This window comes from Peribacillus sp. FSL K6-1552 (assembly GCF_038005205.1).
GTDB classification, from domain to species: Bacteria; Bacillota; Bacilli; order Bacillales; family DSM-1321; genus Peribacillus; species Peribacillus butanolivorans.
In genome coordinates this window covers 346,029-576,714 of record NZ_JBBOST010000001.1, presented here as the reverse complement: position 1 = coordinate 576,714, position 230,686 = coordinate 346,029, and the positions used below count along the sequence as shown (strand labels likewise).

Sequence of the window (230,686 nt, the reverse complement as noted above, 5' to 3'; positions counted from 1 at the left end):
ATCTATTGACAGTTCATCAAAAGAAGGAGCCAACGAAGCAGTTGAATACTGTGCGGAATGGCTTAACAAGCATGGACTTACCGTGAATGTAATAGTAAATAACGGGTACAAAATGCTTGTAAGCGAAATTGGCAGTGGAGAAAAAACCGTGATTTGGAATGGCCATGTCGATGTTGTCAGCGGGACGCCGGATCAATTTTTCCCTGAGATTCATGAAGGGAAATTATATGGACGTGGGGCAGCTGATATGAAAGCGGGGATTGCAGGCATGATGTGTGCATTTTCAGAACTAAAAGATAGAGACTTAGGTTTGAAAATCCAGCTCCAAATCGTATCAGATGAAGAAATTGGCGGTTTGAACTGTTCTGGATATTTAGCGAAGCATGGTTATAGAGGGGACTTTGTAATCTGTGCAGAGCCGACGCAGTTAGGGATCGGCCTGCAGGCCAAGGGAGCCCTTCGTCTGGATATTGAAGTATCAGGTAAATCCGCACATGGAAGCCGGCCATGGGAAGGAGTGAATGCTATTGAAAAGGCGTATGATCTCTATCAAAAAATTAAAGAACTTCCCTTTACTCGGGAAAATTCTCCACTTTACACATCCCCCTCACTTAATTTGGCTAAAATAAAAGGTGGAGATGTCTATAATAAGGTACCGGATGCCTGCTTACTCAGTCTTGATATCCGTTATCTCCCTACCCAAACCATGGAAGAGATTATTGCACAGATTGAAAGTGTGACAGGAAATAATATCTATCTAAATATGTACAGCAAGCCTGTAAAAACCGAAGAGAATGACCCATTCATCACTCTTCTTCGTCCAATTATTGAAAAGAACACCAATCAGGAAGCTATCATTTTTGGGCAGCATGGCTCCGCTGATACTGTCTTTTTTGCGGCATATGATATCCCGGCCATTGAGTTTGGCCCAAAAGGTGAGAACTGGCATGGCGACAGGGAATGTGTAAGTCTCGAATCTGTTGCTGTTTATCAACAAATGCTCGTCGATTTTGCTTCTGAATTCGTTTTATCTTAATTTATTACATGTTACAAGCCGACATTCCTTAGCTGTCGGCTTTTTCGTGCGTCTATTATTACAACGAAAAACTTTTTTTACTAGATGAAGAGATGATAGTGAAATCATTGAATATCCCGCAAATAATAGAAAACCTCAAAAACTACGAACTTCATTTCACAAGTGAATAAGAATTGATGACGCTATCCACTAAAAAGAAAGAAGAATTCAACTCTTTATGTGTTGCTTTTTTACAAAAAATACAGGCCTTTAAACCTAAAAAAACACAACCATATTTTATTTTTTTAAACAAATTATGCCATTATATCAAGGGTATTAAACAAAAAATCTATTATATTGACAAAATACATAATATTGGAACATTTAAATGATTAGTTCTTTTTACCCAGTTTATATTACAATTGTTTATCAGCAGAAACGCTTTTGTAACACAATTACTATTCCAGCGAAACATTATTGTCATATATAACTGTTATTCTAAGTCTACGATTTAAAACAAAGGAGACTATTCATTTGAAAAAAATACTACTTCCAATTTTCACTGCTTTCTTCCTGGTATTTAGTTTTTCCGGAGTTTCATCGGCTGCTACTACTACATACAAAGTTAAAAGCGGCGACTCACTATGGAGTATCGCCAATAAACATAATATAACAGTCAATCAACTCAAAAGTTGGAACAACCTAAAAAAAGATAACATCCATCCAAAACAAGTTTTAAAGGTCAAGAAGACTTCGACCTCTGCTAAACCTAAGGCTAAAGCTAAAACGTCATCATCCAAGAAATATAAAACGATTACCGTGAAGGCTACAGCTTACACTGCGAACTGCAAAGGTTGCAGCGGTATTACAGCATCGGGTCTTAACTTAAAGAAAAACCCTAACGCAAAAGCGATCTCAGTCGACCCTAAGGTCATTCCACTAGGAACAAAAGTTCATGTAGAAGGATACGGGGATGCCATTGCGGCAGATAAAGGCGGCGCAATCAAAGGGAATAAAATTGACGTCTTCTACTCTTCTCACTCAAAAGCTATCAATTGGGGCAGAAAAACCGTTAAAGTAAAAATCTATAAATAACAAAAAAACAGCCTGATAGATTTCAGGCTGTTTTTTTGTTTTTTCATGCTCTACTATCTACTAAACTATAGGTTTCTTTATATTTAGCTGAATAATATTGGTAATGCCTAAGGAGACCAAAAAAGGCGCCTACGCATGAGGCACCTTCTTGTAATGTTCTCATTTTCTTCTTGCGAAATCGACGAATCGAAATTTATCAGGGCGATGACGGGATTCGGTGAATTGAAATAAACTAGCATTATCAAGGTAAACGTGACTTTTGACAACGACTATGCTGTGAAAACCTTCAAGGTCGAGTAGTTTCCGATCTTCCTTTGTTGGCTCCTCAATCGTGATTTCTTTTTTGGCAAAGCCAATTGAAAGACCCAAATCGTCTTCCAAATATTCATAAATGGATTTCCGGCAAATGTCCATGGTCAGAAGAGGGACATACTTCTCTGCAAGGAAATCTTTATCAAGGATAATTCGTTCTCCATCAATTTCACGAACACGGATGACTTTCCATACTAGTTCATCTTCTGTTTGCTTTAATGCTTCCTGCAAGGCAGGACTCGGATTAATCTTCTCGAAGGTTTCAACATATGTTTTCGCCCTCTCGCCCATTTTTTGGGTTAACTCCTTGAAGCTGACAAGTCCGGAAACGGGGAAGTCAAGTCGCTTCATTTCCAGAACAATTGATCCTTTACCCTGAACTTTGTGAATGTACCCATCTTCCGACAGCATCTTCAGCGCCTTCCTAATCGTTTCCCTTGACGCAGAATGACTTTCAGCCAATTCATTTTCAGACGGAAGCATATCCCCCGCGATTAGACGTCCATCAAGTATTTGTTTTGAAATATTTTCATATATCTTCATAAATTTATTTTTCATTAATTATCACCCAAAGTATTTTACCATTTCTTTTTCAAATGATAAACGACGGATTCATAAGGTCGAATTTCCATTTTGCGACATAGAGGCAATGACTGAGAATAATTTCCGATGAGTATAGTCTCAGATTCATTATTCAGAAGTTCCGCAGGCAGAATTAATTTTGTATCTTTTGCATAAAAATTATTAACCACAAGAAGCTGTTCGTCTCGGTAGCTACGGACATAGATAAATAACTCAGGATGTTCTGACTGAATTATTTTATAATCACCGCTCGTTATTATTTCATATTCTTTGCGAAGCTGGATTAGTTTCTGGTAATGGTAGAAAATTGAATCCTGATCATTCAATGCTTGTGCTGCATTAACATCCCGATAGTTTTCTGCCACTGGAATCCATGGGGTCCCTTTCGTAAAACCCGCCTCCTTCAATTCATTCCACTGTACAGGCGTTCTCGAGTTGTCTCGTGACTTATGCTGTAATATACAATAAATCTCCTGCTCTGACATCCCCTGCTTCTTCATAATTCGAAAATAATTCAATGTTTCTACATCCCGGTACTGCTCGATTCTGTCAAAATTCGGATTTGTCATCCCAAACTCTTCGCCCTGATAAATGAATGGTGTCCCCTGCATCATATGAATCGTTGTTGCCAACATTTTCGCCGATTCTTGATGATATAACGCATCATCTCCATAGCGTGAGACAATTCGGGGTTGATCATGATTGGACCAAAATAGTGCATTCCAACCCCCACCCTGATGCATCTCCATCTGCCACTTTGAAAGAATCTGCTTAAGAGATAGAAAATCAAATTCGCCAACCGCCCATTTTTCTCCGTTTGGGTAATCCACTTTTAAGTGATGGAAGTTAAACGTCATACTCAGTTCATTCCGCTCAGGAGACGAATAGGAGATACAATCCTCAATCGTCGTCGAAGACATCTCCCCGACCGTCATGCTGTCATAATTGGAAAGTACACTTTGGTTCATCTCATGCAAAAATTCATGTACGCGCGGCCCATCCGTATAAAATTTTCTGCCGTCTCCAGGTGCAAGTGTACCGTCGTCATTGGGGAATTGCTGATTCTTAGAAATGAGATTGATTACATCAAGCCGAAAGCCATCGATCCCTTTTTCAAACCAATAATGCATCAGTTTATAAATTTCCTGCCTAACCTGAGGGTTTTCCCAATTTAAATCAGCCTGAGTTTCATCAAAAAGATGCAAATAATACTCACCTGATTTTTCATCCAGCTTCCAGGCTGATCCGCCAAACTTAGAAAGCCAATTGTTCGGTTCATGACCGTCTATCGGATCCCTCCAAATATAAAAATCGCGGAATCGAGAATCATCACTTTCTAATGCTCGTTTAAACCATTCATGCTCAGTCGAGGTGTGATTTACGACAAGATCCATGATGATTCTAATTCCGTGTTCATTAGCTGCAGCTACCAGGTCTTCAAAATCCCTCATCGATCCATATTCTTCATCAATTGAATAATAATCACTAATATCATAGCCATTATCTTTTTGAGGTGATTTATAAATCGGTGTAAGCCAGATAACATCCACTCCGAGCTCGTTTAAATAGGCAAGCTTTTCAATAATTCCCTTAATATCACCGATGCCATTTCCGGTCGTATCATTAAAGCTCTTCGGATAGATTTGATAAACAGTCGCTTTTCTCCACCATTCCTTCATCATGTCACGTCCTTTCTTTTATTAAACTTAGACGCTATGGTCTTCAATTCTTGTAATCTTTTTACTATTTAGAGTATATTTTTTTGATTTCCCCAGGAAAAAAGTAAGAAAAAAGGGCACGATAATTGCTATGACCATGCCGACGCTAAATGAAATCCATTTATTTGGAAAAATCGAGAAAATTGCCGGTATTCCGCCAACACCGATAGAGGGTGATGTGACAGCATTTAGCATAATATAGACAGCACCAAGTGCCGAACCGATCATTGCTGAATAAAACGGAAAACGATAACGCAGATTTACCCCGAACATAGCTGGTTCAGTTACACCAAGAAATGCTGAGATCGATGACGTCAGCGACAGTCCTCGCAGTTTTTCATCATTTTTCGCCAGAAACATCATGGCAAGTGCCGATGCACCTTGGGCAATATTCGAAAGTGCAAGAATCGGCCACAGGAAGGTACTTCCAATCGAACCGATGAGCTGAAAGTCAACCGCTAGGAAGGTATGATGCATCCCAGTAATAACCAGCGGAGCATATAATGCACCATATAGCAGCCCTCCTATAACAGGCGCCATGTCGAATATTCCAACGAATAAGGAAGTGATCCAGTTTCCAATCGTAAAAGTCACTGGTCCGATGACGATGAAGGCTAGAAAACCAGTGATTAGTAATGATATCGGTGCGACTACCAGCAATTGAAAGGAATCGGCAATCCGTTTATTCAAAAACACTTCGATTTTCGCCAGTACATAGGAAGCTACTAAAATAGGGAGCACCTGACCTTGGTAGCCTACTTTTTCAATCTGAAGGCCAAATAAATTCCACATACCAATATCGCCAGCTGCCTTTGCTTTTGGATAATCCCAAGCATTTAATAAGCTTGGATGAACCAGCATCAATCCTAAAATAATTCCAAGCAATGGATTACCACCAAATCGCTTCACGGCTGACCAACCGACAAGTGCCGGGAGGAATGTGAAGGCCGTGTTGGCTATTAGGTTAATGATATCGGCAAAATCACTCCACTGGGTATAGACTTGGACAAGGGATTTTTTTTCAAAAAAGATACCTGTCCCAGTCAGGATATTATTGATTCCCAATAATAAACCAGCCGTCACGATTGCAGGAAGGATTGGGATAAAGATATCAGCTAACGCCTTAACCGCCCTTTGAAGTGGATTTAAATTACTTTCAGCAACTGATTTCGTTTCTTCCTTCGTAGCAGTCCCAATTCCGGTGGCTTCGACCATTTCCGCATATACCTTGTTTACCGTCCCCTGCCCGATCACGACCTGAAATTGACCATTAGCGGAAAAGGCCCCCTTCACCACATCGATTTTATCGAGTTCCTCCTTATCCACTTTCGTTTCATCTTTCAATGCAAACCGAAGCCTTGTAACACAATGCGTTGCAGACTGGATATTCTCTTTTCCTCCTACTCCTTTGACGATTCCTTCCACTATCTGACTGTATTCCTTTGCCATAACAATCCCTCCCCTTAACATTTATTGTTCGTCTCTTCCCTAAAATTGTATATACATGTTTGTTATTGATAGACTAACTTGTATATACAAGTTAGTCAAGAAAAAAATGGAATCGCTTTCTTTTTTTCATCAGCCTCCGATATTTAAACTACATCGCTTTTGTTTTGGCTGTGTTCGTAAATACATAGTTTAAGAATACAACCTTATTATTCCACATAACATTTACTGAAAATTCAGTCGATGTTATGATTAGGACATCCTAATTAAAAGAGAGGTGCGCACTTTGAATATTGTCATTATTGGGGCTGGTGCACTAGGTTCCTACTTTGGCGGAAGGTTACAACAGGCCGGACAGCATGTTCAATACCTTGTCCGAAAAAAACGTGCCCAACAATTGAAAGAAAATGGCCTAAGAATAACTAGTCCTCATGGAAACTATGATTTTAACGAGCTACATATCATAGAAGATGTAAAGAAAATAGAACAAGTTGATCTAGTGATTCTTGCCGTAAAAGGCCAGCACTTGCAGGGGACCATCCCTGACTTGAAGCTTCTTGTTGAAAAAGGCGCGAAGATCCTTCCGCTTTTGAATGGAATAGAACATATCTCCATTTTGCAAGACGAACTAAGTGAAGCAGCCGTCATAGGGGGAAGCGCCTTCATTATCGCTACCCTAAACGAAAAGGGCCATGTAATTCACTCCAATAAGAATCACGATTTAATCTTTGGCCCGCTTCATCCCTCACAAACAAAGATTTGCGACGAATTTGAACAGGCAGTCAGTTCAGCTATCATGGGGGCAAGCAGAACAGAAAACATTTTAATCAGGATGTGGATTAAATATATGTTCATTACCGCTTTCTCCGGTGTAACAACCGCTTCCAACCTCCCTATTGGCACAATACGGAGATTCCCGGAAACTAATAGGTTACTAGAACATGTCCTTATTGAAATGAAGAAACTTGCAAATGCTTATAACGTCGGAATAACAGAACAGAATGTTGCTCAGGCACTAGAAAACATGGCAGGTTTACCGGACGAATCAACCTCTTCCATGCATCAAGACCTTCGAAAAGGCCAAACCCTTGAAGTAGAACATTTACAAGGTGGTGCACTGCGTCTAGCTGAAAAGGTCAATTTAAAACTTCCCGTTATTGAAACCCTTTATGGACTCATAAAACCGTTTGAAAATTGATTTTCTCAAGTACCGGTGCTACACCGGTACTTTTTTTGCGGCTTTTCAGAGTAGATCCTTAATGAATTCAATATTACTTCAAATTCCTTCTTTCCCTTCAGCTACTAAACTATCATCAAGACCAAAAAGAACAAAAAGAACAATATCACCAAAAGAATATTCTGACTCTTCCTTCTGTTACACTAAAGTTAAGTTAAGAAAGCGCTATCATATAACAAAGGAGAATGCACCTTGAAAATATTAAAAAATCTAACCGTTCAGGTCATCATCGGTATTATTCTAGGTATTACAGTCGGTTTCTTCTTCCCTACTTTCGGTGAACAGCTGAAGATATTAGCTGATTTATTTATTAAAATGATTAAAATGGTCATTGCACCAATCATCTTCTTAACGGTCGTAATCGGAATTGGCGGCATGGGCGATATGAAGAAGGTTGGCCGTATCGGCGGAAAGGCCCTGCTATATTTTGAAATCGTTACCACCTTCGCCCTTGCTATCGGAATTATCGTAGTTAATCTGTTAGGACCTGGTAAAGGTTTCAACATTGATTCAGTCGAAGGCGGAGATGTATCACAATATACAACAGCCGCTTCCGAAACGGAACATGGTGCAGTTGCCTTCATTTCTAACATCATTCCAGATAATGCAGTTGCTGCGATGGCTGGTGGCGACTTGCTCCCTATTTTATTCTTTGCCGTATTATTCGGATTATCAATGGCTGCGATGGGACCAAAAGTACAACCTGTCGTCTCTTTCCTTCAGCATATTGCTGATATTTTCTTCGGCATCGTTGGTATGATTATGAAAGTATCTCCATTGGCAGCGTTTGGGGCAATGGCTTACACAATCGGTAAGTTCGGTCTTAGTTCTCTAAGTTCTCTTGGACAATTAATGGGTAGCGTATACATCACGATGGCTCTATTCATTATTCTTATCCTTGGTACAATCGCAAAAATCTATGGCTTTAATATTTTCAAATTCATTGCCTATTTAAAAGAAGAGATCTTATTGGTATTAGGAACATCTTCATCGGAATCCGCTCTTCCAAGCGTAATGAAAAAACTAGAAAAATACGGTTGCTCAAAATCCGTAGTCGGTTTGGTCGTCCCAACTGGTTATTCTTTTAACCTTGATGGCACATCCATTTACTTATCCATGGCAGCGATTTTCATCGCTCAAGCCTATGGTATCGATTTAAGCATCTGGCAGGAATTAACCCTTCTAGGAATCTTGATGTTAACATCTAAAGGCGCTGCCGGTGTAACAGGATCTGGTTTCATTACACTTGCTGCAACATTAGCCGCATTCCCGATGATTCCAGTTGAAGGTATGGCTCTTCTATTAGGGGTTGACCGCTTCATGTCCGAAGCACGTGCCATCACTAATCTTATCGGTAACAGTGTTGCGACTGTAGTCATCTCTAAATCAGAAGGCGAATTCAATCCAAATCAAGCTCTCTCCGACAATGTCGGTGAAGTAGCCGTCTCCTCGGAAAAATAAAATAAACTATTAAAAAAGAGGTGCGCAACTTGCACCTCTTTTTTTTGATAATCTATTATTTTAAAAACCTTCCCGATTTTTATCCTATTTCCCCATGTCTTCTCCCTTTTCTTCACTTTAATACAATGGCTCTAAAAAATAGCCAATCAAATAAATTTCAGAATCTCCAAAAAGTGTTTATAATTTTATATAACAGGTATTGGTATAAAGGTAAAAGATTTTTAAGTAGTTTGATGGATTTAACCAAAATAGGAGGTTTTATCATGAAGGATTACGGATTATTTATTAACGGTGAGTGGTCAGATTTTGGACTGGATAAAATTGAAGTGAAAAACCCGGCAACGGATGAAGTCGTTGCCACCGTACCTAAAGGTGGTGCAGCTGAAGCGGCCAAGGCTGCCGATGCTGCTTATGAGGCCTTTACAGGTTGGGCAGCTCTCTCAGTCTATGAACGTGCCGATTTAATTTGGAAATGGCATCGATTAATCGAAGATAATAAAGAAGAATTAGCTAGAATCATGACAGAGGAACAAGGTAAACCCTTAAAAGAGGCTCTTGGGGAAATGACCTATGCTAATGGATTTTTATCTTGGTTTGCCGAAGAAGGAAAACGAGTGTACGGTGAAACAATTCCTGCTTCCGTGTCTAATAAGCGACTTTTTGTGACTAAACAGCCAGTCGGAGTGGTAGCCGTCATTACACCATGGAACTTCCCAGCAGCAATGATTACAAGAAAAGTGGCACCTGCCCTTGCTGTCGGCTGTACGGTCGTCATTAAGCCGGCCAACCTGACTCCTATTACAGCTTTAAAAATGGCAGAATTAGCTGAAGAGGCTGGTATTCCAAAAGGCGTCATCAATGTCGTGACAGGGAAATCATCAGAAATCGGTGAAACCTGGCTTAAAGATACACGTGTCCGTAAATTGACATTCACCGGTTCAACAGAAGTCGGTAAAACCTTAATGAGGGGCTCCGCCGATACAGTAAAAAAAGTCTCACTTGAACTTGGCGGACACGCGCCTGCCATCGTCTTTGAAGATGCTGATATTAATAAAGCAGTCGATGGCATTATCAGTTCTAAATTCCGTAATGCTGGACAAACATGTGTCTGTTCAAACCGTATTTATGTTCACGAATCCATTCAAGAAACCTTTATCGAAAAGCTTGTGGCTAAAGTCAACGAACTTAAAGTAGGCAACGGGCTAGAAGAAGGCGTCGACATTGGTCCACTTATTGACCAAGATGCGGTGGATAAGGTTCAAAAACAAATCGATGAAGCAATCAGTAGCGGAGCTAAACTCGAAGCTGGTGGAAAATCAATCGGCGGGCTTTTCCTAGAGCCAACAATTCTTTCCAACATCGATGACAGCATGCTCTGTATGAAAGAAGAAACATTCGGTCCATTAGCTCCAATCGCCTCCTTTAAGACGGATGAAGAAGCTATTAGGCGTGCAAATGACTCCATTTTCGGCTTGGCTGCATACGTGTTTACCGAAAATATCACCAAAGGCATCAAAGCCACTGAAGCGCTAGAATTCGGAATTGTCGGCTTAAATGACGGACTTCCTTCCGTACCACAGGCTCCATTTGGTGGCTTCAAGCAAAGTGGACTCGGCCGCGAAGGTGGACATCAGGGCATTGAAGAATTCTTAGAAGTAAAATATATTTCTTTAGGTTTGTAATATGTTCAGGTGCCCTTGATACCTTTGAGGAACCTTCTTAAAAAGAAAAACGGGACCAACTCTTTTGAGTTGGTCCCATTCTTCATTCTAATATATCTTCTTCAAGCTTTTCCTCTTTCCGGATCCTGATGAACTTTACGATATTCAATACAATCGTTTTAACAACGGAATAAGTCGGAACGGCCAAAATCATACCGATGATACCGGCAAGGTTTCCGGCAACGAGTAAAAGGATAATGATGGTTAGCGGATGTGTGTTCAATTTCTTCCCGATGACTAACGGCGAAATAACATTACCATCCAATTGCTGAATAATCGTTACAACAAGAATGACCAATAACGCTTCGGTCGGTGAATGAATCAACGCCACAATGACCGCAGGAGCCGCTCCGATAAACGGACCTACATATGGAATGATATTGGTTACCGCACCAATCAGTCCAAATAAGAACGCGTAAGGCAAACCAATGATTAAATATCCAATGAACGTTCCAATTCCGACAAACATGCAAACTAGCATCTGTCCTTGAATATAAGTAGCAAGCGTCTCTCCCGTTTCCTTAAGTACCGTTAAAGCTGGTTTTCTGTAACGAACGGGTACGAATTTCATGATGGAACTTGGAAGCTTATCCCCATCTTTCAGCATATAAAATAGGATGAAAGGAACCGTCACGACTACTAACGTAATATTCGTTACTACACTGAAAACCGAAGACAAACTATTCGTTATATTACTCGGTAAATTCGTCAAATATTTTTGAAGCGAATCTCCTACTTCTTGCAAAGGGACATAATCTTGTTCCACAGTCCACAAAAACCATTTTGACTCAGCTGAATCTTCAATGAACTTTCTTACTTGATTGAAATAATCCGGGAGGTTATTGACTAAATCTGTGACCTGTCTAGAAAGTGATGGGCCCACTAGGCCGACCAACAAACTAATCAATCCAAGGAAAAATACGTAAAGCAATAAAATCGCCAATCCCCTTGGCATTCTCCTTTTAACTAAAAAGTCAACAGTTGGATTGAACAAAAAGAAGAGGAAACCTGAAATCAAGATTGGAAAGAACAAAGTTGAGGTAAAAATCACAATTGGCTCAAAAAGAAAAGAAATCTTTGTACCAACATAAAAAAGTAAAGACAATAATAATAACTCTAACGTCCAAAAATGCAGTTTTGTCTTGAACAAATTATCTCCTCCAATATAACCATTCTATATAACTCCCTATTTCTAAGGAAACGACATATATAATGTAAAATTCTATGTATGATAATCCTTCATTGTTAGCAGTTTACCATACTTCTATAACCTGAACGTATAATTATATACAAAAATAATCTAAAAAAACCTTATGATACAATTCCCGCTCTTTTGGATACTTAAGCATGATTTATTATTTATTAAAATCTAAAAACCAGTTAATATATTGCAAATAATACAAAAAGAAAATATACAATGAAAACAGGTCATTTGAATTCGATCAGCAATTTTTACTGTAGGGCCAGAGCAAGCATCCCAACATCGATAATAGAAACCAGGCTTTAGTGGAGAAAGGAATGACTCTTAGAATCACTATCCAATGACATGCTACAGTAAATACACATAAAAAGAGGCTCAGCGCTATGTGCTGAACCCCTAAAAAAACCCCGCTATAATAGCGGAGTGGTCATACATCTTATTTTTGATCTTGAAGAGCAGCTTCAAGCATTGTACCGTTTTTAGCAAGGTTTGTATGCCAAGAGAATGCTTTTTCAAGAATATGTGGAGTTTGATGTCCACCAGTTTGAGCAACTGCTTCAGTAAAGTATGCACGAAGTTGCGGACGGTAATCCGGGTGTGCACAGTTTTCGATGATTAATTCTACGCGTTCTTTTGGTGCTAGACCACGTAAATCAGCAATACCTTGCTCTGTCACTAATACATCCACATCGTGCTCAGTGTGGTCCACGTGAGAAACGAAAGGAACGATACTAGAAATTTTGCCGCCTTTAGCATATGATTTCGTTACAAAAATACCTAGGCGTGAGTTACGAGCAAAGTCTCCTGATCCACCGATACCATTCATCATTCTTGTACCAGAAACATGTGTAGAATTTACGTTTCCATAAATATCGCACTCTAACGCAGTATTGATTGAAATCAAACCAAGACGACGGATGATTTCAGGATGGTTAGATATTTCTTGTGGACGAAGAACGAGTTTATCACGGTATTTATCAAGCTCACCGTAAACTTGTTTTCCTTTTTCTTCAGCTAATGTAATCGAGCAACCTGAAGCAAATTTTACTTTTCCAGCATCAATTAAATCGAATACTGCATCTTGTAAAACTTCAGAATACACTTCTAAATCTTTAAATTCAGAGTCAAGGAAACCAGCGAATACTGCGTTTGCTACTGAACCTACACCAGATTGAAGCGGAGCAAGGTTTTCAGTTAAACGGCCAGCCTTGATTTCTTCACGAAGGAAGTTAATAAGGTGATTGGCAATTGTTGCTGTTTCTTCGTCTGGTGGCACGATTGTAGAAGGTGCATCAAGATCTGTAGAAACCACAATCCCTCTAACTTTTTCAGGGTCAACCGGAATACCAATTGATCCAAGACGATCGCTTGCGCTAGTCATTGGAATTGGTTGGCGCTCACCTTGTTTAGCGGGTGTATAAATATCATGCATGCCTTCTAATCCTTCTGGATGAGACACGTTTAATTCAATAATTACATTTTTAGCTTCTTGAACGAAGATGGCTGAGTTACCTACAGAAGTTGTTGGGATGATTAATCCTTCTTCTGTAATAGCCAATGCTTCGATGATTGCAAAATCGATAGGTCCGACAATGCCTTGACGAACTTGTTCAGCTGTATGAGATAAATGCTGATCCACATAAGTGACTTCATCAGCATTTATTTTATTACGAATGCCTTTATCTGCTTGGAACGGTAAGCGTTTGTTAATGATACCAGCTTCCGCCATATGTTGGTCGACTTCTGGCCCTAATGAAGCACCAGTATAAACGTCAACTTTAAATTTTTCAGTTTTAGCTCTTTCAACTAGAGCCATCGGGATAACTTTAGCATCACCAGCACGAGTGAATCCACTCATACCAAGTTTCATCCCATCTTTAATCCAAGAAGCTGCTTCTTCCGCTGTAACAACTTTCCCCTTAAATTGTTCGTTGCGAATTTTTTTGAAAACGCTTTCGTTCATACAAAAGACCCCCATTTTCGCTTTTCTTACACTTAATTTTATCAAGCCCGTGTAATTGTCACATTCGTTTTCGAATGAAAAGCCTTAAATAGAGCACAAACCAGCATTTTTATCACACAAAGGAGAAACACTAAAATCCTAGAGCTCTTCTGAATTGACTTGCATATGTTTGACTAACTTGGATTTTAGACTGATCCTTCATTATCAGTAAAAATGTAGAGTGAAAATCAGGAAGAATCTCCTGAATATAATTAATATTGACGATGTACGAACGATGAACCCTAATGAACAAATCATTCGGTAAAATAAACTCTAATTCACTTAAGTTCATTTTATGAAATCCATTCACGCGTTCGGACTGAATTTTAGTTTTCCTATTTTGCGCTTCTAAATACATAATTTCGTCATATGGAAGTGGTATCCAGTGGTCATCCGTTTTGATTGTTAAAAATGAAGTCGGTAATATTAACTGCTTTGACGGCAAAATGGCTGTTACTGCCCCTAACGGATTACCCTCGTCCATTATTGGTACGCTCAAACCATAATAAGGTACGCCAAATACATTACTTTCAACTTGTACACCAATTTTTTTTCGGACACTCAACGCTTTATAAGTAGCTGTTTTTTCACTTATTAAATCTCCTGGTTTAATTCCTAAGTCAACTTGCTTGCTTGGTTGGTAATAAATGTATTTTTCCGAGTCAGCCACAGAGATTGAAGCATCCTGCGGAACAAATTCCCTGATGATATTTAAAACGGACTCGACCGTAAATTGATCCATTTCCCCTCACCTCATAAAAGAACATATTTATAAATTCCCCTCACTATAAAAAGGGCATTCTCGAACCTACTTCATTATTTATGGAAGACTTACAATTTTTTTGAAGTTATTTTTCGCAAAATAAAGAAAAATTGAATTAACTAAGCTAAAAACGTCAAAAAAAGCAAATAAATTGGATTTAAATTTTTGTCCATATTCATTATAGTAGGAATACTCATCGATTTCTATGGGAGATAAAAAAAAGTTCTCTTATATAATAAAAATCACTTCCAAGCTATAAACTTTTAAAATCAATTGCCGATGAAATGCAGTAAAAGCATAAAAAAGCCGTTCTCCTTTATATAGAAGAAACGGCTGCAAAATGTTATTTTTTATAACTCTGATTTTGAAACGAGGATTTTATTCGAAGTGATAAAATTTCTTCTAAATTTTTCAATGGTAATTCTAATAAAAAGGGTCGGTCAGCAGGTTGATATACATTCTCTGATATGAGTGTATTAACAATCTTTTGTTTTTTTGCATTAACAATTCGGACCAGTCTCCCCATATTTAGCTCCTTTCTCTAATCTGCTGAATTCGGCACATAATGTTGGATTAATTAATCCTTCTAGTTCTCGTTTTTTAAAGCATCATGTCCTTCTTTTCCTGTTCGGATATTCACGACATTCGCTAATTCATAAATGAAGATTTTGCCGTCACCAGGTTTCCCGGTGCTCAAAAATTTCCTTGTTACATCCACAACATCCTGAACTGGAACTTCACAAACAACAATCTCGATTTTCATCCGATCATGTAACGACATTTCCCGATTTCGACCGCGATACGTTTCCACATAACTTTTCTGAAGTCCCGTTCCTTTTACTTCCGATACAGTTATTCCGCTTACCCCAATTTTTGCAAGCTCTGTTTTAAATTGTTCAAACTTAATAGGACGTGTAATGATTTCAATTTTTGTTAAAACCTCAGACATATGATCAACCTCCATTCAAATTGATTCGTGATAGGCTTTTTCGCCGTGAAGTGTAAGATCAAGCCCCATTGACTCATCTTCTTCACTGACACGCAATGGAACGAAAAGATTTATTACTTTTGCAATGATATAAGTGACCACGGCCACGAATATATACGTTGCAACGATGGCTATAATCTGCTTCCAAAGCAAGTTGAAATCTCCGTAGAATAAACCATTAGCTCCACCTTCGTTTACGGAAGTAGTAGCAAATAATCCTGTCGCGATTCCACCCCAAGTTCCACCGATGCCATGTAAACCGAAAGCATCTAAGGCATCGTCGTATCCTAGTTTATTTTTCAGGAAGAATACACCCCAGAAGCATACTGCTCCACCAACGACACCGATAATGATGGAAGATGCTGGTGTTACGAATCCACACGCTGGTGTAATGGCAACTAACCCAGAAATCGCTCCAGATACTGCACCTAGCAATGTGGCTTTTTTATTCGCCATATACTCAACAATTAACCAACCAAGGATACCTGCAGCTGCTGCAACAGCTGTATTCACGAATACATTCATTGCTACCGCATTAATTGTCAGTGCGCTTCCGACATTGAAGCCGTACCAACCGAACCATATTAATGATCCGCCAAGGAATGTTAATGGAAGATTATGTGGTGCACTGTTACTTGATTCTTTCCTTTTACCTAACATGATCGCTAAAACCAGACCTGCAACCCCGGAAGAAATATGAACAACGTTACCACCAGCAAAATCAAGAGTACCGAGTTCAGCTAACCAGCCGCCTCCCCATACCCAGTGAGCAACAGGAGCGTATACGAATAGAGACCAAAGAATTGTAAAAATTAAGAATGCTGAAAACTTCATCCGCTCTGCAATACCTCCTGCAATGATTGAAACGGTTAATACAGCAAAAGTCATTTGGAATAACATGAATAAACTATGAGGAATTGTTTCGCTGTATGGACCTGGTTCGAAGCCTACATCTTTTAAACCAACCCAATCCAGACCGCCAAGGAGTGCATTTCCTGGTGAAAATGATAATGAATATCCAACTAGTACCCAAAGAATAGAAATGACGGCCAGTGGCATATAACTATGCATTGCCGTATTCAGGACGTTTTTACTTTTTACCATCCCACCATAAAATAAGGCAATCCCTGGTGTCATTAGCCAAACCATCATTGTTGCCAAAAACATAAAAACCGAATCTGCCATTTGCATTTTGTTTCCCCCTTTTTATATATATGTTATGTTATTTAACATCAATATGTTATTTTTTTTATCATATACTTAATTTTCTAATAATTCAACTTTATTTTTATATTTTATAAAAATAGTGTTAGATTTTATAACATTAGTTTGAATAAATAACCGTAAATCTAAAGAATTTTGCCTTAATACCATTCCAAAAGAAATTTTTTTAGTCTAATGTTCTTATAATCCATCCCTACTTATTTCCCACGCTAAAAAACGAACCAAAAAAAGGGCCCTCAAATCGAGGGCCCTTCAAAAATATAATTAGTTAACAGCAACGAGACACTTTACCACCTTTAGCATTATACCGTTCATCCTGCGCTTCACAGAAAAATTCTTTCCTAGTTTTTACTGGATCTTTGGGATGGTGGACCTTCATATGGTCTACATAAGTTTCATAACTAGGTACGCCGACAAGCAAACTTACAAACTGCTTTCTGAAGCTAAGAATCTTTGCTATTCTTTTCAACATTGTCTTCCCTCCCTTATGACCTTGATACATAAGGTGATTCATGTAAATCTATTTTTTGATTTTTCAAGACCTTGATCCATAATCTTATGGCTGAAATCAGGACAGTGATGACAACAATCATGAAGATGGCACAAAGGGCTGCATCCACATAATCGTTGATGATAACTCGTTTCATTTCGGCTAAGTTAGCTGCCGGGGCAAGAACCTCCCCTTTATCATAGGCGGCTTTAAATTTGTCCTTATGCGCCAAAAAGCCAATCGCCGGGTTTTCATGGAATAGCTTTTGCCAGCCTGCCGTCATGGTTACAATCAATAAGAATACAGTCGGTACAAGCGTAACCCATGTGTACGATTTTTTGCCCATTTTGAAAAGGACAGTTGTACCAAGCAGCAATGCAATGGCTGCAAGCATCTGATTTGCAATTCCAAACAACGGCCAAAGTGTATTTATTCCACCAAGAGGATCTATAACTCCTTGATAAAGGAAGTAACCCCAACCAAGAACACAAATAGCCGTCGCAATGATGTTTGGCAGCCATTTACTCGTCTGTGCAAATGGCTTATAAAAGGTTCCTAGAATATCTTGAATCATAAAACGTCCTACCCTTGTTCCAGCATCAATGGTCGTTAAGATGAACAATGCCTCAAACAGGATCGCGAAATGATACCAGAAAGCCATCATTGAAGCGCCACCAACCACCTTTGAGAAGATATGAGCCATTCCAATTGCAAAGGTTGGTGCTCCTCCAGTACGGGATAAGATCGTTTCTTCTCCGACATCATCTGCCAGACCAGTAATCATCTCTGGTGTCAAAATGAATCCCCAATCGGAAATCGTCGCTGCTACCTGAGCTGGCTCCGTTCCAACAACTGCACCTGGGCTATTAATCGCAAAGTAAATCCCTGGTGTCAGTACGCAGGCTGCTATCATCGCCATGATGGCAACAAAGGATTCAGTCAGCATAGCTCCGTATCCTATTGGACGCGAATGAGATTCACGTTCAATCATTTTAGGCGTTGTACCGGAAGAAACAAGAGCATGGAATCCCGACACTGCTCCACAAGCAATCGTGATGAACAAGAACGGGAATAGATTCCCTGAGAAAACAGGTCCTGTTCCATCAATAAACTGAGTGACAGCAGGCATTTCAAGGCTTGGCATGACGATAAAGATACCAAGCGCAAGCCCGATGATCGTTCCGATTTTCAAGAATGTACTTAAATAATCACGTGGTGCCAATAGCATCCATACTGGCAGAACAGAAGCAACAAATCCGTATACGATCAACATGATTGCGATTGTTTCACCACTGAACGTAAACATTGGCGCCAATGTCGCGCTTTCGGATACAAATCGACCGAAATATAAAGCAAGCATCAATAAGATAATACCAATAATTGAACCTTCACCAACCCGACCAGGCCGGATATATCTCATGTAGACGCCCATAAGGACTGCAATCGGGATGGTTGAAGCGATTGTAAACATCCCCCAAGGACTGCCAACCAAGGCTTTTACGACTACAAGGGCGAGTACCGCTAATAATATAATCATGATACCAAGAATACCCACCATTGCAATCAAACCTGTAATAGGTCCAATTTCCTCTTTAATCATCTCACCAAGCGATTTGCCGTTACGGCGCATCGAACCGAAGAGTATAATAAAATCTTGTACCGCTCCGGCTAAAACAACTCCAACTACAAGCCAAAGTGTTCCCGGCAAATATCCCATCTGTGCAGCAAGGATCGGTCCTACAAGCGGACCAGCTCCAGCAATTGCTGCAAAATGGTGACCAAACAACACCCATTTATTTGTAGGGACGTAGTCTTTTCCATCATTATTTGCTTCTGATGGAGTCTGACGATTGTCATCTAGCTCAAACACTTTCTGTGCGATAAATTTACTATAAAAGCGATACGCAACCGAATATACACAGAGAGCTGCAGTGACTATCCACATGGCATTAATACTTTCTCCTCGGTTTAAAGCAACGAAACCAAAACTTACTGCACCAACCGCCGATATAATCCCCCAAAGAATGACTGATTTAAGCGTTTTCATTTTTTCATCTCCTATCTATTAAAATTATTAATTACTATAAAAAGTCTTCATTTCATATGGCAATACGATTCCATACTTCCCCCTTAACCAAACGAATTTAAAGAATTTTGTATATATTCAGAATTATATGTCATTAAAAGGTTTCTTAGCAATAGTCAATTAGTCAATTTGTAATGGATTTATAACCACTTTTATGGAATATACCGTCTTTCTTCCTGATTTGTAGGCACTTCACGAAATGGCCGTCAATACCACAACTATTCCGTTAACTAATCTTTATGTATCCAAGCGAAGCAATGGATTAACCTCATCAAACGCATTGAATTAACCATGAACAAAGGCATTCCTGCTGATTCAGAGGAAGGAAGGCTGATTGCTGAAGACTTACATTTGTCTGAGTTGATTTTCGGGGGAAACAAAGAACTAGAAGAGAAATTCTGGGATGTGCGTTAATCGGAGACTGACTCTTCTTCCGCAGGCTTGTACCCGGTAAAGGCAGAGCTCCTTGCTTTTTTAGACGAAGCAATTGCATCATTAAATGAAATCGAATGCAATTCCTAGGGATAGGCTTTTGACTTTACAGTACCAACGTAAAAATGTGCGCCCAGCGGCACACATTTTTTTCATCCGGTCTGATTTTCCTTTAATGAGCTGCGATAAAGTTCGGAATAAAATCCTCGCTGCTGCAAAAGCTCATTATGAGAACCTTTTTCAATGATTCTTCCTTCATCAAGTACCAGAATTTGATCACTTTGCTGAATCGTATTCAATCGATGAGCAATGACAAAACTCGTTCTTCCCTCCATCAATCGGTGTAACGCTTCCTGGATTTTCAGTTCGGTAATCGTATCTATACTGCTTGTCGCTTCATCTAAGATTAATAGAACGGGATCTGCTAAAATCGCTCTTGCAATCGATAGAAGCTGGCGCTGCCCCTGACTGATTCCACTGCCATCCTGATTCAAAATGGTATCATATTGATCTGGAAGCTTCATGATAAAGGAATGGGCATTTGCAAGCTTGGCTGCATCCACAACGTCTTCATCCCCCGCCTCTAATCGTCCGTAGCGGATATTTTCAAGAATGGTCCCCTGAAATAAAAAAGAATCCTGTAAAACAAATCCCATATGCTTACGGAGGCTGGCTCTCGTGACCTGCCGGATATCCTGGCCGTCGATCAAAATCCGACCACTGTTTGGTTCATAAAAACGGGCAAGCAAATTAATGATTGTCGTTTTACCTGCCCCCGTAGGCCCCACAAGAGCGATGGTTTCTCCTTTTTCAGCATGAAAACTGACATCATGTATTGTTTGATCTTCTTCATTATATGAAAAGGAAACACCTTCAAAGTCCACCTCACCACAGACATTCCGAAGTTCACCGGCCTGTTTCTCATCCATTTCCTCTTCTTTTTCATCAAGAATGGCAAATACACGCTCAGCACCAGCAACAGCCGAAAGCAGCGTATTAAATTGGTTAGCTAGGTCATTTAATGGCCGGGTGAATTGCCTTGAGTACTCGGTGAAAATGACAATGACCCCGATGGAAACCGTACCAACGCCACTCAGTGCCAAAAATCCACCGACAGCAGCAATTACCGTAAAGCTTAAGTTGTTCAGTAAATTCATTAGCTTTGGAATCAGCCCTGAATAAGATTGCGATAAAAACCCAGCTTTCTTTAAGTTTTCACTCCGGGTAATAAAATCGCTGATAACTTTATCTTCCTGTGAAAAAGCCTTCACGATCCGCTGTCCGGAAATTGTCTCCTCGATAAACCCGTTCAGTTCGCCAAGATTTTTCTGCTGTTCTTTAAAAAGCTTTCCTGTCCGGTTTGTGATCCATCTCAACCCGAAGAACATAAGCGGAACGATAAAGAGAGTAAGAAGCGTTAGCAATGGGCTCAAATACAGCATCACTCCGATTGTTCCTACCAATGTCAGTAAACTTGAAAAAACCTGAATCACAGAACTATTCAAAGTAGAACTGACATTTTCAATATCATTCGTTACCCGACTCATCAATTCCCCATGCTGACGGCGGTCAAAAAAGGGGATCGACAACTGATGAAGCTTTTTAAACAATTGATTGCGCATCACATACACCGTATCCTGTGCAATCCCGATCATCCAATAATTCTGCAACCACATCGAAAGTGAATAGAAAATATAGACCGCGAGAAGCCCGAACAACAGGTTTATTAGCCCTCCGCTATCTTTGGTGACAATATAATCGTCTATGGCCATCCCAACAAGAAAGGGTCCGAGTAATCCCAATACCGAGCTTATTAGTACCATAAGCAGGACATAGAATAGCAGACCTTTATTCGTTGCTAAATAGGGGATTATTCGTTTTATCGTATTCCATGAGTTGGATGGTTTTGACTTTGCATTAGCGGGAGATATTTTTCGACTCAAGTGAAATCCCCTCCTCCCCAAACTGTGAGTGAACGATTTTTCGATAAAGAGTACTTGTTTTAATCAACTCTTCATGTTTTCCTTCCGCAAGCATTTCACCATTTTCAAGCAATAAAATTTTATCTGCCTCCATGGCTGTACTAATTTTTTGTGTAATGATAAGTGTCGTACATGTATAGGACTTTAAAGCTTTAAGCAGTTTACTTTCTGTTTTTAAATCCAGGGCACTTGTACTGTCATCCAGCAGAAGAATCTTCGGTCTACGCACCAATGCCCTCGCAATCGATAACCGCTGTTTTTGCCCACCTGACAGATTCACTCCTTTTTGCCCTAACTGCGTTTCATATTGTTTTGGCAGTTTCATCACGGTCTCGTGAACCTGAGCATGCTCGGCTGCTGTCATAAGCTCTTCCATCGTGGCGTTTTCTTTCCCCCAAGCAATGTTATTCTTTATGGATCCTGAAAAAAGCAAGGCTTCTTGCGGTACATAGCCAATCCTTTTTCTAAGGGAATCCAAGGGAATATTTTTCACATCTTGGCTGTCTATAAAAATGGATCCGCTTTCAACTTCGTACAATCTTGGAATTAGCTGAAATAAGGAGGTTTTCCCTGAGCCTGTCGCTCCGATAATAGCAAGCGATTCTCCCGCTTCAACAGTGAAGCTCAAATTTTTCAATACCGGTGTACCACTTCCAGGATAACGGAATGATACATCCTGATACTCGATGCTTCCTGCTTTAACGGCCCCACTCTGACTTTCCATCTTACCTTCATCTAGATCTATGGGGGTTTCAAATATTTCAGTCACGCGTTCAGCTGAAGCCTTTGCTCGTGAAATGACCATGATCAGCCACGAAAAAACTGAAAGTGATGCCGCAATCCTCGTTGCATAGTTAACAATCGCCACCACTTCCCCGACCTGTATATCTCCTGTTGCAATAAATTCGCTTCCAAGCCAAAGAATGACCAGGATGGCCAAATTCATAACCAGCATCAGCACCGGCATCGTTGTTTCAATTAAACGAAGGGAAGTTACAGTCTTTCTTTTCAACTCGTCATTCGCCTCGTCAAATCGCTTGATTTCATGCTCCTTACGAAGAAAAGCTTTAATTAAGCGCATGCCTATCAGATTTTCCCGCATGACGCTATTAACATTATCGAGCTTTTTCTGGACGAGTTTAAATAGTTTAGTCGCCCGTTTCATAACCCACCCTAGAAAAAACACAAGAATGGGAATCGAAATGACTAACACAAGAGACAGTTTCAAATTGACCGTAATCGCCATGATCGCGCCACCAAGTACAATTAATGGAGCTCTTGCCATGATACGCAGACCCATGAAAACCGTATTTTGAAGCTGAGTCACGTCATTCGTCATCCTTGTAATCAAAGATGAGGTCGGAATGTTATTCAAATTAGCAAAAGAAAACGCCTGAATTTTTCCAAAAAGGCTTTTCCTGACATCATGGCCAAAACTCTGACTCACATGAGATGCTGTAAACGAATTAACGATTCCTCCAAGAAATGAAAAAATAGAAAGTCCCACCATAATGCTTCCCCACTTAATCACTACTGATAGATCTTTCTGTAAAATACCATCATCAATTATTTTTGCAATAAATAGCGGTTGTAACAGTTCAACACCGAGCTCAACAATCATTAAAAATAAAGCGAGAGTAATTAAGAGTCGGTATGGCTTTAGAAATGAGAACAGTTTTTTCATCTATGACACCCTTCAATTCTTCATATGTAGATAGCATTTTTATCTTTTCATTATACATTTTTATACAGAATTTAAAAAAGATTTTGAAATAATTAATAGGATTGGTAAATAACTTGAAATTTTTTTTAGAAATACGCTTGACAAATAACAGGAAATAAGAGAAAATTCTAATTGATAATGATTTTCAATTTCATTATCGATCTCTGAAATTTGATAAGTAAATACGATAATCTATTATCGTACCCTTTTGATATTGTACATAGATACAATGTCGCCCCGGCTTCTCTGTGCCTAGTAAAAATTATATGCTTAGTAGCGAATGCAAGTCACTAGAATATTGCCCCCTCTTTATTCAAGTCATTTTATTCACGTTGAAAGCATATTAGGCAGCCGGGGATTATTTTTTTTGAAAACTAATAAACGTACATATATAGATAAAAGGAGCAGGATGAACATGAAACTTGAACAAATCATTAAAGAACGGCGCAGTATTAAGCGATTTAAGGACATTCCTGTTCCCCTTGATACCATTCAATCCTTATTGGAAACTTCGACATGGGCACCTAATCACAAAATGACCCAGCCGTGGCGCTTCATCGTCGTGCAGGGTGATAGCCGTTTAAAACTGGCTGAAGCAACCCGTGCTTTTATGGCAGGCAAGGAAAAGGATCCGGAAAAGAAAAAAGAAGCTGGACAGCGCGGATATACTAAACTAAAAGATGTTCCAATGTTTGTCGCGGTTGTAATGGACGAAAATCCAAATCCGATGACTCGCGAAGAAGATTATGCAGCTACAAGTGCCCTGATTCAGAACTTCAGCCTGCTTGCCTGGGAACAAGGAATCGGAATGATTTGGGAAACATACGGCATGATTCACAGCACAGAGTTCCGTGAAGCTTTAGGCGTAAATCCTGGTGAAAAAATCGTCGGTAGTCTGCACGTTGGCTACCCCGATATGATTCCCACCCCACGTCCACGGAAATCGATTGAACAACTCCTAACAGTTATGAACTAACTAAAAAGGAAAGCCTCCAATCTTCAATTTGGAGGCTTTCCTTTTCTTTATTATAGATGTCTAATAGGTTTTATAAATAAAACTTCATATGAGACTTTTCCTGCTTATAATAATCCAGCCTTTCCTGTAGTGTTCCCGTATGGAATTCGAACTTATGACCATCTAAATCAGTAAAATAAATAGACCTTTTATCTCGCTCATTTCTCTCCCTGCCTGTAAGAATATTCACCTGTAAGCTTTCCAGCTTCTCATAGATTTCATCAAAGTCTTTTTCATCAATTGAAAACGCCACATGTGTATATGAATCTTTTATTTCATTTCTTGATATATCCTTTTCTAAATTAAGAGCGATCCACATACCATTCAAATCGAGGTAGGCCGTGGAATTTCCCTTAACTAGCAACTTCGCTCCAAATACAGCTTCGTAAAATTCAGTAGATTTATCTAAATCAGAAACTGAAAATAAAAAGTGATTCAACCCTTTAATATTGATAAACTTCCTCTCCCTTCCTGTAGAAAATAATCATTTGCCACAAAAAAAACTATTATATAATAACCGGCACTTTAATTTTCAAGTTGAATTCTTCATTATTCCTATAAACCTTCATTCTAAGCCATTTTGTAGTCAGTAAGATGGGACCGTAAATATCTTGGCGAGATTTTTGATTAACAGTAAAAAACCTCCCTTTTCAAGGAGGTTTCTAAAATCTCATTCTCAAAAAAACTCGTGATATAAAGCCTGAATTGCCGTCTCTTCACTATGACCTTTCACACCGAACATCATGCTCACCTCAGAAGAGCCTTGGTTGATCATTTCGATGTTGACCTTAGCTTCAGCCAACGCTTTTGATGCTCTTGCCGTTGTACCCACATTATGACGCATGCCTTCCCCGACAACCATAATTAACGCAAGGTTATGTTCCACAATCACTTCATCAGCATGAAGCTCCTGCTTAATGCGCGAAACGATCTTCTTCTCAGCTTCCTCTGTCATTTGATCCTGCCTTAGTATAAGCGTCACATCATCAATACCGGATGGGATATGTTCATATGAAACCCCGTAATCTTCAAGGATGTGAAGCAGTTTGCGTCCAAATCCGACTTCACGGTTCATCAAGTATTTGCTAATGTAAATACTGCAAAACCCTTTGTCACTCGCAATCCCAATAACCGGGCCATTCGTATTATCGCGTGTGCTCACAATACGCGTCCCCTGAGCCGCTGGGTTATTCGTGTTTTGGATATGAACAGGAATTCCGGCACGAAATGCAGGAATTAAAGCCTCGTCATGGAACACCGAGAAACCAGCATAAGAAAGCTCACGCATTTCGCGATACGTTAACTCTCGGATTCCCTTTGGATTGGAAACCACGTTTGGATTCACAGCGAAAACGGCATCCACATCTGTAAAATTCTCATACAATTCGGCCTTAACCCCATTGGCAAGAATCGAACCCGTAATATCCGAACCACTCCTTGAGAACGTTAAAACATCGCCATCTAACGTGTAACCGAAGAACCCTGGGAATACTACAATTCCCGGCTCATCACGTAGAGCATATAACCGCTCATATGATTCGGGCAGCACTTTAGTGTATCCATCTTCATCCTTTACAATCAAGCCAGCTTTCTTCGGATCCATATACTGCGCCTCTACCCCACGGCTTTGAAAATAAGCCGCAACCAGCTTCGCATTATTATCTTCACCGCTTGCCTTTAAAGCATCCAAATAACGCTTCGGATTATTTTGATCTGCACGTAACAACGTGTGCAAATCTTCACGAATCTCTTTAATGACATCCTCTGAAATATCTAATTCTTCAGCAATACTCGCATACCGAGTGACCACATCTTCTATCAAGAGCTGGCCATTCTCACCGCGCAGTTGCTGTTCGGCAACTTCAATCAATAAATCCGTCACCTTTATATCATCGGAATTGCGTTTCCCTGGAGCCGAAACAACAACAATCTTCCTCTCTGGATCAGAAACCACAATTTCGAATACTTTTTTTAACTGTTCACCTGACGCAAGTGAACTTCCGCCAAACTTCGCAACTTTCATCCCGACATCCCCTATTTTTAAAAATATTCTGTCAAAATCAACTCTCCCTATTATTACGTGTTTTGACAAAACAATCAAGAGTTAATTCCGTTACACAAGGACATTTGTGTTTTCGATAAAGACAAAGTGGATAAAATTATTGAATGAGGATGCAGAAAAACGTATAATAATCACTCTACTTTGTAGCACTTTTCACATTTTATACGGTTCATTTACAAAAAAAAACGTCAAAACAAAATACCTAGATTCTGTTTTGACGGGTTAAATTAAATATCTTAGAATCAGTGAATCACTCGATAGGATTCATCCTGTGTAGCTGTGTTTTTCTGTGCTTTTCCCTAACCTAGTAACTGGCGATAACTGCCTAAGAGCACCATTCTTAATGAGCTTCGATTACAGAATGAAGATCCTCTTCTTCTGCATTCGGTGATAGGTACATTGCGTCTGCCAGACAATAGGCTTGTAACAGTCATTTTCGAAAAATGACCAGAGGGGCTCCAACCGCATAAGAGGCTCCTCTAATGTTTAGCGATTATCTACAGTTTCCGGATACAAGTCGTGATTCATCAAGCGGAAATTCGCCATTTCCTCAAACTTCGTCCCTGGTTTCCCGTAGTTTGTGTATGGATCAATAGAAATTCCGCCCCTAGGTGTGAACTTGCCCCAGACTTCAATATATTTCGGATCCATCAACTCGATTAAATCGTTCATGATGATGTTCATGCAATCTTCGTGGAAATCACCATGGTTGCGGAAGCTGAACAAATAAAGCTTCAAAGACTTGCTTTCGACCATCTTCACACTAGGAATATAGCTGATGTAAATGGTTGCAAAGTCCGGCTGGCCAGTAATTGGACATAGGCTTGTAAACTCCGGACAATTGAACTTGACAAAGTAATCCCGGTTCGGATGCTTGTTATCGAACGACTCCAAAATTTCAGGCGCATAGTCGAATGTATATTTTGTGCCTTGATTCCCAAGTAATGTGATATCTTTTTTTAATTCTTCTTCTTTTCTTCCAGACATAAAAAGTCCTCCTCTTCCACGTTTCACAGGGAGATTCATAAAGTGGGCCTCTATATAACAAAAACCATATCTCCTCAAGATATGGTTGATTCGCGAAAAATATCAAAGCCATAGTTTTTTTAAGAGGGTGATGCTATGAACCTCTCCCGATTTTCGGGAAATATTTTAAAATTGTCATAGTAAATATAGAAAAAAATATCTAATCTGTCAATCATACTTTTTTAATTTAGTTTGATTCCTACATGCATTCAGCTTAAAATGTAGAAGAAGTTTATCCTACATGAAGGAAGAGATTAAAGCAATGTGGATCTTTGCAGCACTCATCACCAGTTTGTGTTTCGGAATCAATAACAGCATTTTTAAATGGAGTAGCGGAAAGGGTTACTCAAAGGTACATATCCAATTTTTCTTTTATTTTGTAGCTTTTATTTTGGCCATATTTTATGGAGTACTTGTGGATGGTTTGAACCTGAACTTGCTTTCTATCATGCTAGGTGCAGCAATTGGTGTACTGAACGCTAATGGAAATATCCAGATGGCAAGCGCCTTTGAAAAAGGTCCGGCAAGTTTGACATCTCCATTAATTGCAGCGAATGCAATATTTCCCATTCTCTGTGCAGCATTAATTTTTCACGAACATATTTCTTCCTTGCAGTGGAGTGGAATAGTCTGCATGCTTCTCGCTACCTTAGTCATTCAGTATACACCTAATGCTAAAGGTAATCATCAATATTTACCTTGGATTATGCACACTTTATTTTCCATTTTATCTTTTGGTGTGCTCGGCATCTTAATGACGACATCAACACGTCTTCATTTAAACTCCCTTGATATTCTAGTATCAATGTATGGGGGCGGAACTCTTTATCTTCTTTCGGCTTTGGCCTTTAAGAATGAAAAAATCAAGCTACAAGAAGTCAAAATTGGTTCCTTAGTAGGTTTTTTAAGCATCATAGCCTATGGATGTTATTTCTTTGCGTTGAATACCGGCATCGCAAGCATCATTTTTCCTGTCGTCAGCCTAAACTGTTTAGTGGTCGTATTTGCTGGATGTTATTTATTCAAAGAAAAACTAAAATCCTATCAAATTGCCGGCGTATTTGCAGCCTTAATCGGAATTATCTTAACCAAAATTTAAATAATAAATTTTCTAAAACAACCTGGCTGTCATGCAAACTAGCCAGGTTGTTTTTATTTAGGAAATAGGGTCTGATCCCTACACAACAAGCCTTAAAAACTGATACAACAATCTTTATGCAAATAAAAAATCTCGGGAAATTTGGTCTGGCCCCAAAAAGTGTTGACATTTCTTTTTAAATATCAGATAATTGTGAATATTAAATCTTCACCTTCGTTGCTTTCGAAATGTTTGAAAAATCTTCATCTTTGGGAATAAAAGAAGTACGTACAACACTCCCATTTAATACTGAATTAAGAAAGGAAAGATGCATAATGGTAAAAGTTACAGTAACAGTTGATTTCCAAGGAAAGTCTTATCAAACTAACGTCCTTACTAAACCAGGTACTAATCAAGAAGAAATTTTACAACAAGCGCTTCATCAAGTGGAAAAACAATGGAAAGCATAAAAAAGCAGGCTTCGTTTTAGAAACCTGCTTTTTTTATTACCTTTTCAGATATAATTTACCAAAATTACTTTTCACATGCACTTATACTAATAAACAAATTAACCCTTTTCAATACTGTTTTATTTATGTACTTCTATTGTTTTATTATCCTAAAGCATTTTTTTGAATTCGAAGAACCCCTCGATTACAATTCACTCCCACTTTTAATTGTTTTTTCCATATGATACTAATATAAAGACGTCAGTTTGTGAACGCTTTTACACTCAATCTGAATAACTAGTAATTTAGTATTTTCAATAAAGAAGGAAAGAAAGGTACCTAAATGAACAGGGCTTTATTAACTATAATTTTTACCATCGAATAAAAAAATGGATTACACAATAAATAATTTAGAAAAAAAGACAGTCTTTTTAAAGACCGTCTTTTTTTATGTTCCTTTTAAACAAAATCCCTTATTACTGGCATAGAACGTTCTTGCAGGCTATCGGAAAGCAAACTATACGCAACTGATTTCTTCTTGTACTGTTTGACTACATCCACGTGGTCGTTGTAAATGTGCACAAGTAACCTAACATCCTTTTTGCCGCTTTTAGTATCAATGACTAATGGGGTCCCATTGTTTTCTGGATGTAAAAACAATTGCTCGTTCCCTGGAAATATATGATTTTTTTTCAAAAATATAGCTTCATTAAAATAATTAATAACTTGAATTTTGTCTTCACCTTCCAAGCGTTTTCCGTCAATGGTTACGATGCAATTCGCGTCACTAAGTTCTGAATGCAGTTTAAATTTGCTGATAATCCAATTCGCTGCATCGGTTGGAAGACAGGTAACTAATAGCTTAACCAAGCTTATGAGAATTGTTAAAATCAAAACAGGCAATGTCATATTTCATCATCTCCGCTAAGTTCTAAATTAATTATTATATCAAAGGGGGGAACAGTTTTTCTTTGAAGATGTGACCGTTCTATTAACGTTTCACTTATGGTGAAACGTTAATAGAACGGGTGCCTGAAGAAGGGCACTAAAGATACGAAGACGTAGATTAATGCGTAATCAGTCTAAAATGTACGCAGTATAGTAGAAATTAAGGAAATTATAGAAGCCACTAAATTATTTTAACGGCTTGTTGAATTCTTTTTTATATAAAAAGATGATTATTATTCTCTTTGATTCACTAATGGCTGGTACTAAAGCTACAGATAAAGAATACGTTTCAAAACCCGGAAGAAGCATTAAAGGCATTACCATTACCTTTTCCCTCTCCTCCAAATGAATCTAAGGGTAAGCCACTCGATAATCCGAGCAAACAGTAAAAGACCCAATAAAGGGGAAGCTATCTCGTCCTAGAAATAATGAGCAATGATCAGGGTAAAAACTCAACATTTATTATTTAAATTATTATGAAAAAAGATGTTTTTTGTTTGAAGATTCCTCGAATTTTCAAGGAATTCTTGTGTATAACGAATCTAGCTCCTATCTTCTTACCCATATTTTCTCCCATTCCCTGTAAATAAAATATTCTGAAATGGTTATACTAAACTTAATTGGTTCATCTTCATCCTTCATAACAATACAAATTTTTATGATGAAGTGAATAGAATGGTATATAAATTCCCACTTACTATAATTAAATACAAAAAAACTGGGCGTCATCAAGACGCCCAGTTTTGCAGGAATGGATTATTGATATCCCCAAATCATTGTTAGCATTGTACCGAAAATTGTAACCAAAGCAACAAACAATCCGTAATAAACGTTTGTGTAAATCGATGCTTTATCCTCAGACTCTCCTGCATGCATGAACATAACCAATTGAAGTGCTGCTTGCATGAAGGCTGTAACAAGTAGGATGATCATTGCCATTTTAAGTGAGAGATCAAACACTATAACTGATAGTGCAACCAAAGTCAGGATTAGTGAAAAGGCAAATCCCATAACTTGGCCCCGTGGGAATAATTGTTTCATATTACATCATTCCTTTCAGGTAGACGAAACTGAAGATGAAAATCCAGACAACGTCTAAGAAATGCCAGTAAAGAGAAAAGATGAAAGCTTTGTTTGCTGTTTCTGGAATCAGACCGCGTTTTTTAACCTGCAGAATGATGAATGTTCCCCAGAATAAACCAAGTGTAACGTGAGCTCCATGCGTACCTAGTAACGTAAACAAACTAGATAAGAAAGCACTTGTTTGAATGGTTGCTCCTTCATGTACATACTCCACGAATTCATAGATTTCGACTCCCAAAAAGCCTAAACCAAGAATAAGAGTAATAACGAAGAAACTAAGCATCGCTTTCTTACTACCAAGTCTCATTGCATTGATTCCAAGACCAATGGTAAAACTACTAGTTAAAAGAAAAATTGTTTGAAGCATTAGGGTTGGTACTTTAAAAAGGTGTTCCCCTGTTGGACCATTTCCAGTACCGTTAACTAATACAAAATAAGTGGCGAACAGTGTAGCGAAAAGAGCTATTTCTGCTCCCAGGAAAATCCAGAACCCAAAAATCTTTAAGCGATTTTCTTCCGTGCTATATTCTAGTGGCAGCGAGTTATCTATTTTCATTACTTAGCACCTCGCAATTTATTTTCAGTTTCTTCAATCTCTTCAACGGAGATATAACGTCCGTGATCTTTTTCGAATGAACGGTGAGCCATACAAGCAAAGATACCAAGTGTTGCAATGATTGCAATGATCCACATGCTGAATACCATTGCAAAGCCCCAAACGAAGAAGATACAGCTCATGATAAACGGCACGCCACTGTTATTTGGCATATGAATCTTTTCTACTTTACCGCCAAATAATTTAAAGCCCTTTTTCTTAGAATCCCAGAATGCTTCTGTAGAATCAACTGTAGGCACAATTGCAAAGTTATATTCTGGTATTGGTGTATGTGTAGCCCACTCTAGAGAACGTGCATCCCATGGATCGTTTGAAATATTTCTTGATGCATAACGAGTACTCCAATAGATGTTGTACACAATAAGCGCGAAACCTATTGCTAAGCCAATTGCTCCAACGAAAGAGAGCATATTCAATGGACCATAGCCCGTTGATTCAGAGTACGTATACATACGACGTGCTTGCCCATCTAAACCAGTGATGAACATCGGGAAGAATGTTACATTAAAGCTGATTGTAATGAACCAGAACGACCATTTCCCAATCTTTTCGCTCAACATGAAGCCAAACATTTTTGGCCACCAGTACGTAAAACCAGCAAGTACGGCAAATACAGTACCAGGGATTAAAACGTAGTGGAAGTGAGCTACTAAGAACATTGTATTATGGTATTGGTAGTCAGCACTTGCCATGGCAAGCATAACCCCGGTTACCCCACCGAGCGTGAAAATCGGAATGAAAGCTAAAGAGTATAACATTGGGACGGTAAAAACGATTTTACCTTTCCAAAGTGTGAACAACCAGTTGAAAATCTTAACACCGGTCGGAACAGCGATTGCCATTGTGGTAATCGAGAAGATACCGTTAACCATTGCACCGTGACCCATTGTGTAAAAATGGTGAGCCCATACAACGAAAGATAGAGTAGAAATAGCTACCATCGAGATAACCATCGAATTATATCCGTACAGGTTACGACGTGCAAAAGTCGAAATGATTTCACTGTAAATACCGAATGCCGGAAGAATAACTATATAAACTTCAGGATGTCCCCAAACCCAGAACAAGTTCGCCCAAAGCATATCGCTACCGCCATTGGCCATCGTAAAGAATTGAGTTCCGAATAGACGATCCATTGTCATCAACGCAAGTGCCACTGTCAATACAGGGAAAGCGAAAACGATAATGAAGTTTGTGATCAAGATAGACCATGTGAACATTGGCATTTTCATTAAGTTCATACCAGGTGCTCTCATTTTCAAGATTGTTACGATAAAGTTGATACCAGTCAGTAATGTACCGATACCAGCTATTTGAATTGCAATCGCGTAATAGTTCGAACCTACTGATTCACTGAAATCGTTACTTGCCAGTGGGAAGTAAGATGTCCAACCTGCATCAGGAGAACCACCAACTACGAAAGAGATGTTAAATAGCATTGCACCCATAAAGAATAACCAGAAGCTTACTGCGTTTAGACGTGGGAATGCTACGTCACGCGCTCCAATTTGTAATGGTGTAACAATGTTCATTAACCCAATGATAAATGGCATAGCCATGAACAGGATCATGACGACCCCGTGTGTTGTAAATATTTCATTATAATGCTGTCCATCCAACAAACCGTTATCAGGCACAGCCGTTTGAGCACGCATCATGATAGCATCGGCGCCACCACGGAAAAGCATAAGTAGTGCTGACAAGATGTACATGATACCAATACGTTTATGGTCAACCGTTGTTAACCACTCACGCCATAAGTAACCCCATTTTTTAAAATAGGTAATTCCGGCAACAACCGCAATCATGGTTAAGCCAATGGCAACCATGGATACATAAATCGCTGGACTTGGATGAGGTACGGCAAATCGATCAAAGTAATCCATACTTTTGTGACTCCTTTCAGGAAAATATTCCTTGTGTAAACCTAGTTGTTTTATCGAGTGAGATTAATTCTTAATGATTCATGTTGCTGTGTTCTGAATGTTCCTCGTGTGAATCTTTGGTGGATTCATCGGATTTCTCAGAATCAGTTTTTTCAGTATCAGATGATCCGTGCATACTATGACCAGCATGTTCCCCTTCAGGAGCTGGAGAAAACTCTAAGTGAGTTCCAGTGTAAGTGGATTGTCCCACATGACCAGGTTCTAATAATTTATTGAATTTTTCCTCAGTAATCGGTTCAGCAGTAGCTTTAATTTCATCTACCCACTTATCATATTCTTTTGTAGGCATTGCCTTAACGTTGAACGTTTGCTGAGCAAAACCTGAACCACTGAAGTTTGAATTTCGACCCATATACTCTCCTGGTACATCAGCTGCTAAGTGCAACGTGTTTACCATGTCCGACATCGCGTATTTTTGTCCTCCAAGTTGCGGAATCCAGAAACTAGCAATTGGTCCGTATGAATAAAGTTTAAATTCAATTGGTCGGTTAGTCGGTATAAACAGATAGTTAACTGTTTCAATATCTTCTTCCGGATAACTAAAATGCCACTTCCAGTTAGAAGATGAAGCGTAAATAACTAATGGTTCTTGCTCATCGTATCCTTTAGGTGTTGCCTCAACTTCATTTGTTGTTTTAACAGTAACAACTGATAGGAAAGCGACGATTAAAATTGGGATCGCAACCCAAATTATTTCAAGAACCTTACTTCCTTCAATATGAGGTGGTTCATAATCATCACGCTGTTTGGATGCACGATATTTCATTATCATGAAGATATACAGTACAATAACGACAAGAACGACAAAGGCCATTGTCCATATCGAAATCATAATAACATCTGCTTGTGTTGCAGCTACTGGCCCTTTAGGGTCCAAGACCATTAATGGGTTATCGCAACCGGTTAGCACAGTGGCAATAGTAAAAAGTATAGTTAATAAAGCCCATTTTATTTTCATAGTACTACCCCTTTCTTACATAATAAAATTCCTATTGGTAATTATTCGGACAAAGTGTTACCATGTTCACAAACCCCGACATACCAATATTAATCCCAAGTGTATAAAAAGACAATACAAAGTGACATCTGTCACATAAAGTTCATGAAAGAGCAGTAAGAAGATGGTAACTGAACTGAAATGTTCGAAAATCTTTATGAAATGAAATATAATAAATGTTTAATATCTTACTTACGGAGAATTCACTTATTAGTGAAGGATTTGCAAGTATTCCCGGTTCATTTTCCATTTAATGTTACTTTAATATAATGAATTTTCACATTATATTCTTCCTCGTACATTACCTCAAGACCGGATTTAAATTACTGAATATTAAAAATTTTATTACCTCTCCTGTTAAGAAGATAGCTATCGATGGAATCGTTAATGGATGTTGATGGTATCCAGGATTAAAAACGAATTTTTCTCACTCGTCCATGGACTCGGTAACGGCATTGTATATGATGTTGTTTTCCCTGCTTCATTACCCTTGTCGTACAACACTTGCCATTATATATATATAAGGAAACAAAGAGTGTGAAATGAACATTTTGATCCTTTATGATGCCTACTTGAATGCCTTTCTAGGACATTTGCTGTGGCACATTTAGCCATTCTAATAGGCTTGGTTAAAATAGGGGAAAAGAAAATGGGGGAAAGTCGTATACATTATATTAGGACTAATCACAGGCGCACTTGCGTTACTTTGCTCTATAACAGGGTTACTCTTGTTAAAGAACAATAATAAAATTTGATTGGTTTTCGGGTACTTTCTCCTCGCAATACTTATTGCCCTGTCAGTATTACTTTTCCTAAACAGCTGTTTAGTCCTGTCCTCCTATTTTTGCGGGAGCAGGCTATTTGTGTTTTGTAAATATGAATGGGGCATGAAAAGGGATATCCTTTCACACCTCAAAATTTATAAAGTGACCAGGGGACAGGCCATTTCCCCACATGTTACTTCAAGCGCATTAGTCCATTCACTTTTCTGGAATTCCTACACCTACACATAAAGGAAAATCACTACTTAAATATCCAATTTTGACAACTGCATCCCTTTTGTTTCTTTTATTATATGCACATAGAAAAACCACGAAAAATGGACTTTTTAAAGTGTCCATTTTTCGTGGTATAGTTCAGAATGTAGAGTTAGAACTTTTCATTCAGGAATGTAGTGAGTTTGGTGTGGATGGCCATGCCATGTTGTATGTACACATATTCTAAATCAACTGGATTTGGAACATTGAATATGCTTTCATTTGTTGGGGCACTTGGTGGTTTACTGTTTGGTTACGCTTTAATCGTGTACAACATACTGCAGCACTCGTAATGCACGAAGAAATATTTCAAGCGATCCTTGAGTACACGTTCTTTAGAGTGCGCTACTCTCAGTTCCCAGTTCCAGAATACAACTTCACTATCGTACCGACAGCTGATTCTTCACTAGCATTCCGGGATGTAGCTTCATCTACCTGAAAAGAATGATGTAATATGAGTATGAAACAGTTTTCCACGTGGACATGTAATGGGGTTCATATTCTCCATGGTTCTTACAGCCGTTGCTCTTGGTGTTGATGTATATGACCTTTCTTTCAGAACAGGAATGATAGTCCTTATAGTAGCTTCATTCCTGCAAGCAGCGAACAACTAGTTATGTTCATGCATGTTTGTGAATCTGATGATAAGAAAGCCATCTACACAAACGTTTATTACCCTCCATTAATTGCTTTAGTTACTGAATTCGGTACTTCTTTTTGTTTTAACTTTTGAATTTATTTTTATGATTTTAGTTGTTTCCGGTACAACTCTTTCACCCTTATGTGTGTTCATCACCATTTCTTCTGTCAGGACAAAAAATATACCAACTAGGAAAATGGCAGCTGCGCTTAATATAATGGCCATTCCAACAGCAGTTAATATATAATCCTTATTGTAATCGCTTACAAATAAACTTAAAGCAAAAATAATAATTCCGATTACACAACCTGTGCCTGATACCCACTTCACTGCATCTAACATCTTCTGATTAGCTTCCATAATTTCATCCCCTTTCTTTCTATTTTATGACATTTCACAAATTTGTCAAACTTTTTATAATTTTCAATATATTCACAATGAAAACCTTGACAAATGAAAGTGATTACAACTCACTTTTAGGTATTCAAGACTATATGTAAAATAAAACAAACAGTATACGCTACCTATTTTTCCGATAATATCCATTTTTTATACTATCATTTATTTTTTATTATTTACCCAAATATTTTATCGACTGATTAGCTATAAAAATGACTCCTGCCAATTGCTCAGGAGTCATTTCTCTTTTTATGAATTTTGTAACGTAATCGTTAAGGTTTTCTCTTCATTACCTCGATACACTTTAACTTTTACTTTGTCGCCAATTTTCTTATCTGTGTATAGATGTTTCCTTAATTCAGCAGAGGTACTAATTTTCGTTCCATCAATCTCTACAATGATATCCTGTTGCTTAAGTCCACCATTTGCAGCAGCCGATCCAGTTTCTATACCCGTTACCATTACACCTGACTTTGCAGCCTCAGGGACATTTTGAAGATAATACTGTGGAAGTTCCTCTGTGTTAGCCAAGCTGACCCCTAAATATGGCCGTGTGATTTTTCCATTCTCAATCAGTTCCGTAACAATCGGTATTACGTCATTACTTGGTATCGCAAAACCTAAGCCTTCCACACCGCTTTCAGAAATTTTCAAACTGTTTATGCCTATTACTTCACCAGCAGTATTGATTAATGCACCTCCACTGTTGCCAGGATTAATTGCCGCATCTGTTTGAAGGACATCAAGTTCCCACTCTCCGTCAGATGTATCGACTGATATGGAACGCCCAGTTGCACTTACAATTCCTTGCGTAACCGAACGTGAGAAATCAAGTCCGAGAGGGTTACCAATGGCCAAAACTTCTTCACCTGGACGCATTCTATCTGAATCTCCAAAATTAATTCCCTCTGGTGCTACCGAGGCATTAATCGTCAAAACCGCTAGGTCTGTTAAAGCATCTGCACCAACAACTGTTGCAGTTGCCTTTTGTCCATCATACAATGAAATTTCTACTTCCTTAGCTCCTTCAATAACATGATTATTCGTGATGATATAGGCCTTACCATTATCTTTTTTATAAATAACTCCTGACCCCGTGCCGCTCTCAACAGTTTCACTCTCCGTGCTTTGCTGCTGGAATGGGGTCTGATTTTGATTCTCTTGTAAATTTACGACACCTACAATCGATTTTGAAGCTGATTCAACCATATCTGCTCTTTCATTTGAATCTGTGCTTGTCGATAACTTTTCTGTATTTATACTCTTATTCTTTTCCACGCTCTCGGTTTGTTCTGCCCCTGCAGTTTGTGATGATTCGGTCACTGTATTTTTCTCTGCATCTATAAAATCTCCGCCAAATACAAATACAGAAGATGTAACTATAGAAGCAACAGTTCCAGAAACAAGACTAGTTAACCAAAGCGACTTGCCCTTTTTCGGTTCAGCTTTCACCCGAACTTGCTCATCCCCATTATAATTCTCCATCCTTTATCCCTCCTATGAAAGTCCTTTACTTGGCTCCATCATAAACAGTAATTATTAAAAAATTCTTAAGAAATAAAGAATACGGCAACCTTTTTACAAAAAAGATAAAATTAATGTAGATTTGACCGAAAAAAGAACAATATTGACTGGTTAATAGCTCTGAGATTTCTTACCGCCCATTACGAAAAAAGATGCCTCAAATAACAAGGCACCTTTTTCATCTATTCTATTTCTTACATAAGCTCATAGACTTCTTTTGTCTTCTTATTCACGCCATACCAACCCCAAGTAGCCTTATGCCCACTTCCCTTACTGTCATTGACCATTTCAAACACTTGGAATATGTAATCTCCCTTTTCATCCTCACGATCATATTGAATTTGAAGATGAGGATAGTTTTCCATGTCAGCGTAATCTTTCACCAGATTTTCCGCCTGAGCTTTCGTCAATGTCTTATCTGAATCCTTGTTACTCTCGTGATTTCCTTTATCAGCTAGCTTCGATGTGGCGGGGGCCTCCACTGGCTCATCCTCTTCTTCTGACTCGATAACTGGGTCTTCAGACTCATCCCTCGATTGCTCTGCGTCAGTGTCTTCAACTGGCTCTGCACTGGCTTCTCCAGCTTCTGAGGACATTTCAATTGCCTTTTGTACCATGAGTTTACCTTTCTCATAATTTGCCTTATATGCAGCAGCTTCTTCAAAAAACACTTGAGCCGCTTCAAAATCTTGTTCCTCGTATTTCTTCATTCCATTTGCCAAAAGGACGCAAAGTTCCATTAACTCTTTCGTCTCCCCTGTTTGGTCTTCTTTATACGCTAATTCAAATGCCTCATGGGCCTCTAAATAATTTTCCTCTTCCACCTCACTTTTTCCTAGCTCCATGTTGGAATCGTAATTCCTGGTGGTACAGCCTGAAACAATTAATGCCATCATTAAAATAAATATGAGTAATCTCTTCAAAAAGTCACTCCTCACTTTTACTGAATACACATACACTTCCATATTATTCTATAAATCTATCTTACCCGATTTCATAAGAAATATCTGACATCTTTATCTCTATCGATTTATTATGGAGAATGTTCACTTTTATGATTATATTTTTACAAATAGTGGTACATCATAGATAAACGCTTGAAAGGGTGATGAAAAAATGATGCAGGAAAAACAGACCTATCATGTGGATTTGGTCAGCGGCGATGTACTAAGAAAAAAACTTGAGGAAAATCCAAGCTTTACTATATACGCTACAGATGAAGAACTAGCAGAATTAAAGCAATGCCTAGAGGAACATCGAACAGATGACTTGGAGTCATACGCCCGTTCTCATGTACCTTATCTTCTCTATCATCATGACCGGGCAAATGATAAATACGATGAAGCTATGAAAAAGCTGTACGCCATCATTTATAAATTAGGCGATGAAACAGCCCGAAACCATATTGAAGAAATCGGCATATTGGCAGATAACAAATTCAAAGGCAACGAGGAAATCCAAAACTTTAAATAGGAGAATGCTTAAACAGAACCTGAAATAACAAGTTTCTATTTTTAAAAAGAACGAGGATGAAAAAAGCATCTTCGAAAGTAAGTGATTTAACACATGGGGTACATCAGACGATCAGAGTGTTTGGAGTTTTACAGGAAGAAAATTATGATGGGATTAGTTTTGGAAATGCATAATCCTAAATAAAAATATACCAGAACTGTTTCATTTAATAGGTAACGATTCTGGTATATTTAACGTTTTGCGGATTACTTTACAATGAAAAATAAGGTGTCATTCACACATAAGTCTAGTGTTTTTGCTTATAATAGGTAACCGCTAGCGCAAGGGCAAGTACGGTTCCTTTAACGATGTCCATCGCGTAGTATGGGACAGACATCATAATCAGTCCGTTTTGAAGGATTCCAATCAGGACTGCACCGATGAAGGTTCCGAAGGCATTCGGTTTCCCTGCTCCTAGAACGGATGAACCAATAAATGCTGCTGCAACAGCATCCATTAAGTAAGGAGACCCGGAATTGATTTCTGATGTCATGACGCGGGAAGCAAGGACAATTCCCCCGATTGCGGCAAAGAGAGCCGAAAGGAGATAGGCCAGTACTTTGTATTTATTTACCGAAATTCCAGAAAGTCTGGCAGCTTCCTTATTTCCCCCAATAATGTACATATAACGACCGTGCTTGGTATAAGTCAAAAAGATATGGGTAGCTATCACAATGACTGCCATGATCAGAATAATCCAAGGGACCTGTCCAATCTTAGCGAAAAATGGGCTGATCAGTCCTTCAGCGAACGTTCCATCAGGCATAACCATATTTTGTGAAACCGTTGCTCCTTTTGTATAGGTAAGGGCAATCCCCTGGATGATGAACATGGTCGCTAATGTCATCAGCATGTCAGGAATTCTCAATTTTACAATCATGAATGAATTTAATGCTCCTACTACAAGCGACGCACCGATTGCAGCTAATATCGCAATCAGGGTATCCTGCGAAAACCAAACAAACATCGAAATGACGATCGCATTAGCCAATGATGCTACAGAACCAACGGATAGGTCAAAACCATCCACAGTTAAGGATATCGTAATTCCAATCGCAATGATGGTCACGATTGAAATAGAACGCAGAATGTTAATTAGATTATTAGCTTGAATGAAAGATGGATTTGAAAAGGCAAATATCCCAACCAAAATAATAATCGTCAAGATTGTGCCGTATTTATAGAAAAAGTCGAATAACTCTACTTTTTTCTTCGCTTTTGTTGTCTGTGTGAGAACAGGAATCGGTGTGCTCATCCTATTTGCCTCCTGTTGAGTAGAATAGTAGTTCTTCTTCATTGGTTTTGCTTGTCTCTAATTCGATGACTGTCTTTCCACCATATAACACATAAGTTCGATTAGTAATACCCATGATTTCAGACAACTCAGATGATGCATATATAATCGCCTTCCCATTTCTGGCAAGTTGGGCAATCAATTCGAATATGTCCTTCTTGGCCCCTACATCGACGCCTTTTGTAGGTTCATCAAATATGTATACATCTGCATCAGCAATCAGCCACTTTCCGATAGCGACCTTTTGTTGATTACCACCTGACAAGTTTTCAACCTTAGCTTCCTCTGAAGGGGTTTTAATACCAAGGCTCGTAATAAGTTCCTTCGCTTTTTTCTTTTCCGCCTTACGATCTACAAAGCTGAATATCTTGCTGAATTTCCCGATACTTGCTGCAGTCAAGTTCGTTGCAACTGATTCCTGAACAAGAATGCCTTCTTTCCTGCGCTCTTCCGGTACAAGTGCCAGACCACTTTTTACTGCATGATGCGGTGTTTTCAATGAAAGCTTTCTACCATTCATCACGACTTCCCCTGTTGTGATAGCAGTATGACCGAATAGGGTTTTACACAGCTCTGTTTTCCCTGCTCCAACCAATCCTGCCAAACCAACAATCTCTCCTGCTTTTAGATGAAGGCTAACATTTTTAACTTTTTCGGCATCTGACAGTCCCTTCACTTCCAGAACAACTTCACCAATCGCAGCATTTACAACAGGGAACTGTTCATCCATTGTTTTCCCAAGCATTCCCTCGACCACTTCGTTTTGGGTAATATCCGCTACTTCTCGACATGCAACACTTTTCCCATTCCTCATAATCGTAATTTCTTCACAAATTTCAAAAATCTCTGGAAGACGATGGGAAATAAAAATGATGCCAACGCCTCTTTGCTTTAATTCATTTACAATTCGAAATAGTTCTGACGTCTCCGTATAACTTAATGGAGCAGTTGGTTCGTCGAGGATCAGGAATTTGCATTCCGTCGAGACTGCTCTTGCAATCAGAACCATCTGTTTTTCAGCCAAGGTAAGATCTCTTACCAGCTTTTTCGAAGAGACACCAATTTTCATATCTGCCAGGATATAAGTGGCTTTTCTATGCAACTCTTTCCAATGGACCATCTGTTTTTTGCCCATGTTTTGCACCGTATCATTCAACATTACATTTTCCCCAACAGTTAAATAAGGAATGAGTGCCGTGTCTACTTCCTGATAAACAATTTGAATACCTTGTTCCTGTGCAGCCTTCGGTGAACGGATATCCTGCTTCTTTCCATCCAGAAAAATTCCACCTGTATAATGGGCATGAGCGCCCGATAAGACCTTCATTAGCGTAGATTTCCCTGCTCCGTTTGCGCCGACCACTGCATGGGCTGTCCCTGATTGTACTGAAAAATCAACTTCACTAAGCGCCTTTACTCCCGGAAATTCAATCGATATCTTTTTCATTTCTAGTTGTGTGCTCATGCCCATTCCCCCTATTAAACAGACACTCTCTTCACTAGAAAGAGAGTGTCTAATGACTCTGTTTTTTACTTTTTATAATGTTCTTTCAATACTTTCATCCATTCTTCTTCAAATTCCGTTGATACTCCCCATCCTTCGACAATACCGGACAAGTTGGCCATGTTGACCGCTTCTTTTGAAGCTTGAATCTGCTCTTGTGAAATAAGTGAAGCTTCTAAGTCATATGTTTGCGGTGTTTCTTCACCCGCTAATTTTTTTGCCAAAATCCTCATATTCACTGCACCAATCAATTTCGGATCGACAGCTGCCGTGTAAGACCAAGAGCTGCCTTTCGCTTGAATCTCCTGAAGATCAGCATTAGATACGTCTATTCCGTATATCTTCACTTCATCGCGGCCAGCTTCTTTAATCGCACGAGCCGCTCCAATTGCGAATGCATCCCATGTTGCGAAAATCGCATCTAGTTTGCCTTTGGGATATTTATTCAACATTGCGGCTACCGCATTTTGTGTCTGAACCGAAGTATCTGCAGATGCTACTCCGAATCTTTCGACTTCTTTAATCCCAGGATTTTCTTTTAATTTTTCCTGATACACCGCATTTCTTCTCACCATTGGCGGGAAACCATCTACCCAAAGGTATGCAATCGCCGCTTCACCTTTTTGTTCTTCTATCAATTTATCAAAAGCCAGAGTTGCCAATGCTTCATCATCCTGTGAAGTTAAGGTCACACCATCAATTTTAGATAAGTCGCTAATAGAGTCGAATGTAACAACGCTCTTTCCTGCATCAACCAACTTTTGAACGTCATTCACTGTTGCTGCATCATCACCATGGGAGATAATATAGCCGTCATAATCTTCTTGTAAAGCCTGGGCGATTGCATCATGGAATTTAGCCGTATCGCCATTTGCTGTATACGTATCCACTTGAAAACCTAATGCTTCTCCTTCTTCCTTCGCTCCAGCTAAATATTGAGCCGTATGATCATCTCCGCCAATTTTACGAATGACTTTGATTTTGGCACCTTCCCCTTTTGCAAATCGTTCTGGAACATTTTTAAAGGATACTTTTTCATCCTTCTTTGATTCTGTTGAACTTTGTCCTGAAGAGCAGCCCGTTAAAAGCAAAGCCGAAGCTATGACCGAAACGAAAACCCTTTTAAAAATTGACTTCCTCATTTTAGTTCCCCCTACTTTTCACTCATTAATCTTATCAATTAGGTTGGTGTAAATCCCAAAATAAAAACCTCTCTAGAATAGAGAGGTTTAATCAGCTGATTTGCAGACTTATCCCTCTCTTATCTGTCAAAACATTTCTGTTTTGCAGGATTTAGCACCAATTCCTAATGGAACGGTTGCTGGGCATCTTAGGGCCAGTCCCTCCGCCACTCTTGATAAGAGAATATAATGTGTTACGTTTTTCGTAATTACCACTTTATAGGGATATAGTCGTAAAGTCAATAGATTTTTGAATATTTAAAATGTTTCTTATTACACTTATTTTCTTTGTAGCTTAGCCAGACGCTTTTTCTCAATCTTTTCAAGTCTTTCTAACTGACGTAGTTTCACTTCAAACAGAGTAATCGGGTCACGGTATACTTCCGGATTTTCTCTCATATGCTCCAGTGCAACCTGATGATCTTTGATTTCAGTCTGTGTTTGTTCTATCGTTTTTTGAAGTAAGGCAAATGAACTGCGATAGAAAAGTGAGATATCTCTATCCAAAGATTTTTCAAACAATCCGAATTGTGTAAGGAAACGGTCACTGATCATCTCTGCAACATCCTGGTAGTCTTCACTTTCTAGGTACTTCTTATACCGGTTGTACATATTAGCTTTATTTTGCGGAATCGCTCCAAACAGCTTCCCTGCCCCTTTAAGCAGCAATTGCGATGGGGTCCGGCGTAGTAAAATATTAACATCTTCAATGCGGATACTGCTTGTCATCCGATCCGCATCACGGCGCCAGTCATCCAAAACTCTAAAGTCTCCGGCAAGTGTAATTCGCTCTTCTTTGTACAATTCATTGAACCCTGAGCTCATCTCATCCATAAACTGTTGAGTTTGTGTAAATTCCAACTGAGATGTAGCAATCCAGTCTTGAAGAGAACGGTAATATTGCGGCATAATCTTGTCTGAAATATATGCCTGAATCTGCTCATTCATTTCGTCGTTCAACTGTATATGAACTTGGCTGAAATCGCTACTTTCCGTTAATGATTTAGAACATTCTCTCAGTAATTCAGGGATTCTTGAAGAAAGCTGTTTTTTCACTTCTTCTTTAATTGAACGGTACGACCTTATGATATTTTCACTTTTTTCTTTTTCCAAATCTGCCAGTTGATTGACGGCTCCATTCAATTTGACTTCCATCTGCTCATTCCAAGAAATGGAGTGCTCGCATTTCCGCTCATTGGCTGCCCGTTTTTCTAGCAGGTAAGATAACGTTTTGCGAATGAATGCAAGAATCTTCTCAGATCTTCTTTCCTTCCAATTATCAGCTTGATAATTCGAATCAAGGAAGGATGAAAGGTCCTGTAACTGCTGTTTGCTGTCATAAAGTTTGGAGAAAGCAAATACTTTTGCGTTCGGGAAATACGCATTCACTTTATCCCATGTTTCATCTTCCATCCGGACTGCCACTTGGTCACTGTAAATCGTATCCATCTTATTTAGTAAGAAATGAATCGGAAGTTTCGGTGCCATCATTTGAATTTCCAATAACAAATCTCGTTCACTACCGGTGAAAGGCGCTCGTGCATCGAGAACAAACATCAATCCATCGCTGCCCTGTAAATACCCTTGGAAATCAGAGTCTACACTTTTTTCCCCATTGAACCCTGGTGTATCAAGTAAACGCAGGCGATTATTTCTTAGGTAGTCACTAATAAGGGTCACGTCGACAATGGTTCCGCGCTGACGGCGTGTTTCATCCAATTCAGTTAACTCACCAACGACTTTGTGATCTGTATCTGTAATTTCATAGATTTCCAGATTATCTCCATCTTTGACACTGACAAGGGACGAATGGTCCTCGGCAGCAATACTCTCTCCAGCAAGCGACTGAATAAAGGATGTTTTGCCATTGCCTGTGCTTCCGACAAGAAGAAGATTGAAATTTTCGGTATCCTTAAGTCCGTCTACCATCCATTTCAGCTTATTGCCAACTGTTAAGTTATTCTCTTCAGCCCACTGAATAATGGAATTGAACAGTTTTTCGCCCGCTTCCAATCCGCCTCCCAATTTAGGCGATTTTACTAACAGACTTTCTGCATCCTGAACAACCAGTGCATTAATTGTATCAGGGAAAATTTCATTCCATGACAGAACGGACGCCGCTGCAAATAACGAAAGCTCTCCATCCGCGATTTTTAACCAATTTTCCAACAATCTCGGCACAACAGGACTCAAATCTTTGATTAAGTGTGTGCCTTCAAGCAAACCGGCATAAGCATCCCGGTAATAGACAGAAAGCTCATCCCATACATCACCTGGATGTAATTCGATGCCATCTATCAAATTATTAATGACTCTAAGCCATTCAAAGTAGGAATCTGTATATTTATAATTTTTCCAAAGTGCAACCGTCATTTTTTCAAAGCGATCCTGATCAAGGTTGTATAACACCCCGAGAACATTTGAGAAATAATCCGGAGCCATCGATTGAGCAACACCTTGCTGGATATACGTTTTCAGCACATCAAACCAAGTCATTGATTCCGTACGGATACTTTCATTCGCGGCTAAAACTACAGCACTGTTCCAATCCTTTTGTTCTTCAAAAAAGGAGCGTGCAATTGCGGTGACATTCGGGTAATCAGGTTGAAAGTCGACTGCTTCCTTAACAACTTTAGATGCCAAATCATTTCTTGATTCTACTATGTAAAGTGAGAACAGCTGTAGAAGGACTTCCGTTTTCAATACCGCTTCATCCGTACTGACGGATTTATATATATCCTCTGCGGTCGAATACATCTCTAGTTCAAAATAAGCATCAGCAATATTCTTTTTCGCCCATGAACCAAGTTCACCTTCTATGTTTTCCCACTTAAAAATGGCTGCTTCATAGTCATGATGCTGGAAGTATACTTCTCCTTGAGCAAACCGAACTGCAGTTAAATCCGCTCTTTCCTTTTTTTGTTCCACGAGAAACATTTCACCTAATGCTTGAATTGGATGCTTGCGTGTATCCTCAATCATTGTTTCATAGTATTTTTTTCCAATCAGTCGTTCATCCATCTTTATTCCCCCGATATATTTCATATTTTCAATTAAAGGATAATCATCGATATGGAGTCTTTATGAAAATCGAATAATAACTTTTCTCAAGACTTTGTCTATGAAAAGAGATTTATAGGTTCCTTTAGTTAAGAAAATTATTTATAAACCTTTAAAATATTATTTTAACAAAACAATATGGTAACAACATTTCATGACTCTTACAATTTTAAAACAGAAACAAATAGAATTGTAATGAATTTAATATAAGACTTGAGAAGTGATTTCTACTTTTGTAAAAATATGTTTTATTTAGTTTTACCAATATCCGAAGAGGTAAGAGGGAACAATTCTTATACCATTAAATTACCAGAAATCCCGCCCGTAAACTACCTATAAGTGGTAAAAACAAAAATAATTTTCACTTGAATACTTCCTACAAGCGAAAGTACAATCTTCTCCCTAATAATAATAAATTTCTATTTGAAAGTTCATATAAAAAAAGCAGTACCTTTATTCATGAAAGGTAACTGCTCTCTGATAAGCACCGAACAGTAATTGTCCTTTGACAAATTGGGATTATACCCCTGTACGCTTACGTTGATTATTTGGCTTTTTAGTTAACTGGCTTTTTAGCTGTTTCGTTTTTTTCACAACGCCGGTTTCCAGTTTATCTTGACTTGAGCCCGCTTGCTTTTGCGCCAATTTTTGTTTGACTGCATCCGCCAGGCTTAACTTTTTATTTTCAGACATAATGTTGTCTCCTTTAGTGTTCTGTCTTCTATTATAATATAGATGCGGTTAGAAAGATAATAGGGAGTTATATCCGATTCTTTTCACAAAAAATATCTCCAAATAAAGGAAGGATCGATTATAGGGGACTAATCTCCTGCTCTTGAATAATGAAAATTGAATGATTTGTACTGTCAAATTATGTTGACTTAATAATTAGAATTTGCTAAATTATCTTTATATTATAAAATCTATGAAGAGAAAGAGTAAGATAAGAACCCTGTTCTACAGAGAGTCGACGTATGGTGGAAGTCGATGTCCAAGGCCTATCCGAAAATCATCTCTGAGATGCAAAGCTGAAAATGAAGTAGGCTTTGACGGGCTTTCCGCCGTTACAATGGATCACGTATGAATTCGTACGTTGACTGAGTGCCGTAGCTTCTTATGAAGCGCGGAATATGGGTGGTAACGCGAGCACAAACTCGTCCCTGATTATTAGGGGCGAGTTTTTTATTTGCAAAATAACACTTTTAATAGCCTTTTTGGGCCAGTCGGCGGGTACTATCATTTTAAAAAAAGGAGAAATCACCATGAAAAAAACAGACACATTATTTATCGGCCTTATGCTTTTCTCGATGTTTTTCGGAGCTGGAAACCTTATTTTCCCTCCATTTTTAGGAGCTTCTTCCGGGACTTCCTTCTGGCCCGCCATTGCAGGTTTTGTCGCCACCGGTGTTGGCCTTCCAATTTTAGTACTCCTCGCCGTTTCACTTGTTAAAGGTGGGGCGCAAACAATCGGAGCGCGTGTGCATCCTATATTCAGCACACTGTTCATGGTCGTCATCTATTTGAGCATCGGACCGTTTCTTGCGATTCCACGGAATGCGAACGTTGCCTACGAAATGGGATTCAAGCCGTACCTTGGCGACTCGATGAATCAATCCCTATTTCTATTCTTATTCACGGCCATATTCTTTACCATTGTTTATGCCATTTCTTTGAATCCTAAAAAAATGGAAACTTTTATGGGACGCTGGATTACACCTACCCTGCTTTTGGCCATGGTCATTCTCTGTGTCGTTGGATTTGTAAAGCTTGATGCTCCATTCCAAGCTCCAACTGATGCGTATGCAACAGGAGCATTTTCAAAAGGTTTTATCGAAGGCTATAACACGATGGATGCTTTAGCTGCCCTTGCTTTCGGGATAGTTATCCTGACTTCGATACAGCAAAGAGGGATTTCAGATCGGAAACAATTGACGAGATATACATTAAAAGCAGGCCTCATCGCCGGTGTATTGCTTTCTTTAGTTTATATCTCCTTAGGTGTAATGGGAGCTCGTATGGCAGCAGATGGTTCATTTGAAAACGGAACAGAAATCCTGACTGTCGCATCCACCCTTTTACTTGGAACAGGCGGTAAGATTCTATTAGGCGTTATTTTCACCTTAGCTTGCTTCACGACCGTCGTCGGTTTGACAACTGCCTGCGGACAGTATTTTTCAAATCTTATTCCCAAGGCCAACTACAAAACCTTAATTCTGATTGTAACACTTGTCGGCTTCATTCTTTCAAACATGGGTCTGAATCAAATTTTAAAAGTATCGGTACCATTCCTTGTGATGGCTTACCCATTAACAATTGTCCTGATAGTTTTAACGTTCTTCAGCCGTCATTTTAAAAACCCGAAAAAAGTATATCGGAGTGCAATGATCTTCACCGGCGTTTTTGCTCTAATAGATGGATTAAACGCATTCGGCTTATCATTAGGACCCGTACAAACGTTTAGTGATGCCCTTCCTCTTTCTTCATACGGAATGGAATGGATCATCCCAGCTCTTGTCGGAATTGCCAGCGGCCTTCTATTCAGTCAGATCGGACAAGCAGCCCAATCTGAGGAATTGGAAAGCGCAACGTTATAATAGGAAAGCAGATGATTTTGTACAAATCATCTGCTTTTTTTGCACGATAGAGTTTTTAACAGTTCCCACTCTACTCACATTTCCTTTATTTTGGTATTTACCTGCCACTTTTTGTTATGATAATGCTAAAGGAGATGATTAGTAATATGTCGAAGCAAATGCGAATTGGTAAAACAGATCTATATGTGAATCCGATTGGTCTTGGCACGAATGCCATTGGCGGACATAACCTTTTTCCTAATCTAAGTGAGGATACAGGAAAAGATGTCTTAATAACTGCTCTTGATGAGGGAATTAACTTTTGGGATACAGCTTTCATTTACGGTCCAGAGCGTTCAGAAGAAATTATCGGTGAAATTCTTAAAAAGACCCACAAACGCGAGGATGTAGTCCTTGCTACAAAAGGGGCCCATAAATTTGTCGATGGGAAAGTCGTATTAGATAACTCTCCGGCTTTTCTGAAAAACGCAGTAGAATCTAGTTTAAAAAGACTCCAAACCGATTATATCGACTTATTTTACATTCATTTCCCTGATCAAGATACACCAAAGGATGAAGCGGTCGGTGCCTTAAAGGAATTGAAAGATGCAGGTAAAATCAAGGCAATCGGCGTCTCAAATTTTTCCTTTGAGCAATTAAAGGAAGCGAATAAAGACGGCTATATCGATGTCCTGCAATCCGAGTACAACCTATTCAGACGGGAAGCAGAGCAAGATTTGCTGCCCTATACAGCTGAAAATCATATTTCCTTTATACCTTATTTCCCGCTTGCTTCCGGTCTGCTCGGTGGAGAATATTCTCAAGATTCGACATTTGAGGATGGCCGTGCAAAAAGTCCACTTTTCCAAGGACAAGCCTTTGTTAGCAACCTGCAAAAAGTAGAAAAAGTCCGAGAGATAGCAAACAGAAGAAATGCCGATGTTGCTGATGTGGTACTAGCTTGGTATTTAACTCGGCACTCGATAGATGTCCTAATTCCTGGAGCGAAAAAACCAGAACAGGTCACACGCAACTTAAAAGCGTTAGAAGTGGAATTAACCATGGATGAAATTGCCGAAATCAGCGCGATTTTCGCTTAAATAAGAGTTTAATAGATTTAAAAGACAAAGGAAAAAAATAATAAAAAAAGGTTCTATGTTTCTAACAAATATGGTTAGAAACATAGAACCTCAATATACTTTTCATTTATGAATTACTACTCCTAATAATTTATGTATGAATTAAATCTCGCTTTGGGCAGGCTTCCCCCTTATTGAAGTTGTCCTTTTTCCAGCATATGCATCACCTCCACTTTACAGATGATCTGTTTGGCTGAACCCCCTATTTAATCAATATTTCCCGCAGCAATCCCCTATCATTAAAATAGAAAATAGCATCATATTTTTCACCATGATATAGAATCGCCTTGTGCACAAGCTGTATACTTGGAGTACCAAACAATTCAATCATTTCTTCAATAGACCTACTTTGGTGATTAGTATCTATACTTATCCCTTTTATGTGTTCATCATCGGTATAGGCAAACTTCACAATTTCATTTAATTCAGTGGCGTTACTTTCCTCTTTACTTTGCCCAATGAACGATAATAATTGTTCAAGGTTATCTACTTGAAACATAACACTAATATTCTCAAATAACTGCTCTTCTTCAATCGTATTAACATCCTTTGACAGAATCTGTTCACTTACCCAAACAGCCTGCTCGTTTTTCATAATTTTCAACCAATTAAAATCTTCCACTGGATCTTTTTGAATTTCTTCGATAATATAATAATCTCCAAAAATTATCATACTTATTTTTTCACTTTTAAACAAATCCGGATTATCTCTAACAAATCCTGCATTAACATTCACATATCGAATGTCCTTTTCTTCTGGGATTGGTGCATCCGTACTAGAACCTACATGTTTATCCGGCTTTTCTGCAATTTTAAGGTCCTGACCATTTTGTTCTTTCTGGATAATGGCCAAAAGTCCCTCCGATTGTGAAAAAAGAAGAGCCGCCGCTATTATTCCTATCGCTAAAAAAGCACTGGCTATGAGTCTATTTCTTTTTCCCTGCGCTTTTCTTTTCATTTGTTTCTTATAAACATCTGTTCTCGTAATCATCCCATCATTGTCATCGATAGCTCTATTAAACTTGCTTCTCTTTTCCATAATCATTTGCTTAAAGTTCTTTTGTGCTTCAGGAGTCAATTCTTTGTAATCTTTTAAAAACTTCTCATAAGCGGGAGCTACTTCTTCGATTGGCCCATACGCCTTTATCTCTCCTGCCTCCATCCATATCGCCTTTTTACAGAATTTTTTCACCTGACCAATTGAATGACTGATAAAAAAGATCGTCTTCCCTCTTTCTTGAAAACTATTAATTTTATTCAAGCACTTTTCGGCAAAAGTCTGATCCCCAACAGAAAGAGCTTCATCAATGACCAAAACATCAGGATCGATATTTACAGAAATGGCAAACCCTAACCTCGATTTCATACCACTTGAGTATTTCTTCACCGGCTGATCAATAAACTTCCCAAGCTCCGCAAATTCAATAATCTCAGGCATCAATTCCTCTATTTCTTTTTTGTTGAACCCTAACATTAAACATTTCAGCTCAATATTATTCCTACCTGTCAATTGATTATTTAACCCCGATGCAATGGCAATCAAAGACGCTTCCCCTTTAATTTCGACACTTCCCTCACTAGGAGGAACAACACCCGTAATTAAATTGGATAAAGTCGACTTCCCGGCTCCATTTACACCAATAATACCAATCACATCGCCCTTTTCTGCCACAAAATTAATGTTCTGTACAGCAAAAAAATCTTCCCCATACCCTTTGGGCAAAATCAAATCCAAAAATTTCTCAGAATTATTTTTATACATTTTATAACGCTTCGTAACATTTCTAAAGACAACAGCTTTGTTCATAAGAACCCCTTAATAATTTAAATTTACTTAATCAACTTCGCACCCACGCAATTAGTGCGCAATAAGTTGGCTGTAGTGATTATACGTAAGAACCATTGGATTAGTAAAAGATGAAACTACTTCGTTCTTCGGTATAATGAGATTGTCGAAAAATCGGTACCAAATAGAAGAAGTGTCCCATATATATAAGTCCAAAAACCCCAATTTAATATTTATTTCATCAAAAGCTTTAACTTCGGCCTATTCATCAAAAAAGAGGTAATATAATTTTATTACCCCTTCCATCTTATCTTCTATTTTATTGATTGGTAATAATTTGGAACTTTTTGGCATTATCAAACAATAAAATACTGCCTCTTCTTTTTCAGCGTTTAAAGAGGACATAGCTGATAACCTTATTTCCTGTTTACACCTTCAATAAACATGACCTTATATATTCAAAGTGCTTAAAGATATATAAATTATTTATCTTTATAGTACCATAGACTCACTAATTGTAAATATTTTTTAAATTCCCCCATATATCCTCCAATATAAGAATATTTTAATGTTATTGGGAAATTAAACAATAATTTATTTAAATAGAGAGCATCAACCTGTAACTCACCATAAGCTACACTGTCTTTAAATGAAAATCGATGGGTACAATTTATTAAGGCAACAGGAAAAATCATACGGGAGTCTTGTTCGACGCTGAAAGAATACTTTTCTCATAGAAATGAGTAATATAGGCGGCCACCTTCCCATTTCGAATGCTAGATGTACATAGACCGCTTACAAAATATGCCATAAAATTAATAAATTAAGCGAATTTCTTGTAGAATCATGCCAACTTTATGAATAATCTTGCTAATTCACCCTAAAATTATGCGAATAGTAATTTTTGCACAAAAAAAAGAATCCAGAGCCTTTTCCTTCTGAATCCTTGATTAAAACCAACATATTCAAGACGAGCTTTTGTATAATCCTAAATTTCATGATCGATTACATCGAGATGTATCAGTGCGGGATTCTCCCTTTTCAAGGGTATCAAACCCCATAACTGATGTTAGAGGATTTCTAAATTCACGAAAATATTGGACGATATTCGTCGCAGTAACACCAATATAGCTTTGTGATTTTCGGTTATGAAGTGTTCTTTTCTTCTATATAATGATTCCCTTTAGATCCCTCCTCAATTATCCTGCTAACATGGCTGATCCATAGGATACTCTATTAAATTGCTTCCTTTTGTAGATTGCTTACATTTTTCTTGATATATTTAGTGAATATTCCTTCAATTCGAAAAGAGGCTACCTTATGAAAAAATCCTATATTCTCTTATTTCTCATCTTGGCCAATCTGTTTTGGGCAGGCAATTATATATTTGGCAAATACGTTGTGACCGAACTTTCCCCAATCCAACTAACATTTACCCGCTGGCTAATTGCCGTTTTCTTATTATTCCCACTAGCCCATTGGATTGAAAAACCAAATTGGAAGAGTGTATGGAAAGCCTGGAAAGTACTTTTAGCAATGGGTTTACTCGGCATCATCAGTTATAATTTTTTCCTTTATTGGGCTCTGACCTATACAACATCCATGAATGCTGCTCTTGTCAATTCAATTAATCCTGCATTAATCGTTCTTTTTTCTGCATTGCTGTTAAAGGAGAAAATTTCAATCCATCATGTACTAGGCCTTATCATTTCATTATTCGGCGTATTATTAGTCTTAACAAAAGGACATCTCCTGGAAATTTTCCATCTCACTTATAATAAAGGCGACCTATTGATGATTCTGGCTATTCTCGTTTGGACCTTCTATTCAATAATCGGGAAAAAGCTGAAAAGCATTCCGATTATTTCAGCCACAGCCGTTTCTGTATTTCTCGGTTTGATTCTCGTTGCTCCATTTGCCATTGGCTCTGGACTGAACTTTGATTTAAGTGGCCCAGCAATCACAGGTCTTTTATATATTGGAATCTTCCCATCCGTAGGTTCCTTTATTTTCTGGAATATTTCGCTTCGGCATATCAATGCCAGCCAGGCTGGAATTTATCTTAATCTGATTGCCGTCTTTACCGCCATTCTAAGCCTGGTTTTAGGACAAACGATTACTATCGTCCAAATCCTTGGGGGGCTACTTGTCTTCACTGGCGTCTACTTGACGAGTAAAAAGAAAAAGGACCTTCAAGCTGTCACGAAGTCCATGTAAAAGTCATTCGGTAATTTGCATCCATGAACGCTTTCTTGCCTTTCCCTCTTGTCTATCCATCATGATTTACGTTATCCTTTAAAGAAGAAAATCTGAATGTAAAGGTGTGCTTTAGTTGAGGATCAATAAATATATTAGTGAGTCCGGGATTACTTCGAGACGAGGCGCGGATAAATGGATTGCCGAAGGCCGCGTAACGATTAACGGATCTGTTGCTGAGCTTGGCAGTCAGGCTGAACCAGGCGATGATGTTCGGGTTGATGGTAACCCCATAAAGGTAGAACAGCAAAATGTCTATATTGCGCTGAATAAGCCAATAGGCATTACGAGTACGACAGAAAAACACATTAAAGGAAATATTGTTGATTTTGTTAATCATCCACTAAGGGTTTTTCATATTGGACGTCTTGACAAAGACTCAAGCGGCCTCATCCTGCTTACAAATGATGGTGATATCGTGAATGAAATTCTGCGTGCAGAGAATAAGCATGAAAAGGAATACATCGTAACTGTGGATAAGCCGCTTACCTCTTCTTTCATACAAGATATGGCATCCGGCGTGGAGATTTTAGGTACGAAGACACTCCCTTGCAAGATCAAACAGTTGAACAAATATACGTTTAACATTACATTAATGCAAGGATTGAACAGACAAATCCGCCGTATGTGCTCAGCGCTAGGCTATGAGGTCCGCGATTTACATCGAATTCGGATCATGAACATCCATTTGGATGGGTTAGCCCTCGGACAATGGCGCGACCTAACGAAGGATGAATTGAGGGAACTGTTTACGGAGTTGGATTATACGCCTAGGCAGAGATGACTCAAAAGGATGCCCCTGATTTCGGGGGGCATTCTTTTTTAATTCAATCTGTCCTAGACTTTTCAACATAGACTTAACTTTACTCGTGAATTTTGCCCTTTTACTCGTGAAATTGACTATTTTACTCGTGAGTTTCGATTATTTACTCGTAAATTCCAAAATAAAAAGCAACCTGCGATAGGCTGCTCGTTATCGGCTAAAAATTACACCCACCATAAATCAGTTGGGCTTTCGTTGATGAGGACAGTTTTCAAATTGGTTACTGCACGTTGAAAACCTTCTTCAACTGACATTAGCGGGTCTTCATGTTCAATGCTAACGACATAGTCATAGCCATATGTGCGAAGTGCACTCATGATGTCGGACCACTCTTGAAGACTGTGGCCGCAGCCCACCGAGCGAAAGTTCCAGGCACGGGTTTGGATGTTTCCATATGGCTGCATATCGGTAAGGCCATACATATTGATGTTATCCTGATCCAAGTATGTGTCTTTTGCATGGAAGTGGTAGATTGCTCCCGCTTTCCCAAGGATTTTGATGGCTCCCACCGGTTCGATCCCCTGCCACCAGAGATGGCTTGGGTCAAGGTTAGCGCCGATTGCGTTCGATGTAGCTTCCCGTAGTTTTAGCAAAGTGTAAGGTGTGTGAACGAGAAAGCCTCCGTGCAGTTCGAGTCCGATTTTAATATTGTGTTCATCAGCAATTGCTGCAGTTTTTTTCCAATAAGGAATCAACTTTTCTTCCCATTGCCATTTCAAAACGTCTGTATACTCATTCGGCCATGGCGCAACAGGCCAGTTTGGATATTTAGCTCCTTCGTGGTCACCCGCCGTACCGGAAAATGTATTGACGATTGGGACATTCAGTAAGGACGCAAGCTTGATTGTTTTTATGAGCGTTTCATCACTTTCTTTGGCAAATGATTCATCTGGAGAGATGGGATTGCCATGGCAGCTGAATGCACTGATAGTTAGGCCTCTTGTTTGAACAGATTCCAAGTATTTTTTGCGCTTTTCTTCACTTTCCAACAGTTCATCTAACGGACAGTGGACATTACCTGGATACCCGCCTGTACCGATTTCAACTGATTTTAAACCGGAGGCTGCCACATAATCAAGCATATCCTCGAATGATTTTTGTGCGAATAGCACTGTAAAAATCCCTAACTTCACTAGCCCCACCCCACCTTTTCATTAATTGATACTCATAACCTTTCCACTTGCTGAGCTTTGATAAATGGCTTCAATTATCTTCGAAACTTTCATGGCTTCCGATGGTTTTACCAATGGTTCGGCAATTCCGAGGCAGCTATCAATAAAATTCTCTGCCTGTTGGAGATCGGGTGTATCCTCTCCAGGCATCCATACCGCCTCACTATTTAATAGCATGCCGTGCTTTGCCTGATTCAAAATTAAGGGGAACACATCCAGTCCGCCCTGCGTTCCGGATAAACTCAAGACTGTTGCTTCTTCACGGATATTCGCGGCCCATGATGTTTCGAATAATAAAGATGCACCGTTGGCAAATTTGATATACGCGGTAGCATGATCATCTACTTCAAATACAGAGGCATCGAAATTGCCCCATAGATTGACCTGATCGACACCCTTACTGACATAATTATATGTCGAACCTACAATTTCAATCGGCTCCGGGTCATCCATCAGCCATAAGGCCAAATCAAGTAAATGGCAGCCGTAATCAATAACGCTTCCTCCACCCTGCAATTCCTTACTCGTAAAAACTCCCCACCCAGGGACTTTCCGACGTCGGATTGCCTGTACACGCGCTACATACGGCTCACCAATTTCACCGGCCTGGATCATTTTCTTCGCAGCCTGAGCTTCCTTCATAAAGCGGTAATGGTAAGCGATAGATAGTACTTTCCCTGATAAGTTTGCAGCCTCGGTTATTGCTTTACATTCCTCGGTTGTAATCGCCATAGGCTTTTCGCACAACACATGTACACCTGCTTGCAGCGCGGCGATAGAAATTTCCGCATGAAACTTGTTTGGCGTGGCAATCGTAACTGCATCCACTTCCGCGAACATTTCTTCATAATTGGTAAAGACCTTTTCGATATGATATTCACGTGCCACATCTCTCGCCTTTAGTTCATCTATATCCTGAATTGCGTATAAAACTACCTTGTCTTGAAATTTTTGAAAAGCTGGGATATGCCTTTGTTGAGCAATTCCACCAGCACCGATTATTCCCATTTTTAATTTGTACATGATGACTATTAACCCCTTTATAAGCGGATGATTTTTCTGGATGCATTCGATTCCATCGCGCCAAGAATGACTTTTAATGATTTTAATCCTTCAACTCCTGAGACGAGAGGCACCTCATTGTTTACCACACATTTTACAAAGTGGCTGATTACTTCAGAATCATGCTGTCCTTCAGAGTCATTTGTCTGGATGCTACCTAATTCAATGGTTTCCGTCTTACCATTATCATGATGAATAATCAGAGAGTATTTAGGATCGTCTTCAAGACGTAATACGGCTTTTTTAGCATAAATGACCGTCGCATTGTCTTCTTTCGCATACGACCAGCTGGCTGTGAGAGTACCAATAATTCCGCTCTCCGTTCGCAGAATACAGGCAGCACTGTCATCAACATCTGTATTTTTCTTGGCAGTCGTTTCTACAAATGCTCCTACTTCAACAAATTCCTCTCCCAGGATATAACGCAATAAATCAGCTTTATGAACGCCTAAATCGCCCATAGCACCGATAACTGCCTGATCTTTTTTAAAAAACCAACTGTCCCGTCCGTCCACGGCCCAATTCTCTGGTCCGGAATGTCCAAATGCCGTTCGGAAGCTGTAGACCCTCCCTATCTCACCACTATCAATAAGCTGTTTCGCTTTTTGATGAGAGGGGACAAAACGCTGATTATGACCAATCATTAATATTTTGCCGCTTTTTGAAGCTGCTTCATTCATTTTTTCTGCGTCATTTAAAGAAGTTGCCATTGGTTTTTCACAAAGAACATGCTTACCTGCTTCCAAGGCAGCAATTGTGATTCGGGCGTGCAAGTAATTAGGGGTACATACACTGACAGCCTCAATCTCCTCATTCTTCAAAAGTTCTATATAATCAGTATATGCTTGTGCGTTATACCTTTGTGCTGCTGTATTCGCCCGGTCTTGCACAATATCACAAACGGCAATTATCTCTGTTTCCTTGATCGCTTCGTATTCTGGAAAATGCCTGTTTTTTGCAATACTGCCGCATCCAATGACGCCTACCTTCACTCTGCCCATTCTACTCTCTCCTTCACTTCATCTCTTTATTGAGATAGTTTCCAACGGTTCGGCTTTTCCATATACCGATTTATTGTTAACTTCCGGCTTGACCCACTCAACGGCATTCTTAATCACCCGTTGTATTTGCGGATTATGGTATGTCGGATATGTTTCATGACCTGGCCGGAAATAAAAAATCTTACCTTTACCACGCTGATACGTACAACCGCTTCTGAATACCTCCCCACCTTCAAACCAGCTGATAAATAATAGTTGGTCCGGCGTAGGGATATCAAAATGTTCCCCGTACATCTCTTCCTTTTCAAGTTCTATATATTCTCCGATTCCCTCAACGATTGGGTGACTTGAATCAACAACCCAAAGCCGCTCCTTTTCATCCGCTACGCGCCATTTCAAATCGCAAGTCGTGCCCATTAATTGTTTGAAGATTTTTGAGAAATGTCCAGAATGGAGGACGATAAGACCCATTCCCTCGAGCACCCGCTTATGAACCCGTGTGACAATTTCATCATGAACTTCTTCATGTGCGACATGTCCCCACCAGAGAAGTACATCGGTTTTCATCAGTATCTCTTCAGTTAAACCATGCTCTTCTTCCTCGAGTGTAGCCGTCTTCACCTCGACCTGTTCGCTTTGTAAAAAGCCAGCAATCGCACCATGGATTCCATCCGGATAAATTTCAGCAACATCAGGTTTTTCTTTTTCATGACGATACTCATTCCATACTAGAACTCTCATGAACAATCTCCTCTACATTAATTTGTCGGCAACTTGCTCTATATGTTTAACTACTACCTTTTAATTTCGAACGCAAACGTTTGCGTTTGAAATAATAAAAACTCAGTCAATTATAAGAACATACTTGGCATTTCGAAAAGTATGAATTTCAAAAAATTGTTAGTGATAATCTTTATTGTAAATTTATGTTAGCAAAAATCAAGCTTTAATTGGAAAAACATTTCTACACTTTTCATTTATTTTCCTTTTTAACAACAAAATGCGACTCTCGCTTTATGATTTTAGTTGGAATCCTGATACTTTTTTCCATCATTTCGGGATTTGCAATTAAATCAAACACACATTTTGCCGCTTCAAAGCCTAATTGATACGTATGAATATCGACTGTTGTAAGTGGCGTACTTAAAAATTCAATAAACTCTGAATGATTAAAACAGACGACGCTAACTTGCTCAGGTACTTTTAAATTCTTTTCCGCCAACACCCCTAGTAAAAGTACTCCCAATAAAAGATCCATTACCATAAAAGCGGTTGGAGCTTCCGGTAGATTTAGTAATTCCTTGATTGCCTTTATTCCATCTGCTCGATTTAAAGGGATCAGCTTGATATATTCCTTTGGCACATTTAATTCGGCCTGTTCCATAGCTTGTTGAAACCCTCTTAAGCGGGCTTGAATCACTTCAAACTCAGGGCTCCCCCCTAAAAAAGCGATTCGCTGATGACCAAGATTGATTACAAACTCCGATAATTCCCTGGCTGCTTGAACATTATCGTTATCAATGAAGGTGATTCCGCTCATGTTCGTACTTGGTTTCCCAATCAAAACAAATGGAAAGCCCTGCTTTAATAAATAGGGCACCACTTTATCATCCTTTTTCGAATACAAAACAATCATACCGTCCACTCGTCTACCCTGAACCATTTTCACGACGTCTTCAAAAATAGCATCCTCGGTTTCACCGGTCGTTAGAGAAAGACTGTATCCCTCTTTATTGCAAAAATCCCCGATTCCACGGATAACCTCTGGAAAAAAAGGATTGTAAAGCGATTCTCTGGCTGAATTTTTCATGACGATTCCAATAGCCTTGGTGGATTTCGTGACCAAATTCCGGGCATTTTCATTCATATGATAGCCCATTTCCTTTAATACCTTACGTACCTTACGCTTTGTCTTTTCACTGATTGCTGGGCTGTTATGGATAACACGCGATACCGTTGATGGAGCGACATTCGCTTTTTTGGCAACGTCCTTTATCGTAACAGACATATTCAACACCACTTCCCGTTCACCGCACATGGCTTAATATTCCCTATATTTAAATACTTATTTAACGGCTCCATCCGCAATTCCTTTGATAATTTGCCTCTGAGCAAAAAAATACGCGATAATGACTGGAATAATGGATAAAGTAAGCCCAGCCAAGGCTAGATGCCATTGTTTCGTATACTGTCCGAAAAAGAAGAATAATTTAAGCGGGATTGTCTCCGAGCCAGCGCCTCCAATAACAAGGGATGGCAACAGGTAGTCGTTCCAAATCCAAATAACATTTAAGATTCCAACTGTAATCGACATAGGTTTTAATAAAGGAAAAATGATATACCAAAATACTTGAAACCTGTTCGCTCCATCTATTTTCGCAGCTTCGTCAAGCGAGGTAGGAATCCCTTTTAAAGTACCGTGATACAAGAATATCGAGAGACTGCTGCCAAAGCCTAAATACATGAAAATCAACCCAGCCTTGTTCAACATCCCAAGCTGTCCGAATTGGGCAACAAGCGGTATCATCACAGATTGAAATGGAATCAACATGGCTGCCACAAACACGAAGAAGAGCAAAGAACTGACTTTACTTTTGTTTCGTGAAAGCGCATAAGCCGCCATTGCTGAAAAGATAATAATTATTACTACGCTGACGCCCGATATCAATAAAGAATTAAATAAAGTCCGAAGGAAATCCAATTGTTCGAAAGCTTGAGTAAAGTTTTCGAATGTCCAAGTTTTAGGTAACCCCAGCGTGTCGGCAAAAATATCACGTTTCATTTTAAAAGCATTGACAATCATTAAATAAAACGGAGCGAGCCACAATAATGCCAAGATGAAACCGATGAATCCAACCAGCCACAGCTTCCATTTTTTTCTCATTACAGCTCAACCTCCCTTTTCTTATTGATATACACTTGTGTTAGAGAAACTGCTGCCACAATTACGAAGAAGATAACGGCCTTTGCCTGCGCATATGCCATATCATTTTCGGTAAAAGCGGATTTAACAATGTTCATCGCAACCATTTCAGTTGAGTTATAAGGCGCTCCGTTAGTCAAAGAAAGGTTTTGATCATAAATTTTAAAGGAGTGGGAAAGCGTTAAGAACAAACTAACGGTAAAAGCCGGTGCTACAAGCGGAAAAGTAATATGGCGAAAACGTTGAAAGCTGTTGGCCCCATCAATTTTAGCCGCCTCGATCAGTTCTTCAGGAACCGCTTGTAAATAAGCAATATAAATGATCATGATATAGCCAGCCATTTGCCAAGACGTTAAAATGATTAATCCCCAAAAACCGGTTTCTGTCGTTGACAACCAGCCATTAAAAGCTTCAATCCCTGTCAAATCACCAATTGCGCCGAATACTTTAATAAAAATAAACTGCCAAATAAAACCGAGAATCAAGCCACCAATCAAATTTGGCATAAAGAAAACTGTCCGAAGTAGGTTGCTTGATTTAATTTTCGACGTCACGATAAGCGCTAAACTCAAGCCGATAATATTAATTACCACAATAGCTGCTACTGAAAATTTAATGGTGAACCAAAATGTATCCAGAAACCCTCTATCCGTAAACAAGTCTATATAATTTTTAAGCCCTATAAAGTCCGGAGTTCCAAGACCGTTCCAATTCGTAAATGAATAATAAAATCCGTAAATGAGTGGCACAATCACCACTAAAATGAGTGCAGCCAGAACAGGTGTCAAAAACAGCCAATATGCGGCATCCCGATTTCTCAATGAAACCGACCTCCTTATGAAAGATATATTAGTAGAAAATGAGTTTTAACTTCGGAATCGAAAATCGAAGAATATCTAGTAACCGAACTTTCCCTATGACGACTTTCTTGTAACAAGGAACAACCAATCGACACAGCTTTCGACGGCGATTGGTTGTTTCCCATTTACGGAATACTTATTTACTGTGAATTTTCTCCCAATTTTCAATATTTTGTTGCACAAGTTCATCCCATGTTAGTTTACCGGTTACGTATTTTTGGACACTTGCACCTAGGTCATCATTCCAACCAACTGGATATCCATTAAAAACCCAGCCAGTCGTCTTTCCATCTTGTGAATATTTATAAATTTCTTTTGAAAGTGGATCGGCAATTTTTTCTACGTCATACCCTTCATAAGCTGGAATGAATTTAAAATCCTCCAAAACAGCTTTTTTTCCTTCATCAGATGTATACATCCAGTCGAGGAATTTCTTCGCTTCTTCCTGAACTTTTTCATCTGATTTTTTGTTCACTGCCCAATAGTTTGGAACCCCAACTGGCATCCCCGCAGCTGTATCCCCATTCGGAATCGGGATAATACCAATACCTTTTTCGGCTAACTCAGGATCCATATCGTACACTGTGTTATACACCCAGTTTCCTTGCTGAATGATTGCAACCTTTTCAAGTGAGAACAACTCTTCCACTTGTTGTGAATAATCTAGACTTGCCGTCGGCTGAACGGAATATTTATTTTGAATATCGACCAGTTGCTTAAACTTGTCTCCATCCGTAAATTTAACGGTTGGTGACTTGCTCGCAGTTAATACATTCCCATCAAATTCAGGTGCTAAAAAGACATTTGATAAGTGGTTTCCTGTTACCCACTTCTCTTTAACCGGATAAGCGAAAACCGCCTCGATTTTCAATTTATCTTTCTGTGAATCCAGTTTTTTAACCGCAGCCTCTAATGCTGAATAACTAGTAATTTCTTCAGGTTTAACTCCGGCTTCTTCAAAAATTCGTTTGTTATAAATCAAGCCGTATCCTTCTTGGTTAAATGGAAGCCCTAGAACGTGCCCGTCCTCTTCCACGCCATCCAATGTACCATCAAGCGCAGCAGCTGCAGCCTTTGTATCCTTTAAATCTAATAATCTATCTTTATATTGTTCAACATCTATTGGTCCGCCAATGTTAAAAACTGCTGGCTCCTCACCTGAAGCAAACTTTGCAGTAATGGCTGATTTATAATCATTTCCACCACCCACTGTTGATACCTTGATTTTTACATTTGGATTTTCTTTTTCATATTGTTTTGCCAAATTCTCAAATTGCTGCTTAAACTCTACTTTGAATTGAAAGATATCCAGCGTCACTTTATCTTTGTCTTTAGAGTCACTGTCTCCACCTGTAGAAGAAGAGCATCCAGCCAAAATCACACTAAAAATTAATAAAACAGAAAAGATTCCCCCGTACCATTTTTTACGTTTCATGCCTACCAACTCTCCCTTTTTCATAAGATCTTATGCAAATTAAAGAAAACGTTTGCATAAAATGATAAAAAAATATACACTTCTAAATCTACTATATTATTATTCTATCCAACCTTTTATACATCACCTCCTTACAGGAATACTGTAAACGTTTTCATTTATGCGCTTTATATTACCACTAAATTCCATACTTTACAATTAATTTGTATTTTTTTGTAAACAACAAGTAGGATATAAGCCTTGTCTACTTAATTATATGATTCACAAACCTAAGATTATTCCTTTATTTGATTATTAAAATTATCGTAACGGACGTTTATTCTAAATAAGTTTTAAATAGGGAAACCCAAAGGCTCCCCTCTATTCACTTCAATACCATCTTCACATTGGATGAACCATACTCATCCTTTAGTTCATAATATTTATCACTTGCTTGTCCAAATTCTTCAAACACACCACTAATAATCAGTTCATTCGTTTCCTTATCAACTATGCTGTACTTGATATTGCTTTTCCCAAACCTTCTGTCATCCACTTTTAAAAGGATCATATTGGACACACCTCCATATTTAATGGCTGCACTCCTCAGGGTGTTTGGATTCTTACTTACATAATATAACAAATTATTCTAAATTTACAGATTTTTCTCTTTTTGAAAAAATAAAAAAAGCCTATTTAGGCTCTTTGCAATTATTTCTTTAGTTCCAAATCAAATGTTTCAAAAATACTCTATAGGATTCCCCATTAAAAGGAACCTTGTTGGCTCCTCAATATGGTTTTAAGACTTCGAAATATCTAAGAATCCTTCCCCAAATACATCACGAACATCATGTATGGCTATAAAAGCACTTCTATCAGTAGACTGTACAATTCTCTTTAATTTGAGTACCTCTTGCTTACTAATAACTATATATAGGATTTCTTTGGATTCTTTTGTATAGTATCCATGACCACTAAAAACAGTCACCCCTCTATCCATCAAAACGGTTACTTGTTTTGCAATCTGGTCCGCTTCTTTTGAAATGATGGTAATCGCTTTTTTCGGGTTCAATCCCTCAATGATGAATTCCATCGTTTTTGTTCCAATATAAAGCATAAGGATAGTGAGCATCAGACCTTCTGCACCAATGATGAAATAAGATGAGAACGCAACGATTAAATCGAAAAACAGAAGTCCATAACTTAAGCTCCATCCCAAATACTTATTCGTAATTCGGGCTAGTATCGTCGTACCGGCAGTAGTGCCTCCAACACGAATGATCATGCCTATTCCTGCACCGGCAAAAACACCGCCAAATATCGCATTGATGACCAATTCATCTGAAGATATCGTCCAACTTTCGGTTAAATGAAGGAAAAGTGAATTAAATGCAACGGCTATGATTGTATATACCGTTGTTAATTTCGACAAATATCTATAACCGACAATGAGCAGGAAAGCGTTAATAATCAAACTTAACAGCCCCGGTGACCATTCAAAAAGATAAAATAAAATGATGGTTATCCCCGTGACTCCTCCCTCACCAAGTTCATTGGGAATGACGAAAAGATTTATTGCCAAAGCGAAAATAAAAGCTCCTATTAATATAATGAAAACATCTAAAGAAATCTTTTTCATATTTATTACCCTTCCTTTATGTAATGGTTAATGTGAATCGGTTAATTTCACTGCTCTATAGTAACATGGAATTCCATTTAATCCTTCAAAGATTTGAAGGTTTAACAAAAAGAATACCTTGGAAGTTAGATTATCTTCAATGAACGAGCTTAATACATACAAAGGCACTAATTTTCACTAAGCTCTTTTATACATTAGCTTAACAAAGCCACTGTCTCCTTCTCATTAACCTATTATTATGTTAGTTTCATGCTCCTCGACTTGGTTCAAATAACCAACAGCATGCTTATGATAAGTGTCTTTTTTCGCCCCTTGATTTCTCCTAGATTAATGGATAATCAATTTATAATCATGTTCCTTTTCAAAGCTTGACAGTTTCATTGAGTCATGATTAGAATGTTTTATATGTTAACCTATATTATTTTTAGTTAACATATAAAAAGGAGAATGGCTATGCACAGTGAAAAACAATTACCTTGTTGGGAAGAAAAAATTAAGAAAGAACTGGCTTATTTAGAAGAGATATCGCAAAAACGTGAACTCGTTTCAACGGAATTCGCCGAGCAGCCATGGCTTATGATCAACGGGTGCAGGATGCTAAATCTAGCTTCTAATAACTATTTAGGATATGCAGGGGATGAGCGGCTGAAAAAGGCTATGGTAGATGCAGTACATACATATGGTGCAGGAGCAACGGCTTCACGTTTAATTATTGGCAATCATCCTCTTTACGAACAAGCAGAACAAGCTCTTGTCAATTGGAAGAAAGCCGAAGCAGGACTCATTATTAACAGTGGATATAACGCGAACCTTGGAATTATCTCCACCCTGCTGTCCCGTAACGATATAATTTATAGCGATAAATTGAATCATGCAAGCATTGTCGATGGAGCTCTTTTAAGCCGTGCAAAGCATCTACGCTATCGTCATAATGATTTAGATCATTTAGAAGCATTATTGAAAAAATCATCGATGGAAGCACGTAAATTAATCGTGACGGATACGGTCTTCAGCATGGACGGTGACTTTGCTTATCTTGAAGACCTTGTTCGGTTAAAAGAACGTTATAACGCTATGTTAATGACTGATGAAGCACACGGAAGCGGCATCTACGGTAAAAATGGTGAAGGTTATGCCGGTCATCTCCATCTTCAAAATAAAATAGATATCCAAATGGGAACATTCAGTAAAGCGCTCGGTTCATTCGGGGCCTATGTCGTCGGGAAAAAATGGCTCATCGACTATTTAAAAAATCGCATGCGCGGATTCATATATTCAACTGCACTCCCCCCGGCCATACTCGGTGCTATGAAAACAGCGATAGAACTTGTACAGCAAGAACCAGAACGCCGCTCACTGCTCCAAACACATTCAGAACACTTTAGAGAAGAACTCACATATTACGGGTTTAATATTTGTGGAAGTCGATCACAAATTGTTCCTATCGTCATCGGGGAAAACGAAAAAGCGATGAAATTTGCCACACGTTTGCAGAAAGAAGGAATTGCAGCTATTGCTGTCAGGCCGCCGACCGTTCCTGAAAATGAGGCGAGAATCCGTTTTACTGTAACAGCTCTCCACGATAAAAAAGATCTTGATTGGGCAGTTGAAAAAGTTTCGATCATTGGAAAAGAAATGGGTGTTATTGAATGAAACAGCCGAATTTAGTCATGCTTCCTGGCTGGGGAATGGAAAAAGATGCGTTTCAACCGTTAATCAAACCGCTGTCAGAAGTATTTCAACTCTCATTCATAGAATGGAGAGATATGAAAACACTAAATGACTTTGAAGAACGAGTCATAGGCACAATCGCTTCTATTGATGGTCCTGTTTTTTTACTTGGCTGGTCATTAGGATCTCTATTATCACTTGAACTTGCAAGTTCGTATCGAGAAAAAATAAAAGGTTTTATACTAATTGGCGCAACAAGTCGGTTTACCACAGGTGAAAACTATTCATTTGGCTGGGATCCACGAATGGTCGAGCGCATGAAGAAACAACTGCAGCGCAATAAAGAGAAGACTTTGACTTCTTTCTATGAAGCAATGTTTTCCGAAGCTGAAAAAGAAGAAGGTTTTTATCATCAATTCATCACGACAATTCAAAGCGAGTTTCATGGGGATGACGTATTTTCGCTTCTTATAGGTTTGGATTATTTACTTCAGAAAGATGTTAGAGTAAAGCTCGACCAGATTGAAACTCCCTTTTTATTGATCCATGGGAGAGAAGACAAAATTTGTCCACTCGAAGCCTCATCTTTCATTAAAGAAAATCTGGGTGGGAAAGCCGAGGTTCATATTATCGAAGGCGCTGGTCATATTCCATTTTTCACAAAACCACAGGAATGTGTGCAGCTTATAAAAACATTTATTCAAAAGGAGTACATTCATGATTGATAAACAATTGTTAAGTAAGCGATTCAGTGAACATGCGAAAACATATGATACATATGCCAATGTTCAAAAAAACATGGCAAAACAATTAGTGGATTTGCTCCCTCAAAAAAACAGCAAACAAAGAATTAACATCCTTGAAATTGGCTGCGGCACTGGTTACTTAACCAGGTTACTCGTTAATACATTTCCTAATGCTTCTATTACCGCTGTTGATTTAGCACCAGGAATGGTTGAAGTGGCGAAAGGAATAACAATGGAAGACTGTGTTACTTTTTTATGTGCTGATATCGAAGAAATGACGCTTAATGAAAATTATGACTTAATTATTTCTAATGCAACGTTTCAATGGCTGAATAATCTTCCTGGGACTATTGAAAAATTGTTTACACGATTAACGCCTGAAGGAAACCTGATATTTTCAACGTTTGGAATTAAAACCTTTCAAGAGCTTCATATGTCCTATGAACATGCGAAAGAAAAGCTTCAACTTTCAATTGATAGTTCACCAGGCCAAATGTTTTACGCTCTAGAAGAATTATCCCAAATTTGTGAAGAAGCAATCCCTTTTTCATCAGCATTTCCATTAGAGATAACAAAAATAGAAAAGCTTGAACTAGAGTACTTTCAGACAGTACGTGAATTTTTCACTTCAATTAAAAAGATTGGTGCAGCTAACAGCAACAAAGAAAACTACTGCCAGCGCCCTTCTTTTTTTCGAGAGTTAATCAACATATACGAAACAGAATACCAAGATGAATCAGGTGTGAAGGCAACCTATCACTGTTTGTTTTTTAAGATAATAAAACATGCCCCCCTACCCTAACACCTTAATCCGAAGATAACGGTCAGGTATACCAGCATAGTATCCTTTTTCTATCTTATAGCCGTTTATAAAATATACTGGGATCACCTTTTCCCGTCTTTCCTTACATAATTGTAGTCCGTTCTATAAAGTATTTATATCGACTACTGTTTCCATCTAGAATTCAGGTGCTTACTGTGCATTCGGATTAGTTTTTCACAAATAAGTAGAGTTCGTCTTGTTATTGAATTTAACTAAACAAGGTTCCAATTCAAGAAAAATTAGGCCGCCGCTCTCCTAATTCCTTTGGAGAAGCGGCGGCCTAATTAAAGTGTTTTATTGTGTCTCATTTTACTAGGTCCGTTCAAACCTTGTTCTCTTTTAAAAGAATATTAATATTGTCTCATTATTTTAGGTTCAGTCCAATCGGAATATTTCAGCCTTTATTTCAATTGAAAATTACTCAAATCATATTAAGATGAAAATGTGTTTACGTATAACTTTTTCACCCAAAAACCTTGCCATCTGTAATATTGACCACTCGATCACATAAATCTAACATTCTTTCATCGTGCGTTACCATGATGGCCGCTTTATTTCTTGACTTCACCTCATGAGCAAGCATTTCAACAACATCCCTGCCTCTTTTGGAATCAAGACTTGCGGTTGGTTCATCCGCTAAAATGATTTCAGGATCATTCATCAACGAACGGGCGATGGCTACACGCTGACGCTCTCCGCCCGACAGTGCTTCTGGCAAGTGATCTGCCCGATGTCCAAGTCCAAGGTGGCTAAGCAATTCGTCCGCTTTTTTCACAGTTTTTTTATCCCGTTTGCCAATCAGTTCAGAAATGAGCAGAAGCTGATCTCGTACGGTTAGATATGGCACAAGATTCGATGATTGGAATACAAACCCGATCTTTTCAAGGCGCACTCGAGTCAATTCCTTTGAAGATAGTGATGTAATATCCTCATTATTCAAAAGTAAACGACCTTTACTCGGGGAAAGTAACGCACCTGCTATAGAAAGAAAAGTACTTTTTCCTGAGCCTGATGGACCCACGATGGCGACGAATTCCCCCGCTCTCACATTCAGGGAAATATTATCAAGGGCTGTCACCTTATTATCGCCTTCCCCATAAATCTTACTGACGTTTTCAAATAATAGCTTATCTCCCATCATGATACCCTCCCTATTGCTTCGATCGCATCTATCTTCGCTACTCGATATAGTGATAGCAGTGAACCCAATACGGATACAACCAACAGTAACACGGAATATTTAATAACCAAATTGGTACTCAATTCAAATGGCATTCCCTCTGGCATAATTAAAGTGACACCATATGTCAGTGCAACACTAATGGCTATACATGCCACGGCAAGTAGCATAACCTGACCAACGATACTTTTTGCAAGGAAACTCGTATTAGCTCCAAGTGCCTTAAGGACACCAAATTGATTCGTTTTTTGTAGGGTAATGACATAAAAGAATACAGCCAAAACGAATGCTGCTATGACAAACAAGAAGGCAATCATCATCGTCAATGTACCCTGTTCCTCTTTGAACCCTGGTATACTCTGAAGTGATTCATCTTTCGAAATGAGCGTTAGGTCTTCAGGCAATGATTCACGTACATTCTCTTCTGCCTTTGAATCCATTTGCACGGCTATCGTGCTGATTGAATCATTGTCTTGATTCTTCAATACAGGATTCATCTCCTGCCATCCCTTAATATTCATGTAAACTACCGGTGAATGGCTGTAAGACTGCTTTTCAGTAAAACCAACAATGGTGAAAACCTTACCTGATAGATCATCTTTAAGTTTATCACCTAATTTATAACCAACTTCTTTTAAAGAACGATCTGCAACTATTTCACCTTGCTTCTTATTGTCATAGTTGGTTCCTTCTATGACCTTCGGTGCTAAAATACCACTAGCATTTGTCGCAAAAATCGTGACATCCGTTTTCTCCGATGAGCCGACTTTATTCAATGTGATCATCATTTGCCCAAGTCCCTCGGCTGCTTTAACATCCGATGAAGCCCGGATTTCATCTAGCTTTTCCATGGATATGATCGATCGGTTCAATTTATTTTTAGAGTCATGCTCCATAACGAAATAGTCGGCCTTCATATTTTGTATGGATGATGCGTTATCTGAAGATAGTCCATTAGCTAATCCTGAAATGATAAAGACAAGCAAAGCGACCAATACCATAATCAGTCCAATCAGCAGATAACGTAACTTTGAATGCTTTAGTTCACGTATTGCTAAAAACATTATTTCATCTCCCATTCCTTTTGTTACCGATTCAGATGTACTTCAACCGGTATGAATTGATTGTAATCAATCAATATGAATGGAAGATGAACGAATGATTACATAAGGGGCAACCGGATATAAAAAGTGGTCCCTTTGCCAAGTTCGCTTTGAACCTCAATCGTTCCGCCATGTAGTTCAACCAGCTTCTTCGTTATCGAAAGTCCTAAGCCACTGCCTGTTTCACTGCGATTTCTCACTTTATCGACTTTATAAAAGCGATCAAGGATATAAGGGAGGTCTTCTTCTGGAATTCCCATACCCGTGTCCGCAATCTTTACTTCTACAAAGTCATCTATTTTCTTGATTTGAATAACAATCGAACTACCGATATCAGAGTATTTAATACTGTTGGTTATCAAGTTAGTCCATACCTGGTTTAAAAGTTTCTCATCAGCAGAAATGATGGTTGATGGTAAATCCATTTCAATCACCATATCTTTTTCACGCCAATTCCATTCCAGCATAAACATCACTTGCCTTATTTGTTGTGCTAAATCAAAACTAGACCGTTGCAGCGCGTCATCCTCTTTATCCAAGGAAGCAAGCATTAGGAGCTGTTTACTCAACAAGGACATACGCCGGCTCTCTTTTTCAATAATAGACAAGTACTTATTTCTTTGTTCCTTTGTTAATTCCTCCGATTGAAGGGTTTGAGAAAAGCCTTGTATAGATGCGAGCGGAGATTGAATTTCATGAGAAACATTTGAAACGAATTCCTGTCTCATATCATCTAGCCGCTGTATGCTTTGAGTCATTTTCGAGAAATGTTGAGCCAAATCCCCAATTTCATCACTGCGGGTAACATTCAATTTACTACTATAATCCCCATCAGCGATTCTCTTTGTGGCTTCTGTTAATTTCGTAATTGGCTTAACAATGAAACGCGTGTTAATAATAACAAATAAAAAACTGAGTAGGAGCGTAAGTACGAGCAAAACAGAAAGGTAAAAGCGGAACTCTCCAAACTGCAGTTCTATATTCGGCCTAACAAACAAGGCATATTTCTCGCCATCCACATTAATTGGGACCCCAATGCTATTGATTAATACATCCTCAAAAAAACCCGTAATAAATAGCCCATTATTATAATTAGCTATCCCTTGATAGGTTTTCCCGTTCAAAACTCCTGAAATCGTGTCTGAATCCAAAGCTGTTTCCCGAAACGGCTCCCCATATAAAGTCCCTTCACCCTGCTCATTAAATAAATACATTTGATAGTGCAATCCTGCTATATGATTTAAATACGCATCAATATCCTGACCTGGATTTTCTTCATATAAAGAGACGATCTCACCAGCAACTTTGCTTATCTTCTCGCCATTGTGTGGTTTCTGAACCTTATGATAATAGACATTGGAAATTATAAAAGCGATGACACTGGCAAGCACCATGATCAAAATGGTTTGAATAACAATCCTGAAATAAAGTGTTTTCACTTCTTATTGACCTCCAGTTTATAACCTAAGCCACGGACAGTCGTTATCACAAAATCATCGGTCCTTTCGGTGAATCGTTCACGTAACCGTTTGATATGAACATCAACCGTCCGATCATCTCCTTCAAAATCAGCACCCCAAACCAGTTCAATAAGCTGCTCACGCGTAAAAACCTGATCAGGAAAACTTCCTAATTGAGCTAATAGCTCAAATTCCTTGAGCGGCAGAAGTAATGTATTTCCCTGTATCCTCACTTCGTAACTTTTACGATCAATAACCGTTTGATTCAAGGAAATTAATTCAGAATTAACCATGCGATACCTGCGCAAAAGAGCTTTAATTCGAAACAACAGCTCTCTTGGTTCAAATGGTTTTACGAGATAATCATCAGTACCAGCATAATATCCTTTTTCTTTGTCAATAAGTTGATCTTTAGCTGTCAATAAAATAACCGGTAGATCATATTGATCCCGTATTTCCTTACAAAGATCCAGTCCGTTTTTATATGGCATCATAATATCTACAACAGCAAGATGGATTCGTTCTTTCTCAAGTATTGATGAAGCTTCATTTCCATCCTTTGCTTCGAACACCATGTACCCTTCTTTTTCTAAGTGAAATTTTAATAATTCTCTAATATGACGATCATCATCAGCAATTAATATATGTATCAAAGAAACCACATCTCCACTTCATTTAATAACCCTAGTTATTCTTACAATAGCAATAATTGAGCTTTTAAAACAACCAATACTGATTCGCGCTCTAGAAAACCAGTGGTTACTTTCCTTATAAATTAGTTTACCAATAATATATAGGACTATCTAAATAAAATTAGCGAACAAAGTTTTTAAAACCTTGTCCGCTTTTTTATTAAAGTTTATCTTCATAAACATAAGAAGTAGTAAATTGATTCCCAAATGGCTGGTTAGAAACGCATTGATATTTTTTATTACTTAAAAGGGTTTTAAATATTCTGAATATAATTTATAATTGATTTATTTTATAACATCTAGGAGGTCACTATGGGTTTAGTAGAGAAAATCAGCTCTTTTTCTGGTAAAACGTTTACCTTATGGGTCATTATTTTCGCAATTATTGCGTATATCATGCCTAATCATTTTATATGGATTGGAGCCTATATTGTTCCATTATTAGGAATTGTCATGTTTGGCATGGGGCTTACACTATCAACAGCGGATTTTAAAGAAGTTTTTCGTCGACCGAAAGAAGTAGCACTAGGGGTAGCAGGACACTTTATCATTATGCCATTATTAGCGTTTGCATTAGCAATAGGGTTCGATTTACCGAAAGAAGTGGCTGTTGGTGTTATTTTGGTAGGATGTTGCCCTAGTGGAACAGCTTCAAATGTTATGGTGTTTCTTGCGAAAGGAAATGTTGCGCTTGCAGTTGCCATTGCTTCTGTTTCCACTATTCTAGCGCCTATCGTAACTCCCCTGCTTATTCTGCTCTTGGCAAGTAAATGGGTGAATATTAGTATTGGATCATTATTTATTTCTATCATTCAAGTGGTGATTATCCCACTGATGCTTGGATTCATTGTTAAAAAATTTTTCGGCAAACAGGCAGAGGCTGGTGCAAAGGCTTTGCCTCTAGTATCTGTCATTTCTATTGTTCTGATCGTGTCTGCCGTAGTAGCAGGCAGCCAAGCTCAGCTGGCTAAAACAGGTTTGCTGATTTTTGCAGTAGTCGTTCTTCATAATGTTCTTGGTTTTTTCCTCGGCTTTTTCTTTGCTCGTTTATGCGGGATGGATTTAGCTAAACAGAAAGCAGTTGCAATGGAGGTTGGTATGCAGAATTCTGGTTTAGGTGTAGCTATAGCAACAGCCCATTTCTCGCCTTTAGCCGCGGTACCTAGTGCTATTTTCAGCGTTTGGCATAATATATCAGGCTCCGTTCTAGCCTTTATTTTCAGTCGGATGAAAGATAAAAAAAATGGAGAGAACGCTAAAAATAATTCGATAAAAATAGGCGCATAATAATGATGTATATGGTCCAAAAAACCGATAATCTGGAGGGCTTTTTTGACTCTTTTAATTAAATTAGTGGATTAAGCCGATTGAGTAAATCGGCTTTTTTTTATTGTGAATTAACTAACTGCATATTGAACATTTCAAGGAAGATAACAAATATTCAACGTGATATATTAATGATTGTAGGGCTGATTCATATTGTGATGCATTTTTAAGGTTCCATTACTTAATAAGTGATATGCTTTTCCCCCTGAATAAATGAACTTACTGCCTTTGTTGGGGGTAATTTTTTGAACTACCTGCTATACTACTAGATAAAAGTAAGACATAAAACTCTTGCTAATGATTTGGATATAGTAATTGAATATCATTTTAAGGATGAGGGAATATAATGTCACCAAAAATAAAATCGTCAAGAAAAATTGCTAGATATTCACTAATTATCATGGGGTTGGGTTATATTGCAACCACTCCATTTCAAGGTTCGTTGCCGTTAGATTTATTACATGGAGGGTTTGAGGCAGGTCTAGTTGGTGGATTAGCAGATTGGTTTGCAGTCACTGCATTATTCCGCCATCCGCTTGGATTACCAATCCCCCATACAGCGCTTTTGCCCAACAATCGTAAAAGAATGACAAATGCACTTGTTTCGATGTTAAAAAACGACTGGCTTTCTAAGGAAAGTATTCAGGACAAAGTAAAACATATTCCTTTTACTGAAAAATTGATCCCTATTTTAGTAAAAGAGATACAAAGTGATACTTTTAGAAAAGTCCTGATTAAACTTATCAAGCAAATGATTGGTTATATAGATATTGAAAAGATTACACCTTTCGTTGCAAAAAAAATTAAAGCATCACTTTCTAACATAGACATGAGTAAGATTCTACATTTAGTAAGTTCACAGTTACTTAACGAAGAGTTTGATAAGAAGGCTTTGGATCATGTTTTGAAAAAAGCTGAAGATTGGTTAGGAAAAAAACAAACCAGTCACCGACTTGGCACTGTTTCCATGGATGTACTCAGCAAGATTGAACTGGAAGGTATGCTTCAGTTTGCCGTTAAATCCATTCAAAGTCTACTTAACGAAGAGAAACTTGGGAATATCATACAAAACCTGTTATTAAGTGTCGTAAATAATTTACAAAACGAGGACGAACCAAATAGAGAGGCTTTAATCTTATATATCAGGAAAGAGATACAAGGCATTAACCATAACCGGGAACTGTTAGAAGGAGTTGAAAAATGGAAAAAACAACTTCTAACAAAATGGGAGCCTGAGGCGACAATAACGGGAAGTCTAAAACAAATTCAACAAGAAGCATTGAATTTCGTCGAAGATGAACATTTCATGGATACTTATCTGACTCCAATGATTCATCACATACTAGACAATATTAAAGAAAATAGCACCCACATTGATCATTGGATACAGAAACAAATTACTGTTCTCATTGAAAATAATCATACGCAAATCGGCAATCTTGTACAAGAAAATTTAGATAAGCTAGACAACGAAACTCTAATTGATATGATGGAAAATGGTGTAGGAAAAGATTTACAATGGATTCGTGTGAATGGAGCGGTTTGTGGTTTTATAATTGGGATTATCCTAACAGGTATACAGGCTCTACTTAAGCTGGTATAATTCCGGCATCGGCGGCCGATCTGGTAACAGCAGCTTGCTGCCGTTACCAGATCGACTCCGTTTTACCGGCCTAACATCACACCGCCGTCTGCATATCCACATTGTTCAGCCCTCTTTTTTTACCTATTTCTTCATCTATATTTTCTAACGTGTCTTTTACTGATCTCGCTATGTCTGTTATTGTAGCTTGAGCATTCTGAACCTGCTTTTGCGCAAATTCTTTACTGTAAGGGATGAGCTTTGTCCCACTTGCTACTTTATCAGCGACCTTCGCCGCACCTGCTCCCCTCCAGTTTCAGGGTAATAGTAGAAAAAAACTTTTTTATAACCTTCTCTAAACTCAGCGTATAAAAAGATTTGTTTCCAATCCACTGGAATTATATTAACTAATGTATTCGCAATTTGTTGATATGTCTGCTCCATTATTTTGGTTTCCATCTCACTTACCTCCTAGATAATTAGTTAATCTATCTGAATATTTTTTACCATCTATTGCATAGTTGATTTTAAACTCACTTGATCTAGCTGATTGCGCCTCATATATGGGTTTTACTTTAATAATTACTTCTTTACCCTCTACTAAAGCCTTCTTCCATGTACTTTCTGCTTCGGACAGCTTGCGGCCCATTACTGGATCGACTTCGGTATTTGGTTGCTTTACTTTTCATGTCACGTTAAACAACCACTTTCATACACTCCCATCCCAATTTTTAAAATCGTATATTTGATTACTTTAACCTTAAAACAATTAAAGCAAAAAAGCCTTGAAAGGCAAAAGCCAATCAAGGTCTCATTTACAAATTCCTTTGTTTCACTTCTTCGAACCATATATCAAAGATATCATCAGGCAATAGATCGTCATCATTAGAATATACTAAATCATATTTGTATTGTCCTTTTAAACTGTTTTGTTTTACATTATAATGTAATTTTATTTCAGTAGGCATTTCTTTATTAAACTCTTCACACTTTTTATGGATAAGTTTCAAATTTTCATTCCCAATTCTTAATGTAGCCTTCTGGCTTTCTCTTGAAACATCATACACTACATTATGTTGACCCTCAAAGTTTTTTATTGCTTCATTTAGTTGATGTTTATGAACAATCTTTCCGTTGATTTTGTAGAAAACATCAAAAACATACATTTTTGGTTCATAAGAACAATATATATATATGTCATCTGCTTTATTATCGACATACTCTAAACAAATGGCCACCATATCTGCTTGGTACTCTGAAAAGTAATCTTCAAATACCTTTTCCATACCTATACCTCCTAATTCTCTATACTAATGAATCTCACACGTCCATCTATTTCATATTCTATATCGAAACCACTCGGTCTAATTTTATCTCCATCATAATTAACTTTAACATTGACGGAAACAAATTTCCCTTGTTTTATAGCCGTAGCCCATTGATTTTCTAACTTCTTGTATTTACTCAAATTTACACTACCCGATTGAGATACAAGATTATCTAAATCAGGAGAACCTCCAAATCTATCAGCAGCTAAGTGTCCAGCATGATCTCCGGCTTCTTTTCCTGGCGTATTAGATTTATGCGGTAATCTACTATCTCTTTCTGTTAATTTTAAGTCATCTGCATTAAACTCTTTAAGTCTCCCCATGTTGTCTGTCTCATATAAATACTCATATTCTCCTGCTTGATACTTAACATTTGGTTTTAACGTTCTATCTTTAAGCATATGACTTCCGTCTCTAATAATATCATCTGGAACCTGACTGGTTTTATTACCCGTACCCTTAGGAATATTCTTCCCTGAAACATCCTCTACTTTGCTATCCTTCGCCATAAATTTCTGATAGGCTTCCTTAATTGTCTGCTTTTCCATCACAACTTGCCGAAGGTTTGGTCCTCCTGCGAGGGAAACTTGTTCCACATTTATCCGTTTAGGAATTTCTTTTTTACCTATTTCTTCACCTATATTTTTTAACGTGGTTTTTCCTGATCTCGCTATGTCTGTTATTGTAGCTTGAACTTTCTGAACCTGGTTTTGGGCAAATTCCTTACTATAAGGGATGAACTTTGTCCCAGTTGTTACTTTGTTCTAAACCTTGCCTGAGGACAGTACATACTGTGAATCTGTATAATCGATATTTTTTTCTATAGGATCATTTTAAGACCTCACGGCCTATTATCTGGAGTACCAGATATAGCTTAAGATGATACCTATTCATTTTTCAACCATGAAAAGACCTTAACTATTTGCGTTAAGGTCTTACAAAAGAACAAGACTTTGCTTATCCTCCTTTATTGTTTCTTAAGGTATTCTTCTAGAATCCCTTTATCATATTCAGATTCAGGTAAAAGATCCAAACGAGTATATTCCCAGATAACCCTTCTTTCATGATCATCAGCATCTGATAAATCTTCATAATCATAATCAGCCTTAAATTTCCCTGTACTTTCTAAGGTAAAAGTTAAATTGGTCCATTGTTCTTGATTATTATTTTTAAATTCATCTGACAATACTTTTAATTGATCTAATAATTGATACCATAATTTATCATATTCTTCTTCATTTAATCTATATATTTCAGGTATATCATGACTATAAATAGGCACTTCACTATTAGTAGTATAATAAAAAAAGAAAGCAGTACCGGTACCGTCACCAATTTCACCGTACATTAATACCTTTGACCATTCCTCTGGTATAGTTTCATTAATAGTTTGAGCTATTTGTTGATAAATACTATTCAGTTTTATTTCATTCATATTTACCTACCTCCTGATCTATTTTCAAAAATCCTTCTCTCCCAACGACTATTATCAATCTTATAATTTATTCTAAAACTAGCGGGCCGCTTAGAATCTCCTTGATAAACCGGAGTAATTTTCACTTCAACTTTTTTTGGAGGATTGCCGTCTAAGGCTTTAGTCCAAGATATTTCAAGTTTTTTCCATTCTCCCATATTCAGGTTTGCATTCATTGGAACAAGGTTGTCTAGATGACCAGATCCTTTAAATATGCTGGCAATTAAGTGACCCCCTTGATCATCTGGCAAGCGATCTTCTCTTCCAGCAATTCGTTGTGCATAGTTGTTACGTTTGCCACTGCCTAAGTCGAGAGAACCTTCTACACTTGTTATCCGACCTTTTTCATCCGTTTTATATACATGACCTCCAGGGGATGAATATTCAATATTCGGTTTTAATAATTTCTTCATTCGCTCTCTTGTATAGTGCTTTCCATACTCCACTTTTGTAATTTCATTGGATCCTTTTGCGGTAACTACGTGGCTCTTTCCAGCCCCACTATCTTCTTTCACTGCAAACTTCTGTACAATATCCTGAATCGTCGTCTTATCAAACGTAACATGTTTGAAATTGACTCCATTCGTTGTGGCTAATTCCTCAACTCTGATTCGAAGTGGCACTTCCACTTTGCCAAATTTTCTGCCGAAGGCTTGAACTTTCTGAACCTGCTTTTGCGCAAATTCTTTACTATAAGGGATAAATTTTGTCCCACTTGCTACTTTATCAGCGACCTTAGCCGCACCTGCAACCCCACCAATTCCAAGTGCCATTATCAGCCCGTTCTGGCGCTGTTCCTCGGTTAGTTGGTTGCCGAACATATCTTTTGCCGGTGACTGCTTCGCCGAGGCCCTTGGCTGCGGTGAGTCCATACAGTCCGTATTCGGTTTTCTGGAGGAGGCTAAAGCCTTTTGTCACCAGCCATGGTTATAATCCTTTTGACCTTAAATACAAAATAAACCAAATTTTAACTTAATTCAGTTAAGATTTGGTTTATCTACATATTATTTATTATTTCCCCAAAATTAAGTATTTGTTTTTACTTGGCGACAAGTAAATTGTCCATGAACTCTTTAAAATTTCCAGATATCGGTTTGATAAATTCTTTCCTTAACTCGTTATCTTCTTCAAAATAGTCCATGTCACAAAAATATACTTTACCTTTTTGTTCTCTATCTAAAGATAAACAGATTAAACTATTAGCCGGATCTAATCCTATAGGGAGAAAATCTTTTGGTACTATCTTGCTTTCATTATACTTAATGAAATTACTTTCTAGATTTTCATCTATTTCACTTGATAAAGGAAAAAATAGTATAATCGAGGAAGTGATTGTATGATCTTTTGTTTGAAATCTTCTATTTACTGCTTTTCCGCCATTATTAGATAATAAAAACCTACTAAAATCTTTCGGTAATACTATATTAAATTTTTTCTCAAAATTTTCAAGTTCACTTACCGAAATTTTTTTAAATGCGTATTCAAACTTGTATTCCATTTTATTTTTTGCTCCCCCTCCTACTTTGTATCTTCTAAAGAATATAATTGCTTCAACAAATCATTAAATGTATCACACACTAATAATGACGTTTCCTCTTCATGATTGAGAAAAACTATTTTGGGAGAAGAATGATTATTTCGATAATCAAAGCATAAGTAGTTTCCAAATGGATCTCTAGCAAAAGGCACAATTCCTTTTAATGTTGGACCAGTAAATCTCTCATAAAACATTTCTATATTTATATCATTATCAGTAAAGCTAATTAAATCATTAAATACTCCCTGTTGCCCTTCACTGAAATTAAAGATATTAGGTTCTGGAAAACCTCCGTTATATTTCATAACACATATTTTGTAATCATCAGGATATTCTATATCAAACGCTTTTTCAATCGAAGCTATTACACTCTCATCGGGCTTTTCTTCCTCTACAAATAGCCACTTTTTCAATCCCATGTTACCATCTCCAGAATCTCTTTTTTTATAATACCCTTTCTTCCCGATTCACCACCGCCCCATATAGCTCTTCCACCAGTATGTCCGGCTGCTTGGTGTTCAAAATAATCCACAATTTGCATTCTACCTGATTCCTGATGATGATGCCAAGTAAGTGTTTTTGGAACTCTACCTTCTTTTAATAATTCATATTCTTTTGCAGTGAACTTTTCAGCTAATTCTGGATTCCTGATTACTTCTTCATATAAGGTTTTAGATAAATACTCAAATTGTACGGCATCTGTTTCTAAATAATATTTTTCTGGTAAGAAAATTTCATATTTTGAATGAAAAATCGGGAATCCACCTTTATCATAATTCACTTGATATTCTTTGCCGTTTTTGGTTGAAATAAAAGTGTACAGTGTAGTTCCGTCTTCATTACGTTCTTTATATTTATAATTTCTTGGTTGGTTAGGTCTTCTCGCATATGCTGGTAGTTTTCTAGCTGCTTCAACCATCGCATCATCGGCCTTCACTTGGTTTACAGAAGAAAGTCTCTTCACTGCAAACTTCTGTACAATATCCTGAATCGTCGTCTTATCAAACGTAACATGTTTGAAATTGACTCCATTCGTTGTGGCTAATTCCTCAACTCTGATTCGAAGTGGCACTTCCACTTTGCCAAATTTTCTGCCGAAGGCTTGAACTTTCTGAACCTGCTTTTGCGCAAATTCTTTACTATAAGGGATAAATTTTGTCCCACTTGCTATTTTATCAGCGACCTTAGCCGCACCTGCCACCCCACCGATTCCAAGTGCCATCATCAGGCCGTTCTGGCGCTGTTCCTCAGTCAATTGGTTTCCGAACATGTCTTTGCCGGTGACCGCTTCCCCGAGTCCGTTGGCTGCGAGGAGTCCGTATATCCCGTATTCCGTTTTCTGGAGGAGGCTAAAGCCTTTTGTTGTTTTATAGGCATCTAGCGCGTGGTTCGCTGCGTTGAGTCCTTTGGCCGTTTTGTATATAGCGCTGCCGCCTTTGATGGCCCGGCCAGCCCAGCCGACGACGGGGATGAATCCAGCGGCGGCCATGGCGCCGGCGGCGATTCGTTCGGCTTCGGACAGCTTGCGGCCCGTTACTGGATCTACTCCGGTTGATGCCCTGATTGAATCATAATATCCCGTGAATTCCCCTGTAAAGGTTTTTGTCGTATCCCAAGCTTTTTCATACCACGGTCGATTTTCGAGTTCTTCCATTTCACGTTCGATTTCCTTGGCTTCGGCTTGTTGCTTTTTGAAGGTCTGATAGTCTTTCATCTGACCGGCTACTTCATCCTTCACTTGATAGACGTCACTATTTTTAAATGCCGTTTGGTTGAAAGTCATCGGCGAAACGTTGCCATCCTGTTTGGTGGCATCAAGCAAGGCACGGAAAAGGCCTACAGCCACGTTTTCCTGCCCGACGGACACATCATACTCCTCGACCAATTGCCGGTCGACGTTCTCTACCTTTGTCATGGTGTCATCCAGTCTCTGTCCGGCCAACGTGATTTTTTCATTAAAGTCTTTTTGGTCGAACATATTGAGAGGAAGGATATCATCAATACTGTTCAGGATCCTTTGGAGATCGCTCGCTTGTTCATCGACAAGCGACTTCGCTTGGTTAATGCCATTCGAGACTTCGCCGTCTAAAAAGGGAACCTCAACCACCGTATTTCCGGAGAGGTCTGCCTCTTCCAGACTGGCTGGAACGCCTTCCAAAAAACTGATCTGGGTAGTGAATAGTTCCATCCAGGCGTCGGCCACCTCGATTTGCGCTTCATAGAAGCTTTTGATGGCAGCGGCACCGGCCCCTTGAAACTCGTGATCCAGGCCGACGATACCCTGAAATTCCTTTTTCAGCGCGACGACTTGCTCCTTTAGCTTTTCATATTGTTCGGCACGCGACTTGGTCGCAGCCTTCAATGTATTCGCTTCGTATATTTTCATCGCGGCTGATACCCATGTGAAGACGAATGGGCGATGGCTTCATCCTGTTCTTTTAATAAGTCAATGTTAGCACGTGTTTCTTCTACATTTTTTTGGACGATTTTGATATATTGCTCAAAGACCTTCTCCAGGTTGGTTTCACGATCAATCCACTTCGAGGTGAATTCCAATTTATTGTTGCCAAGTTCGCCTGCCGGCAGATTTCCAAGCGTGACTGTACCAAGTGCCGTATTCACTTGATCGACTTGCTTCGTTACGGCAGGATGATTCAGTTTGATTGTCGTCATTAAAACAACCACCCTTTTAAATATGATATTTTACTTTCCAATTGATCAATGACGGCTTCTCCTTTTCCTAAAAGAACATCCGCTTCATGCGCTATGGTGCCTGCTGCACTCAGAGCTTTTTTCTCTATATTCAGCATCGTGATTTTTCCCTCGATTTTCTCTTGGTAGTCGTCATAATCATCATAAATGATCGTTGACATACCCTTATATGCATCACTGCGGGCATCTTGGAAGTCTTCAGCACGATTTCCTGTCCAGCTTTTTGCTAAGTCCGGATTTTTAATTTTACGGATTTCCCCCAGACATGTATTCTGTTCTTCTTTGATTTGTCTTTTTGCCTGCTCCAAACGATTGATTTTTTCATTCACATTGGACATTTTACTGGAGAGGGCAGAGTGAATTTCACTCAGTGAATTTGCATACACTTAAAAATCACCTCAAACATACTATTATCATTGGGTAGACTGTCATATTTTTCATATTTTTTATTATAAGGATTATAGTCTTAGAGTTAAATAGGGATAAATAAGCTATTTATGCTAGGTCTTTAGGGAATTCATCCCATACGGGACAATTCCAACTTAGACTTTCCACCCTTGTTTTTCCATTTTTAAACATAAAAAAAGAGTGCAGGCTGCACCCTCTAAAATTCATACTTTTTTTAATGCATTATCTCAATTCCTTTTCGTCAAATAAATGCGGAGCTTTCACCTTTTTCCCTTTTTTATGATTTGGATTAGGTTTTTTAGCTTCCAATTTAGCTTGGTCATAGACAGCGGTGCCGACAATTTCAGCAACATCTTGAAGCTTTTCTTTTGAGATTTTATCAATGGTATCATCAGGAGTATGATACCAAGGTTCTGATGGACTGTGTATGAATAAAGCAGCGGGAATCCCAGCCTCAGCGAAAGATACATGGTCACTTCGCCCGCCTTGTCCATATGGAGCCGGCTCACCATTCAGTCTTGTACTTGATTCCTGAGCCAGCTCGGTTACAAGGTTCATTTCTCCATCATTAGTCAAAATAACCAAATCCCCAGCGTCCCTGCTTCCTACCATATCTAGGTTGAAGTTGGCAATCGTCCGCTTGATATCTTCATCAGAGAGGTTGTCCACATAATGCTGCGAACCTAGCAGTCCATTTTCCTCGGCGCCAAAGGTAACGAAACGAATTTCCGTATCTGTAGGAAGATTCTTCAAAACACGTGCAAGTTCAAGTGTAACGGACGTTCCTGATGCATCGTCATTCGCTCCAGGTGCCCCGGCGACGGAATCATGATGACCTGTGATATAAATGATATCGCTCTTCTTTGCTGTATTGTTCTTGGTTGCTTTTTTTGTGGCCACTACGTTATAAGAGGTTTTTTCTCCAGAATAAGCCCCTTCAATTTTTAATGATGCCGTTAGCTTAACTCCAGCATTCAATTTTTCAAGCAGGGCTTCTCCATCCTTTTTCGTTATCGTGACAGATGGAATATACTTATCATTAGCCCCTCCAAGGGTCCCATTTAATTCCCCATCTGCATTATTGAATAGGATGACACCTGCTGCCCCTTTTTCTGCTGCATTCAATACTTTCTCTGCAAAAGTGAGGCTGCCTCTTTGAATAAGGGCAATCTTCCCTGTAACACTCGCTTTTTCAAGCTCTTCCTTCGTTCCTAAACCGGCGTATACCATTTCACCGGATAGATCACCATTTACTGAATAGGTTAAATGGTTTGATTGGATTTCCCCATCAAATCCGTCAACGGACAGCTCGACCAGATTTGGGTCTGTATAGGATAAAAAACTGAACTCTTCAATATCGGCCTTATAGCCATAAGATTTAAATTGCTTTTTGATGAACTGGACAGCCTTATACTCAGATTCCGTACCGGCTACTCGAGGTGTTTGTGAGAGGTATTCAATATTTTTGTAGATTTTGTCGACATCGATCCTTTTAACGATTTGCTTGTCTGTGGACGGCGCATGATGTACTGGAGAAGTATTCGGTGTTGCTAAAGCAGTAGTAGTGGTCCCGGCTGCCCCTAATGATAATGCTGCGACTAATGATAAGGATAGAAATTGTTTTTTCATAGATTGCCTCCCAGTTTAATAGATTCCCTCTATTATTTTACAATATATAGAAATTTATAACTAGGTAGGTTTATCCCTATTAATCTGTGCCTAAAGTAACGAATTTACAAATTTAAGAAACTAGCGAGAAATTTGACCTGCGCCAAAAGTTGTATTTAATTAAATAATTTGTCACATTATATAAAAATTCCTGCGATTCAAACAGGATTTTCGCCTTTCTTCGGGAAAATAGTACAAAGACAAAATGACTTTAATCAGGGAAGAAGGCGCGAAGATGTCGATAACTAAATTTGTGATGCCGGAAGTTATTTTTGGAAAAGGTTCTATTGAACAAGCTGGCGAGGCTTGCTTGCGGTTGGGTGCCAAAAAGACACTGATAGTTAGTGATTCCGGTGTAGCCAATGCTGGTTGGCTTGATATTGTCATGGAAGCCTGCCAAAATGCGGGGCTTGCTTTTGCCACCTTCATTGAAACGACGACGAATCCGAAAGACAGGGAGATCGAAACCGGTTGTTTATTTTTTAATGATCATGAATGCGACGCCATCATAGGTGTGGGGGGAGGAAGTGCCTTGGATGTGGCAAAAGGGATCGCCCTTTTGGCAACGAATGGTGGAACCATCAGTGACTATGAAGGGGTTGATAAAGTCCATTCTCCTCTACCCCCTATGGTGATGATCATGACCACTGCCGGATCGGGTTCGGAAGTCTCACAGTTTTCTGTGATTGTCGATTCGTTCCGGGAGAAAAAAATGACGATCATTTCAAAATCCCTCGTTCCTGATATTGCGATTGTTGACCCGGCTACCTTAACGACCTTAGAAGCAGATTTGACCGCCGCTACTGGAATGGATGTTTTGACACACGCCATTGAATCCTATGTATCTATCGCTGCAACTCCTTTGACCGATGTACAAGCCAAAAACGCCTTGTCCATTGTTTCCCGTTACCTACGCCCTTCCGTTGCGTCTAAACATAATGAGGAAGCAAAAGAAGCGATGGCGATGGCCAGCCTGCAAGCCGGTCTTGCCTTTTCCAATGCCATATTGGGAGCAGCCCATGCAATTTCACATGCCATTGGCGGAAAGTACCTGCTTCCGCATGGTGAAATCAATGCTATCCTTCTCCCCCATGTCATGGACTTCAACCGAATTGCGGCCCCGAAGCGATTCAGCCAAATAGCAGAGATCATGGGGATTGATACGAGAGCTTTAACTGAGCAGCAAGCCGGCACCGCTGCCGTACACTTTGTAAGGGACTTGTCCCAGGATATCGGGACACCCAGGAGCCTAGGTGACGTGGGCATTACCAAAGACATGATTGATACAATAGGAATGACCGCCCTCGAGGATGCCTGCATGATTACGAACCCTCGGGATATGTCATTAGAACAGATTAGGCAGTTGCTCCTTACAGCACTATAAGAGGTGAAAACATGAACAAATCTGAGTTGATCGATTTAATGACAGGCGTTAAGTCTTCGAAAAAAACATATTACACGGAACTTAAGAAAACCGTGGATCAGTTGAAGAAGAAAAATATGCAGCTTGAAATTATGAACGATATCACTAAAAACATGAATATAGACATGGATATTCACGAAATTCTCCGAAATGTTATCTCAAAACTCAAGCACTTAATTACATTCGATGACAGTCATTTTGTCATTTTATACGAAGAAGAACCAACTCTTCTCCATATTTGTCCTAATGGCCAATGCGAGCTTGAAATTGAATCCAAAAACCTATTACACCCTTTTCAGGACTTCTCATCTGCCTTGAAAGACGAACAATCCATTCAGGTGGAAATCAAAATGCTACCAGACTTCCCGGAAAAAAAAAGACTGCTATCACTTGAGATTGAAACGCTTCTATTGGTGCCCCTGTATGGGAAAAATAAAAAAATAGGGGTTTGGACCTTCGGCAGAAAGAAAAAGAAAACGTGGCATAAGGATGAGTTGGATTTTCTTGAGCAACTTTCCAGCCAGCTTGCACTGACTTTGGAGAATGCCCAGCTCTATAAAGAAGTTCTCCATTCCAAACAAGAATGGGAGGATACCTTCAAGGCCGTCGAAGATATGATCATCGTCTTTGATCGCCAAGGAGAAGTCTACCAATCTAATGATGCAGCCAGAGCTTTTTTTGACTTAAGTCCTTTAATTGAGAAATCTCAGACTCTGATTCAAGATACCTTTGTACAGGATAAGCCAGGGTTTCAAGAAATTTTGCTTCAGCCTGAAGCGATCTTGGAAATGCATGCCTATCCGATTCAAAATAAGGATCAACAGGTCTATGGAGTCATTGCTTATTATAAAAATGTCACCGAGAGAAGACAGATGGAAGCTCAATTGTTACATGCTGGCAAGCTCGGAGCCATCGGCGAAATGGCAGCTGGAGTTGCCCATGAATTGAATAGCCCATTAACGGCCATTCTTGGAAACTCACAGCTTTTATTACGGAACACTTTACCAGACAATGAAGATTATATGCTTCTAACCGATATTAAAAATTGCGGCGACCGGTGCAGGCAAATCGTGAAAAGTTTACTTACCTTTTCCCGTCAAGATGAATATAGATTCCACTATTACTCTATTAACGAGGCCATACATCAGGTAATGAACCTTCTGAAGTTTCAACTAGGGAAGAAACAAATTTCCCTTCATCTTTCCCTTCAGGAAGATCTTCCTTTCATAAAGGGAAGCCAGCCCCAGATAGAACAAATAATCATCAATTTGCTATTGAATGCCAAGGATGCATTGGATGATTGTGATATATCGGAAAAGTCCATTACGATTCATACCTATTCTGAAGAAGAATTCATGGTGGTGAAGGTTGCTGATAACGGGGCTGGGATTGAAGCAGAGCGGCTGCCGCTCATTTTTCATCCTTTTCATACGACTAAGGACCGTGAAAAAGGTACAGGCCTAGGATTATCTGTGAGCCTTGGCATTGCGAAAGACCATGGAGGCAAAATTGACGTAATAAGCGCAACTGGAAAAGGAAGTGTATTTTTCCTGAGGCTTCCCTTGCAGCCAGAAGATGAAAGGAGATGATGAGATGATTCATTTACTTGTGGTAGACGATGAAAAAGAAGTTGGTACCTTTTTATCCCGCCTTTTTTCGATGAAAGGATATCACGTACAGGTCGTGAACAGTGGAAAGGAATTTCACCAAATAGATTTTAATCAGCAGCGCTTTAATGCCGCGATGATAGACCTAAAGCTTCCAGATTGTGATGGCCTTTCTCTCCTGCAGCATCTGAAACAAAAACAACCGCTTTGCAAGGCACTGATTATGACCGGATACAGCACAGTCAAGACCGCTGTCGAGGCAATGAAACTTGGAGCGAGTGATTATATGGAAAAACCCTTTGTGGATATTGAAGTATTGGAAAAGCAACTTGACAACCTATTGAATGAAAACGACGATTTGAATCAACACTTTATCCATAACCTTGCCAAAGAGTCGGGTCTCATTGTAGGAGAAAGTTTATTAATGAAGGAACTGATTGAAATGGCTTTCAAAGTGGCTCAAAAATCCGTCAATGTCTTGATCGAGGGAGAAACAGGGAGTGGCAAAGAAGTACTTTCCCGTTTCATTCACTCAGCAAGCCCGCGATGCCACGAGCCCTTTATTGGTATTAATTGTGGAGCAATCTCGGAATCCCTTCTCGAAAGCGAATTATTTGGGCATGAAAAAGGGGCCTTCACCGGAGCAACCCAACAACGAAAAGGTTTCTTTGAAATTGCAGGGAATGGCACCCTTTTCCTCGACGAAATTGCCGACGCGAGTCCGGCCATACAAGTCAAATTGCTTCGAGTTTTGGAAACACGGGAATTTATGCGTGTCGGAAGTAGCGGAACATTAAGAACAAATGCCCGCTTAGTAGCCGCCTCCAATGAAAATCTGCAGCAGGCAGTTGAAAAAAACAAATTCCGGGAAGACCTATTTTATCGACTGAACGTCGTCACTCTTGATATCCCCGCCTTGCGTAACAGAAAAGAAGATATTCCCCTCCTTGTCCGACATTTGGTTGAAAGAACTGGCCAGGCAGATATCTCCTTTTCCAATGAAGCTATTGAAAAATTACAGCAATACGACTGGCCCGGTAATATACGCGAATTATCTAATGTAATCATGCGAACTCTCACTCTTGCTGACCATAAACAGGAAATCTCGGCAAATGATATCCTTCTATCTACCAACCAGGTTACTCCAATAAAAAAAGACCCGCCGAATGCGAATCAGTCGACTGAAAATCATCTCGAAGAATGGCGTAAACAGCTGGTTGCCGACTTTAATGAGAAAGATGAACTAATGCTCGAGGAAATCCTTAAGGAAATCAAACAACTCGAATCTACAATTGGCAAAGAACTCGTCATGCAGGCACTTCAAAAAACCTATGGAAATCGAAATGAAGCGGCAAAGCGTTTGCAGATCTCCATGAGAAAATTGCGATATATATTAAATGAGAAGAATCAGACATAATCTAATTATAGAATTCTTATAAGCTACCTAGAACAAACGAGGGTGCCCGATTTTAGGACCCCCTCGTTTGTTTATTTCTATTCTAAAGTTAATACGATTCGTCCGTTGATTTCGCCCTTTTCCATCATTTGAAACACGTCGTTGATTTCATCAAGCGTTCTCGTTTCAATATTCGTCCTTACTTTGCCATCAGCCGCAAATTGAACAGCTTCTTGTAGATCTTTTCTTGTACCAACGATTGACCCTTTTACAGTCACCCCATTTAGTACCGTATCAAAAATTGGAATTGGAAGTTCGTCATTCGGCAATCCGACAACGACCAATGTTCCACCCCTTTTAACTGAACTGTAAGCTTGTTCGAAAGCTTTTTTCGTAACCGCTACAGAAATGGCTGCTTGTACTCCACCAACTTTTTCCTTTATGGCTTGTACAGGATCGCTCTTAAGACCATTAACCGTGAAATCTGCTCCTAATTCTGTAGCCAGATCAAGCTTATCATCTTGAATATCAACGGCAATGACATTAAAGCCCATAGCTTTCGCGTATTGAAGAGCAACATGACCCAATCCACCAATTCCATAGATTGCTACCCAATCTCCAGGTTTAGCTTCTGACACTTTAAGCGCTTTATAAGTCGTTACACCAGCACAGAAAATCGGTGAAACTTCCGCAAAGTCAAGCCCTTCAGGAACCTTGACCACATATTTTGCTGGCGCTTTGCAATATTCCGCATAACCGCCATCCACAGAATATCCTGCATTCAATTGATCCAGGCAAAGCGTTTCCCGTCCAGTCAGACAGTATTCACAATCGCCACATGCCGAGTAAAGCCATGGAATCCCAACGCGGTCACCAACCTTTAATGTAGTAACGCCTTCTGCCACCTTCTCAATAATGCCTACACCCTCATGTCCAGGAATAAGTGGCAGCTTCGGTTTTACCGGCCAATCACCATGTACCGCATGTAAATCGGTATGACACACGCCACATGCTTTAATTTTCACTAATATCTCACCATATTCTAATTCTGGGATTGGTACATCTTTAATCTCAAGCTCTTGATTAAATTCATTGACGACCGCCGCCTTCATTGTCTTAACGTCTTGTATTTTTTTTGCATCCGCAGTACTTGCCCCTTGTTTTACATTCATGATTCATATTCCTCCCTTTTTTAAGTGGATATTTCTCACTTCCACTTATTTATGATGCAAGTGCCATGCCAGAAGAATAAAGCCCGGACAACAGTCTTTTCAAAAAAAAATGCCGAAAAGTCGGCCCATTTTGACAAAAATGCGGCTCAATCTGGACGAAACCTGGTTTGTATATTGCTGACCAAATAGCTCACCCTATAAATAGGAGGTGTCCAAGCATGGACCAATTTGAAAAAGCATATGAATCCTACAAACAGCAGGGAACCCCACAAGTAAATCAACATGATACAACTGGAAAAGAAGAAATTATCGCAGTACGAAAAAATGAAGATGACAATATTATTGCCATCAAAACAAACTCTGGGCGGGAGCTTGACTATCCCACCGCTCTTTCGGAAGCTAAGGCAGGCAACCTCGCCAATGTTGATGTCTTCCATAAATATGGCCGTGACATATTGCGGAGTGAGCCCGATGGGGTAAAGGAAAATAACCTGGATGAACTACCAGAGTTCTAACTATTTGAAGAAGCTGCCTCACGTATGGGCAGTTTTTTTCTGTCAGGGGGGTTAAACAAAAAGGAACCAGCATAGTAGCTGGTTCTCCATAATTCCGGTTCGCCTTAAAGATGCGGTACAGCTCTGTTTTAAAATTGCAGAGTTATTTGAAGTATGGTCTACCTAAGAAGTCTCTCACCATCATTTTATTTTTCATACCGATAGGATTCAGAGATTTCGAGCAGTTGGCCACAGGATTCCACCACTTCGATGATTTCTATCCAAGACATGTCCAACCCAAGTTCATTAGCATGAGAAATCTTATCCCGTAATTTCCGGATGGCATTCGCATCTTTCTTTCCTTTACTTTTAGAAGGAATTTGGAAGAAGGACCTCAATTCCTGATCTTTATGAATGATATCGAATTTATCACTGATTTGCAGACACTCTATTAAATTGATATCCTCATTTTTATCGATTCTCCTCCTATATAATTCGGTAGCCTTTTCTAAACGATCTCCGCTGATCATTGGATACCAACTGTCATCCCCGAATTTATCCATGATGATATCGCTCATCCTCATTTCCAAAAGGGTAATATAGCCAAAAATCAGCATTCTGATTGGAGGCTTTTGCAGATCAGCGTGGGTAATCAACTTTTTAATTGAATTATTTTCTAACACGAACACCCTCGTTTTATTCTTAAAAATATGGAGAAGTTGAATCAAAGGGGTTGAATCCGAAACCAATTCTCTTGGTGTAAAACATTTCAAATACTCCGCAATCTTGCCTTCACCAAGTTCTTGCCTTTCGATATATCCGATAATTTCCCCTTGATCCTCTACGGCCAATATATCGAAATTCTTTTTTTCCAATTCTTTTTGTATCTCCAGTGCTAAATCGTTTTTATGGCAAAACTCAAGCTCCTGGGCAATGCTCTTAACCGTGATATTTTCTTCATAAAGAGTTTTAAGACTGAGATAACTGCTATTGTTTTTTTTATAGCTTCCATTGAACATCTTTAACCCTCCACTTACGAACTTTCTTAACGATTTGCCTATGCGCCATGTTGAACAAACCTCCCCTAATTAGACCGTTAATTTACATCTGCGGTCAACTTTTCAGAAGAAAATGGGAGCAAACCTATTAGGAACAAGTTAAAAGCTTATAACTAAAAACCCAGTAATAAAAAGGGAACAGGTAATGTCTCTCGTTATCAACAAATAAAGTCCACCAAAGTGGACTCATTTCCATTCTATGTGGTTCTTTTTGGTACGATAAATCAAAATCCATCAACTGCCTTACCTACTACTGCTTCCTCATTCTGCTCTTCTTCCCATGCCTTACAAACATCAACCCAATCCTTCGCTCCTGAATATTCAAATAATTCAGCGAGTTTAAGTTCTATTGCAGAGTTCGCACTTCCACATGCTGGGAATAAAGACTCAAAGCGCTTCATCGACACATCAAGGAAAACATCTAGGTCATTTGCCAACCCAAACGGGCAGACTCCTCCAATGGCATGACCAGTCTGTTCAAGCACATCCTCAGCTGACAACATTCGTGCCTTGAACCCGAACGTCTGACGAAATTTCTTATTATCCACTTTTGCGTCTCCTGCTGCTACGACCAAAATTGCATGCTCACCTTCCCCCTTAAAGGAAAGAGTCTTAGCAATCCGCGCTGGAATAACACCGATGGTTTCTGCTGCTTCAATCACCGTAGCACTCGATGTTTCGAACTCCATTACATCGCCTTCCCGACTCCATTTTTTAAAATGGCTTTTGACACTCTCGATCGACATAATTTATTCACTCCTTTGAAGTACATATTGAAATAATATCATCCTTCTTTGCAAAAAATCAAAACTCCTTTTGGACTGCCCTCCCTGAAAACTTATATATATTAAAACCATTCTTTACAAATTGACGAAACAAGCCTACATGGGATACTATTAGTCTTCTGGCAAAAGCCTAAACGTGGTTCGTAACCATCCCACGATAAAAAACTAGGGAGAGAGTAAAATGAATGTTCGTACACTCGTGATAAGCGGGTTATTGGCCGCCTTATATGTGGTGGTCTCATTTGTGTTTCAACCAATATCATTTGGAATATACCAATTTCGGGTTCCGGAAATATTGAATCATCTGATTGTATTTAATAAAAAATATATCTACGGCATAGTGGGCGGCGTTTTCATATCGAATCTGCTCTTTTCGCCGATGGTGCCATATGATTTGATATTCGGGGTAGGGCAATCTCTGCTTGCCTTATTGCTTGTCATTTTTGCCTCACGCTTCATAAAGAGCATTAAAGGACGGATGATCGTTACGATTATCTTTTTCACGTTCACAATGTTTTTAATTGCAATCGAACTGAACCTTGCCCTGGATTTACCATTCTTGTTAAGCTGGATGACCACGGCTGTCGGTGAGTTCATCGTCCTTTTAGTTGGTGCGCCAATTATTTATGGAATGAATAAAAGAATTCAGTTTGAAAAGTGGCTATAAAGGAATCTTCGCGTTGTTAACCCACTATAATGGAAAAGAGCTGTCTGCTTCATGCGGAAGCTCTTTTTTTCACCATTGAACCTGAAGATGATAAACTATTAGTATGAATGGTGGTGACCTTTTGAAAAAAATACTGACCTTAATCGGTCTACTGGTAATAGTAATATTTATCGTTTCCAATGCAGAATTGTTCACCATGGTTTGGAAAAGTGATTTGGATTCAGTTATAACCATATTGACAGAAAACCTTTTGCTTACTTTTGTTGTGACATTTGTGTTGATGATTGTCCAAAATTCTTTTACCATTATACCCTTAATTTTACTCCTAACCATCAATGTCGCGATATTTGGATTCATATATGGGTACCTATGGAGTTGGGTTACAAGTGTCGTTGCATCAGGATTCATTTTTTATGCAGCCAGGAACTGGTTTCAGGCACCTCTCTTAAAGAAAATGGGCCCAAAATGGAAAGAATCCGTTGTAGAGCATGGATTTATGTACGTGTTTACCGGAAGGATATTCCCACTCATACCAACAAGTTTAATTAACTTGGCAGCAGGAGTCAGTTCTGTAACCTTCAAGGATTTTTTATTAGCGACCGCACTCGGCAATCTTATATACTTTTTCTTTCTATCCTTAATCCCTTATGGTCTCCTATCTGTGGAAATGAACGAATATACACTAGCTGTACTCGCCTTCCTCTTCTTACTATTTTTCCTTATCTATAAACGCTTTAAGAAGAAAAAGAAAGTAACCTTCTTCAGGAAAAACAGGTGACTGTTAGGGTTCCTGTTTTTTTATTTATGATTCTGCATATATTTTTCTTTGATAGTTTGTTAAAATGTGTATGTATTTTTAACCTTTGAAATGTCGTAAATCAGGGAGAATCTCCATGTCCAAACGCTCCATTTTAGTACTATATATCCTATTTGGGACTCTTACACTAGTCGTGTTCGACTACTTTTTAACTACTAATATTGAAAACAAAGAGGTCTTTATTCAACTCCAAAGAGCAGAAGGAATTGTTTTTCTTTTAACAATAGGCTTGATTTTATTTCTTTATTTGGCTAAAAGAGAAAAATTCAAGCAATTAAAAGAAGAGGAACAGCGTCGTCGCACGCTCATTAATTCAATGGTAGACTTCGTTAACTTCAAGGATGGAGATGGCCGATGGCTTGAATCCAACACCTTTGGTCTGCAATTATTTCAATTGGAACATGTAGACTATAAGGGGAAAAAAGACAGTGAGCTCGCAGAATACTCCGAATTTTATAAAGAGTCGTTAATCTACTGTGAAATTTCAGATGAAGAAACGTGGATAAAAAAGGAGATTACGCGGTGTGAGGAAATCATCCCGCTACCCAACGGCAATCATAAGACCTTTGATACCATCAAAGTTCCTTTGTTCTTTGAAGATGGTTCACGAAAAGGATTAGTGGTCATTGGCAGGGATATTTCTGAAAGAGTTGTCGCAGAAAATCAATTATTTGAGAGTGAACAGCGCTATAAATCATTGTTCGAACACAACCCTTATCCGATGCTGATGCTTGATTTATCCGGAATAATTACCACCGTCAATCCAAGGTTTGAAACAGTTACAGGCTTTCATCAAGAAGAAATCCAAGGTGCCTCTTTTATTGAGTTAAACTTTTCCGCAGAAGATGAAGAACTGATTCGTACATCCTGTCAATACGTCGTGGAAAACCAAAAGGGGATAAAAAAAGGAAAAGATATAGAGTTTCTCACGAAATCTGGGAAGTCTCTTTTACTTTCATGTACATTTGTCCCGATGCTTATTGGAAATGAATTAGTCGGAATTATTACCTATGCTAAAGATGTAACTCAAATCCGAGAAACGGAAGCACGCTTAAGAAGAACCGAAAAGTTGTCAATAGTCGGTGAACTTGCTGCCAGTGTAGCACACGAAGTACGTAACCCATTAACTTCTTTAAAAGGATTCGTCCAGTTACTTAAAAAGAGCGACCACCCCTTTGAACAATACTACACTATTATGCTCAGTGAATTAGACCGAATCAATCTGATTGTAAGCGAATTACTTGTTCTTGCAAAACCTCAGGAACTCCCATTCAGTAAACACCAAATTATTGAACTGATGGATGAAGTCAAAACCTTGCTTAAACCAGAGGCAGACTCATATTCTACAAAAATATCGATAGATGTAAAAAATGAAATCCCGCTTCTTTCATGTGAGGCAAATCAGCTCAAACAAGTGTTTATAAACATGATTAAGAACTCTATGGAGGCCTCCGCCGATCACATTTGGATTGATTTCGAGCAAATAGACAATACCCTTTCCATAACCATCAGGGATAATGGAAGTGGAATCGAAAAAAATCGTTTGAAACATCTAGGAGAACCTTTTTATTCATCTAAAGAAAGAGGAACGGGTCTAGGATTGACCGTTAGCTGCCGAATTATTGAGGCGCACAGAGGAAAGGTTCGTTTTAACAGCGAGCTCAATCATGGAACCGAAGTCAAAATTGTTTTACCAATATAAGTTTCAGGACAAGCCTATTAAATCTTGTCCTTTTTTTGTAGTCTAAAAAAAGACACCTTCAAATTTTTTGAAACAGTCCCTTGGTAATATTAAAAAAGAGAGAGAACGAATTTCTTTATTTTCTCCAAAAATGAAATGGATTCTGTTGATTGATTATCCATCGGCATCATCTGGCTACCTCTGTTATTGGATTTAAGGTTTTCCGATTTACTAGATGTACTCATTTGTGTTGCTCCAACTACTGCCTCTTTTTCAGTTTTGGCATCATCTACAGTTTCTTCCTCATCCATGTCTACATCGATATCTTTATCGAAAACAAGGACGTAGGTACGTCGTGCTCCATCTTTTGAGACTGTAACTGAAATTGCCGTCTTAGCTTTATTATTAATCGTTACGGTTTTACTGCTTTCACCGTCATATTTTATCGTAGCTCCACTTGCGCTAGCTATAGCTTCAATTTGGACTGAGGTAATATCCTTATCGACTTCGATATGATATGTATGCTCATCAGAATCAAAAGATTTGTTCCACGTTCCTTTTGATACTGTCAAAGCGTTCAACACTGGTGCGTTATTGCCTTCATCACCTACGGACCCAGCTGAGATTGCCTTTTTATCAGAATCCGATAAGGTTTTTTGTGTGGAAATGCTCGCAATCTGCTGTGCTTTAGGTGCTTGGCTACTTAGCACTTGACCTTTGGATAAATCCGAAGGAGTTGATGATGGTTTGTCACCGTTATCGGAGGAAGGTTGAGTTTTACTTGTTCCTGTTGAAGATTCCTTTTTAGCTTCATCTCCTTTAGAGGTATCCTTATCTTCGGTTCTCTTTGCCTTAGCTGCAGCCCTTGTAATCGTAAGCGTGTATGTTTTTTTATCTCCATTTTCTGCTGCAACGACAATCTTCACCGTTGTCTTACCAACTGGAAGGTTCACCTTTACTCCTTTACTCGTTGCATCTATTCCATTTACGTTTACCCTTGCAGTACTGTCACTCACTGTTGGAGCCACCGTAATGGTATTGACTTTATTCGCCAAAGAAACCTTATAAGCTGTTACAGACGCATCAAATGGTAAAGAACCTTTTGATAATCCTATCGCAGTTAAAAGGTTGTCATCGCTTTCCGATTTATCAACCTGGACGGTATAGGTAGTCGTTTCATTTATCCCATCACTGACCGTGATCGTGAACGTATTCTTACCAGTTTGAAGAGAAAAATCCTCAGGCTTCCCATTTGTCAGTTGTATACCATTCACTGATACGGTAGCAGTCTCACTGGAACTCTCAGCAAGTAAGCTGATTTTTTCAACATTCTTCCCTACTTTTGCACTATACTCTAGAACATCGGTAGAAAACTGTTGATTCAATGTTATACCATCTATTTCGAGCTTAGATAGAGTATTTACTGTTTGGGCCTCTCCCTGTGTGACCGCTGTATCCTCCGTAGCCTCTGCTGTAGGCATATAAGTGAACGTTCCCATTCCCACAAGAGAACCGACCAAGATCACCTTCACACCTTTTTCTTTAAACCTTTTCTTTAACAACGCCTATCCCCCCTATTATTCCTGCAAATGTGGTAGGGTCAGGTTAACAAAGAAACCTTAATTATTTCTTAATGTGGGAACGACTAAATGGATGACATTTCCTGACGGATCCTTTGTTACAACAGCTTCTTTCTCCTGATTTATAAATGATCCTAATTGCTGTAATCGCTCTACTGTGTTTTTTCGTGCCTCTTCACTTGGTAATATAAGCGTGAACGATTTCAGTCCTACACTTGTTGCCTCCGGTGCAGGAGCCCCGACTCCATTCCATGTATTAAGGCCAATGTGATGATGGTAGTTGCCTGTCGAGACAAATAGGGCTTGCCCTCCATATCGTACAACAATTTCAAAGCCTAGTCCTTTTGTATAAAACTCTTCGGTAGCACCAATTTCTGCTACGTGTAAATGAATGTGGCCCATTACGGTTTCACTTGGCAGACCTATCCAAGGTGATTCATCATTTTCTGCTAATAGTCCTTCTGCATCAAGGGCCTCCGTACCCATTTCAACTTGCCCATTCTGCCACTTCCAGGTTTCTTCCGGCCTATCACAATAAATTTCAATTCCATTTCCGTCAGGATCCCCTAAATAAATGGCCTCACTTACATAGTGATCCGAAGCTCCTTGCAGCGGATATCGACATTGAATCAAGTGCAGTAATATCTTAGCCAAATCAGCTCTGCACGGTACTAAAAGCGCAAAATGATATAAACCAGTCGTCCTCAATTGCTTCGGTGTTACACCATCTGGTTGTTCCAAAATCAGTAGTGGTGTCTTTCCATCTGCTGTTAACACTGCTTTATCAGCAGATTGCTCAAGTACTTCGAATCCAATAATCTCCTTATAAAATTTTAAACTACGCGATAAATCCTCTATAATGATATGTACATAGCCGACATAGGTGTTGGGATAACTTTGAAATTTCATTTTCTGTCCTCTTTTCATTTTATTTACGTTAAGTGGTAAATTTATTATAGGTATTTTATTTCTTTCTAGTATTTCTTAATTTCCTTATATAAGTATTTTTTTTTCACTGTTTTTTCACATTTTTATTTTATACTGAGCTTGCATAATCTTATGAAAGGGTGATGGCGCACCAATATGAAGAATTATTTATGGCTGGTTATCAGCCTATTCAGTTTGCTTTTATATCCAGTAACGGCTTCTGGTCACGCTTCTGTTATAAGTTCTAATCCTAGTCCAAATGAAGCAATGGATACTCTTCCTGAAAAGATCAGCATTCAATTCAGTGAGAATATACAACCAGCTTTCCATTCACTTGAGGTATTCAGCCAAGATGGGGACAAAATACAAATTCAAGACAGTACAATCTCGGAACAAAGTGAAAAAATACTGGAAGCTAAGTGGAAAGGCACTATCGATGAAGGAATTTACAATATAAAATGGAGAGTGGTTTCGAGTGATGGCCACCCCATTGAAGGGACAATCCCCTTTCAATTCGGAGATTCAGCGGGCCTATCAGACCAAGATAATTCCGAAATGAATGCAGGTTTTCCGAATTCCATCAACGTTTTCCTGCAAAGTCTTCAATACATATCTTTTGCAGCCCTTACCGGAATCCTTTTTTTCCAATTATCGTTAATGAAGGATTCTCGCCTTTTTGAAGCCAGCAGAAGAGCCCGTCTATATCTTTGGCTTTCATATGCAGGTTTAGCATTTTCCATCTTCTTCAGTCTGCCTTTAAAGGTGACGATTGACGCTGGCGTAGGTTGGACTGATGCATTTAATGTGAGTTATATAAAAGAAGTATTGAATGCTACAAACTTTGGAGCCATCTGGATCGTTGAAATTCTAATATTGCTCTTTCTATTTTTAGTGATTTATTTCATGCTAGAGAACTCCCTGAATAAATCACTACCCTTCCTTTCTTTCATCATAATAGCCAGCTTGATGGTTTGTAAGGCTTCAATTGGACATACGGCAGCTGTTCCTAATCAGGTTCTGGCCGTTTTGATGGATTTCCTCCATTTATTGTCCATGGCTTTATGGTTGGGCGGCATTATGGCCTTATTGGTGATATTGCCTGGGCTTGCTGATCGGCAGACAGAAGATAAGAAAACATTTTACTGGTCAATCATTCAAAGGTTTTCCAGATGGGCATTTCTGTTTGTGATCATACTGATCGTTAGCGGGATATATAGCAGCTTACAGCATGTACCGACTATCCATTCATTGTTAAAAACAACATACGGACAATTGTTACTTGCGAAAGTTGGTCTCATGTTAGTCATGATCGTTTTAGGAGCATTTCATTTTTTCAGGGGGAAAAAGAAAGAAAAAAAACTTGGTTATAGTGTGGGAATAGAGTTTGGTGTAGGAATCGTCGTTCTCCTTGTAGCCGCTCTATTAACAAATGTCCAAACGGCCATGTCTTCTCCAGGACCAATTGAGAAAACTTTGATGACTGCAGAAAATAATGAGGTTACGTTAATGGTAACTCCTAATGAAGTCGGTGATAACCGAATCCAAGTAAACATATCCAATGATGAAGGCATGCCTTATACCGAAATTGAACAGCTTACAATCATAATGGAGCCTCTAGATACCGGCGGAGGAGAAATAAAGCTTCAACTTCAGGGAGAAAATACAGGTACGTTTACATCCAAGTCGATTCTAACCATGTCAGGAAAGTGGAAGATTCAGGTCCATGGATTAACTGAAAGTCTAGATTCAATTGATGCTGATTTTACAATATTAGTAGGAAATTCATAACAGAAGGGATTTATTCAAATGAAAAACATTTCAAAGCTTCTTATCTCTACATTTGCTGCACTATTCATTTTTTCCGGTTCAGCGAATGCACACGTTACTGTTAAGCCTAGTTCATCTGCACCTGAGGCTTGGGAAACTTATACACTTAAAGTACCCGTTGAAAAAGAAACTGCCACCACCAAGGTGACTTTAAAGATACCAGAAGGCATTACTTTTGAAAGCTACCAGCCTGTACCAGGGTGGAAAGTAACAACTGAAGGTGACAAAGAAGGTCATGTAAAAACGGTAACATGGGAAGCGACCGATGAAGGAATTGCCGCTGGACAATTCCAGCAGTTTTTATTCGTTGCCCAAAACCCTAAAGAAGAAACAAATGTAGCTTGGGATGCCTTTCAATATTATGAAGATGGTGAAATTGTTGAATGGAGTGGAGATGAAAGCTCCAACCTACCGCATTCTGTAACTGAAATTTCGGTAGCTTCCAAAGCTAATACAGGATCTGAGGGCCATAGCCATGCAGAAAAAAGTGATCACACAGCTTCAAATTCAGCCGACAGTTCAAAGGATTCTGCAAAAGCAGAAGATGATGATAACAATGAAACACTGATCATTACTCTTGCAGTGATATCTTTGATTCTCTCTATTGTAGCCCTTTTAGCAGCAATTAGGAAAAGTAAAAAATAATAATTTAGGTGTCCCAAGATTTCTTGGGACACCTTTTATTTTTAATATTCCATGACCACCGTTTTACTTGGTAGCTGAAGATTTTCTGATTCTATGGTAATCTTAATGGATTTTTCAACTCTTTGTTCCGCTATTGTTAAGTTTAGTAGCCCATTTCCTTGTGCTCTTTTGCTTATTCCCAGATCTTCCGTACTTTTCACTAACTGTGCATATAATTCCGCTTCAGTTAGCTTACGGCCAAATTCCTTTTCAGCAATCACTTTCAAGAGAGCTGCTGCACCGCTTACATGAGGCGTAGCCATAGACGTTCCGCTCAGCCTAGCATATTTATTTCCTGGATACGTAGAGAGAATATCAACCCCTGGCGCTACCAAGTCAATTTCATCATTTGTATTTGAAAAATCCGCCAAATTTCTGCTTAAATCCACGGCTCCGACTTCCACTACCTCGGGATATGCCCCTGGGTAATCCAATTCATCCGTTTCATCACGCCCATCCCCACTATTTCCAGCTGCACAAACAACAAGGATATCCTTCTGAAGCGCTCTTTGAATAAGCTTATGTTCCGTCTCATCCGGAGGACCACCGAGGGAAAGTGAAATAACTGAAACCTTTTCTTCATTAGGTCCCTGCCAATTAATCGCATACTCTAAAGCTCCATTAATCCAATTTATATCGCCTTGTCCTTTTCCATTTAATGCTTTCAACGCTAAAATACTTGCTTTCGGAGCCACACCTACTACACCAACATTATTAATGGCAGCCAAAACCGTACCGCTGACATGTGTTCCATGCCCGTTATCATCTTGGTAATCCCCGGTATTGGTAAAATCCTTTCCACCAATAATTCTTTCTTTGAGGTCTGGATGCTCCTTATCAATTCCTGTATCGATGACGGCAACGACTACGCCTTCACCATAATTGCTTTTTTCCCAAATTGCCGGGGCTTTCACAAGCTCTACACCCTCAGGAATTTTTTCTTTAACCGTTTCCATTACTTCAAGAACTTTGTAAGGTATTAATCTTTTTTCTCTTGTCATTTGATTACCCCTTCCTTCGTTCAATAAGTTAAACTGCCATCAGTGGGGGGATCATCTATCCCGTCTGGTTGCCATCTACCGTTGAAAGAGATGAGATCAAAAAACTCTTCTCTCTTAATATATACCAGATTTTTGAAAATAAAAAAGGAATATTCGGAAAATTCCGTCTAAATTACTACTTTTTATTTCTTTTTCTTGTCATTATCTGGTACCCTTATTATAGAACAAACGTTCTTATAATACTATAATAAATTTTTTATTTATGAAATTATTCTATTTTTCCATGTTAGATTTCAAAAAAAAGAAGCGACTCCGAATCGAGTCAGCCTCCCTTAAATGAACTTAAGCTGCACCGCAGCATTTTTTGTATTTTTTCCCGCTGCCACATGGACATGGCTCATTTCTTCCGATGACTGGTTCTGTATGAACATGAGGCATTTTAGCCGCTTTTGCACTCTCCATGATAATTTGTGTGCCTTTTTCCTTCATTTGCTGATAGCGCTTCTTAAACAGTTCCATTACGTCTTTACTGTACTTTAACGTGTCTTCAGCAATATCCATCGCCTTTTGCTTGGAAATATTATAATCCTCTAGGACGAATTGATTATCTCGGAATGAAACCCGAACTCCAAAATGCTGTCCGGCCTGACTGGTGGTCTTGCGCTCCTCCACGAATTCAAGGTACACTTCCTGGCAATCACATGTCTGATGCATGCAATAATAATCATATATCCAATACGTTTTATCTTCATACTTACTCTTTAAAGCAATTCCATCCTCAACGCCAAAAACATCCAAATATTTAATCGCTTTTCCATCTAGAATCTCAAATGGATCAATCGTTCTCATCTATAGACACATCCTAATTCATCAAAATTTATTCACCCTATGTATTGTACAACCTAAATACTCAATCGTCACTTGAAACGAAGCATAAGAAAGCCAGAATCCTATATGGTAAAAACCTATTAAAGAAATCTTATCGAACAAAAAAAGCAGCTGCCGCAGTGTGTTTATACTGATGCAGCTGCTCCTATATTTACTTTCCATTAATTTTTCATTCGATCCAAGTAGTCAATTCATCAATCGGTGTTTTTTTAGCCGGTTTTGGCTCCATATCTGGATAACCCAAGTAAATGAATGCTAGTATTTCTCCTTTTGAGGATAAGTTGAAAAATTCCCGAACCTTCGTATTATAAGTGATTTTGCCAGTTCTCCATACTGCCCCAAGACCTAGAGAATGTGCGGCAAGAAGCATATTCTGAACAGCACTGTTCACTGCCGCATATTCTTCGGATACTAAGACATTATTCTTATCACTAGGTTCAATACCTACTGCAATAATGACCGGAGCTCTAAGAGGATTCTTTTTTTGTCTTTCCATCTTACTTATTAAACTCTCTGGAGTATCATCTGCATTTTCAATTCTTGTTATCTCTTCAAAGACCTGCCCGAGTTTATTTCTTCCTTCTCCTGTTAGTACAAAAAAACGCCAAGGCTCTGTTCGATGATGATTAGGTGCATATGTTCCAGCTTCAATTATTTGTTCAATCAATTCTTTTGGTACAGGATCTTGTTTAACAACCCCAATACTTCTTCTCGTTTTTATAGCTTCAATAGTTTCCATGTAATCTCTCCTTATCCCTTTATCTCTAAAAGTTTCTGCTTTAGTTCATTCTCCATCGCGGCCAGTTCCTGTTCAGCATGTCGACGTTTATGCCTGCCTTCTTCTTGAATTCGCATAGTTTCTTCAAGCGTGGAAATTAAATTAGCTTGGGTGTTCTTTAATGTTTCAATGTCGACAAGCCCTCGCTCATTTTCCTTAGCCGTTTCAATGGTATTTGTTTTCAGCATTTCCGAGTTTTTTAATAGCAAATCATTTGTCGTTTTGGAAACCTGCTTTTGTGCCTCCACAGCATGACGCTGCCTGATCAAGGTCAATGCAATTGCAACCTGATTTTTCCAAAGCGGAATGGCCGTCATGATCGAAGATTGGATTTTCTCGACAAGCGCTTGATTTGTGTTTTGTATCAGCCTAATTTGCGGGGCGCTTTGAATGGTGATTTCACGACTCAATTTCAAATCATACAGCCTTTTATCTAATCTTTCAGCAAATTGGCGCATATCATTGACTTCTTGAAACTTCATTTGATCATTGCTTAATTCCGCAGACTTCTTTAGCTCTGGAATTGTTTTCTCATGGATTTCTTCAAGTTTAATTTCCCCCGCTGCAATGTAGACATTTAACGCTTGAAAATATTCCTTATTCGTTTCATAAAGCTTTTCAAGGATTACGATATCCGATAGCAGGATGTTCTTGCTCCGATCGAGTTTTACACTGATTCGATCAATTTGAGCCCCTGTTTTTTGATACTTAGAAAGTACTTCCTGTACAGATCCCGTCAACTTCCCGAACATACGCGCAAAAAACGAGGGCTTATCCGGTTTAAGCTCATCCGGGCTCAGATCGTTTAACTTCTTCATTAAATCACTGATAATGTCGCCCACTTCACCTACATCCTTTTTTTGCACATGCTCAAGCATCGAATTCGAAAAGGTTAAGAGCTTTGATTGAGCGGGTGTACCATAGGAAATCATCGCCTGGTGATTTGTTGGGTCAATTTGTTCAGCAAGCTGGTAGGCCTTTGCCCGGTTTTCTTCCGGAATGACATCAATCAGTTTGACCGGCTTCGCTTCCTGGGGAGAAAGCTTCTCCAACTGCTGCACCTCGTCAAATGGATTGGCTAAAAGATCATCAATTAAATTGGCGTTAGTCGTATTATTTAACAGGTTTGGATCATTATTATTCATTTTAACCTCCTGCTTTCATCGATTACTTGTGACTCTTTTCTAGTTTTAATGGTTTGCTTCGCAACGTCCAATTCAAAGTTGAGGTTATCTATATCATCGGCAATCACTTTATATAAATCCTTTTCTATTGTTTTAGTAAGATCCTTTAAAGTTTTACGTGTTTCTGTTAAAGATAGTTCGAGCTCCTTATTCTTTCTGGGCTGCTGAGATAAAAAAACATATTTCTCTGCCAACTCCGTGGCTGAATCCAGATGGGAATAATAAAATTGTTCCGCCTGGTAAAAGCGCTTCGGTTCTTTTTTGGTAAGACTATATATTTTCCTGATCATCTTTATCATATCCTTCCTCTGTTTAAAAGAAGAGATATGCCTGACCGAAATTAGTGCCTTTTGCACTCGCCATATTTTCGGTTTTGCTTCACTTAAATTTTTCTTTATATATTGATATTCTTTTCTTGTCAATTCATGTTTTTTGAGGAATCGTGAGGAAAAGTAGACGGAACTTAGCCAGTATGCGAGGCCCCCTCCAACTAAGGAAAAGACAACAGAAAGAACAAACGATTGATTCAATGCAAAATAGCTAATCAGCCAAACCGGCAAAACCATTGGAAATGCAATTAATATTGGAACAACATCGGCAAGAAAGCGATTCATTTTCACTACACTCCTGACTTACACTCTTTTCTATATATACGATTATCACAGTAATTGGTTTCAAGATGGAAGAAAATTTTCTCCTACTTAAACGATATAGGAACAGGATGGTTTCTGCAAATTTAGCGATGAATTTATATTTTCATTGGAAAATGCCCCCTCTTCATTATACTATTTTTAGGCTATCGCCTTGTCACTTTACTAAAACTCACATAAGTTATAGGGTATCTATCCCGTTTGCAAAGGAGAGCTAACTATGAATTTACACGGTTTTTATCCTTTTCCACAACAAAATGGAAATCATCAGTACATTCAGGCTAATTTCAACCCATACTTCCAACAACCCGAACGATATGAATATGTACCACAGCAAGATTGGAATTATCAGCAGACTCAAGACGATCCATATAACCATTTGCCCGAGGAGTTTGATTTTGAAAGACAACCGCCGCAAACTCAACAAATTGAAAGAAGAGTTCGGGAGCTTGAGCGTCAAAATGAGCAACAAACGAGAGAAATCAATCGACTGAACCAAGAGATTACGCGGGTGAATCGAGAAGTGAACCGTGTTAACCAGGAAATAACTAGGCTAAGCCAAAATGATCAGCGTCATACGAACAGATTGAACAGACTTAATCAAAGACTGCGGGCCGTGGAAAGGAACTTGAGCATCCCATTCTCCGCTACAGATGATGGCTTTTAGGAAAAAAAACAGCAGGAGCTCATTATGGGCCTCTGCTGTTTTTTTACGTTTTCACTAGCTCTTTCATCAAAAGAACATGAAATTAATCAAACGATTGATTAAGAGGTTTAAAGCTTAACAGAACGGTCATTTCGGGTTATCTTAACTGATTTGCCAGTTCTCCAAACTATCATCCGTTTCGCTTAATAGCCTGTATACTACTTCTTCTAGGGATATGTTGTAATAGCCTTATTCCCCGAAGCTTTCGGCCGCTTCCTTGAGGGTACCTGTGATCCATGACGCCATATTGCAGAACACCGATTCGGTCACAGTGCTTCAAGATTTCACTCATGTCATATGTAATGTACACCATTGTTCTTCCTTGCTGGGCCGTCTTTTTACAATAATGATTAATTTCTAGTTTGGTTTTGCAGTAGCTCTTCTGCCTCTTTTTGATCAACCTCCAACTTGGTCATAATCCCGTTCAAATGTGGCTATCTGTAAGCTGTTCGATGACCAAATTTGTTTCAACCGAAGGATCATCATTTACTATCGCTACTTTAAATGGCTGTACTCGGCTCTCTTCTTTCAAAAAGTAGTTTCCAATGACTGCTGCGCCCAATAAAAAGAAAATAGGAGTCAGCCACATTCCTTCGGCTGCCTTCCTATTTTATAATAGTACCTTTATATAAAAGGATGTAAAAACCAACGTGTTTCTCATGTAAAACACACCCTACCTAAAACTTATCATCCGAATGTTTGTCTTCAAATTGATAATAACCGTCATAACTAGCTTCATCGTAAATATCGAACTGATACATATCTTCCGGAATGAGCCCATATTTGACACCAAGCTCCATTAAATTCGTTCCTACTTCTTCCTGAATTTTATACATCTCATTTTCAGAAATGTTCACTACGCTTAACCCTTCACCAGAATCAAGCTCCAAATCTGGCAGATCGGCTTTATCCTTTAGCTTCGTCTTAGAATCTAGCTTGACTGTAACCGTTCCTGAATCCAAATCACCCTCTAGACCAAGCTTTACTTCAAATTCCCTATTGGAATAGTCTTTCTTTAGGTTAAGATCGCTCGCTTGTTTAATTGTTCCTTTAAAGGCAGAAGGCATATCAGATAAATCACCACCGGCGAAGTTCAGGTTAAAATTCCTAATGATGTTCTGCTTACCATCGTTTTCTCCGTTAATATCACTCTTCATCGCAAACTTGATTTCCTCACTCTCCCCGTACTCTTCATACATAAAGGAAGCCTTAAGGTTTTCAGCCCGCGTATCTTTATTAACAGCCACATCATTTGTAACTTGGAACATAACCTGGGAATCCTCATCTTTTTCAGGAGATAATACAACGCTAAATTCTTCAAATATCTGATCATTTCCATAAGGAATATATTTACTGTTTACATTCATATTGACCTGATCTGAGTCTCCTCCTACCGCCATTGTTACTTTACGATCGATAACTTGCTCACTCTTGTTAATTAGTAATGTAGAAGAAAACCCATTTGGAAAACTAATATCCTTCATTTCATTCTTTGCATCTTTTAACCCATTAACTAATTGTCGTTTCATTTCTTTTGTATCAAGCACATCTACGTCATCTGCCATCGCAGTAGCCTTCGCCACTTTTTGTGCTCGATTAACTATCATGCTATGAAGCTTATTATCTTCAATTAATTGATCCATAAAATCATTTACAAGGTTTTTAGTTTCCGAGGCAGATAACTTAAGAGTCACTTCCCTTAACTTCATCGTCTCGCCTTCATGTTTATATTCCACGCCTTTTTGTACCTTAAAGTTTTCACCCTCTAATCGGTCCAACAAGAATATCCCATACCGTTTTTGAATATATTTCTGTTCTTTCTCCGTTAATTTCAGGTCCTGCCATTTAAGATCCGATACTTCTAAGGTTTCAGGCCCGTCATATAAGGGATCAATCATACGCATGAACTCACCATATTCAACAAAATTCAAATAAAAGAATTTTTCATATAACACCTGAACCTTCAAACCGAGTTTATCCTTACTTTGGAACATTTCCATATCCAAAGCATTCTCCTTTTCGACATTCAAGGCTAATTTGTAGTGACCTTGTTTGCTTATAGGATCCTGTTCAGTATTGGCTGTAAAAGATATATGGCTCAATAATTCTTGAATCATTTCAAAGTCTGGGTTATTTCCTAATGAATCCATTTCGACACTTCCACTAAGGGTCATATCTGAACTTGAAGGTTGCTTCATCATTTTTTCTTGGAATTCAATTGAATTGCCATACTTATTGGTCCATTTCTCTTTGTAATTCTGATACGTTTTGTATTCAGACAGAAGATACAGCTCTTTCGGGGATTTATGAATAATAGCTGCAACCGCACTGGTAATGATGATACATGCTAATACTGCCGTAATAATTAACGTTTTTTTCTTGAATAGCTTTTTTGAGGGCTTTTCCTCGATTCGTTCTTGCCTCAATTCAGAAGCAGCCATTTCCTCTTCTGTTATTTGGTCTTCACCTACAGAAGCGCCACATGATAGGCAAAGTTTAGAATTCTCACTCACCGTCTTACCACATGATTTACAATTTTTCATTTATTAGGTCTCTCTCCCTTTTCCTACTCACTTAACACATAAACCCCTATAAATTTAGTACTTTTTCATCATAAATAATATATTTCAATAATTACATATTTTAGGTAAATAAAGACGAAAATAACAGGCATTATTACCCATCTTATTAAATTCTTGTTAATTAATATTCATATTCTAAATTTCTAGAAAATAACTCTCAATTTCATTTTCGGAAATCTATGCCTTCTCACCTCATCTGTTCAAATATCATGAATAGCCGCTGATCAATAAATCACCTCCATCCTTTACTTGTTATGACATTAAATACTCCTCGAAACATGTATCTAATAATATCAAGGAGCGAGTTTCCCTGCGCCCTCTGTATAAGTATGTAAATACCCCATGAAATTATCACTTAAGAATTTTTATTAAAGCCTCCCATGATCCTCATTTCTCACTCCGCTCAAAAAGAATGTTTAACCATTTATTTTCGGAAATATTACATATTTAAACTAGAAACAAAAAAAGAACAGGAGCCATTCTTGCACTCCCGTTCTTTCTCGATCATCTTATAAAATGATTTAACTTTTCATTTCTTGCATCTTGTTCTTCCTTAGAAGCCAAATCGTACTTCTTTAAAAGATGAAACAATTCGTTCAGTGTTTCCTGCGAATTTTCGTTTTCTAGAAAGCGACCCAATTTCTTACCTAAGTCCTTTGGTAAAAATCCCATTTGACTCTCTAATTTCAATCTGACATCTTGCTGGGAATGATTTAGATTGCATGTACCCATTTATAAATCACCTCTTACTCTATACTAAGATAAATCTTACCTTTTTACCTCTTCTTCCTGCTTAAAGTAATTCTCTGACTTAATAAACTCTGGAGAGGTATGAGTGGCCATGATACCATGATAGCTGATATCCAGGCCTAGCTCTTCTTCTTCATCCGTAGACCGAATTGGTACCCAAATATTGATGACTTTAAAAACCATCCATGTTAATACAAATCCCCAAATACACAATACCATTAATCCCAACGCTTGAACCCTAAGTAAATGCCATCCTCCACCTGTAAATAGACCACCTTCTGTAGCAAACAGACCTACAGCTATTGTTCCCCACATACCAGAAGCCGCATGGACAGGAAAGGCACCCACTGGATCGTCAATCTTACGGGCTTCTAACCAGTTAGTTGCTGCTATCATAAGCATTCCGGAAACTGCCCCAATTAGGATCGCAGCAATATCACTAACGAAAGCGCAGCCAGCTGTAATACCAACAAGTCCTGCTAGTGAACCATTGATGACGGACGGAGCATCTGATCGTCCATAGCGAAATAACGTATAAAGCATAGTGCCCGCACCACCTGATGCAGCTGAGAGCATCGTGACAATAGCAATATGTCCGATACGACCATCTGTAGCCTGCAGAGTACTTCCTGCATTAAACCCAAACCAGCCGAACCATAAGAGGAACGCTCCAACCGATGCCAACGGGAGATTACTAGGCAGGGAAATAGAACTGGGTCCCTCTGACGGAAATTTCCCCACTCTCGGACCAATCACCATGGCTGCTGCCAGTGCAGAAAAACCACCTAGTGCATGAATGACAGCCGAGCCTGCAAAATCCTGCATCCCTAACTCACTTAGCCAGCCGCCGCCCCATACCCAGTGACCGGCAATCGGATAGATAAACGCCGTCATCATGACCACATAGATAAGGTACGCGCGAAAATTAATCCTTTCCGCAACGGCTCCGGAAACGATGGAGATTACCGCAATAACAAACGCCCCTTGAAATAGCCAAAAAGCATCTATTGAAATGGTCAAATCGATGTGCGCCAAATCACCTTTCAGCATAAAACCACTCGTCCCGATACTCCCTATTAAATCCGTCCCATACATTAACCCAAAACCTACTACGAAATAACAAAGCGTACCAATCGTAATATCAGCAAAAACCTTCATAATGATGTTCACATTATTCTTAGTACGAACAAACCCTGCCTCTAATAAGGCAAAGCCGCCCTCCATTAATAGAATCATGGCTGCTGTCAGAACAACCCAGATTGTATCCAATCCAGCATTTAACGTTTCTAATGTCATATTGGTAGTCCCTCCACTTTCCGCCAAGCCTTTATCTCTTCTATGATGGTAGGTGGCAATATTATTTCGCGTTTTTCCGGGTCTGCTTCCAGTAAGCGAATCGCCTCATTTATAATAGCGACCTTTTGTTTTATACTCTCAATTTTGATATATCTTTCTTTAACATTCACCAAATGCTCTACAGCCTGATGATGGCTCGGAGCCCGTCCCGTAAAAAACCGTTTAAATGGGGATAGCGATTGATACCACGCTTCCTCTGCTCTTCGCTTTTGCTCGTATTTATGTATCCTAGTTTTCATTGATTCAATCTCCGACTCTTGTTTGCTCTTGATTCCTTGCAGAACTTTCATTACTTCTTCCAACGAAATTTGAAAAACCATTCTATTATACAAATCGTCCAAAATCATCATCATGTTATATCACCTCACGTTATCACGTTAGCTTTAATATGATTATATGTATAATTCTGAATTGAGTCAACTTTTAAAAAAATTTCAAAACACTATGGCAGTTTTTAATTTAGAGTGAATAATTGAATCGTACAATGCACTTATTTGTTTAAATATCTGGCTCCCTTACATACAAAAAAGCTAGCTATCTCCCCATATTTATTACTATTCCAGCTATTAATCAATCGTTTGATTAAATATAGATAAGCGCAATTCCCCTCAAATAATCGAACTCAGTCCCTTTACTTTTTTACACACAAAAACTGCTCAGTTCTCCCGGCACACCATCAGTTTAAATATACCAACCATCACTTGACGAAACAGTGGCAGTGAACTTTCATGAAAACAAACTGTTTCCATCAGACGCTAAAGCCACATCCGCCGTATATTGCTAACTGGTTCTTCATTAATACGGGTTACTTGTTCAAATGAAGTATCAGCCGATCGACGTTGGCACCTTTTTATACTGAAGAAGCAAAACTAAACCCCCTCAATAAAATAATTTGAATCGGAAACAAATTATTTTATAAAGCTTATCAAGTTTCATCCTAGAGACCATGCGATTTTTAAGCTAACAAGGGATTGAAATCACTATTTTTCACAATCTAGAGAATATTGGTAGGTATATAAAAATTGATATTTCGTTACTCTAAAAAGGCAGTTAAAAACCAAGGAGGTAACACCCATGACAGTAATCAGTGATGTTAAAACGACTTTAGCGGGACTAAAAAGTGCTCAAGCAAGCTTCGAGACCTTCGCCCTTTCAACAGACAACGAGCAAGCCAAACAACTTTATCAACAGGCTGCTCAACAAACACAATCGATTGTTGACAGCGTTTCTCCTCGTATTGATCAGATTGAGCAAGAAGAACCACAATATAAGCAATAAGTAATCATAAAAAAGGTTGGTTGAGGCAACCAACCTTTTTTTATATCTTTAATTTGAGGAGGCAATTCCTTGAAATACAAAATGAAGACATTAAAAACATTCCTTCTTTTAATAACTGTTATCGGGTTTGTCTCAGGATGTTCCGGAAATTCGAATCAAATAGATAATAATAAAAACTTGAATATTTCGAAGGTACATACTAGCAGTCCAATAGAGCAATCCGTTGCAAATCAAGCTAAAGATAGGCTATTAGCAGAGGAAGAGGTTTCGGATGTAAAAGCCGTAAATAGCGATAAGGAATTGTTAGTGGCAGTCAAAGTAGATAATTTTGATCGTTTCCGTTTAACGAGCATTAAAAAGCAAGCACAATCTGACTTAGAAAACATGTTCCCAGATTATAAAATTCTTATCTCGACTGACCAAAAGATGTTTTTAGAACTTGACCAGTTGGAACAAAAGCTCGAAAAAGATAAGACTAAGATGGACTCACTGAAAAAAGACTTCAAAAAAATCAAAAGCTTAATAAAGGAACAAACGTAGACGGAAGAGGTGATACAAGCATGTCAAATAATAAAAAGAAAAAATTAACCCCTGTCCAACAAGAATATCAGCAACTTCAAACCCAACTGGAAACAAAAAGACCAGTACTACTAAATTGCGTTAAAGCTTTTATAACAGGTGGAATCATTTGCCTTATCGGGCAGTTTATTCAAAATCTTTATATTCATTACTTTGATTTCACAGATCAAACGGCTGGGAACCCCACTGCAGGAACGCTAATTTTCATTGCTATGCTTCTTACTGGATTTGGAGTGTATGACCGAATCGCTCAATTTGGGGGAGCCGGATCTGCAGTACCACTTACAGGATTCGGGAATGCTGTCATATCAGCCGCTATTGAACATCGAACAGAAGGATTTGTTTTAGGAGTTGGTGGTAATATGTTTAAATTGGCAGGCTCCGTCATCTTATTCGGCGTTTTTTCCGCTTTTATTGTTGCTCTGATAAAAACAATTCTTATTCAATGGGGTGGTTTATAATGCTGACGGGTCATCGTACATGGGTTTTCGATCAAAAACCTGTCATACTCTCCACTGGAACTGTCGGGGGACCATTTGAAGCTGAAGGATTACTTGCAGATGATTTTGATTTACTTCATTCCGATTTATGGCTAAATCAAGATTCCTATGAAAAGGCTCACAAAGTCCTCATAGAAGAAGCAAGTACAAAAGCAATCGAAAAGGCTGGCCTTCAAAAAGATCAGATTCAGTTTTTCCTTGGTGGCGACCTCATTAATCAAATAACACCTACAAGTTTTGCCTGTCGAACTTTGGGTACACCCTATCTCGGCTTGTTTGGAGCGTGTTCTACCTCTATGGAAGGACTTGCTCTCGGCGCTTACCTTGTTAACACTAAAGGAGCGGATTATCTGTTAACAGGTGCTTCAAGTCATAACACCGCTGTTGAAAAGCAGTTCCGTTACCCAACTGAATACGGCGGTCAAAAGCCTCCCACTGCCCAATGGACCGTTACGGGTGCAGGAGTTGCCTTATTAAGTAGTTCCGGAAAAGGCCCTCGAGTTACTTCAGCCACAATCGGCCGGGTCATTGACATGGGATTGACCGATCCATTTAATATGGGAGGAGCCATGGCTCCAGCAGCTGTCGATACAATTGAGACCCATCTAAGAGAACGAAACATCGACCCTTCCTATTATGATTTGATTGTAACTGGAGATTTAGGAAAGATTGGGCAAAAAGCTTCATTAGAATTATTTAAAAAACATGGAACCCCTATACGTGAAGAACAGTATAAGGATTGCGGATTAATGATTTATAGAGAGGGGCAACCAGTTTTATCCGGAGCCAGCGGACCAGGATGTTCAGCAACGGTTGTATATGGGCATTTATTAAACCGCATGAAAAAGGGAGATTTCAAACGTATGTTAGTCGTGGCTACCGGCGCATTATTATCTCCTCTATCCTTTCAGCAAAGCGAGACTATTCCATGTATCGCCCATGCCGTTTCGATTGAATATGGTGGTGAATAGCAATGATGATTTATTTTTGGGCTTTTGTTGTAGGAGGCTTTATTTGTGTAATCGGGCAAATAATGTTTGATGTATTCAAGCTAACACCCGCCCATACATTAAGTACATTTGTTGTCGTAGGAGCTCTTTTAGATGGGTTTGGTTTATACGAACCATTTATTGATTTTGCAGGTGCAGGCGCAACGATCCCCATTACAAGTTTCGGGAATTCCCTTGTGCATGGGGCAATGGCCGAGGCAGAAAAGCATGGCTTAATTGGTGTAATTTCAGGAATGTTTGAAGTAACTAGTGCCGGGATATCAGCGGCAATTATTTTCGGAATGATAGGAGCTATTATTTTTAAACCAAAAGGATAAGGAGAATACAGGATGACTATTGCATCTGAAGTGAAACAATGTGTCGCCAGCCTTAAGGGTGTAGAAGCTGGTTTATCTAGCCTTGCACTCCGAACTCAAGATGATGAATCGAAACGTATCCTGCATGAAACGATGATGGTAGTGAATGAAGTGATGAAGGATGTACACAAGCGCGTTGGAGAATTAGAACGAGAGGAACCACAATATAAGGGTTTTTGATTAAACCTATGATTTGCAGGAGGTGCTAAGTAATGCCTGAATGGTTACAAATCGTTTTACGGTCACTATTTTTTTTAATTGTCCTTTTTTCAATCACAAAATGGTTAGGTAAAAAACAGATATCTCAGCTTTCCTTTTTTGAATATGTCACTGGCATAACCATCGGGAACGTTGGGGCAGAGTTAGCCACAAAGGTTGAAGGAAGTATTATAAATGGGGTGCTTTCTATTCTCGTCTTTGCACTCGCACCTTTTATAGCAGGATTAATTTCTTTGAAAAGCAAAACTATTCGTGATCTTGTGGAAGGAAAAGCCTCAGTGTTTATTAAAGATGGAAAAGTCATGGAAGACAATTTAAAAAAGGAAAAGTATACAACTGATGAATTGTTAGGGTTACTCCGAAAGAAAGATGTCTTTGATGTAGCTGATGTTGAGTTTGGTTTGTTAGAAGCAAACGGTGACTTTTCGGTTATGTTAAAGAAGCAAAACCAGCCGCTTACTGCTAAAGATCTTAACCTGGCCGTTGCTTCAGTCAAGGAGGCTCAGACTGTCATTATGGATGGAGAAATCCTTGATGAACCACTTTCCACGATTGGCCTAAACCGAAATTGGTTGAAAACTGAACTGGATAAGTTAGGCGTAACCATCGAGAATGTCTTTCTTGGACAAGCAAACTCTAATGGAGAATTAAACGTGGACCTTTTTGATGATAAAATTAAAGTGCCATCTCCACAAGAAAAGCCTTTGATGCTAGCAACTTTGAAAAAATGCCAAGCAGACTTAGAGTTATTTGCCCTTGGAACTGAATCAAAGGAAGCTAAAGAAATGTATAGCAAAAATAGTGAAAAATTGCAAAAGGCAATTGATCATGTAGCCTTCATCTTAAAAAACTAATTTATTTTATACGTTTGGGTTGATAAGAAAATTTAATCCCTCACTTTCATAAGTGATGTAATCAGTCCAATAATGACAATCGTCAGACATGAAAAAAGAAAAATTCTCATGCCTAAGATGAAGATGGCAGCTGTAATAATGAGTGTATCGATGACAATAATAACTATAGCAATATCTATGGAGGAAGATTTGGAAATGAATTTTGCTAACAAATCTGTTCCTCCGCTGCTTGTCTCATATCGAAGCATAAGCCCTATGCCCAGCCCAATGATAGCTCCGCCAATTAACGAACTACTGAGAATGGAAATAGAAAATGCCTTTTTTAATGGACTCAACCAATCCATAAAAAGAGAAGTCAAAAGTAATCCATGGATGCTGCTATAGAAAAAGTGACGTTCATAGTACCAAGCATATAAAAATAAAGGAATACTAAGAACTAACATGGATAACCCCGTTTGAAAGCCCAAAAAATAATGAATAATAAGAGCAATTCCAATAACACCGCCATCTATTAAATGATATGGAACTAAAAAACCATTAATTCCAATACCTATCAAAAAGCTACCAACGATTACAGCCATCACTTTTTGGAATTTAATAAAATCACCTTACCTCCCATTCGATATTCGATATTCCATAATATATGTCCAAGTTAGAACGTCAAGAATATACATGTGAAATTTTTTTTCCTCAGCACCCTTACTACAATTTTTGACACCACATTGAAAAAGCAGAGCCCTTAATGGTTCCTGCTTCATCATCTCTATCTAACAAAGACACTAATTATATAAATCAATATAAAATAAGCCCAGTCAAATGACTGGGCACTTACACCATTATTTCAATTCTAATAACACTACATTTTCAACATGTGTAGTCATCGGGAACATGTCGACAGGTTGGATATCAACTGCTTTATATCCGCCTTCTTCTAAAATATGAAGGTCCCGCGCCAAGGTTCCTGGGTTACAAGATACATAAACGACCTTTTTAGGTTTCATCTCAATGATTGTGTTTAGAAGAGATTCTTCACAACCTTTACGAGGTGGATCAACAACGATGACGTCTGCCGTGTTACCCTTTTGATACCATTCAGCAATGACGTTTCCTGCATCACCAACGATGAATTCTGCATTTGTGATTTCATTTAATTCAGCGTTGCGGCGTGCATCTTCAATCGCTTCTGATACAACTTCCACACCAATAACCTTTTTCGCTTTTTGTGCTAAGAATAATGAAATGGTACCAATGCCACAATAAGCATCAATCACCGTTTCTTCGCCCGTTAGACCAGCATAATTAAGTGCTTTATCATAAAGAACCTTCGTTTGATCTGGATTAATTTGATAAAAGGATTTTGCGGAAATCGCAAATTTCACGTCACCGATCAAATCATAGATCACTTCGTTACCCCATAGCAAAGTCATGTTGTCGCCCAAGATAACATTTGTTTTCTTCGAATTTACGTTTTGGACGATTGATTTCACCTGTGGAAGACGTTCAACGATTTCCTTCACGATTGTTTCGATGAAAGGGATACTTTTCGTTCTTGTAACGAGTACTATCATTAATTCGCCTGTTTGCTTGCCATAACGAGCCATAATGTGACGCAATACACCTTTATGGGTTTTTTCATTGTAAGCAGGGATACCAAGTTTACTGATGATTTCTTTTACAACTTGAACAGCTTCACTAATCACTTCATTTTGGATAATGCTTTCTTTCGTTTCTACAATTTCATGTGTCCGTGGTTTAAAGAATCCCGCTATTAGCTTGCCGTCCTTTTCACCAACAGGCACTTGGGCTTTGTTACGATAATGAGTTGGGTTTTCCATACCAATTATCGGGTGTACCTTCACATCCTCAAGTTTTCCAATGCGAGTCATCACTTCACGGACTTGTTTTTCTTTGAATTCCAACTGTCCTTCATAGCTCATATGCTGTAGCTGACAGCCACCGTATTTATGAAAGTCTTCAGTTGTAATCTCAACTCGATATGGACTATTTTCTATAATCTCCATCAAACGTCCGAAGCCATAACCTTTATTTGTCTTCATTACTTTAACTTTTGCCTTTTCACCAGGAAGGGCGTTCTGAACAAAGATCGGATAGCCATCAACTTTAGCTACTCCAGCTCCTTCGTGCGTTAAATCTTCGAATAAAACCTCTATAATATCATTTTTAGCAACGGGTGCTGTTTTTTTCATATCATCTTCTCTTTTCTTTTATAAGCTAGCCTGTATTTTACCACATTCAGAGCCTTGCCACAAAACCACTCACCAATTTACATTGGTTTTCATAAAATAATAGTAGAAGAAATTACGTTTTTTCATAGTTCCATGTATAAAAGTGAGGTAAAAAAAGAAAAATAAGGAAAAATAGATGAGGTGAAGAAATGGGTTTGTTTAACTCTATATCTGCCTGGAATGCAAACAGGCTAGAAAAACATCGAGTAAGCATGGAGGAAAAGGGCCTCTGTCCGGATTGTTATGGGCGAGGATACAGCTCTTTCGTACCAACGGAATATCATTTTTCCGATATACACGACTGTCCCGGCTGCAACGGAAGCGGAGTTTATGCTGATTGGGCTGCGATGAACGGACAGCAAATGTAGATCCCATTCCACTAAGAAAAGTTCAATGAATGGTGGAAGAAGTGATATATCAAAAACACACGTAAAAAGGACCCCCTGTTAAACAAGGGGTTCTTCTAATTTTTTCACCATATATCCAAATTCATAGCCACTTATCATAATGGTTTTTATTTTTTTATATCCTAACCTGTTATAGAGACGATTTGCCCCTTCATTCACATCTTCAACGACTAAAGAAACCCTTGGGTAGCCTTTTTCCTTAGCATACTCCTCAACATATTGAATTAGTGCACTTCCAATTCCTTTCCCTTGAAAATTCGGGTCAACACATAATGTATCCAGATAAAAGTCATCACTCTCTGCTTCCTTGTCGAGTGTAATACTCGAATCTTTCATTTTCCGCCGTAATCGTTCAACTATTGGTTCATCTAACCCTTTAGCATCTTTTCCATGATAGGCAATGATCAGTCCAGATACTTCCCCATTATGTTCACTAACGAAGGTATTTTCATAGCTGATTCGATTTCCACTTTTTCTAAAAAAGTCGGCAAGAACGGTGAGTATTGTTTCTTCTTCTGTTTCGCCAGTTAACTCCTCGGCAATTTCCTTTATCGCAAGTCGTGTTAATACTGCTGCCTTTTCTGCGTCTTCTGGTGTCGCTCTTCTGATGTACACGTTACCCATTCTCCTTGCTAGATTAAAATTAAAAGGCCACCCACTTTAGTGACCTTCTTTTCATTATTTATTTGTTGGATCGTCCGGCAATATTCCTTCCGGGATGAATACATCAAAATGACGGTACTGGTTTACGAATTCAGCTGGGGCCATGCCACCAAATTCCCCGTCCAAATTAAGCATCATGTCTTTTTTTGCAGTTACTTTGATCCGATTTGCTTTTTCATAAATGACATTTTTATCATGTATATGTTCACCGCGCATTGCCAAAGTTACGACTCGGACAATATCAGCAAGATTTGCCTTTTTCAAAATAAGTAACGTGAACATGCCGTCATTTAGGGATGCGTCTGGTGCGAGTTTTTCGAAGCCACCGACCGAATTTGTATTGGCGACTAAAAATAGCATAATCTCGCCTTCGAAAAGCTTTCCATCATATTCGATTGAAACTTCTGTCGGCTTGATAGAAGGTAGCATTTCAATCCCTTTAATGTAGTAAGCTAGCTGCCCAAGCATTGTTTTCAGCTTGATTGGCACGTCGTAGGTCAATTCAGTCAATCGACCCCCACCAGCAATATTGATGAAATATTTATCATTCATTTTTCCAATATCGATTGGCATCGTATGCCCACTGGCAATAATATCAGCTGCCCCTTCGATTGACTTCGGTAAATGCAGTGCCCGCGCGAAATCATTCGTCGTTCCTGTCGGAATAATTCCTAGTTTTGGGCGTTTTTCTGCAGTGGCCAGTCCATTAACAACCTCATAAATCGTTCCGTCGCCTCCTGCTGCAATGACAATATCATAGCCGCGTTCAATGGCAATTTTAGCTGCATTCGTTGCATCACCAGCACCGGTCGTCGCATGTGTAGAAGCCTCATATCCAGCTGCTTCAAGCTTTGCAAGCACCCCTGGTAAACTCTTCTTAATGGCTTCCCGGCCTGATGTCGGGTTGTAAATCAACCTTGCTCTTTTCATTTCCCATCATCCTTATACAAATTGATTCCATAAATTACATATTAATCGTTCACTACATGAAAAGCAATATTCGAAAAAAAAGAGGACCGCATTTCGGCCCATTTCTTTATATGCTTTTTTCCAGAAATCTTATCAGAGAAATTATAAAGCTTTTTACAATTTTATTCTAGTAAATGGTTTAAAATTATGGGTAATGAACATTCACTTTATACGTATCGAAGACAGTTAAGATATGATTCCCTTTTCCAGACTTTAATGTACCATTCTTTTTTTCAGTGCCTTCTTCATTCGTGTCTTCTTCTTTTATCTCGGTCGTTTTCCAGCTATTTTCAGGCCCCTCGAGCTCCTCGACACCTTTTGCTTCAATCTTGATATCACTATTTTCTTGAAGGTATACACTAAGGTAGCCGCTATCTTTTACACTCCAATTACTTAAAAGCTGTCTTGGCTTTAAGACAAGATCCGTGCTTTGTCCATTAATCTCTAATGATAATTCAGCAGGGATAATAAGAGTAGCCTTGAGATTCGTCCTGCCTCCGCCTAAAAGGCTATTTTGAACCGGTAAATCCTTGAAGCTGATATAAAGTGTATCACCGTTCCTCTCAACCATTAAATAATCTTCCGTCTTTTTCAACAGGGATTCAGCATCTACTGTTACAAGCTCATCATACGTCCCGAATATAGAAACTTTTTCATCGGTCCCACTTTCAACCGTCAATGGGTATGATCCAGAATCTAGAACGACCCTCTGAATGTCTTTTCCAGCCTTTTCATTGAACCCAGGTAAATTCACTGTTTTTTCTTCGCTTTGCACGGCTGCCCTGACTTGATCCATTATTCCACTTGATGTCAGCAGAATTAAAACAATTCCCGTCGTTCCAAGCAATCCTACGAAAAGAATACTAAGAATATCATATTTTACAAAGGAACTTTCTTTTCTGGAAAAATAGATATATAAGAGAATTTCCACTCCCAAAATAATGAAAAGCAACGGCCACCAAGAAAGAAGAATCGTCGTCATATTCATATTTGCAATTTGAGAAATCAGTAAAATCATACCTAAACCAACCAGAGAGACTCCCATTGAAATTGTTCCGACTCTCCATGTTCTCATTTTGTCTCCTCCTTGTCTCTCGCTTTTTTACTTCCAGCTAACAATTTTATTCCTCCACCTATAAGAAGGATACACACGAGTCCTTTTTGAAAATAATCTCTAAACCAATATTCTAAGTTGCTTCCAACCCATTCATCTAAATGAGGTGCAATTGCCGGAACGATAATGTTACTTGCCAAGAAATAAATTCCTAGACCCACCAAACCAAGGCCTACCCATTTTTGCTGATTGACAATTCCCGAAATTATGGGCGTATCTTCAACAGGACCCTCTTCCATTTTAGCCGCTTTTTGTAATCCATCAAAAAAGCTGTAAAACCAGATGATCGGTATAAGGAAAAAGAAGAATCCTAAACGGAGTAAATCCAATATATAAATGGCGAATAAAAAGCCGGCCATCAATTGGATTCCGCGTTTCTGCAGCCCTAAATATAAATGACCTGCCCCAGGGAAAATGGCGAATAAAGTCGCGACCGATTTACTCTTCTTCCCAGATTCCCGTCTCTCCTCGAAATCTTCCAACACGGTCCGATCAATAAGCTCCTCACCCCTTTGCTTTTTATTCAGCTGTTGAACAGAATCAAAAAAGCTGTAAATCCAGATAACTGGCAATAAAGCCATGAATATTAGCAGACCTTCCATTTGTGTCATCACACTGATGAATATCACCATAATGCCAAGGCCTAAAAAGCCAATTAGAAAAATAAGTCCCCGATTCATGAGGCCGAGCTGGAAATGTCCGAGACCAGGCACGAATGAAAGGACAATTACATAGAATCTTTCTGCTTCCGGCTGATCCACTATTCCCCCTGCATCCGTTTCGCTTTTAGGATTTCTTAGAGAGGTAACTACCAAGTCAAATATACTGATGAAATAAAACACCATTCCTATAATGGAAAAGGCAAGAAACGCTTCCACTTGACTAATCAATGTAAGAAAAAAGCCTCCCAGCCCTAATCCAAGCGTGGCTAGAAAATAAAATAAACCTTTATATCTCCTACCTAGGTAAAAATGACCAAAACCCGGCAGAAATGATAACAAAAAAGCTAATATCGGACTTTTATTCATTTCTAAACCCCTCCTTATTTTTCTTTTCAATAGAGTCCATCCAATTAAATGTTTTATCAATAAGACCATCGGTTAAGGTCTGAGTTTCCTTTACAGTACTGGATTCTACAGAATCAACGTATTCAGTCAGGGATTGAAAAACTCCAGCTGCCATTAATAGAATCGTAAAACCAGCGGCAATCAGGTAATGTCTTGTAATCGTCCGAAGAGATTTTTCTTTTCTGATTTGCTTAACCTCTTCAAAAGATACTTCATTTAGTTGAGCAATCGAGCTCATAACAGAATCTGCGATATCAAGTTCTTCAACGAGCAGACTAGATTCGGCTCTTTCCATCGCCTCCATATAGACTGTTAAACACTCATCACAGGAGTATAAATGATTTTCATATTCTATTTTTAGATTATCAGGCATTTCATCCGCCAAATAAGCAATCCACCCTGCTTCAGAAACATGGTTCATGAAAAATCCTCCTCTTTCCAATGTTTTCTCATCCAATTCCTTGCCCGATATAGCTTTACCTCAACAGATTTGACTTGAATCTGCTGTTCCTCTGCAATTTGCTGGAATGTTTTTTCTTGTATGTAATAGCCATACACAACGTCCCGATACCCCTCCGGAAGGTCATTCAGCTTCCGGAATACTTGCTTTTGTTTTTCATTTCGAAAAAATACTGCCTCAACATCATCAGATAAGCCTAAATGAGCTTCCGAAGGCTGTACTTCATGTGATTCTTCCTTTTGCCTTTCTCGTTTTCTCTTCAAATCTATTGCATGATTGACGGCAATACGCGTAATCCATGTTTTGAAACCTTGATTTTTATATTGAGGAAGAGAAGTATAGATTTTGATAAAGACTTCCTGGGTGGCATCTTCTGCATCCTTTTGATTGCGTAAAACGGAATAGACGGTTCTAAAAATCGTCTCCTTATACGTTTCTATCAATATCCGGAAAGCATGATCATTTCCACCTCTCACCTTCTCCACTAACTCATCTGTCACTTCTCTCCCCCCTTACATTTAAGCATTCATGTAATAGACGACACAAAAAGGAGTTACCCCTACAGATAACTCCAAAAAAAATATAAAATTAATTTCTCACTCACAAGTTCCAGTATTTCCTCGTAAAACTCTTTTGATAACCATATGAAAACCGCATCACTTAGAAAGTGATACGGTCAATTATTAACGTTTATTGATTTCTTCAACCAAAATTTTATTAACAAGTTGTGGATTAGCTTGGCCTTTTGTCGCTTTCATAATTTGTCCGACAAGGAAGCCGATTGCTTTTTGTTTACCAGCTTTAAAATCTTCAATTGATTGCGGGTTATTATTCAAAGCTTCTTCAACCGCTGATCGTAATGCACCTTCGTCAGAAATCTGGACAAGTCCTTTTTCCTTAACGATCGTTTCTGCGTTACCACCGTTTTCGATCAACTCTTTGAATACCTTTTTCGCGATTTTAGAAGAAATTGTACCATCTTCAATCAGTTTGATCATTCCTGCCAATGATTCAGCAGTCAACGCTACATCATGCAGTTCTTTCCCTTCTGCGTTTAAGAAAGCAGAAACCTCACCCATGATCCAGTTCGATGCAAGTTTCGCATCCGCACCTGAAGCAACTGTTGCTTCAAAGAAATCAGCCATTTCTTTTGTTACCGTTAAAACAGCAGCATCATACTCTGGTAAACCAAATTCTTCAACGTAACGTTTTTTTCGTGCATCTGGAAGTTCTGGAATCTCCGCAGTAATGCGTGCTTTCCATTCTTCGTCGATATGGATAGTCAATAAATCTGGTTCGGGGAAATAGCGGTAATCATCAGAGCCTTCTTTAATACGCATTAGAACTGTTCTACCTGTAGCTTCATCGAAACGACGTGTTTCCTGTTCGATTACGCCGCCTTCATTCAATACTTCTGCTTGTCGGATTTCTTCATGCTCCAACCCTTTACGAACGAAGTTGAATGAGTTCAAGTTTTTCAATTCAGTTTTCGTACCGAATTCTTTTTGCCCAACTGGTTTCAAGGAAATGTTAGCATCACAGCGAAGTGAGCCTTCTTCCATTTTACAATCGGAAACACCCGTGTATTGAATAATGGATTTCAATTTTTCCAGATAAGCATACGCTTCTTCAGGAGACGTGATATCCGGCTCGGATACGATCTCAACAAGCGGAGTACCTTGGCGGTTGTAATCACAAAGTGAATAGTTCCCTTTATGTGTCAGCTTACCAGCATCTTCTTCCATATGAATACGTGTAATGCCGATTTTCTTTTTCTTGCCACCGACTTCGATTTCAATCCAGCCATGTTCACCGATTGGCTGATCGAATTGAGAAATTTGGTAAGCTTTCGGATTGTCTGGATAAAAATAGTTTTTCCGGTCAAATTTCGTGATTTCTGCCACTTCACAATTTAGCGCGATAGCAGCTTTCATTGCAAAATCAACAGCCTTTTTATTGACGACAGGCAATACACCTGGATAGCCAAGATCGATTACAGTCGTATTGCTATTTGGAGAGGCACCGAATTGGTTCGGGCTCGATGAGAAAATTTTTGAATCTGTTTTTAATTCTACGTGTACTTCTAGACCAATTACCGTTTCAAAGTCCATTTTTTTCACCCCTTACAGCTTAGGAAATTGTTTATGAAAATCTGTTGCTTGCTCAAATGCGTGAGCAGCGCGGTAAATCGTGCTTTCATCAAAATGCTTCCCGATCATTTGCAGACCAAGCGGAAGACCATTAGCAGCGAAACCACAAGGTACGGAAATACCTGGTACGCCAGCAAGGTTGACAGGAATCGTTAAAATATCATTCGCATACATCGTTAATGGATCGGCAACTTTTTCACCGATTTTGAAAGCTGGTGTAGGTGTTGTCGGTCCAACGATTACATCATATTTTTCAAATACATCTTCAAAGTCTTTTTTGATCAATGTACGCACTTTTTGAGCCTTTTTATAATAAGCATCATAATAACCAGAGCTTAAGGAGAAAGTTCCAAGCATGATACGGCGTTTTACTTCGTCACCGAATCCTTCCGATCGAGTTTGCTTGTACATTTCAATTAAGGTTTCTGCATTATCTGTACGGTGACCGAAGCGAACGCCGTCAAAACGGGAAAGGTTTGCCGATGCTTCTGATGAAGAAAGCAGATAGTATGCTGCTAGAGCATATTTGGAATGCGGCAGGGAAACTTCTTCCCATACAGCTCCAAGTCCTTCTAATACTTTTAAAGCTTCAAGTACAGAATTACGTGCTTCTTCCCCAACACCTTCACCAAGGTATTCTTTAGGAACTGCAATTTTCAACCCTTTAACATCGCCTGTTAATGAATTCACAAAATTCGGTACGTCTAAGTTAGCAGATGTGGAATCCATTGGATCGACGCCTGAAATCGCTTCAAGAAGGTATGCATTATCTTCAACCGTTCTTGTCACCGGACCGACTTGATCTAATGAAGAAGCAAAGGCTACAAGTCCGAAACGGGAAACCCGCCCATATGTAGGCTTTAAGCCGACAACTCCGCAGTATGCAGCTGGTTGGCGAATCGATCCACCTGTGTCAGAACCTAATGAGAATAAGACTTCACCAGAAGCGACAGATGCAGCTGAACCACCTGAAGAGCCACCTGGTACATAATCCGTATTCCATGGATTGCGTGTTGCCTGATATGCTGAGTTCTCATTTGAAGAACCCATCGCAAATTCATCCATGTTCAATTTTCCAATTGTCACCGTTTCTGCCTGCTGTAGCTTTTGAACAACGGTTGCATCATAGATTGGATCAAAGTTCTCCAAAATTTTGCTCGCACAAGTCGTCCGTAAATTTTTAGTAACAATATTATCCTTAACACCGATTGGCATGCCAAACAGGGCGCCTTGGCTCTCGCCTTTTACTAATTGGTCATCCAATTGTTTTGCTTGGTTGCGGGCGTTTTCTTCATCTAATGTCAAAAATGCCTTCACCTTGTCTTCTACCTGTCCGATTCGCTTATACGATTCGTTAACAAGATCAGTAACGCTGATCTCTTTATTATGTAAACGTTGATGAAGCTCGGAAACTTTTTGTTCGAACAACGACATCATTGTTCCTCCTTATTCCATAATGGCTGGTACACGGATATATCCTTCTTTGCTATCCGGTGCATTCTTAACTACTTCTTCTACGGGTAATCCTGGTTTTGCAACATCTTCGCGCATTACATTTTTCATATCCAAAACGTGAGAAGTCGGGTTTACCTGATCCGTATCAAGTTCATTCAACTGCTCCGCAAACGAAATCATTTGTTCAAGCTGATTCTGAAACTGTTCTGCTTCTTCTTCCGTAATTGCCAAACGAGCCAAATGGGCAACGTGTTTTACTTGTTCCATAGAAATTCGTGACATTCTCTTCACCTCCGAAAAAATATCCAAATCGACTAAAATAGTCGCTTTTCTCCATAAAATCATCGTTTAAATCATATCAAACTATTGCACAGTAAAGCAACAAGAGATACCATGTCGAAATTCAAATATTTCTTAAAGAAAAAGAAGTATTTTCCGGGAAATATGAGAAAGTTGCCGAAATTTCCGGGGAAATTCCAAGAAGGCGGTCAAATTAGTCAAATGTTCTCGATTCTTGCAAAAATCCCTTCCTAAATAGGAAGGGATTACATTTCCATTAATATGCTTCTGAAGTCGTTTTTCCTTGCATATGAAGGATAAGATAATCAGGTCCTCCTGCTTTTGAGTCTGTACCTGACATATTAAAGCCTCCAAACGGCTGATAGCCTACAATCGCGCCCGTACATCCACGGTTGAAGTATAGATTTCCCACATGAAAATCATCACGTGCTTTTTCCATATGTTCACGATTATTCGTAATTACTGCTCCCGTCAGGCCATAATCCGTATTATTTGCAATCTCAATAGCTTCATCAAAGTCTTTTGCTTTCGAAAAAGCAACAACTGGGCCGAAAACCTCTTCTTGCATGAGCCGGGCATATGGATCAAGATCGGCAATGATCGTTGGTTCAATGAAATAACCGGTTGTATCATCACCCTTTCCACCAGCAGCTAAGCGACCTTCTTGTTTCCCAATTTCAATGTATTCCATGATTTTTTTATAAGCTTGACCATCGATGACCGGCCCCATGAAGTTTGCACCATCTTCTGGATCACCAACGGACAATTCCTTTGTCAGTTCTAAAGCACGCTCTAGCACCTGATCATATACTTCAGCAACAATGACCGCCCGGGAACAGGCAGAACACTTTTGCCCGGAAAAACCGAATGCCGAATTCACGATCGATTGAGCAGCCAATTCAAGGTCCGCTTCCTTATCAACTACAATCGTATCTTTACCACCCATTTCCGCAATCACCCGCTTCAGCCAAATTTGGCCTTCATTCACTTTTGCGGCACGTTCATAAATTCTCGTACCTACTTCACGAGATCCTGTAAATGAAACAAAACGGGTGCGGGGGTGATCGATAAGATAATCGCCTACTTCTGAACCGCTCCCCGGGACAAAGTTCAATACCCCCTTAGGCAGACCTGCTTCCTCCATCACCTCCACAAATTTAGCCGCGATAACCGGAGTAGTCGATGCCGGTTTTAACAGAACCGTATTTCCCGTTACGATGGCCGCAACAGTCGTTCCTGCCATAATAGCAAAAGGAAAATTCCAGGGGGAAATAATAATTCCCACTCCAAGTGGAATATAATCATAGCGATTATTTTCATTCGGTCTGCTCTGTACAGGAATTCCGTCTTTTAATTTGAGCATCTGTCTTGCATAAAACTCTAAGAAATCGATAGCCTCAGCCGTATCACCATCTGCCTCATTCCACGGCTTGCCAGCTTCTTTCGTCAGCAAGGCCGAAAATTCATGTTTCCTCCGTCGGACAATAGCTGCCGCTTTGAACAGTATATCTGCCCTTACTTCAGGCTTTACCTTACGCCATGTCTGAAAGGCCGCATCCGCTGCCTGAACCGCCTTCTCAGCCAAATCACGATTGGCTTTCGATACATAGCCTATCACTTCTTCTTTTTTAGCTGGACTAATAGAAATAATTTTATTTTCTGTAGAGATTTTTTCTCCACCAATGACTAAATCATAATTCTGACCTAAGTATTTTTTCACCCTGCCTAACCCCTGTTGATACGCCTCGCTATTTGCCACTTGAGAAAAATCCGTAAACGGTTCATGTTTATACAATTGCACCAAAACAATCCCTCCCTGTTTTAAATAACTTTCAACACTATCAATCTTATTCTAACTAAAACTGTTAAACCCCTCAAATTATGTATAAATAAGATAATAGCATTCAAGAATAATAGCCAGGCATAAAGCCATTTTGTTAAGGTTACTTATGGCTAGATTTGTTCCAAATAAAAAAGATGAAGCTTGTTAAGCTTCATCTTTTTTTATTCGTATATATGCACGGTTGGTTCGTCTTGATTTGCCTCGCGAACAATAAGTGCTTCGGGTCCATTTACAGAAGTGATCGATACTTGTACGGCAATATATTTAGGGAAACGTTCCATTACAAGACCAGCTACATATTGTGTAAAGCCAATCGCTTCTGAGTTTCCATAAAATTGGATAGGGATATCGATGTTCAAGCTTTGTAATTGGTCATCCATATAAAATGCCCTGCCAATAACTCCGTTAAAGTTAGGGAAATATTCTTCAACATCTTCTTTAAAATTTGTGAATGTGTTGACGTCATCCCGATATTTTTTTTCTGCACCTGCCGAAGGAAATAGGAAGTATTCTTCGTTTAAGTCTGTCCATTTTCCAATATTGTTAGAGTTTTTCCCGATATTCGTATAGGAAATAAAATTCCCAGGCACTACAGAGGATTTTTCATTTTGCTCAAACAAGGCAATGGTAATCGGAACATTTTTCAGCTTGTCCATTTTACGCAATCTTTTTAAGACTTCCTCAGCAATTTTCTCCCCTTCTTGTTTTAGTTCTTTACTATCAATTTTCTTTTCATAGGTTGCCCCGTATGCTTCTTTTTGATAGTAATGGACTGAATTTAGGGCAAGGCCTATTACAACTCCGCCAAGGCTCACTGAATTATCTTTTGTTTTGACTAAATAATTATGTTCTAAAATATGAGCAAGATAAATTGGATTTTCATCATTCCGCTTATCAATGTCACCTTCTCCTGAATCAACAGGATTTAAACCTTCGTTATCCTTTTCTTTCATGTTCTTTTCTTTCAACTGGCTTTTTGTATATTTTCTGTTCAACCAGGATGATATCTTGGAACTGTCGAGCATTTGCCCCTCTTGAAATAGGTAATCTTCCGGGTCAAATTGAGTTTGTGCCAACCGCATCAGTCCATTTTCAAACTCTTCGATATCATATCGAGTATTTAAATTCGAAACGACCAAACCGCGGGCTTTTGATGGCTCAAACGGAAGAATCGTTTGATAATATTCTTCCGAAATTTTATACTTCGGAATAATTGCTGTATCCTTGTCGTTTTTGGAGTCTTGAACTACCTCTTGCTTATCCTCAAAACTAGGTGCACATCCAGCAAGAAGTAGTATAAGAATCATCCCCAAAATAGAGTGTTTCCTCATAGCTACACCTCTTATTTTTTTAGTTCCTCAATCAGTCTCTCTTCATCCCATACGAGAACGCCTAGGCTTTCTGCCTTTTCTAGTTTGGAACCAGCATCTTCGCCGGCCACGACCAAATCCGTTTTCTTGCTGACACTTCCGGCAACGTTAGCTCCTAGCGCCTCTAATTTTTCTTTCGCTTCATAACGTGTTAGCTGATGCAGTTTCCCTGTCAAAACGACTGTTTTTCCAGCGAAAATGGAATCGATTTCTTCTATAGAAACAGCTCTTGCCCCTTTATAGGTAAGGTTCACACCGGCTGCTTCCAACTCATTCAACAGTGCATGCACTTCCTCCAATTCAAAATACGCCACGATGGAATCAGCCATTTTTTCTCCAATTTCATTAATTGCTGTAAGTTCTTCACGGCTCGCCTTGCTTAAGGCTTCCATAGTGCCGAATTCCCTCGCAAGGGTCTTCGCTGCTTTCGAACCAACATGGCGGATACCAAGGCCGAATAGTAATTTTTCTAGCGAATTGCTTTTTGAAGCTTCGATTGCATGAAGGAGTTTATTGACGGATTTATCTCCCATCCGTTCCAATGCTATCACTTGATCGTATGTAAGCTTATAAATATCAGCTACATCCTGTATGAGCGCTTCCTTAAATAACTGGCTAATTACTTTTTCACCTAAACTGTCGATATTCATTGCTGTCCGTGATACAAAGTGAATCAAGCCCTCTCGGATTTGTGCCGGACATTTCGGGTTGATGCATCGTAGGGCGACCTCCCCGTCCAGTCGGACAAGCTCGCTATCACATTCTGGGCACTCAGTCGGCATCTGGAACTCGACTTCTTCCCCCGTACGATGTTCTGCTAGTACATTGACGACCTCTGGAATGATATCGCCTGCTTTTTTCACGACCACTTGATCTCCAATACGGATGTCCTTTTCACGGATTAAATCTTCGTTATGCAGCGAAGCTCGTTGCACAGTCGTTCCCGCTACCCGAACAGGATCCAAAACAGCCGTTGGTGTCAACACTCCCGTTCGGCCAACATTCAGCTCGATAGCTCTTAGTGTTGTGATGACTTCTTCGGCTGGAAATTTGTAGGCAATCGCCCATCGCGGACTTTTTGCCGTAAAACCTAGTTCATCCTGCTGTTCAAGTGAATCCACTTTTACGACAATTCCATCGATATCGTAGGCCAAGTTTGGACGTTGTTCAGTCCATTCTTCAATATAGGCAAGAACTTCCTCTATATTCGTACAGGTTTTTCGTTCCTTATTTGTTTTAAACCCTAGTTCATCCAATAAATCTAGACCCTCGCTGTGTGAACGAACCCCTGTTTCACCTAAATCAGCAATCGCATAAAGGTATACATCCAAGTTCCGTTTCGCGGCGAGTTTTGGGTCAAGTTGTCTCAAAGAGCCAGCAGCTGCATTACGAGGGTTTGCAAAAGGTTCTTCCCCGCGTTCTTCCTTCGCCTTATTTAGAGATTCGAATGATTTTTTTGGCATGAATGCCTCACCACGCACTTCTATGGCAATAGGCTCCCGTACCTTCAAAGGAATTGACTTGATTGTTTTCAGGTTTTCGGTAATATCTTCACCAATTGTTCCGTCTCCTCGGGTTGCTCCTCTTACGAAATATCCATTTTCATATTGAAGTGTGACGGCAAGTCCATCTATTTTCAATTCACATACATAGGAAAAATTGTCACCTACAGCCTGTCGGACCTTTCTGTCGAAATCGCGTAAGTCACTTTCATTGAAAGCATTACCTAGGCTAAGCATCGGTGTCGTATGCTCCACTTTTTCGAACATATCCAGGATGGCCCCACCGACCCGCTGTGTTGGAGAATCGGCTGTTTTCAGCTCGGGAAATTTCTCTTCATACTCAATTAATTCACGTAAAAGCCGATCATATTCAGCATCAGGTACGGATGGCTGGTCCATCACATAATATTCATAGCTATATTGGTTCAATAAAGTTTGCAGCTCAAGAACAATCTTCTCTGCAGCTTGTATGTCCATACGTTCAATCCTTTCTAAAGAAGACTCCACCGCACTTCATCTTAGAAGAGCGGTGTCTAAGTCAGATATCCCTATTCTTCACCAGTAGACGCATATTCATAGCTTAGGCTTTTTCTATTGGTGCAAATTTCGCCAATAGGCGTTTAATGCCGATTGGACTTGGGAATGCAATATCCAGTTCCTTTCCTTCGCCTTCTCCTTTTACACTCACCACGGTTCCAATTCCCCATTTTTTATGGGAAGCCTTATCACCAACGGCCCAACCAATCTCTTCACCGCCTGTTGCAGATGGGGCAGAAACAGCTCGCCCAAAGGTAGGCATTTTTCTTGTGGAAGCCGTCGCAGTGTTCCCTGTTCTCGCCTGAGAACTGAATGGAGTCTGCTTGGATCTAGGAGCAGGTTTCGGTTTAAGATCTTCAAGAAGTTCCTCGGGTATTTCTCCGATGAACCGTGAAACTGGATTCATGCTCGTCCGTCCATACAGTGTCCGCATTTGGGCATTACTGATGAACAACTCATTTTCAGCCCTTGTAATCCCCACATAAGCAAGACGGCGTTCTTCTTCCATCTCCTCCTCATCCATGAGCGAGCGGCTATGAGGGAAAACTCCTTCTTCAAGGCCCAGTAAAAAGACTACCGGATATTCTAATCCCTTCGCCGAATGTAGTGTCATTAACGTTACCGTATTTGTAGCTTCTTCGGAGTTCTCATCTAATTGATCAATATCAGCAACCAACGCCAGGTCAGTTAAAAAGCCAATCAATGATTTGTCCTCGCTGTTACTTTCGAATGCTTTCGTTACAGATAAAAACTCATCTATATTTTCAAGACGGCTTTGTGATTCAATTGTTTTTTCTGCTTGCAGCATCTCACGGTAACCGGTTTTTTTAATGACTTCTTCCACCAGTTCCGTCACAGATAAGTACTCCTGCTGATTTGTATAGTTAGTAATTAACGTGTGGAATTCCCTTGCTGCTTTGGTAGCCTTCCCGCTTATCCCAATCATTTCCACGGACTCAAGTGCTTTATAAATGGAAAGATCATATTGATCTGCATAATCTGCTACTTTGTCCATTGAAGTTGCACCAATACCTCGTTTCGGTACATTTATTACACGGCGAAGACTGATGTCATCATCAGGATTTGCAATAAGACGCAGATAGGCAAGTAAATCCTTAATCTCTTTACGATCATAGAACTTAGTGCCGCCGACGATTGCATAGTTAATATTGGATTTAAGCAGAACTTCCTCCATTACCCGTGATTGTGCATTTGTTCTGTAAAGGATTGCTATATCGGAATATTTTCTACTACCGTCCTTAGCTAATTCATTTATCTTTCCTGCTACAAATTGCGCTTCCCCTTGTTCATTGTCTGCACGGTAATAGAAAATCTTATTACCCTCTACATTCTCGGTCCAAAGATTTTTCGGCTTCCGGTTTCGATTATTATCGATGACCTTATTCGCCGCTTCAAGAATCTTTTTCGTTGAACGATAATTCTGTTCAAGGAAAATCATATTGGCATTAGGATAATCTTTTTCAAATGAAAGGATATTCGCAATATCCGCACCGCGCCAGCGATAGATCGACTGATCTGAATCCCCTACAACACAGAGATTACGGAATCGTGAAGCTAGCAGTTTAACAAGCATATATTGAGCCCTGTTTGTATCTTGATACTCATCAACATGAATGTATTGAAACTTCCGCTGATAATATTCTAGCACTTCCGGTATAAGTTGGAACAATTGAATCGTCATCATGATCAAATCATCAAAATCGAGGGCTGAATTTTTCCGCAAACGTTTTTGGTATTCTGTATATACATCTGCCGTTACTTTAGTAAAATAATCTGACGCAGTTTTGAGGTATTCTTCTGGTCCGACCAATTCATTTTTTGCTGAACTGATACTACCTAAAATGGCCCGGTAATCATATTTCTTTGTATCCATATTACGGTCTTTCATAATTTGCTTAATAACTGATTGCTGATCCGTCGTATCTAAAATTGAGAAATTCCTATTAAATCCAATCCGATCAATATCTCTTCGCAAAATACGGACACACATCGAGTGGAACGTTGAAATCCAGATATCTTCGGACGCACCGCCCAGAATGGTACGGATTCTTTCTTTCATTTCACGTGCGGCTTTATTAGTAAACGTGATTGCAAGGATATTCCAAGGTGCTATTTCCTTCTCAACCATCAAGTAAGCAATACGGTGAGTCAGCACACGCGTCTTTCCACTTCCTGCCCCAGCCATAATTAGAAGTGGACCATCTGTTGCTTTTACTGCTTTTTGTTGCTGTTCATTCAAACCTATTAGTAATTTTTCCGCTAAATATTGCATTATCACACCACCTATACGAACATTCGTTTCTGTTTTAGTATACTACATTTTTTCCCTATTTACATTTTGGTCAAATTATCATTTAACAGCCTCAACTGTTGCAAGCGCCGTTTTCAAATCTTCATAGATCACATTACCAACAACGATTACGTCCGCAAACTCCGCCATCTCTTTGGCCTGCTCTACTGATTTAATCCCACCGCCGTAGAATAGTACAGTATTCTCCAAACTCTCTCTCGCCGCTTCCACCATCTGAACATCGCCATAAACACCGCTGTATTCAAGATAAAAAACCGGCAGTTTGAACATCTTTTCTGCCATCATTGCATATGCACCTACATCATCCATATCCAGATCCGTATTGGCTTTCGTCAATTGAGCCGCCTTACACTCAGGATTTAAGATGCAATATCCTTCTACGAAAATTTCATCCCAATTCAAAAGGTATCCGTATTCTTTAACTGCTTGCTGATGCAGTTTCATCATCCAATCCGGATTGGTGCTATTTAGGACACTCGGAATAAAATATAAATCGAATCCCGGCGTCACTGTTTCAACCGATGAAATCTCCATCACACATGGAACTGTATATCGCCTAACTCGCGCCATCAAATGAAGTACATTCTCAAGCGTAATTCCATCGGTGCCTCCAACCATAATTGCATCTGTACCAGATTCACAGACTTTTTCTAACGCCTCATCGCTTATTTCTTTATTTGGATCGAGTTTGAAAACATGTTTCCACTCGTGAAAATCGTACATTATAATCCTCCATTCACACTTCCCATTTCACCATTATAGCATTAAGATTTTTCATTAAAAAAGAGAAGTATCGATAAAATGTTTACCAACTGGAAACCTCTGAATCTAAATTCCAATATAACACGGATACGACCGGACGGTAGCCGCTATAGAAAACGCTTGCTCAAAATAAAAAGCCGGGAAACGAATTCCTCGGCTTTTTCTATTTCATACAATATAAAAAAATCGAATTCATTAAGATTCCGTTGTTTCTTCAACGTTTTCCTTTATACGGTTAAGAGCCATGGTGTAGGCATCATTTCCGTAGTTTAAGCAGCGTTTAACCCTAGAAATCGTGGCCGTGCTAGCCCCTGTTTCGTTTTCGATTTTATGATAGGTTTTACCTTCTTCAAGCATACGGGCTACTTCAAGGCGCTGTGCTAATGATGAAATTTCATTGACTGTACATAAGTCATCAAAAAATCGATAGCATTCGTCTAAATCGCGCAAGGAAAGTATCGACTTAAACAGCTGATCCGTTTCTTTCCCTCTTAACTTATCAATTTGCATGTTTCTCCCCCTCAATTTTCATGGGTATCAAAATGAGACGTCTTCTACTAAACCAGGTTGATTCGGAATAATATTGACCCAAGTTTTCCCCGGTATCAACCCTACTTCTTTATCGTTTTTCACTGGTATAATTCGACCATCTTTATTAACCCATTCTACTTCATTGACCTTCCCCTTTTGAAGTAAATAACCTTTTCCGCCACTTTTTAAATCAATTTTAAGGCGTCCTTTATCATCAACCACTTGATGAGTGATCTCAATGATGAATATATTATCCAGTAAAATCGGTTTGCTTGATTTATGCTCGACTGTTTGCTCACCATTAGAATAACGTTTATATTTCTCTTCTGTTCCTTCATATTCATACTTTACATTGAACTCTGCCGATCCGTAGGATATCTCAATTTTCAAAGCCGATTCTCCTTGCAGATCAACCGCCTCTTCCTCTGTCAGGAAAGTAAATGGCTCTGGTGCACCTGTCAGCTCATATCCTTTTTCCTTCGCGCCCTTTTCAATATTATCAAAAGAAGTGTAGGAATTATGCGGTGCGTTTCGATCTGTTGAGCGCTGAAACAAAGTACCATCATAATATAGGCCGTTCAAGTTATCAATATATCCTTTGTCCAGCATGGTTTTTGCCTCTGGGCTATTCCCATGACACACATAGATGCAGTCCAAACCTTTGGCCATTTCGATATAATAGTCCCTTGCACTCCGAACCGGTCCGATTTGGTTCGGCATTTCACTTTGGAAAACAGCTAAAAATCTGGTTATGTCGCCTTCCGCCAGCAATTCATAGACTATGTCCGCATCTGAGAGACCAGATTGTGGACGCGCTTTTGGATGATTATTAATCATCACCGCTACAGCCCTTTGCTCGGTATCTTCATTCGTGGCTACACCAGTAAGTGGAAACATGTTTGAAGGCTCGTTTTTAACATCTGTATTTTTAATGACAGCTGCATCTTTCGGCTTACTGTCATCTAGTACAGGTTCTTCTTTAGTCGAACAGCCTGCTAGCAGAAAAATAGCAATAATGATGAAAAGAACTCTCTTAAATTTCATCTTTCCACTCCCCTGATTTTTTAACCATTTCTTCTCTTATATTTTAACGCATTATAGTAGGAAAGAGTATAGTTTTATTCATTACATCATATACTCCTCGCTGGGTTACCCTTATATAGGGAAGATGAGTTGTTGAAAAGAATGAAAGGGTATACACCGGATCAGCAAAGCGATAACCCCTTTCACGTAGCAGCTTTTTCAACTCATTCTCTTCTTTAATTAGTTCAGGAACCTCCTTATTGGACATGACTCCTTTTAATTTTAAAGGCAGTTCATGTATCACCTGGCCTTGTTCAGTCAAAACAATACCACCGCCAATTTCCTTCAACCGGTTAAATGCTAAATGCATATCCTGTTTCCGTTTACCAATTAAGATTATGTCACCTGTATTTGTATAAGAACCTGCAAAACCACACAATTTATTGGCAAAGCCTTTTAATATCGTATTAATGCGCCATTTACCTTCACGGTCAATGAGCATGAAAAAGCATTCATCATCTTTAAAGGTCAGTTCTTCATGCCCAACGTCATTGGAAAGATAATATGGCTTCGTGATTACGTTATTGACCAGTTCAATTCCAAACGGCATAGAAAATTCAAAATCTTCCTTTAAACTAAGATCCCAATCAAGTTCAAGCGGTTTAAAATCAAAATCGCTCCAGTTGATTTCCTGAGAATCAGGAATTACTTCACCATCCCGTTTCACCCATTTCCCTTTTGCCATTACAGAAACTGGTGCCGGTTCCTTTATATCTGTCAGAAAATTAATGTTGGCAACCCTTCCAGTAGCAATATTACCATGAAGATATTCAATATTATAATAGCGGGCGATATTAATAGTTGCCATATTATAAGCATCAATGACCGGAACACCTTGCTCTATTGCTATTTTGATTAAGCTGTCTATAAAACCACCTTCATAAAAAGACGGAGGTGATCCATCTGTTGTATAAAAGAATTTGTCATAATGATCGATGCCCATATCATGTATTTCTTGTATCAACTTAGGAAGATCCGGTCGGATAGAAGAATGCCTTAGTGAAACATAATAACCCTGTAGCAGACGAGACATGACCTCATCGCCTGTCATTGCCTCATGATCACAATCAGCACCAAACAACGTCATCTTCGCCAACGTTTTCTCCGACGCACCCGGAAAGTGTCCTTCTATTTTCTTCCTCATCCGCTTTGCTTCCTGAATCCAGTGCAACATCATGTCATCCCCGTCGAGGAGCTTCGGCCATCCCGTTAGTTCACCGCCCTGTAGTACGGCATCGTGCTCCAGCCAAGATTTAACTGCACCATGTGAAAATACCATATCCTCGTCTACTAATTCCGTTTGCCCATCAAAACGACTCCACCAATACATTGTAACAGGAATATTACGAAGTTCTTTCAAAAGAGAAAACGCTTTCTTTTTTTCTAACTGCAATAGAAATGGCAAGTTATCATTGATTAATGTCGTTGTCCCAAAATGAGATGCATAACGTGAAAAAGAAAGGGGATTATATAATTGAGAAGGATGTGAATGCGGCTCAATATATCCCGGGACCAGGTACTGATTTGTACAGTCAACCATTTCGCAGCGGTCTATATTTTCAGGAAGCTTTTCGCCAACATAGATTATGCGATCATCATAGATCCAGATATTCGCTTTCACCCATTTTCGTAAAGCCTGATTTAAATAAGTCGTATTTTTAAGCAGAATGTGTGGTGCCCTATTGCCATCCAGCACATCTATATGTTCACGTAGATGTTTATTTTTCCATCTATAGCGCTGTTCAAGCATAAACATTCCCCCATAATTTTTTTGAAACAAATGCAATAAAAAAACCATTTTTAACCCAATTTTATTTCATACTAACATACTTACCAGATTAGCACAGTAATGTTAACTGAAAAATTGTTAATTTTTTGTGAAGGGATGTACTTATTATGAAGTTTAAACAAAATATTAGTATAATAAATGCACTTATGCGGATTACCTGTGGTTTTACCTTTCTATCATGGGCAACAGCAAAAATGGTTAAAAAACCTTGGAAAAACCAATCTTACTTATTTGTCGTCATGATATCTGCTATGAAAATTGGTGAAGGCATTCTACGCTATTGTCCAATCGTGGACGCTATGGAGAATGGACAAACATTAATGAAAAAAGAACAAAAAACAGAAAATGATTTTAATTCACCTGATTCTTATTAAATCTTTTTCTAAAGAAGAAGCTGACTCTCTTAGAGTCAGCTTCTTTCAATTTATCATGATAAATTGTATTGAATGGCACGATAACCGATATCTGTACGCCAAAACAACCCGTCTTTTTCAACATGACTCAATTCTTTATAAACTTTAGCTTGAGCAGAGGCTAAATCTTTTCCTTTTGCAGCAACCAGAAGCACACGGCCACCGTTTGAAACAAAAGATCCCTCGCTATTTTTAGCAGTTCCAGCATGATAAATATGAGCATCTGGATTAATCTTGTCCAACCCTTTAATGATTGAATTCTTTTTGTAATCTCCAGGATACCCCTCTGCTGCCACTACTACACCAAGTACTGCATCTTCATGCCATTCAAGTTGTAAATCCTTACCTAAAAGGACCGCTTCAAGCGTATCAACGAAATCCGTTTTTAGCCTCGGTAAAACAACTTGCGTTTCCGGATCCCCAAAACGAGCATTGAACTCAATGACTTTTGTACCTTTTTCCGTAGCAATTAATCCGGCATATAAAATACCGGTAAAACGACGATCTTCTGAAATCATCGCATTTACTGTCGGCTGCAAGATTGTTTCGACAGCTGTCTGAACCATTTCATCGGAAATTTGCGGCACCGGCGAATAGGCACCCATTCCGCCTGTGTTCGGACCTTGATCTCCGTCGAAAACGCGCTTATGGTCTTGGGCGATAACCATCGGATACACTTTTTCACCATTCACGAATGCCATCAACGAAAATTCCTCGCCATCGAGAAATTCCTCAATAACAACTTTGGCAGAAGCTTCTCCAAACTTAGCCCCGACAAGCATATCGTGGATGGCGTCTAACGCCTCTTCCATCGTCATTGCGACTACGACACCTTTGCCTGCAGCCAAGCCATCTGCCTTAATAACGATAGGCGCTCCTATTTTTTCAATATATGCCTTTGCAGAATCAAAATCAGTAAACGTTTCATATTCTGCTGTCGGAATGCTGTAGTTCTTCATTAAATCCTTAGCGAAAGATTTACTTCCTTCAATGACCGCAGCCCTGCTATTTGGGCCGAACACCTGTAGGCCCGCTTTAGCAAAGTCGTCAGCTAGTCCATTCAATAATGGCGTTTCTGGGCCAATTACCGTCAATGAAACTGCATTTTCTTTTGCAAAAGCAACCAAATCCTCATGATTTGTTTCTTCAATGGGCACCAGATTTGCTACATCGGTCATGCCCGGATTTCCTGGTGCTGCAAAAACTTTCTCCACCCGTTTACTTTCAAACAGTTTGCGGGCAATAGCATGCTCCCTGCCACCCCGGCCAATCACTAGTACATTCATTATCGCACCTCATCTTTGATTAATGTTTAAAGTGACGAATCCCTGTGAATACCATTGCAATTCCATATTCATCAGCTTTCTTGATTGAATCTTGGTCTTTTACAGAGCCACCCGGTTGAATGATTGCCGTAACTCCTGCTTTCGCTGCCGCTTCAACAGTATCATCCATTGGGAAGAAAGCATCCGATGCCAAAGCACTGCCTGTTGCTCTTTCACCAGCTTGTTCTAGCGCAATTTTTGCAGCTCCGACACGGTTCATTTGACCAGCGCCAACACCTAATGTCATTTGATCGTTACATACCACGATTGCATTTGATTTCACATGCTTCACGATTTTCCAGCCAAGTTCTAGGGCTTTCCACTCTTCAAGGGTAGGTTCGCGTTTTGTTGCTACTTTTACTTCTGCATCCTTCAAACTATGTGCATCACGATCTTGTATAAGTAATCCGCCTTCAATTGAAGTCAATTTACGCTCAGGTTTTTTAGCTGCGTTGAAATCAATCGTTAATAAGCGAAGGTTTTTCTTGCTTGTTAACACTTCCACTGCCTCTTCTGTAAACGCAGGAGCAATGATGATTTCAAGGAAAATTTCATGAAGCTTTTCTGCAGTTGCTTTATCTACTTCACGGTTCAGGGCAATGATTCCACCAAAGATGGAAGTAGAATCCGCCTCGTATGCTTTTTCGTACGCTTCTAATATGGTCGTTCCGACACCGACTCCGCAAGGATTCATATGTTTGACAGCTACTGCAGCGGGCTCATTGAATTCTTTAACAATTTGAAGTGCAGCATCTGCATCATTAATGTTGTTGAAAGAAAGCTCTTTTCCGTGTAATTGCTTCGCTTCAGCAATTGAGAAAACAGAACCAAGCGGTTTTTTATAAAAAGCTGCCTTTTGATGCGGATTTTCCCCATAACGAAGCGACTGTTTCAATTCATAAGTAACAGTCAATGATTCTGGATTCTCTTCTTCAGCAAGCTCTGTCATGTATTCAGAAATAACAGCATCATATGCTGCTGTATGGCGGAAGACTTTTGCAGCCAGACGGCGATTCGTTGTTTTTGAAACTCCTCCGTCTTTCAGTTCAGCCAATACGGTTGGATAATCATTGGAATCAACGATAACCGTCACATACTCGTGGTTTTTTGCAGAAGAACGAAGCATTGTCGGTCCACCGATATCAATGTTTTCAATTGCATCTTCTACAGTAACATCCGGTTTAGAAATTGTAGCTTGGAATGGGTATAGGTTTACACAGACAAGTTGAATAGGCTCAATATTATGTTCTGCAAGCTGTGCCGCGTGATCTGCATCACCATGTTTTGCTAAAACTGCTCCATGGACATTCGGATGAAGCGTTTTAACGCGTCCATCTAAAATTTCCGGGAAACCAGTAACGTCACTGATTCCAATCACGTCTACACCATTATCCTGCAACGTTTTTTTCGTACCGCCGGTTGAAATAATTTCAAACCCTGCTTCTATTAATCCCTTAGCAAATTCTACAATACCTGTTTTATCCGATACACTAATTAAAGCACGTTTCTTCATGGTATGTTGGTCCCTCCATAATGTATGTTATTTCTTTTGGAATAGCTGCTGTAAAACTGATGGATACATGCCATGTTCCGTTTCCTGAATCCTTATTTGGAGAATGTCTTTCGTATCTCCTGCAAGAATCGGTACTGTCTTTTGGGCAATGATTGGGCCCGTGTCCATACCATCATCGACATAATGAATCGTGACCCCGGTTTCTTCCACTCTGGCGTCAAAAGCCTGACCAATTGCATCCTTGCCTGGAAAATTAGGCAAAAGTGAAGGATGAATGTTAACAATTCTGTGTGAATACGCCTGTAATAATGTTGGCCCAATTAAACGCATATAACCAGCTAGAATAATAAATTCAACCTCAAGTTGACGAAGTATCTCTAAAATTCCCGTTTCAAACTCGACCTTACTTGAGTACTTTTTCGCTGAAAAAGAGAAGGTTCTAATATTCTCAAGCCTAGCTCTTTCAAGCACATAAGCATCTTCACGATCGCAAACAACAAGGCAGATTTCCGCGTTCAGAACTCCATCTTTTATTGCGTCAGCAATTGATTGGAAATTACTTCCGTTACCTGATGCAAAGACTGCGAGACGCTTCATTGTTTAAACGACACTCCATTTCCATCCACAATTGTTCCAATAACTGAAGCCTCTTCACCGCATGACTGTAGATGAGCAACCACAGCGGCCGCATCCTCTTTTTTCACTACAGCAGTCATGCCAATCCCCATATTGAAAATATTGAACATTTCCTCTTGAACAAGGTTCCCTTTTTCTTCAAGGAACGAGAATACAGGTGGAATTTTCCAGCTTCCAAGCCCGATTTCAACACCGCAACCTTCAGGAAGAATACGTGGAATATTCTCGATGAATCCTCCACCCGTAATATGGGCAAGTCCCTTAACTTCAAACTTTTCAAGTGTGGACAAAATAGACTGTACATAGATTTTTGTCGGTTTCAATAATTCATCGCCTAACTTGCAGTCAAGCTCCGGTATGAATTCATGTAGATCCATTCCTGAATCTTCAAGGAGGATTTTACGAACTAGAGAATATCCGTTACTGTGAATACCACTTGAAGCAAGCCCAATAACAACATCACCCGCCGAAATTGTCTTACCCGTAATTAAGCGTGATTTTTCAACAGCTCCAACAGTAAATCCTGCCACATCATACTCTTCCGTTTCGTACATACCTGGCATTTCCGCCGTTTCACCACCGATTAAAGCGCAGCCTGCCTGCTCGCAGCCGTCTGCAATACCTTTGACTATCATTTCAATTCGTTCAGGATCCGCTTTACCGCAGGCAATATAATCTAAAAAGTACAAAGGCGCAGCGCCTTGAACGACAACATCGTTAACGCACATAGCTACACAATCTACCCCAATGGTATCATGTTTATCCATCATGAACGCGAGCAGAAGTTTTGTCCCGACTCCATCCGTTCCTGAAATTAGCACAGGCTCTTTAAGGTTCAGGGAAGACAAATCAAACATTCCTCCGAAACCGCCTAGTCCATTCATTACCTCCGGACGAAATGTGCGCTTTACATGTTTTTTCATTCGATTTACTGCTTCATAACCAGCTTCAATATCAACACCAGCCTGCTTATATGCATTAGCCATTTGAAATCCTCCTCCGAAAATCACTCTTTATTTCCGACATTATTAACATTTTGCTTTTTCTCGTTCGTAATCATAAATTTCTGTCGGATAATTTCCGGTGAAGCAAGCTAGACATGAACCGCGCGTTTCTCCAGGAAACGGACGACCAATTGCTTCGACCATACCTTCGACACTTAAAAAAGTTAATGAATCAGCACCAATGATTTCACGTATTTCTTCCACCGATTTAGAGCTCGCGATTAATTCTTCCTTTTTCGATGTATCAATACCATAGAAACATGGGTTTTTAATTGGTGGTGAGCTGATTACAACGTGAACTTCTTTTGCTCCTGCATCTTTTAGCATGCGAACAATCCTTCTGCTCGTTGTTCCACGTACGATTGAATCATCAACCATAATGACACGTTTACCCTCTACGACCCCTCTTACCGGTGAAAGTTTCATCTTCACACCTTGTTCGCGTAGACTTTGTGACGGCTGAATAAATGTCCGGCCAACATAACGGTTTTTAATTAAGCCCATTTCATAAGGAATACCTGCAGCTTCAGCATAGCCAATTGCCGCAGAAATGCTTGAATCAGGAACTCCTGTGACGACATCGGCTTCAATCTTAGCTTCAAGTGCCATTTGCTTACCAAGATTTTTCCGAGCGGTATGAACATTAATTCCATCAATGTTGCTATCTGGACGGGAAAAATACACATATTCCATCGTGCACATTGCATGTTGACTTGAAAGTGAAAAGTATTCGGATGTGATGCCCTCATCATTAATGACCACAAGTTCACCCGGTTCAATATCACGGACGAATTCCGCTCCTACTATATCAAGGGCGCATGTTTCAGATGCTGCGAAATACGCATCGCCTATTTTCCCTAGGGAAAGTGGGCGGAAACCATGCGGATCTCTTGCCAAGATCATTTGGTTTTCTGTCATGACGACGAATGCATAAGCACCCTTCAACATGCTTAAACTGCTTTTCACAGAATCTCTCACATCGGAATAACCAGAACGTTTAATCAAATGTGCTAGAACTTCCGTATCCGATGTCGTTTGAAAGATTGAGCCCTGTCCTTCTAGCTGTGCTTTTAACTGACGAGCATTGACGATATTCCCATTATGAGCGAGAGCCAGCCCCCCTGTATGTGAATTAAACAAGAAAGGCTGAACATTTTGATACCCGCCGCCGCCTGCCGTTGTATAACGGACATGTCCGATCGCGGCTTTTCCTGAACCGGAAAGTTCCTGCATTTTTTCAGCTGTGAATATCTCAGTGACAAGACCTTCACCCTTCGAGATAGACATCTGCTCACCATCCGTAACAACGATGCCTGCTCCCTCTTGACCACGATGTTGCAAGCTATGCAACCCGTAATAAGCAAGCTGTGCTGCATCGGGATGTCCCCAGACTCCAACTACGCCACACTCTTCATTTAGGCTTCTTATTTCAGCAAGCATGGTATAGCTCCCTTCCAAGCTGTTTGTAAATCTACAACGTCTGCTACCAATACGTTGTTATCGCCGCCTGCCGTCACTACTAATTTATTATCCGCTGTTACTGAACCAATACAAACGGCATCTTCAACAAGTGCTTCAAAAGCCTTTTGATTTTCAGGACTTATAGATAGTAAAAAGCGTGATTGCGTTTCACTAAACAGTTCGGATACGAGTTCTCCAGATAAATTTACTTTTGCTCCAAGGTTACTTGCTCCAAATAGAGATTCAGATAAAGCAACAGCCAAACCACCTTCCGCGAGGTCATGAGCTGATGAAACAAGTCCTGATTGAATCGCTGAAAGAATTTGCTGCTGACGCTTTTGTTCAACAGTTAAATCAAGTTCTGGAGCACGCCCAAATATTTTTCCTTCAAGCATTTTTTGTAACTCACTGCCCCCAAATTCCACTTTCGCTTCGCCGACCACATAAATCAAATCTGATTCATTTTTGAACGTTTGCGTTGTGATATGTTGAAGATCGTTCACTAGGCCTACCATCCCAACTACTGGTGTTGGATAGATCGCTTCCCCATTCGTTTCATTGTAAAGAGAGACATTTCCTCCAATTACAGGCGTACTTAAACTTCGACAAGCTTCACTCATCCCGTCTGCCGCTTTTTCCAATTGCCAAAAGATTTCAGGTTTTTCTGGATTTCCAAAATTCAAGCAATCTGTAATTGCTAGAGGTTCTGCACCCGAACAAATAATGTTACGAGCCGCTTCAGCAACTGCGATTTTACCGCCTGTTTCAGGATCCAAGTAAATATAGCGGGAGTTACAATCTGTCGTCATCGCAAGGGCCTTATTTGTGCCTCGAACACGTACAACTGCTGCATCTGATCCAGGTGACACGACTGTATTCGTACGCACCATATAATCATATTGGTCATATACCCATTCTTTACTCGAAATTGTCGGTTGCTGCAATAATGCCAAAAGGGTTTCTCTGTAATCTTCAATGTCTGGTACTTCTGCCGTCATGCTTTGGAAGTCACGGAAATATTGCGGTTCTGCAGATGGCTTGTGATAAATTGGTGCTTCTTCAGCCAATGCATCAACTGGAACCTCAGCAACGATTTCACCCTGATGAGAAAGTGTTAGGTTTTTATCATCCGTTACTTCACCAACAGCAACCGCTTCTAGGTCATATTTCGTAAACAAGTCAACGATTTCCTGTTCGCGTCCTTTTGTAACAACGATCAGCATCCGCTCTTGTGATTCAGAAAGCATCATTTCATATGCTGTCATTCCAGTTTCACGTTGCGGTACCAAATCAAGGTTCATTTTTATTCCTGATCCAGCTTTACTTGCCATCTCAGCAGATGAGCTTGTAAGACCTGCTGCTCCCATATCCTGAATACCAACAAGAGCATCATTTTGAATTAATTCAAGGCATGCTTCTAAAAGCAGTTTCTCCATGAATGGATCACCTACTTGTACGGCAGGCCGTTTTTCTTCTGAAGACTCCGACAGCTCTTCAGAAGCAAATGTTGCTCCATGAATACCATCACGTCCTGTTTTAGCACCCACATACATCACTGTGTTGCCTACTCCATGCGCTTGGCCTTTTTTAATGTCCTTATGATCGATCAAACCGACACACATTGCATTAACTAGAGGATTTCCTTCATAAGATGGATCAAATTGAATTTCTCCGCCTACAGTTGGAATTCCGATACAATTTCCGTATCCTGCAATCCCAGCAACCACTTCTTTAAATAAATATTTCACACGATCATTCTCAAGCTCACCGAAGCGAAGCGAGTTCAACATCGCAATAGGACGGGCACCCATGGAGAAAACATCACGGATAATACCGCCGACACCAGTAGCAGCACCTTGATAAGGTTCAATTGCCGATGGGTGATTATGACTTTCTATTTTAAAAACAACTGCCTGATTGTCACCGATATCTACAATACCCGCTCCTTCACCAGGACCTTGAAGCACTTTCTCCCCTGTAATCGGGAATTTCCTTAAGATGGGTTTTGAATTTTTGTAGGAACAATGCTCTGACCACATAACCGAAAACAATCCAGTTTCCGTATAATTCGGCAGTCTGCCTAAGATTTTCTCCACCATTGCAAATTCTTCATCGGATAGTCCCATACTTGCATATAAACGATCCAATTTAATTTTTTCCGGACTTGGTTCAAGCTGTAATAACATGTGATTCCCTCCAGTTTTTTACGATGGATTGAAAAATCTTTAAGCCGTCTTTACTGCCAAGCAGCGAATCAACAGCACGTTCGGGATGAGGCATCATTCCGAGGACATTTCCTTGTTCATTTGTAATTCCCGCTATTTGCTCCAAGCTTCCGTTTGGATTTTCACCATCATAAGTGAACAAGATGCGGTTATTTTGTTTTAATTCAGCCAATGTTTCATTATCACAGTAGTAATTTCCTTCACCATGAGCCACTGGTATCGTAATCGTTTCATGTAATGAATAGCCTGTTGTAAACATGGATTGATTATTTTCAACCTTCAATCCTACATTGCGGCAAATGAATTTCAAGCCATCATTACGGCGCATCGCTCCAGGTAAAAGGCCTGCTTCAAGTAAAATCTGAAAACCATTGCAGACGCCAAGAACAGGCTTTCCTGCTTGAGCTGCTTTTACTACTTCCGCCATTACATTGGAGAAACGGGCAATTGCACCTGTGCGTAGATAGTCTCCGTAAGAGAAACCGCCTGGAAGGAGAATCCCGTCATATTCATCTAGATTGTCTGTGGAATGCCAAACATACTCCACTTCTTCCCCGAGTGCATCTTTTATCGCATGGTACATGTCGACATCACAATTGGAACCAGGGAAAACTATGACAGCAAATTTCATTGGGTGACAACCTCCTCAACATCATAACGGTAAGATTCAATTACCGTATTGGCTAATAGTTTTTCACACATTTCCTTCACCAGCTGATCCAAATCACGGTCCGTATCTTCAATTGTGAGTTCAATGTATTTCCCCACGCGTACATCACTTACTTCGTTATAAGTTAAACTGTGAAGTGATTGCTGAACTGCTGCTCCCTGTGGATCTAATACACTTTCGCGTAATGTGATATATACCTTAACCTTATACATGTTGAATACCCTCCAACTTTGCTAGAATTTTTCCATAAGCGTCTGTTAAACTACCTAAATCACGACGGAATACGTCTTTGTCTAATTTTTCGTTCGTTGCTACATCCCATAAGCGGCACGTATCGGGTGAAATCTCATCAGCCAGTAGAATGGCTCCATCCGATGTTTTACCGAACTCCAATTTAAAGTCTATCAATTTAATGTCCATTTCTTTAAAGAAGGTTGTTAAAACCTTATTAATTTCTTGAGCTTTTTCTTTTAAAATGGCTACGTCTTCCTTGCTTGCAAGTTCTAATTCTTCAATATGGTCTTCTGTTAACAGAGGATCACCGAGTTCATCATCTTTATAATAAAACTCAACGAGCGTTTTCTTCAGTGGTTGTCCTTCTTCAATGCCCGTTCTTTTAGAAAAACTGCCAGCAGCTGTATTTCGAACGACCACTTCCAGAGGAATAATTGAGACCTTTTTAACTAGCTGCTCCCGGTCGGAAAGCTTTTCAATAAAATGGGATGGAATATTTTCTTGGGCGAGCTTTGAAAATAGTAAGCTAGTAATTTGATTATTTAACTTACCTTTTCCAGCAATCTCTGACTTCTTTTCACCGTTAAACGCTGTTGCCGAATCCTTGTATTCCACCCATACTATTTCACTGTTGTCAGTTGCATAAATCTGTTTCGCTTTTCCTTCATACAGCAATTCTCGTTTTTCCATCTGTCCAGACCTCCACATTGTGAATATTATGAATCTTCTTCCTGTTAGTTAGGCTTGGCAAACATATCAACCGCTTGGGATGGTATGTTTGCCGCCTTTATTTTTATAAACCTAAACGATCAAAGATTACATCAACATTTTTCAGATGATGTGTAGCATCGAAACAATCATCAAGTTCTTCTTTTGTAAGCAAGCTTGTGATCTTATCATCCTTTTCAATCAGGCTTCTGAATGGAACCTGAAGCTCCCATGCTTCCATCGCTTTCGGTTGAACCGTGTCATATGCTTCTTCACGGACAAGACCTTTATCGATAAGGGATAGCAGCACACGTTGTGAGAAAATCAATCCAAGTGTACGGTCCATATTACGTTTCATATTTTCTGGATAAACAGTTAAGTTTTTCACGATGTTGCTAAAGCGATTTAACATATAGTTTAAAGCAATTGTTGCATCCGGTAAGATGATACGCTCAGCAGAAGAATGTGAAATGTCACGTTCGTGCCATAATGCTACATTCTCATATGCTGTCATCATGTAACCACGGATTACGCGTGCCATTCCTGTCATATTTTCAGAACCGATTGGATTCCGTTTATGAGGCATCGCCGATGATCCTTTTTGTCCTTTAGCAAAGAACTCTTCGACTTCACGTGTTTCACTTTTTTGTAAGCCACGAATTTCCACCGCGAATTTTTCAATGGATGTCGCAATTAGAGCCAACGTGCTCATATAGTGAGCATGGCGATCACGCTGCAATGTCTGTGTTGAAATAGGCGCTGCTTCAAGGCCCAGTTTTTCACAAACGAATTTTTCAACGAACGGGTCGATGTTTGCATATGTTCCGACAGCCCCAGAGATTTTTCCAACCTCTATGTTTTTTCTGGCTTCGTCGAAACGTTCGACATTGCGTTTCATTTCTTGATACCAAAGAGCAAGTTTCAAACCAAAAGTAGTTGGTTCTGCATGAACTCCATGTGTACGTCCCATTTGGACCGTATATTTATGTTCTTTCGCTTTGTTTTTCAGAATCTCAACAAAGTTATTTAAATCCTTCGAAAGGATATCATTCGCTTGTTTAATCACATATGAAAGGGCTGTATCAACTACATCCGTAGAAGTTAATCCGTAATGCACCCATTTCCGTTCTTCACCTAATGTTTCAGATACGGCACGTGTAAAGGCAACCACATCATGACGTGTATCTTTTTCAATTTCATTGATCCGATCCACATTAAACGTTGCATTTTCACGAAGAAGTTGTACATCTTCTTTTGGAATTACACCAAGTTCAGACCATGCTTCACAAGCTAAGATTTCTACTTCCAACCACGCGTTAAATCGGTTAGTTTCTGTCCAAATATTTCCCATCTCAGGGCGGGTATAACGTTCAATCATTTTACTTCCTCCGTTTCAACCTGTTGATTCCATATTTTACTTCGATTACTTTCTAAAAGAGCTTCCTCAATCGTTGGACGTAAAATATTCACATGCCCCATTTTTCGTTTCAGCTTGGCTTCTTTCTTTCCATAAAGATGAACCTTCCAATCTGAAAGCTTTGGAATTTCAACCAGTAAAGGTTCCATATGTTCACCTAGAATATTTACCATTACTACTGGTTTCAATAATGCCGTATTTCCGAGCGGCCAATTGCATACAGCACGTATATGCTGCTCGAACTGAGACGTCTCACACGCTTCCATTGTGTAGTGACCAGAGTTATGAGGCCTTGGTGCAAGCTCATTAATGATGATCTCATCCTGATCGGTTAAAAACATCTCGACAGCCAATGTCCCTATCAAACCAAGTTTCTCAGCAAGCTGTAAGGCCTCTTGAATCGCCTTCTTCTCAGCCTGCTTACTGATACGAGCAGGTACAATACTTTTATGAAGGATATTTTCAACATGAATATTTTCCGCAATCGGAAAATGACTTACCTCGCCATTTGTTTTACGCGTCACGATAATTGAGATTTCTTTTACGAAAGGGATCCAGGCTTCTAGCACACATACGCCTGTTTGGAGCAGGGTTTCTGCCTTTCTAATATCGGCTTCTTCCTTAATGACCAACTGCCCTTTTCCATCATAACCGCCGCGCGTCGTTTTTAACACACTAGGGTACCCTATTTTTTCTATATGAAGATAAATTTCTGAAATATCCTGTATTTCTACATATGGAGCAACAGATGCTCCTGCATTCGATATGGCTTTTTTTTCAGTCAAGCGATCCTGTGTAAGCTTTAATAATTCTGACCCTTGTGGAAGATACGCATGTTGCTTTAACCAATCTAGAGCGTCTGAACTGATATTTTCAAATTCATAGGTTATGACGTCACTGACATCCGCTAATCTTTTCAATGCATCGATATCATCATAAGCACCAGTGATTTCAATATCTGCCACTTGCGCACATGGGCCATCTGTAGTTGGTTCAAGAACTGCTATTCTAAAGCCCGATGCCTTAGCCGACAAGGCCATCATTCTGCCTAATTGCCCACCGCCAATAATTCCAATGGTCTGTCCCGGTAAAATGATTGTATTATTTAAGTTGTTCACTGCTCTGTAACACCTTTTCTCTGGTTTCGTCTCGTAAAGCCTCTAATCTATCAGCAATTTTAGAATCGAAAGCAGCTAATATCTGAGCTGCAAACAAACCAGCATTAACTGCTCCAGCTTTCCCAATTGCCACCGTCGCAACCGGTACGCCACCAGGCATCTGAACAATCGATAATAACGAATCCATACCATTTAACGCCTTCGATTGAATAGGCACGCCAATCACAGGGACAATCGTTTTCGCTGCCGTCATACCTGGAAGATGAGCTGCCCCGCCTGCACCAGCAATAATCACTTTAAGGTCTCGCTCTTTTGCACTCTCTGCATATTCAAATAACAAATCCGGCGTACGGTGGGCGGAAACGACTCTTTTTTCATAGGGAATCTCGAGCTGTTCCAATGATTCACATGCATATTTCATCGTTTCCCAATCTGAGACACTTCCCATAATAACCCCAACTTGCGGCTTCATATCTTTCCCTCCAACACTCATATTAAGACGTCCTGAGTATGCAGATGGACGCTTATAATTATCTATATCAAATTAAAAAACCGGGCAGACTGCTTCCTCATAGAGAAAGCAATCTGCCCGGAAGAAAGCCTTTAAAAAAACACAAAAAGACTTGGCTAGTTTCCGAATTAGTCAGATGCTTTTCTCATAGTCCAATGATTTACGGTCATTAGGTAGATACTTTTGGGCCATATCCCCAGGATTATATGAGATGTATTAATCTAACTTCATCTTACCTTCACGCCATTTTAATGTCAAGATAAAATCGAATATTTTTACAGGATATCAAAAAATCGTTCGTGTTTTACTCAATTAATTTCGCTTCGAATACGATTTTTCTATTAACTGGCTCATAATGAACCTTTCCATTCTCGATTCTTTCGGCAAAAATAGGTTCTTCCGTTCGTCTTACAGGAAAGTAACCTGCTGCTTTAATTCGATCTAGACATGCATCAATTGTTTCTCCATCTATTACTTCAAACTTTTCCTTACTCTTCTTACTCACAAAACCGTTCCTTTCCCGAATTCTATATTGTTTACCTTCCTTCGCATCAATACTTCGCTTATATTCATTAATAAATTCTTCATAGTATAATGAAAAGAACAGATAAAGGCAAGATTTATTCCCGAAGAAATCCATCGCCATTTTAATAAGTGAATACTTTTGAAATTCCAAAAATAAACCTAACCTAGAAAAAGGTTTTTTCTGGAAAAATGTCATCCTGGTTAATCGCATGTCGACCCCCTGATTATCAACCCTATTTTATTCGATACTCTTTCCCATTTTATAAACGCAAAAAAAGACCAGCCAGAATGGCTGATCTTTTCAAAATGGCTTGGCGGCGTCCTACTCTCACAGGGGGAAACCCCCAACTACCATCGGCGCTGAAGAGCTTAACTGCCGTGTTCGGAATGGGAACGGGTGTGACCTCTTCGCTATCGTCACCAAACAATAAAGGAACGTTGTTCCTTCAAAACTAGATAATAAGAAGGTATTTCATTTTTTAAAGCGTGGTTAAGTCCTCGATCTATTAGTATCAGTCAGCTCCACATGTCGCCACGCTTCCACCTCTGACCTATCAACCTGATCATCTTTCAGGGATCTTACTAGCTTGCGCTATGGGAAATCTCATCTCGAGGGGGGCTTCATGCTTAGATGCTTTCAGCACTTATCCCGTCCGCACGTAGCTACCCAGCTATGCCTTTGGCAAGACAACTGGTACACCAGCGGTGCGTCCATCCCGGTCCTCTCGTACTAAGGACAGCTCCTCTCAAATTTCCTGCGCCCGCGACGGATAGGGACCGAACTGTCTCACGACGTTCTGAACCCAGCTCGCGTACCGCTTTAATGGGCGAACAGCCCAACCCTTGGGACCGACTACAGCCCCAGGATGCGATGAGCCGACATCGAGGTGCCAAACCTCCCCGTCGATGTGGACTCTTGGGGGAGATAAGCCTGTTATCCCCGGGGTAGCTTTTATCCGTTGAGCGATGGCCCTTCCATGCGGAACCACCGGATCACTAAGCCCGACTTTCGTCCCTGCTCGACTTGTAGGTCTCGCAGTCAAGCTCCCTTGTGCCTTTACACTCTACGAATGATTTCCAACCATTCTGAGGGAACCTTTGGGCGCCTCCGTTACTCTTTAGGAGGCGACCGCCCCAGTCAAACTGCCCACCTGACACTGTCTCCCACCCCGATAAGGGGCGCGGGTTAGAATTTCAATACAGCCAGGGTAGTATCCCACCAACGCCTCCACCGAAGCTAGCGCTCCGGCTTCTCAGGCTCCTACCTATCCTGTACAAGCTGTACCAAAATTCAATATCAGGCTGCAGTAAAGCTCCACGGGGTCTTTCCGTCCTGTCGCGGGTAACCTGCATCTTCACAGGTACTATAATTTCACCGAGTCTCTCGTTGAGACAGTGCCCAGATCGTTACACCTTTCGTGCGGGTCGGAACTTACCCGACAAGGAATTTCGCTACCTTAGGACCGTTATAGTTACGGCCGCCGTTTACTGGGGCTTCGGTTCAAAGCTTCGCTTGCGCTAACCTCTCCCCTTAACCTTCCAGCACCGGGCAGGTGTCAGCCCCTATACTTCGCCTTGCGGCTTCGCAGAGACCTGTGTTTTTGCTAAACAGTCGCCTGGGCCTATTCACTGCGGCTTTTCTGGGCTATTCACCCTAAAAAGCACCCCTTCTCCCGAAGTTACGGGGTCATTTTGCCGAGTTCCTTAACGAGAGTTCTCTCGCACACCTTAGGATTCTCTCCTCGCCTACCTGTGTCGGTTTGCGGTACGGGCACCTTACATCTCACTAGAGGCTTTTCTTGGCAGCGTGGAATCAGGAACTTCGGTACTATATTTCCCTCGCCATCACAGCTCCGCCTTAATGGAAACGGGATTTGCCTCGTTTCCGGCCTAACTGCTTGGACGCGCATATCCAACAGCGCGCTTACCCTATCCTTCTGCGTCCCCCCATCGTTCAAACGATGTATAGGTGGTACAGGAATATCAACCTGTTGTCCATCGCCTACGCCTTTCGGCCTCGGCTTAGGTCCCGACTAACCCTGAGCGGACGAGCCTTCCTCAGGAAACCTTAGGCATTCGGTGGAAGGGATTCTCACCCTTCTTTCGCTACTCATACCGGCATTCTCACTTCTAAGCGCTCCACCAGTCCTTCCGGTCTGACTTCAACGCCCTTAGAACGCTCTCCTACCATCGACACCATACGGTGTCAATCCACAGCTTCGGTGATACGTTTAGCCCCGGTACATTTTCGGCGCGGAGTCACTCGACCAGTGAGCTATTACGCACTCTTTAAATGATGGCTGCTTCTGAGCCAACATCCTGGTTGTCTAAGCAACTCCACATCCTTTTCCACTTAACGTATACTTTGGGACCTTAGCTGGTGGTCTGGGCTGTTTCCCTTTCGACTACGGATCTTATCACTCGCAGTCTGACTCCCAAGAATAAGTATTTGGCATTCGGAGTTTGACTGAATTCGGTAACCCGTTGGGGGCCCCTAGTCCAATCAGTGCTCTACCTCCAATACTCTCATCTTGAGGCTAGCCCTAAAGCTATTTCGGAGAGAACCAGCTATCTCCAGGTTCGATTGGAATTTCTCCGCTACCCACACCTCATCCCCGCACTTTTCAACGTGCGTGGGTTCGGGCCTCCATTCAGTGTTACCTGAACTTCACCCTGGACATGGGTAGATCACCTGGTTTCGGGTCTACGACCTCATACTCATTCGCCCTATTCAGACTCGCTTTCGCTGCGGCTCCGTCTTATCAACTTAACCTCGCATGAAATCGTAACTCGCCGGTTCATTCTACAAAAGGCACGCCATTACCCATTAACGGGCTTTGACTACTTGTAGGCACACGGTTTCAGGATCTATTTCACTCCCCTTCCGGGGTGCTTTTCACCTTTCCCTCACGGTACTGGTTCACTATCGGTCACTAGGTAGTATTTAGCCTTGGGAGATGGTCCTCCCTGCTTCCGACGGGATTTCTCGTGTCCCGCCGTACTCAGGATCCACTCAGGAGGGAACGAAGTTTCAACTACAGGGTTTTTACCTTCTTTGACGGACCTTTCCAGATCACTTCATTTACCCCGTTCCTTTGTAACTCCATGTTGAGTGTCCTACAACCCCAAGAGGCAAGCCTCTTGGTTTGGGCTAATTCCGTTTCGCTCGCCGCTACTCAGGAAATCGCATTTGCTTTCTCTTCCTCCGGGTACTTAGATGTTTCAGTTCCCCGGGTCTGCCTTCAGTACCCTATGTATTCAGGTAAAGATACTGTTCCATTACGAACAGTGGGTTTCCCCATTCGGAAATCTCCGGATCAAAGCTTACTTACAGCTCCCCGAAGCATATCGGTGTTAGTCCCGTCCTTCATCGGCTCCTAGTGCCAAGGCATCCACCGTGCGCCCTTTCTAACTTAACCGTTAAAAAAGATCTTACTGATGCTTTGAAAAAATTAATTGCCTTCTATCTATTATCTAGTTTTCAAGGAACAAAGAAGAAAAAATTCCATCACAACGTGATGAGATCTTTCGTATCTGAATGAATTACTCATTCAAAACTGAACAAAACAAAAGCGCTCTCGTATTTATCCTTAGAAAGGAGGTGATCCAGCCGCACCTTCCGATACGGCTACCTTGTTACGACTTCACCCCAATCATCTGTCCCACCTTAGGCGGCTGGCTCCATAAAGGTTACCTCACCGACTTCGGGTGTTACAAACTCTCGTGGTGTGACGGGCGGTGTGTACAAGGCCCGGGAACGTATTCACCGCGGCATGCTGATCCGCGATTACTAGCGATTCCGGCTTCATGTAGGCGAGTTGCAGCCTACAATCCGAACTGAGAATGGCTTTATGGGATTCGCTTACCTTCGCAGGTTTGCAGCCCTTTGTACCATCCATTGTAGCACGTGTGTAGCCCAGGTCATAAGGGGCATGATGATTTGACGTCATCCCCACCTTCCTCCGGTTTGTCACCGGCAGTCACCTTAGAGTGCCCAACTGAATGCTGGCAACTAAGATCAAGGGTTGCGCTCGTTGCGGGACTTAACCCAACATCTCACGACACGAGCTGACGACAACCATGCACCACCTGTCACTCTGTCCCCCGAAGGGGAACGCCCTATCTCTAGGGTTGTCAGAGGATGTCAAGACCTGGTAAGGTTCTTCGCGTTGCTTCGAATTAAACCACATGCTCCACCGCTTGTGCGGGCCCCCGTCAATTCCTTTGAGTTTCAGCCTTGCGGCCGTACTCCCCAGGCGGAGTGCTTAATGCGTTAGCTGCAGCACTAAAGGGCGGAAACCCTCTAACACTTAGCACTCATCGTTTACGGCGTGGACTACCAGGGTATCTAATCCTGTTTGCTCCCCACGCTTTCGCGCCTCAGTGTCAGTTACAGACCAGAAAGTCGCCTTCGCCACTGGTGTTCCTCCAAATCTCTACGCATTTCACCGCTACACTTGGAATTCCACTTTCCTCTTCTGCACTCAAGTTCCCCAGTTTCCAATGACCCTCCACGGTTGAGCCGTGGGCTTTCACATCAGACTTAAGGAACCACCTGCGCGCGCTTTACGCCCAATAATTCCGGACAACGCTTGCCACCTACGTATTACCGCGGCTGCTGGCACGTAGTTAGCCGTGGCTTTCTGGTTAGGTACCGTCAAGGTACCAGCAGTTACTCTGGTACTTGTTCTTCCCTAACAACAGAACTTTACGACCCGAAGGCCTTCTTCGTTCACGCGGCGTTGCTCCGTCAGACTTTCGTCCATTGCGGAAGATTCCCTACTGCTGCCTCCCGTAGGAGTCTGGGCCGTGTCTCAGTCCCAGTGTGGCCGATCACCCTCTCAGGTCGGCTACGCATCGTCGCCTTGGTGAGCCATTACCTCACCAACTAGCTAATGCGCCGCGGGCCCATCTATAAGTGACAGCTAGAGGCCGTCTTTCCATCTTCTCTCATGCGAGAAAAGAACGTATCCGGTATTAGCTCCGGTTTCCCGAAGTTATCCCAGTCTTATAGGCAGGTTGCCCACGTGTTACTCACCCGTCCGCCGCTAATCTCAGGGAGCAAGCTCCCATCGATTCGCTCGACTTGCATGTATTAGGCACGCCGCCAGCGTTCGTCCTGAGCCAGGATCAAACTCTCCGAAGAAATGTTTGACTTGCTCATTTTGCTTTTTGATAGTGTGTGCTCACTTAAAAAATTAACGTTGGCGCTTTGTTTTGTTCAGTTTTCAAAGAGCAATTTCATCGTTGTTCTTTCGAACAACTTGTTTATTCATCATAACACGCTATTGATTAGTTGTCAACTTCTGCGAAGTTTTTAACTTATTTTAAATCGCTGTGTTTTTCAGCGACCATTTCATCTTAACACTTTCATAATAAGAAGTCAATAGTTATTATTTCTTTTAGTAATCTACCAAAAGTGGATGAAGTTTTTTGTTTGTCGTACTTGGTGCTTATTTATATTAATCCTTTCCTACCCTAAAGTCAACTGATTTTTAGCTATGAATATTTTTTTCTTTTTTAATTCATTTATTAGATTATATAAAGGTGTTAGCTTAGTATAAATGCTTGTTCTAGTAAAAAATCAAACTATGGCTTTTCCTCTAAAGACATTTAAACCTTTCATGATTCTATTCACAAAAAATCTAAATGTCCTCTCTCTAACTATTAGTCAGTAAAGTGAATTTCTAAAAACAAATCCTTCCGGAGAGCAATGACTAACTAATTATCAGGGATTGATAAATGAAAGATGCACTTGGAAGAAAGATAAAGTCGTGGTCATCTATACTCAATCAAAATCCACAATTATATAGAATAGCTTCTATTACAATACCTCAATGTTCAAACACACATAAGATCTTGCAAAACTGTTAAGGTTAATACAGACGCATTTGACATATTAAAGAATTCACCCAAAGAGGTGAAAGAGTCAAAACATTTTTATCAACAGATATCTACAGATAGACAATGAAACCAAAGAAGGTAACTTTATCCTTTATATACGAATGTTAAATATTATTTTTATTAAAATTGTAAATTCCCCTCTTTACCTACTCTTTCTTAAAGAATGTGGAAAATGTAAAGCTTTTGTCTATTAATAGGCTCCAATCTACCATCGTTACTGATGCTCGTGCTGGATATAAGTCTGAAACCATAGTTTTATGAAGCATCAAACACATTTATCCATGTCTGAAGAATCATTACTGTGTTAGATTCAGTTCTAGTAAAGAAGCAGAGTGATACATATTCAACCACTTATTGAACGAATCTTGAAAAACGAGTAAATATTAGCTGATATCCTACATATCTATTATCTAAATATTAGAAAAATATTTTTTTTACAAATTTACTGTCATGTACTATAATAAATTTATTTTAAAAGATTGAGGACAGACTTTTAATCATTATAAAAATAGTTGGGAGAGGGATTTATAAATGATTAATAAAAACACATCTTTGAGGATGCAAAGTATCGTTTTTATAGGTTTTATGGGGGTAGGTAAAACCACAATCGGACAAAAAGTAGCCAGGAAATTATATAGGGATTTTATTGATATAGATCAAGAAATTGAAAGAGAATTTAACATGCCCACCACAGAAATATTCAAGAAGTTTGGGGAAAAGACTTTCCGCGAAAAAGAAAAAAGTATGATTGATTACTTTAGCCAACAGCAATTGAAAATTATTTCCGTTGGTGGAGGGGCTTTTTTACAAGAGGATATACGAAAAATTTGTCTCTCTAATTGTATTGTGTTCTACCTTGACTTATCTTGGGAATATTGGAAAGAGAGAATAGGCTTGCTTATTGATAGTAGACCAGTGTTACAAAGTCGAAGCCTTGAAGAAATAGAAGAACTTTTTAATACTAGACAGGAAATTTACTCCTATCACCACTCAAAAGTGAATACGAATGACCTTGATGTTGAAGAAGTAGCAGATTATATTGTTGAATCATTGAAAGTGGCTTGGGATATTTACGAACCACTTAAGTAATTCCACGAGTTTATTACCCAAGCCCTATAAAACCTAAGAAAAGAATAATAGAAAAGATGAAAAGAATACAGCGATAAGGGATACTCCCCTCTTCCTGTAAACTAATCACCTTTTTTTTCTTTTTAGGAGGATTCTCTAATAATCAGTTCGGGGTTTAATATAATACGCTGTTGTTCATGATCAATATTCACCATTTTTTGGTGCAAAAGATTCGCAGCTTCTTTTCCCATACGTTGAGGAAATGAAGAAACAGTCGTTAACGGCGGATGATAGATTTCTGCTACTGGAACATTATCGAATCCTACGATGTCTATATCTTGACCAGGAATCAATCCTTTCATCCTTAACCCTTGCATAACACCGAAAGCAATTAGGTCGCTAAAGCAAAAAATTGCTGTAGGGGGATCAGGATTATTAAGGACTTTAAATACAGCCTCTAACCCTCCCTCTCGTGTCGGAGCACTATCTATCATTAACGATTCGTCAACTTCCAAGCCCGCTTTGGAAAGGGCTTCGCGATACCCCTCCATTCTCTCAATCCAAGTAGAAGATTCCCTAATCCCTCCAAGGAATGCAATCCTTTTATGTCCCTTTTCAATCAAATGATTAACAGCTATTCGGGCTCCTTCTGGATAGTTAATACCTACATAATCGCTATTTACTTCAGGTAATTCTCTAACAGCAAGAACAAATGGTGTGTCAATCTCATTTAATCGATTAATCGTTTCTTGTGTACTTTCAGAGACGGGACAAAGAATTAAGCCGCCTACTCTATGTTCCAACATAGTTGAAAGGAGTTGGTCTTGCTTCGTAACTGAATCAAATGTAGTTCCCAACAAGACCGTATATCCGACCTCTTCTAATGCATCATGTACACCTATCAGGAATTCAGAAAAAAAGGTGTTTGAAATATCAGTAATAATTATTCCTACAGTATCGGAACTCTGCGACCTTAGATTTGCTGCAATTCTATCGTAAACGTAACCCAATTCACGCATGGACTTTAAAACCTTTTTTCGAGTTGCTTCCGAAATTCGAGGGTTATTACGAACGATAAGGGAAGCAGTGGACGTAGATACGCCAGCATGCTTCGCTACCTGTTGCAATGTGACTCGACCTTTTTTGGGTTGTTTCATCGTTCAATCACCATCTTGAGTGTATTTTTGATGTATGGATTATAATCATCAATTATTACTATAATAATAATATAGTTGTAGTTATTATTATACCCATAATATAAATTGCTTTATTGTACATAGTTCAGTCACCGCTTATTAGTAATTTTAATGCTATATACACAGAAGTTTCCCCTATTCATTACTTTTGCAAAAAAAAACACCATCCTAATTCTTGAAGATGGAGTTTTGAGTAATCAGTCTCTTATCCTTATTTAAGTATTATCGGATGTATAGTTAATTTTTTATACCGATAATTCACAAAAACTGCAGCTAGAATCCCTAAAGTTGCGATAAAACAATCAAATAGGAATATATGCGAAATATCTCCACTTTTAGCGATTAACCCTGTTGCGATGGGTAAGACAACACTCGCTAAACTAGAGGCAGTTGAAACGATTCCCGTTACTGTTCCTTTTTTCTTCCAGAAAAGCTCAGCCATTATTGCAATGGTTAATTGAAAAATTCCAGCTGTAGAAGCTCCAAGGAAAAAAGAGGTTACACTTAGTACAATTGGTGTATGAACGGTAAGAATAACAATGACAGCTATTAAAGTAATCATTGGATAAAGTAAAATGACCGTCACAGGTTTCAGCAATTTTTTCAACAAGACGGATAAAAGCAGAACAGAAATAAGGGATCCAACGCTATAATAGCTTAACAATTTAATCGAATTGGAAGCAGACATCCCAGCGACTTCTTGCCCAAAACTCGGTAACCAGATTTGCGAGACAGTAAACAAGGCAGTAGATGTAAAACCAATAATAATAAGCGCTAGCCCTTCTTTCCAGAATTCAGGTTCACTTATAAACTTACTCAATTGCAATTCGACTTCTTTACTATTATGACCGTCTTGGATTTTTTGAAATGAAGTAAAAAACAAAAATATCATGTTTAAAAAATAGATAACCGCCGGTAATAAAAAAGCATACCCATAAAACAAATTATTTTTTGAAAGAAACAAGATGATAAATGGTAAAACTGTTGCGCCAAGTGAAACAAAAGCCTTAACCATTACACTTGCGGAACTAGCAGATTTCGGAAACATTTCTGTAAGCGCTGGATATGTCCCCGCATCCATGGCAGAGTTAGAAACACCCGCAAGTAACGCAAACACAAAGGCTATCTCATAAGTTGGAGAAAATGGAATCCCCACTAAAAAGAATAACATGACAATAGTTGAGACAATGATTAACGGTTTCCTTCCAAATCTATCTGACAATATTCCTGTTATACCATACGTAAGCAATCTTCCAATACCTATTGCAGCAATAAGATAACTGATGCCAGTTGAATCTGTATCCCACTGTTCTGTTAAAGCGACCATGTTCGAAGCGAGAATTATATTGACCATTCCTAATAGAAAATAGTTAATATACATCCCTGATGCCGCTTTAAAATACTGATTTTTCATTAATTACCCCCCCATAGTAAATCACGATGTAATTTTTCTCCCATTAAAGAACACGAAAGTTTGAAAAAATGAAATCTGTAAAAAAACTTAATCTGATCTTTTAATCACTGTATTTTTTTATAAAAATACAGTTTTCAATCCCCATTATGATATCCCATAAAATTAAAAACAATTTTTCAAAAAAAGAGCTAAGAAAAACAGGAAGTACACTCCCTGTTTTTCTTAGCTCCGAGGTCTATTACATTCATATGCTGTAAGTTCCTTAACACCAAACACTAAAAAACAATTGAGTTCAGCAGGGGTCGCAAAAAACCTCTATTACTATAAGCTGGAGAGCAACCTCCACAGTGGAAGCTTATTAATCTGCAAAAATTTGCTCTTTAATATAATCAACAGGCATTTGTTGACCTGTCCACAATTCAAATGCTAAAGCACCTTGCCAAAGCATCATTCCAAGACCATTAATCGCTGTAGCCCCGGCAGCTTCAGCTTGTTCCATAAGTTTTGATTTACGTGGAATGTACACAACGTCTGTAACAATTAAATCAGAGCGTAGCATTGATTCGTCTTGAATGACACTTAAGCCTTCAAGTGGTTTCATACCAACGCCTGTTCCATTTGCCAAAATATCACTAGTTGCGATTTCAGCTCTTAATTGTTCAAGGTTCTCAAGTGGATACACATTTGCTTTCACATTTAAGTGCTTCATATCTTCATTAATGATTCGAACGTTTTCTTCTGCTTGTGGGAAGAAAGCATCATCACGCGCAAAAATGCTAATTTCAGCAAGTCCTTCTAGTGCAGATTGAATGGCAATAGGTGTAGCAGCACCACCAGAACCGATAAGAGTCATTTTTTTGCCTTTGATATCTATACCATGTTCTTTAAGGTTCCGAGTATATCCCATTCCATCCGTACTGTGACCGACGAATTTCCCATCAACATTGACAACTGTATTAACCGCTCCTGAAAATTTAGCACTGTCTGCCAATTCATCTAAGTGTGGAAGGATTTTCATTTTATTTGGCATTGATACATTAAAACCTTTTACATTTAATGCTCGCATTCCTTTTACAGCATCCTCCAATGATTCATTTCCAACTTCAAATGCCAAATAAGCACAGTTTAATCCTAATTTATCAAATGCTAAATTGTGCATAGCTGGTGATAAAGAGTGTCCGATAGGTGTTGCTAAAAGTCCTACTAATTCTGTTTTTCCATTTATACGTGCTAAACTTTCCATGATTCAATCCCCCTGATGTATGATTCATAAAATTTTATATAAATTCCTTCTAGGAAGAAATCCAATGAATTAAATATTTTGATCAATAGTTTCTAAAACACTTCTTAATTGAGATACAGGAATTTGCCCAGGTGCCGATGCTTCTTTTCCAGCACCAAATGTACAAGCTGAACCAAATACCGCACCGGTTAACCGGCTAACCAGGCCTGTCCCCGACATAGACATGGTAATAAACGGACGATCCGCATATTTAGTTTTCATCGTGTGAGTTGCATCTAATAAAACAAGTAGATCGTCTACACTTTGAGGCATGACAGCAATTTTTGGAATATGAGCTCCATACTCCTGCATTTTACGCAGTCGGTAAATGATTTCTTCTTTTGCTGGTGTCTTATGGAAATCGTGGTTACACATAATTACGTATACACCATTTTCCTCAGCAACCTTTACAGTTGCCTTGACATCTGACTCTTCATAAAATAATTCTACATCCACAAGATCAATATTCTTTGTTCGAATCGCTGTATGAAGTAATTCAAAATAATATTGATCCGTAATTTCTTTGTTACCACCTTCTTTATGACTTCTAAAAGTGAAAAGAAGAAGAGTACTCGGTAAGGCTTTTCTTAGTTTTGAAATCATTGTCGAAACGGAGTTTAAGCTTTCAACATGTTCATACACATCTACTCGCCACTCAATGATATCTGGCTCCAAAGATTTTACCGTTTCAACTTCTTGAAGTAGCTCTTCTTGAGTTGACCCCATTAATGGAACAATGATCTTTGGAACGCCCTCTCCGATTTTAACGTTTTTGATGGTAATCGTTTGCATGGATTTTTCCCCTTTTTATCATCAGCGGGGGGCTTTCGAACCTCACTGATGTTTGTTGGTAAAACCTGTAAAAGATTATGACCTGACTTATGACTTTTTTAAACAGATGGAACTTTAATCACCTTTTTATAACGATAGGCAACAAAAATAGCCAATAAAATACTAACGATTGCAATTCCAACATCAAACAAGAATACAGCAGTTAGACCTGCACTCTTAGAAATCATACCTGTAATGAATGGTATGATAATAAAAGCTGAACTAGCTGCAATGTTTACATAAGATGTAATGGTTCCTTTATTGGCTGGGAAGAATTCAGTAATAATTGTCATGGCCAATTGGAACACACCTGCAGTTGATAACCCAATAAAGAAAGCACTCAAAACAGTCATGAATGGTTGCTGAATATAAATAAGAGACAATAAAGATATTGCGGCAATTACCGGATAAATAATCATAACTGTAATAGGCTTTATTACTTTATTTAATAAAACTGCTAGTAAAATGACTGAAACAAGAGACCCAATGCTATAGTAACTAAGCAATTGAACAGATTTAGCTTGTGTTAGACCTAATACTTCTTGTCCAAATTTAGGGAGCCAAACTTGTACAAGCATGAATAGAGCAGTTGATGTAAAACCTAGAAGAATAACGGCCAATCCTTCTTGGCCAAACTTTGGTTTTGATAAAAATTGTGGTTCAGCTGTTTCAACTTTATCCTCACTTTGGATATCACTTGGAGTTTTATGATTCGGGAATGATACCCTAAGTAAGAAAAATCCATTAACAAGGTAAACAACTGCCATCAAGAAGAATGTATATCCGTAAAATAGATCTCTAGCAATAAAAAACGCCATAATAAATGGAAGAATTGTTGCACCAATTGAAACAAAAGCTTTAATTAATACAGTTGCAGAGCCTGCTTTCTTTTGGAAAGCTTCAATAAGTGCAGGATACGTCCCTGCGTCTAAAAATGAGTTAGCGATACCAGCACATATTGCAAAAATAAATGCTAACGTGTAGTTAGGAGCCAATGGTATTCCCACTAAGAAAATCAGGTAGATGAAAGACGCCGATACAACAAAAGGCTTCCTTCCTAATTTATCCGACAGTCTTCCAGCAAAAAACAGAGAAACTAACTTACCAATACCTATTGCTGAAACCAGGTAGCTAATTCCCGATGCACTCGTATTTAACTGGTTGGACAAATTCTCCATATTTGACCCGATGATGATGTTGATCATACCTAAAATAAAGTAACTAATATATAAACCTATTGCCATTTTTATATATGGATTTTTCATAAAACACACCCCTATGTTAGTTATTCAAAAGTTGTCAGAAATGCAACTTAGTTATTAAGCTCTTTCTTAAAGCTTCCCCCTTACATTTAGTATATCGTTCTACTAAAATTTTAATGATTAGTATATCGTTCTACTAATATTCAAATCAAAGTTAGTATATCGTTCTACTAAACACTCTTGAACTCCCCCGCAGAATTAATTGGGTCTAATGTTGTTCAAAATGAAATCAGTAGGTCCAAATTAAATACGTAAACACACAGCTGTAATCCATACCCTTTACTGGAGTTACTTACTTAACTATATTTAGTATATCGTTCTACTGAAGTTATTATACTGCGCTAATTAAATTGTGTCAAACTTATGAAACAGTCCCCTCTATTCATAAATTTGCATAGGCTAGGCATTTAATCTCTTTGCCTATTTCAAGGAAATTCTGTTTCTTTAAAGAATGCTTCTTTAAACTCTCTAAAACTCCTTTCTTTAGAGTTGTATTGACGATTATTCCTCAACACATTCTTAACCGAGTGAGACCTCCTTAAGGATGGTTTGTCTTCTATGGGCTCAGGACTCCGTATGTTTAATGAAGTGTGTATTGTGACTAATTTTAACTCTAAAATATGTTTTTCTCATATATTTTCTTTTATTAATATCTCAGTTACATAGGCGACAGAGCAGTGTGTTTCCACTCACCAACCATCGATTACTTAACCCATTAAATTTCTTAAAGATTTTTATTCGATACTCTTTCCCATTTTATAAACACAAAAAAAGACCAGCCAGAATGGCTGATCTTTTCAAAATGGCTTGGCGGCGTCCTACTCTCACAGGGGGAAACCCCCAACTACCATCGGCGCTGAAGAGCTTAACTGCCGTGTTCGGAATGGGAACGGGTGTGACCTCTTCGCTATCGTCACCAAACAATAAAGGAACGTTGTTCCTTCAAAACTAGATAATAAGAAGGTATTTCATTTTTTAAAGCGTGGTTAAGTCCTCGATCTATTAGTATCAGTCAGCTCCACATGTCGCCACGCTTCCACCTCTGACCTATCAACCTGATCATCTTTCAGGGATCTTACTAGCTTGCGCTATGGGAAATCTCATCTCGAGGGGGGCTTCATGCTTAGATGCTTTCAGCACTTATCCCGTCCGCACGTAGCTACCCAGCTATGCCTTTGGCAAGACAACTGGTACACCAGCGGTGCGTCCATCCCGGTCCTCTCGTACTAAGGACAGCTCCTCTCAAATTTCCTGCGCCCGCGACGGATAGGGACCGAACTGTCTCACGACGTTCTGAACCCAGCTCGCGTACCGCTTTAATGGGCGAACAGCCCAACCCTTGGGACCGACTACAGCCCCAGGATGCGATGAGCCGACATCGAGGTGCCAAACCTCCCCGTCGATGTGGACTCTTGGGGGAGATAAGCCTGTTATCCCCGGGGTAGCTTTTATCCGTTGAGCGATGGCCCTTCCATGCGGAACCACCGGATCACTAAGCCCGACTTTCGTCCCTGCTCGACTTGTAGGTCTCGCAGTCAAGCTCCCTTGTGCCTTTACACTCTACGAATGATTTCCAACCATTCTGAGGGAACCTTTGGGCGCCTCCGTTACTCTTTAGGAGGCGACCGCCCCAGTCAAACTGCCCACCTGACACTGTCTCCCACCCCGATAAGGGGCGCGGGTTAGAATTTCAATACAGCCAGGGTAGTATCCCACCAACGCCTCCACCGAAGCTAGCGCTCCGGCTTCTCAGGCTCCTACCTATCCTGTACAAGCTGTACCAAAATTCAATATCAGGCTGCAGTAAAGCTCCACGGGGTCTTTCCGTCCTGTCGCGGGTAACCTGCATCTTCACAGGTACTATAATTTCACCGAGTCTCTCGTTGAGACAGTGCCCAGATCGTTACACCTTTCGTGCGGGTCGGAACTTACCCGACAAGGAATTTCGCTACCTTAGGACCGTTATAGTTACGGCCGCCGTTTACTGGGGCTTCGGTTCAAAGCTTCGCTTGCGCTAACCTCTCCCCTTAACCTTCCAGCACCGGGCAGGTGTCAGCCCCTATACTTCGCCTTGCGGCTTCGCAGAGACCTGTGTTTTTGCTAAACAGTCGCCTGGGCCTATTCACTGCGGCTTTTCTGGGCTATTCACCCTAAAAAGCACCCCTTCTCCCGAAGTTACGGGGTCATTTTGCCGAGTTCCTTAACGAGAGTTCTCTCGCACACCTTAGGATTCTCTCCTCGCCTACCTGTGTCGGTTTGCGGTACGGGCACCTTACATCTCACTAGAGGCTTTTCTTGGCAGCGTGGAATCAGGAACTTCGGTACTATATTTCCCTCGCCATCACAGCTCCGCCTTAATGGAAACGGGATTTGCCTCGTTTCCGGCCTAACTGCTTGGACGCGCATATCCAACAGCGCGCTTACCCTATCCTTCTGCGTCCCCCCATCGTTCAAACGATGTATAGGTGGTACAGGAATATCAACCTGTTGTCCATCGCCTACGCCTTTCGGCCTCGGCTTAGGTCCCGACTAACCCTGAGCGGACGAGCCTTCCTCAGGAAACCTTAGGCATTCGGTGGAAGGGATTCTCACCCTTCTTTCGCTACTCATACCGGCATTCTCACTTCTAAGCGCTCCACCAGTCCTTCCGGTCTGACTTCAACGCCCTTAGAACGCTCTCCTACCATCGACACCATACGGTGTCAATCCACAGCTTCGGTGATACGTTTAGCCCCGGTACATTTTCGGCGCGGAGTCACTCGACCAGTGAGCTATTACGCACTCTTTAAATGATGGCTGCTTCTGAGCCAACATCCTGGTTGTCTAAGCAACTCCACATCCTTTTCCACTTAACGTATACTTTGGGACCTTAGCTGGTGGTCTGGGCTGTTTCCCTTTCGACTACGGATCTTATCACTCGCAGTCTGACTCCCAAGAATAAGTATTTGGCATTCGGAGTTTGACTGAATTCGGTAACCCGTTGGGGGCCCCTAGTCCAATCAGTGCTCTACCTCCAATACTCTCATCTTGAGGCTAGCCCTAAAGCTATTTCGGAGAGAACCAGCTATCTCCAGGTTCGATTGGAATTTCTCCGCTACCCACACCTCATCCCCGCACTTTTCAACGTGCGTGGGTTCGGGCCTCCATTCAGTGTTACCTGAACTTCACCCTGGACATGGGTAGATCACCTGGTTTCGGGTCTACGACCTCATACTCATTCGCCCTATTCAGACTCGCTTTCGCTGCGGCTCCGTCTTATCAACTTAACCTCGCATGAAATCGTAACTCGCCGGTTCATTCTACAAAAGGCACGCCATTACCCATTAACGGGCTTTGACTACTTGTAGGCACACGGTTTCAGGATCTATTTCACTCCCCTTCCGGGGTGCTTTTCACCTTTCCCTCACGGTACTGGTTCACTATCGGTCACTAGGTAGTATTTAGCCTTGGGAGATGGTCCTCCCTGCTTCCGACGGGATTTCTCGTGTCCCGCCGTACTCAGGATCCACTCAGGAGGGAACGAAGTTTCAACTACAGGGTTTTTACCTTCTTTGACGGACCTTTCCAGATCACTTCATTTACCCCGTTCCTTTGTAACTCCATGTTGAGTGTCCTACAACCCCAAGAGGCAAGCCTCTTGGTTTGGGCTAATTCCGTTTCGCTCGCCGCTACTCAGGAAATCGCATTTGCTTTCTCTTCCTCCGGGTACTTAGATGTTTCAGTTCCCCGGGTCTGCCTTCAGTACCCTATGTATTCAGGTAAAGATACTGTTCCATTACGAACAGTGGGTTTCCCCATTCGGAAATCTCCGGATCAAAGCTTACTTACAGCTCCCCGAAGCATATCGGTGTTAGTCCCGTCCTTCATCGGCTCCTAGTGCCAAGGCATCCACCGTGCGCCCTTTCTAACTTAACCGTTAAAAAAGATCTTACTGATGCTTTGAAAAAATTAATTGCCTTCTATCTATTATCTAGTTTTCAAGGAACAAAGAAGAAAGAATTCCATCACTACGTGATGAGATCTTTCGAATCTGAATGAATTACTCATTCAAAACTGAACAAAACAAAAGCGCTCTCGTATTTATCCTTAGAAAGGAGGTGATCCAGCCGCACCTTCCGATACGGCTACCTTGTTACGACTTCACCCCAATCATCTGTCCCACCTTAGGCGGCTGGCTCCATAAAGGTTACCTCACCGACTTCGGGTGTTACAAACTCTCGTGGTGTGACGGGCGGTGTGTACAAGGCCCGGGAACGTATTCACCGCGGCATGCTGATCCGCGATTACTAGCGATTCCGGCTTCATGTAGGCGAGTTGCAGCCTACAATCCGAACTGAGAATGGCTTTATGGGATTCGCTTACCTTCGCAGGTTTGCAGCCCTTTGTACCATCCATTGTAGCACGTGTGTAGCCCAGGTCATAAGGGGCATGATGATTTGACGTCATCCCCACCTTCCTCCGGTTTGTCACCGGCAGTCACCTTAGAGTGCCCAACTGAATGCTGGCAACTAAGATCAAGGGTTGCGCTCGTTGCGGGACTTAACCCAACATCTCACGACACGAGCTGACGACAACCATGCACCACCTGTCACTCTGTCCCCCGAAGGGGAACGCCCTATCTCTAGGGTTGTCAGAGGATGTCAAGACCTGGTAAGGTTCTTCGCGTTGCTTCGAATTAAACCACATGCTCCACCGCTTGTGCGGGCCCCCGTCAATTCCTTTGAGTTTCAGCCTTGCGGCCGTACTCCCCAGGCGGAGTGCTTAATGCGTTAGCTGCAGCACTAAAGGGCGGAAACCCTCTAACACTTAGCACTCATCGTTTACGGCGTGGACTACCAGGGTATCTAATCCTGTTTGCTCCCCACGCTTTCGCGCCTCAGTGTCAGTTACAGACCAGAAAGTCGCCTTCGCCACTGGTGTTCCTCCAAATCTCTACGCATTTCACCGCTACACTTGGAATTCCACTTTCCTCTTCTGCACTCAAGTTCCCCAGTTTCCAATGACCCTCCACGGTTGAGCCGTGGGCTTTCACATCAGACTTAAGGAACCACCTGCGCGCGCTTTACGCCCAATAATTCCGGACAACGCTTGCCACCTACGTATTACCGCGGCTGCTGGCACGTAGTTAGCCGTGGCTTTCTGGTTAGGTACCGTCAAGGTACCAGCAGTTACTCTGGTACTTGTTCTTCCCTAACAACAGAACTTTACGACCCGAAGGCCTTCTTCGTTCACGCGGCGTTGCTCCGTCAGACTTTCGTCCATTGCGGAAGATTCCCTACTGCTGCCTCCCGTAGGAGTCTGGGCCGTGTCTCAGTCCCAGTGTGGCCGATCACCCTCTCAGGTCGGCTACGCATCGTCGCCTTGGTGAGCCATTACCTCACCAACTAGCTAATGCGCCGCGGGCCCATCTATAAGTGACAGCTAGAGGCCGTCTTTCCATCTTCTCTCATGCGAGAAAAGAACGTATCCGGTATTAGCTCCGGTTTCCCGAAGTTATCCCAGTCTTATAGGCAGGTTGCCCACGTGTTACTCACCCGTCCGCCGCTAATCTCAGGGAGCAAGCTCCCATCGATTCGCTCGACTTGCATGTATTAGGCACGCCGCCAGCGTTCGTCCTGAGCCAGGATCAAACTCTCCGAAGAAATGTTTGACTTGCTCATTTTGCTTTTTGATAGTGTGTGCTCACTTAAAAAATTAACGTTGGCGCTTTGTTTTGTTCAGTTTTCAAAGAGCAATTTCATCGTTGTTCTTTCGAACAACTTGTTTATTCATCATAACACGCTATTGATTAGTTGTCAACTTCTGCGAAGTTTTTAACTTATTTTAAATCGCTGTGTTTTTCAGCGACCATTTCATCTTAACACTTTCATAATAAGAAGTCAATAGTTATTATTTCTTTTAGTAATCTACCAAAAGTGGATGAAGTTTTTTGTTTGTCGTACTTGGTGCTTATTTATATTAATCCTTTCCTACCTTAAAGTCAACACATTATATATAAAAAAATTCATTTTTATTTTAAGCTCCATTAAGAATGCCCTTTATTAAGAAGAAACAATACCTATATTAGGTTCGTAAAAGTGTTTATCTATCGTGTTAAGTTAAACTTTTCAGAAACAAGATCAATAAAAAGTCTTCTTATTAAGTTTCATTTAACAGCTACTGAGGTAAGCTAGTCGTGACCTTATGATTCCCACTTGTATTCTGACCTTATAAAAGTCTTTATTTTTTTGCTAGATACTCTTTTCAAATTATATAAACACAAAAAAGACCAGCCAGAATGGCTGATCTTTTTAAAATGGCTTGGCGGCGTCCTACTCTCACAGGGGGAAACCCCCAACTACCATCGGCGCTGAAGAGCTTAACTGCCGTGTTCGGAATGGGAACGGGTGTGACCTCTTCGCTATCGTCACCAAACAATAAAGGAACGTTGTTCCTTCAAAACTAGATAATAAGAAGGTATTTCATTTTTTAAAAGCGTGGTTAAGTCCTCGATCTATTAGTATCAGTCAGCTCCACATGTCGCCACGCTTCCACCTCTGACCTATCAACCTGATCATCTTTCAGGGATCTTACTAGCTTGCGCTATGGGAAATCTCATCTCGAGGGGGGCTTCATGCTTAGATGCTTTCAGCACTTATCCCGTCCGCACGTAGCTACCCAGCTATGCCTTTGGCAAGACAACTGGTACACCAGCGGTGCGTCCATCCCGGTCCTCTCGTACTAAGGACAGCTCCTCTCAAATTTCCTGCGCCCGCGACGGATAGGGACCGAACTGTCTCACGACGTTCTGAACCCAGCTCGCGTACCGCTTTAATGGGCGAACAGCCCAACCCTTGGGACCGACTACAGCCCCAGGATGCGATGAGCCGACATCGAGGTGCCAAACCTCCCCGTCGATGTGGACTCTTGGGGGAGATAAGCCTGTTATCCCCGGGGTAGCTTTTATCCGTTGAGCGATGGCCCTTCCATGCGGAACCACCGGATCACTAAGCCCGACTTTCGTCCCTGCTCGACTTGTAGGTCTCGCAGTCAAGCTCCCTTGTGCCTTTACACTCTACGAATGATTTCCAACCATTCTGAGGGAACCTTTGGGCGCCTCCGTTACTCTTTAGGAGGCGACCGCCCCAGTCAAACTGCCCACCTGACACTGTCTCCCACCCCGATAAGGGGCGCGGGTTAGAATTTCAATACAGCCAGGGTAGTATCCCACCAACGCCTCCACCGAAGCTAGCGCTCCGGCTTCTCAGGCTCCTACCTATCCTGTACAAGCTGTACCAAAATTCAATATCAGGCTGCAGTAAAGCTCCACGGGGTCTTTCCGTCCTGTCGCGGGTAACCTGCATCTTCACAGGTACTATAATTTCACCGAGTCTCTCGTTGAGACAGTGCCCAGATCGTTACACCTTTCGTGCGGGTCGGAACTTACCCGACAAGGAATTTCGCTACCTTAGGACCGTTATAGTTACGGCCGCCGTTTACTGGGGCTTCGGTTCAAAGCTTCGCTTGCGCTAACCTCTCCCCTTAACCTTCCAGCACCGGGCAGGTGTCAGCCCCTATACTTCGCCTTGCGGCTTCGCAGAGACCTGTGTTTTTGCTAAACAGTCGCCTGGGCCTATTCACTGCGGCTTTTCTGGGCTATTCACCCTAAAAAGCACCCCTTCTCCCGAAGTTACGGGGTCATTTTGCCGAGTTCCTTAACGAGAGTTCTCTCGCACACCTTAGGATTCTCTCCTCGCCTACCTGTGTCGGTTTGCGGTACGGGCACCTTACATCTCACTAGAGGCTTTTCTTGGCAGCGTGGAATCAGGAACTTCGGTACTATATTTCCCTCGCCATCACAGCTCCGCCTTAATGGAAACGGGATTTGCCTCGTTTCCGGCCTAACTGCTTGGACGCGCATATCCAACAGCGCGCTTACCCTATCCTTCTGCGTCCCCCCATCGTTCAAACGATGTATAGGTGGTACAGGAATATCAACCTGTTGTCCATCGCCTACGCCTTTCGGCCTCGGCTTAGGTCCCGACTAACCCTGAGCGGACGAGCCTTCCTCAGGAAACCTTAGGCATTCGGTGGAAGGGATTCTCACCCTTCTTTCGCTACTCATACCGGCATTCTCACTTCTAAGCGCTCCACCAGTCCTTCCGGTCTGACTTCAACGCCCTTAGAACGCTCTCCTACCATCGACACCATACGGTGTCAATCCACAGCTTCGGTGATACGTTTAGCCCCGGTACATTTTCGGCGCGGAGTCACTCGACCAGTGAGCTATTACGCACTCTTTAAATGATGGCTGCTTCTGAGCCAACATCCTGGTTGTCTAAGCAACTCCACATCCTTTTCCACTTAACGTATACTTTGGGACCTTAGCTGGTGGTCTGGGCTGTTTCCCTTTCGACTACGGATCTTATCACTCGCAGTCTGACTCCCAAGAATAAGTATTTGGCATTCGGAGTTTGACTGAATTCGGTAACCCGTTGGGGGCCCCTAGTCCAATCAGTGCTCTACCTCCAATACTCTCATCTTGAGGCTAGCCCTAAAGCTATTTCGGAGAGAACCAGCTATCTCCAGGTTCGATTGGAATTTCTCCGCTACCCACACCTCATCCCCGCACTTTTCAACGTGCGTGGGTTCGGGCCTCCATTCAGTGTTACCTGAACTTCACCCTGGACATGGGTAGATCACCTGGTTTCGGGTCTACGACCTCATACTCATTCGCCCTATTCAGACTCGCTTTCGCTGCGGCTCCGTCTTATCAACTTAACCTCGCATGAAATCGTAACTCGCCGGTTCATTCTACAAAAGGCACGCCATTACCCATTAACGGGCTTTGACTACTTGTAGGCACACGGTTTCAGGATCTATTTCACTCCCCTTCCGGGGTGCTTTTCACCTTTCCCTCACGGTACTGGTTCACTATCGGTCACTAGGTAGTATTTAGCCTTGGGAGATGGTCCTCCCTGCTTCCGACGGGATTTCTCGTGTCCCGCCGTACTCAGGATCCACTCAGGAGGGAACGAAGTTTCAACTACAGGGTTTTTACCTTCTTTGACGGACCTTTCCAGATCACTTCATTTACCCCGTTCCTTTGTAACTCCATGTTGAGTGTCCTACAACCCCAAGAGGCAAGCCTCTTGGTTTGGGCTAATTCCGTTTCGCTCGCCGCTACTCAGGAAATCGCATTTGCTTTCTCTTCCTCCGGGTACTTAGATGTTTCAGTTCCCCGGGTCTGCCTTCAGTACCCTATGTATTCAGGTAAAGATACTGTTCCATTACGAACAGTGGGTTTCCCCATTCGGAAATCTCCGGATCAAAGCTTACTTACAGCTCCCCGAAGCATATCGGTGTTAGTCCCGTCCTTCATCGGCTCCTAGTGCCAAGGCATCCACCGTGCGCCCTTTCTAACTTAACCGTTAAAAAAGATCTTACTGATGCTTTGAAAAAATTAATTGCCTTCTATCTATTATCTAGTTTTCAAGGAACAAAGAAGAAAGAATTCCATCACTACGTGATGAGATCTTTCGAATCTGAATGAATTACTCATTCAAAACTGAACAAAACAAAAGCGCTCTCGTATTTATCCTTAGAAAGGAGGTGATCCAGCCGCACCTTCCGATACGGCTACCTTGTTACGACTTCACCCCAATCATCTGTCCCACCTTAGGCGGCTGGCTCCATAAAGGTTACCTCACCGACTTCGGGTGTTACAAACTCTCGTGGTGTGACGGGCGGTGTGTACAAGGCCCGGGAACGTATTCACCGCGGCATGCTGATCCGCGATTACTAGCGATTCCGGCTTCATGTAGGCGAGTTGCAGCCTACAATCCGAACTGAGAATGGCTTTATGGGATTCGCTTACCTTCGCAGGTTTGCAGCCCTTTGTACCATCCATTGTAGCACGTGTGTAGCCCAGGTCATAAGGGGCATGATGATTTGACGTCATCCCCACCTTCCTCCGGTTTGTCACCGGCAGTCACCTTAGAGTGCCCAACTGAATGCTGGCAACTAAGATCAAGGGTTGCGCTCGTTGCGGGACTTAACCCAACATCTCACGACACGAGCTGACGACAACCATGCACCACCTGTCACTCTGTCCCCCGAAGGGGAACGCCCTATCTCTAGGGTTGTCAGAGGATGTCAAGACCTGGTAAGGTTCTTCGCGTTGCTTCGAATTAAACCACATGCTCCACCGCTTGTGCGGGCCCCCGTCAATTCCTTTGAGTTTCAGCCTTGCGGCCGTACTCCCCAGGCGGAGTGCTTAATGCGTTAGCTGCAGCACTAAAGGGCGGAAACCCTCTAACACTTAGCACTCATCGTTTACGGCGTGGACTACCAGGGTATCTAATCCTGTTTGCTCCCCACGCTTTCGCGCCTCAGTGTCAGTTACAGACCAGAAAGTCGCCTTCGCCACTGGTGTTCCTCCAAATCTCTACGCATTTCACCGCTACACTTGGAATTCCACTTTCCTCTTCTGCACTCAAGTTCCCCAGTTTCCAATGACCCTCCACGGTTGAGCCGTGGGCTTTCACATCAGACTTAAGGAACCACCTGCGCGCGCTTTACGCCCAATAATTCCGGACAACGCTTGCCACCTACGTATTACCGCGGCTGCTGGCACGTAGTTAGCCGTGGCTTTCTGGTTAGGTACCGTCAAGGTACCAGCAGTTACTCTGGTACTTGTTCTTCCCTAACAACAGAACTTTACGACCCGAAGGCCTTCTTCGTTCACGCGGCGTTGCTCCGTCAGACTTTCGTCCATTGCGGAAGATTCCCTACTGCTGCCTCCCGTAGGAGTCTGGGCCGTGTCTCAGTCCCAGTGTGGCCGATCACCCTCTCAGGTCGGCTACGCATCGTCGCCTTGGTGAGCCATTACCTCACCAACTAGCTAATGCGCCGCGGGCCCATCTATAAGTGACAGCCGAAACCGTCTTTCCATCTTCTCTCATGCGAGAAAAGAACGTATCCGGTATTAGCTCCGGTTTCCCGAAGTTATCCCAGTCTTATAGGCAGGTTGCCCACGTGTTACTCACCCGTCCGCCGCTAATCTCAGGGAGCAAGCTCCCATCGATTCGCTCGACTTGCATGTATTAGGCACGCCGCCAGCGTTCGTCCTGAGCCAGGATCAAACTCTCCGAAGAAATGTTTGACTTGCTCATTTTGCTTTTTGATAGTGTGTGCTCACTTAAAAAATTAACGTTGGCGCTTTGTTTTGTTCAGTTTTCAAAGAGCAATTTATCGCCGCTCTGTTAGCGACTTTATTATCATAACACCTTTCAAACAACATGTCAACAACAAGTTTCATTTTTTCTTTCTTGTCGTCGTTGTCTCAAGCGGTGTATTTAATATAATAGCACCTGCATACAAACAAGTCAATTTAATTTTGGATATTTCTTCGTTTTATTTCATTGACTCTCATCTTCTTCTATATATAATGAAAATCCTATCATTCTTTATAGGTAAATAGGTTAAACTATCGGGTTTTTATCACCTATCATTCATCTTAACCTTAAAGACTTATCCTGTTAATCTGGATAAATTGAAACAGGGGGCAACTTATTACTTTTGCCCCCTGTTTCATAACCCTTATTTATCGAAAGAAATAATGTTAGCTTCTTCTTTATCTACTTTTCCGCTCTTTTCAATCTTCACGCTTTCTCCTTCAGAAAGGTTGGTAAAGACGATTGGCGTGATTATAGATGTGGCATTATTTTTGACATACTCAATATCCACTTTAAGTAATGGCTGTCCGCTTGTCACCTTATCTCCTTGAGCGACAAGTGCTTCGAAGCCTTTACCTTCTAATTTAACTGTATCTATTCCCACATGTATTAAGATTTCACGTCCCGCATCAGAAACAATGCCTATTGCATGTTTAGTCGGGAACAGATTAACAATCGTTCCATCTACAGGTGAAACAACTAACCCATCCTCAGGTACGATTGCAAACCCGTCACCCATCATTTTTTCAGCAAAAACCGCGTCAGGTACTTCAGTAATCGGCTTGATTTCTCCTTTAATAGGTGAAATAAAACCCTCAGAACCAGTATCTGTCCGTAATGGTTTTGGAACAATGTCCTCAATTTGATCCTCTACACCCTTTTCAGGAGACACTTCAACTTTACGAGGTCTTTTTCCATCAATTATATCTTTCATTTGTCCTTTAATTGTTTCAGAACGAGGACCGAAGATGGCCTGGATGTTATTCCCTACTTCTAGTACCCCTGCCGCACCAAGTTTCTTCAATCTATTTTTATCAACGTTATCAATGTTATTTACTGACACACGTAGACGGGTGATACAAGCATCTAAGTGAGAGATGTTTTCTTTTCCGCCCATTGCATCCAAGATATCTCCAGGAAGACTTCCAGCTGTACTTGTAGATCCTTCTTCTTCATCCTCTTCTTCCACTTCACGACCAGGAGTTTTAAGATTAAACTTCCGAATCGCAAATCGGAATCCAAAGTAATAGATAAGCGCAAAGACTAATCCAACCGGAATAACAATCCAAGCATTCGTTTGAGGATTAATCAAACCGAACAGTACGTAGTCTATTAAACCACCTGAGAACGTCATCCCGATTTTCACATCTAGTAAATGCATAGTCATGAAAGAAAGACCAGCAAACAAACAATGAATACCGAAAAGTACCGGTGCTACAAATAAGAATGCAAATTCAAGTGGTTCTGTAATCCCAGTCAAGAACGATGTAAGTGCAGCCGAAGCCATCAAGCCACCGACTATTTTCTTTCGTTCTGGTCGAGCTTCATGATAAATAGCTAAAGCAGCTGCTGGCAACCCGAACATCATAAATGGATACTTACCAGTCATGAAGGTACCAGCTGTTAAATTCTGTACTCCATCTTTAATTTGAGCCATGAAGATGGCTTGGTCCCCTCTGACTGGATTCCCACCAGCTTGAGGGATATAGCTGCCAAATTCAAACCAGAATGGGGAATAGAAAATATGATGCAATCCAAATGGAATTAACGCCCGTTCTACCACTCCGAACACGAATGCTCCAAGAGTTAGGTTAGCACCCAACATATTTTCCGAAAATGCATTTAACCCTGATTGTATCGTCGGCCAAACCAAAATCATCAACAACCCAAGTACAACTGCGCTTGCAGCTGTTACAATGGGTACAAAACGTTTACCGGCAAAGAATCCTAAATAAGAAGGAAGTTCAATTTCATAAAATTTATTATACATTATAGCAGCCATGACACCGACAATAATACCGCCGAAGACACCCGTTCCCAAAGTTGGAATTCCAAGAACATTGCTATACACAGCACCATTGTTCTCAATGTCAGCAGCATCAATTCCAAGTACCGTTCCCATTGTTACATTCATAATCAAGAACCCGATGATCGCTGCCAGCCCGGCAACACCATCTCCACCAGCTAACCCAATTGCGACCCCCACAGCAAACAATAGCGGAAGATTCCCAAAAATAATATTTCCGGCATTCTCCATGACCGATGCGACCATTTCTACTCCACCACTTGCAAGAAACGGAGCGATATCCAACAAAGTTTCGTTTTGCAATGCATTACCAAACGCGAGCAAAATTCCGGCCGCTGGTAAAATTGCCACAGGAAGCATCAAAGCTTTTCCGATTTTTTGCAAAACACCAAACAACTTCTTAAACATAGGTTTTCCTCCTCTATACTGTTTTTAGGCTAATAAAAACGTTTACATTATAATGACTGAATTCATCCTCTTATGTGTCTGATTTTGGAATACAAAAAAGGCATAAGCAAAGATAGGATTGAAATGAAAATTCAGGTATATAATACCCTCTTTCAGAACAATCATTCTCCTCACTTATGCCTGATCGAATCAGTAACACGTAAGTTAATGTATTTTTATTTAATTTTCTTTTGCAATCGTTGAATATGCATCGTTAGATAGACAGCTTCCGCATCAAAAACCGGTTTGCCTAATTTCTGTTGCATAATTTTTATTAGCTTCCATGAAATATTGTAACACAATGGATATTCTTCTTTCAATAGCAATGCGATTTTTTCAGGTTCGTCTACCTCTTCCCCTGCCATTACACGGTCTATCATGAATCTTAAATGGCGAACCAGACGCGTATAATCAACGCTATCCTTATTAATTTGTACTTCCAACTGTTCTTCAACGACTTGGATAAGGTGATAAATTAGTTGCGAGTGCTGATTGACTTCCGAGAGGTCTTTATTCGCTATTGCACTATGAATATGAAGCGTAATAAAACCAATTTCACCTTGTGGCAGTCCTATACCTGTCTTATCTTCGATTAGGTCAATGACATCAACTGCAATATCATGTTCAAAAGGATAGAGGGTTATCGTTTCTTTTAAGAATGGGTTTTTAATAGTCATTCCTTGTGAAACACGCTGAAGGGCGAACAGTAAATGATCGGTTAATCCGACATGTATATGTTCATTAAGTTTCCCTGACACTCGATTGTTAATAAGATGAATGGATTCTATTATTGCTGCTTGCAGATTTTGATCAATCTTTGGCAAAAGCTTTTTGTAGCTTTCCTGTTCTTTCACATTTTTTAAAACAAACGTTTTCTCTGCAAGATCTGGACTTAATTCTTCGCCTTTCTTTCGGTTGAATCCTAAGCCCTTTCCAATTGAAACGACTTCACCATACGACGAATGAGTGGCAATCACCACGTTATTGTTCAAAACCTTTTCAACGATAAAACCATTCATTATTCTCCCTCATTTTTTCGAAAAATCATCCATATGTCCTATACCGGATAAAATACTTGGTACTTTTACTATACACGAATTGACCTTTCCCTTACAACATGAAAGAAGGGCCCCATAAACGGGACCCCTCCTCACTTGCTCTTATTATTACTTCAAGAAAATAAAGTATAGAAGGAAGACGACTCCAAGACCCCACATAATTGGATGAACTTCTTTCGCTCTCCCTTTCATTGACATCGTGATGGGATAAAAGATAAAACCACAAGCAATCCCTGTTGCAATCGAATATGTCATCGGCATCATGATAACTGTGAAGAAGGCTGGTACTGCCACTTCAAACTTATGCCAGTCAATGTTTTTAAGTGAGGATGCCATTAATACTCCCACTATAACCAACGCTGGTGCAGTTACCGCTGATGTCACAACGGAAAGAAGCGGGAAGAAGAAAAGGGATAGGACAAATAGCAAACCTGTAACCACAGCTGCAAAACCGCTTCGGGCACCAGCAGCGACACCCGATGTTGACTCTACATAAGATGTTGTAGTTGATGTTCCTAGAATTGCACCTGAAACGATGGATAGAGAATCAGCAAGCAACCCTTTACCTACTCTCGGAAGAATATTATCCTTCATCAAACCTGCTTGCTGAGCAACAGCCACTAACGTACCAGCTGTATCAAAGAACGCTACAAATAAGAAGGTTAAAATAACGATTAACATTTGACCAGTGAATAGCTCACCTGGATTTCCGAATGCATCAAATGCAACTCCAAATGTTGGTGCAATGCTTGGAACTGCCCCGATTATTTTATCTGGAACCGGCACTTGTCCAAATATCATTCCTGCGATAGCCGTAATGACCATCCCTATGAACACGCCGCTTTTTACGCCTTTTGTCATTAATATAACAGTTACGACAATCCCGAACACAGCCAATAAAGTATTTCCTGATGTTAGGTCACCTAGACCGACAAGCACGCTATCATCATTGGTAATAATTCCTGCATTTTGGAACCCTACAAAGGTAATGAACAAACCAATACCCGCTCCAACCGCATATTTCAATTCAACTGGAATTGCATTAATAATTTTCTCTCGTATTCCTGATAGAGACAGTAGAACGAAGATTATCCCTGAGATCAAAACTCCTGTTAGAGCTGTCTGCCATGGTATTCCAAAACCAAGTACAACGGTAAAAGCAAAGAATGCATTCAAGCCCATACCTGGAGCAAGAGATATTGGATACCTGGCTATGAGCCCCATCAGTATTGAACCTATCGCAGCGGCTAAGGCAGTCGCGGCAAAAACTGCTCCGTAATCCATTCTTAATTCATCTGGGTAGTCCTCGATGCTTTGTAAAGTTAACATCACAGGGTTTACAACCAGGATATACGCCATAGAAAGGAACGTTGTTAGACCACCCAGTATTTCCCGACGATAATTAGTTCCCAGTTCATTAAACCGAAAGTAATTCTTCATTATGAGTCTCCCCTATCATAGAATCGTAAGCCAAAAGGAAAATGCCCCATTCGCTTCCGAACCGGGCTTGACTACTCATATGTAAAGAAGTGGCAGTTATCCTAACTCACCAATTCATTCACATCGTAGTCAAGCTGTTAACGGCAGCTTGGTAGAAACTTTCGGGCCATATCCCCAATATTATACGACAATTATGTTTTTTTATTATTATAGGTATAGTGTACCAGTCACAAAAATAATCGTCAATATCTTAAACGAATATTTTATATGTAATTTTAGACAATGTTCGCTTTTGGTCCTAAATATCATGATTTTACACCCATAAACATACGTAAAATGTAAGCATTCAACCTATCCTTCCCCTTTTTCACTAGTCTAGGAAACCTATTTTAATAAACGAATCATGCTAAAACTGGATAAATAGAGCAACTTAACTTAAATAAAAAAATCAGTGAAGGTTAAACCCTTCACTGATCAGATGTTTTTATTCTATTCCCACTCAATTGTTGCAGGTGGCTTAGACGTAATGTCATACACGACGCGGTTTACGTGGTTTACTTCATTAACGATTCTTGTTGAGATGATTTCAAGTACATCCCATGGAATTCTAGCCCAATCTGAAGTCATTCCGTCAATGGATGTAACCGCACGAATACCAATTGTGTAATCATACGTACGAGCATCGCCCATTACCCCTACACTACGGATATTAGGAAGCACCGTGAAGTACTGCCAGATTTCACGTTCCAAACCATTATTTTTAATTTCTTCACGTAAGATATGATCAGATTCACGAACGATTTCAAGTTTTTCATCCGATATTTCCCCTAATACACGAATACCTAAACCTGGTCCAGGGAACGGCTGACGCCAAACGATTTCATCTGGAATCCCCATTTCACTTCCAAGTGCACGCACTTCATCCTTGAATAGAGTATTCAATGGCTCAATCAGTTTAAATTGCATATCTTCCGGCAGACCGCCAACATTATGATGCGATTTAATTGTTTGTGCAGTAGCCGTACCACTTTCAATAATGTCTGTGTAAAGTGTTCCTTGTGCAAGGAAATCAATACCTTCAAGCTTCGTTGCTTCATCATCGAATACGTAGATGAACTCATTACCGATAATTTTCCGTTTTTGTTCCGGATCGGAAACGCCAGCAAGTTTCGAAAGGAAACGCTCTGATGCATCGACCTTAATTACGTTCATATTAAAGCCTTTACTGAATGTTTCCATTACACCTTCGGCTTCCCCTTTACGCAGTAATCCATGATCAACGAAAATACATGTTAACTGATCGCCAATTGCCTTATGGATCAATACAGCAACAACGGATGAATCCACTCCGCCGCTCAAAGCGCATAGTACTTTTTTATCTCCGACCGTTTGACGGATTTTTTCCATTTCGACTTCAATGAAGTTTTCCATGGACCAGTCGCCTTTGCAACCACAAACGCCAAATACGAAGTTTTTCAAAATATCATTTCCGTATACAGAATGACGTACTTCTGGATGGAATTGTACTGCATACAACTTACGTGACTCATCACTCATAGCTGAGATCGGGCAAGATGGGTTCGTTCCATCGATGGTGAAACCTTCAGGCGTTTCGACAACTAAATCACCATGGCTCATCCAGACAATTTGTTCTTTTGGCAGATCGCCGAATAACTTAGAATCATTTTGAATGGCAAGTGTTGCTTTTCCGTATTCACGGTTTTTAGCTGGCTCCACTTTTCCGCCAAAATGTTTCGTCATTAGCTGCATACCATAACAAATACCGAAAATCGGCAGACCTAATTCGAAAATGCGCTCATCGCAGCCAAATGCAGATGCATCATACACACTGTTCGGACCGCCTGAAAAAATAATCCCAGTTGGATTCATTTTTAGAATTTCTTCTGCTGTAATTGTATGAGGATGAAGCTCACTGTACACACCAAATTCACGAATACGACGAGTAATCAATTGGTTATATTGGCTTCCGAAATCAAGTACTACGATCATTTCCTGGTTTTTTTGCAATTCTGTTTTCCCCGGCACAAACGTCACCTCTATCAATGTAATTCACCCAAAAAATCGAGTGATAGTTTCTTATAAAAAATATTATCATAAAAAAAGAAAAACTAAAAATCCACCCTCAAAAATACACAAAAAGTACAGACGAAGGCAGATTTTCAGCTTTCCTGTTAAAATCCGCCTTCATAGTCAAATCATTTACGGTGATTCGGTAGAAACTTTCGATCCATATTATCGAGGATATATGAAGGATATATTAGTTTAAGTTATTGTATCAATATAATAAAAAGCTGGTCAAGAGCTAGTTTTTTTCATTAAGCTTTCCCAACCGATTTGTAAGTGCTCCCATTCGCCATTTTCAACGTCTCCACGGTAAATTATTAACTCGTAACGAGCTGTCAACTTCTGCATCTCATCTGTACCGTACACTGCATCCACATATGCGGCGTACTCCCTTAATGTTTGCCCTTCCGGACGTGCTAAACCAGCACGTTTTAATTGTTTCAATAATAATAGATAGGCCGTCGTAAAATGAGAGCCAGATTTCTTTTTATAGCGGAGAATCTGCAGGTGCGGAATCCACTTCCTTCTAGAGAAATAACCAATTGTCACAAGCATCAGCAAACTTATGAGAGTGATAGAAGTCCATTTCAAGATTCCTTCCTGGCTTCCCACAAACCTGTCTCTAGATGCTTGAGTATCCTTATCAGGGGTATCATGACGTTCACTAGTCTCCATCTTTTTCTGCTCTGCATTAGCTGGAGTGTCCGTCTCCGAATTCTTTATATCATCCTGTTTCAAGTCCGAATTGTAAAATTCAACTTCTCCAGTGAATCCCTTTGTTGGTTCAAAGGGAACCCAGCCAATTCCAGAGAAATAAACTTCTACCCAGGAATGAGCATTATTATTCGTTACCTTATAAACGGATTCACCCTTATAAATTGATTTTTCACCTTCAGTATAACCCTTTACCCACCTAGCAGGTATATTGGCGGCACGTAGTAAGACGACCATTGCGGTTGAATAGTTGTCGCAATATCCAATCTGGGTCTCGAATAAAAATTGATCGACATAATCTTGATTTGCCTCTGGATACGCAATATCATCCTTTGAATAAACAAAATCAGGACCATCAAAATAATTTTCAATGGCTTTCGCTTTATCGTACCAATTTGTTTCATTAATTGTAAGCTGCGATGCCAATTCATATATTCGATTAGGTAAGCCCTCTGGAAGCTGAGTATTTTTATCCATTAAGACACCCATCGTTTCATCCGGCTCTGTGACCTTCCTTAGCTCAGCCATATCAAACCTCGGCATATCATAGGTCATTTCATATTCTTTCAATAGAAGGCTTTCGCCGTCTTCCTTTTCGGAAATGATTTTGTCCATATCCTTATAAAACTTGAACTCTTTTCCTTTTTTACCCTCGACCTTTTTTAAATAACCGGACTGCGGATGAAGAATATGAGAATACAATTCCATCATGGATACTTTCACTGACATTTCATCTGCTTTTACTACCTCTGGAATATCGTAAGTATTTAACGAAGTCATTTCCTGGCCGTTAGAAAAAGTAAAAAAGTCTATTCCCTCTAAAGAAACCCATCCTTTTCCAGTATAGACATCTTTGTTCTCCACTTTCCAGTAATGACCTGCAGGAGCATTGTTATAGAAGACAATAGAACTATCTGGCTCTATCGATCCGCCAAGTTCCGAATCATCTTCATCATACCCCACCCTTTTGTCTGTGGAACTACTATCTTCTTTCATCACTTTATCTGAATAAGAAGTAATATACGGAACTGGATCCGGCCATTGTGGAGAGAACTTAGGGGCACCAAAACCGAAAAGGACACTTATCACAATCATCCCCGTTAGTATCAAGATCCATTTCTTGATAGGAGCCCTTGAAAACCTAAGCTGCTCCTGAATGGACAGACGCATCAAGGCCAGCAGACCGAGCATTGCAAAACCAATAATGATGATTCTTATCATTGCCTTATCACCATCATAGGGAGTATATGTATCAAGTATCGATATAAAAATCACCGTTAACATAAAAAAGAAAAAGATACTTTGCTTCACCATCACCCAGTAATGAATCAAATATGTCACAAGCCAAAGAAGCAAGAAAAATAGAAAAGTTCGAAATGGATTTGAAAGTAACTCCCATTTGCCATCGTATATATTTGATAGATTGGCTGTGAAATCAAGCAGATAGCCTTTAAACCATGAAAATTCAAATAAAGCGGTTTTCGAATGAAGAAACTGTACTGAAATCATTATATAAACACTTAAGAGGGCACAGCGGATTAGCCAATGGAAGTGGAAATAATGCAGTAGTAGGGAAAAAATCACAAACAGAACAAAAACAACAATATTCCCTGTATCCGTGAGTTTCTCAACAGGCCTTAACCATTCTGTGATCAACAACAGACCAAAGGTATACAGAAGAACATGCATCCACTTTTCCAACAAGGGGGTTGAAACATTCATTTCATCATCACCTCTCGTCTGTCGTGTTGCAGATACCCCTGTTCAAGAAAGCAAACCTTTATTCCCCGTGATACTGCTGCGGCTCTTGATTTTTTTTCCTCATCTGTAAAGTCTGCTGGGTTTTTCACACAAAACAACGTTAATCCTTGATTAGCGCGGAATGCACTCAATACTTCTACCTTTTCTAATGTTAATTCCGAGACAATGAAAATCACAGCTGTGTTGGCCGGCAGAATTTCCTTCCTTATGATCCCGTTCCAAGTGGTTATCCTACTCGGTTTTTCTTTAGCAAGGCGGTAAAAAATCTTTCGTTTCTGGTTATTGCCTCCTCCAGTCGGTAAGATTTGCCTCGATCCCGTACTAGCGAAACCAATCTCTATGCCTTTTTTTAACATGGCATGTACAAAGGAAGCCGTCATTACAATTGCTTCTTCGAAGAAAAGCGATTCCTGATTATCAAGTATGATAAACACATCACGGTTTTTCTGAACTTCAAATTCCTTTGTCATGATTTCACTTGTTCTAGCCGTTGCCTTCCAGTTAATCCAGGATAACTGATCACCTGGCTGATACTCTCTAACTCCAGATACTACTGATTGGTCTCGCTGTGTTTTTTTTGTTGATCCCACTTGTCCCTGATTGAATACACGCTCAAGATCTCTGTAGGCAAGCTCATGATATGAAGGGAAAACAGTGATTTTTAAAGGTGAACTATATGTCGCTTCCCTTTCAAAGACGCCAAAAAAGTCTCCTGTCCTGAAACGGATTGTTTGAAATGTATGCTCACCCCGTGGCAACTTGTCCAAAGTATATGTCATACTGAATGTATGCCTGAAACCCGGAAAGACAAGTGTTTTTCTTTGCATCCCCCTATTTTCCAATTCCTTCGGCAACTCTTCCTCTACCATCAAATATAAAAGAGGCAGCCTGTTTTTACGGGTAACAGTTAAAGCTATTTCTACAGAATCGCCTGCTCGGCATTCTCTTTTACTGACCTTTCTCTCAACGATAATGTTATTAATCGGATAAAAAAGTAGAATCGTAGAGTACACAGCGAACGGCAAAAATGTATAAAAAATAAACCAACTGACAAAACCGCCTTGAAACATCGCAAAAGAAAAGGAAATCGCTATAAGTAATAACAAGCCAATCACACTCATGTTTTCCTTTAAGATGCTGATCAAGTTCCGCATTAGGTCACAGCTCTCTTCACAGGCACTTGAATCGTCGCAACAATCTCGTGAATCACCATGCCAGCATCCACTCCCTCATAATTCGCTTCTGGCTTCAGGATAAGTCTGTGGGCAAACACGAACGGTACTAAATATTGCACATCATCCGGTAGAACATAATCTCTGCCCTGCAAAAGTGCATAGGCTTGGGCCGCCTTCATCAATGCAATCGATCCACGTGGACTCACCCCTAAATATACTCTCTCATGCGTACGAGATCGATTAGCCAAATTAACAATATACCGCTTTATCGTGTCATCCACTATCACTGCTTTAGCCTCTTCCTGTAAAGCTATTAATTCCTCTAAAGTAATAACAGATTCTAACTCTTCAAGTGGTGCGGCATATTGAGCTCGGTGCAAAACCTCAATTTCTTCGTCCACACCCGGATAGCCCATTTTCATTTTTAATAGAAAACGATCCAATTGCGCCTCTGGAAGTGGGTATGTTCCTTCGTACTCAATGGGATTTTGTGTTGCCATAACGAAAAAGGGTTTCTCCAATCCCCTTGTAACCCCATCAACCGTCACACTTGCCTCTTCCATTGCTTCAAGCAAGGCAGATTGTGTTTTCGGCGAGGTCCGGTTTATCTCATCGGCTAAAATAATATGGCCCATGATTGGTCCTGGTCTAAAAATAAATTCTTGTTCCTTTGGATTGAAAATTGAAACACCCGTTACATCTGAAGGTAGTAAATCAGGTGTGAATTGTATACGCTTAAAGTTTGCGCCTATCGATCTTGCCAGTGCTCTGACCATGACAGTCTTACCTACACCAGGAACATCCTCCAATAAAACATGCCCCCCAGAAAGAAGTGCCACGATGCTCAGTTCTGCTATATCTCGTTTTCCAATAATCACTTTTTCAATATTCCCTAAAATCTTTTCCAGTTTTTGATTTACCTGCTTATAAAGCATACTCTACCTCCTAAGATTACCCTATTACTCTTATATAACACCTATTATATATTCTTTATACTCGATATGTATTTTACATTAACATCCAATTAAACCTTACATTGTAAGTTTACTAGATAATTCGCAAACCATAAACGAATTTCTCTAAAAATATTCATACTGCTTTAGGAAAAAGGTATGGTAAACTGTTGCTAAGTGAATATAAACCTTGCAGAAAAAGGTGCTGACTTGTCAGCTTAATAGGGAATTTGGTGTAAAACCGAAGCTGTTTCCGCAACTGTAAGTGCTAATGAAATAAGATAAATACCACTGTTTGAGGATAAAGATTCACATCGATAACCATTCATCCTGTTCAAATGGGAAGGTTCTTAGAGTAAAATGACGCACGAGCCAGGAGACCTGCCTTTTTTATCGTATTATGCTCTTCGGAAGATAGGAGGATTGTACGGCAGTCTTCCATCTTTTTCTGTTACAGATACATAGGTGATTGATGCCGACCAATGCCCTTGGTCGGCTTTTTCTTTTGCTGAGAACAGCGATACTGAGGTGATTCATCTAACTATGAAGAGGAGGAAGAGTTATGGCAAAGAAGGATTTTCGTTTTTTATGCTATCCATACATGCGCGAATCCGTGTCTACCGTCGATTATGAAATACGTACCGACTCTTTGACGACACAAATTGGCTTGGCCGCCTCGCTTACAAAGGATGTTCCGGATGTATACCGAGATTTAATGGAATTGTTGCCGATGGCTTATCATTTAAATGGTTCAGTCCGTGGGAAATTGGCCATTACCGACAATGATCTGAAACGTCTAAGTGCAATCTACGACCATTATGTCGCAGAAGTTAAAGAGCATATTGAGACATTTGTGCTTCCGCAAGGTTCAACCGCCGCCTGTGTTCTGCATACTTGCCGTAGTGAAGCCAAAAAGTCAGTCCGTGCTTTACACAAGGTTAGTTTAGAAAGGGAAATCCCTGGAATTCTCTTTGATTACGCCCATTTGCTTGCAAATGTTCTATTCGTGATGGCTGTCTACGTCAATAAGCAACATGGTATAGAAGAGATTCCTTTTATCAGCAAATCATACCCAACCAAACCCATGAAGAAGAAAACGGAGGAATAAATAATGAAGAGAATCGTACGATTTAGTTGGATTTCCATCCTGATGCTTGCCTTTTTCCTTACCGGATGTGGAGTAACGGATGACCAGACGACAAAGGAAAAGAAAGATACTAACAAGACAGAAGAAGTCAAAGGCTATACCGTTACCGATGATACAGGAAAGAAAATAAAATTTGATAAAATTCCGGAAACAGTAGTTTCACTTCAACCAAGTAATACAGAAATTTTATTTGAACTAGGGCTGGGAGATAAGGTCGTTGGCGTGACCGACTTCGATAATTATCCAGAGGAAGCAAAGGATATTGAACATGTTTCCGATTCGGTGAATATCAATGCAGAGAAAATTATTTCCTTAAAACCAGATGCCATTATTGCTTATACCATTGGTGATGAAACGACGATGAAACCACTTGAAGATGCTGGAATCCCAGTATTCATTATAAAATCCGCGACAAATTTTGATGATGTATATGGGGATATTGGGCAAATCGCTGAAGTCATGGGCGTAACTGAAAAAGGCGAAGAATTGGTGAAAGATATCCAAAACCAAATTACAAGTGTTGAGGAAAAAATTGAAACATTAGATGAAAAGGAACAAACCTATTTTGAAATTAGTCCAGCTCCAGAAATCTATACAACAGGATCGGAAACCTTCCAACAAGAAATTCTAGTAACTGCAGGCATTGAAAACATCTTTGCCGATCAAAAAGGCTGGGTTAAAGTTTCAGATGAGGAAATTGTCAAACGAAACCCTAATGCTATCATTACAACTGCTACCTATGCAGATGATGCTGTTGATGAAATTAAATCCCGTAAAGGCTGGGAAGATATCAACGCTGTGAAAAATGATCAAGTCTATCTACTTGATGAAAATATTATGTCACGTCCTGGGCCAAGGATTGGTGAAGCTGTAGAGCTCGCAGCAAAGACCGTTTATCCAGACTTATTTAAATAATGCGAAAGAAGGATGTTCCAAAGTTCTTGGAGCATCCTTTCCTTTTTCTGCCCTGCTTCTCTGAATTCTCCTTCGCTACAACCACACACTCTCCTGGAGCAGCTGCCCTCCATCGCTAATCCCTTATATTTCTCTTTTAAGGTCTCCTTTGCAAATAACGAACCACCTACTCTTCTTTCATCTTTATGCTAAGATGAATGCAATCTAATCATAAAAAATTCGAGGTAATGATCATGTATAAAAAATTCTTTATATGGGTCTTAGCAGTCGCCCTTCTTTTAGGAATTCTTAAAACCTTTCTAGATATGTAACAAAAAAAAGCCCGATTCTGACTTTATTCAGGAATCGGGCCATTTTTATTTTCGTTTCACTTCTTCATTCAGCTTCCCCATTTTCGGGATAAGTATAAAAAACAAACAAATAACTGCTAGTGCTAAAACGATACCGAGCAAAAGCGGCAAATCAAAATTAACGGAAGACTCTGTTCCTTCATTGCTCCTCGTTCGAATGTTCACTTCTGAAAATAATCCCAGTTGTTCTGCTTTCGAAGCAATCGAATTATTGTTCTCCGATACAGGAGAAAGGAACAGAGAGTCCTTCGTCGTGTCTAAAACATCATATTTCCCTCTTTCAAAAGTAAGATCCTTTTGTTCTTCCGGCAGCCTCTGTTTCTGTTTCAGTAATTCTTCCTCATGAAAATACTCCGTTTGAATATCAATATTCTTTTCATGATACTCATTCGGCTCCACTATGGGTTCCTCTTCTGCATGCCCATTTGTTGGCTGGCTAAAGAACAAAATAAACAAGGCTAGAAATAAATATTTATTCCGCTTCATGGGCCATTGCTCTTCTTTCTGTAAAACGTTTCATTAAATATGGAATGATTGACCCGATAAGCGTGAGTACGCTCAAGATAACAACAGCTGGTAGAAAGGCCAACTGACTATCGAATTGAATAGACATATATACATCCGCCACCGGATGGTCCACATTGAAATTAGGCATGATCAAATCTAGTAATGGGATGGTAAAGAAACTGATCAAACCAATTACAAGGATAGCACCTACAAACGGCCCAATGGAGAAGGCTAGTCGAGTAAACGCTGAACAGAAGAATAAAAGCAGGACAGTGAAAACGGTCCATTTTATCGCCTGTATATCACCAAGCGGATATATCTTCAAACCATACATGCTGATAATCAAGCCAACTATCAGATTCAATAAAGTAAACAACGCCGCATGCACCATCATCGGAATTGTTGCATAATGATGCAGGAAGAAACCGATTAATAATCCCGAAATAAGTATGATTACCAACATGACGATTGGTGGAATCTTAACCTCTTCCTTTTGAAGTACTTCCCCGCTGATTTGAACAGGATTCGCTAAATATTCATATACATACCCGTTCTGCTGATCATCAACGAGCGTGTTATTTAAGACACTATATACATCCGTCTTAATTTTTTCCGTTGATTCTACATTTTTGGACCAATTATTATTAAGTTGGTCCGCTCTTTCCTGAACCGACCCTACTTTCGTCTGCAGGTCAGCTGTATCATTCACAACAGTGTCTTGCCGTTCTGCTACAGAATTGACAAGTTCGGAAATGAAGCCGACAGTTGTTGCCGTATTGTCTTGAAGTGATACAAACATTTCACCATTAAGGCTTCCTGTAGGTTCATCCTCTATTTCGGGAACCTCAATATTTCCTGTCAAATTAGCAGACACTTCTTGAGCCCTCTCTGTAATGGCCGCCAATTCAGCTAATGTAGCTTCCTGCCCAGACTCGACGTTTGCATCATATTCATCTATATAACCTAAAATGGAGTCAGAGAACATCCCAAAGTTTTCATTAACTCCTGCTAAACTAGCTTTAACAAGTTTCGCTTCTTCATCGATGTTTCCAGAAACGCCTTCTTTTAAGTTCTCTAATTCTTTTATATTGGCAGCAAATACTTCATCTAAATTCGCTTCCGTAACTCTTTCTGCCAGTTCAGTATAAGATGAAAGTGAACCATAATAGGCGAGTAGGGCTGCTGAATCACGGTTCGTGATAGAATCATTAAAGAATTTCACTAACACCGCCCGTCTTTCTCCTCCTACTTTTTCAAGTAGGGCCTGTTCCAGATTGTTAATTTCAGTAATGGTCTCGTCGATGGTCATACTCTGGATGTTTTGTAACTTTTGGATATCCTCCTGTGATTTTTGCCATTGGTCACCTAAATCCTTATAATTCGTGCCCAGTTTATTATAATCATCCTGTAATTGTGTAAACTGTACTAACAAATTATTATATGAATCTACCAGTTGATTAAACTCCGTTACGACTTGATTATAATTTCCCGTTCTGCTGTTCACTGTTCCGCTAAGACTGTCGATTTCAGCTTGGAGGTCTGCTGTAAGAATGCTGATTTGTTCTGAAGCCCCTTCACTCCCCTCTGCCGGCACCAAACTTTCAAGTGCGGTGTTAATGCTATTAATTTGGTTTAGCAATCCCTGAAGCGAGAGTTCATCGATTGGTTCCTTCTTTGAAGGAGCAGCATCTGATTCACCTTTTCCCGTTTCCGTTTCAATATCTTCTATCGGGGTAGTACCTTCTCCAATAACACCACCATCACCAGAGCTACTTGCAAGATTTCTGCGTTGCTCTAACAAGGTAGCCTGAAGGGTATCGAGGCCCGCTTCTTCTGATTGTTTAAATTGTTCAATTGAGCTTTGTTGATCTCCTGTAATTTTCGTGATTTGTTCTACTTGTTTGTCTTTCACATTGGTAGAAAACTCTTCCAATTCATCATTACTAGTCTTAAGTTTCTCTTGCATAACCTCAACATTCTCATTAATGCCTTGGTCATTTAGACTGTATTTCGTATTCATCCCCTTCTGAATCTCTGGTACCGTCTGGGCTCCCTCATTCATCGCCGTATCATACGCTTGAATACTCTCTTTTATAAGTTGTTGATTTTGGGTGGATGCCTGCATAAAAAGATTACTCTGAGCTTTTTGATATTCCTCAAATGAAACAACATCCTCCAAGAAGGAAGCCATTTGAGCTTTTGTGTTTCCTATTTCACCTAATGTTTCATTAGTCGTTTTCCCAGCATCCTTGGTTTGGGAAAAAACTCCTTCAAGCATATCCTTATGTTGTTTAATTTCCCCAGCAAGGCTTTCCGAGCTTGGGGTATAAAATTCGTACATCGTGTTTTGAAAAGTAATTTCTTTCGCAAGGACATTATCGAACTTCTTGCGGATGTCCTCGACCGATTGGGAAACATAGCTCCAATACTGTGTGGATATATGTTTATTCATTTTGTTCTTTGTCTTCTCTAATTCCTTTTGCACTTTTTCCATATTTTCCGCATTCAAGCTCACTTGGACTTTATACTTAATACCAGCTTTGACTGGCTGTTCATCATCGAACGTGTAAATATTCTTTGAAAAATCGGAAGGAAAATAAATAACGGCATCATATTTTTTATTTGCAAGGCCGCTCTCCGCTGTACTTCTGTTGACCACATACCAATCATATTCTGAATCCTTGTCCAAGGTAGTCACAAGCTCTGAACCGACATAAATTGGATTTTTGTTATACTCCGTACCATCATCTTCATTGACAATAGCTATTTCACGAGAAGCCGTTTCTGTTTTTTTCATTGGACTTTGTCCAATATAAGAGAAAAACAGGATTGGTAGAGCCAAAATTATCAATATTTTACCGATTAATAGCATCGGTCTTATTTTTTCAGACACTGTCTTGCACACTCCTTCTTTATTCACTTAGTGGAATTTGAACTTTACTTTCCCTTCCATTCAGCACAAAGTAACCGTAACCAGGCTGAATTTCATCTTCTTTTCTAGAATAGGAGAGCGTATACAAGCTTTGCTCTGATTTTTTCAGAAGCAAGACAGCCTGTCTGATTTGTTTCAATTCGGTCGTCAACGAATCATACCCCTTGGTGAAGTCGTTGGCGTTGCCAGCCACAATCATACAAAAGCCGAGATGGCTGTACTGTTTCATCAAACCACTCAACCGGTCCTGGATTCTGCTGTCAATCGTTTGTTGAATCCTTGAAATGCTATCTATGACAAAAATAATAGATGGGAATTCAAGCTGTTTCATCGGTTTCCGCTCCAAAGCTTCTAGATATTGGCATTCACGATCCTCAAAGATTTCATTGATATGATCGAGCCAATCAGTTATTTGATCTTTTGTCTCCACATAACGTACCTTCTCCTTGACAGCATATGGAGATAGACCACGATCAACTCCGTCAAATAAACCAATTTCCCCAACAGACTGAGTCAGCAAGGATTCTAAGAGTACTTTAAGGACATTTGTTTTCCCTTTACGCGACTGTCCGATGACTAGCAGGAATGGATTCGAATGCAAATCCACACAAACAGGCGTAACGCTTTCCTCTGAAAGCCCAATTGGAATGGAATCCTTCTGTATTACTTGTGGGTAGTATGCCTTGAAGCTGGCCAAATCTAGACGTGTTGGCAGCATTGGAATAGCCGGTGGCTTTTCTAGTTCCTTGTATTTATCCCTATGCTTAGCCACGACATGTTTCATTTCTTCCAAAACGGCTATATCATCATCGCCGTCGGCTGGTAAATAGACCTGCATCAAATATATTTTGTCTTTTTTTACTAACGCCCGCCCCGGTACTGGCTCATTTTCATAAGGTGTTCTACCCAAGACTGAATATTGTTCAGAACTGTCCATTAAATAATGGACGATCTTCGTTTTTAAACTGTTCATTAATGGTTGGCGAATGGCATTGATTCTCGTCGCAGTCAAAATCATGAAAATCCCAAGTGATTGTCCATCACGCGCAAACTGAATGAATTGCGCTTCCTGATCATGCATTTCATCCTTCACTAAGTCAAAATTGTCAACTATGATATAAATAATCGGCAATTTTTCCTCTGTTAACGTGTTATAAAGGTTTATATTACTAAGCTCTCTTTCTGAAAAAAGCTGTTTCCTTCTTTCCATTTCCGCCTTCATAAATAACATGAATTTTTCAGTTTTCCTCATCTCATCAAACCGGAAGTAATCTCCTGTATGAGGCAACTGTCGCAGCGGGAGTAAAGCACTGTTTCCAAAATCAAAAATGTAATAATGAAGTTCTTCAGGGGTGAACTGATCTGCAAAACTAAAGAGAAGCGTCAAAATAGTGGTTGACTTTCCGTATCCGGAAGAGCCAAAAATCCCGATATTTCCATCCTCAATCCAGTTATAGATGTAATTTGTCTGACTCTGCAATTCAGGCTCATCTTTCATCCCTAGATGGAACTGATTTTTCGTCAGGCTTCTTTCGTCATTTCTCGATAGGCGCTCCATTAGCGGCGGAAGCCACGGACTTGCCAACTTCTCAATCTTCATTTCTTCCTGCGTCTTCACAATTTCATCCGCAACGGCTTCAATTTCACTAATCTTTTCTTTCCTCTTATTAGTAATGTGTTCTGCTACATTTGAGATTTGAACAAGGCCAAGATCTGTGACGAGAGCCACTTCATCCTCAGATCCAACGGTATCCTCTAAATAAGGGGCTCCGCTCCAAGCTGACTGAAACAGTTCGTACACCTCATTATTTCCTACCTGCAAATATCCCCGACCGGTGACGGTAATATTTGCTGCATCGCTATTTTTTAAAATTTCCTTACTATCATTGGCATCCTGCACCTTTAAGGAAATTTTAAAACGGGCATTACTCCAAATCTGGTTATCAATGACACCACCCGGCTTTTGGGTGGCCAAAATTAAGTGAACACCTAAGCTCCGTCCAATTCGTGCCGTACTAACTAATTCACGGATGAAATCAGGTTCTTCGTTTTTTAGTTCGGCAAACTCATCTGATATTAAAAATAAATGTGGCAGCGGCTCATCTGCTTTCCCTTCTTTATATAAATCCGTGTAATCGTTGATATGATTGACCTCGTACCGATCAAACAGGCGCTGGCGTTTCTTCAACTCGCTATTGATAGAGGCAAGCGCCCGGGCACTGAAGTTTTTGCTTCCTTCAATATTTGTAATAACCCCAAGTAAATGAGGAATCTGCTTAAAGGGCTGTGCCATCCCCCCACCTTTATAGTCAATAAGCAAGAACGCAACTTCATGGGGATGATAGTGAACGGCCAACGAAAGGATATAGGTCTGCAGTAATTCACTTTTCCCTGAACCCGTTGTCCCAGCTACCAAACCATGAGGCCCGTGCGCCTTTTCATGTAAGTTCAATTCGACCCTATCAGTTTTCCCTTTTAATCCAATAGGCACCGCCAAAGACTTGGAGGATTGATTGGTCAGCCAGTTTTGACTGATAGGCAACTCTCCCACCTCACGCGCTTTCAGCAATTCTAGGAATGATACCATTTCTGGAATCGAATTGTTCATGCCTTTTTGATGATCAAGCGACCTAAGCAAGCGGGCATAACGTTCATTTCCTTCTTTTGTATGCTTATCGAGGGTAAAAGGAGTATGAACAGCCTTCGTTTGCTGAATGAGAATCTCACCGTCACGATCATTTATATACTTCACAAGCGTATGGACATTCTCTGTCAAACTCTCTTTTGCATCCGCAGCAAAAATCGTTGAAATACCTAAATGGTCTGTTTTACCTTCTAAATATTCTAGAATGACATGCTCAGCAATTAAAGTTCGATCCGTGACAATAAAAACAAAATGAGGAGTAAACCTTACTTTCCCTTTGTTCTCGTCCAAATCTCTTTCCCTAAGAAGCTGATAAATCGAAGACAAAAGCTGGTCACGTGATTGCTCATTATAAATAAAGCCTTTGGCATATGCATGTGGCAGTTGAAAATGAGGGAGCCATTTCATCCATTCCCATTCTCGGTAATCCTGTTCCGGGAAAATCGCCACAAATCGAACATCATGATAGCTGTGAAAGAAAGCCAGTTGGCCAATCAGCTGTTGCAGCTCCCGTTTGACAATGGATTCCTTTCCGACTAGGCCCATAGAGCCGCTTGATAAATCGATGGTTAACGGAAGGGCATCCAGGTTTTTGTAAATATCCACAAGTTCCTGAGACTGCTCAAGTAAATCATCTATATCCCGATTTGACATATCGTTGCTATTTACCGCCACCTCATAACTTGATGGTATCGTCGCCGTCCCAATCTTAAAGTGGAGAGAGTCTTCACTTTCTAATGTCCGCTCCCAAATTCGGCCGCTAATGTTATCGGTTAGACGCTTCATTTTTTCAAAAGAAGGGTAATGATAGAGCAGCACTTTCTTTTGCTGTGCAGAAAGCTCTTGTAGCTCTTCTCTCTTTTGCTCCAGATAGCGTGTATACACACGTTGACGTTTTTCAACTCTTAACTTTTGCTTCTTTTTGTCTTTAAAATATTGCACCGTCGAGGTAACTAAAGTTGTTGTGAACATCACAATCGATATGATGATGAAAATTCCCCGTGGCTGAATGAGTGTGATGACTCCCATGACAATCAGCATCATTAACGGAGGCATAAGAATTAGCCATAACCCTCGATTATTATCTTCCGATTCTTGGCTTGGAAATGATATCGTCACTTTCTCATCCGGCAATTCATAGATCATCCTTGGTGTCCGTCGATACTGTGGATAGCTTTTCTTCATTTCGGAGATTGGTTGCAATATTTTAGATAAGGATGTTTCATAACTATCCGCACTATTAATCATCAATAAGTCGCCTTCAAGTAACCTCAGCACCATATTTGGCCAGCAAATCAAATCGCCATTTTGAATAGCAACCGTTTTATTTACTTTTTCGCCATTCAGAAAAAGACGTCCATCATTTGGTATGAGCAGCCACTGCCCTTGGCGAAGGACAATGGAAAAGGCATTTTCAGAATCCAATTCTTCTTTACGGATAGTCGCTCCCGCTTTGGCTGATAAAGAAATTTCTTTCGAATTGCCAATATAATAGAGGCTTTCTTCCAATTCCCCTGCCACGTAGAATATCTCAACTGCTTCTAAACCCTCATGGAAAGTAAAGGACTGGAACGGCTTTACATCCCCAATCTTTTTGTCTCCTCTATAAACCTCATATTCATCAAGCTCTTCATGTTTCCTCAGCTCAATATGGCCTTGGTCGAAAGGAATAGAGTAAACGGTAATCGTGTCCTGATGTGATGGTCCAATTGTGATTGGACCAGTATGAATATCCTTGATTGTATAGGGTTGGTATGTATCCTTAAAATAAATCCATAATAAACTCATAAAATCTCACCCCCGCAAAAGGCCTGTAAACGCTCACTCTTTGCTTTTCTCTTTTTCTTTTTCTTCAGATGATTTTTCCGATGATTCCTTACTTTCTTCTTTTCCTTCTGATGCAGGCTCTTTTTTCTCTTCCTCTGTTACAGTCGGTTTAGCTTCTGGTTCCACTACATTTTGCTGGTCCTGATTTTTCTGTTCCTCGACCTCCTTCATTTGCTTATCCAATTCCTTTTTTTCTTTATCATATTGTGTCAGCTCATTATCGACTTCTTTAATTCGCGACTCTCTTTCTTCTCCAGAAAGTTTATCGTCTAACTTAATTTCTTCTTTCTGGTTAACCAAACCGTACATAATCAATTCGCGATCCTCCATGATTCTCGCCAAATCGATCGCATCCTCGGTCATGCCCCTGCCTATATAAATCCAATATAAGAGATACTGACTATCAGTCTGCAAAGTGATTGCATTTTCCACATTTTTCCTTGCAACTCCCTTCAACGGTTCATAAGTGACGTAGGACTTCGCCAGTTCATATTGAACGACATACGGCATACTTTTCGGATTGTAATTTTCCAAGCGGTCAATGACTTCACTGTATTTTTGTTTTAAAAAACTTTCCCCGCTTTCCACATATGCTTCCTGCCTTGGGTGGGAAAAGAATAATGTGTAAATCGTAAAGAACAGCAGTGGCACTATAGCAACCATGGCTCCCCAAAGTGTATAACGTTCTATTTTCCACTTTTTTTCAGGGATATGAACAAATGTTTTTTCTTCGCTCTCTAAAGCATCTATCTGACTTTGAATAAGTAAAGCAAGTTCATCCCAAGTCTCTGCTGTTACTATACTCTGTGATTCCTTCGATAGTTTAAGGGTTTTATAGTAAAGCAAATACTGTTCAAATGTATACTGCCCATCCACAAGTGTTGCAATCGTTGCCTTTGTTTCTTGAAATAACTGATCTTGAATTTCCTCATAAGGAGGCAGACTGTCTTTTACTCCATAATGGAGAAAATAAGGGGCCAAACTTGGGTCAAACACTATATTTTCTGGACAGACTACTAGTTGCAAACGCGTTAATTCATGATTTCTAATTTTCTTTACAATCTGATAGGACGATAACCATCGTCCTATCAGATTTTTATTATTGGCCTTAGAAAAAGCAAAAAAAGAGGCTGGTGGAATTACCCTTACCTGCACCTCGTCCTCTGTTACGTCAATATGTTTCTGGAGAGCAACATCCACCTCATGAATCAGCTGTAATTCCAATGGGTTCTGCATCAATAGTTTAGCTCGCTGGAAAACAAACACATACCCATTATCATCCTTCTTCATTACAGCTTCTGTTCGTTTCTCCAAATATGATGATTTATTCTCATCCATTCTATGTACTCCTTTACCCCTGCTAAAGGGCTTTAGACTTTTTTCCTATATCCAGTCCACACTTAACCACACTATAGGATTTCTAGCCGGTCTCCTGTCGTAATTCCGCTATCAAGTAATGTGTCATACCCGGAACAAACGAACTCTTTATTCTGGACTCGTACCCAATACCCTTCCTTTGGTGTACAAGCTATATTTTTTACCTGCCAGACAATCTCCACAACTTTCTTAATTGAACGGTAATTCGACACTTGCAAGTCAAATACTTCACCCGTATACCTTTTTAAATCAATTGTTAATTGAATATAAATGGAAACCACCTCTTTTAAAGCAAAAAAACACCACGATCTTCTTTTAGAGTCGCGGCGCTTTTTCCTAAAAACTTCTTATCTCTTTTACTTTCTAATTATCCGCGAATTTGACTAGCAATCTGATTATCTGTGTCTTCAAGGATTTGAGCTGATCTATCCAATTGTTGAGAAACTTCATTTAGCAAACGAGCCATATCCATGAATGAAGGTTTTAATTCTTCGTACTGCCCTACAAAAGCCTCACTTGAAGACCCTTCCCAAATACCAGTTAAATGGTCCCTCATTCTGTCTAAACGACCAATGATATCTGTTACCTGTTGGCTCTCATTATCATATTGCCTAGCTACATCTTTCAGTTCTGAAGGTGTTACGCGAATTTGTGACATAGTAAAACTCCTCCTTTAATCTAATTTAGTTACATTCTAATGCAACCATACAATTTCTGCCATATAAATAAGTATAAACTCGAAAAATGGTAAATTATGATTAGATAAAAAATCCTGAATATACCATTATAAAAAGTCTAAATACCTGTTTTTTTAGCAAACCCGTTTTGGATATTTTACATTTTAATAAGTATAAAAACTTTATGCCCACGAATATGTGACTGTTATGGAAAATATATTTCCTTTCCCCATAAAATAGTGACTTTAGACTTTCACTAATCCTTCCAATTATATTAATCAAACGATTGATTAATTTTAAAAAAACAAAAAAGCCAATATCGTTTAAGTGTTTTCCCTAAAGAGATTGTAGTATTAAGTTGGACTCCACCTGCACTCTTAAAAATACTGTGCGTTACCTGTAATCAATTCTAGATCATAAAAATGTTTATTTTGAAACTGCTCATGAAAACATTTCAGGAAGAAAATCGAAAAAGGACATACAAACCAAAGGATGTCCTTTTTCTGCAAATATTATGCTGGTTATTACCTAAAGAAGCCGTTTTAAACTTTAAAACCATGAACTTTAGTATGTATCAAATCAAACGGAGCATATCTCTTAACTAGTTATCCCCATGCAGTGTAATCGATATTCTTTAAAGTTCAAAGCTAGAGCCTCACATCATGAGTCCATGTCCTTATATAACTCGTTCCAAGAAATGTTTCACAAATCGATCTGCATCTACTTTTGTACAGACGCGAATCCTTGCCACACCTTCATGTTGACCGATTGTTCTACCTGTCTCTTCTCCTTCAGTCACAACCTTGACGTTCATCCATTCTGTAGTCACAAAACTTGGATCAATCACAACCCCAACTGCGAGTGGATCATGAAGAGCACAACCTCCAATACCTGGATTGAAAGTTTCATAAGACTTCATATAAAATTCGGTCATTTCTGCAAAGAATTGGGCAGTCCCTTTTCCAGTCGAACGCCATTCATCAAGCTTTGATCTTAGTAAAAACGTTTGATGTGTTACATCAAGTCCCACAACGGTGACTGGCATCCCTGAGGAAAACAAATAATCAGCTGATTCAGGATCAGATACGATATTGGCTTCAGCGTACGGCGTTACATTGCCTGGTACTTTTACTGCACCACCCATTATCACTACCTCTTTAACAAGTGAAATAATTTCAGGTGCTTTTTTAATGGCCAAAGCGATGTTAGTTAATGGTCCAACTGCAATAATCGTTATTTCATGAGGGCGACTTTTCACCTGATTGATTATAAAATCGGTTGCATTTCCCGGTGATGCTTGAATAGTTGGTTCATTCTTAAGTGTATTTCCTAAACCGTCTTCTCCATGAACATGCTTTGGATACTTTTTCTTCATTCCACGAACCAATGTTTGATTGGCTCCTTTATAAACAGGAATATTCTTTTCTACCTTTTCCAAAACTGCCAGCGTATTACGAGTCGATTCAGCTACGGACACGTTACCAAAGCAAGTTGTAAAGCCTAGCACGTCCAATTCAGGAGAGTTTAATGCGTATGCCATCGCTAAGGCATCATCAACCCCAGTATCAACATCAAATATTATTGGTTTCATATATTTTCCCACTTTCTTTTTAAACGGATTACGATGATAGTACCGTTGACCAAATTTCTTATACAAACACTGGATCTTTAATAAACTGACTAACGATACAGTTACTTTGGAAGCACCCAAGTGGTTGGCTACATCTACATCCGTTACATCCCATTTTTTCTTATGTATTAGAGAAACCGGTTTTCCAACTAAATTTTAGCATTCAATTAAAGGTTATTCCACGGAAAGTTTAAGAATATTTATAATAGACAATTAAAAAGAAAAATAGATAATCCCCACAATTTAGCAGTAAATACATGAAAGAAATGATCCAAAATGGTACAACCTTGTTGGGTGATCCAGTTGGTGAACCTCACCTTGCCGGTTTTCATCTGATCCTTAAAATATTCAAAGATATTTACTTAAATGTATTCTTGACTAGTAAATACTTATATTGGATTATTAATTCAAAGATATTTATTTAAATTCAATATCCGTGGTTTCATTTTTAAAATAGGCTAAATAGTTGAAGGCTATAAATAGATAATATAAGGTTACCAGTATAAAGAAAGTTGTTAGATTCTAATTAGTAAATGGATATTCAAGGTGGAAAAAAGATGAAGATGTTAAAGTTAATTGAAGATTATCCTTCTACGTACAAAAAGGGAACAAAGTTCTTTATTATTTCCGATTCAGAGTTCATAGGAGTGAAAAGCTATGTATTACTTTCCGAAGATTTGCGAGGCAAAATCGTGGTATCTGAAGAGGAATTGAAAAATAAATTTGTTTCTATTAATTAGGATTCGTTTATACTTTTTCTCTTTATACACTTCCCTTTAGCCAGCAATCATTAGTGCATGTAATTATTAAGAGTTAAACTCTCTTAATTCAACATTTTAGGCTCATATAAGTTAATTTTAAAACTTCCTTCCTAAAACATTTTCATCACAAAAAAACGAGGAATTTTCATGTCCGAAAATCCCTCGTTTTTTCTTATTTCAAATCTTCAATTGAATCAATATCGACATAATCTGGTACGACCAGACCATTTTTTGTTCCTTTTAGATTTGGTCCAAGGTCAACCATGTCATCTTTATACTTATTATAGTATTCAAGATGTGTACCTGGGAGCCATGCAGCTACCATTGCATCCGCACTTCCGTTTGCAACGCCAGCAAACATTGGTCCCACTTCAACTTGACTTAATGTTACATCATAACCATTCTTCTCTAGAACCTTGCCAATCACATTTGTACTGGCAATTTCCGTGTCCCATGCAACATAGACAAGTTTGATTTTTTCACTATTTCCTGATTCAGCACCTTTGGTCCATTCGGATACTTTGTCCTGATTTTCTTTTATCCATTTTTCTGCTGCTTCTGAAGGAGACATACCTTCAGTAACTTTGACCATTACATCTTCCATATCTTTAGTATCCCAGAAGAATTGATCAAGAATTTTATAAGCGCCGGGGGCATCTTGCTCAAGGCCTTTTCTGGCAATCGAATTAATATTTTCAGCCCCGCCAAAGGATTCATTCGGATCTTCGAGATATTTCAAGTCATATTTCGAGAACATCCAATGCGGTGACCATCCTGTAACGACGATTGGTTCTTTTTTATCAATCGCTTTTTTCAATTCAGCAACCATTGCCGCCGAAGACCCTTCAACCAACTTCCAATCATCCAGCTTATAATCATCTATAGCCGTTTTAGTCAACTTCATCAATCCTGCTCCAGGTTCAATTCCGATGATTTCATAATCAGTTTTGGCAGCAAAACTATTTTTATCCCCTTTTACAGCCGTATCTTTTGTAAAAGTACTGAATAGTGCAGTACCCACAACTAGTAAGGCCAGTATTGTAAAAATGATTTTCCTGCTAACGATATGTTCGTAAGCTGGTTTACGAAGGTTTTGCGTGATACGATCGAGTATGATTGCAATGATTACGATGGATAATCCTGCTTCAAATCCTTGTCCCACATTAATTTGGCTGACAGCCCGGTAAACATCCGCTCCAAGTCCAGGTGCTCCAACTAATGAAGCTGTAACAACCATGGATAGAGCTAACATGATACTTTGGTTAACGCCTGCCATAATCGTTGGGGTTGCCAATGGTATTTGTACCTTGAATAACTTTTGGCTGCTGGTTGAACCAAAAGCATCCGATGCTTCAATCAAATCATTAGGCACTTCCTGAATACCAAGATTGGTCATACGGATTGTCGGTGCGATTGCGAAAATGAATGACGCAATGATCCCTGGCACTACTCCTATTCCAAAGAATAATATCGAAGGAATCAAATAAACGAATGCAGGCATCGTTTGCATGAAATCCAATATCGGGGTAACGATCTTGCGCACTGTTTTATTTTGGGCACACCATATTCCGATCGGTATCCCTATCAGTATGGTTAGGAAACCTGACAATATTACGATAGCCAGTGTTTGGATACTTGATTCCCAATAACCAAGATTATCGATTAATAGTAAGCTGATGAATGTAAATATTCCTAATGGCCATTTGCTTGTATAGGTAACCAAAAGGGTTAAAATAATAATTAACACGATGGAAGGTCCTACACTCATTACATCAACCAGGATATTTAATAGACCCTCAATCACATTCGTAATAAGTGAAAATAATCCAGCAAATACAACAGTTATCCATTCCACTAAAGAATCGACCCAAGCTCCAAGTGGGATTTTCGGAATATTCATTGAATTATTCACTCTCCATTTCATTTAAAGAATCTTTATTACCTGCTAAGGCACCAATTACGGCCCCGCGAAGAAGAATTCCTTTAATTCTATTCTCATCATCAATGACTGATATTGGCAGACTTGAAGTTGCCATCACATCCATAAGGTTTCCAAGCAATTCATCCTCTTTAACAGTTGGGATATCAGTTGTCATTACTTCAGAAATCGATTGGTTATTGCTCATTGCCTGACGAGCCTGTTCAGCAGTCACGGCCCCCAATAACTTCTTCTTTCTATCCACAACAAAAATGCTGGAATACCCTTGTTTACGCATGATTTCCAGTGCAACCCTCGGACCTCTGTCTACTGCGATCTTCTCCGGCCGTATCATCACGTGAGAGGCTGTAAGTACCTTTGATAGATCAACATCTTCAACGAACTTCTCGACAAATTCATTGGCTGGATTCATCATGATTTGTTCAGGCGTTCCTAATTGAATCACACTTCCATCTTTCATTAGAGCAATTCTATCCCCAATTCTTAATGCTTCATCAAGATCATGGGTAATGAAAATGATCGTTTTTTTGTACTGATCTTGGATTTCCAGCAATTCATCCTGCATATCTTTACGTATTAATGGATCAAGAGCACTGAAGGCTTCATCCATCAATAGAATATCAGTATCGCTTGCGAGTGCCCGAGCTAACCCAACCCTTTGTTGCATTCCGCCACTAAGCTGTGATGGAAGCTGATTTTCGTAGCCTTTTAATCCAACGGCTTCAAGAGCCTTCATCGCTTTTTCTTGACGTTTTGTTGGATCTACTTTTTGAATTTCGAGCCCAAACTCAGCGTTTTCCAATATCGTTTTATGCGGAAATAAAGCAAAGTTCTGAAAGACCATGCTTATTTTCTTTTGCCTGACTTCTCTTAATCGGGCCGCGTTCATCTTCACGATATCTTCATTCCCAATTAAGATTTCTCCAATTGTTGGATCAATCAAACGATTAAACATGCGGATTAAAGTTGACTTCCCACTTCCGGACAGCCCCATAATGACAAAAATTTCACCAGGGTAAATTTCAAAATTGACATTATTAACACCGACTGTTTGTCCAGTTTCTTTCAATATTTCTTTCTTTGTTTTACCCTGCATCAATAAATCTGTCGCTGCTTTTGGAGATTTGCCAAATATTTTCGAGACATTTCTGACTTCTACATACGGCTTCATCGAGTCACCTCATTCTAATATTTGCCCATATGATATTCAGTTTTGCTGAATTCCCCCGTTTTATGCGAGTAATCAATATAAAAACAAAAGTACCTTGAAATAAATGAAAATAGCTATAAACGATACGTCCTATATTTTTCTCTGTCCCGTATCAGTTTTTTTAAATAAAAGCGGACTTGACGCAGTTTAATGATCGCCAGCTTGTACTAGACACAAAGTGCGAAAAAATAATTTATAATTCCCATAAGTATATTGCTTGAAACAAATATGTGTGATTAATTGAGCATTTCAAGTAGGGAAAAGAGGTGTAATCCCATCTGGGGAAACTAGCAGGCACAGCATATACCAACTGAAATATAAATGATTTTCACTTAGAGTTTTCTTTGGTCCAATCAATGGACTAAACATCTAACCCCTGAAGTACTTCATAACCTAAACAAAGGAGGAAGTGACGCTTTCACTTAACACAAAGCGCATAGGAAAAAAATTTTATATTCCCATAAGTAATTCAATATGTGTCTAATTAATTGAGCATTTCAAGTAGGGAAAAGAGGTACAATTATAACTGAGGAAACTAGCAGACACAGCATATACCAACTGAAATATAAATGGTTTTTCACTTAGAGTTTTCTTTAGTCTTTGCACTTGACTAAACATATAACCCCTGAAGTACTTAATTACCTTAACAAAGAATGGATAGAAATTCAAATGACGTGGGGCGGAAAACTAGAGTATTCATGTTAGAATGGTGCCCCATATAAAAGGGCCACCTACCCTCTGTAAACCCTTATCTATCAACGGTTCAAGCCGTTACCGAAACGTCAAAAGTAATTTCCAGCAAACTTTTTTAAAAAAATGAAATTGTCCCACAAGCGATGGGGACGCTTTGCGGTCACTGTTAAATAAATCTAGTGGGTATTGAGAGGGTCTTTAGGGGTGCACAATGGACCTCATCCGCCTATGTGTCGCCAAGAACAACTACTTGCCTACACTCCTTCGTCTAGTCATAAAGAAGGGGGGCTAAGGTAGACTCAAGGTCGAAAAGAAAAAACGATTCAAATAACAATGAAGTGAAGCAGTTATTTCTGTGCGTGTAATATGGAAGATGAAGCAAGAGTTTTGAAGCTAAAGAGCGCACAGGCAAAAAAAAAACGAACTTACACTTTTAGAAGTTCGTTTTTACTTTTTATGAAGAAACAGATACTTCTATATTAATAGCATTGAATAAATTTGTAACACGTGCACCTTTTAGCTCATTCCCTTTTCTCTTGGCTGCTTCTTCAATACAAATAGTGACTTCTTTAGCAGTAGCTGTTTCACGCCCTTGTGATCCGCCTAGTACAATAAGTTATTTAAACGAATAAAACCCTAAATCTAAAACAGATAAATAAGTTAGAACCGTATCCTATTCAATATGATACGGTTCTAACTTTAAAGTTTGTCTAATGGCAAGCGCAGTCTTACTTGCTCCTACGGCAATTATCATAGATCGGGAAAGAGTTAAAATTGTAAAGTCTACAGCTTGAAGGTCGATTTCATCTCTCACTTCAAATGTTTCAAACTAGCTCACTAACTATTGCCTTTGCCAATGAAAAGAAGGGCAATTATGTTGTGGATACGGGCACGTTTTGCAGAATTCCACCTTCTACGATCACTTTTCCACTTTTAAGAACAGTATCAACTAGATTTACTGCATAGTTATACTGTAACGTTTGGTAATTTGGTGCATCAAATAAAACAAGATCTGCCTTTTTTCCTACTTCGATACTTCCGATTTGATCAGCTCTTCCAATTGCATGAGCTGCATTAATCGTACAGGCCGTTAAAACTTCTGCTGGTGTCATTTTCATCGTCAAACATGCTAAGTTCATGACAAATGGTAATGACTCAGTAGGAGATGATCCTGGATTGCGATCTGTCGAAAGAGCAACAGGTACACCGGATTCAATCATTTTTCTTGCATCTGCAGGCTTTTCCATAAGAAAGAAAGCAGTTCCTGGTAATAAGACAGCAATCACTCCACTTTCAGCCATTTGCTTAATTCCTTCAGTAGAAGCTTGTAATAAGTGATCTGCTGAAACAGCTCCCACCTTTGCTGCAAGTTCAGCCCCACCAAATTGGACAATTTCATCAGCGTGTATTTTAGGCTTTAATCCGAAGTTCTTTCCTGCCTCAAGAATTCGCTCAGACTGCTCTATCGTAAAGACTCCTTCTTCACAAAAAACATCACAAAACTCAGCTAGGTTTTCTTCGGCAACCTTTGGAATCATTTCTTCGATCACAAGACGCACAAACTCATCTGGGTTTTCCTTATAGTCAACCGGAATAGCATGAGCTCCCATAAAAGTAGAAACAAGGTCAATTGGATGCTGCTCGTTCAGCCTTTTCGTTGCTCGAAGCTGTTTCAATTCATCTTCAAGTGTCAATCCATACCCACTTTTAGATTCAACAGTCGTAACACCATATTGTAAAAAACGATTCAACCGTTTCAACGATTCTTCAATTAATTGTTCTTCGGATGCTTCTCTTGTACTTGTTGTGGTCTGAAGGATACCTCCACCGGCTTTTAAAATATCAATATACTTCGCTCCGTTTAACCGCATTTCTAGTTCTTTTTCACGGCTTCCAGCAAATACAAGATGTGTATGGGGATCGATCAACCCCGGGGTTAGGACTTTCCCCGAGGCGTCAATCGTTGATACTTTTCCATCTATAGTTGAAATATATTGTTCAGCTTCGACATCTGACCCAACAAACGTAATCGTTCCACCTTCTATAATAACGCTTCCGTTTTCAATGATACCGATGTCTGACATGGCTTGGCCACGCTTTGGTTCCTTACTACCACCCTTAACCGTCACCACTTGCGATGCACGTTTAATATACGTAATTGATTTCACGATGCTTTCACTCCTCTTAATCTAATGATGGAATGTTCATACCCTTTTCTTTTGCAGTTTGAATCGCTAAATCATAGCCTGCGTCAACATGACGAACAACACCCATACCAGGGTCTGTTGTTAAGACACGTTCCAGACGTTGTGCAGCATCTTCCGTTCCATCTGCTACAACTACCATACCAGCGTGAAGAGAATAACCCATACCCACACCACCACCGTGGTGAACAGATACCCAACTTGCTCCTGCTGCTGTATTCACTAATGCATTTAAAATAGGCCAGTCTGATACAGCATCACTTCCGTCTTTCATTGCTTCTGTTTCACGATTTGGTGAAGCAACAGAACCGGCATCTAAATGGTCTCTTCCAATGACGATAGGTGCTGAAAGCTCTCCAGATGCAACCATGTCATTAATAATTTTCCCGAATCTTGCTCGTTCTCCATAACCTAACCAACAAATACGTGCTGGTAATCCTTGAAACTCAATTTTTTCTCTCGCCATTTTGATCCAGTTACAAAGATGCGTATTATATGAGAATTCGCGTAGAATCACTTCATCTGTTTTGTAAATATCTTCTGGATCTCCTGATAAGGCAACCCATCGGAAAGGTCCTTTTCCTTCACAAAATTGAGGACGGATATAGGCTGGCACAAATCCTGGAAAATCGAACGCATCCTTCACTCCTTCATCAAGCGCTACTTGACGAATATTATTGCCGTAATCGAAAGCGATTGAACCTCTTTTTTGCATATCTAAAATGGCTTGCACGTGTTGAGCCATACTTGCTTTTGATTTTTTTACATACTCTTCTGAATTGTTGTTACGTAAAAATTCCCCTTGCTCTAAAGTAAACCCTACTGGTAAATAACCGTTTAGTGGATCATGTGCAGATGTTTGATCTGTCACAATGTCTGGGATAAAGTTGCGTTTAAGCATTTCTGGAAGAACTTCGGCTGCATTCCCTACTAAACCAATCGAAAGAGGTCTACCCGCATCCTTTGCTTCTTTAGCTAACGCAATCGCTTCATCTAAGTTTTCTAACACGACGTCACAATAACGAGTTTCAATCCGTTTTTCGATGCGTGATCGATCGACATCAATGCCAATCACTACGCCGCCTGCCATCGTAACTGCTAGAGTCTGAGCTCCTCCCATGCCTCCCAACCCAGCTGTTACGGTAATAGTACCTGCTAGATCGCCATTAAAATGTTGATTCGCACATTCAGCAAACGTTTCATACGTACCTTGTACAATTCCTTGACTTCCAATGTAGATCCAGCTTCCTGCCGTCATTTGGCCGTACATCATTAATCCTTTTTTATCAAGTTCATGGAATTTATCCCAATTAGCAAACGCTGGCACAATATTTGAATTAGCTAACAGGACACGTGGTGCATCTTTATGGGTTTTGAAAACAGCAACAGGTTTTCCTGATTGCACTAATAAAGTTTCATTTTCTTCTAAGTCTTTTAAAGATGACACGATACGATCAAATGCTTCCCAGTTACGTGCAGCCTTTCCGATTCCTCCGTATACAACTAGCTTTTCTGGATGTTCTGCTACTTCTGGATCTAAATTGTTCATTAACATACGAAGAACAGCTTCTTGCACCCACCCTTTAGTGTTTAGTTCTTTTCCACGAGGTGCTCTAATTACTCTTTGTTCAGTTTTCATTTATATTTCCTCCCCTATTAACATGAAATTATCTGAAACTAGATTTTTTGAATTTATAGAAACTAATAATTTCTTAGAAAAAATCTACTTTTTTTTAACTCTACTGAGACACAATTCATAAAAAGCGTCATTAACTGTTCTTAATTTTATAATTTTATGTTTAGGTGTCATAATTACCCTTTGAGAAACCTTATATTAAAATAATATCCATGTAATTTTATTAATGCATCAATTGATAATTAACTTCCCGTACGTCCTCTTTTAGTAACTTAGCTAATCTTTCAATATCAAGTGAGAAGATACGATCTTGTGTAATAGTTGGAACAGCTTCTCTTATTTTTGAATAAACTCTTTTTGTCTCAGGTGCTAACTTATTTGAACCTCTAAAATCTGCAGCTTGAGCAGCACAAATGGCCTCTATAGCAAGGACTTTGCGACTATTCTGAATAATTTGGTAAGCATGACGTGCAGCCGTTGTCCCCATGCTCACATGGTCCTCTTGGTTAGCTGAGGATGGAATAGAATCTACACTAGAAGGATGAGCTAATGTTTTATTCTCTGAAACTAATGATGCAGCAGCATATTGGGTAATCATTAAACCTGATTGAAGACCAGGATCTGGACTTAAAAATGCTGGTAAATCATTTAGTTGAGGGTTTACCAATCGTTCAATTCGTCTTTCAGAAATACTTGCTATTTCTGACATTGCTATACCAAGAAAGTCCATTGCGAAAGCAATCGGTTGGCCATGGAAGTTTCCTCCAGAGATAACCTTTCCACTATCTGAGAATATTAATGGGTTATCCGTTGCCGAGTTTATTTCAATGGATAGTTTCTCTTTTACATAATTTAAAACTTGTTGAACAGCACCATGTACTTGTGGTATGCATCGTAATGAATAAGCGTCTTGTACTCGAATTTGTCCCTGAGTGGTCGTTAATTGACTACCTTCAAGATAAGAAAGAATTCTTCCAGCTACTTTTTGCTGTTCTGGATAAGGTCTTACTGAATGAGATTCTGGAGTGAAAGCGTCAACAATTCCTTGAAGGCCTTCTAATGTTAATGCAGCTATACCATCTGCAAGATCAGCAAGCTCTTGAGCTTCCATATATGCAACTACACCCACAGCTGTCATAGCTTGAGTTCCATTTATTAAAGCTAGGCCTTCTTTTGCTTGTAATTTTATCGGTTCAAGACCTGCTTGCTTTAGTGCTTCTCCCCCTGACATTTTTTCACCATTGTAAATAGCTTCGCCTTCTCCAACTAATAGTAATGCTAGATGTGATAAAGGAGCCAAATCACCACTTGCTCCTAATGATCCTTGACTTGGAATAACAGGAGCAATATTGTGATTTAAACAATCAATTAGTAACTGCAGAGTTTCCAGACGAATGCCTGAAAATCCTTTTGCTAATGCATTCGCTCTGAGAAGCAGCATAACTTTGCTTACCTCCAAAGAAAATGGCTCCCCAAGGGCACAAGCATGACTCCGAATTAAATTGATTTGTAAGTCAGCTAAATCATCCTTTGAAATTACCGTATCACTAAATTTCCCAAATCCTGTGTTAACACCATAGATTACTTTGTTGTTGATAATACTTTCCTCAACTATATCTCTGCTTTTCTTTATATTTTCTAGAGCATCACTACTAATTTTAACGGAATAACCCTCATGAATAACTTGATGAATTTGATCATACGTTAATGAATTCCCGTCTATTTGAATAAACATTATCATCACTCCTTTATATAATAAAATCACCTTACTTTTTGAAAATAAAAAGGGGGCTATATCAAAAGAGAAATGTATTCCTCTTTTGATATAGCCCCCTATAATCTATTAACTATGGGCTTTAACTATAAGTTTAAACATTGAAATCAATCCTAAATAACTATGAAACCTAAATGACTATATACTTTAAGGTGTACGACTTAAAGTATAACTAGTATGGCACCTAATAAGAGTATCGCCTTATCTGAATGTTTTGTCAATTACTTTTCTAAAAATATTAAAAATTATTTGAAACTTAAATAATTTGGGTCGTTTTTTTATATATGATTAAATCCAAATCCTAATGCATCATGTTCGAATCCTTTTTTTGGAGCACCTATAGTTCCATATACAAATACACTAATCCATTCTCCATTGTATCCAGAAAAGTCAATATTTCCTCTAACAATTGAAAAAGTTAAACCAACAGTACGCAAAATATCGCCTAATTGTAGGGTTCCTCTGCTTACGCCTTGCATAGCCTCTAATATTGCATGATAAAGAGCATGAACCTCTCTATACGAATTAGAATTTATAACATTGTTTGTTTTAGCACTCGTCTCAATCGCGGAAACTACTTTAGATAAATCCATGGCACCAACTTTTCCAACTGTATACTGACACCCTCTAGATATAAGTTCTTGTTCAATTTCTTTTACCATTTCAGTATTATGCATGAGAACCAATAAAGAAGTTAATTTCCCCATAGAAAAATTATTGATCTGGCTAACTTGATTATTCATAGATGTCCCTCCCCTTTATTTTCCCTACGACTCAATAAGTATATACTTTAGGATACATAAGTTGTCAATCTGTATATGACAATACTCATGTGAGCGCATACATAACGATGTTGACAACTATTTATTCAATAGCTATACTTTAGGCGATTTAAATTTCAGACAACACAACCTTAGTGACTGATTTGCATTTATAAATACCTAAATTGGAATTAGAAGAGTTACACAGCACCTTATGTTCAGAATTGTTTCCCAAAAGAGTAGAACAAATACGGGCTGAAAAAAAGTATAATCCATCTGAAGATTTTTGAATTATTATTTTGAAATTTTCAATTACTAGATATTTGAGTTACTTTAGAATACTTAAGTAAGTAAAACAAGAATCCAATTTAGTTATTAGTGTATTTAGTGTATAGAATGGAACTTGGCATGAAGAAATCATCGTATTTCTTTTTTGCGAAGTTTTTTTGCTTTTGTGATATCTATTTTAATTGGGAAAGGAAATCAAGAACGGACAGACTTCTCTCCTTGAAAAGTTTGTCCTTTTTTCATAATATGCATGGCTTCCGCTCCTGCAAGAATTAGTTTAGCAGCTGGACTTCAATCCTAACATGAATCGTTTTTGAATGAAGCGATGATCATGTTCTAGAGTATTGTTTAGATATCGAATTTATCTCACTTGTATGTCTGTCGGCATGCTTTTTGTTTTTTGTAATTTTTTGATGGTAAGTCTAATAGAGTTGATGATAAGTATATATCATTTATAGATAGAGCCTTTTTGATACTATCCCCTAAGGTAGACAGTGTAAAAAAAACATGAACAACTGTGGATTTTACACTACTACCTGGAGGGATTTTATTATGGCTAAAAAAGGGCAATAATTCGAAAAATATTCAAAGGAAAAAGAAAATGCAAGCTGTTCAACGGGGAAGGTAGATATTCAGGTCCCTCAATAAAAACAAGGCATTTTATATCCTCTTTTTGTTATTTCAAAATACTTTTTATGGTTTTTACTGACTGATAGCAAACGAATGATTTCTTAGGAATACACTGCAGGCTATGACTTAAGAAAATATAAATACTCTATTCCGGCAGCAGTTATCTTTGTGCCGGCCCGTCCTCTGCCTTTGACCACAAATCCTTCGCCTTCTAAAATATCCAAGCGGCGACGGACCTGCTGAGGAGACAAGACAAAGTCCGATTCTTTGCTTTGACTTGATATTAGCTCTCTGCTCGCTGCTTTTCCTTTTTCATTGCATTGCTTGATTACTTCCAAGATGAAAGCACGCTCCTGCATTTCCAGCATACTTTCACATGCGGAATATTCGGACATCACACTGTCTCCCGCTTGTCCGTGCATGAACGGAAGGTCACTTTTCGTCACGACATTCCCCTCACAAACCGTCAGCATGTAATCAATTGTACTTTTCAGTTCCCGTATGTTGCCGGGCCATTCATATTGCTTGAAATACTCCAGTACGTCTTGCTCTACCTTTACCCACTTCCCGCTCTTTGTGATGAGATGCTTAATCAAAAGCGGAATATCCGCTCTTCTCTCATTGAGTGGCGGAATGCGGAGATTAAGGACATTCAGTCGGTAAAACAAGTCTGTTCTGAATGAACCGTCACGCATCTTTCCTTGAAGATCTTTATTTGTTGCTGTAATCACTCGAACATTAATGGGTATGATTCTTCTGCCGCCAATCCTACGAATTTCCCCCTCCTGCAGAACTCGAAGCAGATGTGATTGAACTGTGAGACTTATGTCGCCTATTTCATCCAAAAAGATAGTCCCGTTATCCGCCAATTCAAACAAACCTTTCTTGCCTCCCCTTTGCGCTCCTGTAAATGTTCCCTCTTCGTAGCCGAACAATTCACTTTCAAGTAAAGTTTCTGTTAATGCGCTACAGTTCACAGCCAGAAATGGCCCGTTTTTTCGCAATGAATGTTCATGAATAGCATGAGCAAACAGTTCTTTTCCTGTTCCTGTCTCACCCTGAATCAAAATCGGATGCTCTGATAAGGCAAGCTTCTTAGCAATCTGCTTACGATCTTTCATTACATCATCCTCACCGATAATATCATCAAAGCAGTATTTCGTATAAAATCCTTTGTTTCGCATTTCCCTTTGTGCCGTCTTTTCAATTTCAACGGCTTGATGCACACTCTTGAAGGTTGCGACAATTGTATTTTCTTTCACCATTTGCAATCGAAAAATAACGACATCCACGCCATCTATGTCGAAGAACTTGCTTTCATCCTTACCGTTCATGATGAAATCGGTAATATCCCGGCGATTCATTACTTCATCCATATACTTATTAACTACATCTTGTGCATCAACATGAAACAATGCAGCAAGCCGATTATTGAATACCGTAATCCGCCCTTCCTCGTTAACTACCAATATTCCATCATCGACAGTTCCCAACACATTTTGGATGTGTTCGCTCATCTGCTTAGCATCTCGCTCTGCATATAGCAGCTTACGTTGTAATTCAATGATATTCCTAATATACCTTTCAGAAATCCTTGATGATATATCCTTGTTCAAACCGCAGCATTCTACAACTTCCAGAATTGTTGTCATATCAAAAAGACGCACGCCTATATCAATTACTTCTTTAATGTATGATGGACAAAGGTTTGTTTCTCCTGGTGTAACTGCAATTTGGACATCTTCATAAAACAAGCTCCCCTTCCGAAAAGGGATAAATTGAACATGATCGACACCAAGCTGATATAGGGATTCAATAAGACTTATTGTTGCTTCATCAACATCATTCACCACCAGAACGTTTGAACCTTCAGGTATTCTTAATAGTTTGTCAATATATTCATGATGAACTGTTCTCTTTCCCACAATTATTTTCTCTGCATATATGCCGTTTGTTTTATCGTAAGCAGCATCTGATGAATACAAGATTATTGTATCCTCCAGAGACTCCGGTATTCCCTCATCCTCAGAATAGCCTTTAATATGAACATAGTCTCCCAGCAATTGTTCCAGCTGTTCTTGCAAGGCCTGCTTTGTTTTTACGCCACCCGCTATAAGTGTAAGTGATGATTTTGACATAAAAACACCTACTTCTCTTTTAATTGGTTCTATTATATCACCAAAAAGAACCAATAAAGACTTAAAACTTTAATCCAATCATAAAACATTCATAAAAATCAATCTTTTCATATTGGCACAGATTTTGCTTGATACCTGTATAAAGGAGGGCAACAGCAGAATACGAGAAAAACTGATGATAGTCTATAGGCTGGAAATATTTTGTAAGCGTTTTAGTTCCATGCATTTATTTTAAATACAAAGGAGAGACACTTATGAGCCAAATAAAAGAGAAGGTTGTTTCGCTTGGAACAGCGGGGAAAAAAGAGAGAAAAATCAATGTTTTTTTATTGCTGCTCTGCATTCTCGCAATAGCAACTCTATTCACTTACATTTTGCCGGCTGGGGAATATGCAAGAATTGAAGCGGATGGACGGACAACTGTAGACGCCAATTCATTTAAATGGATAGAATCTGCACCTGTCGGATTGTTCGATATGATAAAAGCTATTCACACAGGAATGGTAGAAGCCGGCAATATTATCTTTTTCTTATTGATCATCGGAGGGTTTTTCGGTGTTCTAAGAGCAACAGGTACGGTTGATGTGCTTATCGGCACAATGGCTCGGAAGTTGGCGACACGTGAAAAGCTATTGATTCCTGTCGTGATGCTGTTTTTCGCTGTAGGCGGTTCCTTAATGGGGATGGCAGAAGAAACACTTGCTTATCTCCCTCTTATCATTCCGTTGGCGTTGGCTCTTGGGTTCGATACAATTACAGGAACCGCCATCGTCATAGTAGGTGCATTGTCAGGATTTACGACTGCCATCATGAATCCATTCACAGTAGGACTTGCGCAAGGAATTGCAGAATTGCCGATGTTTTCAGGCATAGGGTTACGCCTTATTTTATTTGTTATCGTCTACATTGTTTCTGTTCTTTATATCTATCGTTATGCAATGAAGGTAAAGAAAAACCCTTCTATAGGAATCTACGGAAAATATACAAAAGAAGAAGCGAAAAAACTGCTGCAATCAAGTGCGAAGTTAACAGCGAGACATAAGTTCATCTTAGGAGCTTTTTTAATTAACTATATCGTCTTGGCGTTTGGAGTCATCAAGTTCCATTGGTACATGACAGAAATCGCTGCCTTATTCATTGTATTGACAATCGTTATTGGAATCATCGGGAAACTGTCTGCAGATCACATTGTTAACTCCTTTACTAATGGATCTGCAGCCTTGCTCGGCGGCGCTTTGATAATCGGCGTATCACGTGCCATTCTTGTTGTATTGAATGAGGGACATATCGTCGACCCTATGCTGCATCAAGTAGCTGAATCTATCCAGCATATTCCGGCCTATTTAAGCGTTGCCGGAATGTACAGCTTCCAAACTCTTATTCATTTTATTCTAGCGTCCGGCACCGGTCATGCGATGCTGACAATGCCAATTATGGTCCCGCTTGCAGACTTATTGGATATTACACGCCAAACCGCAGTGCTGTCTTTCTCTTTTGCAGACGGAATCGGAAATATGATTTTCCCGACCGCTACCACCTTAATGGCGAGCTTGGCAATTGCAGGCATTCCTTGGACAAAGTGGGCTAAGTGGATTCTGCCGCTGGTGCTCATTCAATATCTCATCGGATTGATAGCTGTCATCACAGCTCACTTCATCGGATATGGTCCATTCTGATATAGATCACGAATTATTTACAGGAGGAAAACGAAATGCTTACTTTAATTAAAAATGGCGAGATATACTCACCCAATTACTTAGGACGGAAAGACATATTGATTACAAACGATAAAATCGCATTTATAGATGACAGAATCGAGATTCCTGACAACTTTGCCCCTATTCAAATCATTGATGCGACTAATCTTTTGGTTGTTCCGGGTTTTATAGATTCACATGTTCATATTATCGGTGGAGGGGGCGAGGGCGGATTCAAAACCCGCACCCCCGAGCTGATGCTCACTGATATTACTACTTCAGGTATTACAACGCTGGTCGGCTTACTTGGTACGGACGGAACTACGCGTAGAATGGAAAGCCTTCTTGCCAAGGCGCGGGCGCTTGAAGAAGAGGGGATTTCCTGCTTCATTCACACAGGCTCCTATCAAGTGCCAGTAAAAACATTGACGGGAAAAATCGAAGACGATATTATTTTAATCGATAAAATTATCGGTGTTGGAGAGATTGCAATCTCCGACCATAGATCATCAGAACCCACATTTGAGGAACTGACTAAAGTCGCCGCTGCGGCACGCAATGGCGGTATCCTGTCAGGAAAAGCTGGGATATTAGAAGTTCATGTAGGGGACGGAGATGGAAAGCTTTCCTTGCTGCATGAAATTGCAGATAAAACCGACATTCCGATTCGGCAGCTCCATCCAACACATATCAATCGAAATGAAGAATTATTCAGGGCGGGAATTGATTACGCGAAGCGAGGCGGATATGTAGACTTTACCACAAGTACCATTCCTCAGTTTTTGGAGGAAGGCGAAGTGAAGTGCAGCATGGGCTTGCGCATGATGCTTGAAGAAGGGGTTCCAGTCGGACACATCACCTTCTCTTCAGACGGGCAAGCAAGCCTTCCCTTCTTTAACAGCCATGGGGAGTATGCAGGCCTCCAAGTAGGAAAAGTATCGTCGCTATATCACGAAGTGCGTGATTCTGTTTTAGAGGAAGGCATCCCGCTGGAAACGGCTCTGAAGGTCATCACCACGAACCCCGCACAAGTGCTAAAGCTTTCGAGCAAGGGCAGCATCCAAACCGGCAAGGATGCTGATATCGTATTTTTGCAAAAGGAAACATTGACAATCGATACAGTAATGGCAAGAGGACAAGTGATGGTAGAAAAGCAGGTTCCGCTAATAAAAGGAACGTTTGAATAAGGATAGATCAAGATTTTCTAGGAGAAAAGCAGGTTCTGAGCGATGCCACTATGGTTACAAAACTACAGGCATACAAAAGTGTATCTCAACTTTAACAAACGTAAAATCTACCTATTTTAAACAAAAATACCCGTTCAAAAAAGTTGTACTTTTTCGAACGGGAAAAATTTAAATGTCTAAATATTTTGATGGGACACAAGCCTTGTTTTATCAATCTAATTAGCGATTATTCCACAAATATCTAAACATTGTATTCCACCCGATTAATTTGCTGAGTAAATTAAGGCATCTCGTCCTCTTTTTCCCGATTTTTAAAAGCTTCATGTGTAACAATATCTTCAATCTGTTCATACTGTCGACTGTGTTCCTTCTCTTCGCTTATTCTATTATTAGGTAAGTTTCCAGGATGTCCTTTTTCTTTGTGATTAAAATTTTTACCACGACTCATACTTATTCTCCCCTTTCTATACTTGCTCGTTTAGTTTTCTCCAGCGAAAAAAAATTATGATTTAATTTCACTGTTCACTAACTTAACACCTATTTGCTGCAGGCTTTCATGAATCTCACGAAATATCTGCGAGATCGGCTCCCATCGAAAAGCAATCACATACCTGCCAGGGGTGAACAGCTTACCTGAAGCGATATTTTAGCACGCTCCTACATGCAATATGGAAGCAGACGATTCCTCATCCCCCCATTTTCCTCTCGCTGCAAAAAAAGCGGATCCTTCAATAAGATATATCTTTTGGTTATCACCTTTGTTTATCTATCGTATTTTTCTTCTTCGGCAAATTTTGGTAACCTATCATTCCAACAAAAAGGGCTTCTTCATCAATCACGATTTAATAACCACGCGTAACTACTTCTCACATATACTTTGAGCTTTTTACGATATTTTTGTAGTCATTCCTTTAAAACAGCTTCCCTTCATTATCACCATTAAAAGAATAGTGCCGCATTTCTGGACCGATTTTTGCTGAAAAATAGCTAATCTTCCTAATTACTGAGTAATTCCGTAGTATGGCGTAATGCTTCTGAATTCGCTCAAAACATTCATAAATAGACGAAATGGTTTTTAAAACACTCAGGTACATAATATTTCATAAGCAGTGCCAACATATAAGGAAAGAAACTGAATTGGTTGAGGAGGGAATAGTTTGAAGGCATCAGATTTGTTTGTACGATGTTTAGAGAATGAAGGAGTTAAGTATATTTTTGGAATACCTGGTGAGGAAAATACGGATTTAGTTGATTCTCTAATAGGCTCTGATATTAAATTTATCTTAGTTCATCATGAACAAGCAGCTGCTTTTATGGCAGACATCTATGGTCGGCTAACTGGAAAGCCAGGTGTTTGTTTGGGCACATTGGGACCGGGTGCAACCAATTTATTAACCGGGATAGGCAATGCTTATCTGGATTATTCACCTGTTGTCGCCATCACAGGTCAGGCGGGCCTTGATCGCATTCATAAGGAGTCGCATCAATATGTGGACATTATTGGAGTTTTTGAGGAAGTAACGAAATGGAATCAACAAATTAAGGTGCCACATACGATTCCAGAAATTATCCGTAAAGCATTTAAGACAGCTATCATTGAAAAGCCAGGAGCTGTTCATATCGAGCTCCCTGAAGATGTGGCAATGATGGATACAGAAGGTGAACCACTACCAGTTACACCAATGCCAAGATCCCGCCCTGCCGAAGCAGAAATCAAAAAAGCCGTAGAATTAATCAATCGCGCAAAAAAGCCGATTATTTTAGCTGGCAATGGCGTAATCCGCGATGGAGCTACAGAGGCCTTACGGAAATTTGCAGAAGCGAAGCAAATTCCAGTTGTGAATTCGTTCATGGCCAAAGGGGTTTTACCTTCCGACCATCCATTGACCCTTTATACAGTAGGGATGCAAGCAAGGGATTATGTTCTATGCGGGTTTGATTTGGCCGATCTCATTATCACCGTCGGCTATGATTTCGTCGAGTACTTGCCAAAATATTGGAACGATGAGGCGATGAATCCGATTATTCATATTGATGCCAGACCAGCTGAGATTGATGCTTATTACCCTCTTCAAGCTGAATTGGTCGGTAATGTTACAGAGGCACTTGAAGCCTTGACTACTGAAGTTGAAGAAAAAGAGCTTTGGCCAGAAGCGACAAGGTTAAGATCTCAGATTATTGAAAAGCTTCATTCTTCAGATGAAGTATCAGGAAGCCCTATCATCCCTCAGCGAATTATCGCCGATTTGAAAAAGGCGGAAAAAGGGGAAGCCATTGTCATTTCGGATGTGGGTGCCCATAAATTATGGATTGCCCGGATGTATCAGCCGGAAAAACCTAATCACACCATCATTTCTAATGGCTTTGCATCAATGGGTATTGCGGTTCCCGGTGCCATTGCGGCCAAACTGGCAAAACCTGATAAACCTGTCATTGCGGTGACAGGTGATGGTGGATTTCTGATGAATGGTGTTGAATTGGCAACTGCTAAACGTCTGGGTCTTGCCTTCGTGATTGTCATTTTCCATGATTCAAAATTCGGCCTAATCGAGTGGAAGCAATTGAATAAGTTTGATCGTACGAATGCGATTGAATTTACAGACCCAGACTTTTTAGAATTCGCTAAAAGTTTTGGTGTTAAAGGGGTTAAAGTAACCCATTCCGATGAATTGCTTCACACATTAGAAAAAGCTGTTGCGAGTAAGGAGATTGTCTTGATAGATGTGGATGTCGATTACTCGGAAAATGTAGAGCTTTCGAAAACACTGGGTGATTATATTTGTAAATTATAAAACCATGTATTATTGGAGGAATGTCAGATGAAGCAAAAGTGGCAATTGTGGATCGGTGGCAAATGGCGTGAGGCTAAATCGTATGAGCCGTTATATAATCCCCATTCAAATGAAGAAATTGCACAAATCGGACAGGCTGAACCAGCGGATGCCATTGAAGCAATTGTTGAGGCAAATTCCGCTTTTCAGAAATACCGATCCTACCCGGCACACGCACGAGCCGAAATTTTAGTAAAAGCTGCAGCGATCATGGAAGAACGTAGTGAAGAACTTGCGAAAATCGTTTCACTAGAGGCCGCGAAAACGATTCGAAATGCTCGTGAGGAAATCAATCGTACAGTTCAGACCTACCGTTTTTCTGCAGAAGCGGCAAAGAACAACTATGGAGAACAAATTCCGATGGATGCGGCACAGGGTGGAGTAAACCGTTTTGGCTTCACGATTCGTACCCCGATTGGCGTCGTAACGGCAATTACCCCATTTAACTTTCCATTTAATCTTGTTGCCCATAAAGTTGGTCCAGCTATTGCGGCTGGAAATTCAATTGTATTAAAACCTGCCGAACAAACGCCTCTTAGTTCGCTCGTACTTGCAGAAATTTTTAAAGAAGCAGGCCTTCCAGAAGGAGTATTGAACATCATTCCGGGCAAAGGGGATGTCTTAAGTGAAGCTTTGACAACCCACCCACATGTAAAAAAAGTGACTTTTACTGGCAGTGTGGAAGTCGGACACCTTATCCAGCAGCAAGCAGGCTTTCGTAAGCTTACCCTTGAACTCGGATCCAATTCGCCGTTCATTATTGATGAAGGAGTCGACATCGATAAAGTCATAGAACGAAGTGTGATGGGCTCTTTTACAAATAATGGGCAGGTGTGTATCTCGATTCAAAGAATTTATGTCCACAGTTCACTGTACCAACAATTTTTGGAGCGATTCGTCAGTAGGACAAAACGGCTTGTCATCGGATCCCCTCTCGAAGAAAGCACTAATATTACTGCGGTCATTTCGAAAAAATCGTTGGAGAGGTTACAAAGTTGGATCGACGAGGCAGTACAGGAAGGAGCAAAAATTGAGTGTGGCGGTACAGTGGAAGGCAATGTTCTCTTACCTACCGTCTTAACAGATGTAAATCGTGACTCAAAGGTATTTCGTTTCGAAGTATTTGGTCCGATTGTCTGTATTTTCCCATTCGATACGCTGGATGATGCCATCAAGGATGCAAATGATTCACGTTACGGATTGAATTCAGGAGTGATGACACCGAGCATAGAACGTGCTTTTTATGCGGCGGAACGCTTGGAAACAGGTGGAGTCGTCATTAATGATATCCCAACCTATCGGATTGATAATATGCCTTATGGTGGCTGGAAGGACAGCGGTGTTGGCAGAGAAGGCGTCAAATATGCGATGGAAGAAATGATGGAGCAGAAATTCATTAGCTTTAAAATAAGTGACAACTGATTATTAATATAAATAGGAAGTATTTTGTTCCGTTAAAGGGTGGACACCATATAAATCGTGGTATATGTAAAGGGCGATATCCTAAAGATGTCGTCCTCTAGTATTCGTCAGAAGTAACAATGTATTAGTATCAACATAACTATATGCCCCTAAAAGAAAAGCCCTGTCTTGGAATCATCAATACCTAAATCATAAAAAGCCTAAAAAAATATAGGAGTACAGATATTAGTCATGTATAATATGTGTGCTCCTTCATTCTTTTTATTAAATTAAAAGCCATCCTTTAGTGGATGTTTTTACGAAATAAGGGAACAACGCCCCTAATTGCCAGTTGGTGAGTTTCTTTAGTAACGAGTTCTAAAATCACTACGTTTTTTTCTTTTCTTTAGAAATACCGTTATCAGAATGATAAGAATGACACAGCCTCCCCATCCTTGAGATGGGACATAAAATTTAGTAGCTCATCATCGATTGTTTCTTTTTTAATCGAGGCAGGCAATACTGTGTTCCTGACATCAGCGACCGTTTTAAGGTCAAAGGATTCTATTGCTTCCCCTTCTTGGTTCATGATTGAGAGAATTCCATCATTACTCGTTTTTAGACTAGGTTGATCACTAATTAAATGAGTATAGAATAAATCTTCGTTCAGCGTGTAGGTATTAGAGTAGTCCGCTGAATAAAGTTTGCTTTTTTTATCAATTTTGCCTGATTTAAAGTATTCAAAGCCATAGTTGAATAAAAGCTTGGTATCAGAGTAGGCAACTTTGTCTGAAGGAGCTTTTAGAGTGACGGCAATCAAGTCCTGTTCTCCTCTAGTAGCAGTAGAAATCAGGGTGTAGCCGGATTGACTGACGAAACCGGTTTTCCCGCCGGTTATTCCCTTATAGGGGAGTTCGCCTTTTAACATTTTATGATGGGTAATTAGAGTTGTGTCCCATGTTTCCACTTCCCACGGTAAATTCTTCTTCCCAAAATACTCACGGAAAGTTTCATTTTTCATTGCATATTGGGTAATTTTTGCAAGGTCACTGGCTGTAGTTACATGTTTTTTGTCAAACAATCCATGGGGGTTTGTAAAATGAGTATCGGAGATGTTTACTTCTTTTCTTAAAAACTCATTCAAATCTTCCATAAACAGTTTTTCACTACCAGACATATGTTCGGCAATTGCGATGGCTGCATCATTTCCGGAGTTGATGAGCATTCCTGCAATTAATTTGGAAAGCTCTATTTTCTCCCCAGGTTCAATAAATACCGAAGAGCCGTCTGCCTCAGCCGCTTTTTTGCTAACAGTCACTAGTTCATTCTTATCCCCGTGCTCAATAGCATATATAGCAGTAGCAACTTTCGTTAGACTGGCTGGATACATTTTTTTATTTGTGTTTTTTTCGTATAACACTTTCCCACTTTTCGCATCAATAATGATCCCAGCTTCACTAATGAGAGGTAAGTCTGATTCTGCACTTACAGTCGTAGAGGCGAAGGGGATTAAAGCCAAAATGAAGATAAAGAAAAACTTTTTCATATACCTCTCCTTTAATGATAGTAAATCCTATATAGTCATAATAAAATAAATCTGAATGTTTAGAGATGTTTTATTGAAATTGAAATAAAACAGTAATTCCCCTTTAATAATCATGGAAACATTTCGGATAAAAACCTTCTTTTACTTTCCTAAAATAACTTTATAAGGGTTCTGACCCTTTTAGTGGTATGCTCCATTTGAATGAAAAAAGAATCCCCATTTAAATAGATAGGGATTTTTTGTATACCATTGAATTAGGGTATCACCGACATTTCGCATATAAACTACGCTGATACATTTTAGGGAGAGGAATAAAAGTGAAAAAAGGTCAGAAGGTGATTTGAGGCATTGGTAGCTAGGATTACTGGAAGCTTCTCAAAAAGCTGAAAAGAATGCTAGAAAAAGAAAAGAAATAAGAAAAACAGAAGCCAAGGGGCTTCTGTTTTTCTTTATCTGACCTATATATATCGCTTTGTCTAAGCTTATGCACTTCTTATTTTATAGATTTGGAAAAGACCAACTACCATTGCTATCCGATTTATTTATATTTCCTTTTGCTTCGCTTCATGAAAAGCTGTTTTAACCTTATCCAACAGATCTTTATCCGAAATCAACCGGTAGCCTGTAAGCGCAAGAGCTTTTGCACCAGTGAGGATGGCTTTGTCTCCTTCTTGAGATTTAGCACAGTCGCGGAATTCATTCGTATGGGCAATCAAATCATCTGGTCCAATTTTTATATATGGATGGGCTGTCGGAACTATATGGCTTACGTTCCCCGCATCAGTCGAACCAAAACCGCTATCTTTTCTAGGAGCTACCGTTTCTCCTAATTGAGTCAGTTCTTCCTTTAACAGTTCATCAAGAACTGGATTTATGACAAAATCAAGCACTTCATTTTGGAAACGTTCGACTTTAACTGTGCTTCCTGTGGCAAGTGCAGCCCCTTCAGCAACATCACGTATTTTACGTGATACATCTTGGCATAGCTTCCATGTTGTTGCTCTAATGTAAAATCGGGCAGAAGCATATTCAGGAATGATGTTAGGTGCTTCTCCACCATTGGTTATTATTCCGTGGATTTTGACCTCAGATGGGAGTTGCTGACGTAAAGCACTAATGCCATTAAATAGCTGAATAACCCCGTCAAGAGCATTCACACCTTGTTCAGGCGCAGCAGCTGCATGTGCTGATTTTCCATAAAAATTAAAATCAAGTGGATCTACAGCCAAAAATGGACTTGTTACACCAGTTTGACCAGCTGGATGGATAATGATGGCTACATCTACCTCATCAAACAAACCGTGCTTCACAAAGCTTCCTTTTGCACTTCCATTTGGCCCTCCCTCTTCAGCAGGTGTTCCGAAAACAATCACCTCTCCGCCTGTTTCCTCTAGTACCTGAGATAGTGAAATTCCTGCTGCGGCACTAGTAGTGCCAATGATATTATGGCCGCAAGCATGTCCTAAACCTGGCAATGCATCATACTCAGCTAAAAAAGCAATTTTGGGGCCTTTCTTTGCTGAGGCTTTTTTGGCGATGAATCCTGTTTCATGCCCAGCTATATTACGGGTTACTTCAAACCCTGCATCTTGAAGTAATTTGGTCAACGTATCCGAAGCAAAGAACTCTTGATTCCCAATTTCGGGGTTTGCATGAATGGCTTGACTCGTTTCGATATATAATTCGGAATGAAGGTCGATGTGATTTTCAATGATCTGCTGATGCTGCTTCTGCACTAATTCTCTCGCCATATTCTTATCTCCCCTTTTTGGTTTAAAAAGCCGGACAGGCACCTTGAATCCATCCGGCATTCCTTCACTTTGTTCTATTCATCATTTTTCATTGGCTGGTTTTGTCCAAGCATCTTGGTAATTCACTAATTCATCTACAGAAACATATGCAGGAATGGTGTTTCCTTTAAACGTTTTTTCAATGAACGCTTCCACTTCTTTCGATTGATAAAGCTCCACTAATTTTTGTAGCTCAGGACGGTCGGCATTTCCCTTTTTAACCGCAATGATATTAATATATGGTTTCGCCGTTTTACTTTCATGGAATAATGCATCTTTTAAAGTAAGGCCTGCTTCAACTGCAAAATTATTATTAATGGCTGAAGCATCGGCATCATCCAATAGACGCGGCGTATTGCCGGCAGCAACAGGTTTGATTTTCAATTTTTTCGGATTTCCCTTAATAATATCTAATGATCCCGATCCATTAAATTCCTCTTTCAATGTAATCAAACCAGCTTCTTGAAGAAGCAGTAATGCACGTCCAAAGTTTGTTGCTTCATTCGGAACAGCTATCGTAGCGCCATCTGGAAGATCTTTGAGATCTTTGTGTTTTTTCGAATAAAGGCCCATAGGTGCAATAACAGTTGACCCGATGGCCTCTAATTTCAAATTTTGATCGTTAACAAATTCATCGAAGTAGGCAACTGTTTGGAATGAATTCGCATCAATTTCCCCTTCACTTAACGCAAGATTCGGTTGGATATAATCATTAAAAGTGACAAGTTCGATATTCAGCCCATCCTTTTTCGCTAAGTCAACAATATATTCCCATGTTCTCGTATCCCCGCTGCTGACACCGACTTTCACTGTTTTCACATCATCCGAACCGCCTGATGCACCCTCTTCGTTCCCGCATGCTGCAGCCACGATGGCCAATGCCAATACCATGATCGTTAATAAGATTTTCTTCATTTCTCCTACCTCCTGTTATTTTTATCTTCTTCTGATTTTTCTTGAAACAAAATTCCCGGTGGATTGCAATAATTGAACGATGATCACGAGCGCCGCTACTGTGACGACCATCGTCATCGTATCGAACCTTTGATAACCGTAAGCTAAGGCTAAATCTCCTACCCCACCTGCACCGACAGCACCTGCCATAGCAGTAGATCCAACAAGGCCAATTGTCGCAGTTGTAAATGTAAGAATTAACGAGCTAAGTCCCTCAGGAATCAAAAAGCGATAAATAATTTGCCAAGTCGTTGCTCCCATTGCCTGGGCTGCCTCTATAATTCCTTTGTCCACTTCCAGCAGGGAGTTCTCCACAAGCCGGGCAATATAAGGAGCCGCGTAAAAGATTAGCGGAACAATGGCCGCATTCGTTCCGATCGCACTGCCGACAATCATTCTCGTAAACGGAATAAGTGCTACAAGCAAGATGATGAAAGGAACCGACCGCAATATATTGATGACCGGGTTCAATACATTAAAGATCCATTTATTCTCCAGGATGTGACCCTTTCTTGTAATGACAAGTAAGATTCCTAGCGGAAGTCCAATCAGCCCGGAAAATATCAATGAGATGGCTACCATATAAAGTGTGTCACCGAAAGCTGTCGACAGCTGGCCTGCCGTTATTTCCATTCCCCAAAGCGTATTACCCATTTATCTGCACCTCCTGGACGAGAATCCCCTCGTCTTTAATATATTGATAAGCCTTGTCCACCTCATTTTTGTTCCCTGTCACTTCGATGATCAAATTCCCAAAAGGCGTTTCCTGAATTTCAGAAATATTGGCTGATAATACACTTAAATGAACATCAAATTTCTTCGAGATGGTTGAAAGTAAAGGATTGCCTGATGTAGTACCAATAAAGTTAATTTTCCAAATAATCGGAATATATGATCCGGTATTTTTCAGGAAACTTTGTGGGATCTCGTCGTGAATAACAGTTCGTACAAAGTTTTTTGCGATATCTGTTTGGGGCCTAGCAAAGACATCAAACACAGAACCTTGTTCAACCACGCGTCCGCCTTCCATGACCGCAACCTTATTGCAAATTTCCCTAATTACAGACATTTCATGAGTAATTAGCAATATGGTAATATTGTATTCTTTATTAATTTTTTTTAAGAGTTGCAATACAGCACTCGTTGTTTGAGGATCCAATGCTGACGTCGCTTCATCACACAAAAGAATCGATGGGTTGGTAGCCAACGCTCTAGCAATCCCTATTCGTTGCTTTTGACCGCCAGACAATTGTTCCGGATAACTCCTTGCTTTACTTGATAAGCCAACGAACTCTAACAACTCGCCTACCCGCTCTTTGATTTCTTTACTAGGAGTTCCCGATAAAACTAGCGGCATGGCAATATTATCAAAAACTGTCTTTGAGTTAAGTAAGTTAAAATGTTGAAAAATCATGCCAATTTTTTTCTTTTCTGCCCGTAATTCCTTCGGGTTCAATTTGGTTAAATCCTTCCCCCCAACAATAACCTGTCCATCTGAAGGGTGTTCGAGTAGATTGACTAACCGAATCAACGTACTTTTTCCGGCCCCGCTATAACCGACAACACCAAAAATATCGCCTTTTTCAACTGTCAAATTAATTCCTTTCAAAGCTTCAACAGTCTGTTTCTTTGTTTTATATACCTTTTTAACATTTTGAAATTCAATCATTCTGTCTCCCCCCATGCTGTTTATTTGTACGAATTCATTATCCTGAGAAGAGCTTTGCAAAGTTTCATAATGATAGGGTTAAATTTTCGAAACTCACGAGTAATTCCTCACAATTCACGAGTAAATGTGTGAAACTCACGAGTTATTCTGTCAAACTCACGAGTAATTGCTTATAATTCACGATTAGTGCGCGAAACCTACGAATAATTGCACCAATTCTCCAAATAACCATATACATTCTGAATAAACAAAAGAGGCCTCTTCCGTCATCAGACAGAAGAGGCCTCTTTTAGAAATAAAAAAGAGTAAACTCTTAATTTAATTATCTAAGAAAAGCTCCTTCTTATCTTTCAAACTTTCGTCCGTTGGAATTAGCACAGTATTTTTACAAAAGTAAAAACCCGCTGCCGAGGTATCATAGGGCCAAGTCCCTCCACATCTCTTGATAAGAAATAACGTATTTATTTAATTATGTTCTCCACTATATATTCAAATTTTCCTAATGTCAACTCTATTTTGAATAATCTAAAATATTTTTACAGTATAATTATTAATCGTTCATTTAACTATACCTTAAGACAGGTCAGATTTTGCCCTGCATACCATGTATACGGTCAACCTAGGCATAGACTCTATTACAAAAAAACGAAAACATTACGAAGTCAGTCAGGATCAGGACTTCCTTCCTCATAAGGAAAGCTCTGTACCTTGATAAAATAACGGCAAACTTTTGGCAAACTCACTATTCGGGTTGCTACTCACGGTCTGCCTTATCCATGCGGGGAGCTCCCTGCGACCTCCACTCTTACAATCTTTTGATTGGGGTTTACGTTTGTTTTTGAGTTTTTGACCTTTTTTTGATAGCAAACTTTCGGTACGTTTAGTATCAAAAAGAAAAAACAATAATATATAGTTCCATATATTTCGTGGTGAAAATGCGGTTATAAAATTTTTTGCATCTGTTTTAAATATGTGAGGACCCTTTGCCCTCATATCTGTAATAATAAAAGTTCATTTATTATTACAGGGAAGGAAGACTACACATGTTTTCTTCACCTTTAGCATCTTTATAAAAGCTCTTTCCTTAGAAGAGTTTATTTCTTTTAATTAAAAACAATCGATAGGGTTTGAATTCTATAGTATGTCTACTTTCTTATCAGCAAAAACAAATCGCTATTTAGAAGCTTCTAATTTTGTCGATATCTACTCAGAATTTGTAGATATTTCTCGGGAAATTGTTGAAATTTGAAAATGGTGATTCCGAATAGTTGGAACAAAGGAATTTCTACTTTAGATTTGATTGCCTTAGGTTTAAATAGTTATAACGCAAATTAACACCTGAATATCGTAAAGGAGACTAAAAAAAAGGTAATGAAACCTTTT

Annotated in this window: 180 protein-coding genes, 9 rRNA genes, 4 pseudogenes, 7 riboswitches and 1 other annotated feature (1 of these 201 running past the window's edge); of the genes and pseudogenes, 48 read left to right on the top strand and 145 right to left on the bottom strand. The window is 39.8% G+C overall.

The features are described 5' to 3' along the window. Both NST21_RS02705 and NST21_RS02700 read left to right on the top strand, forming a co-directional pair. Positions 1 to 1,036: the 3' portion of a M20 family metallopeptidase gene (locus NST21_RS02705; RefSeq protein WP_340887584.1), read on the top strand. It extends 29 nt beyond the left edge of the window; only the last 1,036 of its 1,065 coding nucleotides appear in the window; its start codon lies off the left edge, out of view; the stop codon is at positions 1,034 to 1,036. A gap of 513 nt (positions 1,037 to 1,549) precedes the next feature. Further along, positions 1,550 to 2,110: a 3D domain-containing protein gene (locus NST21_RS02700; RefSeq protein ID WP_056522566.1), complete on the top strand. Its 561-nt coding sequence runs from the start codon at positions 1,550 to 1,552 to the stop codon at positions 2,108 to 2,110. Between the two features lie 159 nt (positions 2,111 to 2,269). On the opposite strand, the gene treR is transcribed toward NST21_RS02700, so the two are convergent. Genes treR through treP form a run of 3 tightly spaced genes read right to left on the bottom strand, consistent with a single transcriptional unit; the run spans position 2,270 to position 6,171 of the window. Next, entirely contained in the window at positions 2,270 to 2,980 is a 711-nt protein-coding gene (gene treR, locus NST21_RS02695; RefSeq protein WP_340887582.1) for a trehalose operon repressor, read from the bottom strand. Between the two features lie 20 nt (positions 2,981 to 3,000). Continuing rightward, positions 3,001 to 4,686 (bottom strand): alpha,alpha-phosphotrehalase, encoded by a 1,686-nt coding sequence (gene treC, locus NST21_RS02690; protein ID WP_340887581.1) that lies wholly within the window; start codon positions 4,684 to 4,686, stop codon positions 3,001 to 3,003. 24 nt (positions 4,687 to 4,710) lie between these two features. Continuing rightward, positions 4,711 to 6,171, bottom strand: a complete 1,461-nt coding sequence (treP, locus tag NST21_RS02685; protein ID WP_340887580.1) for a PTS system trehalose-specific EIIBC component — start codon at positions 6,169 to 6,171, stop codon at positions 4,711 to 4,713. A 274-nt stretch (positions 6,172 to 6,445) separates the two neighbouring features. On the opposite strand from treP, the gene NST21_RS02680 reads away from it, so the two are divergent. The 3 genes from NST21_RS02680 to NST21_RS02670 all read left to right on the top strand — a co-directional run bounded on the left by NST21_RS02680 (position 6,446) and on the right by NST21_RS02670 (position 10,548). After that, on the top strand, positions 6,446 to 7,366 hold the full coding sequence (locus NST21_RS02680; protein ID WP_340887579.1) for a ketopantoate reductase family protein: 921 nt from the start codon (positions 6,446 to 6,448) through the stop codon (positions 7,364 to 7,366). Positions 7,367 to 7,597: 231 nt separating this feature from the next. Continuing rightward, positions 7,598 to 8,866, top strand: a complete 1,269-nt coding sequence (locus NST21_RS02675; protein ID WP_056522582.1) for a dicarboxylate/amino acid:cation symporter — start codon at positions 7,598 to 7,600, stop codon at positions 8,864 to 8,866. A 263-nt stretch (positions 8,867 to 9,129) separates the two neighbouring features. Further along, entirely contained in the window at positions 9,130 to 10,548 is a 1,419-nt protein-coding gene (locus tag NST21_RS02670; protein WP_053344319.1) for an NAD-dependent succinate-semialdehyde dehydrogenase, read from the top strand. An 82-nt stretch (positions 10,549 to 10,630) separates the two neighbouring features. On the opposite strand, the gene NST21_RS02665 is transcribed toward NST21_RS02670, so the two are convergent. The 9 genes from NST21_RS02665 to NST21_RS02625 all read right to left on the bottom strand — a co-directional run bounded on the left by NST21_RS02665 (position 10,631) and on the right by NST21_RS02625 (position 23,439). After that, positions 10,631 to 11,737, bottom strand: a complete 1,107-nt coding sequence (locus tag NST21_RS02665; protein ID WP_053344318.1) for an AI-2E family transporter — start codon at positions 11,735 to 11,737, stop codon at positions 10,631 to 10,633. 487 nt (positions 11,738 to 12,224) lie between these two features. Further along, positions 12,225 to 13,751: an acetyl-CoA hydrolase/transferase family protein gene (locus NST21_RS02660; protein WP_053344317.1), complete on the bottom strand. Its 1,527-nt coding sequence runs from the start codon at positions 13,749 to 13,751 to the stop codon at positions 12,225 to 12,227. A 130-nt stretch (positions 13,752 to 13,881) separates the two neighbouring features. Further along, a complete protein-coding gene (locus NST21_RS02655; RefSeq protein ID WP_056522587.1) occupies positions 13,882 to 14,532 on the bottom strand; it encodes a LytTR family DNA-binding domain-containing protein in 651 nt (216 codons plus the stop codon). 607 nt (positions 14,533 to 15,139) lie between these two features. Beyond that, a complete protein-coding gene (locus NST21_RS02650; protein ID WP_340887574.1) occupies positions 15,140 to 15,502 on the bottom strand; it encodes a P-II family nitrogen regulator in 363 nt (120 codons plus the stop codon). Between the two features lie 15 nt (positions 15,503 to 15,517). Next, on the bottom strand, positions 15,518 to 16,732 hold the full coding sequence (locus NST21_RS02645; RefSeq protein WP_340887571.1) for an ammonium transporter: 1,215 nt from the start codon (positions 16,730 to 16,732) through the stop codon (positions 15,518 to 15,520). Positions 16,733 to 17,033: 301 nt separating this feature from the next. Next, positions 17,034 to 17,237: a YbdD/YjiX family protein gene (locus NST21_RS02640; protein WP_056522596.1), complete on the bottom strand. Its 204-nt coding sequence runs from the start codon at positions 17,235 to 17,237 to the stop codon at positions 17,034 to 17,036. Between the two features lie 13 nt (positions 17,238 to 17,250). Continuing rightward, positions 17,251 to 19,302, bottom strand: a complete 2,052-nt coding sequence (locus NST21_RS02635) for a carbon starvation CstA family protein (protein ID WP_340887570.1) — start codon at positions 19,300 to 19,302, stop codon at positions 17,251 to 17,253. Positions 19,303 to 19,925: 623 nt separating this feature from the next. After that, on the bottom strand, positions 19,926 to 21,716 hold the full coding sequence (locus NST21_RS02630; protein WP_340887569.1) for an ABC transporter ATP-binding protein: 1,791 nt from the start codon (positions 21,714 to 21,716) through the stop codon (positions 19,926 to 19,928). Further along, positions 21,691 to 23,439, bottom strand: a complete 1,749-nt coding sequence (locus tag NST21_RS02625) for an ABC transporter ATP-binding protein (protein ID WP_340887568.1) — start codon at positions 23,437 to 23,439, stop codon at positions 21,691 to 21,693. The genes NST21_RS02630 and NST21_RS02625 overlap by 26 nt, the downstream gene beginning before the upstream one ends. Before the next feature lie 454 nt (positions 23,440 to 23,893). On the opposite strand from NST21_RS02625, the gene NST21_RS02620 reads away from it, so the two are divergent. Next, a complete protein-coding gene (locus NST21_RS02620; protein ID WP_340887566.1) occupies positions 23,894 to 24,454 on the top strand; it encodes a nitroreductase family protein in 561 nt (186 codons plus the stop codon). A gap of 70 nt (positions 24,455 to 24,524) precedes the next feature. Here NST21_RS02620 and fosB read toward each other — a convergent pair whose 3' ends face one another. The 3 genes from fosB to queF form a co-directional block, all read right to left on the bottom strand. Next, positions 24,525 to 24,947, bottom strand: a complete 423-nt coding sequence (gene fosB, locus NST21_RS02615; protein ID WP_201183522.1) for a metallothiol transferase FosB — start codon at positions 24,945 to 24,947, stop codon at positions 24,525 to 24,527. A gap of 222 nt (positions 24,948 to 25,169) precedes the next feature. Beyond that, the gene (locus NST21_RS02610; protein ID WP_098176964.1) at positions 25,170 to 26,516 is read right to left on the bottom strand and encodes an aspartate kinase; all 1,347 of its coding nucleotides are present in this window, start codon (positions 26,514 to 26,516) and stop codon (positions 25,170 to 25,172) included. Between the two features lie 525 nt (positions 26,517 to 27,041). Continuing rightward, positions 27,042 to 27,542, bottom strand: coding sequence for a preQ(1) synthase (queF, locus tag NST21_RS02605; RefSeq protein WP_053344304.1), 501 nt, complete (start codon positions 27,540 to 27,542; stop codon positions 27,042 to 27,044). 280 nt (positions 27,543 to 27,822) lie between these two features. On the opposite strand from queF, the gene NST21_RS02600 reads away from it, so the two are divergent. Next, positions 27,823 to 28,680, top strand: coding sequence for a DMT family transporter (locus tag NST21_RS02600; RefSeq protein ID WP_340887565.1), 858 nt, complete (start codon positions 27,823 to 27,825; stop codon positions 28,678 to 28,680). 314 nt (positions 28,681 to 28,994) lie between these two features. Continuing rightward, complete coding sequence (locus NST21_RS02595; protein WP_098176965.1) at positions 28,995 to 29,129, top strand: BA3454 family stress response protein; 135 nt, start codon at positions 28,995 to 28,997, stop codon at positions 29,127 to 29,129. Positions 29,130 to 29,567: 438 nt separating this feature from the next. Here NST21_RS02595 and NST21_RS02590 read toward each other — a convergent pair whose 3' ends face one another. The 6 genes from NST21_RS02590 to qoxA form a co-directional block, all read right to left on the bottom strand. After that, entirely contained in the window at positions 29,568 to 30,017 is a 450-nt protein-coding gene (locus NST21_RS02590; RefSeq protein ID WP_340887564.1) for a YfmQ family protein, read from the bottom strand. 225 nt (positions 30,018 to 30,242) lie between these two features. Beyond that, entirely contained in the window at positions 30,243 to 30,380 is a 138-nt protein-coding gene (locus NST21_RS02585; protein ID WP_340887563.1) for a hypothetical protein, read from the bottom strand. Between the two features lie 432 nt (positions 30,381 to 30,812). Further along, positions 30,813 to 31,097 carry a cytochrome aa3 quinol oxidase subunit IV gene (gene qoxD / locus NST21_RS02580; protein ID WP_053344301.1) on the bottom strand — a complete coding sequence of 95 codons (285 nt, stop codon included), beginning with the start codon at positions 31,095 to 31,097 and terminating at the stop codon, positions 30,813 to 30,815. Position 31,098: 1 nt separating this feature from the next. Beyond that, a complete protein-coding gene (gene qoxC, locus NST21_RS02575) occupies positions 31,099 to 31,695 on the bottom strand; it encodes a cytochrome aa3 quinol oxidase subunit III (RefSeq protein WP_053344300.1) in 597 nt (198 codons plus the stop codon). After that, on the bottom strand, positions 31,695 to 33,641 hold the full coding sequence (gene qoxB / locus NST21_RS02570; RefSeq protein ID WP_340887561.1) for a cytochrome aa3 quinol oxidase subunit I: 1,947 nt from the start codon (positions 33,639 to 33,641) through the stop codon (positions 31,695 to 31,697). Before qoxB ends, qoxC begins: the two co-directional genes overlap by 1 nt. Before the next feature lie 70 nt (positions 33,642 to 33,711). Beyond that, positions 33,712 to 34,659 (bottom strand): cytochrome aa3 quinol oxidase subunit II, encoded by a 948-nt coding sequence (gene qoxA, locus NST21_RS02565; RefSeq protein WP_340887560.1) that lies wholly within the window; start codon positions 34,657 to 34,659, stop codon positions 33,712 to 33,714. Between the two features lie 408 nt (positions 34,660 to 35,067). On the opposite strand from qoxA, the pseudogene NST21_RS28655 reads away from it, so the two are divergent. The 3 genes and pseudogenes from NST21_RS28655 to NST21_RS02555 all read left to right on the top strand — a co-directional run. Next, positions 35,068 to 35,216, top strand: a pseudogene (locus NST21_RS28655) (nucleoside recognition domain-containing protein); the annotation flags it as partial. A 689-nt stretch (positions 35,217 to 35,905) separates the two neighbouring features. Further along, positions 35,906 to 36,156, top strand: a pseudogene (locus tag NST21_RS28650) (cytochrome ubiquinol oxidase subunit I); the annotation flags it as partial. Positions 36,157 to 36,223: 67 nt separating this feature from the next. Continuing rightward, on the top strand, positions 36,224 to 36,349 hold the full coding sequence (locus NST21_RS02555) for a hypothetical protein (RefSeq protein ID WP_340887556.1): 126 nt from the start codon (positions 36,224 to 36,226) through the stop codon (positions 36,347 to 36,349). A gap of 77 nt (positions 36,350 to 36,426) precedes the next feature. Here the strand turns inward: NST21_RS02555 and NST21_RS02550 are convergent, their stop codons facing one another. From NST21_RS02550 to NST21_RS02540, 3 genes are all read right to left on the bottom strand, one after another. Then, positions 36,427 to 36,735, bottom strand: a complete 309-nt coding sequence (locus NST21_RS02550; protein ID WP_340887554.1) for a hypothetical protein — start codon at positions 36,733 to 36,735, stop codon at positions 36,427 to 36,429. A 288-nt stretch (positions 36,736 to 37,023) separates the two neighbouring features. Further along, positions 37,024 to 38,259, bottom strand: coding sequence for a S1C family serine protease (locus NST21_RS02545; RefSeq protein WP_340887552.1), 1,236 nt, complete (start codon positions 38,257 to 38,259; stop codon positions 37,024 to 37,026). 233 nt (positions 38,260 to 38,492) lie between these two features. Next, positions 38,493 to 39,221, bottom strand: coding sequence for a hypothetical protein (locus NST21_RS02540; RefSeq protein ID WP_340887551.1), 729 nt, complete (start codon positions 39,219 to 39,221; stop codon positions 38,493 to 38,495). A gap of 193 nt (positions 39,222 to 39,414) precedes the next feature. Here NST21_RS02540 and NST21_RS02535 point away from each other — a divergent pair, with 193 nt between their 5' ends. After that, positions 39,415 to 39,771 carry a hydrolase gene (locus NST21_RS02535; RefSeq protein ID WP_340887550.1) on the top strand — a complete coding sequence of 119 codons (357 nt, stop codon included), beginning with the start codon at positions 39,415 to 39,417 and terminating at the stop codon, positions 39,769 to 39,771. A gap of 286 nt (positions 39,772 to 40,057) precedes the next feature. Here the strand turns inward: NST21_RS02535 and NST21_RS02530 are convergent, their stop codons facing one another. The 5 genes from NST21_RS02530 to NST21_RS02510 form a co-directional block, all read right to left on the bottom strand. Then, positions 40,058 to 41,065 (bottom strand): ABC transporter permease, encoded by a 1,008-nt coding sequence (locus NST21_RS02530; RefSeq protein WP_340887549.1) that lies wholly within the window; start codon positions 41,063 to 41,065, stop codon positions 40,058 to 40,060. A 1-nt stretch (position 41,066) separates the two neighbouring features. Then, positions 41,067 to 42,569, bottom strand: coding sequence for a sugar ABC transporter ATP-binding protein (locus NST21_RS02525; RefSeq protein ID WP_340887548.1), 1,503 nt, complete (start codon positions 42,567 to 42,569; stop codon positions 41,067 to 41,069). A gap of 65 nt (positions 42,570 to 42,634) precedes the next feature. Then, positions 42,635 to 43,750, bottom strand: coding sequence for a sugar ABC transporter substrate-binding protein (locus NST21_RS02520; protein WP_340887546.1), 1,116 nt, complete (start codon positions 43,748 to 43,750; stop codon positions 42,635 to 42,637). Positions 43,751 to 43,866: 116 nt separating this feature from the next. Beyond that, positions 43,867 to 43,972: riboswitch (SAM riboswitch) on the bottom strand. A gap of 96 nt (positions 43,973 to 44,068) precedes the next feature. Further along, complete coding sequence (locus NST21_RS02515; protein WP_340887545.1) at positions 44,069 to 46,810, bottom strand: GTPase domain-containing protein; 2,742 nt, start codon at positions 46,808 to 46,810, stop codon at positions 44,069 to 44,071. Between the two features lie 558 nt (positions 46,811 to 47,368). Continuing rightward, entirely contained in the window at positions 47,369 to 47,542 is a 174-nt protein-coding gene (locus tag NST21_RS02510; RefSeq protein WP_162878730.1) for a hypothetical protein, read from the bottom strand. 223 nt (positions 47,543 to 47,765) lie between these two features. Further along, positions 47,766 to 48,014 (top strand) — a binding site (T-box leader). A gap of 97 nt (positions 48,015 to 48,111) precedes the next feature. On the opposite strand from NST21_RS02510, the gene brnQ reads away from it, so the two are divergent. Both brnQ and NST21_RS02500 read left to right on the top strand, forming a co-directional pair. Continuing rightward, positions 48,112 to 49,443, top strand: a complete 1,332-nt coding sequence (brnQ, locus tag NST21_RS02505) for a branched-chain amino acid transport system II carrier protein (RefSeq protein WP_340887543.1) — start codon at positions 48,112 to 48,114, stop codon at positions 49,441 to 49,443. Positions 49,444 to 49,589: 146 nt separating this feature from the next. After that, positions 49,590 to 50,522: an aldo/keto reductase gene (locus NST21_RS02500; protein WP_340887542.1), complete on the top strand. Its 933-nt coding sequence runs from the start codon at positions 49,590 to 49,592 to the stop codon at positions 50,520 to 50,522. A gap of 241 nt (positions 50,523 to 50,763) precedes the next feature. On the opposite strand, the gene tagH is transcribed toward NST21_RS02500, so the two are convergent. Continuing rightward, positions 50,764 to 52,368 (bottom strand): teichoic acids export ABC transporter ATP-binding subunit TagH, encoded by a 1,605-nt coding sequence (tagH, locus tag NST21_RS02495; RefSeq protein WP_340887541.1) that lies wholly within the window; start codon positions 52,366 to 52,368, stop codon positions 50,764 to 50,766. A 1,299-nt stretch (positions 52,369 to 53,667) separates the two neighbouring features. Here tagH and NST21_RS02490 point away from each other — a divergent pair. Both NST21_RS02490 and rluF read left to right on the top strand, forming a co-directional pair. Next, positions 53,668 to 54,564, top strand: coding sequence for a DMT family transporter (locus tag NST21_RS02490; protein ID WP_056522634.1), 897 nt, complete (start codon positions 53,668 to 53,670; stop codon positions 54,562 to 54,564). 115 nt (positions 54,565 to 54,679) lie between these two features. Then, a complete protein-coding gene (gene rluF / locus NST21_RS02485) occupies positions 54,680 to 55,387 on the top strand; it encodes a 23S rRNA pseudouridine(2604) synthase RluF (RefSeq protein WP_056522637.1) in 708 nt (235 codons plus the stop codon). A 203-nt stretch (positions 55,388 to 55,590) separates the two neighbouring features. Here rluF and NST21_RS02480 read toward each other — a convergent pair whose 3' ends face one another. The 10 genes from NST21_RS02480 to NST21_RS02435 all read right to left on the bottom strand — a co-directional run bounded on the left by NST21_RS02480 (position 55,591) and on the right by NST21_RS02435 (position 65,497). Then, positions 55,591 to 56,559 carry a sugar phosphate isomerase/epimerase family protein gene (locus NST21_RS02480; RefSeq protein WP_340887539.1) on the bottom strand — a complete coding sequence of 323 codons (969 nt, stop codon included), beginning with the start codon at positions 56,557 to 56,559 and terminating at the stop codon, positions 55,591 to 55,593. 21 nt (positions 56,560 to 56,580) lie between these two features. Then, positions 56,581 to 57,621, bottom strand: coding sequence for a Gfo/Idh/MocA family protein (locus NST21_RS02475; protein ID WP_053344283.1), 1,041 nt, complete (start codon positions 57,619 to 57,621; stop codon positions 56,581 to 56,583). Between the two features lie 17 nt (positions 57,622 to 57,638). Then, positions 57,639 to 58,661, bottom strand: coding sequence for a Gfo/Idh/MocA family protein (locus NST21_RS02470; protein ID WP_340887537.1), 1,023 nt, complete (start codon positions 58,659 to 58,661; stop codon positions 57,639 to 57,641). A gap of 18 nt (positions 58,662 to 58,679) precedes the next feature. Further along, positions 58,680 to 59,402 (bottom strand): ThuA domain-containing protein, encoded by a 723-nt coding sequence (locus tag NST21_RS02465; protein ID WP_056522646.1) that lies wholly within the window; start codon positions 59,400 to 59,402, stop codon positions 58,680 to 58,682. A gap of 232 nt (positions 59,403 to 59,634) precedes the next feature. After that, complete coding sequence (locus NST21_RS02460) at positions 59,635 to 60,669, bottom strand: LacI family DNA-binding transcriptional regulator (protein ID WP_053344280.1); 1,035 nt, start codon at positions 60,667 to 60,669, stop codon at positions 59,635 to 59,637. Between the two features lie 57 nt (positions 60,670 to 60,726). After that, positions 60,727 to 61,545, bottom strand: a complete 819-nt coding sequence (locus NST21_RS02455) for a carbohydrate ABC transporter permease (protein WP_053344279.1) — start codon at positions 61,543 to 61,545, stop codon at positions 60,727 to 60,729. Continuing rightward, positions 61,545 to 62,405: a carbohydrate ABC transporter permease gene (locus tag NST21_RS02450; protein WP_053344278.1), complete on the bottom strand. Its 861-nt coding sequence runs from the start codon at positions 62,403 to 62,405 to the stop codon at positions 61,545 to 61,547. Before NST21_RS02450 ends, NST21_RS02455 begins: the two co-directional genes overlap by 1 nt. A gap of 175 nt (positions 62,406 to 62,580) precedes the next feature. Next, entirely contained in the window at positions 62,581 to 63,879 is a 1,299-nt protein-coding gene (locus NST21_RS02445; RefSeq protein ID WP_340887535.1) for an ABC transporter substrate-binding protein, read from the bottom strand. Positions 63,880 to 64,243: 364 nt separating this feature from the next. Beyond that, positions 64,244 to 64,429, bottom strand: coding sequence for a hypothetical protein (locus tag NST21_RS02440; protein ID WP_252430132.1), 186 nt, complete (start codon positions 64,427 to 64,429; stop codon positions 64,244 to 64,246). A gap of 228 nt (positions 64,430 to 64,657) precedes the next feature. Further along, the gene (locus NST21_RS02435; protein ID WP_340887532.1) at positions 64,658 to 65,497 is read right to left on the bottom strand and encodes a YitT family protein; all 840 of its coding nucleotides are present in this window, start codon (positions 65,495 to 65,497) and stop codon (positions 64,658 to 64,660) included. A 453-nt stretch (positions 65,498 to 65,950) separates the two neighbouring features. Here NST21_RS02435 and bioF point away from each other — a divergent pair, with 453 nt between their 5' ends. Genes bioF through bioC form a run of 3 tightly spaced genes read left to right on the top strand, consistent with a single transcriptional unit; the run spans position 65,951 to position 68,716 of the window. After that, positions 65,951 to 67,150, top strand: a complete 1,200-nt coding sequence (bioF, locus tag NST21_RS02430; protein WP_340887531.1) for an 8-amino-7-oxononanoate synthase — start codon at positions 65,951 to 65,953, stop codon at positions 67,148 to 67,150. Beyond that, a complete protein-coding gene (locus NST21_RS02425; RefSeq protein WP_340887530.1) occupies positions 67,147 to 67,893 on the top strand; it encodes an alpha/beta hydrolase in 747 nt (248 codons plus the stop codon). The genes bioF and NST21_RS02425 overlap by 4 nt, the downstream gene beginning before the upstream one ends. Beyond that, positions 67,886 to 68,716: a malonyl-ACP O-methyltransferase BioC gene (gene bioC, locus NST21_RS02420; RefSeq protein WP_340887529.1), complete on the top strand. Its 831-nt coding sequence runs from the start codon at positions 67,886 to 67,888 to the stop codon at positions 68,714 to 68,716. Before NST21_RS02425 ends, bioC begins: the two co-directional genes overlap by 8 nt. A gap of 484 nt (positions 68,717 to 69,200) precedes the next feature. Here the strand turns inward: bioC and NST21_RS02415 are convergent, their stop codons facing one another. The 4 genes from NST21_RS02415 to NST21_RS02400 form a co-directional block, all read right to left on the bottom strand. Further along, entirely contained in the window at positions 69,201 to 69,878 is a 678-nt protein-coding gene (locus tag NST21_RS02415; RefSeq protein WP_098176986.1) for an ABC transporter ATP-binding protein, read from the bottom strand. Further along, positions 69,875 to 70,981: an ABC transporter permease gene (locus NST21_RS02410; protein ID WP_340887526.1), complete on the bottom strand. Its 1,107-nt coding sequence runs from the start codon at positions 70,979 to 70,981 to the stop codon at positions 69,875 to 69,877. The genes NST21_RS02415 and NST21_RS02410 overlap by 4 nt, the downstream gene beginning before the upstream one ends. A gap of 98 nt (positions 70,982 to 71,079) precedes the next feature. Continuing rightward, positions 71,080 to 72,459 (bottom strand): sensor histidine kinase, encoded by a 1,380-nt coding sequence (locus tag NST21_RS02405; RefSeq protein WP_340887523.1) that lies wholly within the window; start codon positions 72,457 to 72,459, stop codon positions 71,080 to 71,082. Continuing rightward, entirely contained in the window at positions 72,456 to 73,133 is a 678-nt protein-coding gene (locus NST21_RS02400; RefSeq protein WP_340887522.1) for a response regulator transcription factor, read from the bottom strand. The genes NST21_RS02405 and NST21_RS02400 overlap by 4 nt, the downstream gene beginning before the upstream one ends. Before the next feature lie 351 nt (positions 73,134 to 73,484). On the opposite strand from NST21_RS02400, the gene NST21_RS02395 reads away from it, so the two are divergent. Together NST21_RS02395 and NST21_RS02390 are read left to right on the top strand one after the other, a co-directional pair. Next, complete coding sequence (locus NST21_RS02395) at positions 73,485 to 74,459, top strand: bile acid:sodium symporter family protein (protein ID WP_340887521.1); 975 nt, start codon at positions 73,485 to 73,487, stop codon at positions 74,457 to 74,459. A 385-nt stretch (positions 74,460 to 74,844) separates the two neighbouring features. After that, on the top strand, positions 74,845 to 76,101 hold the full coding sequence (locus NST21_RS02390) for a DUF445 domain-containing protein (RefSeq protein WP_340887520.1): 1,257 nt from the start codon (positions 74,845 to 74,847) through the stop codon (positions 76,099 to 76,101). 252 nt (positions 76,102 to 76,353) lie between these two features. On the opposite strand, the gene NST21_RS02385 is transcribed toward NST21_RS02390, so the two are convergent. The 11 genes from NST21_RS02385 to NST21_RS02335 form a co-directional block, all read right to left on the bottom strand. Then, on the bottom strand, positions 76,354 to 76,539 hold the full coding sequence (locus tag NST21_RS02385) for an immunity protein YezG family protein (protein ID WP_340887519.1): 186 nt from the start codon (positions 76,537 to 76,539) through the stop codon (positions 76,354 to 76,356). 356 nt (positions 76,540 to 76,895) lie between these two features. Beyond that, the gene (locus NST21_RS02380) at positions 76,896 to 77,366 is read right to left on the bottom strand and encodes a DUF600 domain-containing protein (RefSeq protein ID WP_340887517.1); all 471 of its coding nucleotides are present in this window, start codon (positions 77,364 to 77,366) and stop codon (positions 76,896 to 76,898) included. An 11-nt stretch (positions 77,367 to 77,377) separates the two neighbouring features. Continuing rightward, complete coding sequence (locus NST21_RS02375; protein WP_340887516.1) at positions 77,378 to 77,956, bottom strand: DNA/RNA non-specific endonuclease; 579 nt, start codon at positions 77,954 to 77,956, stop codon at positions 77,378 to 77,380. 419 nt (positions 77,957 to 78,375) lie between these two features. Further along, the gene (locus NST21_RS02370) at positions 78,376 to 78,843 is read right to left on the bottom strand and encodes an antitoxin YezG family protein (protein ID WP_340887514.1); all 468 of its coding nucleotides are present in this window, start codon (positions 78,841 to 78,843) and stop codon (positions 78,376 to 78,378) included. A 2-nt stretch (positions 78,844 to 78,845) separates the two neighbouring features. Beyond that, entirely contained in the window at positions 78,846 to 79,754 is a 909-nt protein-coding gene (locus NST21_RS02365) for a DNA/RNA non-specific endonuclease (RefSeq protein ID WP_340887513.1), read from the bottom strand. 167 nt (positions 79,755 to 79,921) lie between these two features. Continuing rightward, entirely contained in the window at positions 79,922 to 80,380 is a 459-nt protein-coding gene (locus NST21_RS02360) for an SMI1/KNR4 family protein (protein ID WP_340887512.1), read from the bottom strand. A gap of 20 nt (positions 80,381 to 80,400) precedes the next feature. Further along, on the bottom strand, positions 80,401 to 80,838 hold the full coding sequence (locus tag NST21_RS02355) for an SMI1/KNR4 family protein (protein WP_340887511.1): 438 nt from the start codon (positions 80,836 to 80,838) through the stop codon (positions 80,401 to 80,403). Then, positions 80,829 to 82,805, bottom strand: a complete 1,977-nt coding sequence (locus NST21_RS02350) for a T7SS effector LXG polymorphic toxin (protein WP_340887509.1) — start codon at positions 82,803 to 82,805, stop codon at positions 80,829 to 80,831. The genes NST21_RS02355 and NST21_RS02350 overlap by 10 nt, the downstream gene beginning before the upstream one ends. Then, entirely contained in the window at positions 82,802 to 83,092 is a 291-nt protein-coding gene (locus tag NST21_RS02345; RefSeq protein ID WP_340887507.1) for a YwqI/YxiC family protein, read from the bottom strand. The genes NST21_RS02350 and NST21_RS02345 overlap by 4 nt, the downstream gene beginning before the upstream one ends. Next, the gene (locus NST21_RS02340; RefSeq protein WP_340887505.1) at positions 83,092 to 83,517 is read right to left on the bottom strand and encodes a YwqH-like family protein; all 426 of its coding nucleotides are present in this window, start codon (positions 83,515 to 83,517) and stop codon (positions 83,092 to 83,094) included. Before NST21_RS02340 ends, NST21_RS02345 begins: the two co-directional genes overlap by 1 nt. A 244-nt stretch (positions 83,518 to 83,761) precedes the next feature. After that, positions 83,762 to 85,168, bottom strand: a complete 1,407-nt coding sequence (locus NST21_RS02335) for a M28 family peptidase (protein ID WP_340887504.1) — start codon at positions 85,166 to 85,168, stop codon at positions 83,762 to 83,764. Positions 85,169 to 85,442: 274 nt separating this feature from the next. On the opposite strand from NST21_RS02335, the gene NST21_RS02330 reads away from it, so the two are divergent. The 3 genes from NST21_RS02330 to NST21_RS02320 are packed head-to-tail and all read left to right on the top strand — an operon-like array spanning position 85,443 to position 89,654. Further along, on the top strand, positions 85,443 to 86,591 hold the full coding sequence (locus NST21_RS02330) for an iron-containing alcohol dehydrogenase (RefSeq protein WP_340887503.1): 1,149 nt from the start codon (positions 85,443 to 85,445) through the stop codon (positions 86,589 to 86,591). Between the two features lie 11 nt (positions 86,592 to 86,602). Further along, on the top strand, positions 86,603 to 88,219 hold the full coding sequence (locus NST21_RS02325; RefSeq protein ID WP_340887501.1) for a sensor histidine kinase: 1,617 nt from the start codon (positions 86,603 to 86,605) through the stop codon (positions 88,217 to 88,219). Between the two features lie 4 nt (positions 88,220 to 88,223). Beyond that, the gene (locus tag NST21_RS02320; RefSeq protein WP_340887500.1) at positions 88,224 to 89,654 is read left to right on the top strand and encodes a sigma-54-dependent transcriptional regulator; all 1,431 of its coding nucleotides are present in this window, start codon (positions 88,224 to 88,226) and stop codon (positions 89,652 to 89,654) included. 77 nt (positions 89,655 to 89,731) lie between these two features. Here NST21_RS02320 and adhP read toward each other — a convergent pair whose 3' ends face one another. Continuing rightward, a complete protein-coding gene (adhP, locus tag NST21_RS02315; protein WP_053347932.1) occupies positions 89,732 to 90,745 on the bottom strand; it encodes an alcohol dehydrogenase AdhP in 1,014 nt (337 codons plus the stop codon). 278 nt (positions 90,746 to 91,023) lie between these two features. Between adhP and NST21_RS02310 the strand changes: the two genes are divergently transcribed. Then, entirely contained in the window at positions 91,024 to 91,320 is a 297-nt protein-coding gene (locus NST21_RS02310; protein WP_053344256.1) for a DUF3892 domain-containing protein, read from the top strand. A gap of 185 nt (positions 91,321 to 91,505) precedes the next feature. On the opposite strand, the gene NST21_RS02305 is transcribed toward NST21_RS02310, so the two are convergent. After that, positions 91,506 to 92,318: a hypothetical protein gene (locus NST21_RS02305; RefSeq protein ID WP_340887499.1), complete on the bottom strand. Its 813-nt coding sequence runs from the start codon at positions 92,316 to 92,318 to the stop codon at positions 91,506 to 91,508. 263 nt (positions 92,319 to 92,581) lie between these two features. After that, positions 92,582 to 93,103, bottom strand: a complete 522-nt coding sequence (locus tag NST21_RS02300) for a YbaK/EbsC family protein (RefSeq protein ID WP_340887497.1) — start codon at positions 93,101 to 93,103, stop codon at positions 92,582 to 92,584. A gap of 169 nt (positions 93,104 to 93,272) precedes the next feature. Then, positions 93,273 to 93,317: riboswitch (PreQ1 riboswitch) on the top strand. Positions 93,318 to 93,323: 6 nt separating this feature from the next. On the opposite strand from NST21_RS02300, the gene NST21_RS02295 reads away from it, so the two are divergent. From NST21_RS02295 to NST21_RS02285, 3 genes are all read left to right on the top strand, one after another. Continuing rightward, the gene (locus NST21_RS02295) at positions 93,324 to 93,809 is read left to right on the top strand and encodes a QueT transporter family protein (RefSeq protein ID WP_053344253.1); all 486 of its coding nucleotides are present in this window, start codon (positions 93,324 to 93,326) and stop codon (positions 93,807 to 93,809) included. Between the two features lie 121 nt (positions 93,810 to 93,930). Further along, positions 93,931 to 94,587, top strand: a complete 657-nt coding sequence (locus tag NST21_RS02290; protein ID WP_053344252.1) for a TVP38/TMEM64 family protein — start codon at positions 93,931 to 93,933, stop codon at positions 94,585 to 94,587. Positions 94,588 to 94,702: 115 nt separating this feature from the next. After that, positions 94,703 to 96,328 carry a PAS domain S-box protein gene (locus NST21_RS02285; protein WP_340887496.1) on the top strand — a complete coding sequence of 542 codons (1,626 nt, stop codon included), beginning with the start codon at positions 94,703 to 94,705 and terminating at the stop codon, positions 96,326 to 96,328. Between the two features lie 89 nt (positions 96,329 to 96,417). Here the strand turns inward: NST21_RS02285 and NST21_RS02280 are convergent, their stop codons facing one another. After that, a complete protein-coding gene (locus NST21_RS02280; protein ID WP_340887494.1) occupies positions 96,418 to 97,869 on the bottom strand; it encodes a cadherin-like beta sandwich domain-containing protein in 1,452 nt (483 codons plus the stop codon). Between the two features lie 57 nt (positions 97,870 to 97,926). Continuing rightward, positions 97,927 to 98,796, bottom strand: coding sequence for a VOC family protein (locus NST21_RS02275; protein WP_340887493.1), 870 nt, complete (start codon positions 98,794 to 98,796; stop codon positions 97,927 to 97,929). A gap of 174 nt (positions 98,797 to 98,970) precedes the next feature. On the opposite strand from NST21_RS02275, the gene NST21_RS02270 reads away from it, so the two are divergent. Next, positions 98,971 to 100,602 (top strand): copper resistance protein CopC, encoded by a 1,632-nt coding sequence (locus tag NST21_RS02270; RefSeq protein WP_340887492.1) that lies wholly within the window; start codon positions 98,971 to 98,973, stop codon positions 100,600 to 100,602. An 18-nt stretch (positions 100,603 to 100,620) separates the two neighbouring features. Further along, positions 100,621 to 101,286: a YcnI family copper-binding membrane protein gene (locus NST21_RS02265; RefSeq protein ID WP_340887490.1), complete on the top strand. Its 666-nt coding sequence runs from the start codon at positions 100,621 to 100,623 to the stop codon at positions 101,284 to 101,286. A gap of 41 nt (positions 101,287 to 101,327) precedes the next feature. Here the strand turns inward: NST21_RS02265 and NST21_RS02260 are convergent, their stop codons facing one another. The 5 genes and pseudogenes from NST21_RS02260 to NST21_RS02240 form a co-directional block, all read right to left on the bottom strand. After that, on the bottom strand, positions 101,328 to 102,326 hold the full coding sequence (locus NST21_RS02260) for a S8 family peptidase (RefSeq protein ID WP_340887489.1): 999 nt from the start codon (positions 102,324 to 102,326) through the stop codon (positions 101,328 to 101,330). A 342-nt stretch (positions 102,327 to 102,668) separates the two neighbouring features. Next, positions 102,669 to 102,746, bottom strand: a pseudogene (locus NST21_RS28645) (SEC-C metal-binding domain-containing protein); the annotation flags it as partial. A gap of 637 nt (positions 102,747 to 103,383) precedes the next feature. Next, positions 103,384 to 103,953 carry a nitroreductase family protein gene (locus tag NST21_RS02250; RefSeq protein WP_057218282.1) on the bottom strand — a complete coding sequence of 190 codons (570 nt, stop codon included), beginning with the start codon at positions 103,951 to 103,953 and terminating at the stop codon, positions 103,384 to 103,386. A gap of 11 nt (positions 103,954 to 103,964) precedes the next feature. After that, complete coding sequence (locus NST21_RS02245) at positions 103,965 to 105,137, bottom strand: toxic anion resistance protein (RefSeq protein WP_053344243.1); 1,173 nt, start codon at positions 105,135 to 105,137, stop codon at positions 103,965 to 103,967. Continuing rightward, the gene (locus NST21_RS02240) at positions 105,134 to 105,790 is read right to left on the bottom strand and encodes a 5-bromo-4-chloroindolyl phosphate hydrolysis family protein (RefSeq protein ID WP_201183207.1); all 657 of its coding nucleotides are present in this window, start codon (positions 105,788 to 105,790) and stop codon (positions 105,134 to 105,136) included. Before NST21_RS02240 ends, NST21_RS02245 begins: the two co-directional genes overlap by 4 nt. 256 nt (positions 105,791 to 106,046) lie before the next feature. On the opposite strand from NST21_RS02240, the gene NST21_RS02235 reads away from it, so the two are divergent. Further along, entirely contained in the window at positions 106,047 to 106,493 is a 447-nt protein-coding gene (locus tag NST21_RS02235; RefSeq protein WP_340887487.1) for a hypothetical protein, read from the top strand. Between the two features lie 169 nt (positions 106,494 to 106,662). On the opposite strand, the gene NST21_RS02230 is transcribed toward NST21_RS02235, so the two are convergent. From NST21_RS02230 to NST21_RS02205, 6 genes are all read right to left on the bottom strand, one after another. After that, complete coding sequence (locus NST21_RS02230; RefSeq protein ID WP_340887486.1) at positions 106,663 to 106,842, bottom strand: hypothetical protein; 180 nt, start codon at positions 106,840 to 106,842, stop codon at positions 106,663 to 106,665. A gap of 114 nt (positions 106,843 to 106,956) precedes the next feature. Continuing rightward, positions 106,957 to 107,121, bottom strand: a complete 165-nt coding sequence (locus NST21_RS02225; protein ID WP_340887485.1) for a hypothetical protein — start codon at positions 107,119 to 107,121, stop codon at positions 106,957 to 106,959. An 88-nt stretch (positions 107,122 to 107,209) separates the two neighbouring features. Continuing rightward, the gene (locus NST21_RS02220; protein WP_340887484.1) at positions 107,210 to 109,075 is read right to left on the bottom strand and encodes a DUF6583 family protein; all 1,866 of its coding nucleotides are present in this window, start codon (positions 109,073 to 109,075) and stop codon (positions 107,210 to 107,212) included. 543 nt (positions 109,076 to 109,618) lie between these two features. Then, positions 109,619 to 109,846 carry a hypothetical protein gene (locus NST21_RS02215; RefSeq protein ID WP_340887483.1) on the bottom strand — a complete coding sequence of 76 codons (228 nt, stop codon included), beginning with the start codon at positions 109,844 to 109,846 and terminating at the stop codon, positions 109,619 to 109,621. A 36-nt stretch (positions 109,847 to 109,882) separates the two neighbouring features. Continuing rightward, positions 109,883 to 111,160: an ammonium transporter gene (locus NST21_RS02210; RefSeq protein WP_340887481.1), complete on the bottom strand. Its 1,278-nt coding sequence runs from the start codon at positions 111,158 to 111,160 to the stop codon at positions 109,883 to 109,885. Next, on the bottom strand, positions 111,157 to 111,573 hold the full coding sequence (locus NST21_RS02205) for a hypothetical protein (RefSeq protein WP_340887480.1): 417 nt from the start codon (positions 111,571 to 111,573) through the stop codon (positions 111,157 to 111,159). Before NST21_RS02205 ends, NST21_RS02210 begins: the two co-directional genes overlap by 4 nt. Positions 111,574 to 112,294: 721 nt before the next feature. Here NST21_RS02205 and NST21_RS02200 point away from each other — a divergent pair. The 7 genes from NST21_RS02200 to NST21_RS02170 all read left to right on the top strand — a co-directional run bounded on the left by NST21_RS02200 (position 112,295) and on the right by NST21_RS02170 (position 116,016). Next, positions 112,295 to 112,498: a DUF1657 domain-containing protein gene (locus NST21_RS02200; protein WP_053344237.1), complete on the top strand. Its 204-nt coding sequence runs from the start codon at positions 112,295 to 112,297 to the stop codon at positions 112,496 to 112,498. Between the two features lie 69 nt (positions 112,499 to 112,567). Continuing rightward, positions 112,568 to 113,038: a YhcN/YlaJ family sporulation lipoprotein gene (locus NST21_RS02195; protein ID WP_340887479.1), complete on the top strand. Its 471-nt coding sequence runs from the start codon at positions 112,568 to 112,570 to the stop codon at positions 113,036 to 113,038. Between the two features lie 20 nt (positions 113,039 to 113,058). Beyond that, complete coding sequence (spoVAC, locus tag NST21_RS02190; protein WP_340887478.1) at positions 113,059 to 113,538, top strand: stage V sporulation protein AC; 480 nt, start codon at positions 113,059 to 113,061, stop codon at positions 113,536 to 113,538. After that, the gene (gene spoVAD / locus NST21_RS02185) at positions 113,538 to 114,548 is read left to right on the top strand and encodes a stage V sporulation protein AD (protein ID WP_328113380.1); all 1,011 of its coding nucleotides are present in this window, start codon (positions 113,538 to 113,540) and stop codon (positions 114,546 to 114,548) included. The genes spoVAC and spoVAD overlap by 1 nt, the downstream gene beginning before the upstream one ends. 5 nt (positions 114,549 to 114,553) lie before the next feature. After that, on the top strand, positions 114,554 to 114,904 hold the full coding sequence (gene spoVAE, locus NST21_RS02180) for a stage V sporulation protein AE (RefSeq protein ID WP_053347930.1): 351 nt from the start codon (positions 114,554 to 114,556) through the stop codon (positions 114,902 to 114,904). 12 nt (positions 114,905 to 114,916) lie between these two features. Next, the gene (locus NST21_RS02175) at positions 114,917 to 115,123 is read left to right on the top strand and encodes a DUF1657 domain-containing protein (protein ID WP_053344233.1); all 207 of its coding nucleotides are present in this window, start codon (positions 114,917 to 114,919) and stop codon (positions 115,121 to 115,123) included. Between the two features lie 32 nt (positions 115,124 to 115,155). Beyond that, a complete protein-coding gene (locus NST21_RS02170; protein WP_056522753.1) occupies positions 115,156 to 116,016 on the top strand; it encodes a DUF421 domain-containing protein in 861 nt (286 codons plus the stop codon). A gap of 32 nt (positions 116,017 to 116,048) precedes the next feature. Here NST21_RS02170 and NST21_RS02165 read toward each other — a convergent pair whose 3' ends face one another. Next, positions 116,049 to 116,597 carry a YitT family protein gene (locus tag NST21_RS02165; protein WP_340887477.1) on the bottom strand — a complete coding sequence of 183 codons (549 nt, stop codon included), beginning with the start codon at positions 116,595 to 116,597 and terminating at the stop codon, positions 116,049 to 116,051. Between the two features lie 255 nt (positions 116,598 to 116,852). Continuing rightward, entirely contained in the window at positions 116,853 to 118,223 is a 1,371-nt protein-coding gene (rlmD, locus tag NST21_RS02160; protein ID WP_056522758.1) for a 23S rRNA (uracil(1939)-C(5))-methyltransferase RlmD, read from the bottom strand. Positions 118,224 to 118,411: 188 nt separating this feature from the next. On the opposite strand from rlmD, the gene NST21_RS02155 reads away from it, so the two are divergent. Continuing rightward, a complete protein-coding gene (locus tag NST21_RS02155) occupies positions 118,412 to 118,630 on the top strand; it encodes a methionine aminopeptidase (protein ID WP_340887475.1) in 219 nt (72 codons plus the stop codon). Between the two features lie 78 nt (positions 118,631 to 118,708). Here the strand turns inward: NST21_RS02155 and NST21_RS02150 are convergent, their stop codons facing one another. The 17 genes from NST21_RS02150 to NST21_RS02070 all read right to left on the bottom strand — a co-directional run bounded on the left by NST21_RS02150 (position 118,709) and on the right by NST21_RS02070 (position 138,557). After that, complete coding sequence (locus NST21_RS02150; protein ID WP_340887473.1) at positions 118,709 to 119,284, bottom strand: GNAT family N-acetyltransferase; 576 nt, start codon at positions 119,282 to 119,284, stop codon at positions 118,709 to 118,711. Between the two features lie 63 nt (positions 119,285 to 119,347). After that, positions 119,348 to 120,262, bottom strand: coding sequence for a diacylglycerol kinase (locus NST21_RS02145; RefSeq protein ID WP_053344227.1), 915 nt, complete (start codon positions 120,260 to 120,262; stop codon positions 119,348 to 119,350). Positions 120,263 to 120,446: 184 nt separating this feature from the next. After that, positions 120,447 to 121,376, bottom strand: a complete 930-nt coding sequence (locus NST21_RS02140; RefSeq protein ID WP_340887471.1) for a hypothetical protein — start codon at positions 121,374 to 121,376, stop codon at positions 120,447 to 120,449. After that, entirely contained in the window at positions 121,373 to 122,443 is a 1,071-nt protein-coding gene (locus NST21_RS02135) for a hypothetical protein (protein WP_056522770.1), read from the bottom strand. The genes NST21_RS02140 and NST21_RS02135 overlap by 4 nt, the downstream gene beginning before the upstream one ends. Continuing rightward, positions 122,436 to 122,903, bottom strand: coding sequence for a hypothetical protein (locus tag NST21_RS02130; RefSeq protein WP_057218301.1), 468 nt, complete (start codon positions 122,901 to 122,903; stop codon positions 122,436 to 122,438). Before NST21_RS02130 ends, NST21_RS02135 begins: the two co-directional genes overlap by 8 nt. Beyond that, entirely contained in the window at positions 122,900 to 123,442 is a 543-nt protein-coding gene (locus NST21_RS02125; protein ID WP_340887469.1) for a sigma-70 family RNA polymerase sigma factor, read from the bottom strand. The genes NST21_RS02130 and NST21_RS02125 overlap by 4 nt, the downstream gene beginning before the upstream one ends. A 183-nt stretch (positions 123,443 to 123,625) precedes the next feature. After that, positions 123,626 to 125,053, bottom strand: coding sequence for an Asp-tRNA(Asn)/Glu-tRNA(Gln) amidotransferase subunit GatB (gene gatB / locus NST21_RS02120; RefSeq protein WP_053344222.1), 1,428 nt, complete (start codon positions 125,051 to 125,053; stop codon positions 123,626 to 123,628). A 12-nt stretch (positions 125,054 to 125,065) separates the two neighbouring features. Beyond that, positions 125,066 to 126,526 (bottom strand): Asp-tRNA(Asn)/Glu-tRNA(Gln) amidotransferase subunit GatA, encoded by a 1,461-nt coding sequence (gene gatA / locus NST21_RS02115; RefSeq protein ID WP_340887467.1) that lies wholly within the window; start codon positions 126,524 to 126,526, stop codon positions 125,066 to 125,068. 12 nt (positions 126,527 to 126,538) lie between these two features. Continuing rightward, positions 126,539 to 126,829 (bottom strand): Asp-tRNA(Asn)/Glu-tRNA(Gln) amidotransferase subunit GatC, encoded by a 291-nt coding sequence (gene gatC / locus NST21_RS02110; RefSeq protein ID WP_053344220.1) that lies wholly within the window; start codon positions 126,827 to 126,829, stop codon positions 126,539 to 126,541. 274 nt (positions 126,830 to 127,103) lie between these two features. After that, the gene (gene pruA / locus NST21_RS02105; RefSeq protein ID WP_340887465.1) at positions 127,104 to 128,651 is read right to left on the bottom strand and encodes an L-glutamate gamma-semialdehyde dehydrogenase; all 1,548 of its coding nucleotides are present in this window, start codon (positions 128,649 to 128,651) and stop codon (positions 127,104 to 127,106) included. A 200-nt stretch (positions 128,652 to 128,851) separates the two neighbouring features. Beyond that, complete coding sequence (locus NST21_RS02100; RefSeq protein WP_340887463.1) at positions 128,852 to 130,021, bottom strand: CamS family sex pheromone protein; 1,170 nt, start codon at positions 130,019 to 130,021, stop codon at positions 128,852 to 128,854. Positions 130,022 to 130,032: 11 nt separating this feature from the next. Beyond that, positions 130,033 to 132,039, bottom strand: coding sequence for an NAD-dependent DNA ligase LigA (ligA, locus tag NST21_RS02095; protein ID WP_340887461.1), 2,007 nt, complete (start codon positions 132,037 to 132,039; stop codon positions 130,033 to 130,035). A gap of 103 nt (positions 132,040 to 132,142) precedes the next feature. After that, complete coding sequence (gene pcrA / locus NST21_RS02090; RefSeq protein WP_340887460.1) at positions 132,143 to 134,392, bottom strand: DNA helicase PcrA; 2,250 nt, start codon at positions 134,390 to 134,392, stop codon at positions 132,143 to 132,145. A gap of 78 nt (positions 134,393 to 134,470) precedes the next feature. Continuing rightward, positions 134,471 to 135,154, bottom strand: coding sequence for a heptaprenylglyceryl phosphate synthase (locus NST21_RS02085; RefSeq protein WP_340887458.1), 684 nt, complete (start codon positions 135,152 to 135,154; stop codon positions 134,471 to 134,473). A gap of 234 nt (positions 135,155 to 135,388) precedes the next feature. Next, entirely contained in the window at positions 135,389 to 135,703 is a 315-nt protein-coding gene (locus tag NST21_RS02080; protein ID WP_053344215.1) for a YerC/YecD family TrpR-related protein, read from the bottom strand. 27 nt (positions 135,704 to 135,730) lie between these two features. Continuing rightward, on the bottom strand, positions 135,731 to 136,768 hold the full coding sequence (locus NST21_RS02075; RefSeq protein WP_340887457.1) for a DUF3048 domain-containing protein: 1,038 nt from the start codon (positions 136,766 to 136,768) through the stop codon (positions 135,731 to 135,733). 43 nt (positions 136,769 to 136,811) lie between these two features. After that, entirely contained in the window at positions 136,812 to 138,557 is a 1,746-nt protein-coding gene (locus NST21_RS02070; RefSeq protein ID WP_056522784.1) for an adenine deaminase C-terminal domain-containing protein, read from the bottom strand. A gap of 146 nt (positions 138,558 to 138,703) precedes the next feature. Between NST21_RS02070 and NST21_RS02065 the strand changes: the two genes are divergently transcribed. Then, positions 138,704 to 138,970, top strand: coding sequence for a YgaP-like transmembrane domain (locus tag NST21_RS02065; RefSeq protein ID WP_056522785.1), 267 nt, complete (start codon positions 138,704 to 138,706; stop codon positions 138,968 to 138,970). 53 nt (positions 138,971 to 139,023) lie between these two features. Here the strand turns inward: NST21_RS02065 and purD are convergent, their stop codons facing one another. The 16 genes from purD to NST21_RS01985 form a co-directional block, all read right to left on the bottom strand. Then, a complete protein-coding gene (gene purD / locus NST21_RS02060) occupies positions 139,024 to 140,295 on the bottom strand; it encodes a phosphoribosylamine--glycine ligase (protein WP_053344211.1) in 1,272 nt (423 codons plus the stop codon). Positions 140,296 to 140,314: 19 nt separating this feature from the next. Then, positions 140,315 to 141,847 (bottom strand): bifunctional phosphoribosylaminoimidazolecarboxamide formyltransferase/IMP cyclohydrolase, encoded by a 1,533-nt coding sequence (gene purH, locus NST21_RS02055; RefSeq protein ID WP_056522789.1) that lies wholly within the window; start codon positions 141,845 to 141,847, stop codon positions 140,315 to 140,317. Between the two features lie 27 nt (positions 141,848 to 141,874). Next, positions 141,875 to 142,444, bottom strand: a complete 570-nt coding sequence (purN, locus tag NST21_RS02050) for a phosphoribosylglycinamide formyltransferase (RefSeq protein WP_340887456.1) — start codon at positions 142,442 to 142,444, stop codon at positions 141,875 to 141,877. After that, the gene (gene purM / locus NST21_RS02045; RefSeq protein ID WP_340887455.1) at positions 142,441 to 143,469 is read right to left on the bottom strand and encodes a phosphoribosylformylglycinamidine cyclo-ligase; all 1,029 of its coding nucleotides are present in this window, start codon (positions 143,467 to 143,469) and stop codon (positions 142,441 to 142,443) included. Before purM ends, purN begins: the two co-directional genes overlap by 4 nt. Before the next feature lie 42 nt (positions 143,470 to 143,511). Beyond that, positions 143,512 to 144,927, bottom strand: a complete 1,416-nt coding sequence (gene purF / locus NST21_RS02040) for an amidophosphoribosyltransferase (RefSeq protein ID WP_053344207.1) — start codon at positions 144,925 to 144,927, stop codon at positions 143,512 to 143,514. Beyond that, positions 144,912 to 147,134, bottom strand: a complete 2,223-nt coding sequence (purL, locus tag NST21_RS02035) for a phosphoribosylformylglycinamidine synthase subunit PurL (RefSeq protein WP_340887453.1) — start codon at positions 147,132 to 147,134, stop codon at positions 144,912 to 144,914. The genes purF and purL overlap by 16 nt, the downstream gene beginning before the upstream one ends. After that, complete coding sequence (purQ, locus tag NST21_RS02030; RefSeq protein WP_053344205.1) at positions 147,118 to 147,804, bottom strand: phosphoribosylformylglycinamidine synthase subunit PurQ; 687 nt, start codon at positions 147,802 to 147,804, stop codon at positions 147,118 to 147,120. Before purQ ends, purL begins: the two co-directional genes overlap by 17 nt. Then, positions 147,801 to 148,055, bottom strand: coding sequence for a phosphoribosylformylglycinamidine synthase subunit PurS (purS, locus tag NST21_RS02025; RefSeq protein ID WP_053344204.1), 255 nt, complete (start codon positions 148,053 to 148,055; stop codon positions 147,801 to 147,803). The genes purQ and purS overlap by 4 nt, the downstream gene beginning before the upstream one ends. Beyond that, positions 148,048 to 148,767 (bottom strand): phosphoribosylaminoimidazolesuccinocarboxamide synthase, encoded by a 720-nt coding sequence (gene purC / locus NST21_RS02020; protein ID WP_056522795.1) that lies wholly within the window; start codon positions 148,765 to 148,767, stop codon positions 148,048 to 148,050. Before purC ends, purS begins: the two co-directional genes overlap by 8 nt. 103 nt (positions 148,768 to 148,870) lie before the next feature. Beyond that, complete coding sequence (purB, locus tag NST21_RS02015; protein WP_056522797.1) at positions 148,871 to 150,163, bottom strand: adenylosuccinate lyase; 1,293 nt, start codon at positions 150,161 to 150,163, stop codon at positions 148,871 to 148,873. Continuing rightward, on the bottom strand, positions 150,160 to 151,320 hold the full coding sequence (gene purK / locus NST21_RS02010; protein ID WP_053344201.1) for a 5-(carboxyamino)imidazole ribonucleotide synthase: 1,161 nt from the start codon (positions 151,318 to 151,320) through the stop codon (positions 150,160 to 150,162). The genes purB and purK overlap by 4 nt, the downstream gene beginning before the upstream one ends. Then, positions 151,304 to 151,792: a 5-(carboxyamino)imidazole ribonucleotide mutase gene (gene purE / locus NST21_RS02005; RefSeq protein ID WP_053344200.1), complete on the bottom strand. Its 489-nt coding sequence runs from the start codon at positions 151,790 to 151,792 to the stop codon at positions 151,304 to 151,306. Before purE ends, purK begins: the two co-directional genes overlap by 17 nt. Before the next feature lie 167 nt (positions 151,793 to 151,959). Further along, a riboswitch (purine riboswitch) is annotated at positions 151,960 to 152,061 on the bottom strand. A gap of 74 nt (positions 152,062 to 152,135) precedes the next feature. Next, entirely contained in the window at positions 152,136 to 152,567 is a 432-nt protein-coding gene (locus tag NST21_RS28640; RefSeq protein WP_445670467.1) for an NETI motif-containing protein, read from the bottom strand. 98 nt (positions 152,568 to 152,665) lie between these two features. Next, positions 152,666 to 152,781 (bottom strand): 5S ribosomal RNA (gene rrf / locus NST21_RS01995). A gap of 61 nt (positions 152,782 to 152,842) precedes the next feature. Continuing rightward, positions 152,843 to 155,775 (bottom strand): 23S ribosomal RNA (locus NST21_RS01990). 175 nt (positions 155,776 to 155,950) lie between these two features. Further along, positions 155,951 to 157,502 (bottom strand): 16S ribosomal RNA (locus NST21_RS01985). Together the 16S, 23S and 5S rRNA genes form the textbook arrangement of a ribosomal RNA operon. Positions 157,503 to 158,791: 1,289 nt before the next feature. On the opposite strand from NST21_RS01985, the gene NST21_RS01980 reads away from it, so the two are divergent. Continuing rightward, the gene (locus NST21_RS01980; RefSeq protein ID WP_201183247.1) at positions 158,792 to 159,349 is read left to right on the top strand and encodes a shikimate kinase; all 558 of its coding nucleotides are present in this window, start codon (positions 158,792 to 158,794) and stop codon (positions 159,347 to 159,349) included. Between the two features lie 122 nt (positions 159,350 to 159,471). Here the strand turns inward: NST21_RS01980 and NST21_RS01975 are convergent, their stop codons facing one another. The 18 genes from NST21_RS01975 to NST21_RS01890 all read right to left on the bottom strand — a co-directional run bounded on the left by NST21_RS01975 (position 159,472) and on the right by NST21_RS01890 (position 188,170). Next, positions 159,472 to 160,485: a LacI family DNA-binding transcriptional regulator gene (locus NST21_RS01975; RefSeq protein ID WP_056529132.1), complete on the bottom strand. Its 1,014-nt coding sequence runs from the start codon at positions 160,483 to 160,485 to the stop codon at positions 159,472 to 159,474. Positions 160,486 to 160,735: 250 nt separating this feature from the next. Further along, complete coding sequence (locus NST21_RS01970; protein ID WP_340887447.1) at positions 160,736 to 161,938, bottom strand: MFS transporter; 1,203 nt, start codon at positions 161,936 to 161,938, stop codon at positions 160,736 to 160,738. Between the two features lie 358 nt (positions 161,939 to 162,296). Continuing rightward, positions 162,297 to 163,181: a quinate/shikimate dehydrogenase gene (locus tag NST21_RS01965; RefSeq protein WP_340887446.1), complete on the bottom strand. Its 885-nt coding sequence runs from the start codon at positions 163,179 to 163,181 to the stop codon at positions 162,297 to 162,299. Positions 163,182 to 163,250: 69 nt separating this feature from the next. Further along, the gene (gene aroD, locus NST21_RS01960) at positions 163,251 to 164,012 is read right to left on the bottom strand and encodes a type I 3-dehydroquinate dehydratase (protein WP_340887444.1); all 762 of its coding nucleotides are present in this window, start codon (positions 164,010 to 164,012) and stop codon (positions 163,251 to 163,253) included. 98 nt (positions 164,013 to 164,110) lie between these two features. After that, entirely contained in the window at positions 164,111 to 165,316 is a 1,206-nt protein-coding gene (locus tag NST21_RS01955; RefSeq protein ID WP_340887443.1) for an MFS transporter, read from the bottom strand. 802 nt (positions 165,317 to 166,118) lie between these two features. Beyond that, positions 166,119 to 166,234, bottom strand: a 5S ribosomal RNA gene (rrf, locus tag NST21_RS01950). Positions 166,235 to 166,295: 61 nt separating this feature from the next. After that, positions 166,296 to 169,228 (bottom strand): 23S ribosomal RNA (locus NST21_RS01945). Positions 169,229 to 169,403: 175 nt separating this feature from the next. After that, positions 169,404 to 170,955, bottom strand: a 16S ribosomal RNA gene (locus tag NST21_RS01940). A gap of 656 nt (positions 170,956 to 171,611) precedes the next feature. After that, positions 171,612 to 171,727: ribosomal RNA gene (gene rrf / locus NST21_RS01935) — 5S ribosomal RNA — on the bottom strand. A gap of 62 nt (positions 171,728 to 171,789) precedes the next feature. Then, a 23S ribosomal RNA gene (locus NST21_RS01930) occupies positions 171,790 to 174,722 on the bottom strand. A gap of 175 nt (positions 174,723 to 174,897) precedes the next feature. Then, positions 174,898 to 176,448: ribosomal RNA gene (locus NST21_RS01925) — 16S ribosomal RNA — on the bottom strand. A gap of 445 nt (positions 176,449 to 176,893) precedes the next feature. After that, positions 176,894 to 178,963, bottom strand: coding sequence for a glucose-specific PTS transporter subunit IIBC (gene ptsG / locus NST21_RS01920; protein WP_340887442.1), 2,070 nt, complete (start codon positions 178,961 to 178,963; stop codon positions 176,894 to 176,896). Positions 178,964 to 179,178: 215 nt separating this feature from the next. Next, entirely contained in the window at positions 179,179 to 180,021 is an 843-nt protein-coding gene (gene glcT, locus NST21_RS01915; RefSeq protein ID WP_053348899.1) for a glucose PTS transporter transcription antiterminator GlcT, read from the bottom strand. Between the two features lie 147 nt (positions 180,022 to 180,168). Then, on the bottom strand, positions 180,169 to 181,500 hold the full coding sequence (locus NST21_RS01910) for an NCS2 family permease (RefSeq protein WP_053348900.1): 1,332 nt from the start codon (positions 181,498 to 181,500) through the stop codon (positions 180,169 to 180,171). Between the two features lie 106 nt (positions 181,501 to 181,606). After that, positions 181,607 to 181,708, bottom strand: a riboswitch (purine riboswitch). A gap of 281 nt (positions 181,709 to 181,989) precedes the next feature. After that, positions 181,990 to 183,510 carry a glutamine-hydrolyzing GMP synthase gene (gene guaA / locus NST21_RS01905; RefSeq protein WP_340892440.1) on the bottom strand — a complete coding sequence of 507 codons (1,521 nt, stop codon included), beginning with the start codon at positions 183,508 to 183,510 and terminating at the stop codon, positions 181,990 to 181,992. A 178-nt stretch (positions 183,511 to 183,688) separates the two neighbouring features. Then, positions 183,689 to 183,790: riboswitch (purine riboswitch) on the bottom strand. A 26-nt stretch (positions 183,791 to 183,816) separates the two neighbouring features. Further along, positions 183,817 to 186,021 carry a DUF4129 domain-containing transglutaminase family protein gene (locus NST21_RS01900; protein ID WP_340887441.1) on the bottom strand — a complete coding sequence of 735 codons (2,205 nt, stop codon included), beginning with the start codon at positions 186,019 to 186,021 and terminating at the stop codon, positions 183,817 to 183,819. After that, positions 186,018 to 187,214 (bottom strand): DUF58 domain-containing protein, encoded by a 1,197-nt coding sequence (locus tag NST21_RS01895; protein ID WP_340887439.1) that lies wholly within the window; start codon positions 187,212 to 187,214, stop codon positions 186,018 to 186,020. The genes NST21_RS01900 and NST21_RS01895 overlap by 4 nt, the downstream gene beginning before the upstream one ends. After that, complete coding sequence (locus NST21_RS01890) at positions 187,214 to 188,170, bottom strand: AAA family ATPase (RefSeq protein ID WP_340887438.1); 957 nt, start codon at positions 188,168 to 188,170, stop codon at positions 187,214 to 187,216. Before NST21_RS01890 ends, NST21_RS01895 begins: the two co-directional genes overlap by 1 nt. A gap of 201 nt (positions 188,171 to 188,371) precedes the next feature. Next, positions 188,372 to 188,591, top strand: a riboswitch (cobalamin riboswitch). 159 nt (positions 188,592 to 188,750) lie between these two features. Here NST21_RS01890 and NST21_RS01885 point away from each other — a divergent pair. Then, a complete protein-coding gene (locus NST21_RS01885; protein WP_340887437.1) occupies positions 188,751 to 189,296 on the top strand; it encodes a hypothetical protein in 546 nt (181 codons plus the stop codon). Between the two features lie 3 nt (positions 189,297 to 189,299). Further along, positions 189,300 to 190,250, top strand: coding sequence for an ABC transporter substrate-binding protein (locus NST21_RS01880; protein WP_340887435.1), 951 nt, complete (start codon positions 189,300 to 189,302; stop codon positions 190,248 to 190,250). Between the two features lie 356 nt (positions 190,251 to 190,606). On the opposite strand, the gene essA is transcribed toward NST21_RS01880, so the two are convergent. The 7 genes from essA to NST21_RS01845 all read right to left on the bottom strand — a co-directional run bounded on the left by essA (position 190,607) and on the right by NST21_RS01845 (position 202,155). Continuing rightward, complete coding sequence (gene essA / locus NST21_RS01875; RefSeq protein ID WP_340887434.1) at positions 190,607 to 191,086, bottom strand: type VII secretion protein EssA; 480 nt, start codon at positions 191,084 to 191,086, stop codon at positions 190,607 to 190,609. Continuing rightward, the gene (gene esaA / locus NST21_RS01870; RefSeq protein ID WP_340887433.1) at positions 191,073 to 194,000 is read right to left on the bottom strand and encodes a type VII secretion protein EsaA; all 2,928 of its coding nucleotides are present in this window, start codon (positions 193,998 to 194,000) and stop codon (positions 191,073 to 191,075) included. Before esaA ends, essA begins: the two co-directional genes overlap by 14 nt. Positions 194,001 to 194,019: 19 nt before the next feature. Beyond that, on the bottom strand, positions 194,020 to 198,471 hold the full coding sequence (gene essC / locus NST21_RS01865) for a type VII secretion protein EssC (RefSeq protein ID WP_340887431.1): 4,452 nt from the start codon (positions 198,469 to 198,471) through the stop codon (positions 194,020 to 194,022). Positions 198,472 to 198,504: 33 nt separating this feature from the next. Beyond that, positions 198,505 to 199,848, bottom strand: coding sequence for a type VII secretion protein EssB (gene essB / locus NST21_RS01860; protein ID WP_340887430.1), 1,344 nt, complete (start codon positions 199,846 to 199,848; stop codon positions 198,505 to 198,507). Positions 199,849 to 199,919: 71 nt separating this feature from the next. Next, on the bottom strand, positions 199,920 to 200,159 hold the full coding sequence (locus NST21_RS01855) for an EsaB/YukD family protein (protein ID WP_053348965.1): 240 nt from the start codon (positions 200,157 to 200,159) through the stop codon (positions 199,920 to 199,922). Positions 200,160 to 200,254: 95 nt separating this feature from the next. Further along, positions 200,255 to 200,545 (bottom strand): WXG100 family type VII secretion target, encoded by a 291-nt coding sequence (locus NST21_RS01850; protein WP_328114708.1) that lies wholly within the window; start codon positions 200,543 to 200,545, stop codon positions 200,255 to 200,257. Between the two features lie 695 nt (positions 200,546 to 201,240). Further along, positions 201,241 to 202,155 (bottom strand): nucleoside hydrolase, encoded by a 915-nt coding sequence (locus tag NST21_RS01845; protein ID WP_340887428.1) that lies wholly within the window; start codon positions 202,153 to 202,155, stop codon positions 201,241 to 201,243. Between the two features lie 596 nt (positions 202,156 to 202,751). Between NST21_RS01845 and NST21_RS01840 the strand changes: the two genes are divergently transcribed. Then, on the top strand, positions 202,752 to 202,934 hold the full coding sequence (locus NST21_RS01840; protein ID WP_056523237.1) for a hypothetical protein: 183 nt from the start codon (positions 202,752 to 202,754) through the stop codon (positions 202,932 to 202,934). Between the two features lie 193 nt (positions 202,935 to 203,127). Here NST21_RS01840 and NST21_RS01835 read toward each other — a convergent pair whose 3' ends face one another. From NST21_RS01835 to NST21_RS01800, 8 genes and pseudogenes are all read right to left on the bottom strand, one after another. Continuing rightward, positions 203,128 to 204,855, bottom strand: a complete 1,728-nt coding sequence (locus NST21_RS01835) for a glycine betaine ABC transporter substrate-binding protein (protein WP_340887427.1) — start codon at positions 204,853 to 204,855, stop codon at positions 203,128 to 203,130. Positions 204,856 to 204,859: 4 nt separating this feature from the next. Continuing rightward, positions 204,860 to 206,065, bottom strand: coding sequence for a quaternary amine ABC transporter ATP-binding protein (locus tag NST21_RS01830; RefSeq protein ID WP_201188395.1), 1,206 nt, complete (start codon positions 206,063 to 206,065; stop codon positions 204,860 to 204,862). Between the two features lie 1,604 nt (positions 206,066 to 207,669). Next, entirely contained in the window at positions 207,670 to 208,968 is a 1,299-nt protein-coding gene (gene hutI, locus NST21_RS01820) for an imidazolonepropionase (RefSeq protein WP_201188432.1), read from the bottom strand. A gap of 13 nt (positions 208,969 to 208,981) precedes the next feature. Further along, positions 208,982 to 210,640 (bottom strand): urocanate hydratase, encoded by a 1,659-nt coding sequence (hutU, locus tag NST21_RS01815; protein WP_340887426.1) that lies wholly within the window; start codon positions 210,638 to 210,640, stop codon positions 208,982 to 208,984. A 220-nt stretch (positions 210,641 to 210,860) separates the two neighbouring features. Beyond that, complete coding sequence (gene hutH / locus NST21_RS01810) at positions 210,861 to 212,372, bottom strand: histidine ammonia-lyase (protein WP_340887425.1); 1,512 nt, start codon at positions 212,370 to 212,372, stop codon at positions 210,861 to 210,863. Positions 212,373 to 212,689: 317 nt separating this feature from the next. Next, the gene (gene hutP, locus NST21_RS01805) at positions 212,690 to 213,154 is read right to left on the bottom strand and encodes a hut operon transcriptional regulator HutP (RefSeq protein ID WP_053348919.1); all 465 of its coding nucleotides are present in this window, start codon (positions 213,152 to 213,154) and stop codon (positions 212,690 to 212,692) included. Between the two features lie 501 nt (positions 213,155 to 213,655). Continuing rightward, positions 213,656 to 213,821: pseudogene (locus tag NST21_RS28635) on the bottom strand (IS6 family transposase); the annotation flags it as partial. A gap of 388 nt (positions 213,822 to 214,209) precedes the next feature. Next, a complete protein-coding gene (locus NST21_RS01800) occupies positions 214,210 to 216,228 on the bottom strand; it encodes a sigma 54-interacting transcriptional regulator (RefSeq protein ID WP_340887424.1) in 2,019 nt (672 codons plus the stop codon). A gap of 254 nt (positions 216,229 to 216,482) precedes the next feature. Here NST21_RS01800 and NST21_RS01795 point away from each other — a divergent pair, with 254 nt between their 5' ends. Next, positions 216,483 to 217,904, top strand: coding sequence for a YfcC family protein (locus NST21_RS01795; RefSeq protein WP_056523246.1), 1,422 nt, complete (start codon positions 216,483 to 216,485; stop codon positions 217,902 to 217,904). Positions 217,905 to 217,939: 35 nt separating this feature from the next. After that, a complete protein-coding gene (gene iadA, locus NST21_RS01790) occupies positions 217,940 to 219,112 on the top strand; it encodes a beta-aspartyl-peptidase (RefSeq protein WP_116821318.1) in 1,173 nt (390 codons plus the stop codon). 280 nt (positions 219,113 to 219,392) lie between these two features. On the opposite strand, the gene NST21_RS01785 is transcribed toward iadA, so the two are convergent. Next, positions 219,393 to 219,560 carry a hypothetical protein gene (locus NST21_RS01785; RefSeq protein ID WP_162878727.1) on the bottom strand — a complete coding sequence of 56 codons (168 nt, stop codon included), beginning with the start codon at positions 219,558 to 219,560 and terminating at the stop codon, positions 219,393 to 219,395. Between the two features lie 709 nt (positions 219,561 to 220,269). Here NST21_RS01785 and NST21_RS01780 point away from each other — a divergent pair. Together NST21_RS01780 and NST21_RS01775 are read left to right on the top strand one after the other, a co-directional pair. Beyond that, positions 220,270 to 221,904: an acetolactate synthase large subunit gene (locus tag NST21_RS01780; protein ID WP_340887422.1), complete on the top strand. Its 1,635-nt coding sequence runs from the start codon at positions 220,270 to 220,272 to the stop codon at positions 221,902 to 221,904. Between the two features lie 27 nt (positions 221,905 to 221,931). Next, on the top strand, positions 221,932 to 223,365 hold the full coding sequence (locus NST21_RS01775; protein WP_201188377.1) for an aldehyde dehydrogenase family protein: 1,434 nt from the start codon (positions 221,932 to 221,934) through the stop codon (positions 223,363 to 223,365). Positions 223,366 to 223,765: 400 nt separating this feature from the next. Here NST21_RS01775 and NST21_RS01770 read toward each other — a convergent pair whose 3' ends face one another. From NST21_RS01770 to NST21_RS01750, 5 genes are all read right to left on the bottom strand, one after another. Next, positions 223,766 to 224,890, bottom strand: coding sequence for a D-alanyl-D-alanine carboxypeptidase family protein (locus NST21_RS01770; RefSeq protein ID WP_340887421.1), 1,125 nt, complete (start codon positions 224,888 to 224,890; stop codon positions 223,766 to 223,768). A 542-nt stretch (positions 224,891 to 225,432) separates the two neighbouring features. Beyond that, complete coding sequence (locus tag NST21_RS01765; protein ID WP_340887420.1) at positions 225,433 to 226,641, bottom strand: M20 family metallopeptidase; 1,209 nt, start codon at positions 226,639 to 226,641, stop codon at positions 225,433 to 225,435. Between the two features lie 81 nt (positions 226,642 to 226,722). Then, positions 226,723 to 227,595: a MetQ/NlpA family ABC transporter substrate-binding protein gene (locus NST21_RS01760; RefSeq protein ID WP_340887418.1), complete on the bottom strand. Its 873-nt coding sequence runs from the start codon at positions 227,593 to 227,595 to the stop codon at positions 226,723 to 226,725. A gap of 21 nt (positions 227,596 to 227,616) precedes the next feature. After that, a complete protein-coding gene (locus NST21_RS01755) occupies positions 227,617 to 228,267 on the bottom strand; it encodes a methionine ABC transporter permease (RefSeq protein ID WP_340892439.1) in 651 nt (216 codons plus the stop codon). 13 nt (positions 228,268 to 228,280) lie between these two features. Continuing rightward, on the bottom strand, positions 228,281 to 229,303 hold the full coding sequence (locus tag NST21_RS01750; protein WP_098175914.1) for a methionine ABC transporter ATP-binding protein: 1,023 nt from the start codon (positions 229,301 to 229,303) through the stop codon (positions 228,281 to 228,283). 340 nt (positions 229,304 to 229,643) lie between these two features. Beyond that, positions 229,644 to 229,755: riboswitch (SAM riboswitch) on the bottom strand. Positions 229,756 to 230,686 lie beyond the last annotated feature (931 nt).

Excerpts from the sequence above, each read along its gene's own strand:
- NST21_RS02305 (WP_340887499.1), bottom strand. The coding sequence starts at position 92,318 with ATGTTCAATGGAAGCTATAAAAAAAACAATAGCAGTTATCTCAGTCTT.
- NST21_RS01880 (WP_340887435.1), top strand. The coding sequence starts at position 189,300 with ATGAAGAGAATCGTACGATTTAGTTGGATTTCCATCCTGATGCTTGCC.
- NST21_RS02065 (WP_056522785.1), top strand. The coding sequence starts at position 138,704 with ATGAAGTTTAAACAAAATATTAGTATAATAAATGCACTTATGCGGATT.
- hutH (WP_340887425.1), bottom strand. The coding sequence starts at position 212,372 with ATGTTTATTCAAATAGACGGGAATTCATTAACGTATGATCAAATTCAT.
- NST21_RS02655 (WP_056522587.1), bottom strand. The coding sequence starts at position 14,532 with ATGGATCAATTTACGGTCGAGTCCGTTTTAAATATCATCAGGGAATTT.
- NST21_RS02070 (WP_056522784.1), bottom strand. The coding sequence starts at position 138,557 with ATGCTTGAACAGCGCTATAGATGGAAAAATAAACATCTACGTGAACAT.
- NST21_RS02520 (WP_340887546.1), bottom strand. The coding sequence starts at position 43,750 with ATGAGGAAGTCAATTTTTAAAAGGGTTTTCGTTTCGGTCATAGCTTCG.
- NST21_RS02440 (WP_252430132.1), bottom strand. The coding sequence starts at position 64,429 with ATGATCCTTTTAAAAGTGGATGACAGAAGGTTTGGGAAAAGCAATATC.
- purB (WP_056522797.1), bottom strand. The coding sequence starts at position 150,163 with ATGATTGAACGTTATACCCGCCCTGAGATGGGAAATATTTGGACAGAA.
- adhP (WP_053347932.1), bottom strand. The coding sequence starts at position 90,745 with ATGAAGGCGGCGGTCGTCAATGAATTTAATCAAGAGCTTGAGATTAAA.
- rlmD (WP_056522758.1), bottom strand. The coding sequence starts at position 118,223 with ATGAAAAAAACAGCACCCGTTGCTAAAAATGATATTATAGAGGTTTTA.
- NST21_RS01970 (WP_340887447.1), bottom strand. The coding sequence starts at position 161,938 with ATGAAAAATCAGTATTTTAAAGCGGCATCAGGGATGTATATTAACTAT.
- purM (WP_340887455.1), bottom strand. The coding sequence starts at position 143,469 with ATGGCTAATGCATATAAGCAGGCTGGTGTTGATATTGAAGCTGGTTAT.
- NST21_RS02465 (WP_056522646.1), bottom strand. The coding sequence starts at position 59,402 with ATGAGAGTTCTAGTATGGAATGAGTATCGTCATGAAAAAGAAAAACCT.
- iadA (WP_116821318.1), top strand. The coding sequence starts at position 217,940 with ATGCTTACTTTAATTAAAAATGGCGAGATATACTCACCCAATTACTTA.
- purH (WP_056522789.1), bottom strand. The coding sequence starts at position 141,847 with ATGAAGAAACGTGCTTTAATTAGTGTATCGGATAAAACAGGTATTGTA.
- NST21_RS02460 (WP_053344280.1), bottom strand. The coding sequence starts at position 60,669 with ATGTCTGTTACGATAAAGGACGTTGCCAAAAAAGCGAATGTCGCTCCA.
- qoxB (WP_340887561.1), bottom strand. The coding sequence starts at position 33,641 with ATGGATTACTTTGATCGATTTGCCGTACCTCATCCAAGTCCAGCGATT.
- NST21_RS02470 (WP_340887537.1), bottom strand. The coding sequence starts at position 58,661 with ATGGGCAGAGTGAAGGTAGGCGTCATTGGATGCGGCAGTATTGCAAAA.
- NST21_RS02530 (WP_340887549.1), bottom strand. The coding sequence starts at position 41,065 with ATGAGCACACCGATTCCTGTTCTCACACAGACAACAAAAGCGAAGAAA.
- NST21_RS02310 (WP_053344256.1), top strand. The coding sequence starts at position 91,024 with ATGGACCAATTTGAAAAAGCATATGAATCCTACAAACAGCAGGGAACC.
- NST21_RS02385 (WP_340887519.1), bottom strand. The coding sequence starts at position 76,539 with ATGGAAACCAAAATAATGGAGCAGACATATCAACAAATTGCGAATACA.
- purE (WP_053344200.1), bottom strand. The coding sequence starts at position 151,792 with ATGAAGCCGCAAGTTGGGGTTATTATGGGAAGTGTCTCAGATTGGGAA.
- NST21_RS02130 (WP_057218301.1), bottom strand. The coding sequence starts at position 122,903 with ATGAACCATGTTTCTGAAGCAGGGTGGATTGCTTATTTGGCGGATGAA.
- queF (WP_053344304.1), bottom strand. The coding sequence starts at position 27,542 with ATGTCTGGAAGAAAAGAAGAAGAATTAAAAAAAGATATCACATTACTT.
- NST21_RS02300 (WP_340887497.1), bottom strand. The coding sequence starts at position 93,103 with ATGTCGATCGAGAGTGTCAAAAGCCATTTTAAAAAATGGAGTCGGGAA.
- NST21_RS02475 (WP_053344283.1), bottom strand. The coding sequence starts at position 57,621 with ATGTACAAATTAAAAATGGGAATAATCGGTGCTGGTGGAATTGCTCAA.
- NST21_RS02545 (WP_340887552.1), bottom strand. The coding sequence starts at position 38,259 with ATGGAGAATTATAATGGGGATGAGCAAGTTCGGGTGAAAGCTGAACCG.
- treP (WP_340887580.1), bottom strand. The coding sequence starts at position 6,171 with ATGGCAAAGGAATACAGTCAGATAGTGGAAGGAATCGTCAAAGGAGTA.
- NST21_RS02410 (WP_340887526.1), bottom strand. The coding sequence starts at position 70,981 with ATGTTTTTAGCAATACGTGAACTAAAGCATTCAAAGTTACGTTATCTG.
- NST21_RS02600 (WP_340887565.1), top strand. The coding sequence starts at position 27,823 with ATGAAGGAAGAGATTAAAGCAATGTGGATCTTTGCAGCACTCATCACC.
- NST21_RS02360 (WP_340887512.1), bottom strand. The coding sequence starts at position 80,380 with ATGGAATACAAGTTTGAATACGCATTTAAAAAAATTTCGGTAAGTGAA.
- NST21_RS02265 (WP_340887490.1), top strand. The coding sequence starts at position 100,621 with ATGAAAAACATTTCAAAGCTTCTTATCTCTACATTTGCTGCACTATTC.
- spoVAD (WP_328113380.1), top strand. The coding sequence starts at position 113,538 with ATGCTGACGGGTCATCGTACATGGGTTTTCGATCAAAAACCTGTCATA.
- NST21_RS02515 (WP_340887545.1), bottom strand. The coding sequence starts at position 46,810 with ATGGATGAACGACTGATTGGAAAAAAATACTATGAAACAATGATTGAG.
- ligA (WP_340887461.1), bottom strand. The coding sequence starts at position 132,039 with ATGGACATACAAGCTGCAGAGAAGATTGTTCTTGAGCTGCAAACTTTA.
- NST21_RS02490 (WP_056522634.1), top strand. The coding sequence starts at position 53,668 with ATGAAAAAATCCTATATTCTCTTATTTCTCATCTTGGCCAATCTGTTT.
- NST21_RS02645 (WP_340887571.1), bottom strand. The coding sequence starts at position 16,732 with ATGCAAATGGCAGATTCGGTTTTTATGTTTTTGGCAACAATGATGGTT.
- purL (WP_340887453.1), bottom strand. The coding sequence starts at position 147,134 with ATGTTATTACAGCTTGAACCAAGTCCGGAAAAAATTAAATTGGATCGT.
- NST21_RS02320 (WP_340887500.1), top strand. The coding sequence starts at position 88,224 with ATGATTCATTTACTTGTGGTAGACGATGAAAAAGAAGTTGGTACCTTT.
- NST21_RS01765 (WP_340887420.1), bottom strand. The coding sequence starts at position 226,641 with ATGGCGAGAGAATTAGTGCAGAAGCAGCATCAGCAGATCATTGAAAAT.
- NST21_RS02220 (WP_340887484.1), bottom strand. The coding sequence starts at position 109,075 with ATGAAAAATTGTAAATCATGTGGTAAGACGGTGAGTGAGAATTCTAAA.
- hutU (WP_340887426.1), bottom strand. The coding sequence starts at position 210,640 with ATGAAAACTGAACAAAGAGTAATTAGAGCACCTCGTGGAAAAGAACTA.
- purD (WP_053344211.1), bottom strand. The coding sequence starts at position 140,295 with ATGAATGTACTAGTGATTGGCCGGGGTGGCAGGGAGCATGCTATTGCC.
- NST21_RS01835 (WP_340887427.1), bottom strand. The coding sequence starts at position 204,855 with ATGAATATTCCGAAAATCCCACTTGGAGCTTGGGTCGATTCTTTAGTG.
- NST21_RS01800 (WP_340887424.1), bottom strand. The coding sequence starts at position 216,228 with ATGTCAAAATCATCACTTACACTTATAGCGGGTGGCGTAAAAACAAAG.
- treC (WP_340887581.1), bottom strand. The coding sequence starts at position 4,686 with ATGATGAAGGAATGGTGGAGAAAAGCGACTGTTTATCAAATCTATCCG.
- NST21_RS02375 (WP_340887516.1), bottom strand. The coding sequence starts at position 77,956 with ATGGAAAAGCAGACAATTAAGGAAGCCTATCAGAAATTTATGGCGAAG.
- NST21_RS01895 (WP_340887439.1), bottom strand. The coding sequence starts at position 187,214 with ATGCGGAACTTGATCAGCATCTTAAAGGAAAACATGAGTGTGATTGGC.
- NST21_RS02640 (WP_056522596.1), bottom strand. The coding sequence starts at position 17,237 with ATGTTGAAAAGAATAGCAAAGATTCTTAGCTTCAGAAAGCAGTTTGTA.
- NST21_RS02555 (WP_340887556.1), top strand. The coding sequence starts at position 36,224 with ATGGGGTTCATATTCTCCATGGTTCTTACAGCCGTTGCTCTTGGTGTT.
- NST21_RS02345 (WP_340887507.1), bottom strand. The coding sequence starts at position 83,092 with ATGACGACAATCAAACTGAATCATCCTGCCGTAACGAAGCAAGTCGAT.
- NST21_RS01830 (WP_201188395.1), bottom strand. The coding sequence starts at position 206,065 with ATGAAGCCGTATGTAGAAGTCAGAAATGTCTCGAAAATATTTGGCAAA.
- NST21_RS28640 (WP_445670467.1), bottom strand. The coding sequence starts at position 152,567 with ATGCGATTAACCAGGATGACATTTTTCCAGAAAAAACCTTTTTCTAGG.
- NST21_RS02145 (WP_053344227.1), bottom strand. The coding sequence starts at position 120,262 with ATGAAAAGAGCAAGGTTGATTTACAACCCGACATCAGGCCGGGAAGCC.
- NST21_RS01795 (WP_056523246.1), top strand. The coding sequence starts at position 216,483 with ATGAGCCAAATAAAAGAGAAGGTTGTTTCGCTTGGAACAGCGGGGAAA.
- NST21_RS02155 (WP_340887475.1), top strand. The coding sequence starts at position 118,412 with ATGGGTTTGTTTAACTCTATATCTGCCTGGAATGCAAACAGGCTAGAA.
- NST21_RS02595 (WP_098176965.1), top strand. The coding sequence starts at position 28,995 with ATGGTAAAAGTTACAGTAACAGTTGATTTCCAAGGAAAGTCTTATCAA.
- NST21_RS02235 (WP_340887487.1), top strand. The coding sequence starts at position 106,047 with ATGAATTTACACGGTTTTTATCCTTTTCCACAACAAAATGGAAATCAT.
- NST21_RS02610 (WP_098176964.1), bottom strand. The coding sequence starts at position 26,516 with ATGAAAGTTGCGAAGTTTGGCGGAAGTTCACTTGCGTCAGGTGAACAG.
- NST21_RS02165 (WP_340887477.1), bottom strand. The coding sequence starts at position 116,597 with ATGGCTGTAATCGTTGGTAGCTTTTTGATAGGTATTGGAATTAATGGT.
- qoxA (WP_340887560.1), bottom strand. The coding sequence starts at position 34,659 with ATGAAAATAAAATGGGCTTTATTAACTATACTTTTTACTATTGCCACT.
- purQ (WP_053344205.1), bottom strand. The coding sequence starts at position 147,804 with ATGAAATTTGCTGTCATAGTTTTCCCTGGTTCCAATTGTGATGTCGAC.
- purS (WP_053344204.1), bottom strand. The coding sequence starts at position 148,055 with ATGTATAAGGTTAAGGTATATATCACATTACGCGAAAGTGTATTAGAT.
- ptsG (WP_340887442.1), bottom strand. The coding sequence starts at position 178,963 with ATGTTTAAGAAGTTGTTTGGTGTTTTGCAAAAAATCGGAAAAGCTTTG.
- NST21_RS02325 (WP_340887501.1), top strand. The coding sequence starts at position 86,603 with ATGAACAAATCTGAGTTGATCGATTTAATGACAGGCGTTAAGTCTTCG.
- NST21_RS02435 (WP_340887532.1), bottom strand. The coding sequence starts at position 65,497 with ATGAAAAAGATTTCTTTAGATGTTTTCATTATATTAATAGGAGCTTTT.
- NST21_RS02510 (WP_162878730.1), bottom strand. The coding sequence starts at position 47,542 with ATGTCTGAAAATAAAAAGTTAAGCCTGGCGGATGCAGTCAAACAAAAA.
- NST21_RS02250 (WP_057218282.1), bottom strand. The coding sequence starts at position 103,953 with ATGGAAACTATTGAAGCTATAAAAACGAGAAGAAGTATTGGGGTTGTT.
- NST21_RS02210 (WP_340887481.1), bottom strand. The coding sequence starts at position 111,160 with ATGACATTAGAAACGTTAAATGCTGGATTGGATACAATCTGGGTTGTT.
- NST21_RS02170 (WP_056522753.1), top strand. The coding sequence starts at position 115,156 with ATGCCTGAATGGTTACAAATCGTTTTACGGTCACTATTTTTTTTAATT.
- NST21_RS01755 (WP_340892439.1), bottom strand. The coding sequence starts at position 228,267 with ATGGAAATAACGGCAGGCCAGCTGTCGACAGCTTTCGGTGACACACTT.
- NST21_RS02215 (WP_340887483.1), bottom strand. The coding sequence starts at position 109,846 with ATGGGTACATGCAATCTAAATCATTCCCAGCAAGATGTCAGATTGAAA.
- NST21_RS02085 (WP_340887458.1), bottom strand. The coding sequence starts at position 135,154 with ATGTACGATTTTCACGAGTGGAAACATGTTTTCAAACTCGATCCAAAT.
- NST21_RS02415 (WP_098176986.1), bottom strand. The coding sequence starts at position 69,878 with ATGATGGGAGATAAGCTATTATTTGAAAACGTCAGTAAGATTTATGGG.
- NST21_RS01965 (WP_340887446.1), bottom strand. The coding sequence starts at position 163,181 with ATGGAAAGTTTAGCACGTATAAATGGAAAAACAGAATTAGTAGGACTT.
- NST21_RS01955 (WP_340887443.1), bottom strand. The coding sequence starts at position 165,316 with ATGAAAAATCCATATATAAAAATGGCAATAGGTTTATATATTAGTTAC.
- NST21_RS01840 (WP_056523237.1), top strand. The coding sequence starts at position 202,752 with ATGAAGATGTTAAAGTTAATTGAAGATTATCCTTCTACGTACAAAAAG.
- purC (WP_056522795.1), bottom strand. The coding sequence starts at position 148,767 with ATGGAAAAACGAGAATTGCTGTATGAAGGAAAAGCGAAACAGATTTAT.
- spoVAC (WP_340887478.1), top strand. The coding sequence starts at position 113,059 with ATGTCAAATAATAAAAAGAAAAAATTAACCCCTGTCCAACAAGAATAT.
- NST21_RS02240 (WP_201183207.1), bottom strand. The coding sequence starts at position 105,790 with ATGAATCGCTTTCTTGCCGATGTTGTTCCAATATTAATTGCATTTCCA.
- NST21_RS02395 (WP_340887521.1), top strand. The coding sequence starts at position 73,485 with ATGGGTTTAGTAGAGAAAATCAGCTCTTTTTCTGGTAAAACGTTTACC.
- purF (WP_053344207.1), bottom strand. The coding sequence starts at position 144,927 with ATGCTTGCTGAAATAAGAAGCCTAAATGAAGAGTGTGGCGTAGTTGGA.
- NST21_RS02550 (WP_340887554.1), bottom strand. The coding sequence starts at position 36,735 with ATGGAAGCTAATCAGAAGATGTTAGATGCAGTGAAGTGGGTATCAGGC.
- NST21_RS02260 (WP_340887489.1), bottom strand. The coding sequence starts at position 102,326 with ATGACAAGAGAAAAAAGATTAATACCTTACAAAGTTCTTGAAGTAATG.
- bioF (WP_340887531.1), top strand. The coding sequence starts at position 65,951 with ATGCACAGTGAAAAACAATTACCTTGTTGGGAAGAAAAAATTAAGAAA.
- NST21_RS02650 (WP_340887574.1), bottom strand. The coding sequence starts at position 15,502 with ATGTCTGAGGTTTTAACAAAAATTGAAATCATTACACGTCCTATTAAG.
- NST21_RS01885 (WP_340887437.1), top strand. The coding sequence starts at position 188,751 with ATGGCAAAGAAGGATTTTCGTTTTTTATGCTATCCATACATGCGCGAA.
- bioC (WP_340887529.1), top strand. The coding sequence starts at position 67,886 with ATGATTGATAAACAATTGTTAAGTAAGCGATTCAGTGAACATGCGAAA.
- NST21_RS02080 (WP_053344215.1), bottom strand. The coding sequence starts at position 135,703 with ATGCAAATTGATAAGTTAAGAGGGAAAGAAACGGATCAGCTGTTTAAG.
- NST21_RS02370 (WP_340887514.1), bottom strand. The coding sequence starts at position 78,843 with ATGAATGAAATAAAACTGAATAGTATTTATCAACAAATAGCTCAAACT.
- NST21_RS02535 (WP_340887550.1), top strand. The coding sequence starts at position 39,415 with ATGATGCAGGAAAAACAGACCTATCATGTGGATTTGGTCAGCGGCGAT.
- NST21_RS02205 (WP_340887480.1), bottom strand. The coding sequence starts at position 111,573 with ATGATGATGATTTTGGACGATTTGTATAATAGAATGGTTTTTCAAATT.
- NST21_RS01785 (WP_162878727.1), bottom strand. The coding sequence starts at position 219,560 with ATGAGTCGTGGTAAAAATTTTAATCACAAAGAAAAAGGACATCCTGGA.
- NST21_RS02135 (WP_056522770.1), bottom strand. The coding sequence starts at position 122,443 with ATGAATAAAAGTCCGATATTAGCTTTTTTGTTATCATTTCTGCCGGGT.
- NST21_RS01890 (WP_340887438.1), bottom strand. The coding sequence starts at position 188,170 with ATGCTTTATAAGCAGGTAAATCAAAAACTGGAAAAGATTTTAGGGAAT.
- NST21_RS02200 (WP_053344237.1), top strand. The coding sequence starts at position 112,295 with ATGACAGTAATCAGTGATGTTAAAACGACTTTAGCGGGACTAAAAAGT.
- NST21_RS02245 (WP_053344243.1), bottom strand. The coding sequence starts at position 105,137 with ATGAATAATAATGATCCAAACCTGTTAAATAATACGACTAACGCCAAT.
- essC (WP_340887431.1), bottom strand. The coding sequence starts at position 198,471 with ATGAGTTTATTATGGATTTATTTTAAGGATACATACCAACCCTATACA.
- NST21_RS02355 (WP_340887511.1), bottom strand. The coding sequence starts at position 80,838 with ATGGGATTGAAAAAGTGGCTATTTGTAGAGGAAGAAAAGCCCGATGAG.
- hutP (WP_053348919.1), bottom strand. The coding sequence starts at position 213,154 with ATGAATAATCAAGTTAGCCAGATCAATAATTTTTCTATGGGGAAATTA.
- NST21_RS02330 (WP_340887503.1), top strand. The coding sequence starts at position 85,443 with ATGTCGATAACTAAATTTGTGATGCCGGAAGTTATTTTTGGAAAAGGT.
- NST21_RS02140 (WP_340887471.1), bottom strand. The coding sequence starts at position 121,376 with ATGAGAACATGGAGAGTCGGAACAATTTCAATGGGAGTCTCTCTGGTT.
- gatB (WP_053344222.1), bottom strand. The coding sequence starts at position 125,053 with ATGGACTTTGAAACGGTAATTGGTCTAGAAGTACACGTAGAATTAAAA.
- guaA (WP_340892440.1), bottom strand. The coding sequence starts at position 183,510 with ATGATCGTAGTACTTGATTTCGGAAGCCAATATAACCAATTGATTACT.
- treR (WP_340887582.1), bottom strand. The coding sequence starts at position 2,980 with ATGAAAAATAAATTTATGAAGATATATGAAAATATTTCAAAACAAATA.
- NST21_RS02335 (WP_340887504.1), bottom strand. The coding sequence starts at position 85,168 with ATGAAAAAACAATTTCTATCCTTATCATTAGTCGCAGCATTATCATTA.
- NST21_RS01845 (WP_340887428.1), bottom strand. The coding sequence starts at position 202,155 with ATGAAACCAATAATATTTGATGTTGATACTGGGGTTGATGATGCCTTA.
- glcT (WP_053348899.1), bottom strand. The coding sequence starts at position 180,021 with ATGAATGGTTTTATCGTTGAAAAGGTTTTGAACAATAACGTGGTGATT.
- NST21_RS02380 (WP_340887517.1), bottom strand. The coding sequence starts at position 77,366 with ATGGAAAAGGTATTTGAAGATTACTTTTCAGAGTACCAAGCAGATATG.
- NST21_RS02075 (WP_340887457.1), bottom strand. The coding sequence starts at position 136,768 with ATGAAATTTAAGAGAGTTCTTTTCATCATTATTGCTATTTTTCTGCTA.
- NST21_RS02285 (WP_340887496.1), top strand. The coding sequence starts at position 94,703 with ATGTCCAAACGCTCCATTTTAGTACTATATATCCTATTTGGGACTCTT.
- NST21_RS02175 (WP_053344233.1), top strand. The coding sequence starts at position 114,917 with ATGACTATTGCATCTGAAGTGAAACAATGTGTCGCCAGCCTTAAGGGT.
- NST21_RS02225 (WP_340887485.1), bottom strand. The coding sequence starts at position 107,121 with ATGTGGCTGACTCCTATTTTCTTTTTATTGGGCGCAGCAGTCATTGGA.
- brnQ (WP_340887543.1), top strand. The coding sequence starts at position 48,112 with ATGAAAAAAACAGACACATTATTTATCGGCCTTATGCTTTTCTCGATG.
- NST21_RS02390 (WP_340887520.1), top strand. The coding sequence starts at position 74,845 with ATGTCACCAAAAATAAAATCGTCAAGAAAAATTGCTAGATATTCACTA.
- NST21_RS01910 (WP_053348900.1), bottom strand. The coding sequence starts at position 181,500 with ATGAAGAATTACTTTCGGTTTAATGAACTGGGAACTAATTATCGTCGG.
- NST21_RS02275 (WP_340887493.1), bottom strand. The coding sequence starts at position 98,796 with ATGAAATTTCAAAGTTATCCCAACACCTATGTCGGCTATGTACATATC.
- essB (WP_340887430.1), bottom strand. The coding sequence starts at position 199,848 with ATGGATGAGAATAAATCATCATATTTGGAGAAACGAACAGAAGCTGTA.
- tagH (WP_340887541.1), bottom strand. The coding sequence starts at position 52,368 with ATGAACAAAGCTGTTGTCTTTAGAAATGTTACGAAGCGTTATAAAATG.
- NST21_RS02445 (WP_340887535.1), bottom strand. The coding sequence starts at position 63,879 with ATGAAACGTAAAAAATGGTACGGGGGAATCTTTTCTGTTTTATTAATT.
- NST21_RS02670 (WP_053344319.1), top strand. The coding sequence starts at position 9,130 with ATGAAGGATTACGGATTATTTATTAACGGTGAGTGGTCAGATTTTGGA.
- NST21_RS02590 (WP_340887564.1), bottom strand. The coding sequence starts at position 30,017 with ATGACATTGCCTGTTTTGATTTTAACAATTCTCATAAGCTTGGTTAAG.
- aroD (WP_340887444.1), bottom strand. The coding sequence starts at position 164,012 with ATGCAAACGATTACCATCAAAAACGTTAAAATCGGAGAGGGCGTTCCA.
- NST21_RS02500 (WP_340887542.1), top strand. The coding sequence starts at position 49,590 with ATGTCGAAGCAAATGCGAATTGGTAAAACAGATCTATATGTGAATCCG.
- NST21_RS02635 (WP_340887570.1), bottom strand. The coding sequence starts at position 19,302 with ATGAAAACGCTTAAATCAGTCATTCTTTGGGGGATTATATCGGCGGTT.
- spoVAE (WP_053347930.1), top strand. The coding sequence starts at position 114,554 with ATGATTTATTTTTGGGCTTTTGTTGTAGGAGGCTTTATTTGTGTAATC.
- purN (WP_340887456.1), bottom strand. The coding sequence starts at position 142,444 with ATGAAGCGTCTCGCAGTCTTTGCATCAGGTAACGGAAGTAATTTCCAA.
- NST21_RS02660 (WP_053344317.1), bottom strand. The coding sequence starts at position 13,751 with ATGAACGAAAGCGTTTTCAAAAAAATTCGCAACGAACAATTTAAGGGG.
- qoxD (WP_053344301.1), bottom strand. The coding sequence starts at position 31,097 with ATGAAACAATTATTCCCACGGGGCCAAGTTATGGGATTTGCCTTTTCA.
- NST21_RS01980 (WP_201183247.1), top strand. The coding sequence starts at position 158,792 with ATGATTAATAAAAACACATCTTTGAGGATGCAAAGTATCGTTTTTATA.
- NST21_RS02425 (WP_340887530.1), top strand. The coding sequence starts at position 67,147 with ATGAAACAGCCGAATTTAGTCATGCTTCCTGGCTGGGGAATGGAAAAA.
- NST21_RS01770 (WP_340887421.1), bottom strand. The coding sequence starts at position 224,890 with ATGAAAAAGTTTTTCTTTATCTTCATTTTGGCTTTAATCCCCTTCGCC.
- NST21_RS02525 (WP_340887548.1), bottom strand. The coding sequence starts at position 42,569 with ATGAGCACACAACTAGAAATGAAAAAGATATCGATTGAATTTCCGGGA.
- gatC (WP_053344220.1), bottom strand. The coding sequence starts at position 126,829 with ATGTCACGAATTTCTATGGAACAAGTAAAACACGTTGCCCATTTGGCT.
- NST21_RS01975 (WP_056529132.1), bottom strand. The coding sequence starts at position 160,485 with ATGAAACAACCCAAAAAAGGTCGAGTCACATTGCAACAGGTAGCGAAG.
- NST21_RS02620 (WP_340887566.1), top strand. The coding sequence starts at position 23,894 with ATGAAACTTGAACAAATCATTAAAGAACGGCGCAGTATTAAGCGATTT.
- NST21_RS02365 (WP_340887513.1), bottom strand. The coding sequence starts at position 79,754 with ATGGACTCACCGCAGCCAAGGGCCTCGGCGAAGCAGTCACCGGCAAAA.
- NST21_RS02100 (WP_340887463.1), bottom strand. The coding sequence starts at position 130,021 with ATGAGGAAACACTCTATTTTGGGGATGATTCTTATACTACTTCTTGCT.
- NST21_RS01900 (WP_340887441.1), bottom strand. The coding sequence starts at position 186,021 with ATGAATGTTTCAACCCCCTTGTTGGAAAAGTGGATGCATGTTCTTCTG.
- NST21_RS02585 (WP_340887563.1), bottom strand. The coding sequence starts at position 30,380 with ATGGTAATGCCTTTAATGCTTCTTCCGGGTTTTGAAACGTATTCTTTA.
- NST21_RS02270 (WP_340887492.1), top strand. The coding sequence starts at position 98,971 with ATGAAGAATTATTTATGGCTGGTTATCAGCCTATTCAGTTTGCTTTTA.
- NST21_RS02455 (WP_053344279.1), bottom strand. The coding sequence starts at position 61,545 with ATGAGAAAAAAATGGAAGCTGTGGCTGGTTGGATTCATCGGTTTCATC.
- pcrA (WP_340887460.1), bottom strand. The coding sequence starts at position 134,392 with ATGCAATATTTAGCGGAAAAATTACTAATAGGTTTGAATGAACAGCAA.
- NST21_RS01850 (WP_328114708.1), bottom strand. The coding sequence starts at position 200,545 with ATGTCACAAATTCGCGTAACACCTTCAGAACTGAAAGATGTAGCTAGG.
- NST21_RS02350 (WP_340887509.1), bottom strand. The coding sequence starts at position 82,805 with ATGAAAATATACGAAGCGAATACATTGAAGGCTGCGACCAAGTCGCGT.
- essA (WP_340887434.1), bottom strand. The coding sequence starts at position 191,086 with ATGAAGCGGAATAAATATTTATTTCTAGCCTTGTTTATTTTGTTCTTT.
- gatA (WP_340887467.1), bottom strand. The coding sequence starts at position 126,526 with ATGTCGTTGTTCGAACAAAAAGTTTCCGAGCTTCATCAACGTTTACAT.
- NST21_RS02295 (WP_053344253.1), top strand. The coding sequence starts at position 93,324 with ATGAATGTTCGTACACTCGTGATAAGCGGGTTATTGGCCGCCTTATAT.
- NST21_RS01750 (WP_098175914.1), bottom strand. The coding sequence starts at position 229,303 with ATGATTGAATTTCAAAATGTTAAAAAGGTATATAAAACAAAGAAACAG.
- NST21_RS01760 (WP_340887418.1), bottom strand. The coding sequence starts at position 227,595 with ATGAAGAAAATCTTATTAACGATCATGGTATTGGCATTGGCCATCGTG.
- qoxC (WP_053344300.1), bottom strand. The coding sequence starts at position 31,695 with ATGAAAATAGATAACTCGCTGCCACTAGAATATAGCACGGAAGAAAAT.
- NST21_RS01775 (WP_201188377.1), top strand. The coding sequence starts at position 221,932 with ATGAAGCAAAAGTGGCAATTGTGGATCGGTGGCAAATGGCGTGAGGCT.
- NST21_RS02625 (WP_340887568.1), bottom strand. The coding sequence starts at position 23,439 with ATGAAAAAACTGTTCTCATTTCTAAAGCCATACCGACTCTTAATTACT.